The following is a 191,277-nucleotide window of genomic DNA, read 5'->3' as shown; positions in this document are numbered from 1 at the left end:
GTTAAACTCCTCAGCGCTGATGGTACTGTGTCTCAAGACCCGGGAGAGTAGGTCGTCGCCGGGCCTGTCAAGGATATACCCTCATAACAATGATGAAGTTTACGACGCTGTCGCCGATACCATATCGACTGCAGCGTGACTGATTTGACGCGGGGTGGAGCAGCCCGGTAGCTCGTCAGGCTCATAACCTGAAGGTCGTAGGTTCAAATCCTGCCCCCGCAACCAAACTTAAAAACCCCGCAGGTTCGCCCTGCGGGGTTTTTGTTCGTGCTGCTGACAGCTTCTGTCGGAGCGATGCAGGAAACCGTGCGCCACCGAACGCCGAGACAGGCATAATGGCAGCGCCTGCTTTCGCGGGCCTCGCGGCAATCTGCGCGCGAGCACGTCTTCGGCCTGCGAAAGGAACAGCGGCATGCCCGGCACATCCAGCGGCGCGATCCGCATCGGCATTGGCGGCTGGGTGTTCGAGCCCTGGCGCGGCAGCTTCTATCCGGACGGGCTGGCGCAGAAGCGCGAGCTCGAATATGCCGGCAGCAAGCTGACCTCGATCGAGGTCAACGGCACCTATTACGGTTCGCAGAAGCCGGAAAGCTTCGCCAAATGGCGGGCCGAAACGCCGGACGGGTTCGTCTTCGCGCTGAAGGGCTCGCGCTTCTGCACCAATCGCCGCGTCCTTGCCGAAGCCGGCCCGTCGGTCGAGAAATTCGTGACGTCGGGCATTGCGGAGCTGAAGGAAAAGCTCGGCCCGATCAACTGGCAGTTCATGGCCACGAAGGCCTTCGACCCCGCCGACTTCGAGGCTTTCCTCAAGCTGCTGCCGAAGGAGGTCGACGGCATGGCCCTGCGCCATGCCGTCGAGGTGCGTCATCCGAGCTTCCGCTCACCGGAGTTCGTCGCCCTGCTCCGCGAATACGGTGTCGCGGTGATCACCTCCGGCGATTCGGAGTATCCCGAGATCGCCGACGTCACCGCGCCCTTCGTCTATGCCCGGATCATGGGCACGAAGGAGGTCGAGCCGAAGGGCTATTCCGAAAAGCAGCTCGATACCTGGGCCGGGCGTGCCCGCGCCTGGGCGCAAGGCGGCGTGCCGACGGACCTCGATGCCGTGGCGCCGCCGACCGAGAAACAGCCGCGCGACGTCTTCCTCTATGTGATCAGCGGCGACAAGGTCCGCAATCCGGCGGCCGCGATGGCTCTGATCGCGCGCACTGCGGGCTGAACGGCCTCAGGCCGGCTCGACAGCGGCCCGCTCGGCGCGCTGTGCGGGCGCTTCCTGGCAGACGTCGACCCATTCCGCCTGGGTCAGCGCGGCCATCCGCTCGGGGCTGATGCGGACGGCGCTCTGGGTCGAGCCCGCGGCGGGCACGACCTCGTCGAAGGCCTTGAGCGAGACGTCGCAATAGATTTGCAGCGGGCTCAGCAAGCCGAAGGGGCAGACCCCGCCGACTGGATGCCCGGTGATCGCGGCGACCTCGTCGAGGTCGAGCATGCGCGGCTTGGTACCGAAGGCGGCCTTGGTCTTCTTGTTGTCGAGCCGCGCATCGCCGCGGGTGACGAGCAGGACGACGCGCTCGCCGAGCCGCAGCGACAGCGTCTTGGCGATGCGGGCGGGCTCGACGCCGAACGCCTCGGCGGCGAGCGTCACGGTGGCGCTGCTGCCTTGTGTCTCGAGGATCTCGATCTCGGGGGCGTGCTGCGCGAAGAAGGCGCGTACCGAAGCCAGACTCACCGCGTCCTCCTGTCGAACCGCCAGGAGATCAGGGCCGCAACCGCGGCCGGGACGCCGAAGACCACGAGGAGGATCGGCGCCTCCTGCAGGAAGGTGTAGCCGGCGCTGTTGATGCCGACGATCAGGTTGATCACCGAGGCGACGAACCAGAGCGGGATGAACAGCCGCATCGCAAAGATCACGGGATGACGCCCGCCGGTGTTCAGCCTCGGTGCGAGGATGAGCAACAGGCCGAGCAGCGCGAAGCCGCCGGCGATGACCTTGACGGTGTGCATCCTGCCCTCCTGCCCGCAGTCTCAGTGCCGGAAATGGCGATGGCCGGTGAAGACCATGGCCAGGCCGGCCTCGTCGGCCGCCTTGATGACCTCATCGTCGCGCATCGAGCCGCCGGGCTGGATCACCGCGGTGGCGCCGGCCTCGGCCGCGGCGAGCAGGCCGTCGGCAAAGGGGAAGAAGGCGTCAGAGGCGACGACCGAGCCCTTGGCCAGGCTCTCGGGCACGCCGGCCGCCTTGGCAGCCTCGCCGGCCTTCCAGGCGGCGATACGCGAGGAATCGACGCGGCTCATCTGGCCGGCGCCGACACCGACCGTGGCGAGGTTCTTGGCGTAGACGATAGCGTTCGACTTGACGTGCTTGGCGACTCGGAAGGCGAAGCGCAGATCGGCAAGCTCAGCCTCGCTCGGCTGGCGCTTGGTCACGACCTTGAGCTCCATGTCGTCGACGACGGCATTGTCGCGCGCCTGAGCCAGGAAGCCGCCGGCGACGGTGCGCAGCGAAAGGCCCGCGGCACGAACGTCCGGCAGGCCGCCGGTCAAGAGCAGGCGCAGGTTCTTCTTGGCGGCGACGAGCGCGATCGCCTCCTCATCCGCGTCGGGGGCGATGATCACCTCGGTGAAGATCTCGACGATCTTCTTTGCGGCCTGCGCATCGAGCTTGCGGTTCAGCGCGACGATGCCGCCGAAGGCCGAGACGGGATCGCAGGCAAGGGCCCGCTCATAGGCTTCGAGCAGCGACCCGCCCTCGGCGACGCCGCAGGGATTGGCGTGCTTGACGATCACGCAGGCGGCGGTGCGGGCCGGGTCGAACTCGGCGACGCATTCGAAGGCGGCGTCGGTGTCGTTGATGTTGTTGTAGGAAAGCTGCTTGCCCTGGACCTGGCGCGCCGTGGCGACGCCCGGGCGCTGCTCGGGCGTGCGGTAGAACGCGGCCCATTGGTGCGGGTTCTCGCCATAGCGCATGGTCTCGGCGAGGCTGCCGCCCAGCGCGCGGAAGGCCGGCGAGGTGTCGCCGAGCTCGCCGGCGAACCAGTTCGAGATCGCCGCATCATAGGCGGCGGTACGCGAATAGGCCTTCTGCGCGAGCTTGCGGCGCAGGCTCAGCGTGGTCGCGCCCTTATGGGCTTCGAGATCGGCGAGGACCGCGGCATAATCGCCGGGCTCGACGACGACGGCGACGTCGTGGTGGTTCTTGGCGGCGGCGCGGATCATCGCCGGGCCACCGATGTCGATGTTCTCGATGCAGTCGTCATAGGGCTTGCTGGCCGCGACGGTCGCCTCGAACGGGTAGAGGTTCACCACCAGCAGGTCGATCGGCTTGATGCCGTGGCCGAGCATCGAAGCCTGGTGCTCGGGATGCGAGCGGATCGCGAGCAGGCCGCCATGGACCTTCGGGTGCAGCGTCTTGACGCGGCCGTCCATCATCTCAGGGAAGCCGGTCAGATCGGAGACATCGGTGACGGCAAGCCCGGCTTCGGCGATCGCCTTCGCGGTGCCGCCGGTCGAGACCAGGGCGATGCCCATGCGCGAGAGCGCCCGCGCGAACTCGATCAGGCCGGTCTTGTCGGAGACGGAAAGCAGCGCGCGCTCGATGCGGCGAAGTTCGTTCGGCATGAGGAAAAAGGTCCAAAAGTTGCGCGGCGCACCGCGAAAGGTTTCGCGCGCGCCCTATCATGCCAGCGGCTCGCTGCAAAGCATGACGGGCGCAGGCTTGCCCTGTCCGAGGCGACGGTCAGCCCTCGGAGGGCGGTTTCATCGGCGGGAAGGCCACTGCGATCTCGGCTTCCCGGTCGAGGCCTGCGTGATGCGCGGCGGTTCCCAGGCGGGCGATGCGCCAGATGATCTTCGGGGTCGCGGCGGCGTCGAACTCGATGACCAGTTGCGAGGTGCGCCGTCTGCCGTCGGCGGCGGCGAAGAAGACGCTTTCCTCCAGCGCGACGGAGAGGCCGGACGCCTCGAAGGCCCAGACCTCGCCGGATGGCAACGCAAGCAAGGCGCCTTCGCCCTCGCGGATCAGGCTGGCGGTGACGCCGGGATGGAGGTGGAACCGCGCAGCGGCGGGCAGGCTCGCCATTGTGGGGGAGGCGCCGATCTCGTCCTCGCCGAGAAGTTGGCCGCCGCCCGGCGCGAGCAGCAGCCGGCGGGTGTGGACGACGCCGAAGGCCCGCTTGTAGCCGTCATGGCTGCCGACCCATTCGACGCCCTGCTCGGTCTCCTGCCGGGCGGCGCGGACATCGGCCGGCCCGGCCGTGATGCGGCGCTCGCCGAGGACCAGCCCGAAGACGCAGCTCGAGCGGTCGTCGAGGGTGACGGTCGAATGCGCCGCCGTCGAGCGGGCAGCGAGCCGCAATTCCGGCGCGCCATAGCGGCTGGCGCCGCAGTTCACGATGAGGCGCTGCGCGCCGCTGGAAAATTCGAAGCTGAGGCAGCCGGCATGGGCCTCGATCGAGTTCGCGCCGCGCGGCGGCGGGCCGGCATCGACGATCACGGTGCTCGGCCCGGCGGCGAGCCGGTCATAACCGGCATAGGCGGCGTGCTCGATCGGCCGGCCGCGCGCGTCGTCATAGGCGGCCAGCGTCGCCATCAGGTCGGGCGGGGTCGCGCCCATGCCGTTGAACAGGGCGAGCGCACCGTCGCCGTGCCGGAACAGGCGCAGATGCGGCATCATCCGGTCGATCGCCATGATGATGCTGCGCGGCGGCTCGAGGCCGCGCGCCGCAAAGGTCTCGCGCAGCGGCAGGAGGTCGAGCAGCAATTCGATGATGATGCGCGGGTTGCGGCTGAGATGACCGCCATCGGGCAGGATCTGGCGCTCGAGCTCGTCCGACAATGCGGTCTCGAAACGCCGCAGCCGGCGCTCCTGGCCGTCGAGGCAGACCGCGGCGAAGGAGACGGCGATCAGGCATTGCAGGCGCGCGACGCCCTCGACCGCGCCGGCGAGCGCCAGATGCAGCCGGTCCGTGGTCTGCCCGATATGGCGGAGGAAACGCTCGTAGAAGACATGGTCGGCGCCTTCGAGCAGCAGCGGCGAATGCGAGAGGAAGGAGATCAGCCGCCTTGCCGCCACCGCGGGCTGGCGCGCGACCTCGCCGCGATCATGCTTGTTGCCGAGGAACTCCTCGACCAGAGCGCGGGCATTGGCGCGGGCGATCGCGGTGTCGGCGGCGCGCAGGTGCCGAAGCCAGGAGAAGCCGAGCAGCGCCTCGGCCCAGGCCTCGGTCGGCGGTTCGATCTCGAAGGGCGATTCGCCATGGCTGTTCACGGTGCGTCCGGCGAAGGCGAAATAGCCGGAATAGATGTCGCTCGCCGTCGTCGGGTCGGCGGTGCGCAGATCATGCGGCGCGAAGAGCAGGCGGTTCGCCTTCAGCCGCCCGAAGGGCCAGAAGGCCCGCGCGACGCCGACGATCTGGCCACGGGTACGCTTAGCCGCGCGGCCGGTCGCCGCGCGTGCCAGTCCCCCCCGCTCAGACCAGCTCTTCAATGCCCCTGTCCGTCCCGCCGTTCCGCCGCCAGCCATGCGGCGAATCCGCAGAAGTCATAGCCTGATCAGGCGACATGCGTAAAATCCCGCCCAGCCCGACAGTCTCGGCGTTTCCCCGGCAAGCTGATGGGGCAAGGTCCGCAGCTCGCCCAGAGGTGTCAGCGCCTCAGCGATGCCGCCGATCTCCGCAGGCTCGATCGGCTTTCGGGCGAAGCCCGGCTGGCGCTCCAGGAAGGCCGCGATCTGCGCCTCGCCTTCCTGCGGCTCGAGCGAGCAGGTGCAGTAGACCAGCCGGCCGCCGGGGCGGGTCAGCTTCGCCGCCTGGTCGAGTAGGCGCGCCTGCAGGGCGGTCAGCTTGGCGATGTCTTCGGGACGCTTGGTCCAGGCGACGTCGGGATGGCGGCGGATCGTGCCGGTCGCGCTGCAGGGGGCATCGAGCAGCACGCCATCGAAGGGCTCCGCCTCGTAGCGGGCGGCATCGGCGGTAACGATCTCAGCCTTCTGGCCGAGGCGTTCAAGGTTGGCAGCGAGCCGGCGCAGGCGCGGACCGGAGCGGTCGACGGCGGTCACTTCGGCGCCTGCCGCGACGAGCTGCGCCGTCTTGCCGCCGGGAGCGGCGCAGAGGTCGGCGATGCGCTCACCGGGCCTGGCGCCCAGCAGCAGCGCCGGCAGCGCTGCGGCGGCGTCCTGGACCCACCATTCGCCCTCGGCGAAGCCGGGCAGGGTGGTGAGTCCCTCGCGGCCGCGCAGGCGCACCGAGCCTGTCGGCAGCACAATGCCGTCGAGCTTCTCGGCCCAACCGGCGGCATCGGCCTTGACGGTAAGGTCGAGCGGCGGCTCCTGCGCATGGGCGAGCGCGATGGCGGCGGCAGTCTCGGCGCCATAATGGCGGATCCAGCTCTCGCCCAGCCATTCCGGTGCGTCGATCAGCGGGTCGAGCCCGGCGAGGATCGCGTCGCGCTCACGGGCCAGCCGGCGCAGCACGGCATTGCCGAGCGAGACATAGCGCGATGAACGCGCATCCTCGTGCAAATGGCGGATGGCGAGGTCGACGGCGGCATGGTCGGGCACGTCGAGGAAGAGCAACTGCGCCGCGGCTGCGACCATGATCGGCTCGAACGGGCCGGAATTGCGCGGGCTACCGCGCTCGAGCCTTGCATCGATGGCGTGGCGGATCGAGCCGAGCCGGCGGAAGGCGACGGTGGCGATGGCGCGGGCGAGGCCGGCATCGGCGGGCTCCAGCTGTGCCGCCGCAGCCAGGCGCTCATAGGTCTCGTCGAGCGCGGTTCCGGCGCGCAGGACCTCGTCGATCAGTTCGGCTGCCAGCCGGCGCGCGGCGAGCCCGGGGGCATCGTCGAGCGGCCTTGCTTCCGGCGGGGGGGCGGCGGTTTCGGAGCGCGCCATCTCAGCCCCAGGGCCCGGGTTCGCGGCCACCTGCGAAAGGATTTTGCGCGGCGCCGCGCAGGAAGCCGCCGGCCTGGCCAGGGACGCCCATGGCGCGCGCCTGCTCCATCAGCGCAGCGATGCGATTGCCGGTGTCGGGGTGGGTCGAAAACAGAGAATCCATGCCGCGTCCGCTCAGCGGGTTGATGATGAACATGTGCGCCGTAGCAGGCTTCTGTTCCGCCGTCTCGTTCGGGATGTGGGCGACGCCGCCGGCGATCTTGGCGAGCGCATCGGCGAGCGCCGCTGGATTGCCGCAGATCTCGCCGCCGATCCGGTCGGCTTCGTATTCGCGCGAACGCGAGATCGCCATCTGGATGATCGTTGCCGCCAGCGGCGCAAGAAGCGTCACCAGAAGCTGGACGATGATGTTCGGACGCTGGTCGCGCGAGCCGAAGAACATGCCGAAACTGGCGATGGTCGAGATCGCGCCGGCCATGGTCGCGGTGATCGTCATGGTCAGCGTGTCGTGATTCTTGATGTGCGCCAGCTCGTGCGCCATCACGCCGGCGAGCTCGTCATAGCTGAGCGTGCGCAGGATGCCGGTGGTTGCGGCGACGGCGGCGTTCTGCGGATTGCGGCCGGTGGCGAAGGCGTTGGGCTGATCCTCGTGGACGATGTAGACGCGCGGCATCGGCATGTTCGCCCGCGCCGCGAGATCGCGCACCATGCCGTAGAGCTCCGGCGCTGCGCGTTCGTCGACCTCTTCGGCATTGTGGGCGGCGAGCGCCAGCTTGTCTGAATTCCAGTAGCTGAACAGATTGGTCGCGACCGCGATTCCGAGCGCGATCAGCATGCCGCCGGCGCCCGCCAGCAGATAGCCGACGGCCCCGAACAAGGCGGTCAGCGCTGCCATCAGCATGCCGGTACGGACATAGTTCATCGATCACCTCTCGCTTGCTCGAGCATTCGCGCCACGGCGCCCTCGCCTGGCGCCGAATTCATCCCTATGTGGTGAAGACGATGCGGATCCTGCAAGAGATCGAGGCCAGTATGGGCGCGAATGCGGAAAAGAGCGAGCCTTCCGGCGAGCCTGCGGCCAGGGAACTGACGCCGGCGGCGCAGCGCGCGCTCGCCGAGGCGCAGGCGCGGCGCGCCGCCCTCGACGCCAAGGCGGCGGCGCTCGGTCGCGACAAGGAGATTGCCGGCCGCGGCGGGCTCGAGCCGGTGCGCTATGACGATTGGGAAGTGAAGGGCATCGCCAGCGACTTCTGAGGTCGCGGCGAAGCCCTGCGGCCGCCTTCAGGCGGCGCGGCGGCTCGGGGCCTGCGCAGGCGCGGCGGCATCGCGGCTCGTCGTCCGGAAGGCGCTCATCAGCTGGTTCAGCCGTTCGATCTGATCGAGCAGGGTCCGGGCCGAAGCCGCGCTCTGCTCCGCCAGGGCGGCATTGCTCTGGGTCATCTCGTCCATATGGCTGACGGTACGGGCCATCTCGTCGATGCCGTTGGCCTGCTCGCCGGTGGCGGCGGCGATGTCGTTGACCGTGGCCGAGACCTGCGTCGAGGCATCGACGATCTTCTCCAGCGTCTCGCCGGCCTGTCGGACCAGGCGAACGCCTTCGACGACCTCGGCGTCCGAGGAGCCGATCAGGCTGGTGATGTCCTTGGCCGCGCCGGCCGAGCGCTGCGCCAGCGCCCTGACCTCGGCGGCGACCACGGCGAAGCCGCGGCCGGCATCGCCGGCGCGGGCGGCCTCGACGGCCGCGTTGAGGGCGAGCAGATTGGTCTGGAAGGCGATGCCGTCGATGACGCCGGTGATCTCGGAGATCTTCTTCGAGGCTTCCTCAATGCGGACCATCGCCTGGATCGCATCCTTGACGATCTCGCCGCCGGTACGGGCGACGGCCGAGGCATTGTCGGCGAGGACGAGCGAATCGCGCGAGGACTGGGCCGAGCTCTTGACCGAGGCGGTGAGCTGCTCGGTGGTTGCCGCGGTCTGCTGCAGCGCCGCAGCCTGCTGCTCGGTGCGCGAGGAGAGATCGTCGGCGCCCGAATTGATCTCCTGCGACGAGGCGGCGATCGCGGCCGAACTCGTCTTGATCGTGGCGACCATCTCGCCCAGCCGGGTCATGGCGTGGTCGAAGTGCTCGCCGATGCTGGCATACTCCTCCGGCATGTCGTCGGGCACGCGGTGGCTGAGATCACCTTGCGCGAGGGCTGCCATGGCGGCGCTGACATAGCTGATCGCCTTGTCGCGCTGGCGGGCCTTGATCTCCTCCTGGGCGCGGGCTTCGGCCTCGGCCTTCAGTCGGGCGGTCTCGGAAGCCTCGACATAGACGGTGATGGCGTAGTCCATGTCGAGCATGGCGGCCTTGACGATCGCGCCGATCTCGGCGCTGCGCTCGGCTGCGCCCGGCAGCTTGCCGCCGAAACGGCTCTTCGGCCAACGCTCCTCGAGGACCTTGCCGATGATCTGCTCCAGCAGCAGGGCGTAGCCGCCGATGTACCAGCGCGGCTCCAGCCCGATCCGGGCATGAACTTCGCCGATGGTGGTGACGGAGCGGACATAATCCTGGTCCGGCTGGCCGTTGGCGATGACCTGCCAGTGGTCGAGCTGCCGGCTCTTGGCCTTGTCCATATGGCCGGGCGACTTGAAGAAGGCGTTGGTCTCCGGGAAGCGGGCGACCTGACCGTAGAAGGCGTCCAGCGCCTCGGGCAGCGCCGCACGGACGACATCCTGGACATTGGCCATGTGCGCACGCGTCTCGGCGTCGAACTTCAGGAAATCAAGACGACGGCTGAGATGGTCCGCTGACGACATCATGGGCTCCAGAATCAATCGGCGCAGAAGCGCCCGGATCGTTCTGGAACAGCGCCGGTTAATGATTGTGCAGATTCGGTGATGCCGTTGCGGTCATGCATGGCGACATTGCATAAGGTGCATGGCCCTGCGCTGCCGGCCGCAAGCGCAAACGCGGTTGCAATGAGAAGCGTCCTGCGGCCTAAAGGCCGTAAGGTAAACGGGGCGGGTTATCGGCATGGGCGGCGACGTACAACGCATCGAGGCACTCCGGCGACTTCTGACCGAGGCCCATGCGAAACTCGGGCTGAAGCTGGGCTTTTCCCTGTGGGATGGCTCGCGGGTTCCCGCCGACTGGCCCCAGGACGGTCTGGCGATCGCAATCCGCGATGGCGGCGCCGTATCGGCGCTGCTGCGCAAGCCGAAGCTCGACACGCTCCTCAACCTCCACATCGCCGACCGGATCGCGATCGAGAACGGCTCGATCTTCGACCTCGCCGCGGCGCGGCCGGAGGGCAAGGTCGGCAGGCTGGCGCGGGGCATCCCGAAATCGGCGGTATTCGACGTGGTGCGCCGCTTCATCTTCGCGCCGGGCTCGGCCCCGGCGGCTGTCGCGCATCGCAAGGGCGACGAGATCGCGCGCGATGGCGATCCGGCGACCAACAAGGCCAATGTCGCCTATCACTACGACGTCTCGAACGAATTCTACCGGCTCTTCCTCGACGAGGAGATGGTCTACACCTGCGCCTACTTCACCGAGGAGCACGGCGATATCGGCCGGGCCCAGCGCGACAAGCTCGACATGATCTGCCGGAAGCTGCGCCTCAAGCCGGGCGACAAGCTGCTCGATATCGGCTGCGGCTGGGGCGCGCTGATCTGCCATGCCGCCCAGCATTACGGTGTCGAGGCGCATGGCGTGACGCTTGCCGAGGAGCAGCTGAAGTTCGCGCGCGAGAAGGTCGAACGGCTCGGGCTGCAGGACAGAGTCACGCTGCATCTCAAGGACTTCACCCAGATGGAGGGCGTCTTCGACAAGATCTCCTCGATCGGCATGTTCGAGCAGGTCGGCATCCGCAATCACCAGACCTATTTCCAGGCGGTGAACCGGCTGCTGCGGCCGCGCGGGCTTTATCTGCACCACACGATCTCGCGCCGTGCGAAGAAGACCGAGAAGGCCTTCAACAAGATGCCGCCCGAGTATCGCGCCCTGGTGCGCTACATCTTCCCCGGCGGCGAGCTCGATCATCTGGGCATGTCGATCGCCAATCTCGAGCGCTACGGCTTCGAGGTGCACGATGTCGAGGGCTGGCGCGAGCATTACCAGCGCACGACCAGGCTATGGTGGGAGCGGCTGAATGCGCGCAAGGCGGAGGCGGAGGCCGAGATCGGGCCGGAGCGCACGCGGATGTGGCTGCTCTATCTCGCCGGCTGCTCGCTCGCCTTCGAGCGCGGCGGGGCGCTGATCAACCAGACGCTGGTTTCGAAGCGCCGCAAGGGGGCGTCCGGCCTGCCGCTGACGCGCGAGGATCTCTATCGCTGAGCGGGCGGCGTCAACAGAGGCGCGGTGGCAGGAGTTCGAGCGGGCGGGTCGCCAGCGTCACCCCGCCGGGCTCGCGGCCCGTGGTGAAGCGGGCATAGTGCAGGGCGGCATCGAGGCTGGCGAAGTAGCCGCCGCCGCGTCCGTGCGTCTCGACGGCGATCCAGAAGCCCTCGCGATCACGGCCGACCTCGAAATGCGGGCCGCTGGGCCGGGAGGCGACGGAGATTTGCGGGGCCGGCATGACGGCACCTCTCAGAAGAAGCCGATGGTGACGGCGAACGCGAGTCCGGCGCCGAAGACGATGACGGCGACGAGCGCGGCTTCGAGACCGGCGAGAAGGGCCGGGGTGTTGCTGGTGATGGCGGAGCGGGAAAGCGAGAACATGGCGAAGTCCCCCGACGCGGCGGTGCGTCCATGATGCCGGCTTGGCCGGATCAGCCGCGGTTTCGCCGGCGGGGATAGAAAACGGCTGGCGGCGGGCAACAAAAAAGGCGCCTCCCTTTCGGGAAGCGCCTTGCGGCCAAAGCCGTCGGATTGATCTCTACTTCTTCACGAAGGCATCGAGCTTTCCATAATGCTCGGCCAGCAGATAGTAGAAGGTCAGGCGCGATTTGGTCTTGTCGGCCTTCATGTGCTCGCAGATCGCCTTGATCGAGGCGTCGAGATCGCCGCCGTTCAGGCCGAGCTTCTTCTTCAGGAAGTTCTCGCGGACGCGCTCCAGCTCGGCTGGGTCGGAACAGGCGACGTAGCGCGTATCGGGCTTGCTCATGACCAGTGCGTAGGACTTGGACATGCCGGCGAAAGCCGCTTCATTGACGGCCTTTTTGGCGAACTTCTTGACGTCTGCGAGATGATCCATCGGTAGCCCCTCTGAGACTCTGCGGTTCGAAGTTGAGCAAGACTGGCGTCGCGCGCGGCGAACGATATCCGGCTTTCTTCCCGCAGGCGAGAGGGCAAGCGAATGCAATGCGACTTTACGGCAGGGACGCGATTCCCGCCGTAAAGCCGGCTGTCTCAGGGCATGACCACGACCGGAGCGCCCATCCGGACCCGGGCGTAGAGATCGATCACATCCCGGTTGTGCATGCGGAAGCAGCCATAGGATGCCGCCGTGCCGACCGAGCGCGGATTATTGGTGCCATGGATGGCGTATTCGCCGCCGGGCCCGAGGCCGATGACGCGGGCGCCCATCGGATTGTTGGGAGCGCCGCTCGGGATGATGTCGGGAATGGAGGGATTATCGCGCTTGACCGAGGCCGGCGGACTCCATGACGGTTCGACCGCAAGCTCCTCGATGTATTTGACGCCACGCCATTGCTTGCCGGCCTTGCCGACGGCGATGGTGTAGCGCAGCGCCTGGCCGGGGGCGGCGATGAAATAGAGCTTCCGCTCGGCGGTGCGGATGACGATCGTGCCCGGCTGGTAGCGAAGATCGGGAAACTCGACGACTTCGCGGGCCTGTACCGGGCGCAGCGCGAGCAGCATCAGCAGCAGCGCGAACCCTGCCGCGAGAATGAGATCGATCGGCCCGTGTCGGCGGGTCATGTCTTTCGCCTCCTACGCGGCCAGTGCCGCCTCGCGGGCGATTTGAAGAAGGCGCCGGTGAATCACCGGTTCAGCGAGATGGTGAACGGTCGATTCAGGATGAATCGCGCCTGAATCGGGCTCGGATCAGGCGAAGGCGGCGCCGGCGGCCAGGGCTGCGATCAGCAGCGACAGAGCGGCGGCGAGCAAGAGGTCGATTGGCCCGTGCGGGATGCTCATGACGGATCCCTCCGACACGCCGCGCTACCTGTGGGCCCGCAGCGTAGGCCCCGTCATGACAGCACCGGCTGCGGTGGTCCATGGCCGGGACGTGCAAGCCTCAATGGCGGGTTAAGCCTCTGCGTCGCATTCGGCGCAAGCGGCCCGGAGCGCGACGATTCAAGCCTTCTCGACGATCAGCGTCGCGCCCTCGACCCGGACGACCCGCACCTCGGAGCCGGCGAGCAATTCCGGGCCGGTGACGCGCCAGGAGGAATCGCCGACGCGGATGCGGCCCTCGCCGCCGGTCATGGTCGCCTCGAGCCTGAAGACCCGGCCGATCAGTTGCCGACCGCGATCGTTCAGGCCGTGGGCGGCATCGGGCTCCTCGGCCTTGCGCCTTGTCGCGATGCGGCCGACCAGGACGCTGGCGACGGCAAAGGCGGCGAAGACGAGCCAGGCGCCCTGCCAGGCGATGCCGGTGAGGCCGACCACGGCGCCGGTGAGCAGCGCCGCGAGGCCGAGCCAGAGCAGGAAGACGCCTGGCGCGAGCGTCTCCCCGCCGATCAGGACGAGACCGAGCACGATCCAGGCCCAGCCGCCGAAGGAGGCGAACCAGTCGAGCATGTCAGGCTCCGGGGCTGCGGCCGGCGGCCGGAACCGAACCGGCGCGGCGGCTCTCGATCGCCTCCTCGCCGAAAACCGCCTTGGTCAGCTGGGCGATGCCGCCGACCGTGCCGGCGAGCGCGGCGGCTTCAACGGGAACGATCACCAGCTTGCTGTTGCTGGCGCTGGCCATCGCCTTGAGCGCGTCGGTGTAGCGCTCGGCGATCAGGAAATTGGCGGCCTGGATGTCGCCGCGGCTGATCGCCTCGCTGACCATGGCGGTGGCGTTCGCCTCGGCCTGGGCGAGACGCTCGCGCGCTTCGGCATCGCGCAATGCCGCCTCCTTGCGGCCCTCGGCGGCGAGGATCTGCGACTGCTTCTGGCCCTCGGCCTTGAGGATCTCGGCTTGGCGCAGACCCTCGGCCTCGAGCACGGCGGCGCGCTTCTCGCGCTCGGCCTTCATCTGGCGGTTCATCGCCCCGGCGATGTCGGCCGGCGGCAGGATGTCGCGGATCTCGATGCGGGTGACCTTGACGCCCCAGGGCGACGCGGCGGCGTCCATGACGCGCAACAGCCGCTCGTTGATCTCGTCGCGATGCGAGAGCAACTGGTCCAGGTCCATCGAGCCGACGACGGTGCGGATATTGGTCATGGTCAGGACCATCAGCGCATCGTCGAGGCTCGCGACCTCATAGCGGGCCTTGGCGGCGTCGAGCACCTGGAAGAAGGCGGCGGCATCGATGCGCACGCCGGCATTGTCCTTGGTGATCGCCTCCTGGCTGGGAATGTCGAGCACCTGCTCCATGACGTTCACCTTGTGGCCGACCCGGTCGATATAGGGCACGATCAGCCCGAGCCCGGCGCCGAGCGTGCGCGAATAACGGCCGAAGCGCTCGACGGTGTAGTTGTAGCCCTGCGGGACCGTGCGCACGCCGAGCGCGATCGTCAGGATGACCAGCGCTACCAGCGCGACGACGACGATGTCGAACCCGTACGGACCCATGAAATCAATCTCCAATCCAGTCTGCGGCCATCAAGCTGATGATTGCGAAGCTTTGATGCAAGCTCGCGCCGGGATCAGCCTTCCAGCGCCTTGACGACACGCCACATCGTCTCGCCGATGGCGTTGCATTCCTCGTCGCTGAGGACGCCCATCATCGCCTCGATCCTGGCGGTATGGATTGCCAGAGCCTTGCGGGTGAGCGCCTCGCCCTCCGGCGTCAGCCAGAGCCGGCGGACGCGCTTGTCAGCCTCGTCATTGCGGCGTTCGATCAGGCTGCGGCGCTCCAGCTCGGGCAGCAGCATGCTCATGGCACTGCGCCCGACGAGCAGCTTCTCGGCCAGCGCCTGCTGGGTCAGCCCCGGCGTGCGGAAGACATTGGCGAGCACGTCGTAATGGGCGAGCTGGATGCCGAGCGGCGCCAGCGCCTCCGAGAACACCTTCTTCCAGAGCTGGTGCATGCGCGCGACGGCGAGCCAGTTCTTGAAGCGCGGCAGATCCCAGGGCAGCCCGGTGCCGCCCGCGCGTCCGGGCTCACCTGCCGGTGCGGAAATCGCCTCTTGCTTTTTGTTCATGACTGAACATATTCGTTCAGGACTGAACAAACAGGGTTCCCGATCATGCCCAGCGCAGCCCTCAGCGTCATTCGTCCTCTCGTCCTCTCGTCCGCATCGGCAGCTTCATCGCCCCGCGTACCGCCGGGCGCGCCGCCTTCAAGCTCTTTTGCACGCCACCGCGCCTGCCGGGCCCGCAGAGCCGGACCGGCAAGGCGATCATTGCCGCCCGCGCCCGGCTCGCGCCGGCGATCAGGCAGGCGGTATCCTACCCGTGCGGGACGGTTAGCACCTATCTGTTCGAACCGGAGCCCCGCTTGCAAGATGGCGATGGCCCGGCGCCGACGGTGATCCTGCTGCATGGCTGGAACAGCGAGGCAGCGTTCATGACCGCCTTCGTCGCGCCCTTGCTGGCGCAGGGGTTCCGCGTCGTCGCCTTCGACATGCCGGCGCATGGCGCCTCGACCGGGGCGGAGCTCAACATCCCGCTCGGCGTCGCAGCGCTTGCCGCGGTCGCCCGGGTGTTCGCCCCCGTCCATGCGGTCGTGACGCATTCCTTCGGTGGGGCCATCGCGCTCGCAGCCCTCGCCGGCAGCGTGCCGGGCCAGCCATCGGTCGAGGCGCGCCGGCTCGCGCTGATCGCGGCGCCGTCCTCGATCGCGATGATCACGCGCAATTTCGGCGCGACGATCGGGCTCGGCCGGCGCGGCCAGGCAGCGCTGGAGAAGCGCATCCACAGCGTCGCCGGCAATCCGATCGAGGTCTTCGAGGGCCGCGAGCAGCTGGCTGCGATCAGCCTGCCGACGCTGGTGATCCATGACCGGCAGGACCGCGAACTCGATTTCCACCATGCCGAGGCGCTGGCGGCGGCGGGGCCGTTCGTCACGCTGCAGGAGACGGGCGGGCTTGGCCACCGCCGCATCCTGCAGGCGAAGCCGGTGGTCGAGAGCGTGACGCGCTTCGTGGTGGGGTAGTGGCAGCGGCATTCTCGGGCGAAGCCCGAGGGTCCGACCTCTGGCCGGCCCAAGGATAAAGTCCGCGCAGATCCGAGAAGCTCGGAAACGCGAGGGCGCCTTCTCGTCCTGAGATGCCCGGGTCAAGCCCGGGCATGACGGGCAAGCCTCACACCCAGCCCATCAGCTCGCGGCGAACCAGCGCCTCGATCACGTCGATGCCCTCGGCGGAATCGTTGAGGCAGGGCAGATAGGCGAATTTCTCGCCGCCATTGTGCAGGAAGATCTCGCGGTTCTCGCCGTCGAGTTCTTCGAGGGTCTCCAGGCAGTCGGCCGAGAAGCCGGGCGCGACGATGGCGAGAGACTTGGCGCCGCCCTGAGCCAGCGCCTTCACCGTCTCGTCGGTATAGGGCTGCAGCCATTCATCCGGCCCGAAGCGCGACTGGAAGGTCATGCGGAAGCGCTCTTCCGGCAGCCCGAGCGCGTCGCGCAGCAGACGCCAGGTCTTGGCGCACTGGCAGTAATAGGGGTCGCCCTTGAGCAGGTTCTCCTTCGGCATGCCGTGGAAAGAGCAGAGAATGATCTGCGGCTCGAAATCGAGCTTGGCGAGCGAGGCCCGCATCGAGGTCGCGAGCGCACCGATATAGGCGGGATCGTCATGATAGGCCGGCACGGTGCGGACCGCCGGCTGCCAGCGCATCTCCATCAGGGCCCGGAAGGCATGGTCGCAGGCGGTCGCCGTCGTCGGTGCGGCGTATTGCGGATAGAGCGGCACGAACAGGATGCGGTCGCAGCCCTCGTTCTGCAGATGCTGGATCCGGCTCTTCACATCGGGAAAGCCGTAGCGCATCGCCCAGTCGAAGACGATCCGGTCGCCGGCAAAGTCGTTCAGACGCTGCGCCAACTGCTCGGTCTGCGACCGGGTGATTGTCTTGAGCGGGCCCTCGTCGCGCTCCTTGTTCCAGATCGTCGCGTAGTCCTTGCCCTTCCGGCCGGGGCGGGTCGACAGGATGATCAGGTTGAGGACCGGCCACCATTTCCAGCGCGGCTCCTCGATCACCCGGCGATCGGAGAGGAACTCCTTGAGGTAGGCGCGCATCGGCCAGTAGCTGGTGCCTTCCGGCGTGCCGAGATTCATCAGCAGCACGCCGATCCGGCCGGAGCGGACGCGCGGATGGTCGGCCGGCATGGCGATGGCGGGCGCCGCGGGCAAGCCGGCTTCGGCGTTCGTGTCGATGCGCTTTTCCATGGCCTGTGATTTAGACGAGTTCCGGCTTTCGTCCAGTCGGCAGAGGCGTTTCGCCAGCGGGGTGCGACAATGCGGAAGCTGTTTTTGCGGTGAACGCGCCTTTGCCGCGTCCGGCATCTCGCCAACTCGGCGCGGCTCTTGCTAGTCTGGAAAAAATCAAATCCGGAGGGGTTGGCCTATGACCAAGATGACCCGTCGCCGCGCGCTCAGCGTGCTCGCCGCCCCAGCAGCCATGGCGGCGACCGCCCCGGTGGCGAAGGCGCAGGCACCCGCTCCGAGCTTCACGCTGCTGCTCGTCAACGACATCTACAAGATGAGCGACGACAAGGGCAAAGGCGGCTTCGCCCGCGCCTCCGGCATCGCCAAGGCGGAGCGGTCGCGCGGCGTGCCGGTGCTGTTCTGCCATGCCGGCGATTGCTATTCGCCCTCGCTGATGTCGGGCTTCGACCAAGGCGCCCATATCGTCGCGATGCAGAACAAGATGGGGCTCGACGTCTTCGTGCCCGGCAATCACGAGTTCGACTTCGGCAAGGACAACTATCTCAAGCTTGCCGCCGCCCAGAGCTATCCGACCTTCGCCGCGAATCTGCGCGACGCGGCCGGCAACCCGCTGCCGGGGCACAAGGATTCGCAGATCTTCGAGCTCGGCGGCTTCAAGGTCGGCGTCATCGGCGCGACCTATGACCCGACGCCGCAGCTCTCCAATCCCGGCGACCTGAAATTCTCCTCGACAATGGAGGCGCTGCGGCGCGAGGCGCGGGCGCTGAAGGCGCAGGGCGCCGACATCCTGGTCGGCGTCGTCCATGCCGACCGCGCCACCGATCTTCAGATCGTGCGCTCGCGGGTCGTCGACATCCTGCTGACCGGCCACGACCACGATCTCGCCATCGCCTATGACGGCAAGGTGGTGATGGTCGAGTCGAACGAGGAGGGCAATTACGTCACCGCCATCGACATCGCGGCCAAGGCGAGCGGCGAGGGTGCCAATCGCCGCGTCGAGTGGACGCCGACCTTCCGTGTCAACGACAGCCGCGCCGCGACGCCGGATCCCGAGGTCGCCGCCATCGTGAAGGGTTACGAGGCCGAGCTCTCCAAGGAGCTCGACATCGAGATCGCGACGCTGGCTGCGCCGCTCGATTCCCGCACCGGCATGATCCGCACCCAGGAGACCGCGATCGGCAACCTGATCGCCGATGCGATCAGGAGCGCGACCGGCGCGCAGCTCGCCATCACCAATGCCGGCGGCATCCGCGCCAACAAGCAGTACCCGGCCGGCCACAAGCTGACGCGGCGCGACGTGCTGAGCGAGCTGCCCTTCGGCAATGCGACGGTGATGGTCGAGATCACCGGCAAGGATGTCAGGGACGCGATCGAGAACGGGCTGCGCGACGCGCCGCAGGGCGCCGGCCGCTTCCCGGTGATCTCGGGCATGAAGTTCGAGGCCGATCTGAAGCAGCCGCAGGGCTCGCGCGTCACCGCCGTCACCGTCGACGACAAGCCGATCGACCCGGCCGGAAAGTACACGGTCGCGTCGAACAACTTCATGCTCGATGGCGGCGACGGCTATACCGCGCTCGGCCGAGGCAAGACGCTGATCGGCCTCACCGACGGCAAGCTGATGGCCAATGAAGTGATGGTCTATGTCCGCCGGCTCGGCACCGTCGACGCCAAGATCGAAGGGCGGGCGGTCCTGAAATAGGTAAGCCTTGGCCTGATCGCAGCTATACCAGCCATCCCGGGCGATCGAAGGGAGACCCGGGATTCAGGCCTGACCCTGGCCGATTGAGGTTCAGGCCTGGATCCCGGCTCTTCGCTGCGCTACGGCCGGGATGACCAAGTCTTCTCCCGCAGCAGAATTGACGATGCCGACCTTCTGCACGGCGCTTGCCGCCTTTCTTGCCTCGCCGGCCTCCGCTTCCTGGCGCGATCTTCCGGTCTTCAGCGATGAGACGGTGGCACGTGCCTGCGCTGCGGTCGATGCCGAGCGCGCTGCGGGCCATGTCGTGGCGCCGGCGCCGGAGCGGTTCCTGGCAGCGCTGAGGCTGACGCCGCTCGACCGGATTCGTGTGGTCATCCTCGGCCAGGATCCCTATCCGACGCCAGGCCATGCCAACGGGCTCGCCTTCTCCTATGTCGGTCCCCCGCCGCTGCCGCGCTCGCTGGTCAACATCTACAAGGAACGGGCGGAGGACCTCAATCTCGCCGCGCCGCCTGGCGGCGATCTCTCCGACTGGGCGAAGCAGGGCGTGCTCCTGCTCAACACGGCGCTCACCGTGCGCGAGGGCGCCAGCAAGGCGGGCTCGCATCTGTCCCTCGGCTGGGGCGCGGTGACGGATGCGGTGATCGCAGCCGTTTCCGACGCGCGGCCGCATGTCGTCTTCCTGCTCTGGGGCTCGCCGGCGCAGGCCAAGCGCGGCCTGATCGACGAGAGCCGCCATCTGGTCATCGCCAGCCCCCACCCCTCGCCGCTCTCGGCGCGACGCGGCTTCTTCGGCTCGAAGCCGTTCAGCCGGGCGAATGACTGGCTGGAGGCGAAGGGGGAGCCGAGCATCGACTGGTGAGGCGCGGGATCCCCCTCTCCTGGAAGGAGAGGGGTAGGGGTGAGGTGTTCGGAGTGGAAACGTTGGCCTGAACCCGACCACGCGGTCAGGCCTCACGGAACTGGTCAGACGGCCTACACCTCACCCTGCCCTCTCCTTACAGGAGAGGGTTCCCTGCGCTCTTTCCGGTGCGGTCGAGCGACTATCCCACCGGTCGCTCGTCGGCGATGACCTTGCCGTCATTGGGGAGGGCGCCGAGCGGCAGGACCTCGACGGTGCCCTTGAGCTTCGTCACCTGCTGCAGGGTCGAGGAGACCGCGTCGATGAAGCCCTTCGGCTCGGCATAGATCTCGGCCTTGAGGGTCATCGTGTCGACCTCGTCGGCGCGGCCGACGACGAGTCTCAGCTTGGCGATCTCGGCATGGCGGCGGGCGATCTCGGCGACCTGCTCGGGGCGGACGAACATGCCCTTGACCTTGGCGGTCTGGTCGGCCCGGCCCATCCAGCCTTTGATGCGGGCATTGGTCCGGCCGCTCGCGCTGGCGCCCGGCAGCACCGCGGTGAGATCCCCGACGGCCAGCCTGATCTGCGGATGATGCGGGTCGAGATTGGTGACGACGATCTCGCCGACCTCGCCTTCCGCGACCGGGTCTCCGGTGCCCGGCCGGACGATCTCGACGATCAGGTTCTCGTTCAGCACCATGCCGTCGCGGGCCGAAGTCTCATAGGCGATCAGGCCGAGATCGGCAGTGGCGTAAAGCTGGTAGGCGTCGATGCCTCGCGCCCGCACCCAGTCCTGCAGCGAGGGCGGGAAGGCGGCGCCCGAGACCACGGCGCGCTTGATGCAGGAGATGTCGACGCCGCGCGCATCGGCGGCCTCGATCAGGATCTTCAGGAAGTCCGGCGTGCCGGTATAGGCGCTCGGCTTATAAGCGCCGATCACTTCGAGCTGCTGCTCGGTGTTGCCGGGGCCGGCCGGGATGACGGCGCAGCCGATGGCCCGGGCGGCGGAATCCATGATGAAGCCGCCGGGCGTCAGATGGTAGCCGAAGGTGTTCAGCACGATGTCGCCCTTGCGGATCCCGGCGGCGAAGAGGCCGCGCGCGGTGCCCCAGGGGTCGCTGGCGGTGCCTTCCGGCTCGAAGATCGGCCCAGGCGAGGTGAAAAGCCGACCGAAGGAGCCGAGCGGCGCGGTGGTGAAGCCGCCGAAAGGCGGCGCCGCCTGCTGGAGCGCTGGCATGTCGGCCTTGCGCAGGACCGGCAGGCGCGCAAGGGCAGCGCGATCGCGGATCGCGGCCGGATCGATGCCGGCGAGATGGACGCCATAGCCCGGCGTCGCCAGTGCTGCCTCGAGCACGGCGGGCAGGCGGGCGAACAGAGCGGCCTCGCGGGCCGCTGGCGATAGCGTTTCGAGATCGTCGTAATGCTCGCTCATCGCTCGGTCCTCGGGGGAATGGCGTCGCTCATCGGATGAAGCGCAGGAGGCGCAGGAAGTTCAGCAGCCCGACCAGCGCGCCGGCGACATAGGTCAGCGCCGCCGCCCGCAGCACGCCGCGCGCCGCCGGCACGTCGCCGGGGTGGAGATAGCCGTCGGTGGTCAGGATCGGCAGCGCCTTGCCGAAGCTGGCGTCGAATTCGAGCGGCAGCGTCACCAGATGCACGACAAGGCCGATGCCGAGCAGCGCGATGGCGAAACCGAACTGCATCAGGGCGATCGAGGGCACGCGGGTCAGGATCGCAACCAGCGGGGCGGTGACCAGCACGACCATCGCGACCTTGTCGATCATGCCGAGCAGGCGCGCGAGCCCGGTGCGGGCGATGAACAGGGTGCTGCCCTGCGCATGCTGGATGGCATGGCCGACCTCATGCGCGGCGACCGCCACAGCGGTGATCGAGCGGCCGTCATGATTGCCCGGCGAGAGGCGGACCGCACGGGCGTCGGGGTCGTAATGGTCGCCCGCGGCCGTGGTCTCGACCGCGACCGCGCCGAGCTGGAACCGGTCGAGCAGATGGCGGGCGAGCTCGCCGCCTGTTCCCGGCAGGTCGGGCCGCGCCACGGCATGCCTTTCCATCTCGCGACGGACCCAGAACTGCGGTCCGAAGATCAAGGCGAGGAGCAGGAGGACGATGACGAGATAGAGCATCGCTCAGGCCCTGGACCCTTCATGCGGCGGATTCGCGGCCGTTGTGCTCAAGACAGCCAGCGCTTGCGGCGCTTGTAGCTCTTGACCTCGCGGAACGACTTCTTGGCCCCTTCGGCAACCCCGAGATAGAACTCCTTGACGTCCTCGTTCTCGCGCAGCATCTGCGCCTCGCCGTCCATGACGACGCGGCCGGTCTCCATGATGTAGCCATAGGTGGCGTAGCGCAGGGCCATGTTGGTGTTCTGCTCGGCGACGAGGAAGGACACGCCCTCCTCGGCATTGAGCCGGCGCACGATCTCGAAAATCTCCTCAACGATCTGCGGCGCCAGTCCCATGGACGGCTCGTCGAGCAGGATCATCTTCGGCTTCGACATCATGGCGCGGCCGACCGCGCACATCTGCTGCTCGCCGCCAGAGGTGTAGCCGGCCTGTGAGTTGCGGCGCTGCTTCAGGCGCGGGAAGAGCTCGTAGATCTTCTCGAGGTCGCGCTTGATCGCGGCATTGCCGTCGCGCCGGGTGAAGGCGCCGGTCAGGAGGTTCTCCTCGATCGAGAGATGGCCGAAGCAGTGCCGGCCTTCCATGACCTGGATGCAGCCGCGGCGCACCAGCTCGCTCGGCGACATCCGGTCCACCCGCTCGCCGTCGAAGACGATCGAACCCTTGGTGACCTCGCCGCGCTCGGCCTTGAGCAGATTCGAGATCGCCTTCAGCGTCGTGGTCTTGCCGGCGCCGTTGGCTCCGAGGATCGCGACGATGCCCTTGCGCGGCACCTGCAGCGAGACGCCCTTCAGCACCAGGATGACGTGATCGTAGATCACCTCGATGTTGTTCAGCGACAGGATGGTGTCCGTCGCGGTCGCTGCCGTGGGCTGTTCGAGGGTGGCGGTGGACATTGAACCTCCAATCCTTCTCCCCTCGGGGGAGAAGGTGGCCCGGCGTCAGCCGGGTCGGATGAGGGACGGACGGATGAGGTGGTGCAAGACTTCCCTCATCCGTCTGCTTCGCAGACACCTTCTCCCCCGGAGGGGAGAAGGATTGGCACTCGTCAGATCAGGACGACTTCTCGCAGGACTCGGTGCGCTTCGGCCAATTGCCGGCCTTCTCGACATAGTCCTTGGCGTTGGCCTCGATCAGCGGCCGGACCTCGTCCTTCATCGGCTCGATCCAGTCGCCCTTGCGGGTCCACTTGGCTCCGTCCCACTCGGCGACGAACATCTTGCTGTGGCCGGAATGGTCGGTGCAGGAGACCTGCGTCGGCGTGGTGAAGTCCTTCATGCCGAGCTCGGCGAGGCGAGCCTCGGTGATGTTCAGGGCTTCCAGGCCGCGGCGCATGTCCTCGGCGTTGACGACCTTCTTGCCGGTCAGCTTCTGGGCGTTGCGGATGCCTTCGACGACCAGCATCGAGTTGTAGACGCCGCGGTTGTAGAGGGCCTCGCCGACCTTGTCCTTGGCCGTCGTGCTCTTGCCCTTCTCGACCACGTGCTTGAGGATGTCCTGCATCACCGGGAAGTCGGTGCCGGCCGCGGCCCAGCTCAGCGAGCGATAGCCCTTGGCCTCGGCGCCGCCGGCGCGGGCGTCGTCATCGCCGCCGGCCCACCAGACGCCGACCAGCTTGTTGATCGGGAAGTTGTTCTTGATCGCTTCCTTGACCGCGGTCGGATTCATCGCGCCCCAGCCCTGGTTGTAGAGGAAGTCGGGCCGGTCACGCCGGATCGAGAGCCAGAGCGAGCCCTGGTTCTGCATGTCGGCAGCCGCGACCGGGTAGAGCTTGACTTCGAAGCCGTACTTCTTGGCGAGGTTCTCGAGCACCGGGATCGGCTCCTTGCCGAACGGTGCGTCGAGATGGATCAGGCCGAGCTTCTTGCCCTTGAGCTTGTCCATGCCGCCAAGCTCGTTGGCCATGTGCTTCACCATGACGGAGGCGCCGTCCCAATAGGTGAAGGGCGGGATGAAGACCCAGGGGAAGTTGGTGCCGTCCGCCGAGGCCGAGAGGCCGTAGGCCATCGACAGGATCGGGATCTTGTCGACATGGGCGCGCGGGATCGCGGCGAGCGTCGCGCCGGTCGACCAGGGCGAGTAGACGATGGTATTCTTCGACTTGGCCTGCTCGTAGCACTCGATCGACTTCTTGGTGTCGTAGCCGGTCTCGCACTCCTCGTAGACGATCTTGACACCGTTCACGCCGCCGTCGCGCTCGTTGATCATGGTGATGTAGTCGCGCATGCCGTCGCCGATCGGGATGCCGGAGCCGGAGAAGGGGCCGGTGCGGTAGGCGTTGTTGGCGAAGTAGACCGAGTCCTGCGCATTGGCGGGAGCGGCGAGGGCACCCGCCGCCAGAAGCGCGCCGAGCGCGACGCCCTTGATCATGCTGCTCTTCATCATTGCTTCCTCCGTGGGTTACGTCGGATGCGGCCGGGGCCGTTCCGCCTCTTGAATGCCCGCCGCTTGTGATTTGCCGCGGGTCGTCTTCTTGGACCTCTTCCCCGACTCAGTAGGGGAAAGGCCACGTCCGCAATTTCTGCTTCGCGATCTGCCAGAGCCGGGCGAGGCCGTGCGGCTCGACGATCAGGAAGAAGATGATCAGGCCGCCGACCAGCATGAAGGTGACATGCTCGGCGGCGGCGCCGGTGAGCGGCACGCCCAGCGCCGGCAGGCCGAATTTCATGATGGTCGGCAGGCTGGCGATGAAGGCCGCGCCGAAGAAGGAGCCGATCAGCGAGCCCAAGCCCCCGATGATGACCATGAACAGGATGTTGAAGGAGAGGCGGATGTTGAAGACGTCGGCGGCCTCGGCCGTCCCGTACCAGAAGAAGATCATCATCGCCCCGGCGACGCCGGCATAGAAGGAGGAGACGGCGAAGGCGAGCAGCTTGGCGTTGAGCAGCTTGATGCCCATCAGCTCGGCGGCGATGTCCATGTCGCGCACCGCCATCCATGAGCGGCCGATCTTGCCGTGGACGAGGTTCGAGGCGAACCAGGTGAGGACGACGACGAGGCCGAGGCAGACGAAGTAGCGGGTCTCCGGCGAGGCCGAGGCGCCAGTGATGGGCAGGCCGAAGAACAGGCGCTGCGGCACCTCGATGGCGCCCGAGGCGTTGTAGTTGAACAGCCAGGGCACGCGCACGAAGGCCCATTGCAGGAAGAACTGCGCGGCCAGCGTCGCCACCGCGAGGTAGAAGCCCTTGATCCGCAGCGAGGGCAGGCCGAAGAGCACGCCGATCGCCGCCGAGAACAGGCCGGAGACCAGCACGAGGACGATGACGTTCACGCCCGGGAAATAGGTCGTCAGCTTGTAGCAGGAATAGGCGCCGACCCCCATGAAGGCGGCGGTGCCGAGCGAGATCAGGCCAGTGTAGCCGGTGAGGATGTTGAGCCCGATCGCGGCGAGCGAGAACACCAAGAACGGGATCATCACCGAGGAGATGAAGAAGTCGTTGCCGATCATCGGGATGCCAACGAAGGCGATCAGCAGGATCACGGCGATGCCGATCCGGTCCTGCCGGATCGGGAACACGGCCATGTCGGCGGCGTAGGTCGATTTGAATTGGCCGGCTTCGCGGTAGAACACGTTTCAGCCCCTCAGATGCGTTCGATGATCTTGTCGCCGAACAGGCCCTGCGGCCGGAACAGCAGGAAGCCCAGGGCGATGAAATAGGCGAGCCAGCTCTCGATGCCGCCGCCGATCAGCGGGCCCCAGTAGAACTCGCCGAGCTTCTCGCCGATGCCGATGATCAGCCCGCCGACGATGGCGCCGGGGATCGAGGTGAAGCCGCCGAGGATCAGCACCGGAAGGGCCTTCAGCGCGACGATCTCGAGCGCGAAGGAGACGTCCGAGCGCGCGCCCCACATGATGCCGGTGATCAGCGCGACGATGCCGGCGGTGAACCAGACGATCACCCAGATCTGGTTGAGCGAGATGCCGACCGAGAGCGCCGCCTTGTGGCTATCCGCCACGGCCCGGAGCGCCCGGCCGATGCGGGTGTACTGGAAGAAGACGGCGAGCGCCGCGATCATCAGCGAGGCGATGATCGCGGCGGCGATGTCGATCTTCTGGAAGGAGACGATGCCGCCGAGGATCTTGGCGTCGATCGCGCCTTTCGGCAGATAGAGCTCGCTGGTGATCATCTGCTTGGGGTTGCCGCCGAAGACGGATTCGCCGAAGCCGATCAGGAAATAGGTGATCCCGAAGGTCGCCATGAAGAGGATGATGTCGGGCTGGTTGACCAGCGGGCGCAGCACCACGCGCTCGATGGTGACGGCGAGCACGAACATCACGCCGAGCGTCAGGAAGACCGCGAGGAAGGCCGGGACGCCCTTCTCGTGCAGGCCGACCAGGGTCAGCGCCGCGAACACGACCATGATGCCCTGGGCGAAGTTGAAGACGCCGGAAGCCTTGAAGATCAGGACGAAGCCGAGCGCGATCAGCGCATAGAGCACGCCGGAAACCAGGCCTTCCCAGATCGTCTGGGCGAGCAAATCGGGCGCCTGGACCATCTGCTGGAACGGGTCGACGAAGATCTTGTGAATGGTGCCCGATGAGTCGAGCTGGGCGCCGATCAGTGCCGCGGCGATCACGCCGGCGACGATCAGGCCGGTCTTGATCCAGCCATTGGCAAGGAGACTGGGCGCGGGCTGCGCGGCGACGTCGCTCATGCGCTCTTCCCCTTTGCGCGCGGGTTCTTCAATGCGGCGGTCATCAGTGCGCTACTCCGAGATAGGCATCGATGACCTTCTGGTTCGCCTTGACCTCGTCGGGCGTGCCGTCGGCGATCTTGCGGCCGTATTCGAGCACGACGACACGGTCGGAGAGGTCCATGACGACCCCCATATCGTGCTCGATCAGAGCGATGGTGGTGCCGAACTGGTTGTTCACGTCGAGGATGAAGCGGCACATGTCCTCCTTCTCCTCGAGGTTCATGCCGGCCATCGGCTCGTCGAGCAGGAGCAGCTCCGGCTCCATGGCGAGCGCCCGGCCGAGCTCGACGCGCTTCTGCAGCCCGTAGGGCAGCTTGCCGACCGGCAGCTTGCGGATGTGCTCGATCTGCAGGAAGTCGATGATGTCCTCGACGACCTTGCGGTGCTCGATCTCCTCGCTCATCGCCGGGCCGTGGCGCAGCGCCTGCCAGAAGAAGCCCTTGCGCATCTTCAGCGTGCGCCCGGTCATGATGTTGTCGAGGGTCGACATGCCCTTGAACAAGGCGACGTTCTGGAAGGTGCGGGCGATGCCGGCGGCGGCGGCCTGATGCGGGCGGACCTTGCTGCGCCGGACACCCTTATAGGTGATCCGGCCTTCCTGCGGATGGTAGAAGCCGTTGATGCAGTTCAGCATCGAGGTCTTGCCGGCGCCGTTGGGGCCGATGATGGCGCGGACCTCGCCTTTGCGGATGTCGAAAGAGACGTCGGTGATCGCCTTCACGCCGCCGAAACGCAGCGAGACGTTCTCGACCGAGAGCAGGACATCGCCCTTGCCGGTGACCGGCTCGCCGGTGACGTTCATCGGATGCGCGTTCATGCCGCCTCCTTCGCCGCGATGGCGCCGGCCGGGGCCGTGACCGGGTAGGTGTTGGCGTCGCGGACCTTGACCCTGGCCGAGATCATGCCCTTGCGGCCGTCCTCGAAGGTGACCTCGGTCGAGATGTCGGCCTCGGTGGAGCCATTGTACAGAGCCTCGACCAGTGGCGCGTAGCGCTCGGCGATGAAGCCGCGGCGGACCTTCTGGGTGCGGGTCAATTCGCCGTCGTCTGCGTCGAGTTCCTTGTGCAGGATCAGGAAGCGCTTGATCTGGGCGCCACCCATCATCGGCTCGGCGGCGAGCGAGCGGTTCACCTCGTCGACGTGCTTGGCCATCATGTCGTAGACCAGCGGGTGGCCGGCGAGCTCCTGGTAGGAGGCGTAGACGACATTGTTGCGCTCGGCCCAGTTGCCGACGGCGGTGAGGTCGATGTTCAGCGCCACGGTCGCGTAGTCGCGGCCCTGGCCGAAGGCGACGACCTCCTTGATGTTCGGATAGAATTTGAGCTTGTTCTCGATGTATTTCGGCGGAAACAGATCGCCCGAATTGAGCTTCCCGACATCCTTGGCGCGGTCGATGATCTTGAGATGGCCGCCCTCGTCGAAGAAGCCGGCGTCGCCGGAGCGGACATAGCCGTCGGCGGTCATCGTCTCGGCGGTCTTCTCCTCGTCCTTGTAGTAGCCGCGGAAGATCGAGGGCGAGCGGTAGAGCACCTCGCCATTGTCGTCGATCCGGATCTCGACCTGCGGGGCCGGCCGGCCGACCGTATCGGCCTTGATCTCGCCGTCCGGCTGCATGGTGATGTAGACGCCGGCCTCGGTCTGTCCGTAGAGCTGCTTCAGGTTGACGCCGATCGAGCGGTAGAAGCGGAAGAGCTCGGGGCCGATCGCCTCGCCTGCAGTGTAGCCGACCTTGATGTTGGTCAGGCCGAAGCGGTTGCGCAGCGGCGCGTAGATGACGATGTCGCCGAGCTTGTAGAGCAGGCGGCCGCCGAGCGGCACGGGCTCGCCGTTCAATATCTTCTCGCCGTACTTCTTCGCCACGCCGAGGAAGTAGTGGAACACCTTGCGCATCAGCGGGCCGGCATCCTCCATGCGCACCATGGTGATGGTCAGCATGGTCTCGAAGACGCGCGGCGGCGCGAAGGCGTAGGTGGTGCCGACCTCGCGGCGGTCGTCGACGACGGTCTCGGGGCCTTCCGGGCAGTTGACGCAGAAGCCGGCGATGATCGCCTGGGCATAGGAGAAGACATGGTCGCCGACCCAGGCGATCGGCAGATAGGCGATGATCTCGTCGCTCTCGTTCAGCCCGTCGAAGGCGCAGCCGATCTCGGCGGCGGTGATGACGTTGTAATGGCTGAGCATCACGCCCTTGGGCCGGCCGGTGGTGCCCGAGGTGTAGAGGATGATGGCGAGGTCGGAGCCCGTGCCCTGAGCCATCTCGGCGTCGAGCGCGGCGCTGGCGGCCGGATCCTTCAGGGCGGCACGGCCGGCCTCGATCACTTCGCTGATGTCGTGGAGCTTGGCGTGGTCGTAGTCGCGCAGGCCGCGCGGCTCGTCATAGAGCATGTGCCGCAGGTTGGGCAGGCGCTCGGCGACGGAGAGGATCTTGTCGACCTGCTCCTGGTCCTGGACGCAGGCGAAGACGGCGCCGGCATGGTCGAGCACATAGGCCATCTCGTCGGCGACGCTGTCGGCATAGACCGGCACCGGAATCGCGCCGAGCCATTGCGCCGCGGCCATCGACCAATAGAGGCGCGGCCGGTTGTAGCCGACGATGGCGACCTTCTCGCCGCGCTTGAGGCCGAGATCCTGCAAGCCCCTGGCATAGGCGCGGATCTGCTCGACGACCTCAGCCCAGTTCCAGGACTGCCAGATGCCGAGATCCTTGTGCCGGAACGCGACTCGCGCGGCACGCTCGCGGGCATTGCGCGTCAGCAGCTTCGGGAAGGTATCCGCCTCACCGGCGGCAGCGCTTGCCACGATCTTTGTCTCCACCCTGTCGCCCCGTCTGCCGCGGGTTTGTCCGGGCCATTCGGCCCCTTGTGCGATCATGCAAGCTTTGCAGGTGGCCCGACCCTGTGCAAGGAGGCACTTGACAGACAGGATGCATTTGGGGCGCTATTGTCCCGCCGAGGTTTGGCCGACAGGCCGCAGAATCGGTCCTTCTGCAACGATATCAAGGATTTGCGACCTCCTCCAATCGTGAAGGAGGCCGCTTCATCGTCAGCCGAAGCAGATCGGCACGCTCTCACTCAATCGCGAGAAGCGCGGCAGGTGCCGGCTCTCGCCGATCCTGACCGGCTGCATGCCGCCGTCGAGCAGCAGCACGCGGGCCAGATGCCTTCGATCCACCGCATTCAGGCGGGAGTTTGAGGGCGGGGACCGGCCAATGCGCGTTCTTGCCTCGATCACGATAGCGGTCATGCTCGCTGCCGGCGCGAGGGTCACCCGCGCCCATCAGGCTCCCAGTGGCTGGGAATACCCGTTCGCCTGCTGCTCGGGCGCCGATTGCGCTCGGATCGATCCCAGCGAGGTGAAGCTCGGCAAGGCCGGCTTCGTCGTGACGATCGCGCCGGGGCGGCACCCGATGTGGCCGAAGGAGCGCCGCGAGCTGCTGATCCTCCAGATTCCGCACGACAAGGCCCGGCTGTCGCCGGACGGACTCTGGCATCTGTGCATCAACGATGCCGGCGACCTGCTCTGCTTCTTCGCGCCGGGCGGGGATTCGTAGCGCCGGCGCCGCTCGGGTCGGACGTGTATCGCCTCTGGTGGCGCCTCATCCCTCGTAGCGAGCCAGCCGTTCCAGATCGAGGATCGTCACCTCGTTGTGACCGACCTCGACAAGGCCGAGATCGGCGAGCTTCGCGAGGCTCTGATTGGCCATCTGGCGGGAGATGCCGGCGAGCAGGCCGAGCTCTTCCTGCGAGATCGCCAGCGTCCGGTCCTGGCTGGGGTAGAGGATCGGGTTGAACAGCCAGGCGAGGTTGCGGGCGAGGCGCCCGGTCGCGCCCAACATGCGGTCGTATTCGGCGAGGCCGATAAACTGGGCGAGGCGCTCGTTGAACTGATGGACCAGGAAGCGGTTGAAGGCGGCCGAATGCTCGAACAGCCAGAAGAAGGTCTGGCGGCGCATCAGCGCGACCTTGGTCTCGCGCAGCGCGACGAGATCATAGCGCCGTGGCTCGTTCTTGATGATCGTGCCTTCGCCGAACCAGGCGCCGCCGCGCAGGCCGGCGAGCGTCGCTGATTTGCCGCTGCGCGAGGTCGTGCTCATCTTCAGCAGCCCGTCGGCGACCCCGGTCCAGGATTCCAGCCGGTCGCCGACATGGCAGACATAGGCGCCCTTGCCATAGGTCTTGAGCGTGGTGCCGCGCCGGGCCTCTTCGAACTCTTCCGGCGCCAGGTCGTTCGACCAGGTGGCGATGCGGCGCAGCTCGTCCTCGGAAATCAAAGCTCGCCGGCCTTTCGGTCATTTGCGCGGATACGCCACTATGCGGCCGGCTCCATCGCAAACTCAAGTCGAGCCGGCCATTCGGGAGAACCGACATGCGCGCCGTGCGTTTCCTCGGCAGTGAGGAAGGGAGCAGCGACATGCAGGACGCAGTGCGCGCTGGCAGTCGCCAATCGGCGGTCAGCCATGCCACCATCGAGATCGGCGGCGTCGAGATCTTCTATCGCGAGGCGGGGCCGCGCGACGCGCCGGTGCTGCTCCTGCCGCACGGCTATCCCTGTTCGTCCTATGAGTTCCGCAACCTGCTGCCGGCTCTCGCAGACCGCTGGCATCTCGTCGCGCCGGACTATCCAGGCTTCGGCTACAGCGCCACGCCGGACGGGTTCAGCTACGACTACGAAGGCTATTCGCGCCTGCTGGAAGACTTCGCCGACCGTCTCGGCCTGGAGCGCTTCGCGCTCTATCTGCACGATTACGGTACCTGGATCGGGTTGAAGCTCGCCAGGCGCGCGCCGGAGCGCATAACCGGGTTGATCATCCAGAACGGGGACATCTACGAGGATGCGCTCGGGCCGAAATACGAAGGCATGAAGGCGTATTGGCGAGAGCCGACGCCGGAGGGGCGCAGGAAGCTCGAGGCCGCCGTCAGCGAAGCGGGCTTTCGCGAGGAGTTCCTCAACGAGGTCCGCCCCGAGATCGCCAGCCGGATTCCGCCAGACCTCTGGAAACTCCACTGGCCGCTGATGGACACGCCGAAGCGGCGCGAGATCAGCGTCGGCTTGATGGAGGTCTGGAAGGAGAACTTCGACTGGTTCCCGCGCTACCAGGCCTATCTGCGCGAGCATCAGCCGCCCACGCTGATCGTCTGGGGGCCGCAGGACGGCTATATGCCGGAGGCGTCGGCGCGCGCCTATCTGCGCGATCTGCCGCATGCCGAGCTGCACCTGCTCGACGGCGGCCACTGGCTGCTGGAGACCAATCTCGACGAGGTCGTGGGGTTGCTCAGATTCTTCCTCGGCCGGCTGGAGCAGGGGGAGCGTCAGCGCCTCACCATCTGATCGCGGCAGCAAGCGACAGGAGCAGCAGCGCGGCGAAGATCAGGTTGACGATGCGGTTGCTTCGCGGATCGCGGAACAGCCCGGTGAGGCCCGAGCCGGCCAGCAGCCAGGCGATGTTGACGATGGCGATCACGAGAAGGAGCAGGCCGATCTTGAGGCCCACATCGAAGGCCGGCTGCCGCGGCAGCAGGGCGAAGCCCGAGAACAGCGCCGCCATCGCCGCATAGCCCTTCGGATTGACGAGCGAGAGCGCGAACCCGGCGGCGAAGGAGGGGGCGGCCGCATCGTCGCTCGCCTCGGCGAGCGGCGGCGCCGTCGCGATGCGGAAGGCGAGGTAGAGGAAGTAGAGCGCAGCCAGCGCGGTGACGAGCGGAGCGAGGCCGGGCAGGACCAGCACGGCGGTGACGACGCCACTGGCGGTCAGCCCCATCACTGCGAGCATGCCGAGGGTGATGCCGGCGCCATAGGCGAGACCGCGGCGGAGGCCGAAGGCGGCGCCGGTGGCGGTCAGGCTCAGCGTCGCCGGGCCGGGGCTGCCGGTGAGCGCGACGCCGGCGAGAAGAAACCCGGCCAGTCCGTCCATGATTTGTCTCCACCCATGCCATTCTGCGGCGGGGGCGAAGGAAAGCGGAAGAACCGGGACCGGTCTTGAACGATCGTGCGCTACTCGGCCGCCTTCGGCATGGCGAGCGCCGCCGCCGAACCGTCGCGCAGGCGGGCCAGCAAGTCGGCCTCCTCCGCCTTGGCCTGCTTCAGATGGCGTTCCTTGACATGGCCGAAGCCGCGAATCTTCTCAGGCATCGCGGCGAGGGCGACGCAGAGTGCGTGGTTCTCGGGCTTCAGCTTCGCCAGTATTTCGGCCAGAAGCGCCTCGTAATCGGCGATCAGCTGCCGCTCGGTCCTGCGCTCCTGCGTATAGCCGAAGAGGTCGAAGGCGGTGCCGCGCAGGCCCTTCAGCTTTGAAAGCAGGCCGAAGGCGCCCATCATCCACGGGCCGAAACTCATCTTGCGCGGCAGGCCGGTATTGGGATCGCGCTTGGCGAGCAGCGGCGGCGCGAGATGGAACTCGAAGCGCAGCTTCTCGCCGGAGGCGCTGTCCTGCTCGAAGGTCGCGGCGACCTGCCTGCGGAAGGCCCCGTCGCTGTAAAGCCGCGCGACCTCGTATTCGTCCTTGTAGGCCATCAGCTTGAAGAGATTGCGGGCGACGGCTTCGGCGAGGGCGCTCTGGCCGGGCAGCACCGCCGCCTCCTTCGCGCGGACCTTCTCGACGAGGTCACCATAGCGCGCCGCATAGGCGGCGTTCTGGTAGCCGGTGAGATGCTCGACGCGGCGGGCGATGACCTCGTCCAGCGTCTGCGAGAGTTGGCGGGCCTGCGTCGGGGCCTTCGCCTCCGCGAGCGCGGCGAGCAGGGCGGCCGGATCATGCGCGGCCCGGCGGCCGAGCTCGAAGGCCTGCCGGTTCATCGCCACGGCTTCGCCGTTGAGCTCGATCGCCCTCAGCAGCGCGGCGCGCGAGAGCGGCACGCCGCCATGCTGCCAGGCATAGCCGAGCATGAACATGTTGGCGGCGATGGCATTGCCGAGGAAGGCGACGGCCGCGGCGGTCGCATCGACGAGATGGGTGTGGTCGCGGCCGGAGGCGGCGAGGATCGCCCGTTTCAGCCGTTCGGTCGGCAGCGAGAAATCGGCATTGCGGGTGAAGTCGCCGGGCAGGCTCTCGGCGGTGTTGACGACGACGGTCGAGCCCGGGCGGATCGCGCCCAGCACCTTCTTCGAGCCGGTGACGGTGAGGTCGCAGCCGAGCACGAGATCGGCCTGGCCTGCGGCGACGCGGATGGCGTGGATCTCCTCCGGCGTCGGGGCGAGGCGGACATGGCTGAAGACGGCGCCGCCCTTCTGGGCGAGGCCGGCCATGTCGATCATGCCGCAGCCCTTGCCTTCGAGATGCGCGGCCATGCCGAGGATCGCGCCGATGGTGACGACGCCGGTGCCGCCGACCCCGGTGACGACGACCGCATAATTGCGGTCGAGCACCGGCACCCGCGGCTCGGGGACAGCGCCGCCGCCGAGGGCGGAACTCTCGAGCGAACGCGCCTGCGCCTTCTTCGGCCGTGCGCCGTGCACGGTGACGAAGGAGGGGCAGAAGCCCTTCAGGCAGGAAAAGTCCTTGTTGCAGTTCGACTGGTCGATCTGGCGCTTGCGGCCGAACTCGGTCTCCAGCGGCTGCACCGAGACGCAGTTCGACTGGACGCCGCAATCGCCGCAGCCCTCGCAGACCAGCTCGTTGACGATGACGCGCTTGTCCGGGTCGGGATAGGCGCCGCGCTTGCGCCGGCGGCGCTTCTCGGTGGCGCAGGTCTGGTCGTAGAGCAGCAGCGAGACGCCGGGCGTCGCGGCGAGCTCGCGCTGCACGGCGTCGAGATCCTCGCGATGGTGCAGCGTCGTGCCGGGCGGCCAGAGCGTTCCGGCCGGGTATTTCGTCGGCTCGTCCGAGACGACGGCGATGCGGGCGACGCCTTCGGCCGCGACCTGGCGCGCCATCTGGTCGGGCGTCAGGTGTCCTTCGGCCTGCTGGCCGCCGGTCATCGCCACGGCGTCGTTGTAGAGCAGCTTGTAGGTGATGTTGACGCCGGAGGCGACGGCCCAGCGGATCGCGAGCGAGCCGGAATGGGTGTAGGTGCCGTCGCCGAGATTCTGGAAGATGTGGCCGCGCGTCGAGAACGGGGCCTCGCCGACCCAGTTGGCGCCTTCGCCGCCCATCTGGGTGAAGCCGGCAGTGTCGCGGTCCATCCAGAGCGACATGAAATGGCAGCCGATGCCGGCCGAGGCACGCGAGCCCTCGGGCACGACGGTCGAGGTGTTGTGCGGGCAGCCCGAGCAGAAATAGGGGGTGCGCTTGGCAACCTCCTGCGCCTCGGCGAGCCGGCCCTGGGCGGCGGCGATCACCTCCAGCCGAGCGCGCAGGGCGGGGTCGTCGCGATATTGCAGCAGGCGGGCGCCGAGCGCGATGGCGACATCATTGGGGTCGAGCGCGCCATGGACCGGGAAGAGCCAGTCGCCCTTCTCGTCCTTCTTGCCGACGATCATGGGCTGGTGCGTGGTGCCGTAGAGCTCCTCGCGCAGTTGCACCTCGATCAGCGAGCGCTTCTCCTCGACCACCATGACGAGATCGAGCCCCGCCGCGAACGCCTTCAATTCCTGCGGGTCGAGCGGCCAGGGGCAGGCGACCTTGAACAGGCGGATGCCGAGATCATTGGCCCGGACCTCGTCGAGCCCGAGATCCTCCAGCGCCTGGCGGACGTCGAGATAGGATTTTCCTACCGTGATGATGCCGATGCGCGGCGTTTGTCCGCCCGAGAGGATGGTCTGGTTGAGCCTGTTCGCCCGCAGATAGGCGAGGATCGCCTCGCGCTTGTGGACGTGGAGCCGCTTCTCCTGGTCGAGGAAATCGAGCTCGCGCCTGATGCCGAGCCCGCCCGGCGGCATGACGTAGTCATCGGGCAGCGCGATCTGGACGCGCTCGACCGAGCCGTCGACCGAGGCGGTCGATTCGATGTTGTCCTTGACGCATTTGATGCCGACCCAGACCGAGGCGAAGCGCGAGAGCGCGAAGCCGTGCAGGGCGTAGTCCATGATTTCCTGGACGCCGGCCGGGTTGAGGATCGGCATCATCCGGTCGACCAGGACGAATTCGGTCTGGTGAGCGTTGGTCGAGGATTCGGCGGTGTGGTCGTCGCCGAGCAGGCAGATCACGCCGCCATGGCGCGAGGTGCCGGCCATGTTGGCATGGCGGAAGACGTCGCCGGTGCGGTCGACGCCGGGCCCCTTGCCGTACCAGAGCCCGAACACGCCGTCATGCTTGCCCTCGCCGGAGAGCTCAGCCTGCTGCGTGCCCCAGATCGCGGTCGCCGCAAGATCCTCGTTGAGCCCGGGCTGGAAGACGATGTCCGCAGCCTTGAGCTGCTTGCCGGCGCGGGCGAGCTGCTGGTCGAGCCCGCCGAGCGGGGAGCCGCGATAGCCGGAGACGAACCCCGCGGTGTTCAGCCCGGCGCGCCGGTCGCGCTCGCGCTGGACCAGCAGCATGCGGGCGATGGCCTGCGTGCCCGTCAGAAAGATCTGCTGCTTCGAAAGGTCGTATTTGTCGTCGAGCGCGACGGCGCGGAGCGCATCGGTCCCGGAGTTCTGCTGCGTCTCGGCCATGAACGACCTCCCGAAGATCGAACCCCGCAGGGATTATGGGGACGGTATCGCCGGCCTCCAACCCGTTGTTATGTCAGTATTGCTGTCATACCGCCGGGGTGCCGTCAAATCAGTCTGGTGCAATTCCAGACTGCGCCAATGTCGTGCGCGCCGCGATTTGGCCGCCTTTGCGGGGGAAGGCTGGGCAGGTCTCGCAGCCGATTGCGGGCTAGGCGCAAAGCGCGCGTTTTTGTTAGCATGCGCTGCCGATTCCGCCGCAGATTCGAGGAAATGCCACCGTGCCGCGTCGCCAGACCGGATCGCTCGCGCTCTGCGCCATCATCGCCTCGCTCGGCCTCGCGCTGCCGGCCATGGCGCATCCGCACGTCTTCGTGACCTCGCGCACCGAGATCATCTACACGCCCGACGGCGCGGTGCAGGCGCTGCGCCATCGCTGGAGCTTCGACGAGGCCTATTCGGCCTATATGGTCCAGGGGCTCGACAAGAACGGCGACGGCAAGCTGACGCCGGACGAGCTGGCCGAGCTCGCCAAGGTCAACATCGAATCGCTGCCGGATGTCGATTTCTTCACCACTGCAAAGGCGAACGGCAAGGCGCAGGAATTCGGCAAGCCGGGGGAAGAAGGGCTGGTCTACGAGAACAAGGTGCTGACCCTGACCTTCACCCTGCCGCTCAAGACGCCGGCCGTCGCCAACCGCTCCTTCGGCATCGAGATCGGCGATCCCACCTATTTCGTCGCCTTCGAGGTCGCCGCCGAGGCCGATGCGGTGACGACGCGCGATGCCCCGAAGGGCTGCGTCGTCCGGGTCATGCGTCCGCCCAAGCTCGATACGGCGACGCAGCAGCGCCTGGCTCAGGAAGACATCACCGCGACGCCGGACATGAGCGCCTACGTGGTCACGACGCGCGCCTTGGTGGCATGTCCCTGAGTCCAACTTCTCTCAGCCCTCATCCTGAGGAGCCGCGTAGCGGTGTCTCGAAGGATGTTCCAGAGCGCGCTGGAGCATCCTTCGAGACGCAAGGCTTACGCCTTGCTCCTCAGGATGAGGGCTTGAAGGAGGGAAGGACAGGGCTTTCCCGAATCGGCGTCGCCGTGCTCGCGCTCGCACTGGTCGCCGGCGCGCTTGGGCTGGTCGCCTGGCTGCTCAGCCTCTATTTTCCGCCGCCGCCCCCGCCGCCGCGCAACCCGTTCGGTACGGCGCTGCCGCGCGAGGCGCTGCCGGCGACCTCGGGCCTCGGCGCGGTCATCCTCGCCTGGCAGTCGAGCTTCTATCGCGAGCTGACCGCGACGCTGAAGGCGATCGCGCAGTCGCCGGCCGCACTGCCGGCGCTGCTCGGCCTCGCCTTCGGCTATGGCGTCTTCCACGCTGCCGGTCCCGGCCATGGCAAGGCGGTGATCTCGGGCTATATCGTCGCCGATAATCGCAGCCTGCGGCGCGGGCTGGGGCTGAGCTTCGCGGCGGCGCTCGTCCAGGCGCTGGTCGCGATCGGGCTGGTCGGGACCCTCACCCTCGCGCTGAACGCGACGGCGAAGACCATGGCTTCGACGACGCGGGTGATCGAGCTCGGCAGCTTCGCGCTGGTCGCGCTGGTCGGGCTCTACGTGCTCTGGCGCAAGGCCGGGAGCTTCGTCGCGCTCGGCGGCGGCGCGGCGCACGACCCGGCATCCTGCGACCATGTCCACATGCCCGGGCCGGACGAGATCTCGCGCCTGCGTTCCTTCCGCGAGATGGCGGGAGTCGTGCTGGCGGCCGGGCTGCGGCCTTGCGCGGGGGCGCTGATCATCCTCGTCTTCGCCAATGCGCAAGGCCTGCTCTGGGCCGGCATCGCCGCGACCTTCGCCATGGCGCTCGGCACGGCGCTGACCACCGGGGCGCTGGCGGCGGTCGCGGTGTTCTTCAAGTTCGCGGCGCTGCGCCTCGCCGGCGGCGGTTCGCTCGCGGGCGTGCGCATCATCGCCGGGCTCGAGGTGCTGGCGGCGGCCTTTGTCGCCGTGCTCGGCGCCGCCCTGCTCTTCGGCCTCTGGGCGGCCGGGCAGGGCAGCTGATCACACCGTCATGCTCGCCCTTGTGGCGAGCATCCACGCCTTGAACGCTGCGCGTGGCGAAGGAAGACGTGGATGGCCGGGACAAGCCCGACCATGACGAAACAGGCGGCGTGAAATCAGACCTACTTCACCGCCGCCTCGAAGGTGAACAGCGTCGACTTGTCGTCGTCCGGCATGAAATAGGCGCGCACGCCTTCGGCCGTGGGCTCGACCCAGAACGGGTTCTGCGTCATCGGCAGCCCCGAGGTCGGCGACCAGAGCTCGACCGGCACCTGATAGACCGGCCTGTTGTCCTTGAGGTCGACGATCTCGAGCCCGCCGAGGCGGAAGACCGGGCCGTCCTTCGTCGTCCGGTAGGCGTTGAGGCCCGAGCAGAGCATCCGGCTCATGCCGATATAGTGGCAGTCCTGATAGTCGATGTAGAGCGCGGGATTGGCGACGCGCAGCGCTTCGGGCGCCGTCGCCGCATTGGTTACCCTGCCCTCGCCGTCGAGAGGCCATTTGTAGAAGCGGCGCGAGCCCCAGCTGACGCCGTGCAGCGACTTGTCGTCGGTGTTGTGGACGATGCCGCCGACATGGTCCTTGAAGCGGAAGACCTCGGTCGCCTTCAGCGTCGCCGGGTCGACCCTGTAGACGATCGACTGGCTGTTCGGCCGGTACTCGGCGACGGGGACCCAGATGTCCTTGCCGTCGAAGTCGATGCCGCCGGGGTGGTAGATCGAACCCTCGCCGAGTGTGATGCTGCCGAGCAGCCTGCCCTGCGCATCGACCTTGAAGAGATGGCCGGTGCCTTCGCCGGTATCGCGGTCATAGCCGTCCTGCGGGGTGGGATAGCGGGTGGTCGGCTTCTTGATCTCGACCGAGGAGATGAAGAAGGCACCGCCGACCTTGACCATGCCCTGGGGATGGTGCGTCGGGAACTGCAGTTCGACCGCCGCCTTTTGCGTCCATTGCGTGCCGCGGGTCAGCTTCGGGATCAGGGTGTTGAGGGCCGGGTCGGCCGCATGGGCCGGCTGGCTCGTGGCCGGAATGGACAGGGCCGCCGCGGCCAGGGCGGTCAGGCCGGCGAGAACCGTCTTCATGCTGCGTCCCTCCCGTTTTCGCTTCGTCGCGCGAAGCGGTTCTGCGAAGCTCCGGCCTCGTGCCGGGCCGGCAATACGGCGATGTGACGGTGAAGAACGGCGTCGGCCTCAGCGTTGCGGGTCGTTCTCCAGCAGGATCGGCTTGCCGTGCGGGGTCGCCTCTGCGGCCCGTTCCCAGGCGGCGCTGCGGGCGTCGACGCCCTCATGGCTCGCCAGGCCCTTCTCGATCAGCAGATGCTCGAGCGCCTCGCACCAGCGCTCGTAGTAATCGGAGCCATCGCGGCAGCCGCCGGCAGCGAGCGCCTCGCGGATCTCGGCGCCGAGCGCCTGCGCCCATTCATCGGCGGTGAAGATGCCGCGATTCTGCAGGGCGACGACCAAAGCGAAGGCCTGCGCCTGCCAGGGCTCGGCGAAGATCGGCCCCTCGGCGTCGCGCGGGATCGGCGTATCGGCGGCGAGCGCCGCGGCGAGATCGTGCTCAGGCCGGCTCAAGATAGCTTTCCCAGGCTTCGATGCTGACGCTGGAATTGGGATCGGCATCGCGGCCCCAGAGCTCGGGGCCGGTGAAGACGACCGTATAGAGCCATTGCGCCGTCTCCGGTGCGCCATGGGCGCCGGTGTCCGGGAAGACATGGCAGCCGGTGACGCGCTCGACCATACCCTGCTTGCCGCGGGCATAGCGCGGCAGGCGGGTATGGTGCTGCGGGTGCATGACGATGGTGCGGACCTTGTCGCCGACCTTGAAGCGCGCCGGGGCGGCCGCTTCGCGCTCATAAGGAAAGCCGCGGCGCAGCACGGCGGGGACATCGGTCCCTTTCAGGACCCGCTTCGGCGTGGCGCCGGTGCCGCCGGAGGCGCCGCTGTCGAGTTCGGCAGGGGTCGCGAAGCCGTGCCGCTGCAGCACCGTGCGCAGGCCCTCGTACCAGATCTCGTAATAGGTGAGGGACAGGTAGTCGGCCGGCGGGATGGCCTCGCGCGCATGGCGGATCTCGTCGATCGTCCAGTGTCCCATGGCGCCGGCGGCGACGTTGAGCGCCAGCATCCGCGCTTCCCAATTGGCGTGGAAGATCGGTTCGTTCGGCTCGGGGAGAACCGGGCCGAAGCCCATCTGGCCGCCGAGATCCTGCCCGCCGTTCATGACCGCGCTCCCGCCTGCAGCAGGCCGACGCCGATCATCGAGTCGCGCGTGACGATCTCCGCCAGCTCTTCCTCGGACCAGCCCTCGGTGCCTGCCGGGCGCTGCGGCACGACGATGAAGCGGGTCTCGGCGGTCGAATCCCAGACGCGGATCCGCTGGCCTTCCGGCAGGGTGACGCCGAAATCGGCCAGGGTGCCTCGCGGGTCGATCACCGCCTTGGCGCGGTAGGGCGGCGACTTGTACCAGACCGGCGGCAGGCCGAGCACCGGCCAAGGATAGCAGGAGCACAGGGTGCAGACGATGAGGTTGTGCTCCTCCGGCGTGTTGAACACCGCGACGATGTGCTCGCCGCCGCGCCCGCCATAGCCGAGTTCGGCCACGGCGGCGGTGCCGTCCTGCTTCAGGCGCTGCGCATAGGCAGGGTCGCTCCACGCCTTGGCGACGACGCGGGCGCCGTTGCGCGGGCCGACCTTGGTCTCATAGGTCTCGACGATGGCGTCGAGCGCCGCCGGGTCGACATAGCCCTTTTCGACCAGCAGCGATTCCAAGGCCTTCACCCGCGCCTCGATCGACGTGAAATGATTGTCGTGCTCGTGGTCATGATCGTGGTGATGATGGTGGTCATGGCCGCTCATCGCCGCCTCCTCCTCATGCCCGTCTGATCGTCACGCCAGCCTGATCCTGGCAGCCCGCTCGATCCTCACCGCGAAGGCGACCAGCGACTTGTCCGAGCCCCTGGGCCCGATCACCGACAGCCCGAGCGGGGCATCGTCGCGATAGGCGACCGGAATCGAAATCTGCGGGAAACCCGAAAGCCCGGCAAGGCAGAGCAGACGCAGGGCCCGGTTGCGGAAATCATCGAGCTCGCTCTCGCCGGCGCTGACCAAAGGCGCGATGTCCGGCACGGTCGGCAGCAGCAGCACGCCGTCCTGGCCGAGCAGCTTGGCGAGCTTGGCGCGGAAGTTGCGGCGGACGGTGTCGCCGCGCGCGACCTCGGCGTCGCTGACCGAGCGGCCGAAGGCGAAGCGCTCGGCGACGCCCGGGCCGAGCGGCGGGGCGAAGCGCTCGATCATCGGCCCGTCGGCCGTCCAGGCCTCGCGGCCCTGGAGCCAGCGAAAGGCCCAGTAGAGCGCGTCCATGTCGCGCACGGCCCGGACGCTTTCGGGCTGGCCGAGCAGCGGCACGAAGCGCTGGACGGCATTGCGCAGGATGCGCTCGGCCTCCGGTACGGCCTGGGCGAAGAGGTCGTCGGCAAGCAGCAGCCGCGGCCGTTCCGGAAGGGTGGTGCGGTCCTTGCCGAACAGGACATTGGCGACGCGGGCGAAGGTCTCGCCGTCACGGGCGAAGAAGCCGGCGGTGTCGAAGCTCTCCGCCAGCGGCCAGGTCCGCTTCAGCGAGAGGCGGCCATGGCTCGGGCGGATGCCGAACAGCCCGCCATAGCTCGCCGGCGCGCGCACCGAGCCGCCGGTATCGGAGCCGAGCGCGATGTCGGCGAGGCGCCCGGCGACCGCCGCCATCGAGCCGGAGGAGGAGCCTCCGGTGATCCGCTCCGGCGCTGCCGGATTCACGGGAGAGCCGAAATGCGCGTTCTTGCCGTTGAGCGAGAAGGCGAGCTCGTCGGTATGGGTCTTGCCGACGAAGCGGGCGCCGGCAACGAGCAGAGCCTTCACCACCGGGGCCGTGCGGGTCTTGACGCCGGACTGCGCCAGCACGGTCGGTGAGCCCGCTCCGGTCGGGTAGCCCTTGACGTCGAACAGGTCCTTGACCGCCAGGGTCAGGCCCGTGAGCGGGCCGGAGGAGGCGTGCTTCACCGGCGCCTGCGGATAGGGAACGAAGCAGCGGAACGGATCGTCCTCGATCATGGCCTGTCAGATCCCCCTGGCATCACCGTCGGAACGCGGGTCATGCGTGGCCTCAACATGGCCCTTCTGGTGCTTCACCAGCATGCCGGCATGGCCGAACTGGTCGGAATAGGCCTCGCTGTATTCCTCGACCGGGTGCCCGGCGGCGGTCAGCCGCGCCAGCAGCATCGGGTCGAACCGGCTTTCCAGCTTGAGCGAGATCGAGCCGGCGCCCCAGGTCCGGCCGAACAGCCAGCGCGGCGCGTCGACGGCGTCGGCGACGCTCTGGCCGAAACGGTAGCGCGACAGGATCTGGGCCTGGAACTGCGGCTGGCCGTCGCCGCCCATCGCGCCATAGCTCATGATCCGGCCGTCGTCGAAGCGCGCCAGCGGCGGGTTGAGCGTATGGAAGGGCTTGCGGCCCGGGGTCAGGGGATTCAGCGCCTTGGCGTCGAGCGAGAAGGCGAGGCCGCGATTCTGCCAATTGATGCCGGTCTTCGGCAGGATGCAGCCCGAGCCGTATTCCCAGTAGATCGACTGGATATAGGAGACAGCGAGGCCGGAGCCGTCGATCGCGCCCATCCAGACAGTGTCGCCCTCGCCGGGCCGGAACGGCCAGCTCGCGGCGCGCTTGCGGTCGATCTTCTGCGCCTCGCGGGCAAGGACCGCCTCGCTCAGCAGGCTCGCCGGATCCATGGTCATGAAGGCGGGGTCGGTGATCACCTGGTCGCGCAGCGCCAGCGCGCGCTTCACCGCCTCGACCAGCCCGTGATGATGATCGAAGCCCTCGGCCCGGGCGACGCCGAGCTTCTCGAAGATGCCGAGGATCAGGAGCGCCGCCAGCCCTTGTGTCGGCGGCGGGAAGTTGTAGGCGGTCAGCCCTGGCAGCTTCAGCGACAGCGGCTGGACCGCGCGTGCCCGGAAGGCCTCGAGATCGGCGCGGGTGATCGGCGCGCCGAGGCGCTCGAGGTCGTCGGCGAGCTCGCGGCCGATATCGCCGCGGTAGAAATCGTCGAGCCCGGCATGGGCCAGTTGCTCGAAGGTCGCGCCGAGCGTCCGGGGCTTGCGCCGGTCGCCGGCCTTGGGGCGCTCGCCACCCGGCCAGAAGAAATCGCTGAAGCCCGGCGCGGCCTTCACCGCATCGACCTCCTGCGGCCAGGTGCGAAGCTCGGACGCCGAGATGTCATAGCCTTCGGTGCAATGGCGGATGGCGTCGGCCAGAAGGTCCTTCAGCGGGATGCGGCCGCCGAGGCTCTGCGCGAGCGCGAGCGCCGCCTGCCAGCCGCCGATCGCGCCGGCAACCGTGATCGCAGCATCGGCGCCACGGGAGGGCAAGGTGTCATAGCCCTTCTCGCGGTAGCGCTCGATCGTCGCGAGCGATCCGGCGCCGCCGCAGGCCTCGATGGCGTGGACCTTGCCACCGGGCTCGTGCACCAGCCAGAAGCCGTCGCCGCCGATCGCGTTCATGTGCGGGTAGACCACCGAAATGGTCGCCGCCATGGCGACCATGGCCTCGATGGCATTGCCGCCTTCAGCAAGGATCGCCTGGCCGGCCTGCGAAGCGAGATGATGGGGAGCGGCGACCGCCGCGCTGGCGAAGACGGGAGAGTCGGGCATCAGGCTCTTTTCATTCGGGGTAGCGGTGACCATTTGCCGATCGGGCGCGATTTTGTTGCATGCCGGCGCCGCCTAGGCTAGGCGGTCTTCGCATGGGTCCGAGGAATGGAAGCATGGCCGCAGGGCGTACCAACTGGCGCAACATGATCCTGGTGATCTCGTTGGCGATTCTGATCGGGGTTGAGCTCTTCGGTGTAGCCCTCGCTTCGGGCTGGGCGCTCGCCGGCATGTTCGAGCTCGGCCACGTCGTCGCTTATGTGCTGATGGTGCTGTTCTCGGGCTTTGCGGCCTATGGGATGCTCGTCTTCATGCGCCGCGTCGTGAAGGTCGAGCGCCTCACCACCCGCAGCTGAGCCCTCACGGGCAGGGCTTCAGCACCACCGGATCGGCCTCGGCCGGAACCAGCTCCGCCATCGCACGGCAGGAATTTCCGACGCAGACGCGCCAGTCGGCCGTGGCGCCGGAACGCCGCATCACGACCTCTCGCAGCGCCGGCAGCTTTGGCCGCCAGCGCCAGAAGCCGCCTTCCAGCCTCGCCCCTTCCGGCGGGTCCATGCCGGCGCCCGAGCCCTGAACCCGCGCCTCGGCGAGGACGAGCCCGTCCGGGCTCTCCTGCCAGAGCTCTTCCCAAAGCGTCTTCTCGACCGAATGGCGCCAGGCGAGGGTGATCTCGCCGGCGCCCAGCGACACGAGCAGCGCGCCGGCGGCGAGGCAGATCACGCCGCCTGCCGCCCTGCCATGCGTGCGCGCCAGACATGCTGGGCGATGATCGCAGCCGCCAGCGCAAAGCCGATCTCGTCGGTGATCGGGACGGCCGCGACGAGCAGTCCGGCCGCCAGGGCGGCGAGCACGCGCTCCCAGAGCGTCAGCGGCCGCACGAGATAGCCGACGAAGGCCGTGCCCCAGAGCACCATGGCGAGCGTCGCCTTGATCACGATGTAGGCGACGGCGAGCCAGTAGCCGGCGCCAGAGAGGCCGGCGACCGGTTGCAGCATCAGTGTCGGGTCATAGACCGCCATATAGGGCACGACGAAGCCGGGCAGCGCGATCTTCACCGCCTGCACGCCGATCTTCATGCCGGAGACCTTGGCCATCGGCGCGGCAGCGAAGGCTGCGAGCGCGACCGGCGGCGTCAGGTCGGCCATGATGCCGAAATAGAAGACGAACATGTGGCTGACGATCAGCGGCACGTCGAGCTGCAGCAGGATCGGCGCCGCCAGCGAGGAGGTGATGATGTAGTTCGGGATGGTCGGGATGCCCATGCCGAGGATCAGGCTGAAGATCATCGTCAGGACGAGGGCGAGGAACATCGAGTTCTTGCCGATGCCGATCAGCCAGGACCCGAAGATCGTGCCGAGGCCGGTCAGGGTCATGGTGCCGATGACGATGCCGACCAGCGCGCAGGCAAGACCAACCGGCAGGGCCTGGCGGGCGCCGTCGGCCAGCGCCTCGATGCAGGATTGCAGGACCTCGCGGCCGCCGCGGCCGCGCAGCACGTTCCAGATCACGAGGGCGAGCACGACCATCAGCACGGTCGCCATGCTGATCGTCATCGAGGCCGCCGAGATCAGCGCGAAGCCGACCCAGAAGACGATGCGCAAGGCGGGCGTAGCGAGCCCGGCAGAGACTGCCAGGGCGAGGATCAGCGCGACCGTCAATGCGAGACCGATGGCACCGGCGAAAAGCGGGGTGAAGCCGGCGAAGAGCAGGTAGACCAGCACCAGCAGCGGCGCGATCAGGTACCAGTTCTTGCGGATCTCGGCGCGGGCGCTCGGCAGCTGCGCCTTCGGCAGGCCGTGCAGGCCGAGCTTGCCGGCTTCCAGATGCACCGCCCAGTAGCAGGCGGCGAAATAGAGCAGCGCCGGGATGATCGCCGCCTCGACGATCTTCGAATAGGGCACGTCGATGGTCTCGGCCATGATGAAGGCGACGGCGCCCATCACCGGCGGCATGATCTGGCCGCCCATCGAGGAGGTCGCCTCGACGCCGCCCGCGAAGGCGCCGTTGAAGCCCGAGCGCTTCATCAGCGGGATGGTGAACTGCCCGGACGCGACGACATTGGCGACGCCGGAGCCCGAGACAGTGCCCATCAGGGCGGAGGAGGCGACGCAGACCTTGCCCGGCCCGCCCTGCTTGCCGCCGAACACCGCCATGGAGAGATCGTTGAAGAAGTCGATGACGCCGGCCCGCTCCATGAAGGCGCCGAACAGGATGAACAGGAAGATGAAGGTGGCGGAGACCGCGGTCGGCGTGGCGTAGAGGCCCTCGGTGCCGAAGGCCATCTGCTCGATCACCTGCTCCAGGCTGTAGCCGCGATGGTCATAAGGCGCGGGCAGGTAGTTGCCGAACAGGCAATAGGCCAGGAAGGTGCCGGCAACGAGCGGCAGGGCGATGCCCATGGCGCGCCAGACCAGGAGGAAGAGCACGACGAGCGCGCCGATGCCGACGACCATGTCGGCATGGGTCAGCTCGCCGGCGCGGTTCACCAGCTCGTTATAGTTCCACCAGTGGTAGAGGCCGATGGCGAAGCCGAGCACGCCGACGGCCCACCAGAAGGCCCGTGCCGGCGGCGAGGTCTCGTCGGCATTGGCGAGCAGGCCGCAGGCGGTCAGGCTGAGGAAGCCGACATGCAGGGTGCGCAGCACCTGGTTCGGCAAGGTGCCGGTATAGAGCGTCACCAGCTCGAAGGCGCCGAACAGGGCGAGGAAGGCGAGCACCGCCTCGAGATTAAGGCGGCCGCGGGCGGCGCCGAGCAGGATCCAGCCGAGCCAGAGCGCGAACGCGACGCGGATCAGCTGGATCGGGGTAAGCCAGGAGATCGAGGGGATGATCCGGAAATCGAGCGGGATGCCGAAGGCGGTGACGATCTGGAAGGCCGAGAAGGCGACCGCGATCCAGAACAGCAGACGGCCTTTCCAGCCCTGGCCGAAGGTCGCCGGCAGGCCATGCTCGGGATCGTAGGGAGCTGCCTGAGGAGCGCCTGCGATATCCGGTATGGCGAGGGGCCTGCTGGCTTGCGTGCTCATCGGCTGCTTCCCGTCATCGTCGCGCTCGCAGCGCGATCTTGGCTTTTGGCTTCGTCAAAAAAGGCGAGGCCGGATGCCGGCCTCGCCTGCTCTTAGCGATCAGGTTGGCTCAGGAGCCGACCTTCAGGCCCTTTTCCTTGAAATAGCGCGCGGCGCCCGGATGAAGCGGCAGCGGCATGCCGTCGAGCGCGTTCTCGAGCTTGATCGAGCGCGCGGCCGCATGGGCGGCGGCGAGATCCGGCAGGTTCTCGAAGACAGCCTTGGTCATCTGATAAACCGTCTCCTCCTTCATGCCCTCATGGGTCGCGAGATAGTTGACCACCGCGGCGGCGGGGACGGCGGCGGTCTGGCCGTTATAGGTGTTGGCCGGGATCGCGACCTTGACGAAGGGCGGGCCGGCCTTGTCGACGACGGCGGCCGGCACCTCGACCACTGTGATCTCGACCGAGGTCGCGAGATCGCGCAGCGAGGCGACGCCGAGACCGGCCGATTGCAGCGTCGCGTCGAGCTGGCGGTTCTTCATCAGCTCGACGGATTCGGCGAAGGGCAGGTACTCGACCTTGCCGAGGTCCTTGTAGGACATGCCGGCGGCGGCGAGGATGGCGCGGGCGTTGAGCTCGGTGCCGGATTTCGGCGCGCCGACCGAGAGGCGCTTGCCCTTGAGGTCGGCGAGCGTCTTGATGCCGCTATCCTTCGAGGCGACGATCTGGATGTAGTTCGGATAGATCGCGGTGATGCCGCGCAGCTTCTTCAGCGGCGCCTTGAAGCCGGCCTCCTCGTCGCCCTTCCAGGCGGCATCGAGGGAATCGCCGAGGGTGAAGGCGATCTCGCCCTTGCCCTGCTGGAGCAGCTGCAGGTTCTCGACGGAGGCCTTGGTCGCCTGCACAGTCGGGCGGACATTCGGCACCTTCTCGCCATAGATCTTCGAGAGCGCGACGCCGAGCGGGTAGTAGACGCCGGAGGTGCCGCCGGTCAGCACGTTGATGAATTCCTGCGCGCGGGCGGCACCCGGTGCGACGGCGATGGCGAAAGCGGTGGCGATACCGGCCAGGCTACGGCCGCTGAACAGCGTCTTCATGGTTCCTCCCGAAACGGTTCCCGCGCTTCGATGAGCCGGGCTGCGGCATTTGTAGGACGCTTGGCGGCGGAAAGGGAAGCCGGGCCAAAGGGCTAAGGCGATGGAATGCCCGCTTGCGGCGCGATTTTCGCCCTGCTCCCGACAGAATGAGGCGGAGATTGCCCTCACCGGCTGGACAGGCTAGCCGGGGCACACCATCTGCACATCCGTCCCCCGCCGCCACGGAGCGCCTATCCGATGCCTTCGCAGAAGCCGAACCCGCCTTCGATCGACCGTCGCCTGCTCCTGTCGGGGGCGGCTGGAACGGCCGCTCTGGCAGCGCTCGGCTTTGCGCCCAAGGCTCTGGCGCAGCAGGGCCTGAAGCTCGCCGCCGCCGAGGCGTTCAGCTTCGAGGGGCTGAAGGCGCGGGCCCGCGACCTCGCCGGCAAGCCCTATGTGGCCCCGCCCAATCCCAAGCCCGACGTGCTGGAAAGGATCGACTACGACGCCCATGGCAAGATCAGGTTCAAGCCGGAACTGGCGCTCTGGGCGAACGGCCCCTCGCCCTGGCCGGTGACCTTCTTCCATCTCGGCCGCTATTTCCAGAAGCCGGTGCGCATGCATGTCCTCGAAGACGGCAAGGCGCGCGAGATCGTCTATGACGAGAGCTATTTCGAGATGCCGGCCGATTCCCCGGCGAAGCAATTGCCGCCGGGCGCCGGCTTTGCCGGCTTCCGCTTCCAGGAAAGCCGCTCGGGCCATCCCGGCCGCAAGGGCGAGAAGCTCGACTGGCAGAAGAACGACTGGGTCGCCTTTCTGGGCGCCTCCTATTTCCGCGCCATCGGCGAACTCTACCAGTACGGGCTGTCGGCGCGCGGCCTCGCCATCGACCCGGCTGTCGCCGGCAGGGCGGAGGAGTTCCCGGACTTCACCCATATCTGGCTCGAGACGCCTGCGGCGGCCGCCGAACAAGTCGTCGTCTACGCGCTGCTCTCAGGGCCGAGCGTCGCCGGCGCGTTCCGCTTCCGCATGCACCGCGGCAAGGGCGTGGTGATGGAGATCGAGCAGGAGCTGCATCTGCGCAAGGATGTCGAGCGCCTCGGCATCGCACCGCTGACCTCGATGTACTGGTATTCCGAGAAGGCCAAGGCGACGGCCGTCGACTGGCGGCCCGAAGTGCATGATTCCGACGGGCTCGCCCTGTGGACCGGCAGCGGCGAGCGGGCCTGGCGCCCGCTCAACAACCCCAGCCGGACGATCGCCTCGGCCTTTGTCGACGAGAATCCGCGCGGCTTCGGGTTGATGCAGCGCGACCGCGAGTTCGGCCACTACATGGACGGCGTGTTCTACGAGCGTCGGCCGAGCCTCTGGATCGAGACCATCGGGAACTGGGGCAAGGGCTCGGTGCAGCTGATTGAGATTCCGACCGATGATGAGATCCACGACAACATCGTGGCGATGTGGGTGCCGCAGGCACCTGCCAAGGCGGGCAACGCCTACAGCTTCCAGTATCGCCTGCACTGGCTCGCCGACGAGCCCTTCCCCTCGCCGCTCGGCCGCGTCGTCGCGACGCGGATGGGCAATGGCGGCCAGCCCGGCACGGTGAGGCCGAAGGGCGTGCGCAAGTTCATGGTCGAGTTCAAGGGCCCGGCGCTCGAGTCGATCCCGTTCGGCGTCAAGCCGGAGGTCGTACTCTCCAGCTCGCGCGGCAGCTTCTCCTACATCTTCGCCGAGGCGGTGCCGAACGATGTCCCCGGTCATTGGCGGGCCCAGTTCGACCTGACGGTGGAGGGCACCGATCCGGTCGAGATGCGCTGCTTCCTGCGCGGCGGCGACAAGGTGCTGACCGAGACCTGGATGTATCAGTACCTGCCGGGCTGAACCGTCGCCGCCTAGCCCTCGAGCTGGCGCTTCTGGATCCGCTCGACGGAGACGAACAAGGTGTTCGCAGCGCCGGCTTCGACGCAGAACACGTCGAAGCTTGGTGCCTGTGGATCGTCGGCCGGCATGTGCAGGGTCGCGGAGTCCTTGCGGCCAGCAAAGGCCAGGATCCGGAAGCTCAACCCGCCGGGCAGGGCGATCTCGATGGCGTCCGCCGCGATTTCGGTCGCGACGCCGTCGCGTATCGTCCTGAAGCTCACCCGTTCGGTACTCACTGACCCACTCCGGTTCGGTTGCAAGGACCTCGGGCCGGTGATCCGCGTTGGCGTTTTCCTCTCGGAAACCAATCGCGCGGCATATCGGATCATCCGCTGGTCAGGAGGCTGCATGGAAACGTCTCTCTACCTCCCGGTCAAACGCTTCCTGGAAGAGCTGGGCTATTGCGTGAAGGGCGAGGTCGGCAATTGCGACCTCGTCGCTCTGCATGGCGAAGATCCGCCGGTCGTCGTGATCGGCGAACTCAAGCTCAGCTTCAATCTCGAACTCGTCCTGCAGGGCGTCGACCGGATGAACGCCGGCGACGAGATCTGGCTCGCGGCGCAGCTCTCCGCCAGGGGCAAGGGCCGCGAGAGCGACCCCCGCTACCGGAATCTCTGCCGGCGCCTCGGCTTCGGCCTGCTCGGTGTCGGCCGGATGGGCGAGGTCGAGGTGCTGGTCTCCCCCGCGGCGCCGACGCCCCGCAAGGACCCGCGCCGCCGTTCCCGGTTGGTCGACGAGCACAAGCGCCGCAAGGGCGATCCGGCCGCCGGCGGCAGCACGCGCAAGCCGATCATGACCGCCTATCGCCAGCAGGCGCTCGCTTGCGCCGCGGCTATGACGGAGGCGCCGCGCCGGCCGCGCGACCTCAAGCCTGCCTGCCCCGATGCGCAGAAGATCCTGCACCGGAACGTCTATGGCTGGTTCGAGCGCGCCGAGCGCGGCCTTTATGCGTTGACGCCGACTGGGCGCAACGCGGTCGCGGCCTGGCTGGCGCCGTCGGTCGCTATGGCTATGGAGCCGGACCGCGACCCCGCCGAGGCGCTCGCGTGAGATCCTGTCGATGAGCTGCGGGCCGGCCCTCGGCGCGCTTGCCATCGATCTGGCGTAACATTATATCATTCCCTATGGCCCACGCGCATTCCCATCGCCATCCTGTCTCGGAAAGTCCCGGCTGGTCGCTGCTGCGGCTGTCGGCTGCGGGCAGGCTTGGCCTGGCACTCGCTGCGATCGTGGTGCTCTGGGCGGCGACGCTCGCCGTCATCGCGTGAAGAGTAACGCCGTCATGCCCGCCATCCGCCTCACCGATCTGACGCTCGGCTATGACCGGCATCCGGCCGTGCATCATGTCTCGGGCGAGATCGCGCGGGGTAGCCTGACCGCGATCGTCGGCCCCAACGGCGCCGGCAAGTCGACCCTGCTCAAGGGCATCGCCGGGGCGCTCTCGCCGCTCGGCGGCGCGATCGCGCTGCAGAAGGGCCAGCGAGTCGCTTATCTGCCGCAATCGGCCGAGCTCGACCGCTCCTTCCCGATCCATGTCTATGATCTCGTCGCCATGGGGCTGTGGACCAGCGCCGGCATTTTCGGCCGCATCGGTCTTGGCCAGCGGGCCAGGATCGAGGCGGCGATTGCGGCCGTCGGCCTGACCGGCTTCGAGCGCCGCAGTATCGGCACCTTGTCGGGCGGGCAGATGCAGCGCGCCTTGTTCGCGCGCCTCTTGCTGCAGGATGCCGACCTGATCCTGCTCGACGAGCCTTTCACCGCGATTGATGCCCGCACCACCGCCGATCTGCTGGAGCTGGTGCAGCGCTGGCATGGCGAGAAGCGCACGGTCGTCGCCGTGCTGCATGATATCGAGACGGTGAAGCGCGCCTTCCCGCAGACCCTGCTGCTCGCGCGCGAGACCGTCGCCTGGGGGCAGACCGGCGAGGTGCTGACCGCCGGCAACCTGCTCAAGGCCCGCCACATGGTCGAGGCCTTCGACAGCCATGCGCCGGCCTGCGCGGCGTAGGCTTTCGGCATCTCCTTCTTGATCGAGACACTCTGACCGGGTCATCCCGGGTGACCGCAGGGAGACCCGGGATCCATTCCTGAACCGTTCCGGAATGGGTCCCGGGTCTTCGCTTCGCTACGCCCGGGACAACGGCGCATTTGAACTGAACGCGATGCTCTACGACCTCCTGATCGGCCCCTTTGCCGAGTTCGACTTCATGCGCCGGGCGCTGATCGGCATCGTCGCGCTTTCGCTTTCGGGGGCGCCGGTCGGCGTCTTCCTGATGCTGCGGCGGATGAGCCTGACCGGCGACGCCATGGCCCATGCGATCCTGCCGGGCGCGGCGCTCGGCTATCTCGTCGCCGGCTTCTCGCTGCCGGCGATGACGCTGGGTGGGCTCGCGGCGGGCTTTGCGGTCGCACTCGCGGCGGGCGCCGTGGCGCGCCTGACCGTGCTGAAGGAGGATGCCTCGCTCGCGGCCTTCTACCTGATCTCACTGGCGCTCGGCGTCACCCTGGTCTCGCTGCGCGGCTCGGCGGTCGATCTCTTCCATGTGCTGTTCGGCAATGTGCTGGCACTCGACGACGAGGTGCTGCTGCTGCTCGCCTCCGTCGCCAGCATCACGCTCGCGACCCTGGCGCTGGTCTACCGGCCGCTGGTGATGGAATGCGTCGATCCCGGCTTCCTGCGTTCGGTCAGCCGCTCGGGCGGTTTCGTCCACCTGACCTTCCTCGGCCTCGTCGTGCTCAACCTCGTCGCCGGCTTCCACGCGCTCGGCACCTTGCTCGCAGTCGGGCTGATGATGCTGCCGGCGGCCGCGGCGCGGTTCTGGACCGCCGACATCACCCGGCTGATCCTCACCGCCTGCGGCTTCGGCATGCTCTCCGGCTATGCCGGCCTGGTGGCGTCCTATGCCGCCGGCAGTAATCTTCCGGCGGGGCCAGCGGTGATCCTTGCCGCGGGAGTGCTTTATCTCGGCTCGCTGCTGTTCGGCTCGCAGGGCGGGCTCGTGCGGCGGCTCTTGCCTCGGGCCCATCTCCAGCGCTAGTAATGTTATAGTGTTTCATATAGCGCGAGAGCTGTCATGCTGAACCGCCGTCTTCTCCTCCTCTCGGGCCTCGTCGCCGGGGCCGGCCTGTCGTTGCCGGTCTTCGCCCAGGAGAAATCGGCTCAGGACAGGCCCGCGGAGGGCAAGCTCGCGGTCGTCGCCAGCTTCTCGATCCTCGCCGACTTCGTCCGCGCGGTTGGCGGCGAGCGCGTCGCGCTGACCACGCTGGTCGGGCCTGACGGCGACGCCCATGTCTACTCGCCGAGCCCGGCCAACGCGAAGGCGATGGCTGCGGCCAGCCTCGTCGTGGTCAACGGGCTGAAATTCGAGGGCTGGCTCACCCGGCTGCTGAAATCGTCGGGGACCAAGGCGACGCTGGCGACGGCGACGGACGGAATCACGCCTCTGAAGATGCAGGATGACGGACACGGTCACGGCCACAGCCATGGCGGCGAGGATCCGCATGCCTGGCAGAGCGTCGCGAACGCCAAGGTCTACGTCGCCAATATCCAGAAAGCGCTGGGCGCCGCCGATCCGGCCGGCAAGGCACTCTACGAGGCGAATGCCGCGGCCTATCTGGCGAAGCTCGATGAGCTCGAGGCCGAGATTCGCGCGGCCGTGGCCCGCATCCCGGCCGACCGGCGCAAGGCGATCACCTCGCATGACGCCTTCGCCTACTTTTCCAAGGCCTATGGCATCGCCTTCGTCGCGCCGCAGGGCGTCTCGACCGAGGCGGAGGCGTCTGCCCGCGATGTCGGGCGGATCATCCGCCAGGTGAAGGCGCAGAAAGTGCCGGCGGTGTTCCTCGAAAACATCAGCAATCCGCGTCTCGCCGAGCAGATCGCGCGCGAAAGCGGCGCCAGGATCGGCGGCCGGCTCTATTCGGACGCGCTCTCGGGCGGCGATGGGCCGGCCGGGACTTACATCGCGATGATGAAACACAATATAAGCCAGATCGAAAAGGCGCTCGCCGCCGGCCCGGCCTAATCGCCGGCCCTGACCTCCAGCCCTCATCCTGAGGAGCCGCGCCAGCGGCGTCGCGAAGGATGATCCCGAGTGTGCTGGAAGCATCCTTCGAGACGCGAGCTCTGCTCGCTCCTCAGGATGAGGGCCGAGGATGGAAGCCGAAGCCGGGTGCTTGCCCGCCTGTCAAAGAATCAGGATCGACCCATGTCCGAAAAGATTCCCGTCACGGTGCTCACCGGCTATCTCGGCGCCGGCAAGACCACGCTCCTCAACCGCATCCTCACCGAGGACCACGGCAAGAAGTTCGCCGTGATCGTCAACGAGTTCGGCGAGGCCGGCATCGATGGCGACCTCGTCGTCGGCGCCGACGAGGAAGTGTTCGAGATGAACAATGGCTGCATCTGCTGCACGGTGCGCGGCGACCTGATCCGCATCCTCGACGGGCTGATGAAGCGCAAGGGCAAGTTCGACGCGATCATCGTCGAGACCACCGGCCTCGCCGACCCCGCGCCGGTCGCGCAGACCTTCTTCGTCGACCAGGATGTCGGCGACGCGACCAAGCTCGACGCCGTGGTGACCGTGACCGACGCCAAGTGGCTGAAGGACCGGCTCAAGGACGCGCCGGAGGCGAAGAACCAGATCGCCTTCGCCGACGTGATCATCCTCAACAAGACCGATCTCGTCACCGAGGCGGAGCTGGCCGAGGTCGAGAGCGCGATCCGCGCGATCAACCCCTATGCCAAGCTGCACAAGACGACGCGCTGCGAACTGCCGATCGAGAACCTGCTCGACCGCAACGCCTTCGATCTCGACCGCATCCTCGACATCGAGCCCGACTTCCTCGAGGCCGGACACCACCACCACCATGCGGACGACGTCCGCTCCATGTCCTTCACCATTCCCGGCGATGTCGACCCCGACAAGTTCATGCCGTGGATCAACGATCTCAGCCAGGCGCAGGGGCCGAACATCCTGCGCTCCAAGGGCATCCTCGCCTTCAAGGGCGAGCCGCGGCGCTTCGTCTTCCAGGGCGTGCACATGATCCTGGACGGTGACCTGCAGCGCGACTGGAAGGACGGGGAGGCTCGGCAGTCGCGGCTGGTCTTCATCGGCCGCGATCTCGACGAGAAGGCCTTGCGCGAGGGTTTTCTGGCCTGCGCGGCCTGAGCGCGCCTGCCGACACGCCATACATCTCGCCGTCATCCCGGAGCGACCTGCGGTCGTCCGGGATGACGGCGGAGGTTGGCTGATCTACTCGGATAGTGGTTCCCCTCGCCCGAGATTTTGCTAGACCGCGACCATGGACACCATCAGCAAACCCGTCTCGCTGCGCGAGCATGTCGTTCCCGTCGAAGCCGGCGAGCATGTCGTCGCCGTCGCTTGGCTGAAGCAGACCCTGGCCCTGGCGCTCGCCGATGGACGCGTGCTGCGTTGGCGCGACGGCGCGGTCGATAGCGTCGCCGCGCATCGCGGCGGCATCCTCAGCGCCTGCTCGGACGCAGAGCGCCTGATCAGCGGCGGTGACGACGGCCGCGTGGTCGCGACGGCTGCCGAAGGCGAACCGACGGAGATCGCCGCAGATCCGAAGCGGCGCTGGGTCGACGCGGTGACGCTGTCGAATTCCGGCAGCATCGCCTGGAATGTGGGCCGCTCGGTCCATGCCCGCAATGACAAGGGCAAGGTCAAGTCGCTCGACGTCGCCTCGACGCCGCAAGGCGTGGTCTTCGCGCCGAAGGGCTACCGGCTCGCCATCGCCCAGATGAACGGGGTGTCGCTCTGGTATCCGAACACCGAGGCGAAGCCGGAATTCCTGGAATGGAAGGGCTCGCATCTCGACGTCACCTGGTCGCCGGACGGGCGCTTCGTCGTCACCTCGATGCAGGAGAACGCCCTGCATGGCTGGCGGCTCGGCGACAAGCCGACCCATATGCGCATGACCGGCTATCCGGCGAAGCCGCGCTCGCTGTCCTGGTCGCATGACGGGCTCTGGCTCGCCTCGAGCGGGGCGGATGCCGCGATCGTCTGGCCCTTCCAGGGCGAGGGGCCGACCGGCAAGGCGCCGCGCGAATGCGGCGCCCGCCATGCCAAGGTCACCCGCGTCGCCTTCCATCCGAAGGCGCTAGTGCTCGCGGTCGGCTATGACGATGGTTGCATCCTGATGATCCGTCTGGTCGACGGCTCGGAGCTGCTGGTCCGCGCGGCGCAGCGCGGCAGCGGCATCACCGCCTTCGCCTGGGACAAGGCCGGCAAGCGGCTCGCCTTCGGCGCCGAGGACGGGGCGGCGGGCGTCCTGAACCTGCCGGGCTGAGCGCGATGCGCTTCGGCCTGTTTGGCAAGGGCAAGCGCGAGGCCGGCGGCACAGATGCCGCGGCCGAAGTGAAGCGACAGGTGCGTGCGCTGCTCGCCCTCCCGGAGACTGCGGTGATCGCCGTCAACGAGATCCTCTGCGCCGATCCCGCCTGCCCGGGGACGGAGACGGTGATCCTGGTGATGAATCCCGGCGAGAAGACGAAGGCTTTCAAGGTTCAGAGCGCCCTGGCGGAGCTGACGCCGGAGGCATTGGCGCAGGCGCTGGCGCCCTGAGGCGGTTCGCCGCCGACATGCTCTGTCAGCAGTGCTTTTGGCGGCACCTTAACCTTCGCGTGCCGCCTCGCTAGCCTGTGGCAAATGGCGACGCGACCCCGCAAGATTCCCGCACTGGGCAAGGCCCAGGCCCGCAGCATCTGGCTCAGGGCCCAGCGCCTCGACAGGGCCGAGCCCTTCGGTGCCGGTCCTGCGGCGACAGAGGCCGCAGTCGCGCATCTCGGCTATGTCCAGATCGACACGATCAACGTGATCGAGCGCTGCCATCATCACATCCTCTACAGCCGTATCCCCGCCTATCGCCGGGCCGACCTCGTGCAGGCGCAATCGGCCGACAAGGCGGTGTTCGAGTACTGGACGCATGCGCTGTCCTATGTGCCGGCCGCTGATATCCGCTATTTCCTGCCGGCGATGAAGGCGCACAGGGCAGAGCCGAAACGCTGGTCCTCGGTCGGCGGAAGCGAGGAAGCCCGCAAGCTGCTCGCGCGCATCCGCAAGGAGGGCGCGCTCACCATCCGCGACATCGACACCGACGTCCTGGTCGAGAAGACGCATCTCTGGGCCAGCAAGAAGCCCTCGAAGGGCCTGCTGGAGCGGGCCTTCTACGATGGCGAGCTCGTCATCTCCGCCCGGTCCGGCATGCTCAAGACCTATGAGCTGATGGACCGGCATTTCGGCTGGGAGAAGCGGCCGACGCCGGCCTCCGAGCGGCAGGTCGTCGCCTACAAGCTCGACCGGGCCCTGCGTGCGCAGGGCGTCGTCAGCCTCGATTCGATCTGCCATCTCGACGCGCCCAGCAAGAAGGCCGTGGCCGAGCTCATCGCCGCCAGGGTGAAGCGCAGGCAATTGGTCGAGGTCAGGATCGAGGGAGCCTCGACCTCGCCGCATTGGGCGGCGCCGGAGGTTCTGGAACCGGCGGCGCCGGCGGGCGAGGAGCTCGTCCATATCCTGTCGCCCTTCGACCCGCTGATCATCCAGCGCAAGCGGCTGAAGCTGTTCTTCGGCTACGACCACCTGTTCGAGGCCTATCTGCCGAAGGAGAAGCGCGCCTTCGGCTATTTCGGCCTGCCGGTGCTGGAGGGAGACCGGATCGTCGCCGTCGCCGACCTCAAGGCCGACCGGGCCGGACGCAAGCTCTTGATCCAGCAATGGACCTGGCTCGAGCCGGCGCCCTCGGCGGAGCTGCGCCGGCGGGTCGATGCGGAGATGGAGCGGTTCGAGCTTTTCCAGCTCGGCTGAAGCCCTGCAGGGCGCGGGTCAGTTCGGCCTCGGCCAGCGGAAATCATCGGCGCGGCCCGGCTTCGGCTCCGGCGCGACGCCATCTCCGAAGATCCGGTCGAGCTGGGTCGCGGTATCGCCGCGGCCGCGTGCATCCTGGATCGAGGCCAGCAGCGCGGATTCGCCGACTGCCGGCGGAGCGCCGGTCAAGGGCAGGATCGGACCCGCGAGCGGCCGCACGGGGATGACCGGGACAAGCGCGAGATCGTCCGTCCGGCCGCTGACCATGCGGTCGATCAGGCGCTCGATGGCGCCCGGCTGCTGCTCCGGTGGTACCGGTCCAGCGGTCCCGGGATCGGAGGGCAGGGCGATGACGTTCTCGCTCGGCGTATGATCGAGGATGCGGCGGATCAGGACGTCGACGAAATGGGCGGCCTTGCGGGCGCCGGCCTTGGTGAAGTGCACGCCGTCGCCGAGGCGCAGCCTTGTGGTCTGGCCGTCCACGTCCGGCCCCATGGCGCTGTAGCGGTTCTCGGCGTCGAGATAGGGGGTCCAGAGATCGACAAACTGCCCGCCGGAGGCCTCGACGCTCTTGCGGAAGACGTCGTTCAGCACGGTGAGGTCGGTCGAGAGCCGGGTATTCTGCATCGGCGGCGCGCCCGCCCAGATCAGCGGCACCCGCCTTGCTGCGAAGGCCGCCGTTATCGTCTCGACGCGGGAGCGGTAGATCTGCAGCCAACGCTCGCTCAGCGGCTCGTGGGTGACGTCGCCCTCGCGGATCGCCTGGCGATCGTTGGGGCCCAGCGAGATGACGCCGACCATGATCTTGGGGTCGGCGGCGAGCAGCTCCACCACCGCCTTCGGCCAGTCGTAGAAATCGGTGCGGACCAAACCGCTATCGGCCTTGGCCTTGCGCTGCACGGCGACATCGGCCCGGTCGTTCAGGCTGTCGGCGAGGCCGATGGCGATCTGGTCGGCGAGCGTGTCGCCGACGACGAGGACGTGGTGGTTGACGTCGACCTTGGGGATGACCGGATCATCGCGGACCATCTGGGGCGGCCGGCGCCGGGTCTGCTGCGGCGCCGGCCGGGCACGCTGCCGCGGTTGGACCGCGGGTCGCTCCGGCATCTGCCAGAATAGGTTGAAAAGGCTGCGGCGCTGGGGTTCGCCCTGGGCGAAGGTCGAGGGGCCGCCGGTGAGCAGCAGGAGCGCGGAGGCCGCGAGGATCACGGCGAAGGAGCGTAGACGCATCGCTCGGCTACCCGGCGTCGGTCAGTCCGACCACCCCTTTCCCATAGCAGAAACCGCGGCGAAAGTCAGCGCGCGGCCTTCATCCGGGCCAGCAGCGCTGGCGTCGGCCAGCCATCGGCGAGCAGGCCGGCGCGCTGCTGGTACTGGCGCACGGCGTCGCGGGTCCCGGTGCCGATACGGCCATCGGCATCGTGCGAATAGAGCCCGAGGCTTTTCAGCCGGCGCTGGAGGTCGGTGACGCCGTTCTTGTCGAGGCGCGGCGCCTTGACCGGCCATTCGCCCTGCAGGGCCGGGCGGCCGGCGATCCGGTCGCCGAGATGGCCGACGGCCAGCGCATAGGCGTCGGAGGAGTTGTACTTCTTGATGACGTCGAAGTTCGCCGTCAGCAGCAGGGCCGGGCCGGTATGCCCCGCCGGATAGAACAGCCTTGCCTCGCCCGAGGACGGCAACGAACCGCCATCGGCGCGGCGCAGGCCGGCCGAGCGGAAGCTTGAGAAGCTGGCGCGGTAGAGATTGTGGTCGAAGCCCTCGGGCACCACGACCTCGATGCCCCAGGGCAGGCCGGGCACCCAGCCGAAGCTCTTCAGGTAGTTGGCGGTCGAGGCGATGGCGTCGCTGGTCGAGGTCCAGATGTCGGCATGGCCGTCGCCGGTCTGGTCGACGGCGTATTTCATGTAGCTCGACGGCATGAACTGGGTGTGGCCCATGGCGCCGGCCCAGGAGCCGCGCAGCTCGTCACGCCCGGCGTAGCCCTTCTCGATCAGCTCCAGCGCGGTGAGCAGCTCGTCGCGGAAGAAGTCGCCGCGATAGCGGATGTTGGCGAGCGTCGCGAGCGAGCGGATGACGTCCTTGTCGCCCTTAAACGAGCCGTAATTGGTCTCCATCCCCCAGATGCCGAGGATGATCTCCTTGGGCACGCCATAGCGGGATTCGGCCTGGGCCAGCACGCCGGCATGGGCGGCGAGCATTTCGCGACCGCGCGAGATGCGGGCGCCGCCGATGGCGCTGTTGAGATAGCTCCAGATCGGCGCGACGAATTCCGACTGCTTGCGGGTCAGGGCGATGATCGAGGGATCGGGCACCACGCCCTGGAAGGCGACGTCGAAGGTCTTTCGCGAGATGCCGCGGGCCTGCGCGAGCGGCCAGAGGGTCTTCAGGAAGCTGTCGAAGCCGGCATTCGCCGCCGGCCGCGGCGCCGGCTTTGGAGCCTGCGCGCGGGCCGGATTGATCGACCCCGTGGTCTGCGCGAGGGCAGGCCCGAGGCCGAGCAGGGCTGCGATGGCGAAGGCGGAAAGGCGGCGCATGTCGGTTCCCTGGCACGGTCGCTGGACAGTCTTTCCCGACACAGCGCCTGAACGAGGTTAACCATAGGTTAAGGCCGCGGAAAATCCCGGGCGTCAGCTCGCATTGCGCTTGCGCAGGCTCTCCTCCCAGGCCAGCGCCTGGGTCACGATCTCCTCGAGATCGTCATGCTCCGGCCGCCAGCCGAGCTCGTTGCGGATCCGGTCCGCCCCGGCGATCAGCGAGGCTGGGTCGCCGGCGCGGCGCGGCGAGAGCTTGACCGGGAAGTCGACGCCCGAGACCTTCTTCACCACCTCGACCACCTGCTTCACCGAATAGCCGCGGCCATAGCCGCAGTTCAGCGTCAGGCTGTCGCCGCCGGCGCGCAGATGGTCGAGCGCCGAAAGATGGGCGCGGGCGAGGTCGGTGACGTGGATATAGTCGCGCACGCAGGTGCCGTCGGGCGTCGGATAGTCGGTGCCGAAGATCTCGAGCCCGGCACGCTGGCCGAGCGCCGCCTGGCTCGCGACCTTGATCAGATGGGTGGCGCCGGCCGAGGACTGGCCGGAGCGTCCCCTGGGATCGGCGCCGGCGACGTTGAAATAGCGCAGGGCGACATAGCTGAGGCCATGGGCCTTGGCGGTGTCGGCGAGCATCCATTCGCTCATCAGCTTGGAACGGCCATAGGGGTTGATCGGGTTGAGCGCGATCTCCTCGGGCACCGGCGAGACCGGCGGCTCGCCATAGACGGCGGCCGTCGAGGAGAAGATCACGTGCCTGACGCCGGCGCGCACCGCACTCTCCAGCAGGGCCCGCGTCTTCACGGTGTTGTTGAGGTAGTAGCCGAGCGGGTCGGAGACCGAATCGGGCACGACGATCCTGGCAGCGAAATGGGCGATCTCGGTGATGCCGTGCTCGGCAATGGTGCGCTCGACCAGCGCCTGGTCACCCATGTCGCCTTTGACGAAAACCGCCTCCGGCGGCACCGCCCACCAGAAGCCGGTGGAGAGATCGTCAAGCACCACGACCTTCTCGCCGCGGTCGAGCAGCTCCAGCACCATATGGCTGCCGATATAGCCGGCGCCGCCCGAAACCAGAATTGCCATCGTCTTCTCCCTGTCGTCCCGGCAGCATAGAACGAGATTGCATGTGCCCGGGCCAGCCCATGCGCAGGATAACCGCGCACCGGGCGAATCGCCGGCAGCAAAGCGCGCAAAAGCGACGATCCGGCGACGGCTTGCCGGCGATTTTAGTGCGAGGATATTGACGTTCCGGCAAGGCGCGACTGGTATCGATCTTTTGGAGGCGGCCCGTCTTTTCGCCAGAATTGGACGACAGCCTCCAGGGGCCGGCATTGAACGGGGCGAAGCCGGCTTCCCCGAAGCCCTCCGAATCTAGCAGGCGCGCGCTGCCTGGCGCGCGAGATGGATGCGCATGAGCAAGAAGATCCGCAAGGCGGTGTTTCCGGTCGCAGGGCTGGGCACGCGTTTCCTCCCCGCCACCAAGGCGATCCCGAAGGAGATGCTGACCATCGTCGACCGTCCGGTCGTCCAGCATGTGGTCGACGAGGCGCGCGCGGCGGGCATCGAGCATTTCGTCTTCGTCACCGGCCGCAACAAGGGCGTGATCGAGGACCATTTCGACATGGCCTATGAGCTCGACGACACGCTCGCCAAACGCGGCAAGGTGAAGGAGCTCGAAGCACTGAAGCAGGATCTGCCGGCGGCCGGTGCGGCGAGCTTCACCCGCCAGCAGGGCCCGCTCGGCCTCGGCCATGCCGTCTGGTGCGCCCGCGACATCATCGGCGACGAGCCCTTCGCGCTGCTCCTGCCCGACATGCTGCACCATACCCGCGGCAAGGGCTGCCTCGCCGAGATGATCGAGGCCCATGCCGAGCATGGCGGCAACCATATCGCGGTCGCTCCGGTGCCGGAGGACCAGACCCATCAATACGGCATCGTCGGCGTGCACGATGCCAAGGCCAAGGTCTCGCAGATCACCGGCATGGTCGAGAAGCCGCCCAAGGGCACGGCGCCGTCGAACCTGCACATCACCGGCCGCTACATCCTGCAGCCGACGATCTTCGACCTGCTCGCCAAGCAGGAGAAGGGCGCCGGCGGCGAGATCCAGCTGACCGATTCGATGATCGCTTTGGCGGAGCGCGAGAAGTTCTTCGCAGTGCGCTTCGATGGCGACATCTACGACACCGGCTCGAAGATCGGCTTTCTTGCCGCCAACCTCGCTTATGCGCTTGATCGTGGCGATCTCGGCCCGCAATTGCGCGAGGAGATCGGGCGTCTGCTCGGGCGGTAGCGCCAGCCATCAGGCGGACCCGTGGTATCATCCCGGACAAGCGGCGAAGCCGCGCCGCTCCGGGATTCATCGTCGGGCTGCGGAGCTTTAGGATGGATCCCGGGACAAGCCCGGGATGACGCCGCGTTTCGATGGCGGGATGGCTACGGTCAGAACTGCATCCTGAGGCCGACCAGCGAGACATTGGCGGTGTAGTCCGAGCCCGGCTGGGTCGAATTCAGCCGCTCATGGGTGAAGCTGGCGCGGACCGAGAAGGTGCGGGTCAGCTTGTAGTCGACCCGTGCGCCGATGGTCGAAAGGTCCTCGCGTAGGCCCTGCCCCTCGTAATCGGTGCGCTGGAAGGTGGTGAAGCCGGTGACGGTGAGGTTGCGCCTGAGCGCATGCGCCACTTCAAGGCTGACGCGCCGTGCCGTCGTGCCGCTCGAGCCGGCGATGGTGGTGTCGCCGAGTTCGGCGGCGCCGCGCAAGGTCACCGTGGTCAGCGGGGTCGGCGTCCACAGGATCGCAGCGTCGCCGACCATGCCGCGCAGATTCTTCAGGCGCGGGTCCTGGTATTTGCGGTCCTGATAGCCGACCGAGACCTCGCCGGTGAGCATGCGGCTGATCTCGAAGGTCGAGCCGAGGCGGGCGGTATAGCCGTCCGAGGAGCGCATATAGCCGTTCGAATCGACCTTCTCGTCGTATTGCCGCGTGTCGATTTCGGTCTGGACGAAGGGCCTGAAGCCCGGCGTCACCTCATAGGCGGCGCGCAGCCTCAGGCTGTACTGCGTCTGGTTGCGGTCGGCCTGGCTGAGCTCGCGGCCATTGCTGAGCTCGGCATTCTCATAGTCCTGGCGGTCGATGGAGCCGCGCAGGGTAAGCTGCAGCCGGTTGATGTCGTGAGTGACGCCGGCGGAGGCGCCATAGGCCCAGGTGATCGGCCGGCCCTTCACGGCGGCGGTGAGATCGGGCGAGCCGGGGCGCTGCGTGTCCAGCACCAGGCGGGATTCGAGCAGGATGCGGGTGTCGCGCGTCGCGTCGAGGCGCAGGGACATGTTGCCCTGGGCATCAGGGCGGGATGCGTTGTCGTCGCGGAAATAGTGGCTGTAGCCGCCGCGCAGCGAACCGGTCAGCTCGTGCACGTTCCAGTCGGACTGGATGCCGAGCTCGCCCTCGGTCCGGCTGAAGGCCGAGCCCTTGCTCGGGCCGGGGACGCGCGAGGGATTGGTGTCGTAGCCGATCGATTCGCCGATCGCCGGGCGCAAGGTGACGGCGCCGAAGCGCAGGCCGAGCGGCGCGTAGGGGTCCTCCTCCGGGGCGCGGCGGCGCGGCGGAGGAGGCGGGGCGGCCGGCACCGGCGGCAGCCCGGTGACGACGGGCTGCGGCGCGCGGAACTGGCGCTGGGTCACGCCGCGCAGGCCCGGGGACTGGACCGGCCGGGCCGCGCGTGCCGGCTGGCGCTGCGAGATGGCGCTTTGCTGGCGCTGGACGAGTGCGGCAGGATCGCTGATCGCCTCGGGCGTGGCGGAGCCGGTTTCGGTATTCTCCGGAGCGCGCTGCTGGGCAACATATTGCGGCGTGCCGGTGCGCAGGCCCGAGGATCGCGCCCGCGGCGCCGGTTCGTCCAGCGTCTGCGCGAGGCCGTGCCGCGGCCAGGCCAGCAACCCGGCCACGCCGCAACAGCTCGCGACGCCGGCCAGCCAGCAGATCTTGGCGAAACGGGTCACGGGCAGGCCGAGGCTCCGGCATAAACAGGACGCTGCGCACCGGGATGGCGCGCATGGTTAACGGAGTTAGAACGAAGAGGGTTAATGGCCCGTCAACGCGGGCGTGACGGTGGCCAGCCGGCTGCTCATCGTGCTAGACGCCCGCCATGACCGCGACCATCAGCGCTTCCGCCCTCCGCACCATCGCCACCGAGCGCGCCGGGCTCGATGCGCTCCATGCCGCCATCGGCAACGGGCTTGCCGCGCCCTTCGCCGCCGCCGTCGAGATGATCCGGGCCGCGTCCGGCCGGGTCGTCGTGACCGGAATGGGCAAGTCCGGCCATGTCGGGCGCAAGATCGCGGCGACGCTCGCCTCGACCGGAACGCCCGCGCATTTCGTCCACCCGGCCGAGGCCAGTCATGGCGATCTCGGGATGGTCCAGCCCGAGGACGTCGTCGTCGCGCTGTCCTGGTCCGGCGAGGCGGCCGAGCTCTCGGCGATCGTCGCCTATACGCGCCGCTTCCGGGTCGGGCTGATCGCGATCACCGCCAATGCTGACAGCGCGCTCGGACGCGAGGCCGATATCGCGCTCGTCCTGCCCAAGGCCGAGGAAGCCTGCCCGAACGGGCTCGCGCCGACGACCTCGACGACGATGCAGATGGCGCTCGGCGATGCGCTCGCCGTCGCCCTGCTCGAGGCGCGCGGCTTCTCGCGCCAGGACTTCTACGTCTACCACCCCGGCGGCAAGCTCGGCGCGCAGCTCAAGACCGTCGCCAGCATCATGCATCAGGGCGAGCGCCTGCCGATCGTCGGTGCGACCGTGGCGATGGCCGATGTGGTCGAGATGATTTCGGCCAAGAGCTTTGGCTGCGCCATCGTCATCGATCCCGAGGGCAAACTCGCCGGGATCGTCACCGACGGCGATCTGCGCCGCAAGCTCGGCAGTGGCTGGGGCGGCCGGCTGGCGCGCGACGTGATGACGGCGAATCCGCGCCGGATCGCGCCGGACGCGCTGGCGGCCGAGGCGCTGGAAATGGTCAACCGGATGCGGGTGACGGCTCTGATCGTGGCAGATGCGGACGAGCGCCCTGTCGGCCTCGTGCATGTGCACGACCTGCTCAATCTGGGCGTCGCCTAAGGTTCGTCGCGGGGCCTGTCTTCTCGCAGGGCCTGACGCAGCGCCTTGCCGGCGAAGGCCATGAAGGCCCTGACCTTGGCGGCGTAGCGCAGGTCCGGATGGGTCAGCAGCCAGACCTGCGAACGCAGCTCCGGCACCGGCGGGCTCACCCGCGCAAGTCCGAAGAGCGGATCATCGCCGAGATAGGCCGGCAGCAGCGCATAGGCCCCTGAACGTGCCGCGAGCGCGGCGCCGAGCATCAGATTGACCGAGGCGATGCGCGCCGCCGGCGGGACATGCGCATCGAGCCAGCGTGCTGCCGGCGTCTGGGCGATCTCGCCCGACAGGCCGATCCAGCCGCCTGCGGCGATGAGCGCGGCGAGGCTCGCCGGATGCGGTTCCGATCCTCGCGTGAAGACCGCATAGTCGAAGCTGCCGAGCTTCGTCCCGATCAGGGTCTCCGGCGGCGCGCGCGTTGGGCGGATCGCGATGTCGGCCTCGTTGCGCCGCATGTCGGCCATGGCGCTGGACACATCGAGCCGCAGCTCCAGCCTCGGGTGCAGACGGCCGAAGGCGGCGGCGACCGGCATGACCAGGGCCTGCAGCGTATCGGTCGTCGTCATGGTCAGGGGGCCGCCGAGCCGTGCGTCGCGGCCGCTGACCGCGCGGTTGAGTGCGTCGAGCCGTTCCGCGATCGCCTCCGCCTCGGCGACGATCTCCTCGGCCAGGGCGGTCGGTGCCTGGCGGCCGTCGATCCGCTCGAAGAGCTTGCCGCCGAGCCGACGCTCCAGCGCTTCCAGGCGGCGATAGACCGTGGCGGGATGGGCTTGCAGCGTCTCGGCTGCCGGCTTCATGCGGCCGGCACGGGCGATGGCGAGGACCAGAGCGAGATCGTCATGGTTCAGCATGCCTCGCATTCATGCGAATTCTGATCGCAACGCAAGCATTTCGGTTCGCAACTGCGCGAGGCATTTCGGTCGTGATGCGCCGCCTGGGCGCAACCCATCGGAGCCGAACACATGCCGAGACTGCTGCTCGTTCAAGCCTCGCCGCGCCAGGGCGATTCCGCCTCGTGCGCGGCCGCGGCGGCTTTCCTGACCCGCCTGCACGAACTGGCGCCGGAGCTGGAGGTCGATACGCTCGATCTCTGGCGCGAGCCGCTGCCGGAGTTCGACGGGGCGGCGCTGGCCGCGAAATATGCCCGCCTCGCCGGGCGAGTGCTGGCTCCGCGCGAAGCCGCGGCGTGGCGCACCATCGAGGCGATGGTCGCCCGGCTCGACGCCGCCGATCTCGTGGTGATCGCGACGCCGATGTGGAATTTCGGGATTCCCTACAAGCTCAAGCACTGGCTGGACCTGGTGACGCAGCCGGGGCTGGCGTTCCGCTTCGATCCCGCGACGGGGTATACGCCGCTGCTACGGCCGCGCCCGACGCTCGCGATCATCGCCAGCGCGGGCGACTACAGCGACGGCCCGAGCTGGGGGCGGCCGGATCTCGCGACGCCCTATCTTCAGGCGGCGTTGCGCTTCATCGGGCTCGGCGAGATCGCGGTGGTCGGGCAGGGGCCGACGATCGGGCCGGAGCCGGCGATCGCCGCCGCCCGCGACAAGGCCCGTGCCAGGCTGAGCCAGCTTGCCGAAAGCTTCGCCGCGGCGCTGCCGCAGGCGCAGGCCAGCGCTGCGAGGGCGTCATGACCGCCGGCTGGGCCTGGCTCGCCCTGATCGCGTCCGGCGTCGTCGACGTCGCCTGGGCGTTCTCCATGAAGAAGGCCGATGGCTTTCGCGATACGCCCTGGGCGCTGGCCTCGGTCGTCCTGCTGGTCGTCTTCGTCGCCCTGCTGATCAAGGCGCTCGAAGTGCTGCCGCTCGGAACCGCCTATGCGGTCTGGACGGGGATCGGCGCCGCCGGCTCGGTCGCCGTCGGCATCATGATCTTCGGCGAGCCGGCGACGGCGGCGCGGCTGTTCTGGATCGCGCTCGTCCTCGCCGGGATCGTCGGGCTGAAGCTGCAGGCCGGCTGAACGGCCTGCGCTCAGCCGCGCTCGTAGAGCAGGCGGGCGCGGATCGTGCCGTCGAGGGCGCGGATCTCCTCGATGATCTCGCGCGCGACCTCGCCGACCGGGTCGGCCTCCATCACGACATAGCCGATCTCGCCATCGGTCTGGAAGTTCTGGGCGGCGATGTTGATGTTGCGGCTGGCGAAGACGTCGTTGAGACGGCGCAGCATGCCCGGCGCGTTGCGCTGGACCTGGATGAAGCGCGTGCCCGCCGGCCGCGCCGGCAGCTGCACCTGCGGGAAGTTCACCGCGCCGACGGTCGAGCCGACATCGGAATAGTCGACGAGCTTGCGCGCCACCTCGGCGCCGATGCGCTCCTGTGCCTCCTCGGTCGAGCCGCCGATATGCGGGGTCAGGATGACGTTGGGCAGGCCCTGGAGCGGGGTGACGAAGCGGTCGTTGTTGGAGGCGGGCTCCTTCGGGAAGACGTCGACGGCGGCGCCGCCGAGGTGTCCGCTCTTCAGGGCCTCGGCGAGCGCCTCGAGATCGACGACCGTGCCGCGGGAATTGTTGATGAGATAGGCGCCCTGCTTCATCAGGGCGATCTCGGCCTTGCCGATCATGCCATGGGTGGCGGGCGTCTCCGGCACGTGCAGCGAGACGATATCGCTGCCGGAAAGCAGGGCGGCGAGGCTCTCGACCGGCTCGGTGTTGCCATGGCGCAGACGGTCGGTGTGATCGTAGTAGATCACCCGCATGCCCATCGCCTCGGCAATGTTCGAGAGCTGGCTGCCGATATTGCCGTAGCCGACGATGCCGAGCGTCTTGCCGCGGACCTCGAAGGCGCCGTTGGCCGACTTGTCCCAGCCACCCTGATGGGCCGAGCGCGAGCGGTCGGGAATCCGGCGCAGCAGCATGACGATCTCGCCGATGGTCAGTTCGGCGACGCTGCGTGTGTTCGAGAAGGGCGCGTTGAAGACCGGGATGCCGCGCAGCCGCGCCGCGTCGAGATCGACCTGGTTGGTGCCGACCGAGAAGCAGCCGACGGCGAAGAGCCGCTGCGCGGCCGCCAGCGCCGTGCCGGTGAGCTGGGTGCGCGAGCGGATGCCGAGGATATGCGTCTTGGCGATAGCCTCGACAAGCTGGGCCTCGTCGAGCGCCTTGGGCAGCCGGGTCAGGTTGGTGTAGCCGGCGTTCTGCAGGATCGCGACGGCGGAATCGTTGATGCCTTCCAGCAGCAGGACGCGGATGCGATCCTTCGGGAAGGAAAGACGGTCGATCTGTTCGGTCATGGCACGGTCGCAAAGCGGGGGGAGCGCTTGGCTATAGACCCGCAGCGACGCCGGACCAACGCTTTCTTGAAGATATCAGGCGCCCGCGGCGCGCAAGGCCGGGCCGGTCGCCGCGCGCAGATGCTGCTGCGGCAGCAGGAAGGGCAATCCGGTCGGCGGCAGCCGGCTGAAGGCGAGATCGACGCGGAAGACGCCGCGCAGCAGGGCATCGTCGAGAATTGCGGCCGGCGCGCCCTGGGCGACGATCGCGCCTTCATGCATCACCAGCAGCTTGTCGGCATAGGTCACGGCGAGGTTGAGGTCGTGCAGGACGATCAGCACCGCCGCCCCTTGCGTCGCTATGGCGCGGGCGGCATCGAGCAGAGCAAGCTGGTGGCAGAGGTCGAGGCTGGCGATCGGCTCGTCGAGGAAGAGGATCTGCCGCTCGGCGACCGAGCGGCCGGCCTCGAGCTGGCAGAGCGCCCTGGCGAACTGCACGCGCTGCTGCTCGCCGCCGGAGAGCGTCTGGTACTCGCGACTGGCGAGGCCCAGCACGCCGGCGGTCTCGAGCGCCTCGGCGATGATCTGCTCGCTGCGGCTGCGCGACTGGGCGCGGCCGACCCCTTCGAGGCCGAGTCTGGCGACTTCGTAGACGCTGAACGGGAAGGCGAGCCGCTGGTTCTGCGACATCACCGCGCGCTGGCAGGCGAGCTTCCAGGCGGGCGCGCCGGCGAGCGGGGCGCCCTCAAGCCGGACCTCTCCCTGGGCCGGGGTCAGCTCGCCGGTCAGGAGCTTGAGCAGGGTCGATTTTCCGGCCCCGTTCGGGCCGACGATGATCGAGGTCGTGCCAGCGTCGAGCTGCAGCGAGGCATCGCGCACCAAAGCGGTGCCGCGAACGCGGAAATGCAGATCCCGGGCTTCGAGGATCGTGGTCATGATCGCGCTCCTCCCTCTCAGCTTTCGGCGATCCGGCCGCGGCGCAGCAGCAGCCAGAGGAAGAAGGGCGCGCCGATAAAGGCGGTGACGATGCCGATCGGCAGTTCGGCCGGGACGACGATCAGGCGCGCGACGATGTCGGCGCCGACGAGGAGCGTCGCGCCGCCGATCGCCGAAAGTGGCAGCAGCAGGCGATGATCCGGGCCGATCAGCAGGCGGATCAGGTGCGGCACGACGATGCCGACGAAGCCGATCACGCCGGCGGCGGCGACGCTCGCACCGACGGAGAGGGCGACGAGCACCACGGCCATCGCCTTGATCCGCTGCACGGGGATGCCGAGATGGAAGGCCTCGGCTTCGCCGAGCATCAGCGCATTGAGGCCGCGCGCCAGGAATGGCACGGCCACCAGGAGCGGCAGCACGATCGGCGCGACGACGGAAAGCTTGCTCCAGCTCGCCCCGCCGAGGCTGCCCATCGACCAGAAGGTGAGGTCGCGCAACTGCCGGTCGTCCGAGATGTAAGCGAGCAGCCCGGTGAGCGAGCCGGCGAGCGCTCCGAGCGCGACGCCAGCCAGCAGCATGGTGGCGACCGAGGTCCGTCCCTCGCGCGTCGCGATCAGGTAGAGCGCCAGCGTCGAGATCAACCCACCGAAGAAGGCACCGAAGGGCAATGCGGCGAAGGGCAATTTGATGCCCATGCCGATGCCCGCCAGCAGCCGGTCGCCAAGCACGATCGTCGCGGCGGCGGCGAGCCCGGCGCCGGCCGAGACGCCGACGAGGCCGGGATCGGCGAGCGGGTTGCGGAACAGGCCCTGCATCAGGGCGCCGGAAATGGCGAGAGCCGCGCCGACGAGCGCGCCGAGCAGCAGGCGCGGCATGCGGATGTTGAGCACGACCAGCGCCTCGCGGCTGTCGAGCAACTCGGCCGGTCCGCTGCCGAGGCGCGCCAGCAGGATCTCGGCGACACGCCCGGGCGCGATGGCGAAGGCGCCGGCGCCGAGCGAGAGCAGCATCAGCACCAGGCACAGCCCGAGCAGGACGCCGCCGGCGACGAGGTTGCGCTGTCGGCGGCTGGCGGTCAGCCGCGCCAGCGCGGTCGCGCCGGGCACCGTGGCTGGCTTCATGGCGAGGGTCATTTCGCCCCGGGAAGCTGGGCGATCTTGGCCTCCGGATAAAGCGCGGCCATCAGGTCACGGGCGGCATCCGGGGTCCGGGGGCCAAAGCCGAGAAGGTAGAGCCCATCCATGCGGATCAGACCCTTCGCCTTGGCCGCCGGGGTCTGCGAGAAGGCCGGCAAGGCGAAGAGCTCCTCGGGCGTCTGGGAGGGAGCAGCGCTGTGGCGCATCATCAGCACATAATCCGGGGCGGCGGTGATGATCGCCTCGTCGGTCATCGGCTTGAAGCCCTCGACGGCTTCGGCGGCGTTGACGCCGCCGGCGAGCGCGATGATGGCGTCGGCGGTGCTGTTGCGGCCGCCGACCATGGTGCGACCGTTCTGCAGCGAGAGCACGAAGAGCACGCGCTTCTTGCCCGGCAGGCCGGCGCGCAGCTTGTCGAGCTCGGCGAAGCGGGCCTTTACGCCGGCTGCGAGCTGCCGCGCCGGCTCGGCGGCGCCGGCAGCCTTGCCGATGATCTCGATCTTCGAGACCACCGCCTCGGGCGTCAGCGCCTCGGGAACCGGCGCCATGGACAGGCCGGCCTCGCGCACGAGCGCCATCGCGTCGGGCGGGCCGGCGCCTTCGACCGCGATCACCAGGGACGGCTTCAGCGAGAGCACGCCCTCGGCCGAGAGCGCCCGGACATAGCCGACATTCTTCTTCTCTTTCAGCGCCTCCGGCGGCCACAGGCTGGTGGTGTCGACACCGACGATGCTGTCCTGCAGTCCGAGGGCATAGAGCACTTCGGTGACGACGCCGCCGACCGCGACGATGCGCTGGGTGGTCTGTGCCTGGGCGCTGGCAACGAAGCCGAAGGCGGTCTGCGCCATCCGGCTCGACCAGGCCTCGCTGCCGCCGAGGCCGGAAGCGGCAAGAAAGGTCAAGCCGATGGCGGCCGTGAGTTCCCGGCCGAGGCGCTTGGCCTTGATGCCGGCAAGGGGGGCGGTCGCGGGCGATGGCATGTATTGCATGGCTCGGTCTCGTCGGGTGCCGCAGCGCGATGCCTCCAGACTCCCGGTGGCGCCGACTGCTTACAGTGATTCCAAAGTATAGGCTCTCTTTATAATCATTAAAAACTATGATTACTGAGCCGTTGTTGACGGTGATATTCAGTTTTACTAAGAGGGGTCAAGTGCGGTCGCCGGCTCGGCGCGGTTCCGCGCGTCTGCGCCGCCCGCTTGTCTTTCTCCGTCAGCCTATCGAGGAAATCCCATGTTCATCGCCATGAACCGCTTCAAGGTCATCAAGGGGGAGGAGGCGACGTTCGAGACCATCTGGTCCTCGCGCAAAACCCGGCTCGACGAGATGAAGGGCTTCATCGCCTTCCACCTGCTCAAGGGGCCGGAGAAGGAGGACCACACGCTCTATTCCTCGCACACGACCTGGGCCTCGAAGGAGGACTTCACCGCCTGGACCAAGTCCGAGCAGTTCCGCGAGTCGCACAGCAAGGCCGGCCAGGCGCGGCCGAAGCCGGTCTTCCTCGGCCATCCCGAGTTCGAGGGCTTCGAGACGGTGCTGACCGAGAACAACCCGCATCTGCCGCTCCAGGCGGCGGAATAAGGGGGAGGGTGGACATGCCGATCTCGCAGGCGCTTGCTCCGGCAGGCCAGGAACCGCCGGTCACGGAGCCCATGGAACGCGTCAGGCAGGCGCTCGCCGCCAAGCCGGACGGCGTCATCGAGGCGATCGCCCGCGAGGTCGGCGTGTCGACGCTCGCCGTGCTCGAGGCGGCGCCGGACAACCAGCGCCGCTTCATCCCGGCGGAGCGCTTCGAGGCGCTCTGGCTGGAGCTCTCGAGCTGGGGCACCGTGCTCTTCATCGTGCACACTCCCGACATCGTGCTCGAATGCGAGGGCTCCCTGCCGGTCGGTTCCTTCGGCCACGGCTATTACAACATCCATGGCGACAGCCCGATCGGCGGGCACATCAAGGCCGGCAATTGCCAGACCATCGCTTTGGTCGACCGGCAGTTCCATGGCCGCCGTTCCTGCTCGGTGCAGTTCTTCAACGGCGCCGGCGAGGCGATGTTCAAGGTCTTCGTCCGGCGCGACGAGAAGCGCGAACTGCTCGCCGATCAGGTCGCGAAGTTCGAGGCCCTGCAGCGCGACTTCGCCTGACCGGCTGCCAGGAGCGGAGTTGAGCGGGCTACACGATTCTGCTCGACAGTGCAGGTGCCTCCGCCCGGGGTCCGGCCGATGGCATCTGCTTTGCGGCGCCAACATGGCGCTGCAGGCTCGCCTCGGCCCGAAATGGGCGCGCGCGAACCTCGCGGGTGTCGGCGTTCTCTTAGGTCGCCAGGGCGACCCAGGGAAAGCTGCCGCCATCTTGTCGCCACGCCCTGCCCTGAAACGAAGGGCCGCAGTCGGAACTCGCGGAGTTCCGTCAAGGATCTGTTAACTACGTGAGCGCACTGTCGAAGTTGCGACACGGGATGAGGAGATCGGCACGCCGAGCCTCGTTCCGCTTTCGCAAGGCTGCCGCCAGCATCGGGAAAGTGGCGGGAAACCACCCCCTGAGTATCCCGAGTGAGGCCGTCGGCATGGCTGCGCCTGCAACTTTCGAGAGAGCTCTGGCGCCGGCTTCGGCCGCGCGGCCCGAGCTGGCGCAGAACGCTCTTCACTCCCTTCGGCCAGGTGGCGGCGGCGCCGCGGGACTGCTGCTGGCGCTGCGTTATATCCAGGCCCGCTTCGTGTCGGTCTGGGGGTTGCTGATCGCTGCCCTGCTCTGCCCGCCGGAGATCTTCACCGAGTTCGCGATCTATTCGGCGCTCGCCAATTTCCTGGCGATCGCAGCACTGCTGCGCTTCGAGGCGGTGTTCTTCCACAATAGCGACCCGGACCGGCTCGGGCGCGCCTTCCGGCTGTCGCTCGTGGCGGGAGCGGGTTTCCTGGGGCTGGCGGCGCTCGCAGCCTTTGCCGCCTCGATGCTGGGCCTCGTCATGGCGGGGTATGCGGCGCTCTTCGTTCTGTCTCTCGCCGGCCGTGCTGCGATCCGGCTGGCAACCGCGGAAGCGACTGCCGAGGGTGATTTTCGGGCGATCGGCAATTCCGGGCTGGTCCAGGCCGTGGTCCAGCCAGGTGCGATGCTCGGCCTGATCCTGCCTTTCGGTCCGTCCTCGCTGGCGCTGTTCGCCGCCGATGCGATCGGCCATGCCGTTGCGGCCTGCTATCTCGGCTGGCGTCGCCGCTTCGCCTTCCAGCAGCTCGCCTTCCGCGCCGAATGGTCGCGCTGGGAGCTGCGGCGCTCGGCCCGGCAATGGAGCGCGGCGCCGCGACTGCTGCTGCCTTCCGTGCTGCTTTCCTTCGGCTTCTCGGTTGCACCGCTCTTCGCGCTGACCTTCGCTTCCGATCCGATCTTCGCCGCGCATGTCGCCCTCGCCATGCGCCTTCTCGACATGCCGACGCAGATGTTCGGCGCGGTCACCCAGCCACTGGTGATGAGCAGTCTGCGCAGCCGGCAAGGGCCGGCGCGCCGCCGCTGGGCCCGCATCCTCACCGTCGGGCTGGCCCTCGCCGCCTTCGTGCTGTTCGCGGGCGTGGCTGGATTTGCGCTGATCCTCGATCCCTGGCTCGAGGAGACGCAATGGCATGGCATCGGAGTCGTGCTGGCGATCCTGACCCTGTTCTATGCCGGGATCGCCCTGGTCTCGCCGCTGAACGAGATCGGCACGCTGTCGCGCGACCCGCAGCACGCCATGATCACCAACGCTATCGCTACGGTCGCGATCGTCGCCGTCATCGCCTGGTTCGGCAGATTGTCGCTGCCGCTGCTATGCATTGTCGGTGCCATGTCGCTGCTGCGCATGGGGGCCCATGCCTGTCTGGCCTGGACGGGGTTCGGTGGCCCCGGCAAGTCCGGGACGCTGCTGCTGGGCTCGCGAATCTGAGTTGGCGGGTGGATCCGCCTCCGGCGCTATTCGCGCCGGATCAGGCGGTCGGCGAGCAGCGAGGACAGGAATCCCGGCTTGAACTCGCGCTCCAGGCGCTCGGGATCGTAGTGATTGGCGACCCAGTCGAGGAAGGCGATGCCTCTGGCTTCGCCCTCGCGCTCATAGGCCTCGAAGAAGGCGTCGAGGATGCCGGTCTTGGCGAAGCGGAAATGGCCGTAGCGGAAGGAGAGCGCGGCCATCGCCTCCTTCAGCGGGCGCTGCTCGTGGACCAGCAGATAGAGCGCCGCAAAGAATCCGGCGCGGTCGGCGCCGGATTTGCAGTGCACCAGCGCCGGCAGGGCGAGCTCCCGGAAGAACTGCGGCGCCGACAGGATGGTCTCGCGATCGGGTGCGCCGCGCGAGCGCAGCACGAAGTCGATCAGGGCGATGCCGTGGCGCTCGCAGGCCTCGCGCTGGAGCTGCCATGAGCCGTGCTCGCGCCCGCCGCGCAGATTGACGATGGTGCGCACGCCCTGACGGGCGAACCAGGCGATGTCGCCCGGAGCCGGCTGCGCCGCCCGCCAGAGCCGCGGCGTGACGCGATGGGCATTGAGATAGGCGAGTCGGAAGATGCCGTGATCGACCAGCAGCATGTTGGCCCAGGCGCGCGCGCGGTCGAGCCGGCCGCCGAGCGGGCGGTCCCAGCGCGCGATCCGGGCCATGCGCCTGGCATAGCGGTCCTCGTCCCGCCGCAAGCGGTTCAGCATCTCGTCCTGCTTTCGTCCATGGCCGGCCCGATACCAGTGCTGGAGGCGGCGCGCAAATCTGGCAGGGAGATGCGAACTGGCAGCCCGGCTTGCAAGGCGGGCAGAAGGTCGGACTTGGCCTTTGCCGCGCAAGCCGGCATAAGGCGCGCCAGTATCGTCCATAGACAGGTCAAGTTCATGCGCCTCGACGCCATCTCCATCGGCAAGAATCCCCCCGACGAAGTCAATGTCGTGATCGAGGTCGCGATCGGCGGCGAACCGATCAAGTACGAGATGGACAAGGAGGCCGGCACGCTCTTCGTCGATCGCTTCCTCTATACGCCGATGCGCTATCCCGGGAATTACGGCTTCATCCCGCATACCCTCTCCGAGGATGGCGACCCCTGCGACGTGCTCGTCGCCAATACGCGTCCGCTGGTTCCGGGCTCCTATATCGCGGTCCGCCCGATCGGCGTGATGATGATGGAGGACGAGGGCGGCGGTGACGAGAAGATCATCGCCGTGCCGGTGCCGAAGCTCACCAAGCGCTACGAGAACGTCCACAACTACACGGACCTGCCGAAGATCACGCTCGACCAGATCCAGCACTTCTTCGAGCACTACAAGGATCTCGAACCCGGCAAGTGGGTGAAGTTCACCGGCTGGGGCGACGCCGCCAAGGCCAAGGAACTGATCCTCGAAGCGATCGAGCGCGCGAAGAAGGCCAAGGCGAAGGGCTGAAGACTGCGGCTTTGCCGCGTCATGCTCGGGACAGGCCCGAGCATGACGCGTGCTTGGCGTCAGCCCTCGTATTTCTCCAGGAAGCCCTCGACGCCGAGCGTCCGGAAATCGGCGAGCGCGGCGCGCAGGCGCGCATGCTCCCAGTCCCACCAGCCGAGCGCCTTCAGCCGCTCGGCGACCGTCTCCGGGAAACGCCGGCGGATGATGCGGGCGGGATTGCCCGCGACGATGGTGTAGTCCGGCACGTCCTTGGTGACGACTGCGCCGCCGGCGACCACCGCTCCCGTGCCGATGCTGCGGCCGGGCAGGATGATGGCGCCGTGGCCGATCCAGACATCGTGACCGATGGTCACCGGCGTCGAGCGCCGCCAGGCGAAGAAGTCGGCATCGTCCTCCGCATCGTCAAAATAGGCCGATGAGCGGTAGCTGAAATGCGACTGGCTCGCCCGCTGCATCGGATGGTTGCCCGGGTTGATGCGGGTATGGGCGGCGATCGAGCAGAACTTGCCGATCGTCGTGTAAATGACATCCGCGTCGTTCACGACATAGGAGTAGTCGCCGAGGCTGGACTCGGCGAAGGCGGTGCGGGCGCCGATCTCGGTATAGCGGCCGAGTACGGCCTGCCGAACCCTGGCGGTGGGGTCGATCACCGGTTCAAGCCCGAGTTTCTTGCCTGCCATGACGAATTCCTCTGCTGAAACGATGATTGCGGCGCCGGTTCTGGCCGGCGCGCTGGTGCTGGTCGTCGGCCCGTCCGGTGCGGGCAAGGATGCGCTGATGGAAGGCGCCCGCGGCGCGCTCGCCGATGATCGGCGCTTCCGCTTCGCGCGCCGCCTGATCACCCGCCCGGCGCTCGCCGGGGCGGAGGATCATGACAGCTGCGACGAAGCCGGTTTCGTGGCCGCCCGGGCGCGCGGCGAGCTCGCTCTGAGCTGGGCCGCCCATGGCCTGCATTACGGCATCCCGGCGCGCGAACTCGCCGGCATCGCCGGCGGGGAGGTGGTGATCGCCAATATCTCGCGCGGCGCAATCCGCGTGGCGGAGGCGCTGGCGGAGCGTGTGGTCGTGGTCGAGATCACCGCGCCGGCGGCCATTCTGGCGAAGCGACTCGCGGCGCGCGGGCGCGAGAGCGAAGCCGATATCGCGAAGCGGCTTTCCCGCGAGGCGCCGTTGGTGACGGAGCGCGCCGCCTTGCGGCGGATCGTCAACGACCGGAGCATCGCCGAAGGCGCGAGCGAGCTGTTGGGCCTGCTGCGCGCCTTGGCCGGTCCCGCCTGACACGCCGCGCCTCGCGCTTCAGCCGAAAGGCAGGGAGTCTAGCAGGGTGAAGCGGCTGGCGCGGTCCGCCTGCTTGAAGATCGCGATCCGGTCGAGCACAACCTCGCCGGGCGGAACCGCCTGCGCATGCGCAGAGCTGAGCGCCGTCTTGACGGGTGAAATGAGATCCTGCGGCAGGGCGCCGGTCAGCGTCATGTGGAAGCGGAAGGCGTCGCCGACATAAGGGTAGCCGAAGGCCTCGAGATAGGCGCGGTGTGCCGGGGTCAGTGGGCTTTGCAGCCGCCGCGCCAGGTCGGCTTCCGAGAGCGGAGCCCTGAACGGCTCGAAGGCCTGGACGACGTCGAAGGCGAAGTGCTGCAGCGCCTCGCTCGGCTCGGCCGGGGTCAGGGCGACGAAATGGCCGAGCGCGTTGACGGCGAGCCCGGCGAGCTCAACCGGCGCGCGGCCGGCGACATAATTGCGGGCAAAGGCGCGTAGCGCCCCTTCGCTGCGGCCGTCCGAGAGCTCGAACGGGGCCTTCAGCGTCGCGTGGAAGCCATAGCGGCGCGGCTCGGCGGTGAGCGCCGCCCAGTCCAGCTCCTCGCAGCCCGGTGGGACCGCGTGAGGCAGGTCGCCGCCGGTGATGGCGTCATAGCCCAGCGCCCCGCTGCCGAAGCGCCAGAGGGCGCTGTCGGCGGAGGGCGCGAAGTAGATGGCGTAGCGCGGCGGGGTTGCGGTCAAAACGCGCGCTCGCCCTTCGACCAGACGGTATTGAGCACCGGCGTCGCGCCGAGCGTCCGGAAGCGCAGCAGGTCGGCGCGCAGGCCAGGCTTGAGGTGGCCGCGATCCTTGAGCCCGAGAATGTCGGCGACCTTCCAGGTCACCATGCCCATCGCTTCGGGCAGGGCGATGCCATGGGCGGCATGGAGCTTGAGCACGGCCTGGAGCAGGCTGGCGGGGACATAATCGGAGGAGAGCCCGTCGAGCAGGCCCTTCTCGGCCAGTTCCGAAACCGAGACGCCCCCGGAATGCGAGCCGCCGCGGACGACATTGGGCGCACCGGCGATGGTGGCGAGGCCGTGCTGCTTGGCGGCTTCTGCCGCCTCGATCGTGGTCGGGAATTCCGAGATCACGGCGCCCGAGGCGATGCCGGCCTCGACATGGTCGAGCGTGGTGTCGTCATGGGTGGCGATCGGAATGCCGCGGGAGCGGAACATCTCGACCACTGCGCTCCAGTTGCGCGCGACATTCGCCCCGCCTTCGCGCTGGCGGACGACGACATCCTCCTCGAACTCGGCCTGGGTCTTGCCGGTGCCCAGCGCATAGGTGCGCAGATCTTCCAGGTTGCGCCATTGCCGCTGGCCGGGCGTGTGGTCCATTAGCGAGACGAGCTGGACGAGGCCGTCGTCCTGATAGGGCTCGATGTCGCGCAGCAGGTCGGGGCTGGTCAGCTCGCAGCGCATATGGATGCGGTGGTCGATGCGGAAGACCCCCTCGGCAGTGCCGAGCCGCAGCGCATCCAGGACGTCGGCGAAGATGTCCTTGCGATAATCCTTGGCCGAGAAGGGCGTGCCGGCGCAGATCGCGTCGTAGACGGTGGTGACGCCCGCCGCCGCCATCTGCGCGTCATGGACCAGCGCCGCCGCGAGCCCGTTCGGCCAGAAGACCTTCGGGCGCGGCATGAAGTGCTTTTCCATGTTGTCGGTGTGCATCTCGACGAGGCCGGGCGCGACATAATCGCCCTGCACGTCGATCGCCGCCGGCAGCGAGGAGCGGCCCTGGTCGACGGAGAGGATGCCGCTGGCGTCGAAGGCGATGGTGCCGTCGACGATCTCGTCCTCGAGGATCAGCCTGGCATTGGTGAGGATGGTGGTCATCAGGCGGCCTTCCTGAAATCGGTGATATCGAGATAGCGGGTTGCGACAGCCTCTCGCACGGCTTCGTCGTGGAAGATACCGACGATGGCGGAACCCTGCGCGCGGGCTTCGGCGATCAGCTGCACCACGACATTGCGGTTGCCGGCGTCGAGCGAGGCGGTCGGCTCGTCGATCAGCATGATCGGCGAGGGATCGACGAAGGAACGGGCGATGTTGACGCGCTGCTGCTCGCCGCCGGAGAAGGTCGCGGGCGCGAGATCCCAGAGGCGCTGCGGCAGGTTGAGGCGCGCCAGCATGGCTTTGGCGCGCTCGCTCGCCTCCCCGGCCGAGGCGCCGCGGGCGAGCAGCGGGTCGCGGACGATGTCGAGCGCCGAGACACGCGGGATCACCCGCAGGAATTGAGAGACGAAGCCGAGCGTGCGGCGGCGGATGTCGAGCACGGTGCGCGGCACGGCGGTGACGATGTCGATCGGCCGGCCGGCATGGGTGACGGCGATGGTGCCGGAGGTCGGCCGGTAATTACCGTAGAGGATGCGCAGCAGGCTGGATTTGCCGGCGCCGGAGGCACCGGCCAGGACCAGCGCTTCGCCGGCAGCGACCGAGAAATTGACGTTGTCGAACACCGGCAGGCGCACTCCACCCTGATTGTGCAGGGTGAATTCCTTGGCGACGTTTTCGACCTGGATCATCGTGGTCATGGGATCAATGCCTTGTGCCGGCGCGGTGACGCGGATGTGACGGCGCTCATACGGTCAGCACCGCGGATGTCAGAAGCTGCGTATAGGCGTGGTGGGGATCGTCGAGGACCTGGTCGGTCAGGCCCTGCTCGACGACGCGGCCATCCTTCATCACCATCAGGCGGTCGGTGAGCAGGCGCGCGACGGCGAGGTCATGGGTGACGATGATCGCGGCGAGGCCGAGATCGCGGACAAGCACGCGCAAGAGGTCGAGCAGGCGGGCCTGGACGGAGACGTCGAGGCCGCCGGTCGGCTCGTCCATGAAGACGAGCCGGGGCTCGGAGACCAGAACGCGGGCGATCTGCAGGCGCTGCTGCATGCCGCCGGAGAACTGGCGCGGCCGGTCGTCGATGCGGCCGGCGGCGATCTCGACGCGCTGCAGCCAGTCGAGCGCGGTCTCGCGAATCCTGCCGTAATGGCGGGCGCCATTGTCCATCAGCCGCTCGCCGACATTGCCGCCGGCCGAGACGTCCATGCGCAGGCCGTCGCGCGGGTTCTGGTGGACGATGCCCCAGGCGGTACGCATCAGCCGGCGCCGCTCCTGCTCGGCGACCGAGTAGATGTCGAGCGGCTCGGCGCCGCCGCGAAAGAGCACCTCGCCCGCGTCGGGCTTGTCGATGCCGGCAAGGCAGCGCAGCAGGGTCGACTTGCCCGAGCCGGACTCGCCGACGATGCCCAGCACCTCGCCCGGCCAGAGGTCGAAGGAGACATCGGCGCAGCCGATGCGCTCGCCATAGAAGCGGGATACGCCGGCGACCGAGAGCAGCGGCTGCGGATCGAGCGCGAGTTCCTGCGGGTTGACCTGCATGTTCATGACTTGGCCTCGTCCTCGACCAGATGCAGCGCCGAGGCGTCGGCGAGCATCGCGCCGCGATGGCCTTCCGCCCGGCGCGTCTCACAATGATGGCTGTCGGAGCAGACGAACATGCGCCCGCCCTGGTCGTCGATCACCACCTCGTCGAGATAGGAATCGGCGGCGCCGCAGAGCCCGCAAGGCTGCTCCCAGCTCTGGATGCGGAAGGGATGATCCTCGAAATCGAGGCTGCGCACGCTGGTATGCGGCGGCACCGCATAGATGCGCTTTTCGCGCCCGGCGCCGAAGAGCTGCAGCGCCGGGGACATCTGCATCTTCGGATTGTCGAATTTCGGGATCGGCGACGGCGCCATCACATAGCGGCCATTGACCATGACCGGGTAGTCATAGGTCGTCGTCACCTCGCCGAAGCGGGCGATGTTCTCGTAGAGCTTGACCTGCATCAGCCCGTATTCGGCCCAGGCGTGCATCTTGCGCGTCTCGGCCTCGTGCGGCTCGAGCTTCCGCAGCGGCTCGGGCTGCGGCACCTGATAGACCATGATCTGGCCGGCCTTCAGCGGTGCCTCGGGGATGCGGTGGCGGGTCTGGATGATCGTCGCCTCATCGGTCGCCTCGGTGGTGCGCGCGTCGGCAGTGCGCTCGAAGAAGCGGCGGATCGAGACGGCGTTGGTGGTGTCGTCGGCGCCCTGGTCGATGACCTTCAGCTTGTCATCTGGACCGATGATCGCGGCGGTGACCTGGATGCCGCCGGTGCCCCAGCCGCGGGCGAGGGGCATCTCGCGCGAGCCGAATGGCACCTGGTAGCCGGGGATCGCCACCGCCTTGAGCAGGGCGCGGCGAATCATCCGCTTGGTCTGCTCGTCGAGATAGGCGTAGTTGTAAGCCGGCTTGGTATCGCCGCTGAGTTTCTGGTGCACGGTCATTCCGCGGCCTCCGGCAGCGCTTCGCTCGGCTGATCGGCGAGCTTGTCCTGGCGTTCCTGCCGCTCTTTGCGAATGCGGCGGATCAGTTCGAGCTCGCCCTGGAAATCGACATAGTGCGGCAGCTTCAGATGCTCGACGAAGCCGGCCGCCTCGACATTGTCGGAGTGGTAGAGGACGAATTCGTCCTGCTGCGCCGGATAGGTCGTGGCCTCGCCGAAATCACGCGCCTTCAGCGCCCGGTCGACCAGCGACATCGACATCGCCTTGCGCTCGCTATGCCCGAAGGAGAGCCCGTAGCCGCGGGTGAATTGCGGCGGCACGTCCTTGGAGCCGGCGAACTGGTTGACCATCTGGCATTCGGTCAAGGTGACGTCGCCGAGGTCGACGGCGAAGCCCAGCTCCTCCGGCACGTATTCGACCGCGACCTCGCCGACCCGGACTTCGCCGACGAAGGGATGGCTGTTGCCGAAGCCGCGCTGCACGGAATAGCCGAGGCCGAGCATGAAGCCCTCGTCGCCGCGCGCCATCGCCTGCAGGCGGACATCGCGCTCGGCCGGGAAGGAAACCGGCTCGCGGGTCAGGTCGAAGGGCCGCGGATCGCCTTCCGGCGGCGCCTCGTCTTCCATCAGCCCCTCGGCACCGAGGATGTCGGGCACGCGGGGCATCGAGGCGTCGAGCGGCTGCGCGGCCGGACGGGCCTGCACGTCGCCCGGAGGCGCCTCGTCCATCAGGGCGAAGTCGAAGAGCCGGTGGGTGTAGTCATAGGTCGGGCCGAGCACCTGGCCGCCGGGCAGGTCCTTGTAGGTCGCCGAGACGCGGCGGCGGATCGCCATCCTGGCGGTGTCGAGCGGCTCGGAGGAGCCGAAGCGCGGCAGCGTCGTGCGATAGGCGCGCATCAGGAAGGCGGCCTCGATCGCATCGCCCTGCGCCTGCTTCAGCGCCAGCGCGGCGAGATCGGGATCGTAGAGCGAGCCCTCGTTCATCACGCGACCGCAGGCGAGACCCATCTGCTCGCGGATCTGGGCGACTGCGAGCTCGGGAACGCTCTCGTCGCCGCGGCGGGCCTCGGCGACGAGATCATGGGTGGCGAGGATGGCGGCTTCCCCGCCCTTGACCGCGACATACATCAGTAAAGCTCCCGGCGGGTCATCAGCGGGTCTCCAGGATTTGGGTCGAGCGCGGCAGGCCGATCAGCTCTGCGCCATGGCTCAGCATGAGATCGACGCCGCACGGATAGAGCTCAGCATTGGCGGCGACCTCGCCCCAGAAGCCGGGGCGCAGGCCGGACGGAGCGATTTCGCAGGTTCCTGCGATGCCTGGGCCTTCGAGGGTCACCACTTCTCCGCCGGAGAGAGCGGCGCATTGCACGATCACCGTGGTCGAGCGGTCGGGAAACTGATCGTCGCCGGGGTTGAAGGTGGCAAGCTTGGGCTCGAGCGCTGCGCCGTCGATCACGGCGAAGGCGGCGCGGGCGGGATCCTCGACGAGGGCGGCGCCGCAATGGAAGCGCAGCCAGGCGCCGGCAGGCCCGTCGCGCAGTGAGCCGGGTAGCCAGATCGGTGTCTCGTAGTCGGCGAGGGTCAAGAGAGCGAGCGCGGTGGCGCGCGCAAGCCCGGCCGGCGGCTCGACCGCGATGCCGAGCTCACGGACCTGGCCGGGCTCGGAGAGCGCCGCCAGCAGGGCCCGGAAGGCTCCTTGCGACTGGAAGACCGGGTCGGAGAAACCGGCGCCGATCAGGGTTTCGTTCGTTGCCATCAGCCGCCCCTGACCAGCGTGAAGAAATCGACCTTGGTCGCGGCCGCCTTGCGCGAGGCGAGCTCGCGTGCCGCCTGCTGCTTCTCGGCCAATGCGCCGACGCCCTGCCGCAGCGGGCCGGCCTCGGCCTCGTCCTGGAGCAGCGCATCGGTGATCGCCGCCAGCCGTGCCTTGCCGGCATCGCGGCCGAGCGCATAGGAGAAGCCCATCGCCCCGTTGCCGAGGCGGATGACGCAGCGCGTTACCGTCGCCTCGCCCAGATTGAAGCGCCGCCCGGCGCCGCCGGCGCGGCCCTCCACCATGACGGTGCCGGTCTCGGGCGCCTTGAGAATCTCATGGGCGGGCAGGGGGCCGGCCTGTGCCAGAAGCGCCTCGATCTCGCGATGAGAGGCGCGGGCCAGCACGGCCATCCATCGCTGCCGTGTTGCGGTTTGAGTCATCCGGTGCGGCCTCTCGCCAATCTTTAATGTCTAGACTATCATGGATCTGAACCCGCGAAAGGTCTATACATTTCAGATGAAATTTTCATGACGGACACGGTTTCCGAAACTGCGGCCGGCGAAGCCGGTACGGCCTGGCGGCGGATCGCCGATGCGCTGGCGGCGTCGATCGAACAGGGCGAGTACCGGCCGGGCGATACGCTGCCGGCCTCGGTGGCGCTCGCCGAGCAGTATGGCGTGCACCGCCACACCGTGCGGCAGGCCTTTCGCCATCTCGCCGAATGCGGGCTCGTCACGGTGTCACGCGGCCGCGGCACTCAGGTGACGGCGCCGCGCTTTCCCTACCGACTCGGCCGCCGGGTCAGCATGCGCACCAATTTCGGCTCGGCCGGGATCGCGGTGTCGAGTTCGGTGCTGTCAGCGATAGTGGTGGCTGGTGAGCCGCAGCATTGCGCGGCGCTAGGGCTGCCGGAGGGCACGCCGCTCTGGGCGATCGAGACCTTGAGCCGGGCCGGGGGGACGCCGGTCGGCACCGGCATCCACTATCTCTGCGTCGCGCGGTTTCCGGGCTTCGATGCAATCCTGACGGAGGCGGGAGCCTCGATCACCGCGGCCTTCAAGGCCTGCGGCATTCCCGATTATGTCCGGCGCTCGACCCGGCTGGCGGCGCGGCTCGCCACCGAGCGCGAGGCGAGCCTGCTTCAACTCGGACCGGGCGAAGCGGTGCTGCAGACGCATGCGATCGACGCGCTGCCGGACCTGACGCCGATCCACATCGTCAACAGCGCCTTCGCCGGCGAACGGATGGAGATGGTGGTCGAGCCCTTCGGGGAGTGAACGGCACAGGTTGGCCGTCGCGTCATGCTCGCCCTTGTGGCGAGCATCCGCGTCCTGAACACCGTGTTCGATCAGTGAAGCAAAGTCTTGGATGGTCGGGACAAGCCCGACCATGACGGCGAGAGCGTCACACCGCCCGCTTGCCGATGATGGCGAAGCGCAGCTTGCCCGAAATGAAGTCGATCGTCGTCACCGCCGCGAGGATGAGCAGGATCAGGAAGGAGACCTGCTGCCATTCGAGCGTGCGGATCGTCTCGGCGAGGTAGAGGCCGATGCCACCGGCGCCGACGATGCCGATGATGGTCGAAGAGCGGGTGTTCGACTCGATGTAGTACAGCACCTGGCTGGCGATCACCGGCAGCACCTGCGGAATCAGGCCGAAGCGGATTTCGTGCAGCTTGCCGCCGCCGACCGAGGCGACGCCGTCGACCGGTTTGCGGTCGGCGGCCTCGATCGCCTCCGAGAACAGCTTGCCGAAGGCGCCGAGATCGCTGGTCATGATCGCGAGCATGCCGGCGAAGGGGCCGAGGCCGACGACATTCACCCAGATCAGAGCCCAGATCAGCGCGTCGACGCCGCGCACCGTATCCATCGAGCGCCGGGCGAAGAAGTGCACGATGCGGTTGGCGACGACGTTCTTGGCGGCGAGGAAGCCGAGCGGGAAGGCGAGGATCGCCGCCAGGATGGTGCCGAGGAAGGCAATGGCGATGGTCTCGAACAGCGCCTTCACGAAGATGATGGCACGAGCGGCCGAGCCGGGATCGGGCGGCAGCATCAGCACCACGAAGGTGCCGAGATTGGCGAAGCCGGCGAAGATCCGCGCGAAGGAGGTCTCGAGCGTGGTCAGGCCGTAGACGAAGAGCCCGACGAGCCCGCCGATGACGGCGAGCGTGATGGTCTTCGTCCTGAGCGAGCCGTCGATCGCCTGCTTGTGGCGGGCGACGAGCGCGGCACGGTCCGCGGCCGAGAGGGCGAGGCTCATGAGCGATGCTCCAGGCTCAGCAAAGCGTGGCGCAGACGCTCGGTGCCGTAGTCGATCAGCATGACGGTGACGATGATCAGCAGCAGGATGGCGCTGACATCGGTGAAGTAGAACTTGCGGATCGCCTCGATCAGGTCCTGGCCGATGCCGCCGGCCCCGACGAAACCCATGATCGAGGCACCGCGGACATTGATCTCGAAGCGCAGCAGCGTGTAGCTCGCGAAGTTCGACAGCACCTGCGGCACGACGGCGAAGCGCACGGTCTGCCACCAGCCGGCACCCGTGGCGGTGAGGCCGTCGACCGGCTTCATGTCGATGTTCTCGACGACTTCGGAGAAGAGCTTGCCCATCGCGCCCATGGTGTGGATGGCGATGGCCAGCACGCCCGGCAGCGGGCCGAGGCCGAAGGCGATCACGAAGATCAGCGCGAAGACGATCTCCGGCACGGTGCGGCAGAATTCGAGGAAGCGGCGCGTGACCCAGCGCAGCCCGGTCGAGCGGCCGAGATTGCTGGCGGCGGCGAAGCAGAGCAGGAAGCCGCCGACGGCGCCGAGCACGGTGCCGACATAGGCGATGACCACGGTCTGCCAGAGCAGCTTCAGCCAGCCATTGATGCCCCAGTACCATTCCTTGAGATCGGCCCCGAAGGTCGCGAGCCGCAGTGTCGGCATGGTCTCGAGGATGTATTTCGGGAAACGCCAGGCGTTCTCGGAGAATTTCTTCAGATCGACTTCGGCGCCGATGCCGGCAAGCACGACGCAGACGGCGAAGATCGCGAGGCCCAGCAGGGTCTGCAGGCGCTTGGCCGCCATTTCGCGCCGGTAGAGCTCGGCATGGGCGGCGATGGCGGGGGCGTTGGGGTCGATCGCGAGTGTCATTGAATTGAGTCCGTCGCCGAAGGAGGTGCGGCGAGTGCGCGCCGCGGCCGTCATGCTCGCCCTTGTGGCGAGCATCCACGTCTTGGACACCGCACGCGATCAGTGAAGCGAAGACGTGGATGGTCGGGACAAGCCCGACCATGACGGGTAGCGGATGAGAACGCTTACGAAGACTTCTTCTTGCGCAGCTCGTCGACGAACTTGTTCAGCTCGATGATCGGGTCGTAGGCCTTGTTGTCGACGGCGACGAGCGGGCCCTGCTTGCCTTCATAGATCTTGTCGAAGGCGGCCTTGTCCTTGGTGGTGATGTTCAGCACGGCGTCGCGGATCTTGGCCTTGAGCTCTTCCGGCAGGTCGCTGAGATAAGCCAGCGGCGAGTTCACGATCTGCTCGGACTTGAAGATGATCCGGAAATCGTCGGCCTTGGCCATGTTCTTGCGGACCATGCGCTGCAGGTTCGACTCCTGCTCGTCGTTCCACCAGTTGGCGACGATGTCGACCGTGCCCTGCTGCAGGGCGATGATCGCGTTCTCGTGGCTGCCGGTATAGACGACCTTGCCGAAGAAGGTCTCGGGCTCGATCTTCATGCCGTTCAGCGCGAAGCGCGGAACGTTGTTGCCGGAGGTCGAGTTCGGGTCGACGAGGCCGAGATTCTTGCCCTTGAGGTCCTCGACCTTCTGATAGGGCGAGTCCTTCTTCACGTAGAAGACCGAATGATAGCCCTTGGTGCCGTCGAGATTGGTCTCGATGGCGAAGGCGTCGACCTTGGCGCCGGTCATGCGGGCGCGGGCGAAGGAGGACGGGCCGTAGGACGCGATGTGGATGTTGCCGGCGCGCTGGCCCTCGATGATCGCGGCGTAGTCGTTGGCGATGCGCAGCGTCACCTTGGTGCCGAGTTCCTTCGAGAGATAGTTGACGAAGGGGGTGTAGCGCTCGGTCACGCCCGAAGCGTTCTCGGCCGGGATGATCGCGAAGACGAGCTCGGGATACTTCGCCTTCCAGTCCTGGGCGAAGGCCGGGGTCGCCAGCGTCGCGGCGAGGCCGGCGGCAAGCGTCAGGGTATGACGACGGGTCAGCATGGGAGTGCTCCTTAGAGGGACTATCTGGTGGTCGGGGTAGGCGTTGCCCGCGGACGATCCGCTCAGGCGACGTTCTGTCGGGCGCGCTTTGCCTCGGAGGTGGCGATGGCGTCGAGCGCATCGAGCGCCTCGGCGCCGGCGTCCTTGGCTTCGATTCCGTAGAGCTCGGCCGCAATCTCGCTGGTCAAAGCGTGGGGCGGGCCGTCGAACACGACCTTGCCGGCGGCCATGCCGATCAGCCGGTCGCAGTACTTCGCCGCGATATCGAGATGGTGCAGGTTGGAGATGACGGTGATGCCGTCCTCGCGGTTGATGCGGAACAGCGCATCCATGACGATCTGGCAGTTGCGCGGGTCGAGCGAGGCGATCGGCTCGTCGGCGAGGATGATCTGCGGCTCCTGGACCAGAGCGCGGGCGATCGCGACGCGCTGCTGCTGGCCACCGGAGAGGGTCTCGGCGCGCTGGGCGAGCAGATGGCCCATGTCGAGCCGCTCGAGCGCGGCGATGGCGCGGATCTTGTCGTCCTGCGAGAAGCTCTTGACCAGGGTCAGCGCCGCCGAGCGATGGTTGAGGCGGCCGAGCAGCACGTTGGTGAGCACGTCGAGGCGGCCGACCAGATTGAACTGCTGGAAGATCATCGCAGTGTCGCGCCGCCAGGCGCGCAGCGCCGCGCCGCGCAGCGACGTGACGTCGCGCTCGCCGCTGAGGATGCGTCCGTCGCTCGGGTCCGAGAGCCGGTTGAGCATGCGCAGCAGGGTCGACTTGCCGGCGCCGGAGCGGCCGATGACGCCGACCATCTCGCCCTTCGGAATCGAAAGGTCGACGTTATCGACGGCGGCCTTGCCACCGAAACGCTTCGTCAGGCCTTCGATGCGCAGCATCGTCGCTTCTCCTCGCATTCAGCGAGGGGACCGGTATCGATGCCAGATGACAGTGCCGTGACGCTGGCTGGGGACCGGATCAGGCGCCGCGCAGGAGGAGATCGGCGCAATCGGCGACATAGGCCTTCAGCGCCGCCGCCGGGGCTGGATCGATGCCGAGCAGGCCGCGTGCCTGATGAAGGCCGCGGATCATGCCGAGAAACTGCTCGGCGAGGATGCGGGCGCGGTCCTCCTCTACGGACTTTGCGAAGCCATCACCGGATCGTGAACGCTCGGCGATGAGGGCGCCGAGTTCCTCGATCATCCGGCTGGCGCCGGCTTCATAGGCCGCCCGGCCGAGCTCCGGGAAGCGCGCGGAGGCGCTGACGATCAGGCGGTGCAGGTCGAGCGAGGCCGGATGCAGCATCATCGCCAGCGCGTCCTCGCCGAAGCGGATCAGGATGCTGCGCAGATCGGCCTTCTGTTTCGGCTGCTGGCGCAGCGGAATCGTCAGTTTTTCAGTCAGTTCGGCGCAGATCGCCTTGAACAGCGCTTCCTTGTCGGCGAAGTGGCTGTAAATGGTCTGCTTGGAGACGCCGGCTCGCTGGGCGATCTGGTCGAGGCTGGTGCGGTCGAAGCCCTCGGCCAGGAACATCTCCGAGGCGGCCCGGGTGATCGCGTCGTGCTTATCCGGCCGTGATTTCTCAGCCGGCATCGACCTTGCTTCCGTCGTTGCGGGGAGTATAGGGCCCTCAATCGACATATCCGACATTCTTCCGCCTATTTGAGACCTTATCAAACTAGACCGTCCAGTCTAAGTTAAGCACGCGGCACCGGAGCGTCCAGCCTCATGAAGCGTTTCTTCCTTCTCGTCCTGATCGCCGGGCTGGCTGGCGGCGGCTATTACGGCTACCAGAAACACTTCCGGGCCGTAGGCCAGCCGGCACAGGCCGCCGCGACCTCGCCGAATCCGGGCGTTCCCGTCGAGGTCGGCGCGGTCGAGAGCATGACCGTGAACGAAGAGGTCGAGGCGCTCGGCACGCTCGCTGCCGATGAATCCATCATCATCGCCTCGGAGATCGCCGGCCGCGTCATTTCGCTCGGCTTCCGGGAGGGCGAGCGCGTCCAGGAAGGGCAAGAGCTGGTCAAGCTCGATACCGCCATCCTCGATGCCGAGTTGAAGCAGGCGCAGGCGGATCTCTCGCTCGCCCGCGACACCCATGACCGCAACCGCTCGCTGGTCTCGCGCGGCGCGGGCACGCAGGTGGCGCTGGAGCAGGCGACGGCGCAGCTCGCCTCGCAGGAGGCGCGCGTCCAGCTCGTCCAGTCGAAGCTCGCCCAGGCGACGATCAAGGCGCCGTTCACCGGCGTGGTCGGGCTACGCTCGGTCGGCGTCGGCGACTATATCTCGGTCGGCAAGCCGCTGGTCGCCCTCACCAATATCGACCCGATCAAGGTCGATTTCCGCGTGCCGGAAATCTTCCTGACCCAGCTCAAGGTCGGTCAGCCGGTGCAGCTCAAGGTCGACGCCGTGCCCGACCGGCCGTTTTCCGGCCAGATTTTCGCGATCGATCCGGTGGTCGACATCAATGGCCGCGCGGTCAAGCTGCGCGCCAAGGTTCCCAATGCCGATCTCGTGCTGCGGCCCGGCCTGTTCGCGCGCCTGACCATCGTCGTCAACCGGCGCGAGAACGCCCTGGTGGTGCCGGAGACTGCGGTGGTGCCGGACGGCATCGGCAAGATCGTCTTCATCATCGAGAACGGGAAGGCCAAGCGCGTCCCGGTCGAGCTCGGCAAGCGCCTGCCGGGCAAGGTCGAGATCGTCAGCGGGCTCAAGCCCGGCATGCAGATCGTCACCGCCGGGCAGATGCGCCTGCGCGAGGGCTCGACGGTCTCGATCAAGCAGAAGGCGAGCGTCCAGACGAGCGCGCTGCCCGGCACCGCTCCGGGCAGCGTGCAATGAGCCTGTTCGAGCTCTTCGTCCGCAGGCCGGTTCTCTCGACCGTCCTCAGCCTGCTCGTCGTCCTGATCGGCTTCGTCTCCTACACGCGCCTGACGGTGCGTGAATATCCGAACATCGACGAGCCGATCGTCTCGGTGCAGACGACCTATCGCGGCGCCAGCGCCGAGATCATCGAGACACAGGTCACGCAGATCCTGGAGAACTCGATCGCCGGCATCGAGGGCATCGAGACCATTACCTCGACCAGCCGCCAGGAGCGCAGCCAGATCTCGGTGCGTTTCCGCCCGGATGTCGACCCGGACGTCGCTGCCTCTGATGTCCGCGACCGCGTCAGCCGCGTGCGCGGGCGCCTGCCCGACGAGATCGACGAGCCGATCATCGCCAAGGTCGAGGCCGATGCCCAGCCGGTGATGTATCTGTCGCTGACCAGCACGCGCCATTCGCCGCTGGAGCTGACCGATTTCGCCGACCGCTTCATCGCCGACCGCGTCCAGAACATCACCGGTGTCGCCGAGGTCCGTATTCTCGGCCAGCGCCAATACGCCATGCGGATCTGGCTCGATCGCGCCCGCATGGCGGCCTATGCCATCACCGTGCAGGAGGTCGAGGCGGCGCTGCGGGCGCAGAACGTCGAGATCCCGTCGGGCCGGATCGAGAGCAACGATCGCGAATTCACGGTGCTCTCACAGACCAGCCTGAACACGCCCGAGCAGTTCCAGCAGATCACCGTCAAGGATGCGAACGGCTTCCCGGTCCGCCTGCGCGACGTCGCGCGCGTCGAGCTCGGCGCCCGTGAAGAACGCAACGCGGCCTGGTTCAAGGGTAGCCCCTCGGTGACGATCGGCATCGTCAAGCAGGCCGTGGCCAATCCGCTGGACGTCTCGTCCGGCGTCCAGCAGGCGCTGCCAGGCATCATCGAGGACCTGCCGGACGGGATGTCGATCGCGACCTCCTACGACACCTCGATCTTCATCGATCGCTCGATCAAGGCGGTCTACACCACGATCGCCGAGGCGGTCGTGCTCGTCGTGCTGATCATCTTCCTGTTCCTGCGCTCGCTGCGCGCGACGCTGATCCCGCTCGTCACGATCCCGGTCTCGCTGATCGGCGCCTTCGCGCTGATGTACGCGCTCGGCTTCACGGTGAACACGCTGACGCTGCTGTCGATGGTGCTGGCGATCGGCCTCGTGGTCGACGACGCGATCGTGGTGCTGGAGAACATCCACCGCCATATCGAGGAGGGCATGGAGCCGACCAAGGCGGCGATCAAGGGCATCAACGAGATCGCCTTCGCGGTGGTCGCGATGACGCTGACGCTGGTCGCAGTCTATGCGCCGATGGCCTTCTCCACCGGCCGTACCGGCAAGCTCTTCATCGAGTTCGCGCTGACGCTGGCCGGCGCCGTGCTCGTCTCCGGCTTCGTCGCGCTGACGCTGACGCCGATGATGTGCGCCAAGCTCCTGCGCCACGAGCACAAGCACAACTTCCTCTACAACGCGCTCGAACGCTTCTTCGAGGCACTCTCCAGCGGTTATCGCCGCTCGCTGCGGTTTGCCCTGTCGATGCGGCCGGTGATCGTGCTGCTCGCGCTCGGCGTCGCCGGCGGCAGCTATTACTTCTTCACCAATCTGCGCTCCGAGCTGGCCCCGGTCGAGGATCGCGGCACGATCACCTCGATCGGCGTCGCGCCGGAGGGGGCGACCATGTCCTTCACCGCCGATTATGCGCGGCGCGTCGAGGACTATTTCAGCAAGATCCAGGAGGTGGAGACCTATCTCGTCATCGTCGGCTTCCCGGACGTGACGCGTGCCATCGCCTTCGCCCGGCTGAAGCCCTGGGAACAGCGGCACCGCAAGCAGCAGGACCTTGTCGCGGAGATCAATAAGGGCCTGTCGCAGATCCCCGGCATCCGGCTCTTCGCCACCAATCCGCCCTCGCTCGGCCAGGGCGGCGCCAACAGCAAGCCGGTCGAGTTCGTTCTGCGCTCCTCGGATTCCTATGCTGAGATCAAGCAGAACGTCGATCGGCTGATCGCGGAGGTCCAGGGCAACCCGGCCCTGACCAACATCGAGACCAACCTCATTCTCGACAAGCCGCAGATCAAGGTCTCGATCGACCGCCAGCGCGCCGCCGATCTCGGTGTGGGCGTCGACGTCATCGGCCGCACCATGGAGACGCTGCTCGGCGGCCGCCAGGTGACGCGCTTCAACATGAACGGCGAGCAGTACGACGTGATGCTGCAGGTTGCGGGCCAGGACCGCAACACGCCGCAGGCGCTGCATTCGATCTATCTGATGGGCCGGGGCGGCCAGGCGGTGCAGCTCTCCAGCCTCGTGCAGATCGAGGAGAACGTCGCGCCCAAGGAGCTGATCCGCTTCAACCAGCTGCGCTCGGCGACGATCACCGCGGTCCCGGGGCCGGGCTATTCGCTGGGCGATGCGCTCACCGTGCTGGAGCAGGCGGCGGCGCGCATCCTGCCGGCCAGCTACCAGAACGACTATTCCGGCCAGAGCCGCGAGTTCAAGCAGTCGGGTTCGTCGATCCTGCTGGTCTTCCTGCTGGCGCTCGGCTTCATCTATCTGGTGCTGGCGGCACAGTTCGAGAGCTTCATCGATCCCGTGGTGATCATGGTCTCGGTGCCGCTGTCGATGACGGGCGCGCTGGCGGCGCTGTACTTCACCGGCGGCACGATGAATGTCTACAGCCAGATCGGCCTGATCACGCTGGTCGGCCTGATCACCAAGCACGGCATTCTGATCCTCGAATTCACCAACCAGCTGCGCGAGGAAGGCAAGGAGATGCTGGAGGCGCTGGTCGAGGCGGCGGAGCTGCGCCTGCGCCCGATCCTGATGACCACCGGCGCCATGGTGCTGGGCGCAGTGCCGCTGGCGCTGGCCTCCGGTGCCGGCGCCGAGAGCCGCTCGCAGATCGGCTGGGTCATCGTCGGCGGCATGACCTTCGGCACGCTGCTCACGCTCTATGTCGTGCCGGTCGCCTACAGCTATCTGTCGCGGGCGCAGCGCCCGGTGCATGGAGAGGCGCCGGAGCACACAAAGGTCCATCCGCAGCCGGCGGAATGAGGCCCAACGCGTCATTGCGAGCGTAGCGAAGCAATCCAGCGGTTCGCGCGGTCCTTCTGGATTGCTTCGCTACGCTCGCAATGACGGCGGCGCTATTGCAGCCGGACCGAGACGCTTTCGCTGGCGCCGGCGGCATCGACCACCGAAATCCGCACGAAGCCCTTGCCGGGCGGCTGCCATTCCGTCTCGCGGCGCCGGACCGGGCCGGTGATCGGTGCGCCGTCGACCAGCCAGGTGAAGGGCGCGACGCCGCCGGCGACCTTGAGGCCGAGCTGCGGGCGCCCGCCCTCGGGGCTCGAGGCGGCGAGATCGATGCGTGCGCCTTCGGGCGGGAAGGCGAGCTTCAGCCCGGGCGTCGCCAGCGCCGCCACGGTCTTCGGAACGTCCTGGCGCAGATGGCGCAGCGGCGGCGGCAGGGTCGCGCTGGTCGCGGCGATCACGCCGGGCGGCTGAAGGAAGGGGCGCGGATCGTGGCCGATGCGAGCGAAGGCGTCGAACAGGATCGGCGCCGCGACCGCGCGACCGACGAGGCCCGGCACGGCACCGTTGTCGGCGCGGCCGACCCAGACGCCGATGGTGTGCCGGCGGTCGAAGCCGACGGCCCAGGCATCGCGGTAGCCATAGGAGGTGCCGGTCTTGTAGGCGATCCGCCCCGGCGCCGCGTTGAGCGGTGGCGGGGCGCCGAGCAGCGTGTCGGCGACATAGAAGGCGGCGACCGGCTCGACGAGGCGCAGCGGGACGGTACCGGGATCTGTCGTTGCCGTGAACTTCAGCGGGACGACCTCGCCGCCGCGGGCGAGGCCGACATACAGCCGCGTCAGATCCGAGAGCGTGATGCCGAGCCCGCCGAGGCCGATGGCGAGGCCGGGAGCGCCGCTCTCCTTGGGCATGGCGATGGTGGCGCCGGCGTCCTTCAATCGCGACAGGAAGCGTTGAGGGCCGAGCGCCGAGAGCAGCTCGACCGCCGGCAGGTTGAGCGAGAGCTGCAGCGCCTTGCGGGCGCTGACCATGCCCTGGAAGCCGAGGTCGAAATTCTCGGGAACGTAGAGCCCGTAGCGGGTCGGCCGGTCTTCCAGCATGGTCTCGGGATGGGCGAGGCCGTTGTCGAAGGCGAGCGCGTAGATGAAGGGTTTTAGTGCCGAGCCGGGCGAGCGCAGGGCCTGCGTCAGGTCGAGCGAGCCGGCGCGCCCGGCGTCGAAATAATCGACGCCGCCGACCGAGGCGCGGATCTCGCCGGTCTCGTTGTCGGCGACGAGGATGGCGATCGAGAGCTGCGGGCCCTGGCCGATGGCGCGCTCACGGGCAAGCTGCTCCAGGCTCGCCTGCCAGCGCGCATCGAGGCTGAGACGGTGCCGCTTCTGCTCGGGAGAGCCAGCCACGACCTGTTCGGCGGTATGCGGAGCCAGCGCCGGGAAGGGCTTTCGCGCTGTCGGTATCGGCTCGTCGCGGGCAGCGGCGACTTCGCCCGGCGTGACGAGGCCGGCGGCCTCGACCCTCGCGAGCACGCGCTCGCGGGCCTTGAGCGCCGCTTCCGGGAAGCGGTCGGGCCGGCGGGTCTCCGGCGATTGCGGCAGCGCGACCAGCAGCGCCGCCTCGGCGGTCGAGAGCCGCTTCGGCTCCTTGCCGAAATAGGCGAAGCTAGCGGCGCGCACGCCTTCGAGATTGCCGCCGAACGGAGCCAGCGTCAGGTAGAGGTCGAGGATCTCGGTCTTGCTGAAGCGCCGCTCCAGTTCGAGCGCACGCATCGCCTGCCTGAGCTTGGCCGAGAGCGAGCGTTCCTGGCGCGGTTCGAGCAGGCGCGCCACCTGCATGGTCAGGGTCGAGCCGCCGGAGACGATGCGGCCGTTGCCGAGCATCTGGCCTGCGGCGCGGATGATGCCCTGCGGGTCGACGCCGAAATGATCGTCGAAGCGCTTGTCCTCATAGGCCTTGAGCATGGCGAGATAGCGCGGATCGACATCGGCGACGCCGACCGGCAGCTTCCAACGGCCATCAGCGGTGACGAAGGGGCGCAGCAGCTTGCCTTCGCGGTCGAGCACCACGGTCGAGCGGTCGCCGGCGGCCGAGAGGTCGAGCGGTGGGAGTGTGGAGGCGTACCAGGAGAGCGCGCCGGAGATCAGGGCTACGGCGCCAGCACTGGACAGCGCAAGCCGGCGAAACCAAGCGCGCCCACCTTCTCCCCTTGGGGGAGAAGGTGTCTGCGAAGCAGACGGATGAGGGCCGTGCGACTGGGTGAGCTGGTTGCCAGGTTGCGCCTCGCTTCCCTCATCCGTCAGCGCTTCGCGCTGCCACCTTCTCCCCCGAGGGGAGAAGGAAGGTGCGCTTTGCCTATCGTGCGGCGCGCTCACGTCAGTCCTACCTCGCCGAGGTGATGTCGACCGTGCCGAACGCCGTCCTGCCGAAGCGGTCCGGGCGGTACATGTCCTCGATCACCGCCGCCGGCTGGACATAGCGGCCGGGCGAGACGGCCCGGGCGATATAGGCGACGGTGTAGCTCAGCGGCTGGTTGCTGCTGCCGCTGCGCTCGAAGGCGGCGACATAGCGGTCGTCGCGCGCCTCGGTGTGGACGGGCGCGACCTCCTGCTTCAGCCAGTTGAGCCCCTCGACCGAGGCGCCCTCGGTCAGGTTGGCGTTCTCGATCTCGAGTCCGGCGGGGACGGGATCGACCAGAAGCAGCCGGCCATAGCGGGCCGCCGGCTCGGTGACCTTGAGCGCGACGACATAGCGCTCGTTCTGGCGCAGGCGCGACGGGTCGACCCGCTCGCCCTTCATGCTGAAGAGCGTGCGTTCCAGCGCAAAACCCTGGTTCAGGGCCGGCTCCGGCGTGGTCGGGATGCCGGAGACGGTCAGGACCGCATTGGCCGAGGCGGTGCCGGGATTGCCGATCACCAGCGGCTTGCCCTCCAGCGCGGCGGCCGGAACCGTTCGGTAGAAGGCGCCCTTGCGCTCGGCGCCGTCGACCGTCAGCGCCATGCCTTCCGCCTCCTTGGCCATGGCGGCGGCGGCCATGGCCATCCACATGTTCTCCTGGGTCGAAGTGTAGCGCGCGCTCTGGCGGGCGTTCTGCACGACATCGGCGGCGCGGGAGAGATCGGCGCGCTCGCCATTGCTCTCGGCGATCAGGGCGAGCAGCGCCGCCCCGTCGCGCAGGCGCGAGCCGTAATCGGCGCGCGAAAGCCCGTCGTCGCTGGTCTGCTGCAGGCGGCCGAGCGCGCTGGCGAAGGCGGCGGCACCACGGGTGCGGTCGCCGAGCAGGGCGAGGGCCGCGCCGATCTGGCCGCGCGCCAGAGGCGAGGCGAAGTCGGCGAGCTTGTTGTCGGCGAGATAGCGCAGATCGCCCATCACCGGCCGCCCGTTGCGGGCGAGCACGTAAAGCGCATAGGCGATGCCGGCCGCTTCCTCCTTGTTGATCTCGCTGGTGTTGACGACCTGGTTGCGCAGCCGGTCGAGCGCCAGATTGAAGGCGATCTGCGGCACCGCGAACTGGCGCTCGCGGGCCCGTGTCAGGAAGTCGGTGACGAAGGCGTCGAGCCAGAGATCCTCGCCGCCGATGCTCCAGAGGCCGAAGGAGCCGTTACCGCCCTGGCGGGCGAGGACGCGCTCGATCGCGGCATTGACCCGCTCGTCGGCATTGCCGTCGAGCGCGAGCTGCTCCATCGAGGCCAGCCGGTTGACCACCAGCAGCGGCAGCGCCCGGCTGATCGTCTGCTCGGTGCAGCCATAAGGGTAGCGGTCGAGCGCCTTGAGGATCGCCGAGACGTCGAGCGCCGCGACCGGCGAGACCGAGACCGAGACGGCGCCGGAATCGGGGACGAGGTCGGCCAGGAGGTCGGAGGATACGGTCAGCGAGCCGCCGCCGGGGATCGGCCGGACGATGCGCCGCGCGATCGTCTGGGTCGAAGGCTGCACGCGCACGGCGAGGTTCTGCACCGTGCCGATGCCGTTCGGGCCCGTGACCTTGACGTCGAAGCTCGCCCGGCCGAGGCCGGCGGCGGTGACCGGAATGGTCAGCGAGCCCTTCGCCCCGGTCGTCAGCGTCATGCTGCTTCGGGTCGCGTCGGCGGCGACGACGACCGGGCCCCTGACGTCGAGATCGACCAGATAGGAGCCGGCCGGCCCCTCGACATTGTCGATCTGCAGGTGGAAGCGCGACTGGTCGCCGAGCGCCAGGAAGCGCGGCAGCGTCGCCTGCGCCACGATCTGGTCGCGCACGAAGACGTCGGCGCTGGCCTGGCCGGTTCTGCCGGCCGACCAGGCGACGGCCATAACGCGGACCGAGCCATTGAAGGCCGGCATCTCGAAATCGACCTTGGCCGTGCCATCCGGCCCGAGCTTGACCACGCCGGAATAGCGGGCCAGCGGCTCCTGGGTCGGCGCCTCGCCATTGAGCTGCGGCGCGGCATCGCCGCCGGAACGGATCGCGCCGCGCACGCCCTGCATGCCGTCGATCAGATAGCCGTAGAGATCGCGCAGTTCATGGCCGAGCTGGCGCTGGCCGAAGAAGTACTTGCTCGGATCGGGGCTCTCGAAGCGGGTCAGGTTGAGGATGCCGACATCGACGGCAGCGACCGTGACGAAGGCTTCCTCACCCGGCTTGGCGCCGGTCACCTTGACCGGCAGCGACAGGGTTGAGAGCGGCCGCACCAGATTGGGCGCGCCGAGATCGATGGCGAGATTGCGCTGGTCCTTGCCGACGCTGAACCAGGCAAGGCCGATGGCGCGGCCTGGCATGCGCTGGGCGGCCGTGTCCATCGGGCGATGCGCGAGGGCGACGAGATAGGCGCTGGCGCCCCAACCCGCCTTGGCCGGCAGGTTGATCGTGGTGCCGGAGGGCGAGACGTCGACGGTGCGGATCTCGTTGACGCCGTCGCCGAGCACGGCGAGCGTCGCCTTGCCGGTGAAGCGTCCGGTGAGGCGGACCTGCATGCTCTCGCCATCGGCATAGGCTGCCTTGTCGAGCGCGACGTCGAGCACGTCCGGCGTGTCGGCGGTCTTGTCGGTCTCGTAGCCGACGCTGAAGGAGACGCTGGTCTCGGTGGCATCGGCGCCGTCGGCGCTGACGTCGAGGCGATAATTGCCCCATTCGACCGGGGCGGCGATGCGCGCGGGGGCGTTCTCGGCGACCGCGATCTCGCCGTCCGAGACGCGGCGCGTCGACTTCACGCCCTCATAGTTCCAGCGGCCGTCCTGATAGAACCACTGATAGTTGCGGGTGACCTTGGAGAGCGTCCACTTGACGCCCTGCCGGCCGATCCGGCGGCCGTCGCCATTAGCCATGATCACGTCGAAATTGGCGGTCTGGCCATTGCCGAGCTCGCCATCCTTGAAGGCCTTGCGTACGCCGATGGCGGCGCCCTTGGGCACGATCGGCAGCGTCACCGAACGGGCGATGGCGCGCCCGCCGGGCTCGCCGACGCGCACCGTCAGCTCGACTTCGAGCGGGCGGTTGGCCTCCGGCTCGGCGACCGGGTTGACCGTGGTGACCTTGCCGTTGGCATCGGTCTTGGTCGCGTCCTCGAACTCGCTCTGCTGCGGCTCGAAGGCCTCGTCGGTGAGGCCGACCTCGTAGCCGGCGAAACCCGGAATCGCGCTCTGGGCGGCGGCGTGCACGGTCATCGAGCCGGTGACGTCGAGATCGGAGCCGGGAGCGCCGTAGAGATAGCGGGCGGTGACGTCGATCTCGGCCGGCTCGCCGGCCTGCAGAACCGGCTTCTTCGGCGCGAGCGTCAGCTCCAGCCGTTCGGGGACATAGTCCTCGACGAGGAAGGAGACCTCGCCGATGGCGGCACCTTTTGGGTCCGAATAGGCCTGGACGCGCCAGGTGCCGGTCTGCGCGCCTGAGATTAGCGGGATCGAATGGGCGCGGCCGCCGGCGCCCTGATCCTCGACCTGGCGGCGTCGGTACTCGACGCCGTCCGGCCGCTTGACCACCAGCGTCAGCGGCAGGCCGGTGACGGCGGCGCCCTTGGCATCGCGCAGCAGCGAGGTCAGGTAGACCGTCTCGCCGGAGCGATAGACGCCGCGCTCGGTGTAGAGGAAGGCATCGAGGCCGACCGGCGCGACGCGGCCCTTGACGCCGCGGTCGGAGAGATCGAACGCCGTCTGCTTCAGGTCGAGGAAGCCGTAATCCTCCGCGAGCGTGGCCGTGACGAGGCCGGGTGCATTGCCACCCTGGCCCTTGCCGAGGGCGGCGTCGAAACGGGCATAACCGTTGCGGTCGGAGCGCACCGTGGCCAGCACTTCGTTGTTGCGGGCGACCAGGCGCAGTTCGGCATTGGCGACCGGCGAGGCGTCGGCGAGCGAGCGCACCAGGACATGCACGCCATCGGGGCCGGAGAAGGAGGTCAGGCCGAGATCGGAGACGACGAACCACTGCGTCGCCCGGGTCGAGCCGTCATAATCGTAGTCGCCATCCGAGCTGCTGGCCGCCTGGGTGCCGCTCGGCCGGGCGAACATCACATAGACGCCGGGCTGGAGCTGGCCGACGGCCTCGAGCACCGGGAAGGCGGTGGTGACGTCCTTGTTGAGCTCGGACTTCACGTCCATCTGGCCGGACCAGACCTTGGCGCCCTTGTCGGCGGCGATCTGCCCGGCGCTGTAGCCGCCGAGCTGGCTGAGGAAGTCCTCGGAATGGACCGAGTTGATCAGGTTGCGGTCGCCGATGCGCATGACCTCGAGGTCGAGCTTGGCGGCATTGACCGAGACGACCGGAACGCCCTGTTGGCCGGTGCGCGGCAGCACGTAATTCTTGCCGGTGAAGCGCACGGAGGGCGCGCGGTCGCGGACATAGACCTCGTAATCGGCGGATTTCAGCAGCTTCTCGTCGGGCAGCGCCGAGGGCACGCCCTGGCGGATGACGAAACCATAGCGCTCGCCATGGCGCAGGCCGTCGACGCAGAGCTGGCGCTCCTCGCCGGTGACCGCGAAGTCGCCCTTGCCGGTGATCGCGACGTAGGGCGCGAAGTCGACGCGGCCGCGGGCCAGCGGTTCAGAGAACTCGAAGCAGGCACGCGGGCTCGCCGCATCCGAATCGACCTTGTTGCCGGTGAGGCGGAAACCGCGCTGCGCGCGCAGCGCCTCATAGTCGCTGCGCAACGCGGCATTGTCGGCGATGTCGAGGCTGAGGCGGTAGCTGGTCAGGGCCGGGCGCCAGAGCTCGTTCTTCTCGAAGACGCGGGCGAGGACGCCGAGCGAGGTCGCCTCGTCGGCGCGCGCGCTGGAGCGCTGATAGGCGAGATAGGCGGCGCTGATGGCGCGCTCGCGCAGTTCGTAGCGCTCGCGATAATCGCGCGGCTCGATGCCGATCGCGGCCTGAGCCATCAGGCGCCAGCCGGCGGGGTTGGCCGGCTCGGCCATGGCCGCGGCGTTGGCGAGGGGCAGGGCGCTGCGGGCATCGCCGCGGGAGAGGGCGGCATTGCCGTCACGCAGCAGGGTCGCGAAGGGCCGCTGGCTGGCGCCGACCTCGCGCTTCAGGCGCTCCTCCAGGCGCTGCCCGTCGCTGGCGAGATCCGGCCGGACATAGGCCTTCTGGGCGAAGGCCGGCAGCGCGGCGACGGCAAGACCGAGGATGAGGGCGAGACGGGCGAGGAGGGACATGACTCGGTCTCCGGGAAGGCAGCAGACGGCACGAGGATGGCCGCAGCAGGCGTCGACGCGATGACGTAACGTCGCGCCGTGGCCGAAACGAGGCTATCACCGAGCCCGGCCAGCGCAACTCGCCTGGCCGGGCCAACATGCGCGCTTGGCCGGGTTTGAGCGGCTTTCGCCACGCAGGTCCATATCGGCTCCGTCATCGCCGCCTTGCGCTGCGGCCCACTTGCCTCGGGAGCGAGGCTCGCGCTGAATAGCGGCCCGCAGCACTCTCTGCGCCTGAACGGGAGGTCGTCTTGATCAGTTTCCGGTCGCTTCCCGGCCTGGCCGCAGTGCTGTTCCTCTGCCATGGCCCGGTTCTGGCGCAGCCGCGCCCGGCCGATCCGCGTCTGACGGAGGCGACCCGCGCCTTCGAGGGGCTGCCGGAGGGCGAGCGCAAGGCGATCCAGGCCGATCTGATCTGGACCGGGCATCTCAACAGCGCGGCGACCGGCAATTTCGGACCGCTGACCTTCCGGGCCGTCAACGGCTTCAAGGCCGGGCGCGGCGAGCCGGACGGGCAGCTCAGCCAGGCGGAACGGCAGGAGCTGGCGCGCCTGGCACGGACCGCACGCGAGGCATCGGGCTTCGCGGTGGTCACGGACGAGCGCACCGGCGTGCGCATCGGCATTCCGCAGAAGCTGCTGCCGAAGCGGGAGGCCTTGCCGACAGGGGGCAGCCGCTGGCAGAGCGCCGATGGCAAGATCACGCTCGACGTCAGCGCCGCACCGGCGGGCGAGCCGCTGCAGGCCCTGTTCGAGCGGCAGATCACGGTCAATCCGAACGTGCAGCGCCGCATCACCTACAAGCTGCTGCAGCCGAATTTCTTCGTCGTCGCCGGCGAGACGCCCGGCGGCAAGTTCTTCCGCCGGCAGGCGAGCGGGCCGTCCGGTCTGCGCGGCTTCTCGGTCGGTTACGACAAGGCGGTGTCGGCGACCTTCGACAAGGTCGTGACCGCGATCGCTGACAGTTTCGAGCCGTTCCCGACCGGGCCGGCTCCGGCAGCGCCTTCGGCGGGAACGGCGGTAGCCGCCGTCGCCGGCAGTACCCCGGCGCTCGCCGCGAGCGAACGCTTCGGCGTCGGGCTCGTGGTCGGCCGGGACCTCGTGCTGACGGCGCAGGTCTCGGTCGAGGCATGCAAGGCGCTGAAGGTCGGTGCGCGCCCGGCGAAACTGCGTCTCCAGGACCAGGCGAGCCGGCTCGCGCTGCTCGACGTGCCCGGCCTAGGGGCGCAGCCGGGCCCGGGCTTGCGCGAGGAGGCGCCGGCGATAGGTGAAGCGGCCGTGGTGCTCGGCTTCGATGGCAATGGCGCGACGCGGGCCGCGGTCGCGCTCGCCGGAGAATTCAGGGCCGGGGCGGTCTTCGGGCCGCTTCAGCCCGGCGGCGCGGGCAGCGCAGTCTTCGATAGACAGGGACGTCTCGTCGGAGTGATTATCGCTGGTCCATCGGAAAAATCGCTGGTCGCCGGGGTGGCGCCGCAGGGCAGCCACGCAATGGCCGGGGCCACGGCCTTGCAGGCGCTCCTCGCCAGGGCAGAGGCCAAGCTTCCCGCCGCCGGCGGCGAAAATGCCGACCGGAGCACCGGCGCCATCGTCGAGGCCGCCGGAAAGGCCGTTCTGCCCGTCGCCTGCGCGTTGTAAAATTGTATGCACCGCCGGTGCATACTGCATGCAAAACTGTTGCCTCAGCGGCAGCAATCGGTTCTGATGGTATTTGAAGATCAAGACGGCCCCGCCTGCAAACGCGGAGAAGCCGTCACCTTCTAAATCGATTGAAGTGGAGGGAACGTATCGTGAGTGAATTCAGCAGACGTACCATTTTGAAAGGTGCAGCGGCGGCCGGCGCGACCGGGTTGATCGCAAGCCCGGCGATCGGCCAGGCGCAATGGCCCACTCGCCCGCTGACCATGGTCTGCCCTTGGGGCGCGGGCGGCGGCACCGACGCGACGGCCCGCATCGTCGCCCAGCTGTTGGAAAAGGACCTCGGCCAGCCGGTCAACGTCGTGAACCGCACCGGCGGCTCGGGCGTGGTCGGCCATTCGGCGATCGCGACCGCTGCGCCCGACGGCTACACGATCGGCATGCTGACGGTCGAGATCACCATGATGCACCATCAGGGCCTGACCGACCTGAAGTCGACGAGCTACACGGCGCTCGGCCTCATGAACGAGGATCCGCCGGGCGTTCAGGTCAGTGCGTCCGGCCCCTACAAGGACATCAAGGCGCTGGCCGACGCGATCAAGGCTGCGCCTCCCGGCAAGCTCAAGGCCTCCGGCACCGGCCAGGGCGGCATCTGGCATCTCGCGCTGGTCGGCTGGCTCGTCGCGATGGGCCTGAAGCCTGACCATGTCGCCTGGGTGCCGTCGAACGGCGCTGCGCCGGGCATGCAGGACCTGGCGGCCGGCGGCGTCGACATCGTCACCTGTTCGGTGCCCGAAGCCCGCGCCATGATCGACGCCGGCAAGGCGAAGTCGCTCGCCATCATGGCGACGGCCCGCAACCCGCAGTTCAAGGACGTGCCGACCCTGAACGAGACGCTCGGCATCAACTACTCGGTCGGTGCCTGGCGCGGCATCGGCGGCCCGAAGGGCCTGCCGGCCGATATCCAGGCCAAGATCACCGCCTCCCTGAAGAAGGCCTTCGACTCGAAGGAATACCAGGACTTCATGAACTCGCGCGGCTTCGGCATGAAGTTCGCCGACGGCGCCGGCTTCGCCAAGTTCATGGCGGATGGCGACGTGGCGATGGCCGCCGCGATGAAGGCGGCGGGCCTGGCCAAGGCCTGATCTGCGGAATGCCTGCGCACCGGGGCCGCCTGCCGGTGGCTCCGGTGTTTTCATCTCTCGAAGCACCCGTCTGCATGGAATGACCGTGACACCGTTGAACGACCGAATCTCCGGGGGCGTCATCGCGACTCTCGGCGCCGTAGCCTTCCTTTATGGCTCGAAACTGCCGCCGGTCCCCGGCCAGCAGGTCGGCCCTGCGGCCTTCCCGATGGTCGTGGGCGGCCTGCTCGTGCTGTGCGGGCTGCTGATCGTGTTCGGCATCGGCCGGCATTTCGAGGAGGTGGCGGAGGCTGATCTCGCCAGCCATACCGCGCCCGAATATCTGGAGCCGCTGCCGGCCTGGCGCGCCTGGCTCGCATTGCTGCCCCCGGCGCTGGTGGTGTTCTACGCGCTGGCCTCCGAGCGTCTCGGCTTCCTGCTGACGGCCGGGATCATGGTCCTGATCGCGTCGCTGGCCTTCGGCGCCAAGCCGAAGCTCGCCGTGCCGCTGGCGCTGATCGCGCCCTTCGTCATCAACCTGATCTTCCTCAAGCTGCTGCGGGTGCCTCTGCCTGGTGGCATGCTGCCTTTCCCCTGGTGAACCGATGGACACCCTGATCCAGGCCTTCGGGCTCGTCTTCGCGCCCGACGTGATGATCGCCATCTTCGCCTCGGCGATCTACGGGCTGGTCGTCGGTTCGCTTCCCGGCCTCTCCGCCACCATGGCGACGGCGCTCCTGGTGCCGATCACCTTCTATCTCTCGCCGATCGCGGCGATCGCGACGATCATCACGGCGTCGGCGATGGCGATCTTCTCCGGTGACATTCCCGGCTGCCTCCTGCGCATTCCCGGAACGCCGGCCTCGGCCGCCTATGTCGACGACGCCTATGCGATGACCCGCAAGGGCGAGGCCGAGACGGCGCTGGGCATCTGCCTCTGGTTCTCGGCGCTCGGCGGCATCGCCGGCACGCTCTCGCTGATGGTGCTGGCGCCGACGCTCGCAGAATTTGCGCTGTCCTTCTCGACCTATGAGAACTTCTGGCTGGCGATGCTCGGCCTGATGTGCGCCACGCTGGTCGCCCGCTCCTCGCCGATCAAGGCGATCGCGGCCATGCTGCTCGGCTTGCTGATCACCTGCGTCGGCATCGACAATCCCGGCGGCGTGCCGCGCTTCACCTTCGGCTCGACCGACCTGCTGGGCGGCATCGAGGTGATCCCGGCGCTGGTCGGCGTCTTCGCGCTGGCCGAGGTGATGCGCTCGCTGACCGAACGCGAGCCGCCGAAGCTGGAGCATCGCAAGCTCGGCAGCATCCTCAAGGGCCAGATCGAGCTGACCAAGAAGCACCCCAAGCAGCAGCTGCGCGGCAATTTCGTCGGCATCATCATCGGCGTGCTGCCCGGCGCCGGCGCCGACATGGCGGCCTGGGTCAGCTATGCGATGGCCAAGCGCTTCTCGAAGACGCCCGAGAAGTTCGGCACCGGCCATCCGGAAGGGCTGATCGAAGCCGGCGCCTCGAACAACGCCTCGCTCGCGTCGGGCTGGGTGCCGGCGCTGCTCTTCGGCATTCCCGGCGATACGATCACCGCGATCGCCATCGGCGTGCTCTACATGAAGGGGCTGAACCCCGGCCCGACCCTGTTCACCGAGCAGGCCTCGAGCATGTACGCGTTCTACATCATCTTCCTGCTCGGCAACATCATCATGATCCCACTCGGGATCATCCTGATCCGGCTGGCGAGCCGCGTCGTCGGCGCGCCGCGCTCGGCGGTGATGCCGGTGATCATGGTGTTCTGCGCGGTCGGCGCCTTCGCCACCGCCGGCAACAACCTGTTCGCGGTGTGGTGCGTCGCCTTCTTCGGCTGCCTCGGCTACGTCATGGACAAGAACGGCTATCCGGTCGCCGCGATGGTGCTCGGCGTCGTCATGGGCACCATGGTCGAGCAGAGCCTGGTGACCTCGCTGATCAAGTCGGACGGTTCGATCCTGCCGTTCTTCAGCCGGCCGGTCTCGATGGTTCTGGCGGCGATGACGATCACCGCGCTGCTCTGGCCGGTGTTCCTGTGGAGCTGGCGGCGGATGCAGGCGAGGCGCCGGGTCGCGATGGCCTGACGCCTCGGCCGAGCCCGCCTTGCCGGCCGGATCCGCTCGCCAGCCGAATCAGCGCTCGAACAGGTCGCCTTCGAACGAAGGCGACCTGTTCGTTTCCAAGACCCGGGGCATTGCCTCGGCGGAAAACCGGTTCCCACTTTTTCGCGCAATGCTCTAGAGAGCGCGCATGAGCGACGCGCAGGAGGACGGACGGGAAGGCGGCACGGTCGACGTGCTGATCCCGCTCGGACTCGATCAGGCCTACAGCTATGCGGTCCCGGCCGGGCTCAGCCTCGCGCCCGGCGACGTCGTGCAGGTACCGCTCGGCCCGCGCGAGACGGTGGGCGTGGTCTGGGAGCGCGGCTCGGGGCGCGGCGGCAACCTCAAGAAGGTCGCCGGCAAGCTCGACATGCCGCCGCTCGATCCGGCGCTGATGAAGCTGGTCGACTGGGTCTCCTGGTACACGCTCGCCGCCAAGGGCTCGGTGTTGGCGCTCGCCTTGCGCCGCCCTCCGGACGACAAGCCCGAGCGGCCGAAGCTCGGCGTCCGGCTGGTCGGCGCGCCGCCGGCCCGGATGACGCCGGCGCGGGCGCGGGCCATCGCTGCCGCCGAGGGCGGCCTCCTGATCGGCAAGTCGGCGCTGGCCGAGGCGGCATCGGTCAGCGCGGCGGTGATCGATTCGCTGGTCGATGCCGGCACCTTCTCGGTCGAAGTGCTGCCGCAGGAGGCGATCGCGGCCAGGCCCGATCCCGAGCACGCCAGACCGGTGCTCTCGGAGGGGCAGCAGGAGGTGGCGCAGAAGCTCGCCGCCCTGGTCTGCTCCAAATCCTACAATGTCGCGCTGCTCGAAGGCGTTACCGGCTCGGGCAAGACCGAGGTCTATTTCGAGGCCGTGGCGGAGGCGATCCGTCTCGGGCGCCAGAGCCTGATCCTGATGCCGGAGATCGCACTGACCGCGCAGTTCATCGACCGTTTCGAGGCGCGTTTCGGCGTCCGGCCGGGCCTGTGGCATTCGGCGGTGAGCGGGCGCCGCCGCGAGCGGCTGCAGGCGGCGATCGCCAAGGGGGAGGCGCTGGTCGTGGCGGGGGCGCGCTCGGCGCTGTTCCTTCCCTATCGCGATCTCGGGCTGATCGTCGTCGACGAAGAACACGAGGCTGCCTACAAGCAGGAGGACGGCGTCGCCTATCATGCCCGCGACATGGCGGTGGTGCGCGGCAAGATCGAGAGCGCGCCGGTGGTGCTGGCATCGGCGACGCCATCGCTGGAGACCCGCGTCAATGCCGAGCGCGGGCGCTATCTCCACCTCAAGCTGCCGGAGCGCTTCGGCGGACGGCAGTTGCCGGCGCTCGGCCTGGTCGATCTGCGCCGGGACAAGCCCGAGCGCGGGCGCTGGATCTCCGGCGCGCTGATCAAGGCGGTCGAGGCCAATCTCGAGGCCAAGGAGCAGTCGCTGCTCTTCCTCAACCGGCGCGGCTATGCGCCGCTGACGCTCTGCCGCGACTGCGGCCATCGCTTCCAGTGCAAGAACTGCTCGGCCTGGCTGGTCGACCACCGTTTCCGCCGCGCGCTGGTCTGCCATCATTGCGGGCATGTCGAGCGCCGGCCGCATGAATGCCCGGCCTGTCATAAGCCGGAGACGCTGACCGCCTGCGGCCCGGGCGTCGAGCGGCTGGCCGAGGAGGTCGCGACCCTGTTCCCGCAGGCGCGCGCGATCGTGCTGTCGAGCGACTTTCCGGGCGGGACAGAGCGCTTGAAGCAGGAGCTGATGGCGGTCGCCGAGGGGGAGTTCGACATCGTCATCGGCACCCAGCTCGTCGCCAAGGGCCATAACTTCCCGGGGATGACGCTGGTCGGCGTTATCGACGCCGATCTCGGCCTGACCTCGGGCGATCCGCGCGCCGCCGAGCGCACCTTCCAGGTGCTGCGGCAGGTCACCGGCCGGGCCGGGCGCGGCGAGAAGCCGGGCCGGGCGCTGCTCCAGACCCATGACCCCAACCATCCCGTGCTGAAGGCGCTGATTTCGGGCGATCCCGAGCGGTTCTATGCGGCCGAGACGGCGGCTCGCGAAGCGGCCGGGCTGCCACCTTTCGGGCGCCTCGCGGCACTGATCGTCTCGGCCAATTCGCAGGGCGAGGCCGAGACGCATGCGCGGGCGCTGGCCCGCTGCGCCGAGGCCCCGGCCGGCGTCGCGGTTCTGGGCCCGGCCGAGGCGCCGCTCGCCATCCTGCGCGGCCGCCATCGCATGCGCCTGATCGTGCGCACGACGCGGGAGATCGATCTGCAGGGTTATCTGCGCGCCTGGCTGAAGCGGGCGCCGCGGCCGAAAGGCTCGGTCAGGGTCGCGGTCGATGTCGATCCGCAGAGCTTTCTGTGAGCATGGCGAAGCCTATTGGACGATGGCGTTGTAGGTGAGCCTGGAACAGCCCGTGCCGCGACGACTGGTCCCGCAAACATAGATTACATAGGTGTCCTTGCCGGAAAATCCTGGTTTCGGCTTGTAGAAGAACGAAAATTCTCCGGTTTGCGACAGGGTGCCGTTCGCGGGCCGGATCATGATCACGGTCTTCTGGATCGTAAGAAATCCGCTGACCCCGTAGACATGGCGGCAACCATTGCTGTCCATGGTCGCCTCATAGGTGGCCCTGTCATTCTGCTCGACGTGGAAGCCGTAACCTCGTATCCGGCAGGCCGCCGCCGTCGGCGAGGCGCTTACGGGTACCAGGAGCAATGCCGTCAGAAAGATCGACACTCGTGACATGTCGGCGTCCGCGGGTATCGGTCCACCCTAAGCCGCTCAATAATCGAGCGCCACCCGTAAGCAATGAAGCGGCGTGGACGAACCGCCGGGACCGCTGCGCGATGGGTTGTGCTGGTGCTCAATGCCGATCCGCAGGGCATGAGCGCGGCGGTGCTAGTGAACGGTGACGTTGTAGTTGAACCGCGCGCAGCCGGAACCTTTACCCCTCCTGCCGGTCCCACAGACATAGACAGCGAAATTATCTTTCCCGATGAAATTCTCCTTTGGTGTATAGAAGAATGACGCAATTCCTGTCTGCGTCAATGTACCATTAGCAGGCGCTTTGGCGATGACAGATTTCTCAAGTGTTACGCCAGATGTCGTGTAGCTGTATCGACAGCCATTTTTATCCATCAAGCTGTCGTAATCGAGCTTTGTATTTTCGACAATATGATATTGAGGGCCGACAGTCTGACAATTTACTCGCAGCAATTGAGCCGGCGCCGCGGCGCTCACAAGGCAAAATCCGACGCTGAAAACCAGAATTCTTAGCATCGTTGCGGTTCCGATTTCTGCGGATACCCGGATCTCGATCGAATGCTGAGTCAAGCGGGGCGCTTGGCGTGTACCCGTAATTGTCTGCGTAGCGGCGAGTTACATCCTTGAGCGTTCACGGCTTGTGGCGGGTAGAAGCGGTCGCAAGGTCCACATAGAGTTTCCAGCGAGCGTCGGTCTAGTTATCGAACGGTGACGTTGTAGGTGATCCGCGAGCAGCCGGAGCCATGCATCGTTGTGCCGCAGATGTAGACCGCGAACGTGTCCTTTCCCTTGAAGCCGTTTCCCGGCTTGTAGAAGAACGAAAACTCGCCGGGTTGTGAAAGTTGTCCCTTCTTGGGCACCTGAGCGATGACCGCCTTCTCGAATACTCTGGGCCTGCCATCGGACTGAGCCGAAATATAGCTGTATCGGCAGCCGTTTTCGTCCATCACGCTTTCATGGGTAACTTTGCTGTTCTGATGGAGGTAAAATGGTTCGCCTTGCGTCTGGCAATTGACCTTCTGCAGTTGGGCAAGCGCACTTCCGGCGCTCGCCAGCAGAAAAGCCGTCCCCAAAACCAATGCTCGCGGCATAGCGGCTAGCTCCGTTCGCAGCCCAAACTCGATCGCTGCCGCGACCCTGGTCAAGCGGCCATTTGGTGGAGGGCGCGGAGATCATGGTTCGCTGTCGGCTTACGCGCCGCCATTCTCGTCCCGCGCGAGGCGGAGGGTCGGTGCTCCGGCCAGCGGTCGGCTGCCGCGCCCTTTCGATCGGCGTTGCCTGCATCAGGCGCTCCCACGGGCCGTGTCGCCGGTCTCGTCGCGCGGTCGGCGCATGGGGCGCTTCCTTTGACCGCATCCAAAGCGTGCGCTACCCCGCTCCGTCGGGTTGCGGCCCCCCGATCCCCATGCTAGTGCACCGCCGCAATCCAAGCGCGGCGCGCCCTGGCAACGGGCGGGCGTGCGCTTGATCATCGCAGCGTCGGGACCATGCACTCCACCTTCGTCAGAAGGTCGCCGGGGCGGTCCCTTGGAAGAGAGAGCGAAGCGTGGCCCAGGGCGGATCGCAGGAACAGTCCCCTGTCTCGGGTGTTGCCGGGCGCTATGCCACGGCTCTGTTCGAGCTGGCCACCGAGGCCAAGGCGGTCGATGCCGTCGCCGCCGATCTCGATTCGTTCAGCGCGATGATCGCCGAGAGCGCCGATCTGCAGCGGCTGATCGAGAGCCCCGCCTTCACAGCCCAGGACCAGGTCGCCGCCGTCAACGCGCTGCTCGCCAAGGCCGGGATCTCGGGCCTCGCCGCCAATTTCATCGGCCTCGTCGCCAGCAAGCGCCGCCTGTTCGCGCTGCCGGGCATGATCCGCGCCTATCGCGCCAAGGTCGCCGAGGCCAAGGGCATCGTCAGCGCCGAAGTGACGCTGGCCGAGGAGCCCTCCGCCGCCCAGCTCAAGGACATCACCGCGACCCTCAAGGAGGTCGCCGGCCAGGATGTCGCGCTTTCCGTGAAGATCGACCCGGCCATCATCGGCGGACTCGTCGTCAAGATGGGCTCGCGCATGGTCGATGCGTCCCTGAAAACCAAACTCAATTCAATTCGTCTTGCCATGAAAGAGGTCGGCTGATGGACATCCGCGCCGCTGAAATCTCCGCGATCCTGAAGACCCAGATCAGCAATTTCGGGTCCGAGGCGTCCGTCACCGAAGTCGGTCAGGTTCTCTCCGTCGGCGACGGCATCGCCCGCGTCTACGGCCTCGACAAGGTCCAGGCCGGTGAGATGGTCGAGTTCGAGTCCGGCGTGCGCGGCATGGCGCTCAACCTCGAGAGCGACAATGTCGGCGTCGTGATCTTCGGTTCCGACCGCGAGATCAAGGAAGGCCAGACCGTCAAGCGCACCGGCGCCATCGTCGACGTCCCGGTCGGCAAGGAGCTGCTCGGCCGCGTCGTTGACGCGCTCGGCAACCCGATCGACGGCAAGGGCCCGATCAAGGCCACCCAGCGCGCCCGCGTCGACGTCAAGGCCCCCGGTATCATCCCGCGCAAGTCGGTGCACGAGCCGATGGCGACCGGCCTCAAGGCGATCGACGCCCTGATCCCGATCGGCCGCGGCCAGCGCGAGCTGATCATCGGCGACCGCCAGACCGGCAAGACCGCCGTGGCGCTCGACACGATCCTGAACCAGAAGCCGCTCAACGTTGAAGGCGCGCCGGAGAGCCAGAAGCTCTATTGCGTCTACGTCGCCGTCGGCCAGAAGCGCTCGACCGTCGCCCAGCTCGTGAAGGTGCTCGAGGAGCGCGGCGCGCTGGAGTACTCGATCGTCATCGCCGCCACCGCCTCGGACGCCGCTCCGATGCAGTTCCTGGCGCCCTTCGCCGGCTGCGCCATGGGCGAGTACTTCCGCGACAACGGCATGCATGCCGTGATCATCTATGACGATCTGTCGAAGCAGGCCGTCGCCTATCGCCAGATGTCGCTGCTGCTGCGCCGCCCGCCGGGCCGCGAAGCCTATCCCGGCGACGTGTTCTATCTCCACTCCCGCCTGCTCGAGCGCGCCGCCAAGATGGGCGAGGAGGCCGGTCTCGGCTCGCTGACCGCGCTGCCGGTCATCGAGACCCAGGCGAACGACGTCTCGGCCTACATCCCGACCAACGTGATCTCGATCACCGACGGCCAGATCTTCCTCGAGACCGACCTGTTCTACCAGGGCATCCGCCCGGCGGTGAACGTCGGCCTCTCGGTGTCGCGCGTCGGCTCGGCCGCGCAGACCAAGGCGACCAAGAAGGTCGCGGGCAAGATCAAGGGCGAGCTCGCCCAGTATCGCGAGATGGCGGCCTTCGCCCAGTTCGGCTCGGACCTCGACGCGGTCACGCAGCGCCTGCTCAACCGCGGCGCCCGCCTGACCGAGCTCCTGAAGCAGGGCCAATTCTCGCCGCTCAAGATGGAAGAGCAGACGGTCGTGATCTATGCCGGCGTCAACGGCTATCTCGACCCGCTGCCGGTCAACAAGGTCCGCGCCTTCGAGGACGGGCTGCTCTCGCTGGTCCGCGGCAAGCATGCCGACCTGCTGAGCGAGATCGGCTCGACGAAGGATCTTTCGGACGCGAACGCCGCGAAGCTGAAGGACATCGTCTCGGGCTACGCCAAGACGTTCGCCTGATCCACGGCGTCATGGTCGGCCTCGTGCCGACCAGCCACGTATTGCCCGGAGATGCCGGGCGGTGGGCGACGAACGGGGTTGAAGACGTGGATGCCCGGCAGCGGGCCGGGCACGACGGAGAGAGCAAGGCATGCCCTCGCTAAAGGACCTTAGAAACCGCATCGCCTCCGTGAAGGCGACGCAGAAGATCACCAAGGCCATGCAGATGGTCGCGGCGGCGAAGCTGCGCCGCGCCCAGATGGCGGCCGAGGCGGCTCGTCCCTATGCCGAACGCATGGAGAAGGTGCTGGCCAATCTCGCCGGCGGCATCTCCGGGGACAGCGCGCCGCGCCTGATCTCCGGCACGGGCTCGGACAAGGTCCACCTGCTCGTGGTCTTCACCGCCGAGCGCGGCCTGTGCGGCGCCTTCAACTCCTCGATCGCCCGTCTGGCGCGCGAGAAGGCACAGGCGCTCAAGGCCGAAGGCAAGATGGTCAAGATCCTCTGCGTCGGCAAGAAGGGCTACGACGCCCTGAAGCGGCTGTTCGAGAACGACATCATCGAGGTCATCGACCTGCGCGAGTTCAAGCAGGTCGGCTTCGTCAATGCCGAGGTGATCGCCCAGAACATCCTGACCCGCTTCGCGGCGGGCGAGTTCGACGTCGCGACGATCTTCTTCTCGAAGTTCAAGTCGGTGATCGCGCAGATCCCGACCGCCCAGCGCATCATCCCGGCCGAAATCCCGGCCGGCACCGCGACCACCGAAGCGGTCTACGACTACGAGCCGGAAGAGGGCGAGATCCTCGAGACGCTGCTGCCGCGCAGCCTGACGGTCCAGGTCCTGCGGGCGCTGCTAGAGAACGCGGCCTCCGAACAGGGCGCCCGCATGTCCGCGATGGACTCCGCCACCCGCAATGCGGGCGAGATGATCAAGAAGCAGACGCAGATCTACAACCGCTCGCGTCAGGCCATGATCACCAAGGAACTCATCGAGATCATCTCTGGCGCGGAAGCGCTGTAACCGCCTGAATCAAGCCGGCTCGCCGGCCTTCCGACACGCTGAACGCGAATCCGAGGTTTTAAAACCATGGCCAAAGCCGCAACCAAGACCAAGACCGCCGAGAAGCCCGCCAACACCGGTACCGGCCGCGTAGCGCAGGTCATCGGCGCCGTCGTCGACGTGCAGTTCGACGGCGCCCTGCCCGAGATCCTGAACGCGCTCGAGACCGACAATCTGGGCAACCGCCTGGTTCTCGAAGTCGCCCAGCATCTCGGCGAGAACACGGTTCGCACCATCGCGATGGACTCGACCGAAGGTCTGGTCCGCGGCCAGTCGGTCACCGATACCGGCGCGCCGATCGCCGTCCCGGTCGGCGACGAGTGCCTCGGCCGCATCATGAACGTCATCGGCGAGCCGGTCGACGAGGCCGGCCCGATCATGACCTCTTCGACCCGCGGCATTCACCAACCGGCTCCGTCCTATGCCGACCAGGCCACGGACGCCCAGATCCTGGTCACCGGCATCAAGGTCGTCGACCTGCTGGCTCCCTACGCCAAGGGCGGCAAGATCGGCCTGTTCGGCGGCGCCGGCGTCGGCAAGACCGTGCTGATCATGGAGCTCATCAACAACGTCGCGAAGGCCCATGGTGGCTATTCGGTGTTCGCCGGCGTCGGCGAGCGCACCCGCGAGGGCAACGACCTCTATCACGAGATGATCGAGTCGGGCGTGAACAAGAAGGGCGGCGGCGAGGGCTCGAAGTGCGCCCTGGTCTACGGCCAGATGAACGAGCCTCCGGGCGCCCGCATGCGCGTCGCACTTTCCGGCCTGACCGTCGCCGAGGACTTCCGCGACCGTGGCCAGGACGTGCTGTTCTTCGTCGATAACATCTTCCGCTTCACGCAGGCGGGCTCCGAGGTGTCGGCTCTGCTCGGCCGTATCCCGTCGGCGGTGGGCTATCAGCCGACGCTGGCGACCGACATGGGCAACCTGCAGGAGCGCATCACCACCACCAACAAGGGCTCGATCACCTCGGTGCAGGCGATCTACGTGCCGGCGGACGACCTGACCGACCCGGCGCCCGCGACCTCCTTCGCCCACTTGGACGCCACGACCGTGCTTTCGCGCTCGATCGCGGAAAAGGGCATCTATCCGGCGGTCGACCCGCTCGACTCTACCTCGCGCATGCTCTCTGCGGCGATCGTCGGTGACGAGCACTACAACATCGCCCGTCAGGTCCAGCAGATCCTCCAGCGCTACAAGGCCCTGCAGGACATCATCGCGATCCTGGGCATGGACGAGCTCTCGGAAGAGGACAAGCTCGCTGTGGCCCGCGCCCGCAAGATCGAGCGCTTCCTGTCGCAGCCCTTCTTCGTCGCGGAAGTCTTCACGGGCTCGCCGGGCAAGCTCGTCGCCCTCGAGGACACGATCAAGGGCTTCAAGGGCCTGGTCGAGGGCAAGTACGACCACCTGCCGGAAGCGGCCTTCTACATGGTCGGCTCGATCGACGAGGCGATCGAGAAGGCGCAGCGCCTGGCCGCCGAAGCGGCGTAAGGCTCGAGACGGAGCTCCGGGCGGTCGTAAGCCGGACGGAGCCTCCTAAAGCGTCATTCTCGGGCTTGTCCCGAGAATCTCCGGACTAGACAACGCTGGTTTCCGAGATGGCCGGGTCAAGCTCGGCCATGACGAACCCGGGAGAGATTGCCGATGGCCACCTTCAAGTTCGAACTCGTCTCGCCGGAGCGCATCCTGTTCTCGGGCGATGTCGTCAGCGTCATCGTCCCCTCGGTCGAGGGCGAGATGACGATCCTGGCCGGTCACGCGCCGCTGGTCGCGGTGCTGAAGCCGGGCATCGTCATGCTCCAGACCGATGCCAATAACGGCAAGGAATTCTACGTTTCCGGCGGTCTCGCCGAGGTCAACGCAGAGAGCCTGACCATCCTCGCGGAGCAGGCCCGCTTCATCGAGGACGTCAACCTCGACGTGCTCGACCAGGAAATCTTGACCGCCGAGACCCGTCTCGCCGGCTCGCAGGACGAGGCCGAACAGAAGCGCTTGGCGGATCAGTTGGTGCAACTGCGCGAATTCCGCGGCGTCTTCGAGGATCGCAAGGCCGCCTGACGCGAGCTAGCGCCACAGAGCATTCATAGCAAAAGGCCGCAGGCTTCCTCGAAAGAGGGCCTGCGGCCTTTTTCGTGCGGGCTATGCCTGCAGGGCGGCTTCAGGCAGCGCGCGCCTCCGCCCTGCCGGCGAGGCGGCCAGGCTCGTTCCACTGCCGCCCTCCGGCCGGCGTGTCGCCACCGGCGGCGAGCTGGAACGAGGCGACCATCTGCCTGAGCGTCTCGGTCGCCTGTTCGAGTTCGCCGGCGATGGCGGCGCTCTGCTCGGCCATCGCCGAATTGCGCTGGGTGACATCGTCCATATGGGCGACGACCCGGGCGACCTCGTCGATGCCGTTGGCCTGCTCCTGCGAGGCACTCGAAATGTCGGCGAGGGCCGCGGCCACGCTCTTCGAAGCGACGACGATCTCCGCCAGGGCGCCTCCGGTTTCCCTGACCAGCCTCACTCCGCCGGAGACCTGCTCGCTCGAATTGGTGATCAGCTTCTTGATGTCGTTGGCGGCCGCGCCGGAGCGTTGCGCGAGGGCACGCACCTCCGAGGCGACAACCGCGAAGCCCTTTCCGGCATCACCGGCGCGGGCTGCCTCGACTGCGGCGTTGAGCGCCAGAAGATTGGTCTGGAAAGCGATGGTGTCGATCACCGTGATGATCTCGGAGATGTCGTTCGAGGCTTTCTCGATCCGCTCCATCGCGGTCACGGCATCGGCGACGATGGCGCCGCCGCGCTCGGCGACGTCGGTCGCGCGGGCGCCGAGTTCGGTCGCCTCGCGGGCGCGCTGGGCGCTCTGCTTCACCGAGGCGGCGAGTTCTTCGGTGGTCGCGGCGGTTTCCTCCAGGCTGGCCGCCTGCTCCTCGGTCCGCTGGGCGAGATCGCGGCTGTCGTGGCTGATGCGGTGCGAGCCGAGGCTGACCTTGCCCGAGATTTCGGACACCGCCTGGATGATCGCGGAGACGGAGCCGACGAGATCGTTGACGCCGTTGCAAAGCAGGGCGACATCGCCCTGCTTGTCCTCCAGCGCGACGCGCTGCGTCAGGTTCCGGGCCATGGCGGCCTCGACCACCTCGCGGGTCTCGTCGACGGCCTTGCGCAGCGCCTCCTGGGCCATGCGGCTTTCCGTGATGTCGGTCGCGTATTTGACCACCTTGTAGGGCTGACCGAGCGCATCGAGGATCGGGTTGTAGCTCGCCTGGATCCAGACCACGCGGCCATGCTTGCCGAGCCGCAGATACTGGCCATCGTCATATTCGCCGCGGCCGAGCTTCTGCCAGAAGCGCCGATAGTCGTCGCTGGCACGCGTCGTGGCATCGACGAAGATGCCGTGGTGCCGTCCCTTGATCTCATCCAGGCCGTAGCCCAGCGCCTTCAGGAAGTTCTCGTTGGCGTCGAGGATAGTCCCCGTCAGGTCGAACTCGATCACCGCCTGCGATTTGCGGATCGCCGCGACCTGGCCTTCGAAATTGGCGATCAGGCCCTTGGTCGCGGAGATGTCGGTGGCGAATTTGATGACTTTCCGCGGCCTGCCGGCGCGGTCGAGGATCGGCGTGTAGGTCGCCTGCAGCCAGACCTGCCTTCCACCCTTGCCAAGGCGCAGGAACTGGGCGTCGATCGCCTCGCCTTGGCGCAGCCTCGCCCAGAAGGCGCGGTATGCTTCCGTGCCGCCATAGCCGGGCTCGACGAAGATTGCGTGATGCCGGCCCTTGATCTCGTCGAGGCCATAGCCGACGACGCGCAGGAAATTCTCGTTTGCGGTGAGGATGTTGCCGTCCAGATCGAACTCGATGACGGCCTGCGACCGGCGAATGGCCGCGGCCTCGTCGGCTCCAAGGCTGGCGCCGAAACGAGACGTTCTCAATCCAAGCAAGATATTCCCCCCATGGTCCGGCTTATGTTTTGCCGGCTAGGGCTATGATAGATTGGTTAAACGCCAATTAAAGCCCGGGTTTCCAGTATGGATTACATTGCAACCCGGCCGCAGTTTAAATTTTAACGGCGTATAACTGTAGGTAAAGTCGACGCCGGCCCTGCACAGGTCGACCGTGCAGGCCCTGGGGCCGGCGCAGGCGCGTTCAGATCGCTTCGGCGAGCGCGACGACCCGGCGCGCCATCTCGGCGTGCAGGCGCTCGACCATGCGACCATCGAGCTGGATCGCGCCCTTGTCGGCGTTCTCGGGCTGCTCGAAGGCCGCGATCACCGCACGGGCCCGTACGAGTTCGGCTTCCTCTGGCGCGAAGATCGCGTTGGCGGTCGCGACCTGGCCGGGATGGATCAGCGTCTTGCCGTCGAAGCCGAGATCGCGGCCCTGCTCGCACTCGGCCCGGAAACCGGGCTCGTCCTTGAGGTCGTTGTAGACGCCGTCGATCACGTCGAGGCCGTGGGCGCGCGCCGCCAGGATCGCGGTGGTCAGCCAGGGCAGCATCGGCGCCCGGCCGGGCACGAAGCGGGCGCGGGTCTCCTTGGCGAGGTCGTTGGTGCCGAGGACGAAACAGGCAAGCCGGGTGCTGGCCTCGTGCGCCGCGCGGGCGATGCGCTCGCAGTCGAGAATGGCGAGCGGCGTCTCGATCATCGCCCAGACACGGGTCTCGGGCTTGGCCCAGAGGCCGGTGAGCCGGTGGCCGATCTCGGCCAGGGTCTCGGGCGAGGAGACCTTCGGAATCAGGATCGCGTCCGGGCCGGCCTCGGCGGCAGCGGCGAGATCGGCATCGAACCAGGGGGTGTCGAGACCGTTGGTGCGGATCACCAGCTCGCGCCTGCCATAGCCGCCGGCCTTTACGGCGTCGCAGACCTGGTTGCGGGCGAGGTCCTTGGCATCCGGAGCGACGGCGTCCTCGAGATCGAGGATCAGGGCGTCGGCCGCGATCTCGCGGGCCTTTTCCAGGGCGCGCGCATTGGAACCGGGCATGTAGAGTACGCTGCGGCGCGGTCGGATAGCGGTCATGGCGACACTCCTGACGGTTCCTGTTGCAGCGCACACTAAACGCTGTGGCGCCGGTACGTCACCCCCGCGGGCGAGGATTCGAGAATGAGCTGGATCGTGGGCGTTGACGGCTGCAAGGGCGGTTGGATCGCAGCCTTATGTGACGTTTCGATCACTGAGCCGCCGATCCTGAGGGTTGTGCCGAACTGGATCGAGCTGATCCGCAATCTGCCGCCGGTTAGCCTAATCGCCGTCGACATGCCGATCGGTCTGCCGGACCGGATCGAAGGCTCCGGGCGCGGCCCGGAGCAGGCAGTGCGCAGCCGGCTGGGCGAACGGCAGTCCTCGGTGTTCTCGATCCCTTCGCGCGGCGCGGTCCATGCGGCCGATTACGCCGACGCCTGCCGCGCCGCGCTCGCGACCTCTAACCCGCCACGCAAGGTCTCGCAGCAGGGCTTCCACCTGTTCCCGAAGATCCGCGAGATCGACGCCTTCCTGCGGGCGGAGCCGGAATGGCGCGAGTGCATCTTCGAGACGCATCCTGAACTCGCCTTCGCGACGATACGCGGCGCGCCGCTCGCGCACCCCAAGAAGATCAGGGGGACGATCAATCCCGCGGGAATGACTGAGCGGCGCGCCCTGCTGCTGGCGGCCGGCCTGCCAGAGACCTGCCTGACCGCATCGCCGCCACGCGGCGCTGCGGCGGACGACGCGCTCGATGCGCTGGCGGCGCTGGTCGTCGCCGGGCACATCGCCGCCGGGCGCGGAAAGCCCTTCCCCGATCCGCCGGGACGCGATAGCCACGGTCTTCCCATCGCGATCTGGAGTTTCGTGCCGGATCGGCCCGCCTCGCAGGAACCCGCCATGTCTGACCAGCCCGTGCCCCGCCAGATGATCGAAGCCGCGGCCGAGCGCATCGCCGGCCATGCCCGCACCACGCCGGTGATGCGGCTCGGCACCGGCGCCTTCGGCTCGCGCGCCGATGTCTCGCTGAAGCTCGAATGCCTGCAGCATGCCGGTTCGTTCAAGACGCGCGGCGCCTTCAACAACCTGCTTTCGCTCGATGTGCCGGCCGCCGGGGTGGCAGCCGCCTCGGGCGGCAATCACGGCGCGGCGGTGGCCTATGCCGCCGGCAAGCGCGGCGTGAAGGCGACGATCTTCGTGCCGGAGATCTCGCCCGCGGCGAAGATCGAGGCGATCCGGCGCTTCGGCGCCGATGTCCGCATCGGCGGCGCGCAATTTGACGACGCCCAGGCGGCCTGTGACAAGTTCGTCGCCGAGACCGGCGCGCTCAAGATCCATCCCTTCTCGGCCAAGGAGACCATCGCCGGCCAGGGCACGCTCGGCCGCGAATGGCACAGGCAGGAGCCCGATCTCGACACTGTGCTGGTCGCGGTCGGCGGCGGCGGGCTGATCTCGGGCATCGCCGGCTGGTTCGCTGGCACCAACGTCAAGGTCGTCGGCGTCGAGCCGGAAGGCTCGCGGGCACTGCAGGCAGCGCTGGAGGCCAAGGCGCCGGTGACGGTGACCGTCGCTTCGGTGGCGGCGGATTCGCTCGGCGCGCGCAATGTCGGTCAGCTCGTCTACGATGTCAGCAAGGACACGGTCGACCATGTCGCCCTGGTGCCGGATGCGGCGATCACCGAGGCGCAGCGCGTGCTCTGGCGCGATTTCCGTCTTGCGGTCGAGCCCGGGGGAGCGGCGGCGCTCGGCGCGCTTCTCAGTGGCGCCTACAAGCCCATGCCCGGCGAGCGGCTCGGCGTCTTGGTCTGCGGCGCCAATGTCGACCTGATGAAGCTCGCCGAGCTGACGGCCTGAGCGGCCGCGGCAGGCTGGACGGCGCCATCCGCTGCGTTGCACAATCGGTTCCAACCGTTCCGGGAGGAATTCATGGCGGATATGTCGACGGCCGATGCCGGCAGAAGCACTGTGGCCAAGACCAGCCCCGGCCGTTTCTTCGAGGATTTCCGGCTGGGCGAGACGATCGTCCATGCGACGCCGCGTACCGTCACGAGCGGCGATGTCACGCTCTATACCGCGCTTTACGGCTCGCGTTTCGCGGTGCAGTCGTCGGACGCCTTCGCCAAGGCGATCGGCTATCCCGGGGCGCCGGTCGACGATCTCCTCGTTTTCCACATCGTCTTCGGCAAGACGGTGCCGGACATCTCGATCAATGCGGTCGCCAATCTCGGCTATGCCGATGGGCGCTTTCTGAAGTCGGTCTATCCCGGCGACACGTTGTCTGCGACCTCTGAGGTCATTGGGCTCAAGCAGACCTCGGGCGGCGATTCCGGCATCGTCTATGTCCGCTCGATCGGCCGCAACCAGCATGGCGAGATCGTACTGAGCTATGCCCGCTGGGTGCTGGTGCGCAAGCGTAGCCCCGGCACGCCGGCGGCGTTCGAGCTCGTTCCAGAGCTGCCCAAGGCGGTGCTACCGGAAGCCTTGGGCGAGAGTTGCCCGGCGCTGGCGCTCGCCGGCTACGATGACGGGCTCGCCGGCTCGCCTTTTCGATGGGGCGACTACCAGGCGGGCGAACGCATCGACCATGTCGACGGCATGACCGTCGAGGAGGCCGAGCACCAGATCGCGACGCGGCTCTACCAGAACACCGCCAAGGTGCATTTCGACGGCTATGGCGCGCGCGAGACCCGTTTCGGCAAGCGCCTGATCTATGGCGGCCATGTCATCAGCCTGGCGCGGGCGCTGTCCTTCAATGGACTCGGCAACGCCTTCCATATTGCCGCGATCAATGCCGGCCGGCATGTCGCACCGCTGTTTTCGGGCGACACGGTCTATGCCTGGAGCGAGGTGCTGGAGGCGGCCGAACTGCCGGGACGCGAGGATGTCGGTGCGCTGCGCCTGCGTCTCGTCGCGACCAAGAACCTGCCCTGCAATGAGCTTCCGTTGAAACAGGGCGACCAGTATGCCGAGGGCGTGATCCTCGATTTCGACTACTGGGCGCTGCTGCCGCGTTGAGGCGTGGCAGCGTGCAGGCGCCGGGTCCGCAGGTCGAAGTTACAGAAATGCATTTCTGTAACCTGGCCTTGACGCTATCGCATTGCAGCAGAGATCGGGTTTCGTTAGAGAGCCATACACTCTAGAACGATACCAAGAGATCGTTCGCCTGCGAGCTCGAAGGTTCGGGAGTCATCAACTTGGCCGAGGTCAAACCGGCGGCGCGGCCGCTTTCGCCGCATCTGCAGATCTATCGCTGGTCCTGGACGATGGCGATGTCCGTCGCTCATCGCGCCACCGGGGCGGCGCTCTATGGCGGCACGCTGCTGGTCGCGCTCTGGCTCATTGCGGCCGCTTCCGGCCCCGGCGCCTATGATACCGCGCAAGCGATCGCCGGTTCGGTGCTCGGCCGGCTCGTGCTGTTCGGCTACACCTTCGTGCTGCTCCACCACATGGTCGGTGGCCTGCGCCATTTCATCTGGGACATGGGTCATGGCTACGACCCGCAGACCCGGATGAACCTCGCCAAGTTCAGCGGCCTGGTCTCCGGCATCCTGACCCTGTTGGTCTGGATCGTCGCCTACGCCGTGCGCTGAGGAAACGCCGATGCTCTCCAAATCGTCGATGCGCACCCCGCTCGCCCGCGTCCGCGGCCTCGGCTCGGCCAAGTCCGGCACCGGGCACTTCTGGCTGCAGCGCGTCACCGCCGTCGCCAACGTTCTCCTGACGATCGCCTTCCTGCTCGTCGTGATCTCGCTGATCGGCAAGCCCTATCCGGCCGCCGTCGCGACGCTGGCGAACCCGCTGGTCGCGATCCTGATGCTGCTCTTCGTGGTCTCGGGCGCGGTGCATATGCGCCTCGGCATGCAGGTCATCATCGAGGACTACATCCACAGCGAGGGCCTGAAGATCCTGGCCGTGATGGCCAACACCTTCTTCGCGATCGCGGTCGGCGCCGCCTGCGCCTTCGCATTGCTCAAGCTCTCTTTCGGAGGCTGAACCATGGCGCTCACCCGTGGCCCCTCGCGGCCGGCCTATACCGGCCAGGCCTACCCCATCACCGACCATAGCTTCGACGTCGTCGTCGTCGGCGCCGGCGGCGCGGGCCTGCGTGCCACCGTCGGCTGCTCGCAGGCCGGCCTGCGCACCGCCTGCATCAGCAAGGTCTTCCCGACGCGCTCGCACACCGTCGCGGCCCAGGGCGGCGTCGCGGCCTCGCTCGGCAACATGGGCAAGGACACCTGGCAGTGGCACATGTACGACACCGTCAAGGGGTCGGACTGGCTCGGCGACCAGGATGCGATCGAGTATCTCGTCCGCAACGCGCCGGCTGCCGTCTACGAGCTCGAGCACTGGGGCGTGCCCTTCTCGCGCACCGAGAGCGGCAAGATCTACCAGCGCCCCTTCGGCGGCATGACCACCGAGTTCGGCGAGGGCCCGCCGGCCCAGCGCACCTGCGCCGCCGCCGACCGCACCGGCCACGCCATGCTGCACACGCTCTATGGCCAGGCGCTGCGCTACAACACCGAGTTCTTCATCGAGTATTTCGCCATCGACCTGATCATGGACGATGACGGCCATTGCCGCGGCGTGATCGCGCTCAAGCTCGACGACGGCACGCTGCACCGCTTCCGCTCGCAGCAGACCATCCTGGCGACCGGCGGCTATGGCCGCGCCTATTTCTCGGCGACCTCGGCCCATACCTGCACCGGCGACGGCGGCGGCATGGTGCTGCGCGCCGGCCTGCCGCTGCAGGACATGGAGTTCGTGCAGTTCCACCCGACCGGCATCTACGGCTCGGGCTGCCTGATCACCGAGGGCGCGCGCGGCGAGGGCGGCTACCTCACCAATTCCGAGGGCGAGCGCTTCATGGAGCGCTACGCCCCCTCGGCCAAGGACCTCGCCTCGCGCGACGTCGTCTCACGCTCGATGACCATGGAGATCCGTGGCGGGCGCGGCGTCGGCAAGAACAAGGACCACATCTACCTGCATCTCGACCATCTCGACCCGAAGATCCTGCACGAGCGCCTGCCGGGCATCTCGGAAAGCGCCAAGATCTTCGCCGGCGTCGACGTGACCCGCGAGCCGATCCCGGTGCTGCCGACGGTGCACTACAACATGGGCGGCATCCCGACGAACTTCCACGGCGAGGTCCTGACCAAGGTCGGCGGCGATCCCGATGCCGTTGTGCCGGGCCTGATGGCGATTGGCGAGGCGGCCTGCGTCTCCGTCCACGGCGCCAACCGCCTCGGCTCGAACTCGCTGATCGACCTCGTCGTCTTCGGCCGCGCGGCCGGGCTGCGCTGCGCCGAGACGGTCAAGGCCGGCGAGAAGCAGCCGGAGCTGCAGAAGAACTCGGCCGACCTCTCGCTGTCGCGCCTCGACAAGTACCGCAACGCCAAGGGCGGGACCTCGACCGCCGATCTGCGCGACCGCATGCAGCGGACCATGCAGAACAACTGCGCGGTCTATCGCACCGGCGAGACGCTGGAAGAGGGCCACAAGCTGATCCACGAGGTCTGGGGCGGCATCACCGACATCGCCGTGACCGACCGCTCGCTGATCTGGAACTCGGATCTGATCGAGACGCTGGAGTTCGAGAACCTGATCACCCAGGCCGTGGTGACCATGGATTCGGCCCTGAACCGTCCGGAAAGCCGCGGCGCCCATGCCCGCGAGGACTATCCGAACCGCGACGACAAGGACTGGATGAAGCACACGCTCGCGTGGATCGACGACGAGAAGCGCACCGTCACGCTCGACGACCGTCCGGTGCACACCTACACGCTCTCGAACGACATCGAGTACATCAAGCCCAAGGCGCGGGTGTATTGAGGACGATCTGAACGATGGCCGAATTCAATCTTCCTCAGAACTCCCGCCTGACCGAAGGCAAGGCCTGGCCGAAGCCGGCCGGCGCCAAGAAGGTCACCGAGTTCAAGGTCTATCGCTGGAACCCCGACGACACCGCCAATCCGCGGACCGACACCTATTATGTCGACCGCGAGGATTGCGGGCCGATGGTCCTCGACGCGCTGATCTGGATCAAGAACAAGGTCGACCCGACGCTGACCTTCCGGCGCTCCTGCCGCGAGGGCATCTGCGGTTCCTGCGCCATGAACATGGACGGCAAGAACGGGCTCGCCTGCACCACCGGCATCGACGAGTGCGGTTCCAAGGGGAAGGTCGCGATCTACCCGCTGCCGCACATGCCGGTGGTCAAGGACCTCGTCCCCGACCTCACCCGCTTCTATGCCCAGCACGCCTCGATCGAGCCCTGGCTCAAGACGACGACGCCGGCGCCGGAGAAGGAATGGTCGCAAGCCAAGGACGACCGCGAGAAGCTCGACGGGCTGTATGAGTGCATCCTCTGCGCCTGCTGCTCGACCTCGTGCCCGAGCTACTGGTGGAACGGCGACCGCTATCTCGGCCCGGCCGCGCTGCTGCAGGCCTATCGCTGGCTGATCGACTCGCGTGACGAGGCCACCGGCGAGCGCCTCGACGATCTCGAGGACCCGTTCCGGCTCTATCGCTGCCACACCATCATGAACTGCGCCAACGCCTGCCCGAAGGGGCTCAACCCGGCCAAGGCGATCGCCGAGGTCAAGAAGATGATGGTGGCCCGCCAGGTCTGAGGCGGCGCGAACGCTACCGGTGCTGCCGTCTGACGCGACGACCTGCGCTTCCGGTGCTCAATCAACGCCAGCCTCCGGGCTGGCGTTTTTCATTGGCGCTGTACCCGCGCCTCTTCCAATGATCGGGGCCTTAGCGGATGTACCGCCCCGGTGCGTAGGGCTTCGGGTCGATCGGCGGCGCCTCGCCATTGAGCAGCGCGGCGAGCAATTCGCCGGTCATCGGTCCGGTCGAGAAGCCGAGATGCTGGTTGCCGAAGGCGAGCCAGAGCCCCTGATGCTGGGGCGCGGCGCCGATCATCGGCAGCGAATCCGGCAGGGTCGGCCGGGCCCCGCGCCAGGTCTTGCCGAGGACCGAGCCCAGCGGGAAGGCTTCGCGCGCGCTTTGCGTGACGCTCTCGATCTGGCGCAATTGGTCAGGCGCGTCGCGCAGGCTGAGATCGACGCCGCTGGTGACGCGGTAGCCTTCCTCCATCGGCGTCATGAAATAGGCTGCGTCGACATCGTAGACGGGCCGGCTCAGGCGGGCGCCGTCACCCGCCGCGAAATGGCGATGGTAGCCGCGCTCGACATCGAGCTTCGGATCTAGGCCGAGCGGGCGCAGCAGGTCGGCGCTCCAGGGCCCGAGCGCGATCACGACGTCGCTGGCTTCGTACATGCGCTGCGCGGTCTGGACCCGCCAGAGCGCGCCTTCCCGGCGCAGAGAGCTGGCCTCCTCCCGAATGAGGGTGCCGCCGCGGGCGACGAACAGGGCGGCGTAGCCAGCGGTGACGGCGCCGGGCGAATCGACCGAGCCATTCGCGGCAATGAAGAGCCCGGTCGGAAAGATCGGGTTCAGCGACGGTTCGAGCGCCGAGATGCCCTGCCGGTCGAGGATCTCGGATTCGATGCCATGGGCCTTCAGCAGGTCCTGCTCGGCGCGGGCCGACGCGAGGCCGGCCTCGCTGCGCCAGAGCTTGAGCGTGCCAGTCTCGCGCAGGCGATGGGAGATGCCGGCCTGCTGCATCAGGGCGCGGTGGCGGGTCACAGCCGTCGCGGTCAGCCCGTCCATCGCCGCGATCCGGGCTGCGGCCTGCGACGCACGCCCTTCCCAGAGGAAGCGCAGCATCCAGCCCGGACTGGTGACCGCGCGCCGCCAGTCGAGATGCAGGGCCGGATGGCGGTTGCCGAGATAGCCCGGAAGCTTGGCGTAGAGCCCGGGATTGTTGAGCGGCACCAGCGAGGAGCGGCCGATCACGCCGGCATTGCCATAGGAGGTTTCGCGGCCGGGCTCGCGCCGGTCGATCAGGGTGACGGCGAAGCCGCGCTGCTGCAGCGCGAGCGCGCAGGAGACGCCGACGATGCCGGCGCCGAGGACGAGGATGGTGCGGCTCACGCGGTCTGGCCTGTGCTGGTTGTCGGCTGCTTCAGCCAGTGATCGAGGAAGGCGTCGAGCCAGCTGCGGACGGCCGGGTCGTACTGGTACCAGCCGTCGAGATGCTGCTGGCGCAGCTGCGCACCGGGCATCAGCGTGCGCTCATGACCGCGCACCGACCAGCGGCACATCATCGCCGGCGTCACCTCGGGGTGGAACTGGATGCCATAGGCTTGCTCGCCGGCGCGGATCGCCTGGACCGGGAAGTCGCCGCCAGTGGCGAGGCATTCGGCGCCGGTCGGGCAGTCGAAGCCCTCACGGTGCCATTGATAGACGGTGTCCGGCCAGGCGAAGCCGGCCGCTTCTGCGTGGCTCCTGCCAGCTTCGGTCTGGTCAAGCCGGTAGTATCCGACCTCGGCGCGGCCCTGCGGATGGGTGTAGACCGTGCCGCCGAGATGCCGGGTCAGCATCTGGGCTCCCAGGCAGATGCCGAGAAAGGGTGCCTGTTCCTTGAGGCAGACCCCGATCCAGTCGATCTCGGCCTTGACGAAATCGTCGGGGTCGTTGGCGCTCATCGGGCCGCCGAAGATCACCGCTCCGGCATGCTCCTGCATGGTCTGCGGCAGCGGCTCGCCGAAGCGCGGCTTGCGGATGTCGAGCGCGTATCCGCGCTCCATCAGGAGGCGGCCGACGCGGCCGGCCGTGGAATGCTCCTGATGCAGCACGATCAGCACAGGTTTCCGCGGCGGAGGCAGACGGTCGAGGCGCGTGCGAAGCCGGCGCCGGTATGGAAAACGAAAGGACTGGTCGTTCATCGCGGCGGTCGGTTGCGCCCCCGGAACTCTCGGCATGCCTGCTGGCGACAGATGATGCGGGCAGGGGCCGCCATCGGCAAGCGGATTGTCGGGCTCGGCAGGTATGGCGGCGCCCCGCATCGTGCATACTTCATGCAATCTGGTGAACCCATTTACCAGAAATGCAACCGGTGGCCGTATTCCGCATTGACAGCCGAGCCGGCTTCAGGCAATGAGAATGAACGTTCATTCTCATTGCTTGGCCGAACCTTGTCGCACGCAGCAGACCAGCACCAGGCCGAGCGCGGCCTCTCCGATCGCCATATCCGCATTCTCGATGCGGCGGAGCAGGTCTTCGCGCGCTCCGGATTCCATGCCGCGACGATGAACGACGTCGCTCTCGAGGCCGGGATGAGCCCCGGCAATCTCTATCGCTATTTCCCCTCGAAGGACGCGATCGTCGCGGGCATCGCCGAGCGCGACCGCAGCGAGATCGCCGCCGATTTTGCCGGGCTCGATCCGCAGAAGGGCGGCTTGCTCGACCAGTTGGAGGAGCTTGGTCGTTTCCATCTCGTGCACAAGCCGCGCGAGAAGGCGATCATCGCCCTGCAAATCTGGGCGGAGGCTGCCCGCAATCCGCAGATGGCGCAGATGTGCGCCGGCATCGACGGCACGGTCGAGCAGGGGCTGACTGAGGCAGTCGCGGTCGCCCGCGAGAATGGCGAGCTGCCTGCCAATCTCGATCAAGCGCGCTTCCTGCAGGCGATCTTCATGATGGCCGACGGCTTCTTCTGCCGGCGTGCCGTCGATCCCGAATTCGACGCCGCCGCCGGTGCCGAGACCCTTTTCGCCGCGATGCGCGGGCTGGCAGCGGTGATGCTGCTGCCGCCGGCCGCGGACGATCAACCATGAACGCGCAAAGAGCCGCACCCATGCCTGTCACCCACAAGAGCCTCGTCGCCCTGTCGTTCCTCGCTCTCGCCGGCCTGCCCACGGCTGGTATGGCACAGGGAACGGCTGCCGCCGCCGTTCAGCAGCCCAGCGCCGGTCCGGCGATCACCGTTACCTCGGCCAAGCGCGGCGAGATCGTCCAGAGCGTCGTCGTCTCCGGCTCGATGATCGCCCGCGACGAGATCATGGTCGCGCCCGAGATCGATGGCTTCGTGATCACCGAACTGCTGGCGGAGGAGGGCGAGCGCGTCGTCGCCGGCCAGGTGCTGGCGCGACTGTCTCGCACCACGCTCGACGTCCAGCGCAGCCAGAACGACGCGCAGATCCAGCGCGCCGAGGCGGGCGTCGACCAGGCCAAGGCGCAGATCGTCGAGGCCGAGGCCAATCTGGTGCAAGCCAACAACGCCTTCGACCGGACGAAGTCGCTGCGCGACACCGGCAATGCCAGCGTCGAGACCTATGATCTGCGCGCCACGGCCGCCCGGGCGGCGCAGGCGCGGTTGAACTCGGCCAAGCAGAACCTTGCGATCATGACCGCCGACCTCGCTTTGGCGAAAGCCCAGGGCAAGGACATCGACGTCAAGCTGGCGCGCACCGAGATCAAGACGCCGAAGGCCGGTATCGTCAGCCGCCGCAATGCCCGTCTTGGGGCGATGGCGACGATGGCGGCGGCCGAGCCGCTGTTCAAGGTCATCGCGGACGGTGCCGTCGAGCTCGAGGCGGAGGTCGCCGAGGTCGAGATTCCTAGCCTGAAGCACGGCCAGAAAGTGGCGGTGACGCCGGCCGGGGCGACGCAGGCACTGGAAGGCGAGATCCGCCTGATCGCGCCGGAGGTCGACAAGGCCTCGCGGCTCGGACGGGTGCGCATCGCGCTCAAGGGCAATCCGCCGGTGGCGATCGGCTCCTTCGCCCGCGGCGTCATCGAGACCGGCCGCAAGAACAATGTGGTCCTGCCGCTTTCGGCGATCACCTATACGCGCGTCGGCGCGACCGTGCAGGCGGTCAAGGACGGCAAGGTCGCGACCAAGAAGGTCGAGCTCGGGCTGATCGGCGACGGGCGCGCCGAGATCGTCTCGGGCCTCGCCGAAGGCGAGAGCGTGGTCGCCCGCGCCGGCACTTTCGTGCGCGACGGTGACGTGATCACCCCGGTCATGACGAACTGACGGGGCCGGCGATGAACTTCAATTTCTCAGCCTGGTCGATCCGCAAGCCGGTTCCCTCGATCCTGCTCTTCGTCGTGCTGTGCGTGCTCGGCCTGCTCTCGTTCTCGAAGCTGCCTGTGACGCGCTTCCCGAACATCGACGTGCCGCTCGTCTCGGTGACGGTGACGCAGTCCGGCGCTGCGCCGGCCGAGCTCGAAAGCCAGGTCAGCAAGCGCGTCGAGGACGCGGTCGCCAACATCACCGGCGTCAAGCATGTGATGTCGACGCTGACCGACGGGTCTTCGTCGACGATCATCGAGTTCCGGCTCGAGACCAACACCGACCGGGCGGTCAACGACGTCAAGGATGCGATCGCCAAGATCAGGGCCGATCTGCCGCGGCAGATCGACGAGCCGGTGATCCAGCGCATCGACGTCGAGGGTCAGTCGATCCTGACCTATGGCGCAGCCTCTGCCGGCATGACGCTGGAGCAGCTCTCCTGGCATGTCGACGATGTCGTCGCGCGTGAACTGCAGGGGCTGAAGGGCGTCGGCCGGGTCGAGCGCTATGGCGGCGTCGACCGCGAAATCAGGATCTCGCTCGATCCCGACCGGCTCCTGGCGCTCGGCACCACGGCGGGCGAGGTCAATCGCCAGATCCGCGCGACCAATGTCGACCTCGCGGGCGGTCGCGGCGAGGTCGGCGGCCAGGAGCAGGCGATCCGTACGCTTGCCGGCGCGCGCACCGTCGCCGAGCTCGCCGAAAGCAAGATCCAGCTCACCGGCGGCCGCGAGGTTCGCCTGAAGGAGCTCGGCCGCGTCGAGGATTCGAATTCCGAACCGCGTGCCTTCGGCCGTCTCGACAAGCAGCCGGTGGTCTCCTTCGCGGTGTTCCGCTCGAAGGGATCGAGCGAGCTCTCGGTCAAGGACGTGGTCGCGGCCAAGATCGACGAGCTCAACAAGCGCTATCCCGACATCGCGCTGAAGCCGATCGACGACGCCGTCGCCTACACCCATGGCAACTACAAGGCGGCGATGGAGACGCTGCTGGAAGGTGCGGCGCTCGCCGTGCTGGTCGTCTTCCTGTTCCTGCGCAACTGGCGGGCGACGCTGATCACCGCGGTCGCGCTGCCGCTTTCGGCGATCCCGACCTTCTGGGCGATGGAGATGATGGGCTTCTCGCTCAATCTCGTCAGCCTGCTCGGTATCACGCTGGTGACCGGCATCCTGGTCGACGACGCCATCGTCGAGATCGAGAACATCGTCCGGCACATGAAGATGGGCAAATCGCCCTATCGCGCCGCGATGGAGGCGGCCGACGAAATCGGCCTCGCCGTCATCGCGATCACGCTGACCATTGTCGCGATCTTCGCGCCGGTCTCCTTCATGGGCGGCGTCGCCGGGCAGTACTTCCGCCAGTTCGGGCTCACGGTCGCGGTCGCGGTGCTGTTCTCGCTCTTGGTGGCGCGGCTGATCACGCCGATGATGGCGGCCTATCTGATGCGGCCGGTGGACCATCAGGAGCCCAAGGACGGCTTCGTGATGCGCGGCTATGTCGGGCTGCTCAAGGCGACGCTGAAGATCCGCTACCTCACGCTGGTGATCGGCTTCGTCTTCCTATGGGGCTCGATCCAGGCGACCGCGCTGCTGCCCACGGGCTTCATCCCGGAGGAGGATACCGCGCGCGTCGTCGCATCAGTCGAACTGCCGCCCGGCTCGACGCTCGAGGACACCCGCATCACCAGCGACAAGATCGTCGACAAGCTGCGCGAGATCCCCGAGGTGACCCGGGTCTTCGTTCTCGGCGGGGCGTCGCCGACCGGCCAGCGTGAGGTCCGCCGCGCCGCGGTCTTCATCATGCTGCAGCCGAAGGCCGAGCGCTCGATCCCGCAAAAGGAGCTCAAGGTCACGATCGCCGAGAAGCTCGCCTCGGTGCCCGATGTCCGCGCCTGGTATGTCAACGAGCGCGGCGAGCGCGAGATGGCGTTCTCGATCCTCTCCAAGGATGGCGACGCGCTCGACGAGGCGGTGGCCCGGATCGAGGCGCGCATGCGCAAGGTCGACGGTTATCTCAACGTCGCGACCGCAGGCTCGCTGAGCCGGCCGGAGATGCGGGTCACGCCGAAGCTCGAACAGGCCGCCAATCTCGGCGTCACGCCGGAGGCGATCTCGGAGGCGATCCGCGTCGCGACCATCGGTGACATCGGCGCCAATCTCGCCAAGTTCAACGCCGGCGACCGGCTGGTGCCGATCCGCGTCCAGCTCGACGAGCAGGCGCGCACCGACATCCGCAACATCGCGGCGCTGCGCGTCACCAATGTCAACGGCGTCTCGGTGCCCTTGACCGCGGTGGCCGAGATCGGCTTCGGCGAGGGGCCTTCCTCGATCGACCGCTATGACCGCGTCCGCCGCGCCGCGATCGGCGCCGACCTGAAGCGCGGCTTCGAGCTCGGCACGGCGCAGGAGACCTTCAACAAGATCGTCGAGGAGGTCGGCCTGCCCGAGGGTGTGCGGATCGCCGCGACCGGCGATGCCGAGATCCAGGGCGAGGTCGTGCAGGGCTTCATCACGGCGATGACCACCGGGCTGATGCTGGTGCTCGCCGTGCTGATCCTGCTGTTCGGCTCGGTCTTCCAGCCGATCACCATCCTGCTCTCGCTGCCGCTCTCCTTCGGCGGCGTGGTGATCGCGCTGCTCGCGACCAACAACCCGGTCTCGATGCCGGTCTATATCGGCCTGCTGATGCTGATGGGCATCGTCACCAAGAACGCGATCATGCTGGTCGATTTCGCGGTCGAGGAAGTCGGGCGCGGCAAGGATCGGATGACGGCGCTGATCGAGGCCGGCCGCAAGCGCGCGCGGCCGATCGTGATGACGACGATCGCCATGGCGGCCGGCATGCTGCCCTCCGCCTATGGCGTCGGCGATGGCGGCGAGTTCCGCTCGCCGATGGCGATTGCGGTGATCGGCGGCCTGATCGTCTCGACGGTGCTCAGCCTCGTCTTCGTGCCGTCCTTCTACACGGTGATGGACGATCTCGGGCGCCTGCTGGCCTGGGCCTTCGGGCGCTTCTTCAGCAAGGCCGAGGACGAGTCGACCTGGGAGCCGATCCACGATCCCGAGCAGACGCCGGGCGAGGCCAGCGCCAAGGCGATGACCGGAAAGCTCGCGCCGCCGCGACTGGCGGCGGAGTGAGCAATGCCTGCAGGATCGCCGCTCCGGCGGCGATCCGCCTATGGCGCGGCGATGCGCTCGACGTCGGGAAGCTTCCAGCTCTTGTCGAATAGCGGCTTTTCCGGTCCGTAGAGCCGGAAGAGAAGCTCGAATTGCCGGTTCGGATCCGTCGGGACCCAGTTGGCTTCCTTCCCTGCCGGTGCCTTGGGACCGAAATAGACCTCGACCGAGCCATCGGCGTTGGTCTGGGCGCCGGGCGTGATGGAGGCGAGGCTGGCACGCGGCATGTTGCGGATGAGCGCATGCGTCTCGCGATCATAGGCGGTCACGGACCAGTACTGCTTGACCGGTGCCTTGGGCGGGACTGTCAGTCGATAGGTGGCGGAGCCGTCGAACGGGCTGCCGGCCTTGTCCTTGTTGGCCATCAGGTAAAACTGCGCCGTGCCGATCCGCTTGATGCCGGTGAAGCCGAGCGTGTAGGTCACGCCGCGCGCGTCGACCGGATAGATGTTGGGATCGGCATAGCCGGTCTGCACGGCCTTCACGACCTCGGCCATCGCGGCGGGAAACCAGCGGATGCCTTCGTTGATCACTGGGAAGCCCGCGTCATAACGTTGTGACAGAAGGGCATGTGCCTCCTGCGCGGCGCCGTTCAGGACGGCCTGCTGGGCCTGGTCCGGGTTGTAGGGCTTGCCCTTCTCGATGCCGAGCGTCTTGAGCTGGTCGATCATGACCCGGTCGCGTTGCAGCCAGGGTTCGTTCTGCACGATCCGATCGAGATTCCGATAGAAGCTCGCATCGTAGCGGATGGTCGAGTCGAACAGGGTGTCGTAGGCGTCGGTGAAGACCGTGGCTGGCGGCCTGGCGGCCTGGGCCAACGGGTAAACCTTGATCTGCTTGCCATAGGCGACGGATCTGGCGACGTCGGCATCGGCATGGCTGGCCAGATTGGCGCGCAACAGGGCAAAGCCGCTATAGGTGTCGGACTGCAGCTGGTAATAGCCGGCCGGTATCTTTCCTTTGTAGCCCGGCGGCAGGATGAGGTACTTGCCGCCCTTGCCCTTGTCCGCGCCCTCCGGACCGGCATCCTCCAGCGGCATCTGCCACGCCGTGACGATGTTGCCTGCGATCGATCCGCCCCGGGCCGGCGGAATCTCGATGACGATGGGCCCATCCTTCACGTTCCAGAACGACATGAAGTAGATCGAGTCCGGGTTCGGCGTGAGCGTCTGGTTCTTCCAGTTCACCGGCCGGGACCAGTAGACGATCTCGTTGACCTTCGCCTTGGTCCTGCTCAGCATTTCCTGAAGCATGAGGTCGGTATTGACCGCCGGCATGGCCCAGATCATCGCTTCGACGGCCCTCCGCTCGATCGAGCGGCGGGCGAGTTCCCCGGGCGCCGGGCCTTGTGCGTATGCGGCGGCTGCAGCGGCCAACAAGAGGGGCGCGGCCAGACGAAAGGCTTTCATGTCGAACTCCTCTGGGTTGGCCGGTAGGCCGCCCGGCAGGCGACTGTCAGGGGTTCACCACTTCGAAATCGCCCGGTTTCCAGCTCTTGTCGAAGGCGGCTGCCTCAGGGCCGTAGATGCGGATATAGGCGAACCAGCCCTTGCCAGGCTCGGTCTTGATCCAGCGCCCCTCCTGGCCTGCCGGAGCCGTCGGGCCGAAATGAAGGTCAAGCGGGGCCGTGGTCTTCACATCCTTCAGCTCGAAGAGTGAGCGCAGCGCCGCCTTGTCCTGATCGGTCTGGACCTGCGAGCGGGTGGCGGAGTCGTAGACCGTGACCGACCAGAACAGCTTGCCCGGCACGGGTTGCGGGATGGTCAGCCTGTAGTTCTTGCCGCCGTCGAGGTAGGCGCCGGAACTGTCCATGGCGCTCAGCCAGTAGAGGGAGCCGGCGCCGGCATTGCGCCGGAACATCGCCGGCGAGGTGACGATCGCCTGGGCGAACCAGCGGTCGCGCGCCTCGAGATCGAGCCCCGATGGGGTCTCGAATTGCGCGCTGCCCGGCACCAGCCCGACCCACTCCCATTTGCGGTCCGGCCAGTTCACCCGGTCCGGCCGGTTGCTGGCGAAGGCGGAGACCAGCATCTGGTCGCGACCGGCCCGTGCGGCGCGTTCCAGGATCGCAGTCATGCGGGCATCGGGGGAAAACGGCTTGCCCTTCGCGATGCCGAGCTCGGCCAGCAGGCCGTACATGGGCAGGAAGGACGGCACCAGGGGCTCGGCCTCGATGATCTTCGCGAGTTGCTGCCAGAACTGGATATTGTCCTCCCAGCGCAGGGAGGACGAATCCATCCTGATCGCGGTGGTGTCGACGACCTTGAGCGGCTGCGGCCTGGCGGCGCTCGCCAGCGGGTAGATCTTGACCGCGCGCAAGGCCGCCATTGCCTTCGCCACGTCGCCGCCGACAGGCAAGGCGCGCAAGGCGAGCAGATTCTTCAGCGATTTCGAGCGTCCGGTGAAGTAGCCGGCCGGGAGCTTGCCCTTGTAGTCCGGCGGCAGGACGAGATGCTTGCCGCCCTTGCCCGCGTCGGGGCCGGGCAGTCCCATGTCGAGCACCCAGCCCTGGTGGTGGTCGTCGACGAGGCCGATGAAGGCGCCGGGCGGCAGCTCGATCACCATCGGCCCACCGCTCAGGTCCAGCACGCCGGAGCCATAGGGCGTGTCGGAATTCAGCGTGAAGCCAAGCTGCCGCGGTCCTGCTGCGGCGATGCCCCAGGCCTTGCCATCCTCGATGCCGACAGAGCGATTGCCGTTGAAGATGCCCTCGTTCGAGACGGTCGGGTACCAAAAGCGATAGGCCGTGATCGCGCGCTGGAGATCGGCGTCGTCGCGGGCGCGCTGGGCGGTGTCTCCTGCCGGAAAGCCCCGCTCGAAATTGTAGGCCGCGCCCGGGCCGGCACCTTGCGCGAGCGCGGGATTGCCCGACGCGAACGACGCGACGATAGCAAGAACCAAAGCCGAGCTTGCGAACTTCATGAAGCCTTCCCCTTGCGTTTCGGTTCAACGCTCGGGTCCAGTCTGCACCGAATGACCGCGCTCTTGAGCGCGTAACGGTTATCGCTTGACGCCGCGGTGGCCTGCCCACGGACGGTAACTGTTACACGGGTGATAAGCCTCGATGCGACGTGTGCCTGCTCGGCGCTCCTGGTCGCGGCGACGAACGCGCCCGGTTCAGCCCTTCCTGACCATCAGTACGGCGGCCAGAATCGCGACGCCGCCGAAGGCCTGGGCGGGGCTCGGCTGCTCGGCGAAGATCGCCCAGGCGGCGAGCACCGAGACCAGCGAGGGCCAGACCATGACCAGCGAGGTCGCGTTGGCGCCGTAATGGCCGAGCGCCAGCGTGATCAGCCCCTGGCCCATGGCATGGGAGATCAGGCCGAGCGCGGCGACTGCGAGCCAGCCGGTCAGGCTCTGCGGCAGGATGGTCTCGCCGAGGGCGAGCGCGGCGGCGAGGCAGAAGACGGCGCAGATCGCGGTCGAGATCAGGCCGATGCGGCCGGCATCGGCGCGGTTGCGGGCGCGGCGGACGGCAAGGATATAGGCGGCATAGGAGAAGGCCGCGCCGACGGCGAGCGTGTCGCCGAGCAGGGAGCCGGCGGCGGGTGCGCCGGTGAACTTTGGCAGCACCAGCATGCCGGCGCCGCCCAGCGCCAGCAGCAGGGCGCCGAGGATGCGCCGCGTCGGGCGCTCGCCGAAGATCAGCCAGCCGCCGAGGATGACGCCGACCGGCGAGAGATTGCCGAGCAGCGAGGCGTTGGCGATGGTCGTGTGCAGCAGCGAGCCGTTATAGAGGATGACGTCGACGCCGAAGGCGATGCCGGCGAGCGTGATCGGGAAGAGCGCGCCGGACCTGACGCCCGCCGTCCCGCTGCGACGTCCCTCCAGCGCCATCCAGGCGCCGAGCACCGGCAGCGCGAACAGCATGCGCCAGAAGCCGGCGGCGGCGGGGCCGACATCGGCGAAGCGCACGAAGATGCCGGAGAAGCCGATGCAGGTGGCGCCCAGCATCAGGATGAGGAACATGCCGAACGCCGGCGAGGCCGGGCGGTCGGAAAGGCTGAGGCCGGGGGCGGACATCGGGCAGCTTTCGGTCGCTACATGCGAGCCCTCATCCTGAGGAGCCGGCGCGCGACTCCTCAGGATGAGGGCTGTCTTGGTGCCTGCCGCTATAGGCCGCTTCCGGCAATCGGAAAAACGGATTATTCTGATTCATCTATTGGCGTTTCCGATGGAGCGCGAACATGTCCACCCATCTCGATCTCGACGCGCTCGCCATGCTGGTCGCGGTCGCTGAAACCGGTGGTTTCACTGCCGCCGGGCAGCGGCTCGGCAGGACGCAATCAGCGATCTCCGGGCGCATCCAGGATCTCGAGGCGACGCTCGGCCGGCAGCTGCTCGAACGCTCGCGCCGCGGCGTCACCCCGACCGAGGCGGGCGAGCGGCTGCTCGCCCATGCGCGCCGCCTGCTCGCAGTCGAATGCGAGGCGCGGGCCGAGCTTGCCGGCGACAAGGCCTCGGGGCGGCTGCGCATCGGCGTGCCCGACGACTATGTCGACGCCTATCTGCGGCCGCTGATCATGCGCTTCTCGGCCGAGCATCCACGCGTCGAGCTCGAAGTGCATTGCGAGCTCTCGAAGCGGATCGAGCCGGCGGTCGCGGCCGGCGAGCTTGATCTGGCGGTGATCACCCAGGATCCCGGCCGGCCCAAGGGCGAGCGCCTCAGGCGCGAGCCGCTGGTCTGGGTCGCTGGTCGCGGCCATCGGCCGGAGCTGGAGGAAACCTTGCCGCTGGGCCTGTTCAACGAGGGCTGCCGGGCGCGACCGCGCATCCTGGCGGCGCTCGAGGCGGCCGAGCGGCCGCACCGGCTGGTGTTCTCCTCCTCGCATATGGCCGGGCTGCTCTCGGCGGTGGAGGCGGGGCTCTGCGTCACCGCCATCACCGAAAGCGCCGTGCCGGCCGGGCTGCGGCGGCTGGCGCCGGCCGATGGGCTGCCGGTGCTGTTCGAACTGTCGGTCGGACTGGTGATCGCGCCGGGAGCGGGGCTCGCGGCGCGGCATTTCGCGCAGGCGCTGCGCGAGGCGATGACGGCGCCGAAGCTCGCGGCCTGACTGGCTGCCTCTACCGTCATGCTCGCCCTTGTGGCGAGCACCCATGTCTTGAACGTCCCATTGGGTTGGCGACGCGAAGACGTGGATGGTCGGGACAAGCCCGACCATGACGGGAGCGCGGCCTACTCCGCCGCCTGCGGCTTCAGCACGCCGCGGCGGATCTGGTCTTCCTCGATCGATTCGAACAGAGCGCGGAAATTGCCCTCGCCGAAGCCGTCATCGCCCTTGCGCTGGATGAACTCGAAGAAGATCGGCCCGACCACGGTGGCGGAGAAGATCTGGAGGAGCACCTTGCTCATCCGGCCGGCCTTCTCGCCGAGCGCGACCGCGCCCTCGCCGTCGATCAGGATGCCGTTGGCCTTGAGGCGCTCGACCGGCTCGCCATGGTTCGGCACGCGGCCATCGACCTTCTCGTAATAGGTCGCCGGCGGCGAGGGCATGAAGGGCAGGCCGTTGGCGCGCAATTGCTCGACGCTGGCGTAGATGTCGCGGGCGCCGAGCGCGACATGCTGGATGCCCTCGCCCTTGTACTGGCGCAGGTACTCCTCGATCTGGCTCTTGTCATCGAGCGACTCGTTGATCGGGATGCGGATCTTGCCGCAGGGCGAGGTCAGGGCGCGCGAGATCAGGCCGGTCAGCTTGCCCTCGATGTTGAAGAAGCGGATCTCGCGGAAATTGAAGAGCTTGCCGTACCAGTCGGCCCAATGGTCCATGCGGCCGCGCATGACGTTGTGGGTGAGGTGGTCGAGATAATACATGCCGGCCTGCTCGGGATGCGGGTCGCGCTCGCCGAGCCATTCGAAGTCGACATCCCAGATCGAGCCCTTCTCGCCATAGCGCTCGACGAAGTAGAGCAGCGAGCCGCCGATGCCCTTGACCGCCGGAATCTGCAGTTCGCCGGGGCCGATCCTGGTCTCGTAGGGCTCGGCGCCGAGCGAGACGGCGCGCTCGAAGGCGTGCCTGGCGTCGACGACTCGGAAGGCCATGGCGCAGGCGCAGGGGCCGTGCGCGGCGGCAAAGCCCTGGGCGAAGGAATCGGGCTCGGCGTTGACGACGAAATTGACGTCGCCCTGGCGATAGAGCGTCACCTTCTTGGAGCGGTGCTTCGCCACCTTGGTGAAGCCCATCGTCTCGAACAACGCGCCGAGCTTCTCCGGCTCCGGATGGGCGTATTCGACGAACTCGAAGCCGTCCGTGCCCATCGGATTGGCGTCGGAAATGGTGGGCGGGGCGGTGTCGTGCGGAAACGGGCCCATGGCGTCCTCCTCCTGGGTCGATTTGTATGACCCATGGTCGCGCATCGCCGCGGCGATGATCTTGCAAAATCGACCGGACGAGCGCTTCATTTGCACGAAACGTGCATCACGGAACAGAAACGCTCACGAAATGCCCGCCCTCGACGCATTCGACTGGCGCCTGCTCGAAGCGCTGCAGCAGGACGCCTCGCTGACCAATGGCGCGCTGGCTGAGAAGATCGGCCTGTCGGCGAGCCAGGTCTCGCGCCGGCGCCAGCGGCTCGAGCAGGAGGGCGTGGTGCGCGGCTATCGCGCCCTGATCGACCCGGAGGCGATCGGGCTTGCCGTCACCGTGTTCATCCATGTCGCGCTGAACACCCATTCGCGCGACAATGCCCGGCGCTTCCGCGACCTCGTGAAGCTCACCCCTGCGGTGCTCGAGGCGCATGCCCTGACCGGCGAGGCCGACTACATGCTGAAGGTCGCGGTCGGGGATCTCAAGGAATTGTCGCGGCTGGTGAACGAGGTCCTGCTGTCGCATGAGAGCGTCGCCCGGGTGCGCTCCGAGATCGCGCTGGAGACGCTGAAGGAGCCGGGGCTGCTGCCGCTGCGGCTTGGCTGAGCGCGCGGCGAAGCCGCCCCTTCCGCCGGCGCGGCGGCGCGCTATAAAGCTTCCATGGTCATTCTCAATCGCATCTACACGCGCACGGGCGACGACGGCACCACGGCGCTCGCCACCGGGGCGCGCCGGCCGAAATTCGACCTGCGCATCGCCGCCTACGGCACCACCGACGAGACCAATGCCTGCATCGGCATGGCGCGGCTGCACTGCGCCTCCGAGGATGCGACGGTCGACGCGATGCTGGGGCGCATCCAGAACGATCTCTTCGACCTCGGTGCCGAGCTCGCCTCGCCCGATACCGGCGAGAAGCTGGAATGGGAGCCGCTGCGCATCGTCCAGGCACAGGTCGACCGGCTCGAGGCCGAGATCGACACGCTGAACAAGGGGCTCGGCACGCTGCGCTCCTTCGTCCTGCCCGGCGGCACGCCGGCCGCCGCCCATCTGCATCTCGCCCGCACCGTCAGCCGGCGGGCGGAGCGGCTGATGGTCGAGCTCGCCGGCATTCCGGGCGAGAGCGTGGCGAAGCCGGCGTTGAAGTTCATCAACCGGCTTTCCGACTTCCTCTTCGTCGCCTCCCGCTATCTCAACGCCAGGGCGGGGGGCGACGTGCTCTGGACGCCCGGCCAGAACCGCTGAACCGATGTTCGTGCCGCTGCATGACGGCGTGCCGATGCGCTTCATCCGCGTCGCCTACGTCACCTATGCGCTGATCGCGATCTGCGTCCTGCTGCGGCTCATGCTGATGCACTGGACCAGCGAGGCGAGCGAGATCGCGGTTCTCGCCGGCTTCGGCACGATCCCCGCCGTGCTGTTCGGCGAGGCGCAATTGCCGCCGGAGCTGCTCAAGGCGCCGCCCTGGCTGACGCTCGTCACCGGCATCCTGCTGCACGCCAGCTTCGCCCATCTCGTCGGCAACATGCTGTTCCTCTGGGTCTTCGGCGACAATGTCGAGGACGCGATGGGCCATCTGCGCTTCCTCGTCTTCTTCATGCTCTGCGGCACGGCCGGGGCGCTGCTGCACGCGCTGATGAATCCCGAATCGGAGCAGCCGCTGATCGGTGCTTCCGGCGCGATCTCGGGCGTGATCGCGTCCTATCTGATGCTCTACCCGCGCGTGCGCGTCTGGGGGCTCGCCTTCAAATGGATTCCGATCCACATCCCGGCGATGTATGCGCTCGGCGCCTGGATCCTGTTCCAGCTGATTTCGGCGCTGTTCGACCAGCAGGGTGCGGTCGGCTGGTGGGCGCATCTCGGCGGGCTGGGCGCCGGCGCGGTGCTGACGCCGCTCCTCGTCCGGCGCGGCCAGCCCCTGTTCGGGCGCCCGGCATGAGCCCGGCGCGACCTTCACGCCGTTGACAACGGCAAATGCCCGTCGTTACGGTCCCCGCGCATTCCAGTCGCGGGCCGCGATGCCGAACTGCCGCGATTTCGTTCGGCACCGGTTCACGGTCCTTCTCTCCCGAACGGTGAAGCGCCCATGAAGATCCTCGTGCCTGTCAAGCGGGTTGTCGACTACAACGTGAAGATCCGCGTGAAGGCGGACGGCTCGGGTGTCGAGCTGGCCAATGTCAAGATGTCGATGAACCCCTTCGACGAGATCGCGGTCGAAGAGGCGCTGCGCCTGAAGGAAGCCGGCAAGGCTACCGAGGTGGTCGTGGTCTCGATCGGCCCGGCGCAGGCGGCGGAGACGATCCGCACCGGCCTCGCCATGGGTGCCGACCGCGGCATCCTGGTCAAGGTCGACGGAATGGTCGAGCCGCTCGCCGTCGCCAAGATCCTGAAGAAGGTCGTCGAGCAGGAGACGCCGGAACTCGTCATCCTCGGCAAGCAGGCGATCGACGATGACGCCAACCAGACCGGCCAGATGCTGGCGGCGCTGCTCGGTTGGCCGCAGGGCACCTTCGCCTCGAAGGTCGTGGTCGGCGACGGTTCGATCGACGTCACCCGCGAGGTCGATGGCGGCCTGCAGACCGTCGGGCTGAAGCTGCCGGCGATCGTGACCACCGATCTGCGCCTGAACGAGCCGCGCTATGCCTCGCTGCCGAACATCATGAAGGCGAAGAAGAAGCCGCTCGACGAGACCACGGCGGAGGCGCTGGGCGTCGATGTCGCGCCGCGCCTGACCGTGCTGAAGACCGCCGAGCCGCCGAGCCGCTCGGCCGGCGTCAAGGTCTCCTCCGCCGCCGAACTTGTCTCCAAGCTGAAGAACGAAGCGGGAGTGCTCTGAACCATGACGACGCTGCTGCTCGCCAAGCACGACAACAAGACCCTCAACGAAGCCACCCGCAAGGCCCTGACCGCCGCCAAGGCGCTCGGTGCGCCGGTGCATGTCCTGGTCGCCGGACACAATGCCAAGGCCGTCGCCGAGGCCGCTGCCAAGCTCGACGGCGTCGAGAAGGTGCTGCATGCCGAGGACGCATCCTACGAGCACCGTCTCGCCGAGCCGCTCGCCGCGCTGATCGTCTCGCTCGCCGGCTCCTATGACGCGCTGGTCGCGCCGGGCACCACGACCGGCAAGAACGTGATGCCGCGCGTCGCCGCCCTGCTCGACGTGATGCAGGTTTCGGAAGTGACCAAGGTCATCTCGGCCGACACCTTCGAGCGGCCGATCTATGCCGGCAACGCCATCCAGACTGTGCAGAGCGGCGATGCCAAGAAGGTCATCACCGTGCGCGGCGCCTCCTTCCAGGCGGCCGGCGACGGTTCGGCGACCGCGCCGATCGAGAGCGTCGCTGCCGTGGCCGATACCGGCATTTCGAGCTTCAAGGGCGAGGAGGTCGCCAAGTCCGACCGTCCGGAGCTCGCCTCGGCCAAGATCATCGTCTCCGGCGGGCGCGCGCTCGCCTCGGCGGAGAATTTCGGCAAGGTGATCGAGCCGGTCGCCGACAGGCTCGGCGCCGCGATGGGTGCCTCGCGCGCCGCGGTCGACGCCGGCTATGCCCCCAACGACTGGCAGGTCGGCCAGACCGGCAAGGTCGTGGCGCCGGACCTTTATGTCGCGGTCGGCATTTCCGGCGCGATCCAGCATCTCGCCGGCATGAAGGACTCCAAGGTCATCGTCGCGATCAACAAGGACGAGGAAGCGCCGATCTTCCAGGTCGCCGATTACGGCCTGGTCGGCGATCTCTTCACGATCATGCCGGAGCTCGAGGCCGAGCTCGCCAAGATCGGCAAGTAAGCTCACCAAGGCGGGCCGCAGCGCTGCGGCCCGCGCCAGGGCAGGATGCGAAAAAGCGGGAGCCGGTTTTTCGCATCCTGCCCTAAATTCATGTTGGGAGACGGGTCTGGCCTCGAGGCGGAAAGCGGCGCGCTTCCTCTGAAAGGGCATCCGGCTCCAGCCACCGGGAAACAGAAGCGTAACATGGACCAAGAGATCAGGACGATCGGCATCATCGGTGCCGGGCAGATGGGCAACGGCATCGCCCATGTGGCGTCGGTCGCCGGATTCGAGGTCAAGTTGCACGACATCGCCGAGGACCGCATCAAGGCGGCTCTGGCGACGATCGACGGCAACATGGCAAGGCAGGTCTCGAAGGGTGCGATCGCCGACGAGATCCGCCGCGACGCGATGTCGCGGATTGCGGCTGCGCCGTCGCTCGAAGGCCTGGGCTCCTGCGATCTGGTGATCGAAGCCGCGACCGAGAGCGAGGAGGTCAAGCGCAAGATCTTCACCGCGGTCTGCCCCTATCTGCGGCCCGACGCGCTGCTCGCCTCGAACACCTCCTCGATCTCGATCACCCGGCTTGCCGCGGCGACCGATCGTCCCGAGCGCTTCATCGGCATCCACTTCATGAACCCGGTGCCGCTGATGCAGCTCGTCGAGCTGATCCGCGGCATCGCGACCGACGACCACACCTTCGAGCTCGCCAAGGACTTCGTCGCCAAGCTGCACAAGACGGCTTCGGTCTCGGAGGATTTTCCGGCCTTCATCGTCAACCGCATCCTGCTGCCGATGATCAACGAGGCCGTCTACACGCTCTATGAGGGGGTCGGCTCGGTCGAGGCGATCGACACCGCGATGCGGCTTGGCGCCAATCATCCGATGGGCCCGCTCCAGCTTGCCGACTTCATCGGCCTCGACACCTGCCTCTCGGTGATGCAGGTGCTCCATGACGGGCTGGCGGATTCCAAATACCGGCCCTGCCCGCTGCTGGTGAAATATGTCGAGGCCGGCTGGCTCGGTCGCAAGACCAAGCGCGGCTTCTACGATTACCGCGGCGAGAAGCCGGTCCCGACCCGCTGATTCGTGCGCTGCTCCGGGGGCATTCCCCGGGCGGACCTCTCGACATCACCTATTTGACGTCGTCGTTTCCGCCAGCGTGCCAGGCTCGCCGCGGGAATGACGGCGCTTGCGCGCCTGCCTCTTAACGGACGCTTCACAATCCTGTCGTCTCGCGCTTACATTGTCGGGCTACGGGATTCGTCCGGCTCGATTAAGCGGAGGCGCGATACGGGTGACGGCGCATGTAATGCATCCGATGGCTTCGCCGGATGGCTGTCCGGCTTTGGTGCTCAACGCGGATTTCAGGCCGCTGAGCTACTACCCCCTGTCGTTGTGGAGCTGGCAGGACGCGATCAAGGCGGTCTTCATGGACCGGGTCAACATCGTCTCCGAATACGACACCGTGGTGCGCAGCCCGAGCTTCAACATGAAGCTGCCCTCGGTGGTCTCGCTCAAGACCTATATCAAGCCTTCCCGCACGCCCGCCTTCACCCGCTTCAACGTCTTCCTGCGCGACCGTTTCGCCTGCCAGTACTGCCTGGGGCGCGAGGAGCTGACCTTCGACCACGTCATTCCGCGCTCGAAGGGCGGGCTGACGACCTGGGAGAACGTCGTCGCCGCCTGCTCGCCCTGCAATCTGCGCAAGGGCGACAAGATGCCGACCGCCGTCGGCATGATCCCGATGCAGAAGCCCTTCGCGCCGTCGATCAACGACCTGCACCGCAACGGCAAGCTCTTTCCGCCGAACTATCTGCACGATAGCTGGCTCGACTATCTCTACTGGGATTCCGAGCTCGAACCTTGAGCCAGACCGCAAATCCTACTGTCGCGGCCGCCTGACGCGACTTTCTGCACTTCCGGTGCTCACGGACATCTGTCCGCTGCGCTCCGGTTCTCGGAAGTCACGCCAGCCGACTCACGCCAGCGAATTTTCGGACCGCCTCACGCCGCTTCTGAGCCCGAGCAGCGCTGCGATCAGCAGCCCTGCCGACGCAAGCGCGTTCCAGCCGGCGAGCGAGAGGCCGAGGAAGCGCCAGGCGGCCTCGGTGCAGGAGATGACGCGGGTCGTCTGCAACTGCTTCATGAAATCCTGCATGCCGGCAGCAAGGGGGGCGGGGGCGCCGCCGCAATCGTTCGGGCCGGCGAACCAGCCCCATTCCACGCCGGAATGGTAGATGCCGAGCCCGGTGCTCCACGTCATCAGCAGGGCGAGGGCGGCGAGGGCGACCAACTGGGCCCCGCGCGAGTGGGCAAGCAGCAGCGCGACGGCCGCAAGCCCGATCGCGGCGTAGTGCGGAACCCGCTGCTCAAGGCAGAGCTTGCAGGGCCGCAACAGCACGACGAGTTCGAAGAACCAGGCGCCGGCGATCAGTGCGAGGCTGGCGAGGCCGATCAGGGCGATGACACGGCGCGGATTTGCGAAGGCGTCTGCGAGAGGGGTGGGGGTCATGGGTCGCTCAGCAGGAAAGGAGTTGGCCGGAGCCTGTCAGGAGCTTGAGGCCGAAATAGAGCAGGATCACCAGCGAGGCGCCGCCGAAGGCGATCAACTTGAGGCGCCGCTCGATGAAATGGCGGATCGCCGGGCCGTAGCTGCGCAGCAGGAAGGCGAGCGCGAAGAATCGGGCGCCGCGGGCGAGAATGCAGGAGATCACGAAGAAGCCGAGCCCGACATGCACGGCGCCGGCGAGTATGGTTACCACCTTGATCGGCGGCAGATGGGCGAGGCCGGAGGTGGTCAGCAGCAGCAGGGTGGTATCGGGGCCGGCGCAGGCGCGCAGCGCCTCGAAGGCGGCGAGCTTGCCATAGAAGGCAAGGACGGGGCGGGCGAGCGCATCGAAGGCGAAATAGCCCAGCGCATAGCCGGCGATGCCGCCTAGCGTCGAGAAGGCTGTGGCGATGAGAGCGTAACGATAGGCCCTCCGCGGATTGGCCAGCGCCATCGGCACGAACAGCACATCCGCCGGGATCAGGAAGAAGGAGCTCTCGACGAAGGCGACGACCGCAAGCCAGAGCTGAGCGGCGGGTCGTGCGGCGAGCGACAGGGTCCAGAGATAGAGGCGCTTGAAGGCTCCCGGTCTTTCCAGCGGGCTGGCGGGAGCGGGAGGCGTATTGGCGGTAGCCATGCTCCAGCCTTTTCGTCGATAGCGGGGGTTCTGCGCGGAGGGAAATCCATCGGAATGGACGCGCTCCTAGCTATCCGCCCCGGCGCGCCGCGTCCATGCCGGAGGCCTGTGCGAAAAAGCCGCTCACGCGAGATTGACCGGACGGGATCGACAGCTATAGTCCGCGCCGCCCGCAAGGGGCCCCTGTGGCGGAATTGGTAGACGCGCTCGACTCAAAATCGAGTTCCGCAAGGAGTGCTGGTTCGATCCCGGCCAGGGGCACCATAACATCGCTCGTCGACCTTCGGCGCCTTCAGATGCTTGTGAAGCCGCCTGAAAATCAGCGACATAGCGTTCACCGGTATTCGCCCGCATTCATTGACTGTCGGAGAAGTTGATGGCCTTGTGAGGCCGTAAGGCCATCACCTTGAGAAGCTAGGCCATCATGCCATTGACCGACGTTGCAATAGGGGGAGCCCGGCCCGCAGAAGGGTAAGTGCTCCAGCTCCTCGATGGCGAAGGCCTCCAACTCTGAATCAAGCCGACCGGGGCAAAACTATGGTGCCTCGCTTATCGCTTTGACGGGAAGCAGAAGAAGCTCTCGATCGGGCCTACCCTGCAATTGATCTTCGCGTAGCGCGAGCCCGGCGAGATGAAGCGAAAGGGCTGCTGCGCGACGGCAAGGAGCCTGCGGCTGAAAGGCGTCGGGAAAAGCTTACGGGCAAGGCCAATCGGCAGCCAGGCACCCACCAAGTACCCAGGAGCCAAAAAGAGCCGGTGAGGTAGCCGACGTCCCGAAAGCCGACGCCGCCCGCGAAGAGAGGCGTAGTCTTTCTCCACCCGATCAGGACATCGCTAGCAAGAACTAGGGCCGCGAGCAGAATGACCCCAGTCAGCCAGTTTGAGGTGATTCGGGTTAGGGCGCATGGCGGGCTCAGCGCGAACGGCGCCGCGAGCCTCCAACGCGCCTACACCCCGCAAACGTAGCCAGCGCCGGCTGTGCCAAGCACAGCCGCGCCGCGCCTGGCGAGCATAAGGGTGATCGTCACACCCTCCCCCTTCGAGAACAGAGGCACAATGGCAGGAGGGGCGAGCAGCGCCCCGCTTGCATCAAGCATGTCGGCAATCAAGCCATCATGACGCAAACTTCTCCTAAGCCGGCAAGAGACGGTTTCTCAACTCGGCCATGTCCGCACCTGGCCCGTAGCTGACTCGTACGGCCCCCCGCTTTCCGGCAAGCCTGTTGCCCCGCGCGCTGCGAGCCGCGCTTCGCGGCGCCAGTCGCGAACCCGACCCATGGAGCATCGCCGCCGACCGCCGAAAACGCTCGACGCACAATTCGCGAGCCGATGTTGCACGTCCCAGGTCCGGTGGAAGGATGGCGAGCCAGCGTTGGTCATCACGAGCTCCCGGACCCAGCATCTGAAAGCGGCGGTCGATCGATCCGATTCCTCCCAGAATTTGGAGCTATTCTAAGCTTTTCGACCTGCCTTGCAATTGGTGGGATCGGTTTGTAGTTCTGCGAATTCGCGAGAAGCGGATCTTTCGAGTCGCCGGACGGCTCCTGCTTCTCCGACAGATCGTGCAAGGCGCCTGATGGTGCCGACACGCGCCTTTCCGCTGGAGCGGTGACGGTGTCAATCCAGCGGAAGTGAGGATATGCGCTTCGGCGACGGGCGAAGATCGGATCTGGCAGGCCTGTTCGCTTTGCCTTTGCTGCTTGGCCTCGGTGCCTGCGCGGTCGGCCCCGATTACGCCCCGCCGGCGCAAACCCTGCCGGCGCAGTGGAATGCGGCCGCGCAGAGCAAGCGGCCAGCGCTCCCTTCCGAATGGTGGCGGCAGTTCAAGGATCCCGCCCTGAACCGCCTGGTCGATGACGCCGTTGCCGGCAATCTCGACGTCGCCCAGGCCAAGGCACGCATTCGCGAGGCGCGGGCGAGCCGGATCCAGGCGATCGCGCCGTTGTTCCCACAGGTGGACGGTTCGGCCTCGGCGACGCGCTCCCGGTCTGCCACCAGCGCGGATTCTTCCTTCGGCAATGTGACCCGCAACAGCTTCCGGGCCGGTCTCGATGCGTCCTGGGAGCTCGACCTCTTCGGAGGCCGCGACCGCGCCGTCGAGGCCGCGACCTATGGCGTCGATGCCGCCGACGACGATCTCGACGGCGTCTTGCTGACGCTCGTCGGCGATGTCGCCTCCACCGTGATCGAGGTGCGCGGCTTCCAGGCGCGCATCGCGCTGGCACGGCGCACCGCGGCGACGCAGCGCGAGACCGAGGCCTTGACCAAGGTGCGCTTTCAGGCGGGCGCGGTCTCGGCGACCGATACCGCGCGGGCAACGGCGCAGGTCGCGAGCACGGAAGCGCAGATACCCGCGCTGGAGATCGCGCTCGCAGAAGGCCTCAACCGCATCGCCGTGCTGACCGGCAGGCCGCCTTCGACGGTCGCGGCTCGCCTGGTCGGTGCCGGGCCGGTGCCGTCGACGCCTGCGCCACCGGCTGCCGGGGTGCCCGCCGACGTGCTGCGCAATCGCCCGGATGTTCGCCGCGCGGAGCGCCTGCTCGGCCAGGCGACGGCGCGCATCGGCCAGGCCGAAGCTGCCCGCTATCCGTCCGTCAGTCTGACCGGCAACATCTCGACCTCTGCGCTGAAGCTCGGAGACCTCGCGAAGAACAGTGCGGTCGGCTGGTCGATCGGTCCTTCGCTGAGCGTGCCGATCTTCAACGGCGGCGAGCTTGCAGCAGCCGTCGACGCGGCACGGGCCCAGCGCGACCAGTCGGACGCGGCGCTGCGCCTGGCCGTGCTGAGCGCGCTGCAGGACGTCGAGAATGCGCTGGTCGGGCTGCGCCAGGAGCGGCTGCGGCTGGCGAGCCTTGCCAAAGCGGCAGCCGCCTCTGGCGAGGCGGCGAAGCTGTCGCAGGCGCTTTACCGCTCGGGCGGCATCAGCTTCCTCGATGTGCTCGACGCCGAGCGCTCGCAGTACAGCGCCGAAGACTCGCTGATCCAGAGCCGGATCGCCCTCGCCAACCGGTTCATCGCGCTCAACAAGGCGCTCGGCGGCGGCTGGCTCAGGCCGGTCGAGGTGTCGCGCCCCAGGGTCGAGGACCCGCCGCAAGGGCCGCGTCTGCGAGCCCTCACCGTGGAGCCGCTGCAACCATGAGAATGCGCCGCGCCATCTTGCTGCTGCTCGTCCTCGGGATGCTGGGGGCGGGCGGCTATGCGTTGCGCTCGCAGCAGGCGTCGCAACCCGCCGCCGCGCCGCTCCCGACGGTCGTCGCCGCGATCGGCGATGTCGAGGAGGCCGTCCTCGCCAGTGGCGCTCTCGAGCCGGTCAGGCAGGTCAGCGTCGGCGCGCAGGCTTCCGGACGCCTGAATTCGCTCAAGGTGACGCTCGGACAGCATGTCGCCCAGGGCGATCTGATCGCCGAGATCGATGCCGTGACCCAGCAGAACGCCCTGCGGTCGGCGGAAGCCGAGGTCGCGGTGATGCATGCGCAGCGCGAGGAGCGGCTGGCGAGCCTCGCCTACGCCGAGTCCGTGCTGGCGCGCCAGAAGCAGATGCTCGGCCAGAATGCCGTTTCGCGCGACGATTTCGAATCCGCCGAGATGACGGTGCGCACGACGCGCGCCCAGATCGCGGCCCTCGACGCGCAGATCATCTCCGGCAACGTCAAGGTCGAAACGGCGCGCGCCAATCTCGGCTATACGCGCGTCACGGCGCCTGCGGCCGGCACGGTTCTCGCCATCGTCACCCAGGAAGGCCAGACGGTGAACGCCGTGCAGTCGGCACCCACCATCGTCGTGCTCGGCGATGTCTCGACGATGACGGTGAAGGCCAAGATCTCGGAAGCCGACGTCCTGCGCGTGAAGACGGGGCAGGAGGTCTTCTTCAGCGTGCTCGGGGCGCCCGATCGCCGTTTCCCCGGCAAGATCGCCTTCGTCGAGCCGGCGCCCGATACGCTGAAGACGCAGAATTCCACCGGTACCTCGGCCTCGTCGAGCGCGACCTCCTCGTCGACCTCCTCGGCCATCTACTACAACGCGCTTTTCGAGGTGCCGAACCCCGAAGGCAGGCTGCTGACCTCGATGACGGTGCAGGTGACGGTGGTCGTCGGGCGGGCCCGCGGCGTCGTCACCGTGCCTTCGACCGCGATCCGGCGTCGCGGGGACGGAGCGTGGCTGGACGTGCTCGGCGAGGACGGCAAGCCCGTGCCACGCCAGGTCACCGTCGGGCTCGACAACAAGATCGTCGCCGAGATCGCCTCTGGCCTGAAAGCCGGCGAGCGAGTCGTGACCGCGCGAGCGCCGGCGGGCGGTGTCGCGAGCGCGGCGCGGCGCATGCGCGGCCCGCTCGGGTTCTGAGCCGATGGGCGTTCCGCTGATCAGGCTGAGCGGCGTCCGGCGCGATTTCGGCGCCGGGGAGGCGGCCGTCGCCGCGCTCGACGGCTCCGAGCTGACGATCGAGGCCGGCGAGATGGTCGCGATCGTCGGCCCGTCGGGGTCCGGCAAGTCCACGCTGATGAACATCATCGGCTGCCTCGACCGGCCGACAGGCGGGACCTACGAGATCGACGGGCGGCCGACGCGCGACCTCGGCCCCGATGAATTGGCGCGACTGCGGCGCGAGTACTTCGGCTTCGTCTTCCAGCGCTATCATTTGTTGTCGGAGCTGACGGCGCTCGCCAATGTCGAGGTACCGGCGATCTACGCCGGCGTTCCCGTCGATCAAAGGCGTAGCCGCGCGGCCGCTCTGCTCGAGCGTCTCGGGCTCGGGGCCCGCAAGAGCCATCGCCCGGCCGAGATGTCCGGCGGCCAGCAACAGCGCGTCTCGATCGCGCGTGCGCTGATGAATGGCGCACGGGTCATCCTCGCCGACGAGCCGACGGGCGCGCTCGATCGCAAGAGCGGCGAGGAGATGCTGACCCTGCTCGAGGATCTCGGCAGGGAGGGGCATACGATCATCCTCGTCACCCACGACATGTCGGTCGCGGCCCGGGCCGAGCGCATCGTCGAATTGAGCGACGGCAGGATCGTCTCCGATCGGCGTACCCGGCCAATCTCCGGCTCCGCGACGAATCCGGCGCTAGAGGCGCCGGCGGGTGGATCGTGGCGTGGCGCGTTCGGGCGTCTCCGCGAGGCGTTCGGCATGGCGCTCCTGTCGATGCGTGCGCACAAGCTCCGTTCGGCGCTCACCATGCTCGGCATCGTGATCGGGATCGCCTCGGTGGTCAGCGTCGTCGCCCTCGGCGAGGGCTCGCGCCAGCAGGTCCTCGCCAATATTGCCGGTCTCGGCACCAACACGCTGGAGATCTTTCCCGGCATCGGCTTCGGCGACCGAAGGTCCAACCAGATCAAGACGCTGACCGTCGCCGATGCCCAGATCCTCGCCAGCCAGCCCTATGCCGCTGGCGTCACGCCGACCGTCTCCACCACCGCGACCGTGCGCTTCGGCGCTACCGAGGCGACGGCGCTCGTCAACGGCGTCGGCGAGCAGTATTTCGAGGTCAGGGGCAGCACCTTGCTGCGCGGGCGGTTTTTCGACGCCGACGACGTGCGGCGGCTCTCGCAGGACGTGGTGATCGACGAGAACACGGCCGGCGTGCTCTTCACGCAGCCCGGCCAGGAGCCGATCGGCAGCATCGTCCTGGTCGGTGCCGTGCCGGCGCGGGTGATCGGCGTGATGCGCCGGCAACAGGGGGGCTTCGGCGGCAGCCAGAATCCCCAGGTCTTCCTGCCCTACACCACGGTCCAGGGCAGGTTCCTGGGCGACCTTTCGCTGCGCAGCATCACGCTGCGCGTCAACGACGACACGCCGATGGAGGCGGCCCAGGCGGCGGTCACCGAGCTCTTGATCCACCGTCATCGCGCCCAGGATTTCTTTATCCAGAACCTCGACGACATCCGTCAGGCCATCACCAGCAACAATGCGACCTTCGCGCTGCTCATCGCCTCGATCGCGGTGATCTCGCTGCTGGTCGGCGGCATCGGCGTCATGAACATCATGCTGGTCTCGGTGATCGAGCGCACCGGCGAGATCGGTCTGCGCATGGCCGTCGGTGCCCGGCGCGGCGACATCCTGCAGCAGTTCCTGATCGAAGCCTCGCTGGTCTGCTTCATCGGCGGCGTGCTCGGCATCGCGCTGGCGCTCTCGATCGGGCTTGGCTTCGGCCTTGCGGGCTCGCCGGTGCGCTTCATCTACTCCGGCGAAGCCTTCGCCGTGGCGATCGCCTGCTCGACCCTGATCGGCCTGACCTTCGGCTTCCTGCCGGCGCGCAATGCCGCGCATCTCGATCCGGTTGATGCGCTGGCGCGCGGCGCCTGAACCTACTGGAAGCCTTCCGCCTGCAGCTCGAAAAGCTCGGCATAGCGGCCGCCCAGCGCCATCAGCGCGTCATGGCTGCCGCTTTCGAGGATCGCGCCGTTCTCCAGCACCAGGATGCGGTCGGCCATGCGCACGGTCGCGAAGCGATGCGAGATCAGCAGGGCGGTGCTGGTTTCGCTGAGATTGCGGAATCGCGCGAAGATCGCTGCCTCGGCGCGGGCGTCCAGCGCCGCCGTCGGCTCGTCGAGGATCAGCAGGCTGGCGTCGCGGAAATAGGCCCGCGCGATCGCGATCTTCTGCCATTCGCCACCGGACAGATCGAGGCCGGCGACGAACATGCGCCCGAGCATCTGCTCGTAGCCCTGCGGCAGGCTCTCGATCAGCTCATGGGCGACGCTCCTTTGCGCGGCATCGACGATGCGCGGGCGATCCTCTATGCGCTCGAATCGGCCGATGCCGATATTCTCGGCGGCGGTCATGTGATAGCGCACGAAATCCTGGAAGATCGCGCCGACATGGCGTTGCAGATCGTTCAGCGCGATCTCACGCAGGTCGATGCCGTCCACCAGGATGCGGCCTTCATCGGGGTCGTAGAGACGCGTCAGCAGCTTGACGATCGTGGTCTTGCCCGCGCCGTTCTCGCCGACCAGCGCCAGGGTCCCGCCCGCTGGCAGGGTGAAGCTGAGGTCGCGCAGCGCCCAGCGATCCGTGCCGGGATAGCGGAAGCCGACCTTCTCGAAGACGATGCCCTCGCGCATCGGAGCGGGGAAGGCGACGGGCTTCTCCGGCACGGCCATGGTGGAGCGCATGTCCATGAAGGAGAAGAAGTCATCGAGGTACTGGGCCTGCGAGGCGATCTGCGTCAGCCCGAGGATCAGGCGCTCGAACAGGCCGTTCAGCCGCAGGAGCGAGCCGGCGAGGAAGGTCAGGTCGCCGATGCTCAGCGCGCCGGTCAGCGTGCGCCAGGCGACCACGGCGTAGGCTGCATAGTAGGCGAGCGATGCGATTGCCCCGAACAGGCTGCCCCAGAGCGCACGCCTTGCGGCGAGGTCGCGATTGGCCAGATGGACCTTGGCCGCCAATCCGGCGAAGCGCGCGGCGAGATGGCTGCCGAGACCGAAGAGCTTGATCTCCTTGGCCGATTCGGCGGTCGAGCCGACATGCTGGATGTACTCCATCTGTCGGCGCTCTGAGGTGACGGCGACATTCAGGCCGTACCCCTTGGCGTTGAAATGCGCCTCGCCTGCCAGGGTCGGCAGAATCGCGAGGAGCAGCAGGACGATCAGCAAGGGCGCGTACGCGACCAACCCGGCGACGAAGAGGATGAGCGTGACGGCGTCCTGCGCCTGCCCGAGGACTGCGCTAAGGAGCGGATTTCCGATGTAGCGCTGGGCCCGTGCACGCTGCAGCCTGTCCTGCGCGGCGCTGGTCTCGATGTCGAGGAGATCCAGGCGTGCCACCTGCTCGATGAGCGCGACGCCGAGCGCATTGTCATGAAGCTCGGTCAGGATGCGCTCGACGAAGGCCCCGATGCGGGCAAGGACGTTGGCCGCCGCGACCAGCAGGAATTCGAGCAGGAGCCAGCCGGCGACGACATTGAGCCGCCCGCTCTCGACCCAGTCGGCCAGGGCCGGCCCGGGCGCCGGCGTCGCGGTCTGCAGGATGATCTCGTCGACGATCAGCTTGCCGATGAACAGGACCAGTGGCGGCTGGATCGCCCGGAGCAGCCGCAGAAGGATGATCGTCCCGGCGAGCGCCGGACTCGTGTTCCAGAGCGAGCGCAGCAGCCGCGGCACGTGGACCCAAACTCGTCCCCGTCGCCGCAAGGCAGCTCGCAGCCCTTCCAGCAGAGTGGCGATGGACATCACAGGACCTTTCGGGGACGCGCCTGCCGGTGCGGCGCCTGCATTGCGTTGGACGCAGCGGGAGGAGGGTTCATGCCGTCAGAGCGGCGCCCGCCAGCGTAGGAGCGGCCATGTCGCGCTCCGCCAGATGGATCGCGCGGTATTCTCCAATGCCAAGCGGAGGGCGATGCGCGATCAGCACGAGCGTCGCAGATGGCAGCGCCTGGCGTAGCCCGCCCAGCAGACGCTGCTCCGCCTCTGGATCGAGCGCGCTCGTCGCCTCGTCGAGCACGATCCAGTCCGGCCGCTGCAGATGCAGCCGGGCCAGCGCCAGCCGCTGGCGCTCGCCGCCGGACAGGCCGCGGCGCGCATCGTTCCAGGCAGGCTCGTCGGCTTCCCAGAGATCGGCCATGCCGACGGCCGCCAGCGCCTGCCGGTAGTCCTCTGCCTTGTAGGCTTCGGGCGCGGCGGGATAGGCCAGCGCGGACTTCAGATTCCCGAGAGGCAGATAGGGGTGTTGCGGCAGGAAAGCGGTGCCGAGTGCGGGACGCTCCAGACGGCCCGAGCCATGGCGCCATAGCCCCGCCAGCGCCTTGACCAGGACGCTCTTGCCGTGGCCGGAGGGCGCGGCGATCCAGTAGGTTCCGCCGGCTTCGAAGGTCAGGTCCGGCACGGGCGCCAGGGGGCGGCCTTCCGGAGTGGCGAGCCTGATGTCGCTCAGCGCCATGCGGTCGCTCCGGCTCGATACCAGCGCGGATTGCGAGCCGTCGGCTGCCTGACCGGCGGCGTTGAGGAAATGGCTGAGCCGGCTGGCCGAGGCCGCGAGCTCCGCGAGGTCCCGATAGGAGAAGATGAACCAGGACAGCGTCGTCACGACGTTCTGGAAAGCCGAGCCGATCTGCATCAGCCCGCCGAAAGTCACGCGCCCGGCGAGAAAGGCTGGAAGCGCCAGGAAGAGCGGGATGCGCAGCACCGTCTGGAAATAGGGTCTGGTGAAACAGCCCAGGATCAGCTCGCGATTGGCGAGGCCCCGCCAGTTCCTGACGATCTCGCCGAAGCGCTGGGTCAGCAGGCGGCGTTCTGCGTCCTCGCCTCCGGCCAGGGCCACCGCCTCGACATGCTCGCGCAGCCGCGTCAGCGCGAAGCGGAAATCGGCTTCGCGGCGCTGCTGTTCGAAGGCCAGCGATTTCAGCGGCTTGCCGAGCCAGTGGGTGACGCCGCTCGATATCGCGACATAGAGCGGTGCGGCCCAGACCATGTAGCGCGGGATCTCGATGGCGATGCCGCCCACAGTGAAAGCGAGGGGAAAGGTCGAGAGCGACCACAGGATCGTCACGAAGGAGACGAGCGCGACGATGTTGGTGATCAGCTCGATCGCCTCGCCGGTGAGCTTGTCGACGAAGATGCGGCAATCCTCGGCGATGCGCTGGTCGGGGTTGTCGAGGCCGTTGTCGGCGCGATCGCGCAGGTGCCAGTAGGACTTGCTCGCCAACCAGCGATCGAGCGCCGCCTCAGTCAGCGAGCGCCGCCAGCGAATCTGCAACATCTTGCGCAGGTAGCTGCCGCTTAGGAACAGGGTGACGCTGATCGCGATCAGGCCGAAGAAGATCGCGATCTGGCGCAGGGTCGCATCGACATCGAGCTTCTGCAGCGCGTTGTAGAAGTCGGCGGTCCAGGCGATCAGCCGGACCGAGACCTGAACCCCGGCGAGCCCCAGGGCGAGCACGAGCACGAAGTAGATCAGCCCGGTGCGTCCGCCCGGGCCCGCGATGCAGAGCCGCGCCAGCAGCGCGATATGCGACAGCACGGCCTTCACGCAGGTGTTCCGGGAACGCGGCGCCTCGGGGAGGGCGGCTCGGGCGTGTCGAGCCGAAAGATCGCGTCGGCAATGCCTTTGAGGCTTGCGGCCTCATGGCTGGCGCGATCTGTCGGCAGCAGCACGGCGATCTCCTCGATGCCGAGGTCGCGCAGCTGGTAAGGGGTTCCGTGGCCGTATTCGAGATGGCCGCGGCCGATGATGCCGATGACGAGCGGATCGCCCGGCGTCGCCGCCAGATAGTCCGCGATGCCGCAGGCGAAGGCCCGGTCCCAGGTCTGCTGCGCCCGGATGAAGCGGTCGAACCGTTCCGGCTCCATGGCTGGTGGACGGTCGGGCCCGGCGAAGCCGCTCATGAGCGCCCGGAGATAGCGCCGGTAACCCTCCGTCGCCGGTGCGGACGGCGTCACGCCATCGCGCTCCTCGACCGGGATCGCCTCCCAGCCGAGCTGGCCGACACGGGTGACGAGGGGGCGATGACAGTTCAGCGCCAGCATCGGCACGCGCTGCTGGCGGCAGAAATGGAAAAGAGGCAGGTAGAGTTCCGGGTCGAAGCCCCAGACCTGCGCCCATTCCGAACGCTCGATGAAGGTCGCGGTGTCCATCTCGCCCGCGACCCAGGCGTCGAGAACGGGCTGGATCCGGCGCGGGAACATCTCGAACCCGACCGCCATCTGCGGCCGCAGCAGGTGCAGATAGGTCGTGACATGCAGCTGCCAGCGATGGATCTCGGCGACGTCATGGGTCTCGCCGAGCAGCACGACGCGCTCCCCGGCGATGATGCGCATGAGATCGGGCTGCGCGATCGCCTCGCCATTGCGGGGCAGGAGCCAGGTTCCACGCGGGTGAGCCAGGAGCTCGGCAGCCTCGATGCGATCGGCCTCAGCCATGGTTGGCGCGCCATTCCGGTGGAACGCCGTCGAACGCGGCCGCCGGGCCGCGCAGCACGAGGCCGAACGGAGCGCCTTCGGCATCCTGCGCGTGCAGCTCGACCTCCGCGCCTTCGCCCATGCGCCGCCAACCCGAGATGGCGCCGGCGCGCAGATGCAGGTGGAAGTCGGGTTGCATCAGATTGACGAAACCCATGGCCGGCTTCGGCTCGGGCAGGGCGCCGCTCCAGAGCTGGTGCAGGCCCGGCCGGCGCAGTTCGATGGCGATCGGCGTGGCGTTGCGCAGGATCGCGGCGAAGGCCGCGGCGCCGAGGTCATCGTCCGGCACATCCTGAGCGCCGCCCGCTCCTGCTTCGCGCGCGACGGGCTCTAGCGCCTCGCCGGGGCCGAAGCCGGCAAGCGCCTGATCGAACGGCTCCAGCCCGTCGAGGCCGATCAGGCTGAACAGCACTTCGCCTTCGGCATTCTGGCATTCGAGGCGCGGCAGCACACGCTCGCGCATCTTGCTCGTGCGGTCGGCGACGAGGCGGGTGATCACGGTGAGGTCGAGCGCACTGTCATGCATCGCGCCGGAGAGGCGCGCAAAATCGCCCTCGATCTGCACCTTCTCGACCACGCCCATGCGCTCATGCGTCGCGCCGGCGGCGCGAGCGCTGAGCATGACGCGGCCCATGCTCGGGAGTTTGGCGAGAATCTTGGCCGGGGCCTGTTTCAACAGTTCGCGGGGCAAGCTGGTATCGGTCATTGCGGTCTCCAGAAAAGGGTTGCGACGCTCCGGGTCTCGAGCGGAGCGTCGCCGAGCGGCATGCCCCACCAGGGCGGGCCGTCGTAAGGCGGGACAGGCGATCGTTTCAGAACTCGACGGAGGCGGCGAGCTTGAAGGTGCGGCCCGGCGCGGTCTGCAGTTCCAGCGGATTTGCCGCCGCAGCCGACGCGGGGGTCGGCACCTTCTCGAAGCCGTAGACGTTCGAGAAGTAGCGCTTGTCGAAGATGTTCTGGACGCCGCCTCGCACGGTGATGAACGAGGTCGGCTTCCAGTTGAGGAAGGCGTCGAACACCGAATAGCCGCCCGGCTTGAAGATGGCCGGCGTGCTGGCGCGGGTGACGCCCGAACCGAAGGTGCTGATGAACTCAGCCTCCAGCCCGTATTCCGGCATCAGGTATTTCAGCGCGGCCACAGCGGTAAAGGGGCTGATCGAGTTGTACGGCGTCGTCCGGGCACCAGCCTCCGTCTGCTGCGTTCCGTACTGGTAGCTGAGTGCGACATTACCGACCCAGCGCTCGTGGAACTTCCACTCGGCCGAGGCCTCGACGCCTGAAATCTTGACGCTCGCAAGGTTGCGATAGGTCAGGTCCACCGTGCCGGGGATCGTGGCGAAGTTCTGGATGAAGTCCTTGTAGTCGGCATGGAAGACACCGACCGAGAACCAGCCATTGGCGAAGCGGCCGCGCAGGCCGGCCTCGTAGGACTTGACGGTCTCCGGCTTGAGATCGGGGTTCGGGATCAGGTTCTGGTTGCCGAAGGGCAGCGAGGTGTAGAGCTGCTGCGCCGTCGGCATCTTGAAGCCCTGAGCGTAGCGGGCATAGAGCGAATAGGTGTCGTCGAGCCTGAAGAGCGTCCCGACCTGCGGGATCAGCTTGTGGGAATCGATGTCGCGCGGTTCCTTGCCCGGCACGATCACATAGCCGGCCCCGATGCTCGGCTCGATCTTGTAGTTGGCGTAGCGAACGCCCGGCGTGATCGTCCAACGGCCGTTCAGCAGCTCGATCTCGTCCTGCAGGAAGAAGTCGTAGCGCGTGGTGGTCGCATTGGCGAAGTTGAAGCCGCCGGCGATCGTCGTGGTGGTGACGCCGGTCGTCATGTTCCGGACGTCGTCGCGACGCTCATAGTCGGTGTTGGTGATGTCGCCCTGGAAGCCGTAGGTCAGCTTGTGGAAGGTCGAGCCCAGCGCGAAGCTCGACTTGGCCTCGATGTCGAGCTGCGAGAACTTCTCGGAGTAGTCGAGGATCCCGCGCGTGTAGCGCTGCTGGCCATTCGCCAGTGTCTGAAGCCGCTTATTGGTCATCTCGCGCTTCTGCGGCGAGAAGGACGCCTGCCAGCGGATCGAGTCCAGGAAACTGGCGCCGACATCCCACTGATGCTCGAGGGCGATGCGCTGGCGCGACTTCACCTCGTCCCGCACATAAGGACCGTTGCGGGTGCCCAGGCTGACGACATTGTAGTCCCACAGCTGGTTCACGCTCGAAGAGTTGTCGAAATACTCCCCGGTCAGCTTGAAGGTGTGGTCGGTCGTCGGTTTGAAGACCAGCTTGCCGAACGCGTTCCACACCGTGCTGTCGAGCGGATTCAGCGTGTCGCAGCCGATATAGCGCAGGCTCGGCACCGGGCAGCCCCAGCGGCCGCCATTGGCGCGGGCACGGCTGAGCTTGGCTTCCTGCGCGGTCGTGTGGCTCAGTCCGACGATGGCCTCGAGCGTCGGCGTCAGCCTGAACGCTGCGGTTCCGGTCTTGGTGAAAGCGCGGTTGAAGCTGTCGTAGTTTGCATCGAGCTTGACCGCGTAGGGCTTGTCCTTGCCCTTGAGCAGATCCTGTGGGTCGAGCGTACGGAACGAGACGATGCCGCCGAGGGCATCCGCGCCCCAAAGCACCGAGCCCGGTCCGCGCACGATCTCGACGCTCTTCAGGAAGGGCATGTCGACGAAGTTGCGGTTGCCGTCGGTGATGCGCTCGATCACGCGCGATCCGTCGACCTGCATCTGCACGCGGTTGCCGCCGACGCCGCGGATGTTGAAGCCTTCGTAGTTGCCGAAGGGGTCCGTCCCGCTGGTGATGCGGTTGACGCTGACGCCGGGCTGGTAGCGCACGAGATCCTGGATGTCGCGGGTCATGCGCTCTTCGAGTTCCGTGCGCGGAATGACCGTGACGTTACCCGGAACATCCAGCGCCAACTTCTCGCCGCGCGTGGCCGTCACGGTGATCTGGTCGAGGGAAATCGTCCCGGCCTGCGTGCCAGCAGGCGCGGTTTCCCCGACAGACTGGGCATGAGATATCGCGATCGGCGACGCCGAAAAAAGCAGTGTCGCGATTAGGTATAGATTGTAATTGTTCTTCATAGCAGTGACCCAGCCCAAAGATGCGGCTGTCTACTATGTGATTCTGGATCTTCGCAAATAGATTCATTTTTCCTAGGGCAATAAATAACTGGTTAAATTCTAAATTTAGCGTTCCGTTTGTATTGATTATCTATTTTAATTATCTGAAGTTTGGTTTGTTGCTGTAGAAATTCTAATCTAAATGCGCTCGAGATTTGACCCGCGCTCGAAATGACAGGCCCCTCCGACGGCTTGCTGACGTGCGATGGATTGACAACGGTGACGCGCGTGCCACTAGATATAGTGGTCACGGTCTCTCGAATCACCGGTTCGAGAGCTAAGAGGGAAGCCGGTGGAACACCGGCGCTGCCCCCGCAACTGTAAGCGGCGAGTTCGCGTCCATCCGTAAGTCACTGGGGTCGAAAGGCTCTGGGAAGACGGGACGAGAGCTATGACCCGCGAGCCAGGAGACCTGCCGCGACCTCGTTGAACGTCCTCGGGCGGGGTGTCCCGGTGGTGCGCTTGGCAGGTCGCGGCCTTGTGGTGCCGCGTGCCTTCTCGACGCAACCGCTCTGGCCTTTGCCCCCAACATTTGGGGTTGATGCCATGTCTCTTTCTCTTGAAGCCGAGCGGCCGGTTGCCGTTTCTCCGGCCGCCGATCTCGCGGTCACCAGGGCACCCGGCAATGAACCCGGCTACCAGGTTATTCGCCGTAACGGCGCGGTCACGCCGTTCGATCCATCGAAGATCTCGGTCGCGCTGACCAAGGCGTTTCTCGCCGTCGAGGGCTCGAACGCTGCTGCCTCGCGTCGCATCCACGAAGCCGTCGCGGAGATGACCGAGCAGGTCGTGGCGGGACTGACCCGCCGGGCCGCGAACGGCCGCACCTTCCATATCGAGGACGTCCAGGATCAGGTCGAGCTCGCGCTGATGCGCGGAGAGCATCACAAGGTCGCTCGCGCCTATGTGCTCTATCGCGAGGAGCGAGCCCGGGAGCGGGCCAGGGCGGTTGCCGAGATGCAGCCGGCGACCGCTTTGGCACCAGCATCCCACATGAAGCTTGCTGACGGCACGATGGTGCCGCTCGACGCTGCTCGCCTGGAGAAGGTCGTGCGCGAGGCCTGCGCGGGTCTCGACGGCGTCTCGGCCGAGCCGATCCTGACGGAAGCGCGCCGCAACCTCTATGACGGCATCTCGCTCGACGAACTGGCGCTGGCGCCGATCCTGGCCGCGCGTACGCTGATCGAGAGCGAGCCGAACTACGCCAAGGTCTCGGCCCGCCTTCTGCTCGACAAGCTCCGTCGCGAGGCGCTGAGCTTCGTCCATGGCCATGCCGAGCAGGCGACGCAGGAAGAGATGGCAGCCGGCTATGGCGAGTATTTCGCGGCCTATCTCAAGACCGGCATCGCCAACGAGCTGATCGACCCCGAACTCGGCCGCTTCGACATCGCCCGCATCGCCGCCGCTCTGAAGCCCGAGCGCGATTTCCAGTTCGACTATTTAGGCTTCCAGACGCTCTATGACCGCTATTTCCTGCATGTGCGCGGCAACCGCTTCGAGCTGCCGCAGGCCTTCTTCATGCGCGTCGCCATGGGCCTTAGCCTTCGCGAGATCGACCGCGAGGCGCGGACGATCGAGTTCTACGACCTGCTCTCGTCCTTCGACTTCATGGCCTCGACGCCGACGCTGTTCAACTCGGGCACGCTGCGTCCGCAGCTCTCCTCCTGCTTCCTGACGACGGTTGCCGACGATCTCGACGGCATCTTCAAGGCGGTGAAGGACAATGCGCTGCTGGCCAAATACTCGGGCGGGCTCGGCAATGACTGGACGCCGGTGCGAGGCCTCGGCGCCCATATCAAGGGCACCAATGGCGAGAGCCAGGGCGTCGTGCCCTTCCTGAAAGTCGCCAACGACACGGCGATCGCGGTCAACCAGGGCGGCAAGCGCAAGGGTGCGGTCTGCGCCTATCTCGAGACCTGGCATGTCGACATCGAGGAGTTCCTCGACCTTCGCAAGAACACCGGCGACGACCGCCGCCGCACCCATGACATGAACACGGCGAACTGGATCCCCGACCTGTTCATGCAGCGCGTCGAGGCCGGCGCCGACTGGACGCTGTTCTCGCCCGACGAGGTGCCGGACCTGCATGACCTCTATGGCAAGCCCTTCAAGACGGCCTACGAGGCCTATGAGGCCAAGGCTGCGGCCGGCCAGATCAAGGTCTTCAAGCGCGTGAAGGCGCTCGATCTCTGGCGGCGCATGCTGACCATGCTGTTCGAGACCGGGCATCCCTGGATCACCTTCAAGGATGCCTGCAATCTGCGCTCGCCGCAGCAGCATGCCGGCGTGGTGCATTCCTCGAACCTCTGCACGGAGATCACGCTCAACACCTCGGCCGACGAGGTCGCGGTCTGCAATCTGGGCTCGGTCAACCTGGCCGCGCATGTGACTGCGAACGGCCTCGATCAGGCGCGGCTGGCGCGGACCGTGAAGACCGCGATGCGGATGCTCGACAACGTCGTCGACATCAATTTCTACACGATCCCGGAGGCGCGCCGCTCGAACCTGCGCCACCGCCCGGTCGGCCTCGGCCTGATGGGCTTCCAGGATGCACTCCAGACCCTGCGCCTGCCGGCGGCGTCTGAGGAGGCGGTCGCCTTCGCCGACAACTCCATGGAGGCGATCAGCTTCCATGCGATCTCGGCCTCGGTCGGTCTCGCCGCCGAGCGCGGCCGCTATCCGAGCTTCGAGGGTTCGCTCTGGTCGAAGGGCATCCTGCCGATCGACTCGCTCGATATCCTCTCGGAGTCCCGCGATGGCGATGTCGAGCTGGACCGCTCCGCGACGCTGGATTGGGAAGGGCTGCGCGAGCGGGTGAAGACCACCGGCATGCGCAACTCCAACACGATGGCGATCGCGCCGACCGCGACGATCTCCAACATCGTCGGCGTCTCGCAGTCGATCGAGCCGTCCTACAGCCAGCTTTACGTCAAGGCGAACATGTCGGGCGACTTCACCGTGGTGAACGCCGGGCTCGTGCACGACCTCAAGGCGAGGGGGCTCTGGGACGAGGTGATGGTCTCCGACCTCAAGTATTACGACGGCAAGGTGAGCCAGATCGACCGCGTTCCCGCCGATCTGAAAGCGCTTTATGCGACCTCCTTCGAGATCCCGACGGAGTGGCTGATCCGCGCTGCGGCGCGCCGGCAGAAATGGATCGACCAGGGCCAGTCGCTCAACCTCTACATGGCCCAGCCTTCCGGCCGGAAGCTCGACGAGGCTTATCGGCTCGCCTGGCGGCTGGGCCTGAAGACGACCTATTACCTGCGCGCCTTGTCGGCGACCCATGTCGAGAAATCGACCCTGAAGGGGACCGACGGCAAGCTCAACGCGGTCTCGGCCACCGTGCCGGTCGCTGCCAAGACGGCCGCGCCGATCATCGTCGACATCCCGCTGGAAAACGGCATGGCCGTGCCCAATGCCTGCTCGCTCGACGATCCGACCTGCGAAGCCTGTCAGTAACAACCGCTGTCATTCTCCATCGCGCAACGCCGGAGAGGACATTCGCAGGGAACCCTCTCCTGGAAGGAGAGGGTTCCCTGCGCCTGCATCTTCACGCTTTCACGTTTCAAGAATGGAACATCCCATGCTCGACTGGTCCGACACCAAGCCGGCGACCCCGGCCAATCTTGCCATCCTCACCAACCCGACGCCTGCCTCAGACGCCACTGGCCTCGGCGAGATCGACCGCAATGGCGGGCGCGTCACCGTCGACGAGAAGCGCATGATCAATGCGCGCGCCGACGTGAACCAGCTCCTGCCGCTCAAGTACAAATGGGCCTGGGAGAAGTACCTCTCGGGCTGCAACAATCACTGGATGCCGACCGAGGTCTCGATGCAGGCCGACATCGCGCTGTGGAAGTCGAAGGACGGGCTTTCCGAGGACGAGCGGCGCATGCTCAAGCGCAATCTCGGCTTCTTCGCTGCGTCCGAGAGCCTCGTCGCCAACAACATCGTGCTGGCGATCTACCGCCACCTGACCAACCCCGAATGCCGGCAGTACCTGCTGCGCCAGGCCTTCGAGGAGGCGATCCACACGCACACCTTCCAGTACATCGTCGAGAGCCTCGGCCTCGACGAGGGCGAACTGTTCAACATGTATCGCGAGGTGCCTTCGATCACCGACAAGGCGGCCTGGGCGCTGAAGCACACCCAGAGCATCGAGAATCCGGCGTTCCGCACCGGCACGCCCGAGAACGATCAGGCCCTGCTGCGCGACCTGATCACCTTCTACGTGATCTTCGAGGGCATGTGGTTCTACACCGGCTTCGCGCAGATCCTCTCGCTCGGCCGGCGCAACAAGATGGTCGGCATCGCCGAGCAGTACCAGTACATCCTGCGCGACGAGTCGATCCATCTCAACTTCGGCATCGACGTGATCAACCAGATCAAGATCGAGAACCCGCATCTCTGGACGAAAGCCTTCCAGGACGAGGTCCGCGGCATGATCCGCGATGCGGCCGAGCTGGAGGCAGCCTATGGCCGCGACACGATGCCGAGGGGCTTCCTGGGCCTGAACGCGGCACTCTGCGAGCAGTACATGCACTTCATCGCCAATCGCCGCTGCGCCCAGCTCGGGCTGACGCCTGTTTTCGCCGAGACCGAGAACCCGTTCCCCTGGATGAGCGAGGCGATGGACCTCAAGAAGGAGAAGAACTTCTTCGAGACCCGCGTCATCGAATACCAGAACGGCGGCGCCCTGAGCTGGGAGTAGTGCACTGCGCGCCCGCCTGGGATGTCGGCTTGTGGGCGAAAGGCAAACTTCTGCTTGTGGCGCGATGGAGTTGGAGTTGACCCGGTTTTGTGGACACCCTTGACGTCATTTTCTGGAGTGTCCGATGCCACGTTTTCGATCCGTGTACCCGCCGGAGTTCCGGCGGCAGATGGTCGAGTTGGTTTGATCCGGGCGAACGCCTGAAGAGCTGTCGCGGGAATTCGAGCCAACAGCGCGATCCATCGCGAAACTGGGTCCGTCGGGCTGATTGCGACGCCTGCAAGCGCAGTGACGGTGCGACGACGGCCGAGCGCGAGGAACTAATCCGCCTGCGCCGTGAGAACCAGCGCCTGCGGCAGGAGCGCGATATCCTGTCAAAGGCGGCAGCCTGGTTCGCGCGGGAGAGCAAGGCGAACCCGAACGGATTTTCTTAGTTGTGAGCGCGCACCCGCCGTGTTCACGATCAAGACCATAGCCCGTGTCTTCAAGGTCTCCGCATCAGGCTATTATGCCTGGCGCGGCAGACCTGCCTCGGCACGGGCGACAGCCGACCTCGATCTCACCCGGAAGATCCGCACGATCCATGCGGCCTCGCGCAAAACCTATGGCGCACCGCGGATCCATGCCGAGCTCAAGGCCGAGGGAGTGGGCATGGCAAGAAGCGTGCCCCGCCTGATGGGCGAGCGGGCTCGTCGGCCCCAGCCGACGGCGAGGGATCACGACAACGAAGGGCGCGCCCGCGCATCGGCCGGCGAACGGTCTGGTCCGGAGGAGGTTCGCTGCTTCGCGCGGCCCTTCGGGTCTTTGTCGAGAAGCCGAACGAACTGTGGGTGGCCGATATCACCTTCGTGCCCACGCTCTCCGGCTTCCTGTTCCTGGCCGTCGTCATGGATGCCTGGTCGCGCCGGATTGTCGGATGAGTCTTCTCTGCCGACCTTAAGACGCGGGTGGCCCCCGATACGCTCGACATGGCGCTCGCGGCACGCACGCCCGAGAACGTCATCCACCATAGTGATCAGGGCTTGCAGTATACCTCGCTGGCCTTCGGCAACCGCTGTAAGGACGCCGGCGTCAGAGCCTCGACCGGTTCCGCCAGCGACGCCTACGACAATGCGATGTGCAAGAGCTTCTTCGCGACGCTAGAATGCGAACTGCTCGATCGGCATAGCTTCCGCTCGTACGGCGAAGCCCGAAGCTGGGCTGCCCGGTGAGCTGCCGCGCGTCGTTGACGGGATGGTCCTGTTCAGCAGCTTTTTTGGACGGAAGATTCGACTCCGATACGGAGGCGATCTCGGGCGCGATTGACAGGTAGGTTGCAGGGCGAATATTGCTGCCGGCAGCTCGAATGAGTGTCCGCGGCTCTTTGCGTAAAGAGTAATCTGGGGCTTGAATTGACGCGCATGATTACTCTTTGCCTGTCGATCGCATCTAACAGCTAGATCCATGCATCCCACAGTTGAGCGGATTCTGCGTCGCCGCGGTATTTCGGTGGCCGATTTCGATGCGGCGGTTACTCAAGCGCTTCGCCTGCTTGGCGACCAGCAGGCAATCAGCGCGCGCATGCAGATCGCGGCCGCTCTGGCTTCCCATCCCGGAGGGCGGCTCTGCGATGTCGGCGGGAGCACCTCGGCCTATCTCGTCGTGGCGCATGTTCTGGGCACGGCGGTGACCATCGTCGATACCCTGCCTTACCTCGATGACGATACCCAGGGCTTCCCGGAGGAGGTCAGGCGCCGGCTGAAGCTGTTCGACAAGCTCGGCATCGCGATTCAGCGCTCGGACGTGTTCCAGACGCCCCTGCCGCCTGCCAGCTTCGACGTCGCCGTCGCCTTCGAGACGATCGAGCATTTCGACCATTCGCCGAAGCCGGTCCTGACCGCAATGGTGGAGGCACTCGTGCCTGGTGGCCGCCTTTGTCTGTCGACGCCCAATATCGCCCGCATCGACATGCGGATGCGCCTGCTGCGCGGAAAGACCGTCCACGAATCCTTCCCGTCCTTCTTCCATGACGGCAATCCGTTCATCGGCCACCATCGCGAGTACACGCTCTCGGAGTTCCAGGCGCTGCCGGGCATGCTTGGACTGGAGCCTCTCGACGTTTTCGCGGTGAACGCCGCCTATGAGAGCCGCAAGCCCAAGAACGCCGCGCAGCAGTTCCTGATCGGGCTGGAGGAGCGGCATGGTCTCGGCGACCGCCTGCTTCCGCCGACCTGGCGCAAGCATGTCTGGCTCGACGCGCACAAGCGGGCCTGATGTCTGCGCGGCGGGGGCTTTGCCTCCCCGCCTGCGTCCCACGTCCTCCGCGCTTCAAGGCCGCGATGCGAGGTCCGCGGCCACTGCCGGCGGTCAGGCGAACATCATGACGCCGACCATGGCGATGACGACCAGCACGAGCCCGCTGACGAGCATCGGCACCAGCGTGCTGTCGCCTTCGGCGGGCAGCTGATTGGTCACCTTGATGGCCGTTGCGGGTGCATGCGGCGCGGCGGCGCTTGGCGCGGCGAGGACTTCCTGTCGTGCTCGGTCGATCATCGCTCTGACAGTCCTGAAAGTGCATTCGGACTGTCGATTTTTATGCCATAAAAGATGTATTGTAAATGACGCTTTTAATGCGAGGGCCCAAACGCCCGGCGATGACCGCCGCGGCACGGCTCCTTGCCGGTGCGATCAGCCTGGCTCGCCGGCGATCACGCCCTTGCGAAAGAGGAAGCAGCCATAGGGCCGGGGATCGCCGACCTGGACCACCGCGAAGCTCTTCTTTGCCGCCTCGTAGAAGGCGAAGCGCTCGATTCCGGCGAGCGGCTCCGGGCGGCCGAGCGCCCTGGCGAGCTCGTGCTCGACCTGGCGCTGGACCCCCGGCATGGCGGCGGCATCGTCGACGACCAGCATGCGCCTCGCCGGCTCCGGCTCGAAATCGTCGATCGGCAGCACGGAGAGGATGGCGCGGGCGGCGCGAGCCATGGTCAGGCCGGGCAGGCGGATCAGTCGCCCGCTCGTGGTCGCGCGCGCAATCGTTTCGGCCGGGTGATTGGCGTCGACGAGCGCGAGATCGTCGCCATGGCCCATTGCCGCGAGGACCCAGAGCAGGTCGGCGGAAAGGACCGGGTCGAGATTTCTGAGCATCTCAGTTGCGTCCGCGCTGCGAGAGATAGAGCCGGCGGGCATTGCCGCCGAGAATGGCTTCGCGCTGCGCGTCCGGCAGGGCGGCGAGCAGCGCGTCCGCGGCGCCGAACCATTGCGCATAGCTCGCCCGCAGCGTCACCACCGGCCAGTCGCTGCCCCAGATCAGGCGCTCGGGGCCGAAGGCGGCAAGCAGATGCGCGACGACCGGCTTCAGCGTTGCCAGCGTCCAGTCGGCGCGGGCTTCGGTGACCAGCCCCGAGAGCTTGCAGAAGACCTGCGGATGCGCGGCGAGCGCCGTCATGCCGCCGCGCCAGGCGGTGAGGTCGCCGGTGGCAAGGTTCGGCTTGGCGCCGTGGTCGATCACGACGGAAAGCTCGGGATGGCGCTCAAGCACCGCGAGCATCGGCGCGATATGGCGCGGCTTGAGCAGGGCGTCGAAGACGAGGCCCTGTTCCGCCATGGCTCGGAAGGCGGGCGCCAGCCCGGGGCGTGCCAGCCAGCGATCATCGTCGATGTCGTGTACCATGGGTCGCAGCCCAACGAGCAGGCGATTGCCGGCGAGTTCTGCGATGCGTTCCGCAGCATTGCCCGCGTCGAAATCGGCCCAGCCGACGACGCCGGCGACAAAGGGGGTATTTGCGGCAAGATCGAGCAGGAAGGCCGTCTCCGCCTCGGTCGGTGCGGCCTGGACCAGGATGGTGCGGCAGATGCCGTGGCGCGCCAGCAGCGGTTCGAGGTCGTCCGGGCCGAAATCGCGATGGATGACGCCAAGCGCCGGCGTCAGCCAGCCATAATCGCCGCGGGCGAGGCTCCAGAAATGCTGATGCGCGTCGATCCGCATGGCGTCACCCCGGAGCCGGCACATCGACGCCGAGCAGCCCTTCGGCCTTCAGCTCGCTCCAGAGTGCAGCTGGTATTGGAGCCGAAAGCGCGGCGATCTGGTCGGCGACCTCGGCCGGCGTGACCGCGCCCATCACCAGGCTTGAAACCGCGGGATGGCCGAGCGGAAATTGAAGGGCGGCGCGGCGCAAGGGCACACCATTGCGGACGCAGACGGCTTCGATCGCGGCGACACGGGCGAGGATCTCGGGCGGGGCCGGGCGATAATTATAGCGCGCGCCCGGCACCGGGCCGGTCGCCAGGATGCCGGAGTTGAAAACGCCGCCGAGCATCAGGCCGATGCCCTTCTCCAAGGCGAGCGGCATGAAGGAGGCGAGCGCCGGCTGTTCCAAGAGGGAATAGCGGCCGGCGAGCAGCATGCCGTCGAAATCGCCGGCGCGGGCGAAGCGCTCGCACATCTCGGCCTCGTTGACGCCGACGCCGATCGCCTTCACAGCCCCCGCCGAGCGTAGCCTTTCGAGAGCGCGGTAGGCGCCGTCCATCGCTTCGGCGAAACGCGTCTCGATCCGGTCGGCGCCATGGGTCCAGACATCGACGTCGTGGATCAAGACGATGTCGAGACGATCGACGCCGAGGCGCAGCGCCGACTGTTCGAGCGAGCGCATGGCTCCGTCATAGGAGTAGTCGAAGCGCAGACCGTGCGGCAGGCCACCGAGATAGCCCGAGCCGTCGCCGCGTCCGGCGAAGGGCTCGGCGAAGCGGCCGACCTTGGTCGAGATGATGACGTCCTTGCGGCCGGAGCGGCGCAGGGCCGCGCCGATGCGATGCTCCGACAGGCCGTGCCCATAGAGCGGCGAGGTGTCGATCAGGCTGACGCCGGCTGCGAGTGCTGCCTCGACGGTCGCGATGGCGGTCGCCTCGTCGAGACGGGCATAGAGATCGCCGAGCGGGGCGCCGCCGAAGCCGAGGGCGCTCGGCATCAGTCCGGAGCGGCCGAGCGGCCTTGAGGGGAGCGTCGAAACAGTCATGGGCGTGAGGCCGCCTGCTGGAGGTTCAACACTATGTGCACGCCAACATGTCAGCTTGCAACCGACTTTAAACCGGACTAGCGTCGCCACCTCGGCACGGGCCGGCCCTTCGCGGGCGCGGCCTGCCGGCATTGGATCAAAGGGCCCGGAGCGGCCTTCTCAAGTCCACAGGGAGGACGACCATGACCGACAGCATTCTGAAGCCGACGCGGCGTGGCCTGCTGCGCGGCGCCGCCGCGCTCGGCGCCACCAGCGCGGTCGCCTCGCCGTTGGTGCTGCGCGAGGCGCACGCCCAGGCGGCGTTCAACTGGAAGCGCTTTTCCGGCCAGTCGATCGACGTGCTGCTGGTCAAGAATCCGCGCTCCGATCTGTTCCAGGCCGCCGAGAAGGAGTTCACCGAGCTCACGGGCATCAAGGTCTCCTCCGAGCAGGTGCCTGAGCAGCAGCAGCGCCAGAAGGCGGTGATCGAGTTCGCCTCGGGCAAGCCGAGCTTCGACGTCAGCGCGATCTCTCTGCATGTGCAGAAGCGCATGGCGGCCAAGGGCAAATGGTTCGCCGACCTCTCGCCCTTCATCAAGGACGCCTCGCTGACCTCGCCCGACTTCAATTTCGAGGATTTCGGCGCCGGCGCCGTTTCCTATGCCCGTCAGGCCGACGGGGCGCTCGATACGCTGCCCTATTTCGTCGACTACTGGATGGTCTACTACAACAAGGAGCTCTTCGACGCGAAGGGCGTCGCCTACCCGAAGACCATGGACGAGATGGCGGTCGCTGCCGCCAAGCTGCACGACCCGGCCAAGGGCGTCGCCGGCTTCGTCTCGCGCGGGCTGAAGAACGCCAACGTTCCGGTCTGGGCCTGCCTGCTGCTCGGGCAGGGCGTCGAGACCACCTCGGCCGATGGCAAGCTCCTGACCGATACGCCCGAGGCGATCTGGGCGGGCGAGCTCTACAAGAAGCTCAACAAGGACACCGGTCCGGTCGGAGCCGTCGGCTTCAACTGGAACGAATGCCAGACCACCTTCATGCAGGGCCGGGCCGCGATGTGGCTCGACGGCATCGGTTTTGCGACGCCGCTCGAGGATCCCTCGAAGTCGCGCATCGTCGGCAAGGTCGGCTATGGCGTCACCCCGCCGGGCCCGAAGGCGCATCATGCCGGCATGTTCGGCGACGGCATCGGCATCTCGCGCGGTTCCGCCAAGAAGGAAGCGGCCTGGCTCTACATCCAGTTCATCACCAACAAGGCCCAGCAGCTCGCCATGCTGAAGGCGGGCGCCGGCGCGCCGGCCCGCTCCTCCGCCTATCTCGACAAGGCGACGATCGAGTCCTCGAAATTCGGCAAGCAGTATTTCGACTGCCTGCTGAATTCGGCGAAGATCGCCCGCGCGGCGCTGCCGCAGATCGTCCCGGTCACCGAGTTCCGCGATGTCTTCGGCGTCGGCCTGACCAACATGATCGGTGGGGCCGATGTCGCGACCGAGCTGAAGAAGGCGACCGAGGCCTTCGCGCCGGTGCTCGCCAAGAGCGAGCAGGGCTGAGGGCCGACAGACCTGCCGCGGGACGCGTCATGGTCGGGCTTGTCCCGACCATCCACGCCTCCCCCTAGGCAGGGCGACGTTCAAGACGCGGATGCTCGCCACAAGGGCGAGCATGAGGGCGTGAATTTCCAGAGCAGCAGATGACCAGCACCACCTTGCCAGCTTCCGGCCTCGCGAACCCGGCGCAGCCACCTGCGGCGGATTCGAAGGATTTCACGCCGCGCTACTGGCTGTTCTCGTTGCCGGCGGTGCTGATCGTCGCCAGCGTGATCGTCTTCCCCTGGCTGTTCACGCTCTACATGTCGAGCCAGGACTGGAAGATCGGCGGCGGGCCGGAGTTCGTCGGCCTGCAGAACTATGCCGAGCTGCTGCGCGATCCGCGCTTCATCGAGTCGATGGGGCACACCTTCTATTTCACCGTGCTCGCCGTGGTGCTGCCGATCGTCTTCGGAACCGCCGCGGCCCTGGTCTTCCATCGCGAATTCCCGTTCCGCGGTCTGCTGCGCACCATCTTCGTGATGCCGATGATGGCGACGCCGGTCGCGGTGGCGCTGGTCTGGACGATGATGTTCCACCCCCAACTCGGCGTGCTGAACTACCTGCTCTCGCTTATCGGCATCGGCCCGCAGCCATGGGTCTATTCGCCCAGCACCGTGATCCCGACGCTGGTCCTGGTCGAGGTCTGGCACTGGACGCCGCTGGTCATGCTGATCGTGCTAGGCGGCCTCGCCGGGCTGCCGCGCGAGCCCTACGAATCCGCGCTGATCGACGGCGCCAATGACTGGCACATGTTCCGCCACATCACGTTGCCGCTGGTCTGGCCCTTCATCATGGTGGCGATCGTGATCCGCACCATCGACGCGCTGAAGGCCTTCGACACGATCTTCGTGATCACCCAGGGCGGGCCGGGCACGGCCTCCGAGACGCTGAACATCTTCCTCTATCTGCAGGCCTTCCAGTTCTACAAGATCGGCTACGCCTCGGCAGTCGTGGTGATCTTCTTCGTGATCATCATCATGCTCTCGCTGCTGCTGCTCTATGCGCGCCAGAAGTCGAAGTGGAACGCGTGATGCGCAGGACGTTCGACCTTTCGTCATTGCGAGCGCAGCGAAGCAATCCAGGAAGACTGGGTGCGCGGCTGCCCCTGGATTGCTTCGTCGCTGCGCTCCTCGCAATGACGGGGAGGGCGATCCGATGAACCGCATCGCCAAGAAGCTCGGCTTCTACGCCTCGGTCTTCGTGCTGGTCTCGCCGGCGGTGCTGGTCTTCCTCTGGATGATCTCGCTCTCGCTGAAGAACGAGCTCGACAACACCGCCTTCCCGCCGGTGTTCATCCCGAACCCGCCGACGCTGGCGAACTATCTCGACGTGTTCGAGAAGAACAATTTCGCGCTCTATCTCTGGAACTCGATCCTGGTCACCGGTGGGGCGGTGCTGGTCGGCCTCGCCGTCGGCGTGCCGGCCGGCTATGGCATCGCGCGTGGCAAGGCGACCAAATTCGCGATCCTGATCCTGATCGCAAGGATGACGCCGGCGCTGTCCTATCTGATCCCGCTCTTCCTGCTGTTCCAGATGACCGGCCTGGTCGGCACGATCACCGCACTGGTCATCACCCATCTCGTGATCACCATCCCGATCATCGTCTGGATCATGATCGGGTACTTCGAGAACGTCCCGATGGAGCTCGAGGACGCCGCACGCATCGACGGCGCCACGACGTGGCAGGCCTTCCGCCATGTCGCGCTGCCGCTGGCCCGGCCCGGCATCGTCGTCGGCGGCATCCTCGCCTTCATCTTCTCCTGGAACAATTTCATCTTCTCGGTGGTGCTGGGCGGCAAGGCGAGCCGGACGCTGCCCTCGGCCGTCTACAACTCGCTGACCTTCGAGCAGATCTCCTGGGGACCTCTCGCGGCCGCCGCGCTCCTGGTGACGCTGCCGGTGCTGCTGCTGACCGTGCTCGCCCAGCGCGAGATCGTCGCGGGCCTCTCCGCCGGAGGGCTCAAGGATGGCTGAGCCGCTTGCCGCTAGACTGTCTGCGCGCTAACCTTTGTCTAACATGTCAGTTTAACACGCTCTGGGAAAGACGATCTCCATGGCTCTCGACACCAATCGCTTCGGCCTCTCCTGCGCCATTACCACGCCGATGCGGGAGGGCGGCGCCGTCGACCTGCCGCGGCTCGTCCATCACGCCCGCTACGTTCTGGCCAATGGCTGCGACAGCGTCACCCTGTTCGGCACCACCGGCGAGGGGGCGGCGCTCGGCGCCCCGGCCCGGACCGCGATGCTGGGCGCGCTGGTCGGCGCCGGCATCGACCCGGCCCGGCAGATCTATGCCGGCATCGCCGCCTCCTCGCTGCACGAGGCGGTCGAGCAGGCGCAGACGGCGCTGAACATCGGGGCAAAGGGGCTTTTGGTCGCGCCGCCCTTCTACTTCAAGGGCGTCAGCGACGAGGGGCTCTATGCCTGGTTCTCGCAGTTCTTCGAGAAGCTCGGCCCGTCGGCGCGCAACACCATCCTCTACCACATTCCCTCGGTGACGGCGGTCAACATCTCGGTCGGTCTGGTCGAGCGGCTGAAGAAGGCGTTTCCGGGCGTCGTCACCGGCGTCAAGGATTCCTCCTGCGACTATCCGACGACGGAAGCCTTCCTCAAGGCGCATGGCGAGCTCGCCATCCTGGTCGGCGACGAGCGCCTGCTGGCGCGGGCGGTCCGGGCCGGTGCGCAGGGCTCGATCTGCGGCGTCGCCAACCTCGTTCCGCAGCTGCTGCGGCCGCTGGTCTATGAGGGCATCGAGAATCCGGTCGTGAACGCGCTGGTCGACGAGATCTGTTCCTATCCGGTGTTGCCGGCGGTAAAGGCGCTGGTCGGCCATCTGCATGGCGATGCCGGCTATGGCGCGATGCGGGCACCGCTGACGGCGCTCGACGAGAGCCAGCGCAAGCGGCTGTTCGCGGCCTTCGACCAGATCACACGCGCCAAGGCGGCCTAGAGCATGTTCCGCAGAAGTGGGGGCCACTTTTGCGATAAGAACATGCTCCAACCTGGTTTGGCGCGAATTCACGTCGTTCAGCCGGTTCCGGCTGAACGGAAAGCGCGCTGAGGAGACGAGATGAGCCAGTCCGAGCCGGAGCGCGAAGGCGAGCCGCTGAAGCTCAGGGAGCGGGCCTATGCCAGCTTCACCGAGCGGCTGCTCGCCCGCGAGATCAAGCCGGGCCAGTTCGTCACCCAGCGCGAGCTCGTCGCGATGACGGGCTTCCCGCTCGGCGCCATCCGGGAGCTGATCCCGCGGCTGGAGGCCGAAGGGCTGATCAAGACTGTGCCGCAGCGCGGCATGCAAGTCGCCCATGTCGACCTCAACCTGATCCGCAATGCTTTCCAGTTCCGGCTCTTCCTCGAGAAGGAAGCGACGGCGGCCTATGCCCGCAATGCCAGCGACGCGGAGATCGCCGAGCAGCGCGAGCGTCACGAGGCGATCGTGCGGCGCGCCGAGGCCGGCGAGGAAGGTCAGGCGCTGATCGAGGAGGCCGAGGATGTCGACCGGCTGATGCATGAGGCGATCATCGATCACCTCGACAACGACATCGTCAGCCAGGCCTTCCGCGTCACCTGGCTGAAGATCAGGCTGATCCGGCAATACGAGACGCGCATCCACAACAGCATCATCGTGCCGGTGATGCAGGATCATCTGAAGATCATCGCCGCGATCGAAACGCGCGATCCGGAGGCGGCCGCCGCGGCGATGAGCGAGCACATCAACAACGCCCGGACCCGGGCGATGAGCTACTGAAACGCATAATCGAGCCGGAAACCGGCCGTTCTGAGGGAGAAGACCAAGGCGCTCGATCTCCAAACCCTCATCCTGAGGAGCCGCGAAAGCGGCGTCTCGAAGGATGCTCCAGGAAGCTCCGGAACCAGCTGGAGCATCCTTCGAGACGCGATCTCAAGATCGCTCCTCAGGATGAGGGAGTGGAGGGAAGCGCCGGCGTCACACAGGGAGGAGGACAATCATGACGAAGCTGACCAAGCGCGCCTTTCTCGCCGGCTCGGCCGCGGCCGGTGCCGCGATCGCGATGCCGACCGTGCTGCGGGCCCAGGCGACCGTGCTGCGCTGGGGCGAGATGCTGCCGACGACCCATCCGCAGGTGCAGATGGTCGATCGCATCGCCAAGGAGGTGAAGGAGAAGACCTCTGGCCGCGTCGACATCCAGTCCTTCCCGGCCGGCCAGCTCGGCTCCGGCAAGGACATGATGGAATCGGTCGCCTCGGGCGCGCTGACGATGACGACGGACGGCGCCGCCGCGCTCGGTTCCTTCCTGCCGCAGCTCTCGGTGGTCGAGGCGCCCTATCTCTGGCGCGACCCTGCCCACATGGCCAAGGTCGCCAAGGCGCCGGTCTTCACCCAGATGAACGACGAGCTCGCCAAGAAGCGCGGCATGCGCATGGCCGCGGTGACCTATTATGGCAAGCGCCACCTGACCACAGGCTCCAAGGCGGTGAAGAGCGCAGCCGATGTCGCCGGTCTCAAGCTCAGGGTGCCGCCGGTCGACACCTTCCGCGCCATGGTCGAGGCCTGGGGCGCCAAGGCGACGCCGGTCAACTTCAACGAGCTCTACTTGGCGCTCAGCCAGGGCGCGGTCGATGGCCAGGAGAACCCGCTGCCGACGATCCACAGCGCCAAGCTGCAGGAGGTGCAGAAGCACCTTATCCTGACCGGCCACATCATCACGCCGCGCCTGATCGTCATCAACCAGGACTTCTGGAAGGGGCTGAAGGACGCCGACCGGACGATCCTCGAAGCCGCGATCGCCAATGGTGTCGCCTGGCAGGACGCCGAGCTCGCCAGCCAGGAGGGCAGCCTCGTCGCGACGCTGAAGGCGGCGGGCATGACGGTCACCGAGCCTGATCTCGAAAGCTTCAGCAAGCCCGTTCTGGCAACCCTGCCGAAGCAGTTCGAGGGCAAATGGGGCAAGGGCACCTGGGACGCGCTCGCGGCGTTGTGACGCCTTCCTCTTTGTGGTCATCCCGGGCGAGCGCAGCCCGACCCGGGATCCATTCCTGAGCGGTTCAGGCATGGGTCCCGGCTCTTCGCTTCGCTCCGGCCGGGACGACAAGGTCTTAGATTTCCGCCTTGATCGGGAAGCCGCGTTTGAAATCCCTCGTCGCTCTCTCTGACCGTTTCGTCCGCGCCGCCGCCGTCGCCCTGCTGCTTTCGCTGCTCGTCGCGGTGCTGCTCGGCGTCGCCTCGCGCCAGCTGAATGCGCCGCTCGCCTGGACCGATGAGCTGGCGCAATATCTGCTCGTCTGGACCGGCTTCGTCGGCTGGATTATCGCCGCCCGGCGGCGCGCGCATATCCGGATCACCGTCTTCGCCGACCTCCTGCCGAAACCGGCCGGGCGGCTGCTTGAGCTCGTTACGCAGGTGGCGATCATCCTCTTCGCTGCGGTCCTGATCCGCCACTCCTTCGGCCTGATCGAGCGGACCTGGGATGTCGAATCGATCGCGCTGCCGGTGAGCAGTGCGGCGCTCTATGTGGTGATGCCGCTCGCCGGCCTCGCCTTGATTCTGCAGGCGCTGGCCGAGATCGGCGATGTGCTTGCCGGCCGCAAGATCGAGACCGCCGAGCCGGGGACGCAGCCGCTATGAGCACCTTGATGCTGCAGATCCTGCCGGTCTGGTTCATCGCGCTGCTGATGGGCGTACCGCTCTTCGTCTCGATGGGGCTCGCGGCGATCGCCTTCGCCTTCCTCGGCGGCTTCCCGTTCGGCATCGTGCCGCAGAAGATCGCGCAATCCGCCAATTCCTTTCCGCTGCTGGCGGCGCCGCTCTTCATCCTGATGGGCAACATCATGAATTCGGCGGGGATCACCGACCGGATCTTCGCCTTCGCCACGGCCTGCGTCGGCTGGCTGCGCGGCGGGCTCTGCCACGCGAACATTCTCGCCAGCGTGATCTTCGCGGGAATGTCCGGCTCTGCGGTGGCCGATGCCGGTGGCGTCGGCACGCTCGAGATCAAGGCGATGCAGGACGAGGGCTACGACGCGGAGACCGCGGCCGCGATCACCGCGGCCTCGGCGACGATCGGCCCGATCATCCCGCCCTCGCTGCCGATGGTGATCTATGGCGTCTCCGCCGACGTCTCGATCGGCGGGCTCTTCCTTGCAGGCGTCATCCCTGGCCTGCTGATGGCCGGCGCGCTGATGGCGATGGTGGTCTATGTCGCCAGAAAGCGCGACCTGCCGCGTCACCCCTTCCCTGGCACGGCGCAGCTCTGGGTCGCCTACAAGGAGGCGCACTGGGCGCTGATGACACCGGTCATCCTGTTCGGCGGCATGATGGGCGGGATCTTCACGCCGACGGAAGCGGCCGCGGTCGCGACCGCCTATGCGCTGGTGCTCGGGCTCTTCGTTTACCGGAGCTTCTCGCTGAACGATCTGCCCGAACTTGTCGTGCAGACTGTCGAGACGACCGGCGTCGTGCTGGCGCTGGTGATGACGGCGGCGGCGCTCGGCTGGTGCCTGTCGATCTCGCGTATCCCGCAGACCGTCGGTCCGATGCTGGTCGACCTCGCCGGCAATCCGCTGGTCTTCCTCCTGATCGTCAACCTGCTGCTGCTCTTCGTCGGCTGCTTCATGGAAGCGCTGGCGGCGATGCTGATCCTGATCCCGATCCTGACGCCGGCGGCGGCGCAGTTCGGCATCGACCCGATCCAGTTCGGGCTGATCTTCGTGCTCAACCTGATGATCGGCACGATCACGCCGCCGGTCGGCGTCGTGCTCTTCGTTACCTCGAAGATCGCCAAGATCTCGTTCGAGGCGATGTCGCGGGCGATCGTGCCCTGGCTGATCCCGCTGCTCGCCGTGCTCGCTGCGATTACGCTCTGGCCGCCGCTGACGACCTGGTTGCCGAATCTCGTCCTCGGCAAGTGAACGCACCGCAGCGCCCGGCGGCATGTCGGGCGCCTGTGGCACTTGCGGCGCCCCGAAAGATCGATTCTTCTCAAGGCCGCCGCAGCGCCACCCAGAGGGCGCGACGAGAGAGCGGGAGGAGACGGGTTTGCAGTTGCAGGAAGCCGCCTATCTGGCCGGGTTGCACGCGCTCTGGGACAAGGCCTGGCCGCCCGAGCTGCCGCGAAAGCCGCATTATCCGCTGGGCGAGATCGCGATCAGCGAGCATCTCAGGGAATGGGCGCGGCGCCAGCCGGAAAAGCCCGCCTGCATCTTTTACGGTACCGAGATCAGCTATGCCGAGCTCGACCGGCTGAGCGACCGTTTCGCCGCGCTGCTTACCGAGCATGGCGTCCGCCGCGGCGACCGGATCGCGGTCTTCCTGCCGAACTGCCCGCAATTCATGATCGTCTTCTTCGGCATCCTGAAGCTCGGATGCGTGCACGTGCCGGTGAACCCGCTCTTCCGCGAGGCAGAGCTCGCCTATGAGCTCAACGACACCGCGGCCGAAGTCGTCATCTGCCTGGACGCGCTGCTGCCGGTGCTGCGCAAGGTCCGCGGCGAAACGTCGGTGAAGACGGTGTTCGTCACCGGCTTTGCCGATTTCATGCCGGCCGAGCCGAGCTTTCCGGCTCCCGCCGCCGTATTGCAGCCGCGCCTGCCGGCCGGGGAGGGCGAGAGCGAGCTGATGCCGGCGCTGGCGACCTGCCGCGGCCCGGCTCCGGAGATGACCCCCGATCTCGAGGCGGTCGCGGCGCTGAACTATACCGGCGGCACCACCGGCATGCCGAAGGGCTGCGTTCATACGCAGGGCGACATGCTCTACACGGCGGCGACCGCGCTCGCGACCAGCTTCGCGTTGACGCCGAACGATGTCGTCGTGAACTTCGTGCCGATCTTCTGGATCGCCGGCGAGGATACCGGGCTGCTCTTCCCGATCGTCGCGGGGGCGACCGTCGTGCTGATGGCGCGCTGGGATCCGGTCGGCTTCATGGCGGCGGTCGAGCGCTACCGAGCGAGCTTTTCCTATCTGCTCGTCGACAACACGGTCGAGGTGCTCGAGCACGAGCGCGTGCGCGATTTCGACCTGACATCGCTGAAGCGGGTGCGGGTCTCCTCCTTCGTCAAGAAGCTCAATCCGGAGTTCCGCAGCCGCTGGCGCGAGCTTACCGGCGGCACCATGGTCGAGGCCGCCTGGGGAATGACCGAGACGCACACCATGGATTCCTTCAGCGTCGGCATGCAGCAGGACGACTTCGACCTTCTCTCGCAGCCGGTCTTCGTCGGGCTGCCGCAGGCCGGGACCGAGTTCAAGATCTGCGATTTCGAGACCGGCGCGCTGAAGCCGCTCGGCGAGGAGGGCGAAATCTGCATGCGCTCGCCCTCGCTGATGAAGGGCTATTGGAACAAGCCGGAGGCTACCGCCGAGGCGATCCGCGGCGGCTTCCTGCACACCGGCGATATCGGCGTGATCGACACCGAGGGTTATCTCCACTTCCTCGGCCGGCGCAAGGAGATGCTCAAGGTCAAGGGCATGAGTGTTTTCCCGGCCGAGATCGAGGCGCTGCTCGGCCAGCATCCGGCGATCGCCGGCTCCGGCGTGATCGGCCGCGAGGATGCCGAGCGCGGCCAGGTGCCGGTCGCCTATATCTGCCTCAACCCGGCGGCCGCCGAACAGCCGGACGAGGCTGCGCTGACCGCCTGGTGCAAGGCGCGGATGGCCGCCTACAAGGTGCCGGAGATCCGCATCGTCCCCGCTCTGCCGATGACCGCGACCGGCAAGGTCAAGAAGGAGGAGCTGCGCACGCTGTGAATGCGTGGCAGCCCTTCGCCGGCGGCCGATGACCACGGCCGGCGGCCATGCCACCTTGGCGGTGAGATAGTCCGGAGAGACCGAGCATGACTGCCGCACCGCGCCGCGCCGAAGCCTATCGCACGCAGAACTGGAAGCTGGAAAAGCCCGCGGCGCGCGGGCGCGGCGGCATCGTCGTCTCGCAGAATCATGAGGCCGCTGCCGCCGGTGCCGCGATCCTCGAAGCCGGCGGTAACGCCGCCGATGCCGTGGTCGCGACGGCCTTTGCGCTGGCCGCGGTCGAGCCCTGGAACAGCGGGCTCGGCGGCATCGGTTTCGGCGTCGTGCTGAAGGCCGGCGAGAGCAAGGCCGAGGTCGTCGATTTCGGGCCGGTGGCGCCGCGCCGCGCCGATCCGGCCGATTATCCGCTGACCGGCGAGATGAAACTCGATTTCTTCGCCTGGCCGGGCGTGGTCGGCGACCGCAACATCCACGGGCCGCTCTCCTTCTGCATCCCCTCCTCGGTTGCCGGCTACACGACGCTGAAGGAGCGCTTCGGCACGACGATGCCGGTCTCCGAACTGCTCCAGCCCGCGATCGCGCTCGCAAGGCGCGGTCTCGCGCTGGACTGGTACACGACGTTGAAGATCGCCTCCTCGGCCTCGGTGCTCCGGCTCTATGAGGAAAGCGCCCGGATCTACCTGCCGGACGGTCTGCCGCCGGTGCCGCCCTATCAGGGCGTGCCGGGCTTCAGGCCGCTCGGCAATCTCGCGGCGACGCTGGAGCATCTGGCCAAGGCCGGTCTCGACGATTTCTATCGCGGCGAGCTGGCGGGGCGGCTTGCCGCCGACATCGCCGCGGCCGGCGGCGTCGTCGATGCGCAGGACCTCGCCGATTGCGTCGCCAGCGTGCGCGATGCGCCGGTGATCGACTGGCGCGGCACGCATCGCATCCACACCGCCGGCGGGCTGACGGCGGCGCCGACCCTGCAGGCGGTGATCGAGGGGATGGCGGAGAGCAGGCCCGCAGCCGGCGGGCCCAATGCCGCCTGGTTCGCTAGGCTCTCGCAGGTGATGCGCGAGGCCTATTCGAGCCGGCTCGAAGGCCTCGGCGCGGCGCAAGCTGCGAAGGAGCCGAGCGAGACCTGCACCACCCATCTCACCGTGGTCGATGGCGACGGCAATCTCGTCGCCCTGACCACGACGCTGCTGTCTTCCATGGGCAGCCGCTATGTCCTGCCCGATACCGGCGTGCTGATGAACAACGGCATGATGTGGTTCGATCCGCGCCCGGGCAGCGCCAATGCGATCGCGCCGGGCGCGCGGCCCTTGTGCAATATGTGCCCGGTGGTGGTGACGCCGGCCGATGGCGGCTGGCCGCGCCATGCGGCGGGAGCCTCTGGCGGTCGGCGCATCCTCGCCAGCGTCTACCAGTCGCTCGCCTTCACCCTGGATTGCGGGATGGGCCTCGAGGAGGCGGCGCATCAGCCGCGCATCGACGTCTCCGGTCCGGACGGTGCCAGCGCCGATGCCCGCCTGCCGGAGGCGACGCTGGACGCGCTTGCGGCAGCGGGGCCGCTGACCGTGGTCGAGCACGGCGTGCTGCCACTGAACTTCGCCTGCCCGAACATCATCCGGGCGGAAAAGGGCGCGGCACAGGGGATCAGCGACGCTGCCTCGCCCTGGTCGGCGGCGGTGGCGGCGGGAACGGCGTAGGCGCACGAGCCACCGCGGTAGAACCCCTCTCCTGGAAGGAGAGGGGTAGGGGTGAGGTGTTCGGGAGAGAAATCGTTGGCCTGAACGCGGCTGGGCGGTGAGCGCTCGCGGAGCTGGTTCGACGGCCTACACCCCACCCTGCCCTCTCCTTACAGGAGGGGGTTCCCCGCGCCTTACCGACACGAGATTCTCGGGTCAGCGCTGTGCGCCGCCCGAGAATGACGGTGGGCGTCAAACCCGCTTCAGCCCCCAGGGATAGGGCGCCGAGCCCGGCAGCATGCCGGTCAGGTCCTTGCGGTAGGCCGTCTTGATGACGAACTGGCCGAGCGGGATGGTGGCGCATTCCTCGAGTGCGAGCCGGCCCAGCGTGACTGCCGCCTTCTTCTGCGCGGCCTCGTCCGGCGCATAGAGCCATTCCTCGGCCAGTTCCTCGGCCTTGGCATTGGTCCACCAGCCGAACCAGCCCTTCTCGCCCGGGCCGCGGACGAGATTGGAGAGCGCCGGGTTGCCCCAGCCGACCGCCGCGCCGGTGGTGTGGAAGATGCTCCAGCCGCCCTTCTCGACCGGCTCGCGGCTGTTGCGGCGCTGGATCACCGTGCCCCAGTCGCTCGCCGCCATCTCGACATTCATGCCCATCGACTTGAGCAGTTCGTAGGTGACGTCGCCGAGCGGGCCGATATCGGGGAAGTCGGTCGGGTTGATGATGACGACCTTCTCGCCCTTGTAGCCGGACTCCTTCAGCGCCGCCTTGGCCTTGTCGAGACTCTGCGGCATCAGGTCCTCGAGCTCGCCGGTGTAATAGGGCGTGCCGCGCCACCACAGGTTCCGGCAGATTTGCCAGGCGGTGGTGTCGTCGCCTTGGGAGGCCCGCATATAGTCTTCCTGATTGACGCCCATGCGGACGGCGGCGCGGACCTTGGGATTGTTGAAGGGCGGCTGCAGATGGTTCAGCCGCATGATCGAGCCGCGGCCGTTCTTGTCGATGACCTCGCGGGTGACGTCCGGGCTCCGCGCGAGCAGCGGCTGGAGGTCGGCGAGCGGGCGCTCCCACCAGTCGATCTCGCCCTTGGTCAGGGCGGCGGCGGCGGTCGCGGGGTCGGGCAGGATCGGCCATTCGATGCGCTTGAAATGCGCGACCTTGCCGCCGGCATTGCGGCTCGGCGGCTCGCTGCGCGGCTTGTAGGCCTCGTTCTTCTCGTAGACCACGCGGCTGCCGGTTACGTACTCGGCGGCGATGAACTTGTAGGGGCCGGAGCCGGTCATCTCGGTGACCTGCTTGGTGGCGTCGGTCTGCGCCAGGCGCTCGGGCATGATGAAGGGCGGGTTATCGGCTTTGGCGAGGCAGTCCAGCATCATCGGGAAGGGCCGGGTCAGCTTGATCTCGATGGTCCGCTCGTCGGGTGCGCCCCAGGCCTCGACGGCCTTGATCAGGAGTTGGCCATAGGGATCGCGCTGGCACCAGCGCTTCAGGCTCTGGATGCAGTCGGCCGGGCGGACGGGCTGGCCGTCATGAAAGGCGAGGCCCTCGCGCAGCTTGATCTTCCAGACCTTGCCGTCGGCCGAGATCTCATGGCCCTCGGCCATTTGCGGCTGCGGCTTCAGATCGAGATCGCCGCCATAGAGCGTGTCGAAGACGTAGTAGCCATGGTTGTTGGTGACGGTGGCCGTCGTCCAGATCGGGTCGAGCGAGGTGAGGTTGGCCTGCGGCGCCATCTTCATCACGGTGGCGTTCGCCGCTTGAGCGAATGCGCCCCGTGTCATGGCTGGAGCGAACAGGGCGGCGGCTGCCGTGCCCTGCAGAAACTGACGGCGCTTCATATGGTCTCTCCCCTTTTATGATTGGTCTAACAGTCGATGAAACTTGTCTCTCTGCTCTTTGTGGAGTGGGGCCGGGCTGATGCCCCGCTAGTCGAAGCCGAGAAAATTCGGGCTGTCCGCGAGCCTGGGCGCGGCCCTGAGCCCGGCGATATCCGGCACCGGGCGCGCCGTCAGCGGATCGCCCGCCAAGAGTGACTCGAGCGCTGCCGCGACGGCAAGCACCTTGGCGTCGCCGCCGCGCGGGCCGACGATCTGCAGGCCGAAGGGCATGCCGTTGCGGTCGAGCCCGACCGGCAGCGAGATCGCCGGGTGGCCGACGATGGTCACCGCATACGCCATGGCGAGCCAGTGGAAGTAGGTCCGCGTCGGCTTGCCGTCGATCTCGGCGGGATAGAGCTCCGACCAGGGGCGCGGCGACAGCGTCATCGCCGGTGACAGGATGACGTCGTAATCGGTGAAGAAGCGCTGCCAGGCATTGTAGATCACGGTCTGCTGCTTCAGCGCCCGGGTGATGTCGAGCGGGCCGTAGCGCAGGCCCTCCTCGACATTGGCGCGGACATTGGGGCCGACCTTTTCCGGCGTGTCGCGCACCCGCTCATACTGCCCGGCGAGGAAGTTGACGGCGCGCAGCACCTCGAAGCTCTCATCGGTGCCGGCGCAATCCGGCGTCGCCTCGTCGGCGTGGGCGAAGACGCTGCTGAAGCGGCCGACCTTGTCGGCGAAGACCTCGCGGATGTGCTTCTCGGTGGGCGCGAAGCCGAAATCGGGGGTAATCGCCACCTTCAGCGAGGCAAGGTCGCAGGCTTGCGGGCGGGCGAAATCCTCGGGCCGGCGGACTGTGCTGCCATGGATCGTCGTCGCCAGCGGATCGCAGGCGTCGTCGCCGACCAGGGTCGAGAGCAGCAGGCAGAGATCGGGAACGGTGCGCGCCATCGGACCGAGCACCGAGAGCGGATTCCAGCCGAGCGCTCGCTTGTCGCTCGGCACCAGCCCGGGCGAGGGGCGGAAGCCGACGATGCCGTTGAAGGCGGCCGGGTTGCGCAGCGAGCCGCCGGTGTCCGAGCCGGTGGCGATCGGCACCATATTGGTCGCGAGCGCGACGCCCGAGCCGCCGGAGGAGCCGGCGGCCGAGCGCGAGGGATCGAAGGGATTGCCGGTGACGCCATAGACGGCGTTACGGGTGTTGGCGCCGGCGCCCCATTCGGGCGTGTTGGTCTTGCCGACGATGACGGCGCCGGCCTTGCGGACCGAGGCGACGATCAGCTGGTCTTCTTTCGGCACATGCTTGGCGAAGAGCGGGCTGCCATAGGTGGTGCGCAGGCCTGCGACGTCTTCCAGATCCTTGATGCCGATCGGCAGGCCGTGCAGGGCCGGCACAGTATCGCCGCTCATGGTTGCCGCATCGGCGGCCTTCGCCGTGGCACGGGCGCGCTCGTCGTCGCGCGCCACCATGGCGTTGACGGCGGGATCGACGGCGTCGATTCGGGCGAGGCAGCTTTCGAGCAGCTCGCTGGCCGAGAGCTTCTTCTCGCCGATCAGGCGGCGGGCGGTGACGGCATCGAGATCGCAGGGTTCGGTCACGGCAGGCTCCGGCAGTCAGGGGGGGGCCCGTCGTGGCCCGTCCTGCCAGTCGAAGCGGCCTGCGCCGCTACGTCAACCCTCGCCGGGTTGTGCCCCGGCCTGCGTTCGCCTCAGATGTGCAAGGCGTGGCCGAGCGCCTTCAACGCCGATTCCTGGAAGGCCTCGCCCAAGGTCGGGTGGGCGTGGATCGTGCCGGCGATGTCCTCCAGCCTCGCGCCCATCTCGATGGCGAGGCCGAAGGCGGCGGAAAGCTCCGAGACGCCTTGTCCGACGGCCTGGATGCCGAGGACGAGATGGTTGTCGGCGCGGGCGACGACGCGCACGAAACCGGCCTCGCCATGGCGGGTCATGGCGCGGCCATTGGCCTGGAAGGGGAACTGGCCGAGCTTGACCTCGAAGCCGGCGGCCTTGGCCTCCGCCGGCGAGAGGCCGGCCGAGACGATCTCGGGATCCGTGAAGCAGATCGCCGGGATGCAGGCCTTGTCCCAGATCCGCGGCTCGCCGGCGACGATCTCGGCGACCATCTCGCCCTGCGCCATGGCGCGGTGCGCCAGCATCGGCTCGCCGGTGACGTCGCCGATGGCGTAGATGCCGCGCATCGAGGTCTCGCAGCGCTCGCCGATGCGGATGAAGCGACCGTCCATGTCGAGCACGAGTTCGTCGAGGCCGAGTTTAGCCGTCGCAGGCGCACGGCCGACCGTGACCAGGATCTTGTCGGCCTGGAGCTCGCGCTCCTTGCCGTCGGCGGTCTCGATGCGCAGGCCGTCGCCCTTGGCGGTCGGCCCGAGCGCCTTGGCGCCCAGCAGGACCTCGACGCCGAGCGCCGAGAGGCTCTTGGCGACGGGTGCGGTCAGTTCGGCATCGTAGAGCGGCAGGATCTTGTCCTGCGCCTCGACCACGGTGACCTTGGCGCCGAGCTTGGCGAAGGCGGTGCCGAGTTCGAGGCCGATATAGCCGCCGCCGACCACGACGAGGCGCTTCGGCAATTCGGTCAGCGCCAGCGCGCCGGTCGAGGAGATGACGTTGCCGCCGAAGGGCAGGAAGGGCAGCTCGACCGGAACCGAGCCGGTCGCGATCACGATGGTCTCGGCCTTGATCACCTTCGGGCCGGTCTCGGTCTCGACCGCCACGGTCTTGCCGTCGCGGAAGCGGGCCTGGCCATGGACGATCTTGACCTTGGCCTTGCGCAGGAGCGCGGCGACGCCGTTGTTGAGGCGCTGGACGATGCCGTCCTTCCAGGCGACGGCCTGCTTCAGGTCGAGCTTCGGCTCGGCGGCGGTCAGGCCGAAAGGCGTCTTTCCGGCGGCGGCATGGGCCGCCTTCTCGAACTCCTCGGCGACATGGATCATCGCCTTGGAGGGGATGCAGCCGATGTTGAGGCAGGTACCGCCGAGCTTGGTGCGCTCGACGATGACGGTGTCGATGCCGAGCTGGCCGGCACGGATGGCGCAGACATAGCCGCCCGGGCCGGCGCCGATGACGAGGAGCTTGCAGGTGATTTCGGTCATGGCTCGCTCCCGCCGCTCACAGGTCCACGAACAGCGTCGCGGGGGTTTCCAGCAACTGCTTGAGGCGCTGCACGAAGACGGCGGCGTCCCAGCCGTCGACGACGCGGTGATCGAAGCTGGAGGAGAGGTTCATCATCTTGCGCGGCACGAAGGTGGCGCCGTCCCAGACCGGGCGCACCACCATCTTGTTGACGCCGACGATCGCGACCTCGGGATGGTTGATCACCGGCGTGGTGGCGATGCCGCCGAGCGCGCCGAGCGAGGTGATGGTGATGGTCGAGCCGGTGAGCTCGTCACGCGTCGCGGTGCCGTCGCGGGCACGCTCGGCGAGGCGCGACAATTCGAGGGCGCAGCCCCAGAGGTCGCGCGCCTCGGCATGCTTGACCACCGGCACGATCAGGCCCGACGGCGTCTGCGTCGCGATGCCGATGTCGATGCCGGCATGCTGGCGCACGATCCCGGCTTCGTCGTCATAGAGCGCGTTCAGCGCCGGCTGCTCGGCGAGCGCCTTGACCATGGCCCGCATCAGGAAGGGCAGCAGAGTCAGCTTCGGCCGCTCGGCGGTCGGCTTCTTGTTAAGCGCTGCGCGCAGGTCTTCGAGGGCGGAGACGTCGACTTCTTCGACAATCGTGATGTGCGGGATGCGCGACTTCGACAGCGCCATCTTCTCGGCGATGCGACGGCGCAAGCCCACGACCTTGACCTCGGTCACCGCCGTCCTGGCGACGAGCCCGCCCTTGGCCGGGACCTCGGGGCCGTGCTGGATGAAGGAGTCGATGTCTTCATGGGTGATGCGGCCGGCCGGGCTGGAGCCCTGGACCTGGCGCAAATCGACGCCGGCCTCGCGCGCCTTCAGCCTGACGGCCGGGGACGCGAGCGGTTTCTCGCCGGCGGCGCGGCGCGGGGCGGCTACCGCGACGGGCGCCGGTCGGGCCGGAGCGGCAGCGGGCTTGGGCGTCGGCATCTGCTTGGGAGCAGGCTCGGGCGCCGCGGCTGGTGCAGCGGGTGCCGCCGCCGCGGGCTTTGTCTTCGGCGGCTCGGCCGGCGCTTCGGCCTCGGCCGACTCCTCGGCCGCCGCGCGGTCGCCGGCGACCTTCAGCTTGACCAGTGCCGAGCCGATCGCGACCGTGTCGCCGATCTCGGCGCCGACCCAGGTGACCTCGCCCTCGACGGGAGAGGGGATCTCGACGGTCGCCTTGTCGGTCATCACGGCGGCGATGAGGTCGTCCTCGCGGACGATGTCGCCGACCTTGACGTGCCACTCGACCAGCTCGGCCTCGGCGATGCCCTCGCCGACATCCGGCAGCTTGATGATGCGCTCGGCCATCAGCGGCTCTCCATGATCTCGCGCAGCGCGGCGCCGACGCGGGCGGGGCCGGGGAAGTAGGCCCATTCCTGTGCGTGCGGATAGGGCGTGTCCCAGCCGGTGACGCGCATGATCGGCGCTTCCAGATGGTAGAAGCAGTGCTGCTGCACGAGAGCGGCCAGCTCCGCACCAAAGCCCGAGGTCAGCGTCGCCTCGTGCAGGACGATGCAGCGCCCGGTCTTCGAGACCGAGGCGACGATCGCGTCGAGATCGAGCGGCAGCAAGGTGCGCAGGTCGATGATCTCGGCGTCGATGCCGGTCTCCTCGGCGGCCGCCTGCGCGACATGCACCATGGTGCCGTAGGTCACGATGGTGACGGCCGCGCCTTCGCGGCGGATCGCCGCCTTGCCGAGCGGGATGGTGTAATGGCCTTCCTCGACCTCGCCGAGCTCATGCTTCGACCAGGGCGTGACCGGGCGGTCGTGATGGCCGTCGAACGGGCCGTTATAGAGCCGCTTCGGTTCGAGGAAGATCACCGGATCCGGATCCTCGATCGCCGCGATCAGCAGGCCCTTGGCGTCGCGCGGATTGGACGGCACCACCGTCTTCAGCCCGGAGACGTGGGTGAAGAGAGCTTCTGGGCTCTGGCTATGGGTCTGGCCGCCGAAGATGCCGCCGCCGGTCGGCATGCGGATCACCATCGGGCAGGTGAAGTCGCCGGCCGAGCGGTAGCGCAGGCGCGCCGCTTCCGAGACGATCTGGTCATAGGCCGGGTACATGTAGTCGGCGAACTGGATCTCGACGCAGGGGCGCAGGCCATACGCGGCCATACCTATCGCAGTGCCGACGATGCCGAGCTCGCTGATCGGCGCGTCGAAGCAGCGGTTGACGCCGTATTTCTGCTGGAGGCCGTGGGTGCAGCGGAAGACGCCGCCGAAATAGCCGACATCCTCGCCATAGACGACGACGTTGTCGTCGCGGCCCATGGAGACGTCGAGGGCCGAGCGGATCGCCTCGATCATGGTCATGCGGGCCATGGGTCAGACTCCGATCTGCTGGCGCTGGCGGCGCAGATGCGGCGGCAGCTCGGCGTAGACGTCCTCGAACATGTCGCGCGAGGAAGGCTTGCCGCCGGCATGGAGCGTGCCGAAGCTCTCCGCTTCCTTCTGGGCGGCGATGACGGTCGCCATGATCTCGGCCTCGATCTGCTTGTGGCGCTCCTCGGTCCAGGCGCCGGTCGCGATCAAGTGCTGCTTCAGCCGCACGATCGGGTCTCCGAGCGGCCAGTCGTCGGATTCGTGCTTGGGCCGATAGGCGGAGGGATCGTCCGAGGTCGAATGCGCGCCGGCGCGATAGGTGACGTATTCGACCAGCGTCGGCCCGAGATTGCGGCGGGCCCGCTCGATCGCCCATTGCGCGACGGCATAGGTCGCGAGGTAGTCGTTGCCGTCGACACGCAGGGCGGGGATGCCGAAGCCGAGGCCGCGGGCGGCGAAGGTGCCGGAGCCGCCGCGGGCAATGCCCTGGAAGGTCGAGATCGCCCACTGGTTGTTGACGACGTTGAGGACGACCGGCGCCTTGTAGGTCGAGGCGAAGACCAGCGCCGCGTGGAAATCCGATTCCGCCGTCGAGCCGTCGCCGACCCAGGCGGCGGCGATGCGATTGTCGCCCTTGATCGCCGAGGCCATCGCCCAGCCGACAGCCTGGACGAACTGGGTGGTGAGATTGCCGGAGATCGAGAAGAAGCCGTTCTCCTTGGAGGAGTACATCACCGGCAATTGCCGGCCCTTCATCGGGTCGCGCTCGTTCGAATAGATCTGGCACATCATCTCGACGAGCGGATAGTCGTGCGCGATCAGCAGTCCGGCCTGGCGATAGGTCGGGAAGTTCATGTCGCCCTTGCCGAGCGCGATGCGGAAGGCGCAGCTCACCGCCTCCTCGCCGGTGTGCTGCATGTAGAACGAGGTCTTGCCCTGGCGCTGGGCCATCTGCATGCGTGCATCGAAGGCGCGCAGCGTCAGCATGTGGCGCAGCCCGCGGATCAGATCGTCCTTGGAGAGGTCGGGAACCCAGGGGCCGACCGCCTCGCCCTCGCGGTTGAGCACGCGGATGATCGAATAGGCGAGGTCGCGGATCTCCCTTGGATCGACATCGACCGGCGGGCGCTGCACCGAGCCGGCCTTGGGGATCACGACATGGGAGAAGTCGGGCTTTTCGCCGGGGCGACTGGCGGGGACGGGAACATGGAACCGAAGCGGTGAGGGGTCTGTCATGTCCACGCTCCCTAGGCTCTGTCCGACCCAGCATTCCGCGCCGCGGCCATCGCCGCAAGACGTGTCTGCGGGGGGCGCCCGACGGGGCGCCGTCCTTATGCGGGCATGTTAGGGCTGTGAAATGCCTATTTCTTGCCGAAATGGCCTTGTGATTTGCTCATGTTCGGACGATCTTTCTGTCAATTAGATATTTGGCGGAAAATTCATTCGATGGTGATCAAGGCGCGGCGCGGCGATGAACTCGACCAGATCGACAGGCGCATCCTTTCGGCCCTGAACGAGGATGGCCGGCTGACGATCAATGCGCTGGCCGAGAAGGTCGGCCTGTCGCCCTCGCCGTGCTGGACGCGGGTGAAGCGGCTCGAGGAGAGCGGCGCGATCGAGAAATACGTCGCGGTGCTGAACCATCGCGCGCTCGGGCTCGACAATGTCGTCTTCATCGAGATCACGCTCGACAAGCATGACGACAAACTGCTCGACCGCTTCGGCGAGGCGCTGGCGCGCATCCCGGAAGTGGTCGAGGCCCATCTCGTCACCGGCGACTATGATTATCTGGTCAAGGCCGTGGTCAGCGGCACCGAGCACTATGAGCGCTTCCTGCGCGAAAAAATCTACCGGCTTCCGGGCCTACGCCAGTCACGCACGACCTTCGGCCTGCGCACGCTGAAGCGGGCGATCTCGGTCGACCCGCTGCAGATCGCGCCGGGGTGATGCCGGCTGTGATAGCGGAGGCGGCCGAGGGCCGCCGTCCTCACATCGTCGCGCCGATCTGCCAGGGCACGAACTCGGCGTCGCCATAGCCGAGCTGCTCGGACTTGGAGCGCTCGCCGGACGCGATCTTCAGCAGCGTATTGAAGATCTCGCGGCCCTTCTCTTCCAGGCTCACGCCGTCGAGCACGTCGCCGCAATTGATGTCCATGTCGTCGATCATCTTCTCGTAGATCGGCGTGTTGGTGGCGAGCTTGACGGAGGGGGTCGGCTTGCAGCCATAGGCCGAGCCGCGGCCGGTGGTGAAGGCGAGGATGTTGGCGCCGCCGGCGACCTGCCCGGTCGCTGCGACCGGGTCGTAGCCGGGCGTGTCCATGTAGACGAAGCCCTTGTCGCGCACCGGCTCGGCATAGTGGTAGACGGCCGACAGCGTCTTGGTGCCGCCCTTGGCGGCGGCGCCCAGCGACTTCTCCAGGATGGTGGTCAGCCCGCCCGCCTTGTTCCCCGGCGAGGGATTGTTGTTCATGCTCATCCGGGCGCGCTCGGTATA

169 protein-coding genes, 2 tRNA genes, 1 pseudogene and 1 riboswitch (1 of these 173 only partly in view) are annotated in these 191,277 nt (G+C 67.5%); of the genes and pseudogenes, 81 read left to right on the top strand and 91 right to left on the bottom strand.

Features of this window, described 5'->3' with window-relative positions; genetic code table 11:
* Positions 1 to 148: 148 nt before the first annotated feature.
* Together AC1REK_RS26615 and AC1REK_RS26610 are read left to right on the top strand one after the other, a co-directional pair.
* Positions 149 to 225 (top strand) — tRNA-Met (locus tag AC1REK_RS26615).
* Between the two features lie 187 nt (positions 226 to 412).
* Positions 413 to 1,219: a DUF72 domain-containing protein gene (locus AC1REK_RS26610; RefSeq protein ID WP_492270080.1), complete on the top strand. Its 807-nt coding sequence runs from the start codon at positions 413 to 415 to the stop codon at positions 1,217 to 1,219.
* A gap of 6 nt (positions 1,220 to 1,225) precedes the next feature.
* Here the strand turns inward: AC1REK_RS26610 and AC1REK_RS26605 are convergent, their stop codons facing one another.
* From AC1REK_RS26605 to htpX, 6 genes are all read right to left on the bottom strand, one after another.
* The gene (locus tag AC1REK_RS26605; protein ID WP_492270079.1) at positions 1,226 to 1,729 is read right to left on the bottom strand and encodes a YbaK/EbsC family protein; all 504 of its coding nucleotides are present in this window, start codon (positions 1,727 to 1,729) and stop codon (positions 1,226 to 1,228) included.
* On the bottom strand, positions 1,726 to 2,004 hold the full coding sequence (locus AC1REK_RS26600) for a hypothetical protein (protein ID WP_492270078.1): 279 nt from the start codon (positions 2,002 to 2,004) through the stop codon (positions 1,726 to 1,728). Before AC1REK_RS26600 ends, AC1REK_RS26605 begins: the two co-directional genes overlap by 4 nt.
* Before the next feature lie 21 nt (positions 2,005 to 2,025).
* Positions 2,026 to 3,618 (bottom strand): bifunctional phosphoribosylaminoimidazolecarboxamide formyltransferase/IMP cyclohydrolase, encoded by a 1,593-nt coding sequence (gene purH, locus AC1REK_RS26595; protein ID WP_492270077.1) that lies wholly within the window; start codon positions 3,616 to 3,618, stop codon positions 2,026 to 2,028.
* Between the two features lie 118 nt (positions 3,619 to 3,736).
* Positions 3,737 to 5,485 carry a heparinase II/III family protein gene (locus tag AC1REK_RS26590; protein WP_492270076.1) on the bottom strand — a complete coding sequence of 583 codons (1,749 nt, stop codon included), beginning with the start codon at positions 5,483 to 5,485 and terminating at the stop codon, positions 3,737 to 3,739.
* A 54-nt stretch (positions 5,486 to 5,539) separates the two neighbouring features.
* Entirely contained in the window at positions 5,540 to 6,889 is a 1,350-nt protein-coding gene (locus AC1REK_RS26585; RefSeq protein ID WP_492270075.1) for an RsmB/NOP family class I SAM-dependent RNA methyltransferase, read from the bottom strand.
* Between the two features lies 1 nt (position 6,890).
* Positions 6,891 to 7,811, bottom strand: a complete 921-nt coding sequence (htpX, locus tag AC1REK_RS26580) for a zinc metalloprotease HtpX (RefSeq protein WP_492270074.1) — start codon at positions 7,809 to 7,811, stop codon at positions 6,891 to 6,893.
* Positions 7,812 to 7,921: 110 nt separating this feature from the next.
* On the opposite strand from htpX, the gene AC1REK_RS26575 reads away from it, so the two are divergent.
* Positions 7,922 to 8,143 (top strand): DUF1674 domain-containing protein, encoded by a 222-nt coding sequence (locus AC1REK_RS26575; RefSeq protein ID WP_327523218.1) that lies wholly within the window; start codon positions 7,922 to 7,924, stop codon positions 8,141 to 8,143.
* 27 nt (positions 8,144 to 8,170) lie between these two features.
* Here the strand turns inward: AC1REK_RS26575 and AC1REK_RS26570 are convergent, their stop codons facing one another.
* Entirely contained in the window at positions 8,171 to 9,688 is a 1,518-nt protein-coding gene (locus AC1REK_RS26570; RefSeq protein ID WP_492270073.1) for a methyl-accepting chemotaxis protein, read from the bottom strand.
* Between the two features lie 217 nt (positions 9,689 to 9,905).
* Here AC1REK_RS26570 and AC1REK_RS26565 point away from each other — a divergent pair, with 217 nt between their 5' ends.
* Positions 9,906 to 11,207, top strand: coding sequence for a class I SAM-dependent methyltransferase (locus tag AC1REK_RS26565; protein WP_492270072.1), 1,302 nt, complete (start codon positions 9,906 to 9,908; stop codon positions 11,205 to 11,207).
* A gap of 10 nt (positions 11,208 to 11,217) precedes the next feature.
* Here AC1REK_RS26565 and AC1REK_RS26560 read toward each other — a convergent pair whose 3' ends face one another.
* The 7 genes from AC1REK_RS26560 to AC1REK_RS26530 all read right to left on the bottom strand — a co-directional run bounded on the left by AC1REK_RS26560 (position 11,218) and on the right by AC1REK_RS26530 (position 15,131).
* Positions 11,218 to 11,448 carry a hypothetical protein gene (locus AC1REK_RS26560; protein WP_492270071.1) on the bottom strand — a complete coding sequence of 77 codons (231 nt, stop codon included), beginning with the start codon at positions 11,446 to 11,448 and terminating at the stop codon, positions 11,218 to 11,220.
* Between the two features lie 11 nt (positions 11,449 to 11,459).
* The gene (locus AC1REK_RS26555) at positions 11,460 to 11,591 is read right to left on the bottom strand and encodes a hypothetical protein (RefSeq protein ID WP_492270070.1); all 132 of its coding nucleotides are present in this window, start codon (positions 11,589 to 11,591) and stop codon (positions 11,460 to 11,462) included.
* Positions 11,592 to 11,748: 157 nt separating this feature from the next.
* Entirely contained in the window at positions 11,749 to 12,066 is a 318-nt protein-coding gene (locus AC1REK_RS26550) for a DUF2853 family protein (RefSeq protein ID WP_316020572.1), read from the bottom strand.
* A 155-nt stretch (positions 12,067 to 12,221) separates the two neighbouring features.
* Entirely contained in the window at positions 12,222 to 12,752 is a 531-nt protein-coding gene (locus tag AC1REK_RS26545; RefSeq protein WP_316020571.1) for a L,D-transpeptidase, read from the bottom strand.
* Positions 12,753 to 13,130: 378 nt separating this feature from the next.
* Positions 13,131 to 13,577 carry an NfeD family protein gene (locus AC1REK_RS26540; RefSeq protein WP_492270069.1) on the bottom strand — a complete coding sequence of 149 codons (447 nt, stop codon included), beginning with the start codon at positions 13,575 to 13,577 and terminating at the stop codon, positions 13,131 to 13,133.
* 1 nt (position 13,578) lies between these two features.
* Entirely contained in the window at positions 13,579 to 14,559 is a 981-nt protein-coding gene (locus AC1REK_RS26535) for an SPFH domain-containing protein (protein ID WP_316020569.1), read from the bottom strand.
* A gap of 74 nt (positions 14,560 to 14,633) precedes the next feature.
* Positions 14,634 to 15,131, bottom strand: a complete 498-nt coding sequence (locus AC1REK_RS26530; RefSeq protein WP_492270068.1) for a MarR family winged helix-turn-helix transcriptional regulator — start codon at positions 15,129 to 15,131, stop codon at positions 14,634 to 14,636.
* A gap of 296 nt (positions 15,132 to 15,427) precedes the next feature.
* Here AC1REK_RS26530 and AC1REK_RS26525 point away from each other — a divergent pair, with 296 nt between their 5' ends.
* Positions 15,428 to 16,084: an alpha/beta fold hydrolase gene (locus AC1REK_RS26525; RefSeq protein ID WP_492270067.1), complete on the top strand. Its 657-nt coding sequence runs from the start codon at positions 15,428 to 15,430 to the stop codon at positions 16,082 to 16,084.
* 148 nt (positions 16,085 to 16,232) lie between these two features.
* Here the strand turns inward: AC1REK_RS26525 and hemH are convergent, their stop codons facing one another.
* On the bottom strand, positions 16,233 to 17,312 hold the full coding sequence (gene hemH, locus AC1REK_RS26520) for a ferrochelatase (protein WP_492270066.1): 1,080 nt from the start codon (positions 17,310 to 17,312) through the stop codon (positions 16,233 to 16,235).
* Between the two features lie 178 nt (positions 17,313 to 17,490).
* Between hemH and AC1REK_RS26515 the strand changes: the two genes are divergently transcribed.
* Entirely contained in the window at positions 17,491 to 19,011 is a 1,521-nt protein-coding gene (locus AC1REK_RS26515) for a bifunctional metallophosphatase/5'-nucleotidase (protein WP_492270065.1), read from the top strand.
* A gap of 163 nt (positions 19,012 to 19,174) precedes the next feature.
* Positions 19,175 to 19,873 (top strand): uracil-DNA glycosylase, encoded by a 699-nt coding sequence (gene ung, locus AC1REK_RS26510; protein WP_492270064.1) that lies wholly within the window; start codon positions 19,175 to 19,177, stop codon positions 19,871 to 19,873.
* Positions 19,874 to 20,054: 181 nt separating this feature from the next.
* Here ung and AC1REK_RS26505 read toward each other — a convergent pair whose 3' ends face one another.
* The 8 genes from AC1REK_RS26505 to AC1REK_RS26470 all read right to left on the bottom strand — a co-directional run bounded on the left by AC1REK_RS26505 (position 20,055) and on the right by AC1REK_RS26470 (position 29,490).
* Complete coding sequence (locus AC1REK_RS26505; protein WP_492270063.1) at positions 20,055 to 21,287, bottom strand: phenylacetate--CoA ligase family protein; 1,233 nt, start codon at positions 21,285 to 21,287, stop codon at positions 20,055 to 20,057.
* A 28-nt stretch (positions 21,288 to 21,315) separates the two neighbouring features.
* Entirely contained in the window at positions 21,316 to 21,996 is a 681-nt protein-coding gene (locus AC1REK_RS26500) for a zinc metallopeptidase (protein WP_316020562.1), read from the bottom strand.
* 47 nt (positions 21,997 to 22,043) lie between these two features.
* On the bottom strand, positions 22,044 to 22,889 hold the full coding sequence (locus tag AC1REK_RS26495) for an ABC transporter ATP-binding protein (RefSeq protein WP_492270062.1): 846 nt from the start codon (positions 22,887 to 22,889) through the stop codon (positions 22,044 to 22,046).
* A 157-nt stretch (positions 22,890 to 23,046) separates the two neighbouring features.
* Positions 23,047 to 24,378: an ABC transporter substrate-binding protein gene (locus tag AC1REK_RS26490; RefSeq protein ID WP_316020560.1), complete on the bottom strand. Its 1,332-nt coding sequence runs from the start codon at positions 24,376 to 24,378 to the stop codon at positions 23,047 to 23,049.
* A gap of 106 nt (positions 24,379 to 24,484) precedes the next feature.
* Complete coding sequence (locus AC1REK_RS26485; protein WP_492270061.1) at positions 24,485 to 25,564, bottom strand: branched-chain amino acid ABC transporter permease; 1,080 nt, start codon at positions 25,562 to 25,564, stop codon at positions 24,485 to 24,487.
* An 11-nt stretch (positions 25,565 to 25,575) separates the two neighbouring features.
* On the bottom strand, positions 25,576 to 26,490 hold the full coding sequence (locus tag AC1REK_RS26480; RefSeq protein WP_316020585.1) for a branched-chain amino acid ABC transporter permease: 915 nt from the start codon (positions 26,488 to 26,490) through the stop codon (positions 25,576 to 25,578).
* A gap of 202 nt (positions 26,491 to 26,692) precedes the next feature.
* A complete protein-coding gene (locus tag AC1REK_RS26475; RefSeq protein ID WP_327523177.1) occupies positions 26,693 to 27,508 on the bottom strand; it encodes an ABC transporter ATP-binding protein in 816 nt (271 codons plus the stop codon).
* A complete protein-coding gene (locus AC1REK_RS26470; protein ID WP_492270060.1) occupies positions 27,505 to 29,490 on the bottom strand; it encodes an AMP-dependent synthetase/ligase in 1,986 nt (661 codons plus the stop codon). The genes AC1REK_RS26475 and AC1REK_RS26470 overlap by 4 nt, the downstream gene beginning before the upstream one ends.
* 409 nt (positions 29,491 to 29,899) lie before the next feature.
* On the opposite strand from AC1REK_RS26470, the gene AC1REK_RS26465 reads away from it, so the two are divergent.
* Positions 29,900 to 30,241, top strand: a complete 342-nt coding sequence (locus AC1REK_RS26465) for a hypothetical protein (RefSeq protein WP_327523178.1) — start codon at positions 29,900 to 29,902, stop codon at positions 30,239 to 30,241.
* Positions 30,242 to 30,286: 45 nt separating this feature from the next.
* Here the strand turns inward: AC1REK_RS26465 and AC1REK_RS26460 are convergent, their stop codons facing one another.
* Positions 30,287 to 30,961: a Crp/Fnr family transcriptional regulator gene (locus tag AC1REK_RS26460; protein ID WP_492270059.1), complete on the bottom strand. Its 675-nt coding sequence runs from the start codon at positions 30,959 to 30,961 to the stop codon at positions 30,287 to 30,289.
* A 140-nt stretch (positions 30,962 to 31,101) separates the two neighbouring features.
* Here AC1REK_RS26460 and AC1REK_RS26455 point away from each other — a divergent pair, with 140 nt between their 5' ends.
* The gene (locus tag AC1REK_RS26455; protein WP_492270088.1) at positions 31,102 to 32,019 is read left to right on the top strand and encodes an alpha/beta fold hydrolase; all 918 of its coding nucleotides are present in this window, start codon (positions 31,102 to 31,104) and stop codon (positions 32,017 to 32,019) included.
* On the opposite strand, the gene AC1REK_RS26450 is transcribed toward AC1REK_RS26455, so the two are convergent.
* Together AC1REK_RS26450 and AC1REK_RS26445 are read right to left on the bottom strand one after the other, a co-directional pair.
* The gene (locus tag AC1REK_RS26450; RefSeq protein WP_492270058.1) at positions 32,009 to 32,602 is read right to left on the bottom strand and encodes a LysE family translocator; all 594 of its coding nucleotides are present in this window, start codon (positions 32,600 to 32,602) and stop codon (positions 32,009 to 32,011) included. The two genes, AC1REK_RS26455 and AC1REK_RS26450, sit on opposite strands and share 11 nt — an antisense overlap.
* An 80-nt stretch (positions 32,603 to 32,682) precedes the next feature.
* Positions 32,683 to 36,219, bottom strand: coding sequence for an indolepyruvate ferredoxin oxidoreductase family protein (locus AC1REK_RS26445; protein WP_492270057.1), 3,537 nt, complete (start codon positions 36,217 to 36,219; stop codon positions 32,683 to 32,685).
* 278 nt (positions 36,220 to 36,497) lie between these two features.
* Between AC1REK_RS26445 and AC1REK_RS26440 the strand changes: the two genes are divergently transcribed.
* Complete coding sequence (locus tag AC1REK_RS26440) at positions 36,498 to 37,148, top strand: DUF1007 family protein (RefSeq protein WP_316020550.1); 651 nt, start codon at positions 36,498 to 36,500, stop codon at positions 37,146 to 37,148.
* A 122-nt stretch (positions 37,149 to 37,270) separates the two neighbouring features.
* Positions 37,271 to 38,266: a nickel/cobalt transporter gene (locus tag AC1REK_RS26435; protein WP_492270056.1), complete on the top strand. Its 996-nt coding sequence runs from the start codon at positions 37,271 to 37,273 to the stop codon at positions 38,264 to 38,266.
* A 122-nt stretch (positions 38,267 to 38,388) separates the two neighbouring features.
* Here AC1REK_RS26435 and AC1REK_RS26430 read toward each other — a convergent pair whose 3' ends face one another.
* The 6 genes from AC1REK_RS26430 to AC1REK_RS26405 form a co-directional block, all read right to left on the bottom strand.
* Positions 38,389 to 39,348, bottom strand: a complete 960-nt coding sequence (locus tag AC1REK_RS26430) for a DUF6454 family protein (protein ID WP_492270055.1) — start codon at positions 39,346 to 39,348, stop codon at positions 38,389 to 38,391.
* A 108-nt stretch (positions 39,349 to 39,456) separates the two neighbouring features.
* Positions 39,457 to 39,840 carry a nitrile hydratase accessory protein gene (locus AC1REK_RS26425; protein WP_316018245.1) on the bottom strand — a complete coding sequence of 128 codons (384 nt, stop codon included), beginning with the start codon at positions 39,838 to 39,840 and terminating at the stop codon, positions 39,457 to 39,459.
* Complete coding sequence (gene nthB / locus AC1REK_RS26420) at positions 39,827 to 40,486, bottom strand: nitrile hydratase subunit beta (RefSeq protein WP_492270054.1); 660 nt, start codon at positions 40,484 to 40,486, stop codon at positions 39,827 to 39,829. The genes AC1REK_RS26425 and nthB overlap by 14 nt, the downstream gene beginning before the upstream one ends.
* Positions 40,483 to 41,121, bottom strand: a complete 639-nt coding sequence (gene nthA, locus AC1REK_RS26415) for a nitrile hydratase subunit alpha (RefSeq protein ID WP_492270053.1) — start codon at positions 41,119 to 41,121, stop codon at positions 40,483 to 40,485. The genes nthB and nthA overlap by 4 nt, the downstream gene beginning before the upstream one ends.
* A gap of 30 nt (positions 41,122 to 41,151) precedes the next feature.
* Positions 41,152 to 42,348 carry an amidase gene (locus AC1REK_RS26410; protein ID WP_492270052.1) on the bottom strand — a complete coding sequence of 399 codons (1,197 nt, stop codon included), beginning with the start codon at positions 42,346 to 42,348 and terminating at the stop codon, positions 41,152 to 41,154.
* A gap of 6 nt (positions 42,349 to 42,354) precedes the next feature.
* Positions 42,355 to 43,944, bottom strand: coding sequence for a gamma-glutamyltransferase family protein (locus AC1REK_RS26405; protein ID WP_492270051.1), 1,590 nt, complete (start codon positions 43,942 to 43,944; stop codon positions 42,355 to 42,357).
* Between the two features lie 113 nt (positions 43,945 to 44,057).
* Here AC1REK_RS26405 and AC1REK_RS26400 point away from each other — a divergent pair, with 113 nt between their 5' ends.
* Positions 44,058 to 44,297, top strand: coding sequence for a hypothetical protein (locus tag AC1REK_RS26400; RefSeq protein WP_316018250.1), 240 nt, complete (start codon positions 44,058 to 44,060; stop codon positions 44,295 to 44,297).
* A 4-nt stretch (positions 44,298 to 44,301) separates the two neighbouring features.
* Here the strand turns inward: AC1REK_RS26400 and AC1REK_RS26395 are convergent, their stop codons facing one another.
* The 3 genes from AC1REK_RS26395 to AC1REK_RS26385 form a co-directional block, all read right to left on the bottom strand.
* Positions 44,302 to 44,664 (bottom strand): DUF1850 domain-containing protein, encoded by a 363-nt coding sequence (locus AC1REK_RS26395; RefSeq protein ID WP_492270050.1) that lies wholly within the window; start codon positions 44,662 to 44,664, stop codon positions 44,302 to 44,304.
* Positions 44,661 to 46,970, bottom strand: a complete 2,310-nt coding sequence (locus AC1REK_RS26390) for a TRAP transporter permease (protein WP_327523191.1) — start codon at positions 46,968 to 46,970, stop codon at positions 44,661 to 44,663. Before AC1REK_RS26390 ends, AC1REK_RS26395 begins: the two co-directional genes overlap by 4 nt.
* Before the next feature lie 109 nt (positions 46,971 to 47,079).
* Complete coding sequence (locus AC1REK_RS26385; RefSeq protein WP_327523192.1) at positions 47,080 to 48,048, bottom strand: TAXI family TRAP transporter solute-binding subunit; 969 nt, start codon at positions 48,046 to 48,048, stop codon at positions 47,080 to 47,082.
* A 237-nt stretch (positions 48,049 to 48,285) separates the two neighbouring features.
* On the opposite strand from AC1REK_RS26385, the gene AC1REK_RS26380 reads away from it, so the two are divergent.
* Positions 48,286 to 49,908: an OpgD/OpgG family glucan biosynthesis protein gene (locus tag AC1REK_RS26380; RefSeq protein WP_327523193.1), complete on the top strand. Its 1,623-nt coding sequence runs from the start codon at positions 48,286 to 48,288 to the stop codon at positions 49,906 to 49,908.
* A gap of 11 nt (positions 49,909 to 49,919) precedes the next feature.
* Here AC1REK_RS26380 and AC1REK_RS26375 read toward each other — a convergent pair whose 3' ends face one another.
* A complete protein-coding gene (locus AC1REK_RS26375) occupies positions 49,920 to 50,183 on the bottom strand; it encodes a hypothetical protein (RefSeq protein ID WP_327523194.1) in 264 nt (87 codons plus the stop codon).
* A 112-nt stretch (positions 50,184 to 50,295) separates the two neighbouring features.
* On the opposite strand from AC1REK_RS26375, the gene AC1REK_RS26370 reads away from it, so the two are divergent.
* From AC1REK_RS26370 to AC1REK_RS26330, 9 genes are all read left to right on the top strand, one after another.
* Positions 50,296 to 50,997: a DUF2161 domain-containing phosphodiesterase gene (locus tag AC1REK_RS26370; RefSeq protein ID WP_327523195.1), complete on the top strand. Its 702-nt coding sequence runs from the start codon at positions 50,296 to 50,298 to the stop codon at positions 50,995 to 50,997.
* Positions 50,998 to 51,071: 74 nt separating this feature from the next.
* The gene (locus AC1REK_RS26365; RefSeq protein ID WP_316018257.1) at positions 51,072 to 51,215 is read left to right on the top strand and encodes a hypothetical protein; all 144 of its coding nucleotides are present in this window, start codon (positions 51,072 to 51,074) and stop codon (positions 51,213 to 51,215) included.
* Positions 51,216 to 51,229: 14 nt separating this feature from the next.
* Positions 51,230 to 51,955, top strand: coding sequence for a zinc ABC transporter ATP-binding protein AztA (aztA, locus tag AC1REK_RS26360; RefSeq protein ID WP_327523196.1), 726 nt, complete (start codon positions 51,230 to 51,232; stop codon positions 51,953 to 51,955).
* A 154-nt stretch (positions 51,956 to 52,109) separates the two neighbouring features.
* Positions 52,110 to 52,985 (top strand): metal ABC transporter permease, encoded by an 876-nt coding sequence (locus tag AC1REK_RS26355; protein WP_492270049.1) that lies wholly within the window; start codon positions 52,110 to 52,112, stop codon positions 52,983 to 52,985.
* Between the two features lie 36 nt (positions 52,986 to 53,021).
* Positions 53,022 to 53,972: a metal ABC transporter substrate-binding protein gene (locus tag AC1REK_RS26350; RefSeq protein ID WP_492270048.1), complete on the top strand. Its 951-nt coding sequence runs from the start codon at positions 53,022 to 53,024 to the stop codon at positions 53,970 to 53,972.
* A gap of 183 nt (positions 53,973 to 54,155) precedes the next feature.
* Positions 54,156 to 55,118 (top strand): CobW family GTP-binding protein, encoded by a 963-nt coding sequence (locus tag AC1REK_RS26345; protein ID WP_492270047.1) that lies wholly within the window; start codon positions 54,156 to 54,158, stop codon positions 55,116 to 55,118.
* Positions 55,119 to 55,251: 133 nt separating this feature from the next.
* Complete coding sequence (locus tag AC1REK_RS26340) at positions 55,252 to 56,259, top strand: WD40 repeat domain-containing protein (RefSeq protein ID WP_492270046.1); 1,008 nt, start codon at positions 55,252 to 55,254, stop codon at positions 56,257 to 56,259.
* A 5-nt stretch (positions 56,260 to 56,264) separates the two neighbouring features.
* Positions 56,265 to 56,534: a hypothetical protein gene (locus AC1REK_RS26335; RefSeq protein ID WP_492270045.1), complete on the top strand. Its 270-nt coding sequence runs from the start codon at positions 56,265 to 56,267 to the stop codon at positions 56,532 to 56,534.
* A gap of 84 nt (positions 56,535 to 56,618) precedes the next feature.
* The gene (locus AC1REK_RS26330) at positions 56,619 to 57,773 is read left to right on the top strand and encodes a winged helix-turn-helix domain-containing protein (RefSeq protein ID WP_492270044.1); all 1,155 of its coding nucleotides are present in this window, start codon (positions 56,619 to 56,621) and stop codon (positions 57,771 to 57,773) included.
* A gap of 18 nt (positions 57,774 to 57,791) precedes the next feature.
* Here AC1REK_RS26330 and AC1REK_RS26325 read toward each other — a convergent pair whose 3' ends face one another.
* The 3 genes from AC1REK_RS26325 to galE form a co-directional block, all read right to left on the bottom strand.
* Positions 57,792 to 59,003, bottom strand: a complete 1,212-nt coding sequence (locus AC1REK_RS26325; protein ID WP_492270043.1) for an SGNH/GDSL hydrolase family protein — start codon at positions 59,001 to 59,003, stop codon at positions 57,792 to 57,794.
* Between the two features lie 65 nt (positions 59,004 to 59,068).
* Complete coding sequence (locus tag AC1REK_RS26320) at positions 59,069 to 60,307, bottom strand: lytic murein transglycosylase (protein ID WP_492270042.1); 1,239 nt, start codon at positions 60,305 to 60,307, stop codon at positions 59,069 to 59,071.
* A 93-nt stretch (positions 60,308 to 60,400) separates the two neighbouring features.
* A complete protein-coding gene (gene galE / locus AC1REK_RS26315) occupies positions 60,401 to 61,390 on the bottom strand; it encodes a UDP-glucose 4-epimerase GalE (RefSeq protein WP_492270041.1) in 990 nt (329 codons plus the stop codon).
* 328 nt (positions 61,391 to 61,718) lie between these two features.
* On the opposite strand from galE, the gene AC1REK_RS26310 reads away from it, so the two are divergent.
* Positions 61,719 to 62,597 carry a UTP--glucose-1-phosphate uridylyltransferase gene (locus AC1REK_RS26310; RefSeq protein ID WP_327523207.1) on the top strand — a complete coding sequence of 293 codons (879 nt, stop codon included), beginning with the start codon at positions 61,719 to 61,721 and terminating at the stop codon, positions 62,595 to 62,597.
* Between the two features lie 149 nt (positions 62,598 to 62,746).
* Here the strand turns inward: AC1REK_RS26310 and AC1REK_RS26305 are convergent, their stop codons facing one another.
* On the bottom strand, positions 62,747 to 64,303 hold the full coding sequence (locus AC1REK_RS26305) for an outer membrane beta-barrel protein (RefSeq protein WP_492270040.1): 1,557 nt from the start codon (positions 64,301 to 64,303) through the stop codon (positions 62,747 to 62,749).
* Between the two features lie 146 nt (positions 64,304 to 64,449).
* Between AC1REK_RS26305 and AC1REK_RS26300 the strand changes: the two genes are divergently transcribed.
* The gene (locus AC1REK_RS26300; RefSeq protein ID WP_492270039.1) at positions 64,450 to 65,421 is read left to right on the top strand and encodes a KpsF/GutQ family sugar-phosphate isomerase; all 972 of its coding nucleotides are present in this window, start codon (positions 64,450 to 64,452) and stop codon (positions 65,419 to 65,421) included.
* On the opposite strand, the gene AC1REK_RS26295 is transcribed toward AC1REK_RS26300, so the two are convergent.
* A complete protein-coding gene (locus AC1REK_RS26295) occupies positions 65,418 to 66,308 on the bottom strand; it encodes a LysR family transcriptional regulator (protein ID WP_327523212.1) in 891 nt (296 codons plus the stop codon). The genes AC1REK_RS26300 and AC1REK_RS26295 overlap by 4 nt on opposite strands.
* A 111-nt stretch (positions 66,309 to 66,419) precedes the next feature.
* Here AC1REK_RS26295 and AC1REK_RS26290 point away from each other — a divergent pair, with 111 nt between their 5' ends.
* Together AC1REK_RS26290 and AC1REK_RS26285 are read left to right on the top strand one after the other, a co-directional pair.
* A complete protein-coding gene (locus AC1REK_RS26290; protein WP_327523213.1) occupies positions 66,420 to 67,094 on the top strand; it encodes an FMN-dependent NADH-azoreductase in 675 nt (224 codons plus the stop codon).
* Positions 67,091 to 67,420, top strand: a complete 330-nt coding sequence (locus AC1REK_RS26285) for a DMT family transporter (protein WP_327523214.1) — start codon at positions 67,091 to 67,093, stop codon at positions 67,418 to 67,420. The genes AC1REK_RS26290 and AC1REK_RS26285 overlap by 4 nt, the downstream gene beginning before the upstream one ends.
* 11 nt (positions 67,421 to 67,431) lie before the next feature.
* Here the strand turns inward: AC1REK_RS26285 and serA are convergent, their stop codons facing one another.
* The 4 genes from serA to AC1REK_RS26265 all read right to left on the bottom strand — a co-directional run bounded on the left by serA (position 67,432) and on the right by AC1REK_RS26265 (position 71,731).
* Positions 67,432 to 68,688 (bottom strand): phosphoglycerate dehydrogenase, encoded by a 1,257-nt coding sequence (gene serA, locus AC1REK_RS26280; RefSeq protein ID WP_327523215.1) that lies wholly within the window; start codon positions 68,686 to 68,688, stop codon positions 67,432 to 67,434.
* A gap of 75 nt (positions 68,689 to 68,763) precedes the next feature.
* A complete protein-coding gene (locus AC1REK_RS26275; protein WP_327523216.1) occupies positions 68,764 to 69,603 on the bottom strand; it encodes a heme ABC transporter ATP-binding protein in 840 nt (279 codons plus the stop codon).
* 17 nt (positions 69,604 to 69,620) lie between these two features.
* Positions 69,621 to 70,727 (bottom strand): FecCD family ABC transporter permease, encoded by a 1,107-nt coding sequence (locus AC1REK_RS26270; RefSeq protein ID WP_492270038.1) that lies wholly within the window; start codon positions 70,725 to 70,727, stop codon positions 69,621 to 69,623.
* Between the two features lie 8 nt (positions 70,728 to 70,735).
* Positions 70,736 to 71,731, bottom strand: a complete 996-nt coding sequence (locus tag AC1REK_RS26265; protein ID WP_492270037.1) for a heme/hemin ABC transporter substrate-binding protein — start codon at positions 71,729 to 71,731, stop codon at positions 70,736 to 70,738.
* A 241-nt stretch (positions 71,732 to 71,972) separates the two neighbouring features.
* Here AC1REK_RS26265 and hmuQ point away from each other — a divergent pair, with 241 nt between their 5' ends.
* From hmuQ to AC1REK_RS26250, 3 genes are all read left to right on the top strand, one after another.
* Positions 71,973 to 72,320 carry a heme-degrading protein HmuQ gene (gene hmuQ, locus AC1REK_RS26260; RefSeq protein WP_327520371.1) on the top strand — a complete coding sequence of 116 codons (348 nt, stop codon included), beginning with the start codon at positions 71,973 to 71,975 and terminating at the stop codon, positions 72,318 to 72,320.
* A 71-nt stretch (positions 72,321 to 72,391) separates the two neighbouring features.
* On the top strand, positions 72,392 to 72,877 hold the full coding sequence (gene hutX, locus AC1REK_RS26255; RefSeq protein ID WP_492270087.1) for a heme utilization cystosolic carrier protein HutX: 486 nt from the start codon (positions 72,392 to 72,394) through the stop codon (positions 72,875 to 72,877).
* 422 nt (positions 72,878 to 73,299) lie between these two features.
* Positions 73,300 to 74,646, top strand: a complete 1,347-nt coding sequence (locus tag AC1REK_RS26250; protein WP_327520372.1) for a polysaccharide biosynthesis protein — start codon at positions 73,300 to 73,302, stop codon at positions 74,644 to 74,646.
* 26 nt (positions 74,647 to 74,672) lie between these two features.
* Here the strand turns inward: AC1REK_RS26250 and AC1REK_RS26245 are convergent, their stop codons facing one another.
* Complete coding sequence (locus AC1REK_RS26245; RefSeq protein ID WP_492270036.1) at positions 74,673 to 75,395, bottom strand: protein tyrosine phosphatase family protein; 723 nt, start codon at positions 75,393 to 75,395, stop codon at positions 74,673 to 74,675.
* Positions 75,396 to 75,572: 177 nt separating this feature from the next.
* Between AC1REK_RS26245 and ppa the strand changes: the two genes are divergently transcribed.
* On the top strand, positions 75,573 to 76,115 hold the full coding sequence (gene ppa / locus AC1REK_RS26240; protein ID WP_316018281.1) for an inorganic diphosphatase: 543 nt from the start codon (positions 75,573 to 75,575) through the stop codon (positions 76,113 to 76,115).
* Between the two features lie 59 nt (positions 76,116 to 76,174).
* Here the strand turns inward: ppa and AC1REK_RS26235 are convergent, their stop codons facing one another.
* A complete protein-coding gene (locus AC1REK_RS26235; protein WP_492270035.1) occupies positions 76,175 to 76,795 on the bottom strand; it encodes a DapH/DapD/GlmU-related protein in 621 nt (206 codons plus the stop codon).
* Here AC1REK_RS26235 and phnN point away from each other — a divergent pair.
* Entirely contained in the window at positions 76,794 to 77,393 is a 600-nt protein-coding gene (gene phnN / locus AC1REK_RS26230) for a phosphonate metabolism protein/1,5-bisphosphokinase (PRPP-forming) PhnN (protein WP_492270034.1), read from the top strand. The two genes, AC1REK_RS26235 and phnN, sit on opposite strands and share 2 nt — an antisense overlap.
* Before the next feature lie 18 nt (positions 77,394 to 77,411).
* Here the strand turns inward: phnN and AC1REK_RS26225 are convergent, their stop codons facing one another.
* From AC1REK_RS26225 to phnG, 8 genes are read right to left on the bottom strand one after another with little or no spacing between them, the layout of a single operon-like run.
* Positions 77,412 to 78,113, bottom strand: a complete 702-nt coding sequence (locus AC1REK_RS26225; protein WP_492270033.1) for a DUF1045 domain-containing protein — start codon at positions 78,111 to 78,113, stop codon at positions 77,412 to 77,414.
* A complete protein-coding gene (locus AC1REK_RS26220) occupies positions 78,110 to 79,249 on the bottom strand; it encodes an alpha-D-ribose 1-methylphosphonate 5-triphosphate diphosphatase (RefSeq protein WP_492270032.1) in 1,140 nt (379 codons plus the stop codon). Before AC1REK_RS26220 ends, AC1REK_RS26225 begins: the two co-directional genes overlap by 4 nt.
* Positions 79,249 to 79,947 carry a phosphonate C-P lyase system protein PhnL gene (phnL, locus tag AC1REK_RS26215; RefSeq protein ID WP_492270031.1) on the bottom strand — a complete coding sequence of 233 codons (699 nt, stop codon included), beginning with the start codon at positions 79,945 to 79,947 and terminating at the stop codon, positions 79,249 to 79,251. Before phnL ends, AC1REK_RS26220 begins: the two co-directional genes overlap by 1 nt.
* A 46-nt stretch (positions 79,948 to 79,993) precedes the next feature.
* Entirely contained in the window at positions 79,994 to 80,800 is an 807-nt protein-coding gene (gene phnK, locus AC1REK_RS26210; RefSeq protein WP_316018287.1) for a phosphonate C-P lyase system protein PhnK, read from the bottom strand.
* A complete protein-coding gene (locus AC1REK_RS26205) occupies positions 80,797 to 81,723 on the bottom strand; it encodes an alpha-D-ribose 1-methylphosphonate 5-phosphate C-P-lyase PhnJ (protein WP_492270030.1) in 927 nt (308 codons plus the stop codon). Before AC1REK_RS26205 ends, phnK begins: the two co-directional genes overlap by 4 nt.
* The gene (locus tag AC1REK_RS26200; protein ID WP_492270029.1) at positions 81,720 to 82,850 is read right to left on the bottom strand and encodes a carbon-phosphorus lyase complex subunit; all 1,131 of its coding nucleotides are present in this window, start codon (positions 82,848 to 82,850) and stop codon (positions 81,720 to 81,722) included. The genes AC1REK_RS26205 and AC1REK_RS26200 overlap by 4 nt, the downstream gene beginning before the upstream one ends.
* Positions 82,851 to 82,872: 22 nt before the next feature.
* Positions 82,873 to 83,478, bottom strand: coding sequence for a phosphonate C-P lyase system protein PhnH (phnH, locus tag AC1REK_RS26195; RefSeq protein ID WP_492270028.1), 606 nt, complete (start codon positions 83,476 to 83,478; stop codon positions 82,873 to 82,875).
* A complete protein-coding gene (gene phnG / locus AC1REK_RS26190) occupies positions 83,478 to 83,888 on the bottom strand; it encodes a phosphonate C-P lyase system protein PhnG (protein ID WP_492270027.1) in 411 nt (136 codons plus the stop codon). Before phnG ends, phnH begins: the two co-directional genes overlap by 1 nt.
* A gap of 117 nt (positions 83,889 to 84,005) precedes the next feature.
* Here phnG and phnF point away from each other — a divergent pair, with 117 nt between their 5' ends.
* Positions 84,006 to 84,755: a phosphonate metabolism transcriptional regulator PhnF gene (gene phnF, locus AC1REK_RS26185; RefSeq protein WP_492270026.1), complete on the top strand. Its 750-nt coding sequence runs from the start codon at positions 84,006 to 84,008 to the stop codon at positions 84,753 to 84,755.
* A gap of 127 nt (positions 84,756 to 84,882) precedes the next feature.
* On the opposite strand, the gene phnE (AC1REK_RS26180) is transcribed toward phnF, so the two are convergent.
* The 5 genes from phnE (AC1REK_RS26180) to AC1REK_RS26160 form a co-directional block, all read right to left on the bottom strand.
* Complete coding sequence (phnE, locus tag AC1REK_RS26180) at positions 84,883 to 85,737, bottom strand: phosphonate ABC transporter, permease protein PhnE (RefSeq protein ID WP_492270025.1); 855 nt, start codon at positions 85,735 to 85,737, stop codon at positions 84,883 to 84,885.
* The gene (gene phnE / locus AC1REK_RS26175; protein ID WP_492270024.1) at positions 85,734 to 86,615 is read right to left on the bottom strand and encodes a phosphonate ABC transporter, permease protein PhnE; all 882 of its coding nucleotides are present in this window, start codon (positions 86,613 to 86,615) and stop codon (positions 85,734 to 85,736) included. Before phnE (AC1REK_RS26175) ends, phnE (AC1REK_RS26180) begins: the two co-directional genes overlap by 4 nt.
* Before the next feature lie 164 nt (positions 86,616 to 86,779).
* Positions 86,780 to 87,694: a phosphonate ABC transporter substrate-binding protein gene (phnD, locus tag AC1REK_RS26170; protein WP_316018295.1), complete on the bottom strand. Its 915-nt coding sequence runs from the start codon at positions 87,692 to 87,694 to the stop codon at positions 86,780 to 86,782.
* A 62-nt stretch (positions 87,695 to 87,756) separates the two neighbouring features.
* Positions 87,757 to 88,575: a phosphonate ABC transporter ATP-binding protein gene (gene phnC, locus AC1REK_RS26165; RefSeq protein ID WP_316018296.1), complete on the bottom strand. Its 819-nt coding sequence runs from the start codon at positions 88,573 to 88,575 to the stop codon at positions 87,757 to 87,759.
* A gap of 79 nt (positions 88,576 to 88,654) precedes the next feature.
* Positions 88,655 to 89,269 (bottom strand): TetR/AcrR family transcriptional regulator, encoded by a 615-nt coding sequence (locus tag AC1REK_RS26160; RefSeq protein WP_492270023.1) that lies wholly within the window; start codon positions 89,267 to 89,269, stop codon positions 88,655 to 88,657.
* Between the two features lie 135 nt (positions 89,270 to 89,404).
* Here AC1REK_RS26160 and AC1REK_RS26155 point away from each other — a divergent pair, with 135 nt between their 5' ends.
* Together AC1REK_RS26155 and AC1REK_RS26150 are read left to right on the top strand one after the other, a co-directional pair.
* Positions 89,405 to 90,517 carry an efflux RND transporter periplasmic adaptor subunit gene (locus AC1REK_RS26155; protein WP_316018298.1) on the top strand — a complete coding sequence of 371 codons (1,113 nt, stop codon included), beginning with the start codon at positions 89,405 to 89,407 and terminating at the stop codon, positions 90,515 to 90,517.
* Positions 90,514 to 93,597 (top strand): efflux RND transporter permease subunit, encoded by a 3,084-nt coding sequence (locus AC1REK_RS26150; protein WP_492270022.1) that lies wholly within the window; start codon positions 90,514 to 90,516, stop codon positions 93,595 to 93,597. Before AC1REK_RS26155 ends, AC1REK_RS26150 begins: the two co-directional genes overlap by 4 nt.
* 92 nt (positions 93,598 to 93,689) lie before the next feature.
* On the opposite strand, the gene pbpC is transcribed toward AC1REK_RS26150, so the two are convergent.
* Positions 93,690 to 95,741, bottom strand: a complete 2,052-nt coding sequence (gene pbpC / locus AC1REK_RS26145) for a penicillin-binding protein 1C (protein ID WP_492270086.1) — start codon at positions 95,739 to 95,741, stop codon at positions 93,690 to 93,692.
* Positions 95,742 to 95,952: 211 nt separating this feature from the next.
* Positions 95,953 to 101,193, bottom strand: coding sequence for an alpha-2-macroglobulin family protein (locus AC1REK_RS26140; protein ID WP_492270021.1), 5,241 nt, complete (start codon positions 101,191 to 101,193; stop codon positions 95,953 to 95,955).
* A 290-nt stretch (positions 101,194 to 101,483) separates the two neighbouring features.
* Here AC1REK_RS26140 and AC1REK_RS26135 point away from each other — a divergent pair, with 290 nt between their 5' ends.
* The 5 genes from AC1REK_RS26135 to AC1REK_RS26115 all read left to right on the top strand — a co-directional run bounded on the left by AC1REK_RS26135 (position 101,484) and on the right by AC1REK_RS26115 (position 108,454).
* The gene (locus AC1REK_RS26135) at positions 101,484 to 102,866 is read left to right on the top strand and encodes a trypsin-like peptidase domain-containing protein (RefSeq protein ID WP_327520388.1); all 1,383 of its coding nucleotides are present in this window, start codon (positions 101,484 to 101,486) and stop codon (positions 102,864 to 102,866) included.
* A gap of 152 nt (positions 102,867 to 103,018) precedes the next feature.
* Positions 103,019 to 104,011, top strand: coding sequence for a tripartite tricarboxylate transporter substrate binding protein (locus AC1REK_RS26130; RefSeq protein ID WP_327520389.1), 993 nt, complete (start codon positions 103,019 to 103,021; stop codon positions 104,009 to 104,011).
* A gap of 85 nt (positions 104,012 to 104,096) precedes the next feature.
* The gene (locus AC1REK_RS26125; protein WP_327520390.1) at positions 104,097 to 104,591 is read left to right on the top strand and encodes a tripartite tricarboxylate transporter TctB family protein; all 495 of its coding nucleotides are present in this window, start codon (positions 104,097 to 104,099) and stop codon (positions 104,589 to 104,591) included.
* A gap of 4 nt (positions 104,592 to 104,595) precedes the next feature.
* Positions 104,596 to 106,101, top strand: a complete 1,506-nt coding sequence (locus AC1REK_RS26120) for a tripartite tricarboxylate transporter permease (RefSeq protein ID WP_327520391.1) — start codon at positions 104,596 to 104,598, stop codon at positions 106,099 to 106,101.
* 166 nt (positions 106,102 to 106,267) lie between these two features.
* Positions 106,268 to 108,454, top strand: a complete 2,187-nt coding sequence (locus AC1REK_RS26115; RefSeq protein WP_492270020.1) for a primosomal protein N' — start codon at positions 106,268 to 106,270, stop codon at positions 108,452 to 108,454.
* Positions 108,455 to 108,466: 12 nt separating this feature from the next.
* On the opposite strand, the gene AC1REK_RS26110 is transcribed toward AC1REK_RS26115, so the two are convergent.
* The 3 genes from AC1REK_RS26110 to AC1REK_RS26100 all read right to left on the bottom strand — a co-directional run bounded on the left by AC1REK_RS26110 (position 108,467) and on the right by AC1REK_RS26100 (position 110,001).
* Entirely contained in the window at positions 108,467 to 108,838 is a 372-nt protein-coding gene (locus AC1REK_RS26110; RefSeq protein WP_492270019.1) for a hypothetical protein, read from the bottom strand.
* 153 nt (positions 108,839 to 108,991) lie between these two features.
* The gene (locus tag AC1REK_RS26105) at positions 108,992 to 109,372 is read right to left on the bottom strand and encodes a hypothetical protein (RefSeq protein ID WP_492270018.1); all 381 of its coding nucleotides are present in this window, start codon (positions 109,370 to 109,372) and stop codon (positions 108,992 to 108,994) included.
* A gap of 182 nt (positions 109,373 to 109,554) precedes the next feature.
* Positions 109,555 to 110,001, bottom strand: a complete 447-nt coding sequence (locus tag AC1REK_RS26100) for a hypothetical protein (protein ID WP_492270017.1) — start codon at positions 109,999 to 110,001, stop codon at positions 109,555 to 109,557.
* 401 nt (positions 110,002 to 110,402) lie between these two features.
* Between AC1REK_RS26100 and AC1REK_RS26095 the strand changes: the two genes are divergently transcribed.
* From AC1REK_RS26095 to AC1REK_RS26075, 5 genes are all read left to right on the top strand, one after another.
* Complete coding sequence (locus AC1REK_RS26095; RefSeq protein ID WP_327522959.1) at positions 110,403 to 110,975, top strand: F0F1 ATP synthase subunit delta; 573 nt, start codon at positions 110,403 to 110,405, stop codon at positions 110,973 to 110,975.
* Positions 110,975 to 112,507 (top strand): F0F1 ATP synthase subunit alpha, encoded by a 1,533-nt coding sequence (atpA, locus tag AC1REK_RS26090; protein WP_316018312.1) that lies wholly within the window; start codon positions 110,975 to 110,977, stop codon positions 112,505 to 112,507. The genes AC1REK_RS26095 and atpA overlap by 1 nt, the downstream gene beginning before the upstream one ends.
* Before the next feature lie 130 nt (positions 112,508 to 112,637).
* A complete protein-coding gene (locus AC1REK_RS26085) occupies positions 112,638 to 113,507 on the top strand; it encodes a F0F1 ATP synthase subunit gamma (RefSeq protein ID WP_492270016.1) in 870 nt (289 codons plus the stop codon).
* 66 nt (positions 113,508 to 113,573) lie between these two features.
* Positions 113,574 to 115,037: a F0F1 ATP synthase subunit beta gene (atpD, locus tag AC1REK_RS26080; protein WP_316018314.1), complete on the top strand. Its 1,464-nt coding sequence runs from the start codon at positions 113,574 to 113,576 to the stop codon at positions 115,035 to 115,037.
* Positions 115,038 to 115,190: 153 nt separating this feature from the next.
* Entirely contained in the window at positions 115,191 to 115,604 is a 414-nt protein-coding gene (locus tag AC1REK_RS26075) for a F0F1 ATP synthase subunit epsilon (protein ID WP_492270015.1), read from the top strand.
* Positions 115,605 to 115,704: 100 nt separating this feature from the next.
* On the opposite strand, the gene AC1REK_RS26070 is transcribed toward AC1REK_RS26075, so the two are convergent.
* Both AC1REK_RS26070 and AC1REK_RS26065 read right to left on the bottom strand, forming a co-directional pair.
* Complete coding sequence (locus AC1REK_RS26070) at positions 115,705 to 117,456, bottom strand: methyl-accepting chemotaxis protein (RefSeq protein ID WP_492270014.1); 1,752 nt, start codon at positions 117,454 to 117,456, stop codon at positions 115,705 to 115,707.
* Between the two features lie 214 nt (positions 117,457 to 117,670).
* Positions 117,671 to 118,540: an HpcH/HpaI aldolase/citrate lyase family protein gene (locus tag AC1REK_RS26065; RefSeq protein ID WP_327522953.1), complete on the bottom strand. Its 870-nt coding sequence runs from the start codon at positions 118,538 to 118,540 to the stop codon at positions 117,671 to 117,673.
* Positions 118,541 to 118,624: 84 nt separating this feature from the next.
* On the opposite strand from AC1REK_RS26065, the gene AC1REK_RS26060 reads away from it, so the two are divergent.
* The 6 genes from AC1REK_RS26060 to AC1REK_RS26035 all read left to right on the top strand — a co-directional run bounded on the left by AC1REK_RS26060 (position 118,625) and on the right by AC1REK_RS26035 (position 125,112).
* Positions 118,625 to 120,337: a serine/threonine dehydratase gene (locus AC1REK_RS26060; protein ID WP_492270013.1), complete on the top strand. Its 1,713-nt coding sequence runs from the start codon at positions 118,625 to 118,627 to the stop codon at positions 120,335 to 120,337.
* A 72-nt stretch (positions 120,338 to 120,409) separates the two neighbouring features.
* Positions 120,410 to 121,498 carry a MaoC family dehydratase gene (locus AC1REK_RS26055; RefSeq protein ID WP_492270012.1) on the top strand — a complete coding sequence of 363 codons (1,089 nt, stop codon included), beginning with the start codon at positions 120,410 to 120,412 and terminating at the stop codon, positions 121,496 to 121,498.
* Between the two features lie 173 nt (positions 121,499 to 121,671).
* Entirely contained in the window at positions 121,672 to 122,073 is a 402-nt protein-coding gene (gene sdhC / locus AC1REK_RS26050; RefSeq protein WP_390893330.1) for a succinate dehydrogenase, cytochrome b556 subunit, read from the top strand.
* A gap of 10 nt (positions 122,074 to 122,083) precedes the next feature.
* Entirely contained in the window at positions 122,084 to 122,476 is a 393-nt protein-coding gene (gene sdhD, locus AC1REK_RS26045; protein ID WP_316018321.1) for a succinate dehydrogenase, hydrophobic membrane anchor protein, read from the top strand.
* A 3-nt stretch (positions 122,477 to 122,479) separates the two neighbouring features.
* A complete protein-coding gene (gene sdhA / locus AC1REK_RS26040) occupies positions 122,480 to 124,312 on the top strand; it encodes a succinate dehydrogenase flavoprotein subunit (RefSeq protein ID WP_316018322.1) in 1,833 nt (610 codons plus the stop codon).
* 14 nt (positions 124,313 to 124,326) lie between these two features.
* Complete coding sequence (locus AC1REK_RS26035; protein WP_066479300.1) at positions 124,327 to 125,112, top strand: succinate dehydrogenase iron-sulfur subunit; 786 nt, start codon at positions 124,327 to 124,329, stop codon at positions 125,110 to 125,112.
* A 130-nt stretch (positions 125,113 to 125,242) separates the two neighbouring features.
* Here the strand turns inward: AC1REK_RS26035 and AC1REK_RS26030 are convergent, their stop codons facing one another.
* Both AC1REK_RS26030 and AC1REK_RS26025 read right to left on the bottom strand, forming a co-directional pair.
* Positions 125,243 to 126,484, bottom strand: a complete 1,242-nt coding sequence (locus tag AC1REK_RS26030) for an NAD(P)/FAD-dependent oxidoreductase (RefSeq protein WP_492270011.1) — start codon at positions 126,482 to 126,484, stop codon at positions 125,243 to 125,245.
* The gene (locus tag AC1REK_RS26025; RefSeq protein ID WP_492270010.1) at positions 126,481 to 127,197 is read right to left on the bottom strand and encodes a glutamine amidotransferase; all 717 of its coding nucleotides are present in this window, start codon (positions 127,195 to 127,197) and stop codon (positions 126,481 to 126,483) included. The genes AC1REK_RS26030 and AC1REK_RS26025 overlap by 4 nt, the downstream gene beginning before the upstream one ends.
* Here AC1REK_RS26025 and AC1REK_RS26020 point away from each other — a divergent pair.
* Genes AC1REK_RS26020 through AC1REK_RS26010 form a run of 3 tightly spaced genes read left to right on the top strand, consistent with a single transcriptional unit; the run spans position 127,171 to position 132,544 of the window.
* Positions 127,171 to 128,169 carry a TetR/AcrR family transcriptional regulator gene (locus tag AC1REK_RS26020; RefSeq protein WP_492273830.1) on the top strand — a complete coding sequence of 333 codons (999 nt, stop codon included), beginning with the start codon at positions 127,171 to 127,173 and terminating at the stop codon, positions 128,167 to 128,169. The two genes, AC1REK_RS26025 and AC1REK_RS26020, sit on opposite strands and share 27 nt — an antisense overlap.
* 20 nt (positions 128,170 to 128,189) lie before the next feature.
* Entirely contained in the window at positions 128,190 to 129,371 is a 1,182-nt protein-coding gene (locus tag AC1REK_RS26015) for an efflux RND transporter periplasmic adaptor subunit (protein ID WP_492270009.1), read from the top strand.
* An 11-nt stretch (positions 129,372 to 129,382) separates the two neighbouring features.
* On the top strand, positions 129,383 to 132,544 hold the full coding sequence (locus tag AC1REK_RS26010; RefSeq protein ID WP_492270008.1) for an efflux RND transporter permease subunit: 3,162 nt from the start codon (positions 129,383 to 129,385) through the stop codon (positions 132,542 to 132,544).
* Between the two features lie 38 nt (positions 132,545 to 132,582).
* On the opposite strand, the gene AC1REK_RS26005 is transcribed toward AC1REK_RS26010, so the two are convergent.
* From AC1REK_RS26005 to AC1REK_RS25995, 3 genes are all read right to left on the bottom strand, one after another.
* Positions 132,583 to 133,992 carry a DUF1254 domain-containing protein gene (locus AC1REK_RS26005; protein WP_492270007.1) on the bottom strand — a complete coding sequence of 470 codons (1,410 nt, stop codon included), beginning with the start codon at positions 133,990 to 133,992 and terminating at the stop codon, positions 132,583 to 132,585.
* A 46-nt stretch (positions 133,993 to 134,038) separates the two neighbouring features.
* On the bottom strand, positions 134,039 to 135,505 hold the full coding sequence (locus AC1REK_RS26000) for a DUF1254 domain-containing protein (RefSeq protein ID WP_492270006.1): 1,467 nt from the start codon (positions 135,503 to 135,505) through the stop codon (positions 134,039 to 134,041).
* Positions 135,506 to 135,700: 195 nt separating this feature from the next.
* Entirely contained in the window at positions 135,701 to 136,606 is a 906-nt protein-coding gene (locus AC1REK_RS25995) for a DMT family transporter (protein WP_316018328.1), read from the bottom strand.
* A 164-nt stretch (positions 136,607 to 136,770) separates the two neighbouring features.
* Here AC1REK_RS25995 and AC1REK_RS25990 point away from each other — a divergent pair, with 164 nt between their 5' ends.
* Positions 136,771 to 137,637, top strand: coding sequence for a LysR family transcriptional regulator (locus tag AC1REK_RS25990; RefSeq protein ID WP_316018329.1), 867 nt, complete (start codon positions 136,771 to 136,773; stop codon positions 137,635 to 137,637).
* Between the two features lie 122 nt (positions 137,638 to 137,759).
* On the opposite strand, the gene hppD is transcribed toward AC1REK_RS25990, so the two are convergent.
* Positions 137,760 to 138,893 (bottom strand): 4-hydroxyphenylpyruvate dioxygenase, encoded by a 1,134-nt coding sequence (gene hppD / locus AC1REK_RS25985; RefSeq protein WP_492270005.1) that lies wholly within the window; start codon positions 138,891 to 138,893, stop codon positions 137,760 to 137,762.
* 130 nt (positions 138,894 to 139,023) lie between these two features.
* Here hppD and AC1REK_RS25980 point away from each other — a divergent pair, with 130 nt between their 5' ends.
* The 7 genes from AC1REK_RS25980 (at position 139,024) to AC1REK_RS25950 (ending at position 144,521) form a co-directional block, all read left to right on the top strand.
* Entirely contained in the window at positions 139,024 to 139,494 is a 471-nt protein-coding gene (locus AC1REK_RS25980) for an Lrp/AsnC family transcriptional regulator (RefSeq protein WP_492270004.1), read from the top strand.
* Between the two features lie 54 nt (positions 139,495 to 139,548).
* Positions 139,549 to 140,130 (top strand): cob(I)yrinic acid a,c-diamide adenosyltransferase, encoded by a 582-nt coding sequence (locus AC1REK_RS25975; RefSeq protein WP_316018332.1) that lies wholly within the window; start codon positions 139,549 to 139,551, stop codon positions 140,128 to 140,130.
* 4 nt (positions 140,131 to 140,134) lie between these two features.
* Positions 140,135 to 140,824, top strand: a complete 690-nt coding sequence (locus AC1REK_RS25970; protein ID WP_492270003.1) for a rhomboid family intramembrane serine protease — start codon at positions 140,135 to 140,137, stop codon at positions 140,822 to 140,824.
* Between the two features lie 147 nt (positions 140,825 to 140,971).
* Positions 140,972 to 141,721 carry an electron transfer flavoprotein subunit beta/FixA family protein gene (locus tag AC1REK_RS25965; RefSeq protein WP_492270002.1) on the top strand — a complete coding sequence of 250 codons (750 nt, stop codon included), beginning with the start codon at positions 140,972 to 140,974 and terminating at the stop codon, positions 141,719 to 141,721.
* A 3-nt stretch (positions 141,722 to 141,724) separates the two neighbouring features.
* Entirely contained in the window at positions 141,725 to 142,672 is a 948-nt protein-coding gene (locus tag AC1REK_RS25960) for an electron transfer flavoprotein subunit alpha/FixB family protein (RefSeq protein WP_492270001.1), read from the top strand.
* Between the two features lie 183 nt (positions 142,673 to 142,855).
* Positions 142,856 to 143,737 (top strand): 3-hydroxybutyryl-CoA dehydrogenase, encoded by an 882-nt coding sequence (locus AC1REK_RS25955; protein WP_316018336.1) that lies wholly within the window; start codon positions 142,856 to 142,858, stop codon positions 143,735 to 143,737.
* A gap of 226 nt (positions 143,738 to 143,963) precedes the next feature.
* Positions 143,964 to 144,521 (top strand): HNH endonuclease, encoded by a 558-nt coding sequence (locus AC1REK_RS25950; RefSeq protein WP_327521297.1) that lies wholly within the window; start codon positions 143,964 to 143,966, stop codon positions 144,519 to 144,521.
* A 111-nt stretch (positions 144,522 to 144,632) separates the two neighbouring features.
* On the opposite strand, the gene AC1REK_RS25945 is transcribed toward AC1REK_RS25950, so the two are convergent.
* Positions 144,633 to 145,166, bottom strand: coding sequence for a disulfide bond formation protein B (locus tag AC1REK_RS25945; RefSeq protein ID WP_492270000.1), 534 nt, complete (start codon positions 145,164 to 145,166; stop codon positions 144,633 to 144,635).
* A gap of 7 nt (positions 145,167 to 145,173) precedes the next feature.
* Positions 145,174 to 145,839, bottom strand: coding sequence for a YqaA family protein (locus tag AC1REK_RS25940; protein ID WP_492269999.1), 666 nt, complete (start codon positions 145,837 to 145,839; stop codon positions 145,174 to 145,176).
* 179 nt (positions 145,840 to 146,018) lie between these two features.
* On the opposite strand from AC1REK_RS25940, the gene AC1REK_RS25935 reads away from it, so the two are divergent.
* The 4 genes from AC1REK_RS25935 to AC1REK_RS25920 all read left to right on the top strand — a co-directional run bounded on the left by AC1REK_RS25935 (position 146,019) and on the right by AC1REK_RS25920 (position 152,139).
* Positions 146,019 to 146,103, top strand: a tRNA-Leu gene (locus tag AC1REK_RS25935).
* Between the two features lie 1,374 nt (positions 146,104 to 147,477).
* Positions 147,478 to 148,977: an efflux transporter outer membrane subunit gene (locus AC1REK_RS25930; RefSeq protein ID WP_492269998.1), complete on the top strand. Its 1,500-nt coding sequence runs from the start codon at positions 147,478 to 147,480 to the stop codon at positions 148,975 to 148,977.
* Complete coding sequence (locus AC1REK_RS25925) at positions 148,974 to 150,179, top strand: efflux RND transporter periplasmic adaptor subunit (protein WP_327521293.1); 1,206 nt, start codon at positions 148,974 to 148,976, stop codon at positions 150,177 to 150,179. Before AC1REK_RS25930 ends, AC1REK_RS25925 begins: the two co-directional genes overlap by 4 nt.
* A gap of 4 nt (positions 150,180 to 150,183) precedes the next feature.
* Complete coding sequence (locus AC1REK_RS25920) at positions 150,184 to 152,139, top strand: MacB family efflux pump subunit (protein ID WP_327521292.1); 1,956 nt, start codon at positions 150,184 to 150,186, stop codon at positions 152,137 to 152,139.
* Between the two features lie 2 nt (positions 152,140 to 152,141).
* Here AC1REK_RS25920 and AC1REK_RS25915 read toward each other — a convergent pair whose 3' ends face one another.
* The 5 genes from AC1REK_RS25915 to AC1REK_RS25895 form a co-directional block, all read right to left on the bottom strand.
* Entirely contained in the window at positions 152,142 to 153,935 is a 1,794-nt protein-coding gene (locus tag AC1REK_RS25915) for an ABC transporter ATP-binding protein (RefSeq protein ID WP_492269997.1), read from the bottom strand.
* Positions 153,936 to 154,074: 139 nt separating this feature from the next.
* On the bottom strand, positions 154,075 to 155,799 hold the full coding sequence (locus AC1REK_RS25910) for an ABC transporter ATP-binding protein/permease (RefSeq protein WP_492269996.1): 1,725 nt from the start codon (positions 155,797 to 155,799) through the stop codon (positions 154,075 to 154,077).
* A complete protein-coding gene (locus AC1REK_RS25905; RefSeq protein ID WP_492269995.1) occupies positions 155,796 to 156,689 on the bottom strand; it encodes a ChaN family lipoprotein in 894 nt (297 codons plus the stop codon). Before AC1REK_RS25905 ends, AC1REK_RS25910 begins: the two co-directional genes overlap by 4 nt.
* Positions 156,682 to 157,434 carry a hypothetical protein gene (locus AC1REK_RS25900; protein WP_492269994.1) on the bottom strand — a complete coding sequence of 251 codons (753 nt, stop codon included), beginning with the start codon at positions 157,432 to 157,434 and terminating at the stop codon, positions 156,682 to 156,684. Before AC1REK_RS25900 ends, AC1REK_RS25905 begins: the two co-directional genes overlap by 8 nt.
* Positions 157,435 to 157,540: 106 nt before the next feature.
* A complete protein-coding gene (locus tag AC1REK_RS25895) occupies positions 157,541 to 159,802 on the bottom strand; it encodes a TonB-dependent hemoglobin/transferrin/lactoferrin family receptor (RefSeq protein WP_492269993.1) in 2,262 nt (753 codons plus the stop codon).
* A gap of 272 nt (positions 159,803 to 160,074) precedes the next feature.
* Positions 160,075 to 160,275, top strand: a riboswitch (cobalamin riboswitch).
* A 112-nt stretch (positions 160,276 to 160,387) separates the two neighbouring features.
* Here AC1REK_RS25895 and AC1REK_RS25890 point away from each other — a divergent pair.
* The 5 genes and pseudogenes from AC1REK_RS25890 (at position 160,388) to AC1REK_RS25870 (ending at position 166,808) form a co-directional block, all read left to right on the top strand.
* Positions 160,388 to 163,303, top strand: a complete 2,916-nt coding sequence (locus AC1REK_RS25890) for a ribonucleoside-diphosphate reductase subunit alpha (protein ID WP_327521286.1) — start codon at positions 160,388 to 160,390, stop codon at positions 163,301 to 163,303.
* Positions 163,304 to 163,427: 124 nt separating this feature from the next.
* Positions 163,428 to 164,555, top strand: coding sequence for a ribonucleotide-diphosphate reductase subunit beta (locus AC1REK_RS25885; RefSeq protein ID WP_327521285.1), 1,128 nt, complete (start codon positions 163,428 to 163,430; stop codon positions 164,553 to 164,555).
* A gap of 336 nt (positions 164,556 to 164,891) precedes the next feature.
* Positions 164,892 to 165,221 (top strand): annotated as a pseudogene (locus tag AC1REK_RS25880) (IS3 family transposase); the annotation flags it as partial.
* A gap of 281 nt (positions 165,222 to 165,502) precedes the next feature.
* Positions 165,503 to 165,766 carry a hypothetical protein gene (locus AC1REK_RS25875; RefSeq protein WP_327521284.1) on the top strand — a complete coding sequence of 88 codons (264 nt, stop codon included), beginning with the start codon at positions 165,503 to 165,505 and terminating at the stop codon, positions 165,764 to 165,766.
* Between the two features lie 232 nt (positions 165,767 to 165,998).
* Entirely contained in the window at positions 165,999 to 166,808 is an 810-nt protein-coding gene (locus AC1REK_RS25870) for a class I SAM-dependent methyltransferase (protein WP_492269992.1), read from the top strand.
* Positions 166,809 to 166,901: 93 nt separating this feature from the next.
* On the opposite strand, the gene AC1REK_RS25865 is transcribed toward AC1REK_RS25870, so the two are convergent.
* The 4 genes from AC1REK_RS25865 to AC1REK_RS25850 all read right to left on the bottom strand — a co-directional run bounded on the left by AC1REK_RS25865 (position 166,902) and on the right by AC1REK_RS25850 (position 169,546).
* On the bottom strand, positions 166,902 to 167,087 hold the full coding sequence (locus AC1REK_RS25865) for a hypothetical protein (protein ID WP_492269991.1): 186 nt from the start codon (positions 167,085 to 167,087) through the stop codon (positions 166,902 to 166,904).
* 135 nt (positions 167,088 to 167,222) lie between these two features.
* Positions 167,223 to 167,678, bottom strand: a complete 456-nt coding sequence (locus AC1REK_RS25860; protein ID WP_492269990.1) for an RbsD/FucU family protein — start codon at positions 167,676 to 167,678, stop codon at positions 167,223 to 167,225.
* Position 167,679: 1 nt separating this feature from the next.
* The gene (locus AC1REK_RS25855) at positions 167,680 to 168,519 is read right to left on the bottom strand and encodes an amidohydrolase family protein (protein ID WP_492269989.1); all 840 of its coding nucleotides are present in this window, start codon (positions 168,517 to 168,519) and stop codon (positions 167,680 to 167,682) included.
* Between the two features lie 4 nt (positions 168,520 to 168,523).
* Entirely contained in the window at positions 168,524 to 169,546 is a 1,023-nt protein-coding gene (locus AC1REK_RS25850) for an aldo/keto reductase (RefSeq protein WP_492269988.1), read from the bottom strand.
* A 182-nt stretch (positions 169,547 to 169,728) separates the two neighbouring features.
* Here AC1REK_RS25850 and AC1REK_RS25845 point away from each other — a divergent pair, with 182 nt between their 5' ends.
* From AC1REK_RS25845 to AC1REK_RS25800, 10 genes are all read left to right on the top strand, one after another.
* Positions 169,729 to 171,081, top strand: coding sequence for an ABC transporter substrate-binding protein (locus tag AC1REK_RS25845; RefSeq protein ID WP_492269987.1), 1,353 nt, complete (start codon positions 169,729 to 169,731; stop codon positions 171,079 to 171,081).
* Positions 171,082 to 171,221: 140 nt separating this feature from the next.
* Positions 171,222 to 172,151 (top strand): carbohydrate ABC transporter permease, encoded by a 930-nt coding sequence (locus AC1REK_RS25840; RefSeq protein WP_066479357.1) that lies wholly within the window; start codon positions 171,222 to 171,224, stop codon positions 172,149 to 172,151.
* 124 nt (positions 172,152 to 172,275) lie between these two features.
* The gene (locus tag AC1REK_RS25835) at positions 172,276 to 173,094 is read left to right on the top strand and encodes a carbohydrate ABC transporter permease (RefSeq protein WP_492269986.1); all 819 of its coding nucleotides are present in this window, start codon (positions 172,276 to 172,278) and stop codon (positions 173,092 to 173,094) included.
* 79 nt (positions 173,095 to 173,173) lie between these two features.
* Positions 173,174 to 174,070: a dihydrodipicolinate synthase family protein gene (locus AC1REK_RS25830; RefSeq protein WP_327521276.1), complete on the top strand. Its 897-nt coding sequence runs from the start codon at positions 173,174 to 173,176 to the stop codon at positions 174,068 to 174,070.
* 120 nt (positions 174,071 to 174,190) lie between these two features.
* The gene (locus tag AC1REK_RS25825) at positions 174,191 to 174,868 is read left to right on the top strand and encodes a GntR family transcriptional regulator (RefSeq protein WP_066479364.1); all 678 of its coding nucleotides are present in this window, start codon (positions 174,191 to 174,193) and stop codon (positions 174,866 to 174,868) included.
* A gap of 220 nt (positions 174,869 to 175,088) precedes the next feature.
* Complete coding sequence (locus AC1REK_RS25820; RefSeq protein ID WP_492269985.1) at positions 175,089 to 176,081, top strand: sialic acid TRAP transporter substrate-binding protein SiaP; 993 nt, start codon at positions 175,089 to 175,091, stop codon at positions 176,079 to 176,081.
* 146 nt (positions 176,082 to 176,227) lie between these two features.
* Positions 176,228 to 176,725, top strand: a complete 498-nt coding sequence (locus AC1REK_RS25815; RefSeq protein ID WP_492269984.1) for a TRAP transporter small permease — start codon at positions 176,228 to 176,230, stop codon at positions 176,723 to 176,725.
* Positions 176,722 to 178,008 carry a TRAP transporter large permease gene (locus AC1REK_RS25810; RefSeq protein ID WP_492269983.1) on the top strand — a complete coding sequence of 429 codons (1,287 nt, stop codon included), beginning with the start codon at positions 176,722 to 176,724 and terminating at the stop codon, positions 178,006 to 178,008. Before AC1REK_RS25815 ends, AC1REK_RS25810 begins: the two co-directional genes overlap by 4 nt.
* A gap of 127 nt (positions 178,009 to 178,135) precedes the next feature.
* Positions 178,136 to 179,839 (top strand): AMP-binding protein, encoded by a 1,704-nt coding sequence (locus AC1REK_RS25805; RefSeq protein ID WP_492269982.1) that lies wholly within the window; start codon positions 178,136 to 178,138, stop codon positions 179,837 to 179,839.
* A gap of 86 nt (positions 179,840 to 179,925) precedes the next feature.
* The gene (locus AC1REK_RS25800) at positions 179,926 to 181,533 is read left to right on the top strand and encodes a gamma-glutamyltransferase (RefSeq protein ID WP_492269981.1); all 1,608 of its coding nucleotides are present in this window, start codon (positions 179,926 to 179,928) and stop codon (positions 181,531 to 181,533) included.
* A gap of 231 nt (positions 181,534 to 181,764) precedes the next feature.
* On the opposite strand, the gene AC1REK_RS25795 is transcribed toward AC1REK_RS25800, so the two are convergent.
* From AC1REK_RS25795 to AC1REK_RS25770, 6 genes are all read right to left on the bottom strand, one after another.
* Positions 181,765 to 183,351, bottom strand: coding sequence for an ABC transporter substrate-binding protein (locus AC1REK_RS25795; RefSeq protein ID WP_316019230.1), 1,587 nt, complete (start codon positions 183,349 to 183,351; stop codon positions 181,765 to 181,767).
* Between the two features lie 87 nt (positions 183,352 to 183,438).
* Positions 183,439 to 184,932, bottom strand: a complete 1,494-nt coding sequence (locus AC1REK_RS25790) for an amidase (RefSeq protein WP_492269980.1) — start codon at positions 184,930 to 184,932, stop codon at positions 183,439 to 183,441.
* 110 nt (positions 184,933 to 185,042) lie between these two features.
* A complete protein-coding gene (gene lpdA / locus AC1REK_RS25785; protein ID WP_492269979.1) occupies positions 185,043 to 186,440 on the bottom strand; it encodes a dihydrolipoyl dehydrogenase in 1,398 nt (465 codons plus the stop codon).
* A 16-nt stretch (positions 186,441 to 186,456) separates the two neighbouring features.
* The gene (locus tag AC1REK_RS25780; protein ID WP_492269978.1) at positions 186,457 to 187,767 is read right to left on the bottom strand and encodes a dihydrolipoamide acetyltransferase family protein; all 1,311 of its coding nucleotides are present in this window, start codon (positions 187,765 to 187,767) and stop codon (positions 186,457 to 186,459) included.
* Entirely contained in the window at positions 187,767 to 188,783 is a 1,017-nt protein-coding gene (locus tag AC1REK_RS25775; protein ID WP_066479393.1) for an alpha-ketoacid dehydrogenase subunit beta, read from the bottom strand. The genes AC1REK_RS25780 and AC1REK_RS25775 overlap by 1 nt, the downstream gene beginning before the upstream one ends.
* 3 nt (positions 188,784 to 188,786) lie before the next feature.
* On the bottom strand, positions 188,787 to 190,019 hold the full coding sequence (locus tag AC1REK_RS25770) for a 3-methyl-2-oxobutanoate dehydrogenase (2-methylpropanoyl-transferring) subunit alpha (protein WP_492269977.1): 1,233 nt from the start codon (positions 190,017 to 190,019) through the stop codon (positions 188,787 to 188,789).
* 210 nt (positions 190,020 to 190,229) lie between these two features.
* Here AC1REK_RS25770 and AC1REK_RS25765 point away from each other — a divergent pair, with 210 nt between their 5' ends.
* Positions 190,230 to 190,730, top strand: coding sequence for an Lrp/AsnC family transcriptional regulator (locus AC1REK_RS25765; RefSeq protein WP_492269976.1), 501 nt, complete (start codon positions 190,230 to 190,232; stop codon positions 190,728 to 190,730).
* 40 nt (positions 190,731 to 190,770) lie between these two features.
* Here AC1REK_RS25765 and AC1REK_RS25760 read toward each other — a convergent pair whose 3' ends face one another.
* On the bottom strand, positions 190,771 to 191,277 hold the 3' end of the coding sequence (locus tag AC1REK_RS25760; protein WP_327523398.1) for a UxaA family hydrolase. The gene runs 1,023 nt beyond the window's last position; only the last 507 of its 1,530 coding nucleotides appear in the window; its start codon lies beyond the right edge, outside the window; the stop codon is at positions 190,771 to 190,773.

The sequence above is a fragment of the Allobosea sp. GW823-FHT02B03 genome (genome assembly GCF_058797755.1).
This window is presented reverse-complemented; position numbering and strand designations above follow the sequence as displayed.

Excerpts from the sequence above, each read along its gene's own strand:
- AC1REK_RS26610 (WP_492270080.1), top strand. The coding sequence starts at position 413 with ATGCCCGGCACATCCAGCGGCGCGATCCGCATCGGCATTGGCGGCTGG.
- AC1REK_RS26600 (WP_492270078.1), bottom strand. The coding sequence starts at position 2,004 with ATGCACACCGTCAAGGTCATCGCCGGCGGCTTCGCGCTGCTCGGCCTG.
- purH (WP_492270077.1), bottom strand. The coding sequence starts at position 3,618 with ATGCCGAACGAACTTCGCCGCATCGAGCGCGCGCTGCTTTCCGTCTCC.
- AC1REK_RS26585 (WP_492270075.1), bottom strand. The coding sequence starts at position 6,889 with ATGGCGCGCTCCGAAACCGCCGCCCCCCCGCCGGAAGCAAGGCCGCTC.
- htpX (WP_492270074.1), bottom strand. The coding sequence starts at position 7,811 with ATGAACTATGTCCGTACCGGCATGCTGATGGCAGCGCTGACCGCCTTG.
- AC1REK_RS26575 (WP_327523218.1), top strand. The coding sequence starts at position 7,922 with ATGGGCGCGAATGCGGAAAAGAGCGAGCCTTCCGGCGAGCCTGCGGCC.
- AC1REK_RS26570 (WP_492270073.1), bottom strand. The coding sequence starts at position 9,688 with ATGTCGTCAGCGGACCATCTCAGCCGTCGTCTTGATTTCCTGAAGTTC.
- AC1REK_RS26565 (WP_492270072.1), top strand. The coding sequence starts at position 9,906 with ATGGGCGGCGACGTACAACGCATCGAGGCACTCCGGCGACTTCTGACC.
- AC1REK_RS26560 (WP_492270071.1), bottom strand. The coding sequence starts at position 11,448 with ATGCCGGCCCCGCAAATCTCCGTCGCCTCCCGGCCCAGCGGCCCGCAT.
- AC1REK_RS26555 (WP_492270070.1), bottom strand. The coding sequence starts at position 11,591 with ATGTTCTCGCTTTCCCGCTCCGCCATCACCAGCAACACCCCGGCCCTT.
- AC1REK_RS26550 (WP_316020572.1), bottom strand. The coding sequence starts at position 12,066 with ATGGATCATCTCGCAGACGTCAAGAAGTTCGCCAAAAAGGCCGTCAAT.
- AC1REK_RS26545 (WP_316020571.1), bottom strand. The coding sequence starts at position 12,752 with ATGACCCGCCGACACGGGCCGATCGATCTCATTCTCGCGGCAGGGTTC.
- AC1REK_RS26540 (WP_492270069.1), bottom strand. The coding sequence starts at position 13,577 with ATGCTCGACTGGTTCGCCTCCTTCGGCGGCTGGGCCTGGATCGTGCTC.
- AC1REK_RS26535 (WP_316020569.1), bottom strand. The coding sequence starts at position 14,559 with ATGGGTCCGTACGGGTTCGACATCGTCGTCGTCGCGCTGGTAGCGCTG.
- AC1REK_RS26530 (WP_492270068.1), bottom strand. The coding sequence starts at position 15,131 with ATGAACAAAAAGCAAGAGGCGATTTCCGCACCGGCAGGTGAGCCCGGA.
- hemH (WP_492270066.1), bottom strand. The coding sequence starts at position 17,312 with ATGGAAAAGCGCATCGACACGAACGCCGAAGCCGGCTTGCCCGCGGCG.
- AC1REK_RS26515 (WP_492270065.1), top strand. The coding sequence starts at position 17,491 with ATGACCAAGATGACCCGTCGCCGCGCGCTCAGCGTGCTCGCCGCCCCA.
- ung (WP_492270064.1), top strand. The coding sequence starts at position 19,175 with ATGCCGACCTTCTGCACGGCGCTTGCCGCCTTTCTTGCCTCGCCGGCC.
- AC1REK_RS26505 (WP_492270063.1), bottom strand. The coding sequence starts at position 21,287 with ATGAGCGAGCATTACGACGATCTCGAAACGCTATCGCCAGCGGCCCGC.
- AC1REK_RS26500 (WP_316020562.1), bottom strand. The coding sequence starts at position 21,996 with ATGCTCTATCTCGTCATCGTCCTCCTGCTCCTCGCCTTGATCTTCGGA.
- AC1REK_RS26495 (WP_492270062.1), bottom strand. The coding sequence starts at position 22,889 with ATGTCCACCGCCACCCTCGAACAGCCCACGGCAGCGACCGCGACGGAC.
- AC1REK_RS26490 (WP_316020560.1), bottom strand. The coding sequence starts at position 24,378 with ATGATGAAGAGCAGCATGATCAAGGGCGTCGCGCTCGGCGCGCTTCTG.
- AC1REK_RS26480 (WP_316020585.1), bottom strand. The coding sequence starts at position 26,490 with ATGGTCCAGGCGCCCGATTTGCTCGCCCAGACGATCTGGGAAGGCCTG.
- AC1REK_RS26475 (WP_327523177.1), bottom strand. The coding sequence starts at position 27,508 with ATGAACGCGCATCCGATGAACGTCACCGGCGAGCCGGTCACCGGCAAG.
- AC1REK_RS26465 (WP_327523178.1), top strand. The coding sequence starts at position 29,900 with ATGCGCGTTCTTGCCTCGATCACGATAGCGGTCATGCTCGCTGCCGGC.
- AC1REK_RS26455 (WP_492270088.1), top strand. The coding sequence starts at position 31,102 with ATGCAGGACGCAGTGCGCGCTGGCAGTCGCCAATCGGCGGTCAGCCAT.
- AC1REK_RS26450 (WP_492270058.1), bottom strand. The coding sequence starts at position 32,602 with ATGGACGGACTGGCCGGGTTTCTTCTCGCCGGCGTCGCGCTCACCGGC.
- AC1REK_RS26445 (WP_492270057.1), bottom strand. The coding sequence starts at position 36,219 with ATGGCCGAGACGCAGCAGAACTCCGGGACCGATGCGCTCCGCGCCGTC.
- AC1REK_RS26430 (WP_492270055.1), bottom strand. The coding sequence starts at position 39,348 with ATGAAGACGGTTCTCGCCGGCCTGACCGCCCTGGCCGCGGCGGCCCTG.
- nthB (WP_492270054.1), bottom strand. The coding sequence starts at position 40,486 with ATGAACGGCGGGCAGGATCTCGGCGGCCAGATGGGCTTCGGCCCGGTT.
- nthA (WP_492270053.1), bottom strand. The coding sequence starts at position 41,121 with ATGAGCGGCCATGACCACCATCATCACCACGATCATGACCACGAGCAC.
- AC1REK_RS26410 (WP_492270052.1), bottom strand. The coding sequence starts at position 42,348 with ATGATCGAGGACGATCCGTTCCGCTGCTTCGTTCCCTATCCGCAGGCG.
- AC1REK_RS26405 (WP_492270051.1), bottom strand. The coding sequence starts at position 43,944 with ATGCCCGACTCTCCCGTCTTCGCCAGCGCGGCGGTCGCCGCTCCCCAT.
- AC1REK_RS26400 (WP_316018250.1), top strand. The coding sequence starts at position 44,058 with ATGGCCGCAGGGCGTACCAACTGGCGCAACATGATCCTGGTGATCTCG.
- AC1REK_RS26390 (WP_327523191.1), bottom strand. The coding sequence starts at position 46,970 with ATGAGCACGCAAGCCAGCAGGCCCCTCGCCATACCGGATATCGCAGGC.
- AC1REK_RS26385 (WP_327523192.1), bottom strand. The coding sequence starts at position 48,048 with ATGAAGACGCTGTTCAGCGGCCGTAGCCTGGCCGGTATCGCCACCGCT.
- AC1REK_RS26380 (WP_327523193.1), top strand. The coding sequence starts at position 48,286 with ATGCCTTCGCAGAAGCCGAACCCGCCTTCGATCGACCGTCGCCTGCTC.
- AC1REK_RS26370 (WP_327523195.1), top strand. The coding sequence starts at position 50,296 with ATGGAAACGTCTCTCTACCTCCCGGTCAAACGCTTCCTGGAAGAGCTG.
- AC1REK_RS26365 (WP_316018257.1), top strand. The coding sequence starts at position 51,072 with ATGGCCCACGCGCATTCCCATCGCCATCCTGTCTCGGAAAGTCCCGGC.
- aztA (WP_327523196.1), top strand. The coding sequence starts at position 51,230 with ATGCCCGCCATCCGCCTCACCGATCTGACGCTCGGCTATGACCGGCAT.
- AC1REK_RS26355 (WP_492270049.1), top strand. The coding sequence starts at position 52,110 with ATGCTCTACGACCTCCTGATCGGCCCCTTTGCCGAGTTCGACTTCATG.
- AC1REK_RS26350 (WP_492270048.1), top strand. The coding sequence starts at position 53,022 with ATGCTGAACCGCCGTCTTCTCCTCCTCTCGGGCCTCGTCGCCGGGGCC.
- AC1REK_RS26345 (WP_492270047.1), top strand. The coding sequence starts at position 54,156 with ATGTCCGAAAAGATTCCCGTCACGGTGCTCACCGGCTATCTCGGCGCC.
- AC1REK_RS26340 (WP_492270046.1), top strand. The coding sequence starts at position 55,252 with ATGGACACCATCAGCAAACCCGTCTCGCTGCGCGAGCATGTCGTTCCC.
- AC1REK_RS26335 (WP_492270045.1), top strand. The coding sequence starts at position 56,265 with ATGCGCTTCGGCCTGTTTGGCAAGGGCAAGCGCGAGGCCGGCGGCACA.
- AC1REK_RS26330 (WP_492270044.1), top strand. The coding sequence starts at position 56,619 with ATGGCGACGCGACCCCGCAAGATTCCCGCACTGGGCAAGGCCCAGGCC.
- AC1REK_RS26325 (WP_492270043.1), bottom strand. The coding sequence starts at position 59,003 with ATGCGTCTACGCTCCTTCGCCGTGATCCTCGCGGCCTCCGCGCTCCTG.
- AC1REK_RS26320 (WP_492270042.1), bottom strand. The coding sequence starts at position 60,307 with ATGCGCCGCCTTTCCGCCTTCGCCATCGCAGCCCTGCTCGGCCTCGGG.
- galE (WP_492270041.1), bottom strand. The coding sequence starts at position 61,390 with ATGGCAATTCTGGTTTCGGGCGGCGCCGGCTATATCGGCAGCCATATG.
- AC1REK_RS26310 (WP_327523207.1), top strand. The coding sequence starts at position 61,719 with ATGAGCAAGAAGATCCGCAAGGCGGTGTTTCCGGTCGCAGGGCTGGGC.
- AC1REK_RS26300 (WP_492270039.1), top strand. The coding sequence starts at position 64,450 with ATGACCGCGACCATCAGCGCTTCCGCCCTCCGCACCATCGCCACCGAG.
- AC1REK_RS26295 (WP_327523212.1), bottom strand. The coding sequence starts at position 66,308 with ATGCTGAACCATGACGATCTCGCTCTGGTCCTCGCCATCGCCCGTGCC.
- AC1REK_RS26290 (WP_327523213.1), top strand. The coding sequence starts at position 66,420 with ATGCCGAGACTGCTGCTCGTTCAAGCCTCGCCGCGCCAGGGCGATTCC.
- AC1REK_RS26285 (WP_327523214.1), top strand. The coding sequence starts at position 67,091 with ATGACCGCCGGCTGGGCCTGGCTCGCCCTGATCGCGTCCGGCGTCGTC.
- serA (WP_327523215.1), bottom strand. The coding sequence starts at position 68,688 with ATGACCGAACAGATCGACCGTCTTTCCTTCCCGAAGGATCGCATCCGC.
- AC1REK_RS26275 (WP_327523216.1), bottom strand. The coding sequence starts at position 69,603 with ATGACCACGATCCTCGAAGCCCGGGATCTGCATTTCCGCGTTCGCGGC.
- AC1REK_RS26270 (WP_492270038.1), bottom strand. The coding sequence starts at position 70,727 with ATGAAGCCAGCCACGGTGCCCGGCGCGACCGCGCTGGCGCGGCTGACC.
- AC1REK_RS26265 (WP_492270037.1), bottom strand. The coding sequence starts at position 71,731 with ATGCAATACATGCCATCGCCCGCGACCGCCCCCCTTGCCGGCATCAAG.
- hmuQ (WP_327520371.1), top strand. The coding sequence starts at position 71,973 with ATGTTCATCGCCATGAACCGCTTCAAGGTCATCAAGGGGGAGGAGGCG.
- hutX (WP_492270087.1), top strand. The coding sequence starts at position 72,392 with ATGGAACGCGTCAGGCAGGCGCTCGCCGCCAAGCCGGACGGCGTCATC.
- AC1REK_RS26250 (WP_327520372.1), top strand. The coding sequence starts at position 73,300 with ATGGCTGCGCCTGCAACTTTCGAGAGAGCTCTGGCGCCGGCTTCGGCC.
- AC1REK_RS26245 (WP_492270036.1), bottom strand. The coding sequence starts at position 75,395 with ATGCTGAACCGCTTGCGGCGGGACGAGGACCGCTATGCCAGGCGCATG.
- ppa (WP_316018281.1), top strand. The coding sequence starts at position 75,573 with ATGCGCCTCGACGCCATCTCCATCGGCAAGAATCCCCCCGACGAAGTC.
- phnN (WP_492270034.1), top strand. The coding sequence starts at position 76,794 with ATGACGAATTCCTCTGCTGAAACGATGATTGCGGCGCCGGTTCTGGCC.
- AC1REK_RS26235 (WP_492270035.1), bottom strand. The coding sequence starts at position 76,795 with ATGGCAGGCAAGAAACTCGGGCTTGAACCGGTGATCGACCCCACCGCC.
- AC1REK_RS26220 (WP_492270032.1), bottom strand. The coding sequence starts at position 79,249 with ATGACCACCATCCTCACCAATGCCAGGCTGATCCTCGAGGACGAGATC.
- phnL (WP_492270031.1), bottom strand. The coding sequence starts at position 79,947 with ATGACCACGATGATCCAGGTCGAAAACGTCGCCAAGGAATTCACCCTG.
- phnK (WP_316018287.1), bottom strand. The coding sequence starts at position 80,800 with ATGAACATGCAGGTCAACCCGCAGGAACTCGCGCTCGATCCGCAGCCG.
- AC1REK_RS26205 (WP_492270030.1), bottom strand. The coding sequence starts at position 81,723 with ATGACCGTGCACCAGAAACTCAGCGGCGATACCAAGCCGGCTTACAAC.
- AC1REK_RS26200 (WP_492270029.1), bottom strand. The coding sequence starts at position 82,850 with ATGTATGTCGCGGTCAAGGGCGGGGAAGCCGCCATCCTCGCCACCCAT.
- phnH (WP_492270028.1), bottom strand. The coding sequence starts at position 83,478 with ATGGCAACGAACGAAACCCTGATCGGCGCCGGTTTCTCCGACCCGGTC.
- phnG (WP_492270027.1), bottom strand. The coding sequence starts at position 83,888 with ATGGCCGTGCTGGCCCGCGCCTCTCATCGCGAGATCGAGGCGCTTCTG.
- phnF (WP_492270026.1), top strand. The coding sequence starts at position 84,006 with ATGACGGACACGGTTTCCGAAACTGCGGCCGGCGAAGCCGGTACGGCC.
- phnE (WP_492270025.1), bottom strand. The coding sequence starts at position 85,737 with ATGAGCCTCGCCCTCTCGGCCGCGGACCGTGCCGCGCTCGTCGCCCGC.
- phnE (WP_492270024.1), bottom strand. The coding sequence starts at position 86,615 with ATGACACTCGCGATCGACCCCAACGCCCCCGCCATCGCCGCCCATGCC.
- phnD (WP_316018295.1), bottom strand. The coding sequence starts at position 87,694 with ATGCTGACCCGTCGTCATACCCTGACGCTTGCCGCCGGCCTCGCCGCG.
- phnC (WP_316018296.1), bottom strand. The coding sequence starts at position 88,575 with ATGCTGCGCATCGAAGGCCTGACGAAGCGTTTCGGTGGCAAGGCCGCC.
- AC1REK_RS26160 (WP_492270023.1), bottom strand. The coding sequence starts at position 89,269 with ATGCCGGCTGAGAAATCACGGCCGGATAAGCACGACGCGATCACCCGG.
- AC1REK_RS26155 (WP_316018298.1), top strand. The coding sequence starts at position 89,405 with ATGAAGCGTTTCTTCCTTCTCGTCCTGATCGCCGGGCTGGCTGGCGGC.
- AC1REK_RS26150 (WP_492270022.1), top strand. The coding sequence starts at position 90,514 with ATGAGCCTGTTCGAGCTCTTCGTCCGCAGGCCGGTTCTCTCGACCGTC.
- AC1REK_RS26140 (WP_492270021.1), bottom strand. The coding sequence starts at position 101,193 with ATGTCCCTCCTCGCCCGTCTCGCCCTCATCCTCGGTCTTGCCGTCGCC.
- AC1REK_RS26120 (WP_327520391.1), top strand. The coding sequence starts at position 104,596 with ATGGACACCCTGATCCAGGCCTTCGGGCTCGTCTTCGCGCCCGACGTG.
- AC1REK_RS26115 (WP_492270020.1), top strand. The coding sequence starts at position 106,268 with ATGAGCGACGCGCAGGAGGACGGACGGGAAGGCGGCACGGTCGACGTG.
- AC1REK_RS26110 (WP_492270019.1), bottom strand. The coding sequence starts at position 108,838 with ATGTCACGAGTGTCGATCTTTCTGACGGCATTGCTCCTGGTACCCGTA.
- AC1REK_RS26105 (WP_492270018.1), bottom strand. The coding sequence starts at position 109,372 with ATGCTAAGAATTCTGGTTTTCAGCGTCGGATTTTGCCTTGTGAGCGCC.
- atpA (WP_316018312.1), top strand. The coding sequence starts at position 110,975 with ATGGACATCCGCGCCGCTGAAATCTCCGCGATCCTGAAGACCCAGATC.
- AC1REK_RS26085 (WP_492270016.1), top strand. The coding sequence starts at position 112,638 with ATGCCCTCGCTAAAGGACCTTAGAAACCGCATCGCCTCCGTGAAGGCG.
- atpD (WP_316018314.1), top strand. The coding sequence starts at position 113,574 with ATGGCCAAAGCCGCAACCAAGACCAAGACCGCCGAGAAGCCCGCCAAC.
- AC1REK_RS26075 (WP_492270015.1), top strand. The coding sequence starts at position 115,191 with ATGGCCACCTTCAAGTTCGAACTCGTCTCGCCGGAGCGCATCCTGTTC.
- AC1REK_RS26065 (WP_327522953.1), bottom strand. The coding sequence starts at position 118,540 with ATGACCGCTATCCGACCGCGCCGCAGCGTACTCTACATGCCCGGTTCC.
- AC1REK_RS26060 (WP_492270013.1), top strand. The coding sequence starts at position 118,625 with ATGAGCTGGATCGTGGGCGTTGACGGCTGCAAGGGCGGTTGGATCGCA.
- AC1REK_RS26055 (WP_492270012.1), top strand. The coding sequence starts at position 120,410 with ATGGCGGATATGTCGACGGCCGATGCCGGCAGAAGCACTGTGGCCAAG.
- sdhD (WP_316018321.1), top strand. The coding sequence starts at position 122,084 with ATGCTCTCCAAATCGTCGATGCGCACCCCGCTCGCCCGCGTCCGCGGC.
- sdhA (WP_316018322.1), top strand. The coding sequence starts at position 122,480 with ATGGCGCTCACCCGTGGCCCCTCGCGGCCGGCCTATACCGGCCAGGCC.
- AC1REK_RS26035 (WP_066479300.1), top strand. The coding sequence starts at position 124,327 with ATGGCCGAATTCAATCTTCCTCAGAACTCCCGCCTGACCGAAGGCAAG.
- AC1REK_RS26020 (WP_492273830.1), top strand. The coding sequence starts at position 127,171 with ATGCTCCTGATGCAGCACGATCAGCACAGGTTTCCGCGGCGGAGGCAG.
- AC1REK_RS26015 (WP_492270009.1), top strand. The coding sequence starts at position 128,190 with ATGCCTGTCACCCACAAGAGCCTCGTCGCCCTGTCGTTCCTCGCTCTC.
- AC1REK_RS26010 (WP_492270008.1), top strand. The coding sequence starts at position 129,383 with ATGAACTTCAATTTCTCAGCCTGGTCGATCCGCAAGCCGGTTCCCTCG.
- AC1REK_RS26005 (WP_492270007.1), bottom strand. The coding sequence starts at position 133,992 with ATGAAAGCCTTTCGTCTGGCCGCGCCCCTCTTGTTGGCCGCTGCAGCC.
- AC1REK_RS26000 (WP_492270006.1), bottom strand. The coding sequence starts at position 135,505 with ATGAAGTTCGCAAGCTCGGCTTTGGTTCTTGCTATCGTCGCGTCGTTC.
- AC1REK_RS25995 (WP_316018328.1), bottom strand. The coding sequence starts at position 136,606 with ATGTCCGCCCCCGGCCTCAGCCTTTCCGACCGCCCGGCCTCGCCGGCG.
- AC1REK_RS25990 (WP_316018329.1), top strand. The coding sequence starts at position 136,771 with ATGTCCACCCATCTCGATCTCGACGCGCTCGCCATGCTGGTCGCGGTC.
- hppD (WP_492270005.1), bottom strand. The coding sequence starts at position 138,893 with ATGGGCCCGTTTCCGCACGACACCGCCCCGCCCACCATTTCCGACGCC.
- AC1REK_RS25980 (WP_492270004.1), top strand. The coding sequence starts at position 139,024 with ATGCCCGCCCTCGACGCATTCGACTGGCGCCTGCTCGAAGCGCTGCAG.
- AC1REK_RS25975 (WP_316018332.1), top strand. The coding sequence starts at position 139,549 with ATGGTCATTCTCAATCGCATCTACACGCGCACGGGCGACGACGGCACC.
- AC1REK_RS25970 (WP_492270003.1), top strand. The coding sequence starts at position 140,135 with ATGTTCGTGCCGCTGCATGACGGCGTGCCGATGCGCTTCATCCGCGTC.
- AC1REK_RS25965 (WP_492270002.1), top strand. The coding sequence starts at position 140,972 with ATGAAGATCCTCGTGCCTGTCAAGCGGGTTGTCGACTACAACGTGAAG.
- AC1REK_RS25960 (WP_492270001.1), top strand. The coding sequence starts at position 141,725 with ATGACGACGCTGCTGCTCGCCAAGCACGACAACAAGACCCTCAACGAA.
- AC1REK_RS25955 (WP_316018336.1), top strand. The coding sequence starts at position 142,856 with ATGGACCAAGAGATCAGGACGATCGGCATCATCGGTGCCGGGCAGATG.
- AC1REK_RS25950 (WP_327521297.1), top strand. The coding sequence starts at position 143,964 with ATGCATCCGATGGCTTCGCCGGATGGCTGTCCGGCTTTGGTGCTCAAC.
- AC1REK_RS25945 (WP_492270000.1), bottom strand. The coding sequence starts at position 145,166 with ATGACCCCCACCCCTCTCGCAGACGCCTTCGCAAATCCGCGCCGTGTC.
- AC1REK_RS25940 (WP_492269999.1), bottom strand. The coding sequence starts at position 145,839 with ATGGCTACCGCCAATACGCCTCCCGCTCCCGCCAGCCCGCTGGAAAGA.
- AC1REK_RS25930 (WP_492269998.1), top strand. The coding sequence starts at position 147,478 with ATGCGCTTCGGCGACGGGCGAAGATCGGATCTGGCAGGCCTGTTCGCT.
- AC1REK_RS25925 (WP_327521293.1), top strand. The coding sequence starts at position 148,974 with ATGAGAATGCGCCGCGCCATCTTGCTGCTGCTCGTCCTCGGGATGCTG.
- AC1REK_RS25920 (WP_327521292.1), top strand. The coding sequence starts at position 150,184 with ATGGGCGTTCCGCTGATCAGGCTGAGCGGCGTCCGGCGCGATTTCGGC.
- AC1REK_RS25905 (WP_492269995.1), bottom strand. The coding sequence starts at position 156,689 with ATGGCTGAGGCCGATCGCATCGAGGCTGCCGAGCTCCTGGCTCACCCG.
- AC1REK_RS25900 (WP_492269994.1), bottom strand. The coding sequence starts at position 157,434 with ATGACCGATACCAGCTTGCCCCGCGAACTGTTGAAACAGGCCCCGGCC.
- AC1REK_RS25895 (WP_492269993.1), bottom strand. The coding sequence starts at position 159,802 with ATGAAGAACAATTACAATCTATACCTAATCGCGACACTGCTTTTTTCG.
- AC1REK_RS25890 (WP_327521286.1), top strand. The coding sequence starts at position 160,388 with ATGTCTCTTTCTCTTGAAGCCGAGCGGCCGGTTGCCGTTTCTCCGGCC.
- AC1REK_RS25885 (WP_327521285.1), top strand. The coding sequence starts at position 163,428 with ATGCTCGACTGGTCCGACACCAAGCCGGCGACCCCGGCCAATCTTGCC.
- AC1REK_RS25870 (WP_492269992.1), top strand. The coding sequence starts at position 165,999 with ATGCATCCCACAGTTGAGCGGATTCTGCGTCGCCGCGGTATTTCGGTG.
- AC1REK_RS25865 (WP_492269991.1), bottom strand. The coding sequence starts at position 167,087 with ATGATCGACCGAGCACGACAGGAAGTCCTCGCCGCGCCAAGCGCCGCC.
- AC1REK_RS25860 (WP_492269990.1), bottom strand. The coding sequence starts at position 167,678 with ATGCTCAGAAATCTCGACCCGGTCCTTTCCGCCGACCTGCTCTGGGTC.
- AC1REK_RS25855 (WP_492269989.1), bottom strand. The coding sequence starts at position 168,519 with ATGCGGATCGACGCGCATCAGCATTTCTGGAGCCTCGCCCGCGGCGAT.
- AC1REK_RS25850 (WP_492269988.1), bottom strand. The coding sequence starts at position 169,546 with ATGACTGTTTCGACGCTCCCCTCAAGGCCGCTCGGCCGCTCCGGACTG.
- AC1REK_RS25845 (WP_492269987.1), top strand. The coding sequence starts at position 169,729 with ATGACCGACAGCATTCTGAAGCCGACGCGGCGTGGCCTGCTGCGCGGC.
- AC1REK_RS25840 (WP_066479357.1), top strand. The coding sequence starts at position 171,222 with ATGACCAGCACCACCTTGCCAGCTTCCGGCCTCGCGAACCCGGCGCAG.
- AC1REK_RS25835 (WP_492269986.1), top strand. The coding sequence starts at position 172,276 with ATGAACCGCATCGCCAAGAAGCTCGGCTTCTACGCCTCGGTCTTCGTG.
- AC1REK_RS25830 (WP_327521276.1), top strand. The coding sequence starts at position 173,174 with ATGGCTCTCGACACCAATCGCTTCGGCCTCTCCTGCGCCATTACCACG.
- AC1REK_RS25825 (WP_066479364.1), top strand. The coding sequence starts at position 174,191 with ATGAGCCAGTCCGAGCCGGAGCGCGAAGGCGAGCCGCTGAAGCTCAGG.
- AC1REK_RS25820 (WP_492269985.1), top strand. The coding sequence starts at position 175,089 with ATGACGAAGCTGACCAAGCGCGCCTTTCTCGCCGGCTCGGCCGCGGCC.
- AC1REK_RS25810 (WP_492269983.1), top strand. The coding sequence starts at position 176,722 with ATGAGCACCTTGATGCTGCAGATCCTGCCGGTCTGGTTCATCGCGCTG.
- AC1REK_RS25800 (WP_492269981.1), top strand. The coding sequence starts at position 179,926 with ATGACTGCCGCACCGCGCCGCGCCGAAGCCTATCGCACGCAGAACTGG.
- AC1REK_RS25795 (WP_316019230.1), bottom strand. The coding sequence starts at position 183,351 with ATGAAGCGCCGTCAGTTTCTGCAGGGCACGGCAGCCGCCGCCCTGTTC.
- lpdA (WP_492269979.1), bottom strand. The coding sequence starts at position 186,440 with ATGACCGAAATCACCTGCAAGCTCCTCGTCATCGGCGCCGGCCCGGGC.
- AC1REK_RS25780 (WP_492269978.1), bottom strand. The coding sequence starts at position 187,767 with ATGGCCGAGCGCATCATCAAGCTGCCGGATGTCGGCGAGGGCATCGCC.
- AC1REK_RS25775 (WP_066479393.1), bottom strand. The coding sequence starts at position 188,783 with ATGGCCCGCATGACCATGATCGAGGCGATCCGCTCGGCCCTCGACGTC.
- AC1REK_RS25770 (WP_492269977.1), bottom strand. The coding sequence starts at position 190,019 with ATGACAGACCCCTCACCGCTTCGGTTCCATGTTCCCGTCCCCGCCAGT.
- AC1REK_RS25765 (WP_492269976.1), top strand. The coding sequence starts at position 190,230 with ATGGTGATCAAGGCGCGGCGCGGCGATGAACTCGACCAGATCGACAGG.